The sequence below is a fragment of the Parafannyhessea umbonata genome, assembly GCF_012844235.1.
Classification (GTDB): domain Bacteria; phylum Actinomycetota; class Coriobacteriia; order Coriobacteriales; family Atopobiaceae; genus Parafannyhessea.
Genome location: NZ_JABAGR010000003.1, coordinates 1 through 226,513, shown reverse-complemented (window position 1 = coordinate 226,513; position 226,513 = coordinate 1). Strand labels below are relative to the sequence as shown.

209 protein-coding genes, 1 rRNA gene, 1 other RNA gene, 2 pseudogenes and 1 riboswitch are annotated in these 226,513 nt (G+C 66.0%); of the genes and pseudogenes, 83 read left to right on the top strand and 130 right to left on the bottom strand.

Annotated elements, in window-relative coordinates; translation table 11 throughout:
• Positions 1 to 222: 222 nt before the first annotated feature.
• The 3 genes from HF885_RS04705 to HF885_RS04695 form a co-directional block, all read right to left on the bottom strand.
• Positions 223 to 2,103 carry an elongator complex protein 3 gene (locus HF885_RS04705; RefSeq protein WP_170103777.1) on the bottom strand — a complete coding sequence of 627 codons (1,881 nt, stop codon included), beginning with the start codon at positions 2,101 to 2,103 and terminating at the stop codon, positions 223 to 225.
• A gap of 81 nt (positions 2,104 to 2,184) precedes the next feature.
• Positions 2,185 to 2,556 (bottom strand): VOC family protein, encoded by a 372-nt coding sequence (locus tag HF885_RS04700; protein ID WP_090844710.1) that lies wholly within the window; start codon positions 2,554 to 2,556, stop codon positions 2,185 to 2,187.
• Between the two features lie 69 nt (positions 2,557 to 2,625).
• The gene (locus HF885_RS04695; RefSeq protein WP_170103776.1) at positions 2,626 to 3,063 is read right to left on the bottom strand and encodes a Fur family transcriptional regulator; all 438 of its coding nucleotides are present in this window, start codon (positions 3,061 to 3,063) and stop codon (positions 2,626 to 2,628) included.
• A 120-nt stretch (positions 3,064 to 3,183) separates the two neighbouring features.
• Here HF885_RS04695 and HF885_RS04690 point away from each other — a divergent pair, with 120 nt between their 5' ends.
• Positions 3,184 to 3,741, top strand: a complete 558-nt coding sequence (locus tag HF885_RS04690; RefSeq protein WP_170103775.1) for a ferritin family protein — start codon at positions 3,184 to 3,186, stop codon at positions 3,739 to 3,741.
• 134 nt (positions 3,742 to 3,875) lie between these two features.
• Here the strand turns inward: HF885_RS04690 and HF885_RS04685 are convergent, their stop codons facing one another.
• Both HF885_RS04685 and HF885_RS04680 read right to left on the bottom strand, forming a co-directional pair.
• Positions 3,876 to 4,250, bottom strand: a complete 375-nt coding sequence (locus HF885_RS04685) for a P-II family nitrogen regulator (protein ID WP_170103774.1) — start codon at positions 4,248 to 4,250, stop codon at positions 3,876 to 3,878.
• A 44-nt stretch (positions 4,251 to 4,294) separates the two neighbouring features.
• Positions 4,295 to 5,545, bottom strand: a complete 1,251-nt coding sequence (locus HF885_RS04680) for an ammonium transporter (RefSeq protein WP_170103773.1) — start codon at positions 5,543 to 5,545, stop codon at positions 4,295 to 4,297.
• Between the two features lie 233 nt (positions 5,546 to 5,778).
• On the opposite strand from HF885_RS04680, the gene HF885_RS04675 reads away from it, so the two are divergent.
• Entirely contained in the window at positions 5,779 to 6,648 is an 870-nt protein-coding gene (locus HF885_RS04675; protein WP_170103772.1) for a class I SAM-dependent methyltransferase, read from the top strand.
• On the opposite strand, the gene HF885_RS04670 is transcribed toward HF885_RS04675, so the two are convergent.
• The 26 genes from HF885_RS04670 to HF885_RS04545 all read right to left on the bottom strand — a co-directional run bounded on the left by HF885_RS04670 (position 6,635) and on the right by HF885_RS04545 (position 27,724).
• Positions 6,635 to 7,159 (bottom strand): EutP/PduV family microcompartment system protein, encoded by a 525-nt coding sequence (locus HF885_RS04670; RefSeq protein WP_090861218.1) that lies wholly within the window; start codon positions 7,157 to 7,159, stop codon positions 6,635 to 6,637. The genes HF885_RS04675 and HF885_RS04670 overlap by 14 nt on opposite strands.
• A gap of 6 nt (positions 7,160 to 7,165) precedes the next feature.
• The gene (locus tag HF885_RS04665) at positions 7,166 to 7,600 is read right to left on the bottom strand and encodes a BMC domain-containing protein (protein ID WP_090861217.1); all 435 of its coding nucleotides are present in this window, start codon (positions 7,598 to 7,600) and stop codon (positions 7,166 to 7,168) included.
• A 7-nt stretch (positions 7,601 to 7,607) separates the two neighbouring features.
• On the bottom strand, positions 7,608 to 7,964 hold the full coding sequence (locus HF885_RS04660) for a BMC domain-containing protein (RefSeq protein ID WP_090845039.1): 357 nt from the start codon (positions 7,962 to 7,964) through the stop codon (positions 7,608 to 7,610).
• 234 nt (positions 7,965 to 8,198) lie between these two features.
• Positions 8,199 to 9,290: a 1-propanol dehydrogenase PduQ gene (locus HF885_RS04655; RefSeq protein ID WP_170103771.1), complete on the bottom strand. Its 1,092-nt coding sequence runs from the start codon at positions 9,288 to 9,290 to the stop codon at positions 8,199 to 8,201.
• A gap of 4 nt (positions 9,291 to 9,294) precedes the next feature.
• Positions 9,295 to 10,152, bottom strand: coding sequence for a MerR family transcriptional regulator (locus HF885_RS04650; protein ID WP_090861215.1), 858 nt, complete (start codon positions 10,150 to 10,152; stop codon positions 9,295 to 9,297).
• On the bottom strand, positions 10,149 to 10,886 hold the full coding sequence (locus HF885_RS04645; RefSeq protein ID WP_170103770.1) for a DUF4125 family protein: 738 nt from the start codon (positions 10,884 to 10,886) through the stop codon (positions 10,149 to 10,151). Before HF885_RS04645 ends, HF885_RS04650 begins: the two co-directional genes overlap by 4 nt.
• On the bottom strand, positions 10,876 to 11,817 hold the full coding sequence (locus HF885_RS04640; RefSeq protein WP_170103769.1) for a DUF4037 domain-containing protein: 942 nt from the start codon (positions 11,815 to 11,817) through the stop codon (positions 10,876 to 10,878). Before HF885_RS04640 ends, HF885_RS04645 begins: the two co-directional genes overlap by 11 nt.
• A gap of 60 nt (positions 11,818 to 11,877) precedes the next feature.
• Positions 11,878 to 12,657, bottom strand: a complete 780-nt coding sequence (locus tag HF885_RS04635) for a tetratricopeptide repeat protein (protein ID WP_170103768.1) — start codon at positions 12,655 to 12,657, stop codon at positions 11,878 to 11,880.
• A 4-nt stretch (positions 12,658 to 12,661) separates the two neighbouring features.
• Entirely contained in the window at positions 12,662 to 12,940 is a 279-nt protein-coding gene (locus HF885_RS04630; protein ID WP_090847896.1) for a BMC domain-containing protein, read from the bottom strand.
• 54 nt (positions 12,941 to 12,994) lie between these two features.
• On the bottom strand, positions 12,995 to 14,650 hold the full coding sequence (locus tag HF885_RS04625; RefSeq protein ID WP_170103767.1) for an acetaldehyde dehydrogenase (acetylating): 1,656 nt from the start codon (positions 14,648 to 14,650) through the stop codon (positions 12,995 to 12,997).
• Between the two features lie 45 nt (positions 14,651 to 14,695).
• Entirely contained in the window at positions 14,696 to 14,980 is a 285-nt protein-coding gene (locus tag HF885_RS04620; protein ID WP_090864067.1) for a BMC domain-containing protein, read from the bottom strand.
• Positions 14,981 to 15,365: 385 nt separating this feature from the next.
• Positions 15,366 to 15,653, bottom strand: coding sequence for a BMC domain-containing protein (locus HF885_RS04615; RefSeq protein ID WP_090861211.1), 288 nt, complete (start codon positions 15,651 to 15,653; stop codon positions 15,366 to 15,368).
• A 66-nt stretch (positions 15,654 to 15,719) separates the two neighbouring features.
• On the bottom strand, positions 15,720 to 16,007 hold the full coding sequence (locus HF885_RS04610) for a BMC domain-containing protein (protein WP_090861210.1): 288 nt from the start codon (positions 16,005 to 16,007) through the stop codon (positions 15,720 to 15,722).
• Positions 16,008 to 16,049: 42 nt separating this feature from the next.
• Positions 16,050 to 16,973, bottom strand: coding sequence for a phosphate propanoyltransferase (gene pduL, locus HF885_RS04605; protein WP_170103766.1), 924 nt, complete (start codon positions 16,971 to 16,973; stop codon positions 16,050 to 16,052).
• Positions 16,974 to 16,988: 15 nt separating this feature from the next.
• Complete coding sequence (locus HF885_RS04600) at positions 16,989 to 17,258, bottom strand: EutN/CcmL family microcompartment protein (RefSeq protein WP_090861208.1); 270 nt, start codon at positions 17,256 to 17,258, stop codon at positions 16,989 to 16,991.
• Complete coding sequence (locus HF885_RS04595; RefSeq protein ID WP_090847175.1) at positions 17,245 to 17,550, bottom strand: BMC domain protein; 306 nt, start codon at positions 17,548 to 17,550, stop codon at positions 17,245 to 17,247. The genes HF885_RS04600 and HF885_RS04595 overlap by 14 nt, the downstream gene beginning before the upstream one ends.
• The gene (gene eutJ, locus HF885_RS04590; RefSeq protein WP_170103765.1) at positions 17,543 to 18,391 is read right to left on the bottom strand and encodes an ethanolamine utilization protein EutJ; all 849 of its coding nucleotides are present in this window, start codon (positions 18,389 to 18,391) and stop codon (positions 17,543 to 17,545) included. The genes HF885_RS04595 and eutJ overlap by 8 nt, the downstream gene beginning before the upstream one ends.
• 3 nt (positions 18,392 to 18,394) lie before the next feature.
• Positions 18,395 to 19,018 (bottom strand): hypothetical protein, encoded by a 624-nt coding sequence (locus tag HF885_RS04585; protein WP_170103764.1) that lies wholly within the window; start codon positions 19,016 to 19,018, stop codon positions 18,395 to 18,397.
• 54 nt (positions 19,019 to 19,072) lie between these two features.
• A complete protein-coding gene (cutD, locus tag HF885_RS04580; protein WP_090847169.1) occupies positions 19,073 to 20,017 on the bottom strand; it encodes a choline TMA-lyase-activating enzyme in 945 nt (314 codons plus the stop codon).
• 72 nt (positions 20,018 to 20,089) lie between these two features.
• The gene (gene cutC, locus HF885_RS04575) at positions 20,090 to 22,633 is read right to left on the bottom strand and encodes a choline trimethylamine-lyase (RefSeq protein WP_090847167.1); all 2,544 of its coding nucleotides are present in this window, start codon (positions 22,631 to 22,633) and stop codon (positions 20,090 to 20,092) included.
• Between the two features lie 2 nt (positions 22,634 to 22,635).
• Positions 22,636 to 24,171 (bottom strand): aldehyde dehydrogenase, encoded by a 1,536-nt coding sequence (locus HF885_RS04570; protein WP_170103763.1) that lies wholly within the window; start codon positions 24,169 to 24,171, stop codon positions 22,636 to 22,638.
• A gap of 11 nt (positions 24,172 to 24,182) precedes the next feature.
• A complete protein-coding gene (locus tag HF885_RS04565; RefSeq protein WP_090847162.1) occupies positions 24,183 to 24,494 on the bottom strand; it encodes a BMC domain-containing protein in 312 nt (103 codons plus the stop codon).
• Positions 24,495 to 24,505: 11 nt separating this feature from the next.
• Positions 24,506 to 24,805: a BMC domain-containing protein gene (locus tag HF885_RS04560; RefSeq protein ID WP_090847160.1), complete on the bottom strand. Its 300-nt coding sequence runs from the start codon at positions 24,803 to 24,805 to the stop codon at positions 24,506 to 24,508.
• Positions 24,806 to 24,817: 12 nt separating this feature from the next.
• Positions 24,818 to 25,081: a hypothetical protein gene (locus HF885_RS04555; RefSeq protein ID WP_090847158.1), complete on the bottom strand. Its 264-nt coding sequence runs from the start codon at positions 25,079 to 25,081 to the stop codon at positions 24,818 to 24,820.
• A complete protein-coding gene (locus tag HF885_RS04550) occupies positions 25,081 to 26,163 on the bottom strand; it encodes a hypothetical protein (RefSeq protein ID WP_090847156.1) in 1,083 nt (360 codons plus the stop codon). The genes HF885_RS04555 and HF885_RS04550 overlap by 1 nt, the downstream gene beginning before the upstream one ends.
• A gap of 625 nt (positions 26,164 to 26,788) precedes the next feature.
• The gene (locus HF885_RS04545; RefSeq protein ID WP_170103762.1) at positions 26,789 to 27,724 is read right to left on the bottom strand and encodes an undecaprenyl-diphosphate phosphatase; all 936 of its coding nucleotides are present in this window, start codon (positions 27,722 to 27,724) and stop codon (positions 26,789 to 26,791) included.
• Positions 27,725 to 28,008: 284 nt separating this feature from the next.
• Here HF885_RS04545 and HF885_RS04540 point away from each other — a divergent pair, with 284 nt between their 5' ends.
• Together HF885_RS04540 and HF885_RS04535 are read left to right on the top strand one after the other, a co-directional pair.
• Positions 28,009 to 28,461 carry a universal stress protein gene (locus HF885_RS04540; RefSeq protein WP_170103761.1) on the top strand — a complete coding sequence of 151 codons (453 nt, stop codon included), beginning with the start codon at positions 28,009 to 28,011 and terminating at the stop codon, positions 28,459 to 28,461.
• A 259-nt stretch (positions 28,462 to 28,720) separates the two neighbouring features.
• Positions 28,721 to 29,839, top strand: a complete 1,119-nt coding sequence (locus HF885_RS04535; RefSeq protein WP_170103760.1) for a coiled-coil domain-containing protein — start codon at positions 28,721 to 28,723, stop codon at positions 29,837 to 29,839.
• A 77-nt stretch (positions 29,840 to 29,916) separates the two neighbouring features.
• On the opposite strand, the gene HF885_RS04530 is transcribed toward HF885_RS04535, so the two are convergent.
• Complete coding sequence (locus HF885_RS04530) at positions 29,917 to 30,918, bottom strand: DMT family transporter (protein ID WP_328804328.1); 1,002 nt, start codon at positions 30,916 to 30,918, stop codon at positions 29,917 to 29,919.
• A gap of 192 nt (positions 30,919 to 31,110) precedes the next feature.
• Here HF885_RS04530 and HF885_RS04525 point away from each other — a divergent pair, with 192 nt between their 5' ends.
• The 4 genes from HF885_RS04525 to HF885_RS04510 all read left to right on the top strand — a co-directional run bounded on the left by HF885_RS04525 (position 31,111) and on the right by HF885_RS04510 (position 38,909).
• A complete protein-coding gene (locus HF885_RS04525) occupies positions 31,111 to 34,149 on the top strand; it encodes an insulinase family protein (protein WP_170103759.1) in 3,039 nt (1,012 codons plus the stop codon).
• Positions 34,150 to 34,152: 3 nt separating this feature from the next.
• Complete coding sequence (locus HF885_RS04520; protein WP_170103758.1) at positions 34,153 to 35,460, top strand: 2-hydroxyacyl-CoA dehydratase subunit D; 1,308 nt, start codon at positions 34,153 to 34,155, stop codon at positions 35,458 to 35,460.
• Entirely contained in the window at positions 35,457 to 37,283 is a 1,827-nt protein-coding gene (locus HF885_RS04515; RefSeq protein ID WP_170103757.1) for an acyl-CoA dehydratase activase, read from the top strand. Before HF885_RS04520 ends, HF885_RS04515 begins: the two co-directional genes overlap by 4 nt.
• A 231-nt stretch (positions 37,284 to 37,514) precedes the next feature.
• The gene (locus HF885_RS04510; protein WP_170103756.1) at positions 37,515 to 38,909 is read left to right on the top strand and encodes an ATP-binding protein; all 1,395 of its coding nucleotides are present in this window, start codon (positions 37,515 to 37,517) and stop codon (positions 38,907 to 38,909) included.
• A 4-nt stretch (positions 38,910 to 38,913) separates the two neighbouring features.
• On the opposite strand, the gene HF885_RS04505 is transcribed toward HF885_RS04510, so the two are convergent.
• Positions 38,914 to 39,849 carry a class C sortase gene (locus HF885_RS04505; RefSeq protein ID WP_170103755.1) on the bottom strand — a complete coding sequence of 312 codons (936 nt, stop codon included), beginning with the start codon at positions 39,847 to 39,849 and terminating at the stop codon, positions 38,914 to 38,916.
• A 273-nt stretch (positions 39,850 to 40,122) separates the two neighbouring features.
• On the opposite strand from HF885_RS04505, the gene eno reads away from it, so the two are divergent.
• Complete coding sequence (gene eno / locus HF885_RS04500; RefSeq protein ID WP_170103754.1) at positions 40,123 to 41,412, top strand: phosphopyruvate hydratase; 1,290 nt, start codon at positions 40,123 to 40,125, stop codon at positions 41,410 to 41,412.
• A 24-nt stretch (positions 41,413 to 41,436) separates the two neighbouring features.
• Here the strand turns inward: eno and HF885_RS04495 are convergent, their stop codons facing one another.
• The 3 genes from HF885_RS04495 to HF885_RS04485 all read right to left on the bottom strand — a co-directional run bounded on the left by HF885_RS04495 (position 41,437) and on the right by HF885_RS04485 (position 42,944).
• Positions 41,437 to 42,042 (bottom strand): SGNH/GDSL hydrolase family protein, encoded by a 606-nt coding sequence (locus HF885_RS04495; RefSeq protein WP_170103753.1) that lies wholly within the window; start codon positions 42,040 to 42,042, stop codon positions 41,437 to 41,439.
• Positions 42,043 to 42,072: 30 nt separating this feature from the next.
• Positions 42,073 to 42,552, bottom strand: a complete 480-nt coding sequence (locus HF885_RS04490) for a deoxycytidylate deaminase (RefSeq protein ID WP_170103752.1) — start codon at positions 42,550 to 42,552, stop codon at positions 42,073 to 42,075.
• Between the two features lie 161 nt (positions 42,553 to 42,713).
• Positions 42,714 to 42,944 carry a hypothetical protein gene (locus HF885_RS04485; protein WP_170103751.1) on the bottom strand — a complete coding sequence of 77 codons (231 nt, stop codon included), beginning with the start codon at positions 42,942 to 42,944 and terminating at the stop codon, positions 42,714 to 42,716.
• A 325-nt stretch (positions 42,945 to 43,269) separates the two neighbouring features.
• Between HF885_RS04485 and HF885_RS04480 the strand changes: the two genes are divergently transcribed.
• Positions 43,270 to 44,202, top strand: a complete 933-nt coding sequence (locus HF885_RS04480) for an AEC family transporter (protein ID WP_170103750.1) — start codon at positions 43,270 to 43,272, stop codon at positions 44,200 to 44,202.
• Positions 44,203 to 44,319: 117 nt separating this feature from the next.
• Here the strand turns inward: HF885_RS04480 and HF885_RS04475 are convergent, their stop codons facing one another.
• Complete coding sequence (locus tag HF885_RS04475; protein WP_170103749.1) at positions 44,320 to 45,888, bottom strand: alpha/beta hydrolase-fold protein; 1,569 nt, start codon at positions 45,886 to 45,888, stop codon at positions 44,320 to 44,322.
• 228 nt (positions 45,889 to 46,116) lie between these two features.
• On the opposite strand from HF885_RS04475, the gene HF885_RS04470 reads away from it, so the two are divergent.
• Together HF885_RS04470 and HF885_RS04465 are read left to right on the top strand one after the other, a co-directional pair.
• Positions 46,117 to 47,055, top strand: a complete 939-nt coding sequence (locus HF885_RS04470; protein WP_170103748.1) for an HAD family hydrolase — start codon at positions 46,117 to 46,119, stop codon at positions 47,053 to 47,055.
• A gap of 65 nt (positions 47,056 to 47,120) precedes the next feature.
• Positions 47,121 to 48,320: an aldo/keto reductase gene (locus HF885_RS04465; protein ID WP_206109794.1), complete on the top strand. Its 1,200-nt coding sequence runs from the start codon at positions 47,121 to 47,123 to the stop codon at positions 48,318 to 48,320.
• Between the two features lie 464 nt (positions 48,321 to 48,784).
• Here HF885_RS04465 and HF885_RS04460 read toward each other — a convergent pair whose 3' ends face one another.
• Entirely contained in the window at positions 48,785 to 49,474 is a 690-nt protein-coding gene (locus HF885_RS04460) for a hypothetical protein (protein WP_206109793.1), read from the bottom strand.
• A gap of 721 nt (positions 49,475 to 50,195) precedes the next feature.
• Entirely contained in the window at positions 50,196 to 50,507 is a 312-nt protein-coding gene (locus HF885_RS04455) for a glutaredoxin family protein (RefSeq protein WP_170103746.1), read from the bottom strand.
• Positions 50,508 to 50,738: 231 nt separating this feature from the next.
• Here HF885_RS04455 and HF885_RS04450 point away from each other — a divergent pair, with 231 nt between their 5' ends.
• On the top strand, positions 50,739 to 51,566 hold the full coding sequence (locus HF885_RS04450; protein WP_206109792.1) for a hypothetical protein: 828 nt from the start codon (positions 50,739 to 50,741) through the stop codon (positions 51,564 to 51,566).
• Between the two features lie 120 nt (positions 51,567 to 51,686).
• On the opposite strand, the gene HF885_RS04445 is transcribed toward HF885_RS04450, so the two are convergent.
• Positions 51,687 to 53,138 (bottom strand): glycoside hydrolase family 32 protein, encoded by a 1,452-nt coding sequence (locus tag HF885_RS04445; RefSeq protein WP_170103745.1) that lies wholly within the window; start codon positions 53,136 to 53,138, stop codon positions 51,687 to 51,689.
• Positions 53,139 to 53,286: 148 nt separating this feature from the next.
• Here HF885_RS04445 and HF885_RS04440 point away from each other — a divergent pair, with 148 nt between their 5' ends.
• The 3 genes from HF885_RS04440 (at position 53,287) to HF885_RS04430 (ending at position 57,655) form a co-directional block, all read left to right on the top strand.
• The gene (locus HF885_RS04440; RefSeq protein ID WP_170103744.1) at positions 53,287 to 54,270 is read left to right on the top strand and encodes a LacI family DNA-binding transcriptional regulator; all 984 of its coding nucleotides are present in this window, start codon (positions 53,287 to 53,289) and stop codon (positions 54,268 to 54,270) included.
• A 361-nt stretch (positions 54,271 to 54,631) separates the two neighbouring features.
• A complete protein-coding gene (locus HF885_RS04435) occupies positions 54,632 to 56,584 on the top strand; it encodes a PTS beta-glucoside transporter subunit IIBCA (protein WP_170103743.1) in 1,953 nt (650 codons plus the stop codon).
• 111 nt (positions 56,585 to 56,695) lie between these two features.
• Positions 56,696 to 57,655 (top strand): PfkB family carbohydrate kinase, encoded by a 960-nt coding sequence (locus HF885_RS04430; RefSeq protein ID WP_206109790.1) that lies wholly within the window; start codon positions 56,696 to 56,698, stop codon positions 57,653 to 57,655.
• 259 nt (positions 57,656 to 57,914) lie between these two features.
• Here the strand turns inward: HF885_RS04430 and HF885_RS04425 are convergent, their stop codons facing one another.
• The 5 genes from HF885_RS04425 to HF885_RS04405 all read right to left on the bottom strand — a co-directional run bounded on the left by HF885_RS04425 (position 57,915) and on the right by HF885_RS04405 (position 62,474).
• On the bottom strand, positions 57,915 to 59,495 hold the full coding sequence (locus HF885_RS04425) for an aminotransferase class I/II-fold pyridoxal phosphate-dependent enzyme (RefSeq protein ID WP_170103742.1): 1,581 nt from the start codon (positions 59,493 to 59,495) through the stop codon (positions 57,915 to 57,917).
• 170 nt (positions 59,496 to 59,665) lie between these two features.
• Positions 59,666 to 60,169 carry a pyridoxamine 5'-phosphate oxidase family protein gene (locus HF885_RS04420; RefSeq protein WP_206109789.1) on the bottom strand — a complete coding sequence of 168 codons (504 nt, stop codon included), beginning with the start codon at positions 60,167 to 60,169 and terminating at the stop codon, positions 59,666 to 59,668.
• Positions 60,170 to 60,237: 68 nt separating this feature from the next.
• Positions 60,238 to 61,053 carry a winged helix-turn-helix domain-containing protein gene (locus HF885_RS04415; RefSeq protein WP_170103741.1) on the bottom strand — a complete coding sequence of 272 codons (816 nt, stop codon included), beginning with the start codon at positions 61,051 to 61,053 and terminating at the stop codon, positions 60,238 to 60,240.
• A 71-nt stretch (positions 61,054 to 61,124) separates the two neighbouring features.
• A complete protein-coding gene (locus HF885_RS04410; RefSeq protein ID WP_170103740.1) occupies positions 61,125 to 61,544 on the bottom strand; it encodes a peptide deformylase in 420 nt (139 codons plus the stop codon).
• 81 nt (positions 61,545 to 61,625) lie between these two features.
• On the bottom strand, positions 61,626 to 62,474 hold the full coding sequence (locus HF885_RS04405; protein ID WP_170103739.1) for an HAD family hydrolase: 849 nt from the start codon (positions 62,472 to 62,474) through the stop codon (positions 61,626 to 61,628).
• Between the two features lie 104 nt (positions 62,475 to 62,578).
• Between HF885_RS04405 and HF885_RS04400 the strand changes: the two genes are divergently transcribed.
• The 3 genes from HF885_RS04400 (at position 62,579) to glgB (ending at position 66,350) form a co-directional block, all read left to right on the top strand.
• Positions 62,579 to 63,334, top strand: coding sequence for a tRNA (cytidine(34)-2'-O)-methyltransferase (locus HF885_RS04400; protein WP_328804327.1), 756 nt, complete (start codon positions 62,579 to 62,581; stop codon positions 63,332 to 63,334).
• Positions 63,335 to 63,474: 140 nt separating this feature from the next.
• On the top strand, positions 63,475 to 64,419 hold the full coding sequence (locus HF885_RS04395) for a DUF434 domain-containing protein (protein ID WP_170103738.1): 945 nt from the start codon (positions 63,475 to 63,477) through the stop codon (positions 64,417 to 64,419).
• A 59-nt stretch (positions 64,420 to 64,478) separates the two neighbouring features.
• A complete protein-coding gene (gene glgB, locus HF885_RS04390) occupies positions 64,479 to 66,350 on the top strand; it encodes a 1,4-alpha-glucan branching protein GlgB (protein WP_170103737.1) in 1,872 nt (623 codons plus the stop codon).
• Between the two features lie 63 nt (positions 66,351 to 66,413).
• Here glgB and pepI read toward each other — a convergent pair whose 3' ends face one another.
• Positions 66,414 to 67,340 carry a proline iminopeptidase gene (gene pepI, locus HF885_RS04385; protein WP_328804326.1) on the bottom strand — a complete coding sequence of 309 codons (927 nt, stop codon included), beginning with the start codon at positions 67,338 to 67,340 and terminating at the stop codon, positions 66,414 to 66,416.
• A 187-nt stretch (positions 67,341 to 67,527) separates the two neighbouring features.
• Here pepI and HF885_RS04380 point away from each other — a divergent pair, with 187 nt between their 5' ends.
• Complete coding sequence (locus tag HF885_RS04380; RefSeq protein ID WP_235927308.1) at positions 67,528 to 68,103, top strand: cysteine hydrolase family protein; 576 nt, start codon at positions 67,528 to 67,530, stop codon at positions 68,101 to 68,103.
• A 43-nt stretch (positions 68,104 to 68,146) separates the two neighbouring features.
• Here the strand turns inward: HF885_RS04380 and HF885_RS04375 are convergent, their stop codons facing one another.
• Positions 68,147 to 69,049, bottom strand: a complete 903-nt coding sequence (locus HF885_RS04375; RefSeq protein ID WP_170103736.1) for an alpha/beta hydrolase — start codon at positions 69,047 to 69,049, stop codon at positions 68,147 to 68,149.
• Between the two features lie 203 nt (positions 69,050 to 69,252).
• On the opposite strand from HF885_RS04375, the gene HF885_RS04370 reads away from it, so the two are divergent.
• A complete protein-coding gene (locus HF885_RS04370; RefSeq protein WP_170103735.1) occupies positions 69,253 to 69,900 on the top strand; it encodes an HAD family hydrolase in 648 nt (215 codons plus the stop codon).
• Positions 69,901 to 69,909: 9 nt separating this feature from the next.
• On the opposite strand, the gene HF885_RS04365 is transcribed toward HF885_RS04370, so the two are convergent.
• Both HF885_RS04365 and HF885_RS04360 read right to left on the bottom strand, forming a co-directional pair.
• Complete coding sequence (locus HF885_RS04365) at positions 69,910 to 72,300, bottom strand: glycoside hydrolase family 3 C-terminal domain-containing protein (RefSeq protein ID WP_170103734.1); 2,391 nt, start codon at positions 72,298 to 72,300, stop codon at positions 69,910 to 69,912.
• A gap of 2 nt (positions 72,301 to 72,302) precedes the next feature.
• On the bottom strand, positions 72,303 to 72,917 hold the full coding sequence (locus HF885_RS04360; RefSeq protein WP_170103733.1) for a TetR/AcrR family transcriptional regulator: 615 nt from the start codon (positions 72,915 to 72,917) through the stop codon (positions 72,303 to 72,305).
• Positions 72,918 to 73,164: 247 nt separating this feature from the next.
• Between HF885_RS04360 and HF885_RS04355 the strand changes: the two genes are divergently transcribed.
• The 9 genes from HF885_RS04355 (at position 73,165) to HF885_RS04315 (ending at position 84,449) form a co-directional block, all read left to right on the top strand.
• Complete coding sequence (locus HF885_RS04355; protein ID WP_170103732.1) at positions 73,165 to 75,288, top strand: efflux RND transporter permease subunit; 2,124 nt, start codon at positions 73,165 to 73,167, stop codon at positions 75,286 to 75,288.
• Between the two features lie 81 nt (positions 75,289 to 75,369).
• Positions 75,370 to 77,976: a hypothetical protein gene (locus tag HF885_RS04350; RefSeq protein ID WP_170103731.1), complete on the top strand. Its 2,607-nt coding sequence runs from the start codon at positions 75,370 to 75,372 to the stop codon at positions 77,974 to 77,976.
• 261 nt (positions 77,977 to 78,237) lie between these two features.
• On the top strand, positions 78,238 to 79,044 hold the full coding sequence (locus HF885_RS04345) for an FxLYD domain-containing protein (protein WP_170103730.1): 807 nt from the start codon (positions 78,238 to 78,240) through the stop codon (positions 79,042 to 79,044).
• A gap of 554 nt (positions 79,045 to 79,598) precedes the next feature.
• Positions 79,599 to 79,683, top strand: a riboswitch (ZMP/ZTP riboswitch).
• Positions 79,684 to 79,757: 74 nt separating this feature from the next.
• Positions 79,758 to 80,408 carry an IMP cyclohydrolase gene (locus tag HF885_RS04340; protein WP_170103729.1) on the top strand — a complete coding sequence of 217 codons (651 nt, stop codon included), beginning with the start codon at positions 79,758 to 79,760 and terminating at the stop codon, positions 80,406 to 80,408.
• Positions 80,409 to 80,491: 83 nt separating this feature from the next.
• Positions 80,492 to 81,670, top strand: a complete 1,179-nt coding sequence (locus HF885_RS04335) for a phosphoribosylaminoimidazolecarboxamide formyltransferase (protein ID WP_170103728.1) — start codon at positions 80,492 to 80,494, stop codon at positions 81,668 to 81,670.
• A 163-nt stretch (positions 81,671 to 81,833) separates the two neighbouring features.
• On the top strand, positions 81,834 to 82,226 hold the full coding sequence (locus HF885_RS04330; RefSeq protein WP_170103727.1) for a hypothetical protein: 393 nt from the start codon (positions 81,834 to 81,836) through the stop codon (positions 82,224 to 82,226).
• 114 nt (positions 82,227 to 82,340) lie between these two features.
• The gene (locus tag HF885_RS04325) at positions 82,341 to 82,940 is read left to right on the top strand and encodes an NUDIX hydrolase (protein WP_328804325.1); all 600 of its coding nucleotides are present in this window, start codon (positions 82,341 to 82,343) and stop codon (positions 82,938 to 82,940) included.
• Between the two features lie 8 nt (positions 82,941 to 82,948).
• A complete protein-coding gene (locus tag HF885_RS04320; RefSeq protein WP_170103726.1) occupies positions 82,949 to 83,803 on the top strand; it encodes a putative ABC transporter permease in 855 nt (284 codons plus the stop codon).
• 7 nt (positions 83,804 to 83,810) lie between these two features.
• Positions 83,811 to 84,449, top strand: coding sequence for an SOS response-associated peptidase family protein (locus tag HF885_RS04315; RefSeq protein WP_170103725.1), 639 nt, complete (start codon positions 83,811 to 83,813; stop codon positions 84,447 to 84,449).
• A 916-nt stretch (positions 84,450 to 85,365) separates the two neighbouring features.
• Here HF885_RS04315 and HF885_RS04310 read toward each other — a convergent pair.
• The 4 genes from HF885_RS04310 to HF885_RS04295 form a co-directional block, all read right to left on the bottom strand.
• Positions 85,366 to 86,061 (bottom strand): 2-phosphosulfolactate phosphatase, encoded by a 696-nt coding sequence (locus HF885_RS04310; protein ID WP_170103724.1) that lies wholly within the window; start codon positions 86,059 to 86,061, stop codon positions 85,366 to 85,368.
• A gap of 57 nt (positions 86,062 to 86,118) precedes the next feature.
• Positions 86,119 to 86,877, bottom strand: a complete 759-nt coding sequence (locus tag HF885_RS04305) for a lysoplasmalogenase family protein (protein WP_170103723.1) — start codon at positions 86,875 to 86,877, stop codon at positions 86,119 to 86,121.
• A gap of 114 nt (positions 86,878 to 86,991) precedes the next feature.
• A complete protein-coding gene (locus tag HF885_RS04300; protein WP_170103722.1) occupies positions 86,992 to 87,507 on the bottom strand; it encodes a nitroreductase family protein in 516 nt (171 codons plus the stop codon).
• Between the two features lie 11 nt (positions 87,508 to 87,518).
• A complete protein-coding gene (locus tag HF885_RS04295) occupies positions 87,519 to 89,651 on the bottom strand; it encodes a cation:proton antiporter (RefSeq protein WP_170103721.1) in 2,133 nt (710 codons plus the stop codon).
• Positions 89,652 to 89,876: 225 nt separating this feature from the next.
• Between HF885_RS04295 and HF885_RS04290 the strand changes: the two genes are divergently transcribed.
• Together HF885_RS04290 and HF885_RS04285 are read left to right on the top strand one after the other, a co-directional pair.
• Complete coding sequence (locus tag HF885_RS04290; RefSeq protein WP_170103720.1) at positions 89,877 to 91,034, top strand: CobW family GTP-binding protein; 1,158 nt, start codon at positions 89,877 to 89,879, stop codon at positions 91,032 to 91,034.
• Position 91,035: 1 nt separating this feature from the next.
• Positions 91,036 to 91,542, top strand: a complete 507-nt coding sequence (locus HF885_RS04285; RefSeq protein ID WP_170103719.1) for a nitroreductase family protein — start codon at positions 91,036 to 91,038, stop codon at positions 91,540 to 91,542.
• A gap of 135 nt (positions 91,543 to 91,677) precedes the next feature.
• On the opposite strand, the gene HF885_RS04280 is transcribed toward HF885_RS04285, so the two are convergent.
• The 9 genes from HF885_RS04280 to HF885_RS04240 all read right to left on the bottom strand — a co-directional run bounded on the left by HF885_RS04280 (position 91,678) and on the right by HF885_RS04240 (position 103,731).
• The gene (locus HF885_RS04280) at positions 91,678 to 92,355 is read right to left on the bottom strand and encodes a class I SAM-dependent methyltransferase (RefSeq protein ID WP_170103718.1); all 678 of its coding nucleotides are present in this window, start codon (positions 92,353 to 92,355) and stop codon (positions 91,678 to 91,680) included.
• Positions 92,356 to 92,357: 2 nt separating this feature from the next.
• Positions 92,358 to 93,689 (bottom strand): nickel pincer cofactor biosynthesis protein LarC, encoded by a 1,332-nt coding sequence (larC, locus tag HF885_RS04275; RefSeq protein ID WP_170103717.1) that lies wholly within the window; start codon positions 93,687 to 93,689, stop codon positions 92,358 to 92,360.
• A 2-nt stretch (positions 93,690 to 93,691) separates the two neighbouring features.
• Positions 93,692 to 94,486, bottom strand: a complete 795-nt coding sequence (larB, locus tag HF885_RS04270) for a nickel pincer cofactor biosynthesis protein LarB (RefSeq protein ID WP_170103716.1) — start codon at positions 94,484 to 94,486, stop codon at positions 93,692 to 93,694.
• A 150-nt stretch (positions 94,487 to 94,636) separates the two neighbouring features.
• A complete protein-coding gene (locus tag HF885_RS04265) occupies positions 94,637 to 95,824 on the bottom strand; it encodes an iron-containing alcohol dehydrogenase (protein WP_170103715.1) in 1,188 nt (395 codons plus the stop codon).
• A 341-nt stretch (positions 95,825 to 96,165) separates the two neighbouring features.
• Complete coding sequence (locus HF885_RS04260) at positions 96,166 to 97,203, bottom strand: D-2-hydroxyacid dehydrogenase (RefSeq protein ID WP_170103714.1); 1,038 nt, start codon at positions 97,201 to 97,203, stop codon at positions 96,166 to 96,168.
• Positions 97,204 to 97,260: 57 nt separating this feature from the next.
• A complete protein-coding gene (locus HF885_RS04255; RefSeq protein WP_170103713.1) occupies positions 97,261 to 98,874 on the bottom strand; it encodes a peptide chain release factor 3 in 1,614 nt (537 codons plus the stop codon).
• 73 nt (positions 98,875 to 98,947) lie between these two features.
• Positions 98,948 to 100,318 carry a branched-chain amino acid transport system II carrier protein gene (gene brnQ / locus HF885_RS04250; protein WP_170103712.1) on the bottom strand — a complete coding sequence of 457 codons (1,371 nt, stop codon included), beginning with the start codon at positions 100,316 to 100,318 and terminating at the stop codon, positions 98,948 to 98,950.
• A 1,051-nt stretch (positions 100,319 to 101,369) separates the two neighbouring features.
• Entirely contained in the window at positions 101,370 to 102,347 is a 978-nt protein-coding gene (locus tag HF885_RS04245; RefSeq protein WP_170103711.1) for a C-terminal binding protein, read from the bottom strand.
• A 97-nt stretch (positions 102,348 to 102,444) separates the two neighbouring features.
• Positions 102,445 to 103,731, bottom strand: a complete 1,287-nt coding sequence (locus HF885_RS04240; protein ID WP_206109788.1) for an aspartate aminotransferase family protein — start codon at positions 103,729 to 103,731, stop codon at positions 102,445 to 102,447.
• Between the two features lie 237 nt (positions 103,732 to 103,968).
• Between HF885_RS04240 and HF885_RS04235 the strand changes: the two genes are divergently transcribed.
• The 3 genes from HF885_RS04235 to HF885_RS04225 all read left to right on the top strand — a co-directional run bounded on the left by HF885_RS04235 (position 103,969) and on the right by HF885_RS04225 (position 107,059).
• A complete protein-coding gene (locus HF885_RS04235; RefSeq protein WP_170103710.1) occupies positions 103,969 to 104,763 on the top strand; it encodes an HD domain-containing protein in 795 nt (264 codons plus the stop codon).
• 223 nt (positions 104,764 to 104,986) lie between these two features.
• Positions 104,987 to 105,640: a cupin domain-containing protein gene (locus tag HF885_RS04230; protein WP_170103709.1), complete on the top strand. Its 654-nt coding sequence runs from the start codon at positions 104,987 to 104,989 to the stop codon at positions 105,638 to 105,640.
• Positions 105,641 to 105,799: 159 nt separating this feature from the next.
• The gene (locus tag HF885_RS04225; RefSeq protein ID WP_170103708.1) at positions 105,800 to 107,059 is read left to right on the top strand and encodes an alanyl-tRNA editing protein; all 1,260 of its coding nucleotides are present in this window, start codon (positions 105,800 to 105,802) and stop codon (positions 107,057 to 107,059) included.
• A gap of 20 nt (positions 107,060 to 107,079) precedes the next feature.
• Here the strand turns inward: HF885_RS04225 and HF885_RS04220 are convergent, their stop codons facing one another.
• Positions 107,080 to 108,066 (bottom strand): Gfo/Idh/MocA family protein, encoded by a 987-nt coding sequence (locus HF885_RS04220; protein ID WP_170103707.1) that lies wholly within the window; start codon positions 108,064 to 108,066, stop codon positions 107,080 to 107,082.
• Here HF885_RS04220 and HF885_RS10710 point away from each other — a divergent pair.
• Together HF885_RS10710 and HF885_RS10455 are read left to right on the top strand one after the other, a co-directional pair.
• Positions 108,035 to 108,580 (top strand): annotated as a pseudogene (locus HF885_RS10710) (nitroreductase family protein); the annotation flags it as partial. The gene HF885_RS04220 and the pseudogene HF885_RS10710 sit on opposite strands and share 32 nt — an antisense overlap.
• A 55-nt stretch (positions 108,581 to 108,635) precedes the next feature.
• Positions 108,636 to 108,800 (top strand): hypothetical protein, encoded by a 165-nt coding sequence (locus HF885_RS10455; protein WP_235927306.1) that lies wholly within the window; start codon positions 108,636 to 108,638, stop codon positions 108,798 to 108,800.
• Between the two features lie 184 nt (positions 108,801 to 108,984).
• Here HF885_RS10455 and HF885_RS04210 read toward each other — a convergent pair whose 3' ends face one another.
• Genes HF885_RS04210 through HF885_RS04200 form a run of 3 tightly spaced genes read right to left on the bottom strand, consistent with a single transcriptional unit; the run spans position 108,985 to position 111,816 of the window.
• A complete protein-coding gene (locus HF885_RS04210) occupies positions 108,985 to 109,869 on the bottom strand; it encodes a methionyl aminopeptidase (protein ID WP_170103705.1) in 885 nt (294 codons plus the stop codon).
• Positions 109,870 to 109,929: 60 nt separating this feature from the next.
• Positions 109,930 to 110,514 (bottom strand): xanthine phosphoribosyltransferase, encoded by a 585-nt coding sequence (locus tag HF885_RS04205; RefSeq protein ID WP_170103704.1) that lies wholly within the window; start codon positions 110,512 to 110,514, stop codon positions 109,930 to 109,932.
• Positions 110,515 to 110,526: 12 nt separating this feature from the next.
• Entirely contained in the window at positions 110,527 to 111,816 is a 1,290-nt protein-coding gene (locus HF885_RS04200; protein ID WP_170103703.1) for an amidohydrolase family protein, read from the bottom strand.
• A 145-nt stretch (positions 111,817 to 111,961) separates the two neighbouring features.
• On the opposite strand from HF885_RS04200, the gene HF885_RS04195 reads away from it, so the two are divergent.
• From HF885_RS04195 to HF885_RS04185, 3 genes are all read left to right on the top strand, one after another.
• The gene (locus tag HF885_RS04195; RefSeq protein ID WP_170103702.1) at positions 111,962 to 112,315 is read left to right on the top strand and encodes a DUF2200 domain-containing protein; all 354 of its coding nucleotides are present in this window, start codon (positions 111,962 to 111,964) and stop codon (positions 112,313 to 112,315) included.
• 186 nt (positions 112,316 to 112,501) lie between these two features.
• Positions 112,502 to 113,416, top strand: a complete 915-nt coding sequence (locus tag HF885_RS04190) for a substrate-binding periplasmic protein (RefSeq protein WP_170103701.1) — start codon at positions 112,502 to 112,504, stop codon at positions 113,414 to 113,416.
• Positions 113,417 to 113,506: 90 nt separating this feature from the next.
• Complete coding sequence (locus tag HF885_RS04185) at positions 113,507 to 114,184, top strand: amino acid ABC transporter permease (RefSeq protein WP_170103700.1); 678 nt, start codon at positions 113,507 to 113,509, stop codon at positions 114,182 to 114,184.
• Between the two features lie 62 nt (positions 114,185 to 114,246).
• Here HF885_RS04185 and HF885_RS04180 read toward each other — a convergent pair whose 3' ends face one another.
• Entirely contained in the window at positions 114,247 to 114,969 is a 723-nt protein-coding gene (locus HF885_RS04180; protein ID WP_170103699.1) for an SdpI family protein, read from the bottom strand.
• Positions 114,956 to 115,246 carry an autorepressor SdpR family transcription factor gene (locus HF885_RS04175; protein ID WP_170103698.1) on the bottom strand — a complete coding sequence of 97 codons (291 nt, stop codon included), beginning with the start codon at positions 115,244 to 115,246 and terminating at the stop codon, positions 114,956 to 114,958. Before HF885_RS04175 ends, HF885_RS04180 begins: the two co-directional genes overlap by 14 nt.
• A gap of 237 nt (positions 115,247 to 115,483) precedes the next feature.
• Here HF885_RS04175 and HF885_RS04170 point away from each other — a divergent pair, with 237 nt between their 5' ends.
• Positions 115,484 to 116,137, top strand: coding sequence for a TMEM175 family protein (locus HF885_RS04170; protein WP_170103697.1), 654 nt, complete (start codon positions 115,484 to 115,486; stop codon positions 116,135 to 116,137).
• A gap of 158 nt (positions 116,138 to 116,295) precedes the next feature.
• Entirely contained in the window at positions 116,296 to 117,126 is an 831-nt protein-coding gene (locus HF885_RS04165; protein ID WP_170103696.1) for a hypothetical protein, read from the top strand.
• A gap of 47 nt (positions 117,127 to 117,173) precedes the next feature.
• Here the strand turns inward: HF885_RS04165 and HF885_RS04160 are convergent, their stop codons facing one another.
• Complete coding sequence (locus HF885_RS04160) at positions 117,174 to 117,551, bottom strand: peptide chain release factor family protein (RefSeq protein ID WP_170103695.1); 378 nt, start codon at positions 117,549 to 117,551, stop codon at positions 117,174 to 117,176.
• Between HF885_RS04160 and HF885_RS04155 the strand changes: the two genes are divergently transcribed.
• Together HF885_RS04155 and HF885_RS04145 are read left to right on the top strand one after the other, a co-directional pair.
• Positions 117,550 to 117,792 carry a helix-turn-helix domain-containing protein gene (locus HF885_RS04155; RefSeq protein WP_170103694.1) on the top strand — a complete coding sequence of 81 codons (243 nt, stop codon included), beginning with the start codon at positions 117,550 to 117,552 and terminating at the stop codon, positions 117,790 to 117,792. The genes HF885_RS04160 and HF885_RS04155 overlap by 2 nt on opposite strands.
• A 237-nt stretch (positions 117,793 to 118,029) precedes the next feature.
• Positions 118,030 to 118,575, top strand: a complete 546-nt coding sequence (locus HF885_RS04145; protein ID WP_206109787.1) for a DUF1653 domain-containing protein — start codon at positions 118,030 to 118,032, stop codon at positions 118,573 to 118,575.
• 265 nt (positions 118,576 to 118,840) lie between these two features.
• Here HF885_RS04145 and HF885_RS04140 read toward each other — a convergent pair whose 3' ends face one another.
• From HF885_RS04140 to HF885_RS04085, 12 genes are all read right to left on the bottom strand, one after another.
• Positions 118,841 to 120,385: a YfcC family protein gene (locus HF885_RS04140; protein WP_170103693.1), complete on the bottom strand. Its 1,545-nt coding sequence runs from the start codon at positions 120,383 to 120,385 to the stop codon at positions 118,841 to 118,843.
• Between the two features lie 54 nt (positions 120,386 to 120,439).
• Positions 120,440 to 121,663, bottom strand: coding sequence for a peptidase T (pepT, locus tag HF885_RS04135; RefSeq protein ID WP_170103692.1), 1,224 nt, complete (start codon positions 121,661 to 121,663; stop codon positions 120,440 to 120,442).
• A gap of 572 nt (positions 121,664 to 122,235) precedes the next feature.
• Positions 122,236 to 123,174: a transketolase family protein gene (locus HF885_RS04130; protein WP_170103691.1), complete on the bottom strand. Its 939-nt coding sequence runs from the start codon at positions 123,172 to 123,174 to the stop codon at positions 122,236 to 122,238.
• Between the two features lie 3 nt (positions 123,175 to 123,177).
• Positions 123,178 to 123,999: a transketolase gene (locus tag HF885_RS04125; protein ID WP_170103690.1), complete on the bottom strand. Its 822-nt coding sequence runs from the start codon at positions 123,997 to 123,999 to the stop codon at positions 123,178 to 123,180.
• Positions 124,000 to 124,068: 69 nt separating this feature from the next.
• Positions 124,069 to 124,752, bottom strand: a complete 684-nt coding sequence (locus HF885_RS04120) for a transaldolase family protein (protein WP_170103689.1) — start codon at positions 124,750 to 124,752, stop codon at positions 124,069 to 124,071.
• A 115-nt stretch (positions 124,753 to 124,867) separates the two neighbouring features.
• Positions 124,868 to 125,728 (bottom strand): L-ribulose-5-phosphate 3-epimerase, encoded by an 861-nt coding sequence (locus HF885_RS04115; RefSeq protein WP_170103688.1) that lies wholly within the window; start codon positions 125,726 to 125,728, stop codon positions 124,868 to 124,870.
• A gap of 86 nt (positions 125,729 to 125,814) precedes the next feature.
• Positions 125,815 to 126,525 carry an L-ribulose-5-phosphate 4-epimerase gene (locus tag HF885_RS04110; protein WP_206109786.1) on the bottom strand — a complete coding sequence of 237 codons (711 nt, stop codon included), beginning with the start codon at positions 126,523 to 126,525 and terminating at the stop codon, positions 125,815 to 125,817.
• A gap of 12 nt (positions 126,526 to 126,537) precedes the next feature.
• A complete protein-coding gene (ulaG, locus tag HF885_RS04105; RefSeq protein WP_170103687.1) occupies positions 126,538 to 127,656 on the bottom strand; it encodes an L-ascorbate 6-phosphate lactonase in 1,119 nt (372 codons plus the stop codon).
• A 55-nt stretch (positions 127,657 to 127,711) separates the two neighbouring features.
• Positions 127,712 to 128,770, bottom strand: a complete 1,059-nt coding sequence (locus HF885_RS04100; RefSeq protein ID WP_170103686.1) for a hypothetical protein — start codon at positions 128,768 to 128,770, stop codon at positions 127,712 to 127,714.
• A gap of 48 nt (positions 128,771 to 128,818) precedes the next feature.
• Positions 128,819 to 129,130, bottom strand: coding sequence for a PTS sugar transporter subunit IIB (locus HF885_RS04095; RefSeq protein ID WP_170103685.1), 312 nt, complete (start codon positions 129,128 to 129,130; stop codon positions 128,819 to 128,821).
• 118 nt (positions 129,131 to 129,248) lie between these two features.
• A complete protein-coding gene (locus HF885_RS04090) occupies positions 129,249 to 130,865 on the bottom strand; it encodes a PTS ascorbate transporter subunit IIC (protein WP_170103684.1) in 1,617 nt (538 codons plus the stop codon).
• 42 nt (positions 130,866 to 130,907) lie between these two features.
• Positions 130,908 to 131,372, bottom strand: coding sequence for a PTS sugar transporter subunit IIA (locus tag HF885_RS04085; RefSeq protein ID WP_170103683.1), 465 nt, complete (start codon positions 131,370 to 131,372; stop codon positions 130,908 to 130,910).
• A gap of 355 nt (positions 131,373 to 131,727) precedes the next feature.
• Between HF885_RS04085 and HF885_RS04080 the strand changes: the two genes are divergently transcribed.
• From HF885_RS04080 to HF885_RS04050, 7 genes are all read left to right on the top strand, one after another.
• Complete coding sequence (locus tag HF885_RS04080; protein WP_170103682.1) at positions 131,728 to 132,495, top strand: DeoR/GlpR family DNA-binding transcription regulator; 768 nt, start codon at positions 131,728 to 131,730, stop codon at positions 132,493 to 132,495.
• Between the two features lie 275 nt (positions 132,496 to 132,770).
• Positions 132,771 to 133,517: a methionine ABC transporter ATP-binding protein gene (locus HF885_RS04075; RefSeq protein WP_170103681.1), complete on the top strand. Its 747-nt coding sequence runs from the start codon at positions 132,771 to 132,773 to the stop codon at positions 133,515 to 133,517.
• Entirely contained in the window at positions 133,510 to 134,181 is a 672-nt protein-coding gene (locus tag HF885_RS04070) for a methionine ABC transporter permease (protein ID WP_170103680.1), read from the top strand. The genes HF885_RS04075 and HF885_RS04070 overlap by 8 nt, the downstream gene beginning before the upstream one ends.
• 32 nt (positions 134,182 to 134,213) lie before the next feature.
• Complete coding sequence (locus tag HF885_RS04065; RefSeq protein WP_170103679.1) at positions 134,214 to 135,044, top strand: MetQ/NlpA family ABC transporter substrate-binding protein; 831 nt, start codon at positions 134,214 to 134,216, stop codon at positions 135,042 to 135,044.
• Positions 135,045 to 135,272: 228 nt separating this feature from the next.
• The gene (locus HF885_RS04060) at positions 135,273 to 136,067 is read left to right on the top strand and encodes a dioxygenase (protein ID WP_235927305.1); all 795 of its coding nucleotides are present in this window, start codon (positions 135,273 to 135,275) and stop codon (positions 136,065 to 136,067) included.
• 73 nt (positions 136,068 to 136,140) lie between these two features.
• The gene (locus HF885_RS04055; protein WP_170103678.1) at positions 136,141 to 136,698 is read left to right on the top strand and encodes an NADPH-dependent FMN reductase; all 558 of its coding nucleotides are present in this window, start codon (positions 136,141 to 136,143) and stop codon (positions 136,696 to 136,698) included.
• Between the two features lie 11 nt (positions 136,699 to 136,709).
• The gene (locus HF885_RS04050; RefSeq protein WP_170103677.1) at positions 136,710 to 137,090 is read left to right on the top strand and encodes a winged helix-turn-helix transcriptional regulator; all 381 of its coding nucleotides are present in this window, start codon (positions 136,710 to 136,712) and stop codon (positions 137,088 to 137,090) included.
• A 196-nt stretch (positions 137,091 to 137,286) separates the two neighbouring features.
• On the opposite strand, the gene HF885_RS04045 is transcribed toward HF885_RS04050, so the two are convergent.
• From HF885_RS04045 to HF885_RS04025, 5 genes are all read right to left on the bottom strand, one after another.
• Positions 137,287 to 138,033: an energy-coupling factor transporter transmembrane component T family protein gene (locus HF885_RS04045; RefSeq protein WP_170103676.1), complete on the bottom strand. Its 747-nt coding sequence runs from the start codon at positions 138,031 to 138,033 to the stop codon at positions 137,287 to 137,289.
• Entirely contained in the window at positions 138,026 to 139,828 is a 1,803-nt protein-coding gene (locus tag HF885_RS04040) for an ABC transporter ATP-binding protein (RefSeq protein WP_170103675.1), read from the bottom strand. Before HF885_RS04040 ends, HF885_RS04045 begins: the two co-directional genes overlap by 8 nt.
• A gap of 107 nt (positions 139,829 to 139,935) precedes the next feature.
• On the bottom strand, positions 139,936 to 140,508 hold the full coding sequence (locus tag HF885_RS04035; protein WP_170103674.1) for a hypothetical protein: 573 nt from the start codon (positions 140,506 to 140,508) through the stop codon (positions 139,936 to 139,938).
• Positions 140,509 to 140,960: 452 nt separating this feature from the next.
• The gene (locus HF885_RS04030) at positions 140,961 to 141,614 is read right to left on the bottom strand and encodes a response regulator (protein ID WP_170103673.1); all 654 of its coding nucleotides are present in this window, start codon (positions 141,612 to 141,614) and stop codon (positions 140,961 to 140,963) included.
• The gene (locus tag HF885_RS04025) at positions 141,611 to 142,726 is read right to left on the bottom strand and encodes a sensor histidine kinase (RefSeq protein WP_206109784.1); all 1,116 of its coding nucleotides are present in this window, start codon (positions 142,724 to 142,726) and stop codon (positions 141,611 to 141,613) included. The genes HF885_RS04030 and HF885_RS04025 overlap by 4 nt, the downstream gene beginning before the upstream one ends.
• A 166-nt stretch (positions 142,727 to 142,892) precedes the next feature.
• On the opposite strand from HF885_RS04025, the gene HF885_RS04020 reads away from it, so the two are divergent.
• From HF885_RS04020 to HF885_RS03955, 14 genes are all read left to right on the top strand, one after another.
• The gene (locus HF885_RS04020; protein ID WP_170103671.1) at positions 142,893 to 143,879 is read left to right on the top strand and encodes an ABC transporter ATP-binding protein; all 987 of its coding nucleotides are present in this window, start codon (positions 142,893 to 142,895) and stop codon (positions 143,877 to 143,879) included.
• Between the two features lie 8 nt (positions 143,880 to 143,887).
• Positions 143,888 to 145,057, top strand: coding sequence for an ABC transporter permease (locus HF885_RS04015; protein WP_170103670.1), 1,170 nt, complete (start codon positions 143,888 to 143,890; stop codon positions 145,055 to 145,057).
• Complete coding sequence (locus tag HF885_RS04010) at positions 145,044 to 146,225, top strand: ABC transporter permease (RefSeq protein ID WP_170103669.1); 1,182 nt, start codon at positions 145,044 to 145,046, stop codon at positions 146,223 to 146,225. The genes HF885_RS04015 and HF885_RS04010 overlap by 14 nt, the downstream gene beginning before the upstream one ends.
• Before the next feature lie 172 nt (positions 146,226 to 146,397).
• Positions 146,398 to 146,694, top strand: coding sequence for a YhbY family RNA-binding protein (locus HF885_RS04005; RefSeq protein WP_170103668.1), 297 nt, complete (start codon positions 146,398 to 146,400; stop codon positions 146,692 to 146,694).
• A gap of 194 nt (positions 146,695 to 146,888) precedes the next feature.
• On the top strand, positions 146,889 to 147,638 hold the full coding sequence (locus HF885_RS04000; protein ID WP_170103667.1) for a response regulator transcription factor: 750 nt from the start codon (positions 146,889 to 146,891) through the stop codon (positions 147,636 to 147,638).
• Complete coding sequence (locus tag HF885_RS03995; RefSeq protein WP_206109783.1) at positions 147,628 to 149,259, top strand: sensor histidine kinase; 1,632 nt, start codon at positions 147,628 to 147,630, stop codon at positions 149,257 to 149,259. The genes HF885_RS04000 and HF885_RS03995 overlap by 11 nt, the downstream gene beginning before the upstream one ends.
• 82 nt (positions 149,260 to 149,341) lie before the next feature.
• Positions 149,342 to 150,880, top strand: coding sequence for an amino acid adenylation domain-containing protein (locus tag HF885_RS03990; protein ID WP_170103665.1), 1,539 nt, complete (start codon positions 149,342 to 149,344; stop codon positions 150,878 to 150,880).
• Between the two features lie 6 nt (positions 150,881 to 150,886).
• The gene (locus HF885_RS03985) at positions 150,887 to 152,077 is read left to right on the top strand and encodes a diaminopimelate decarboxylase family protein (RefSeq protein WP_170103664.1); all 1,191 of its coding nucleotides are present in this window, start codon (positions 150,887 to 150,889) and stop codon (positions 152,075 to 152,077) included.
• 64 nt (positions 152,078 to 152,141) lie between these two features.
• Positions 152,142 to 152,378, top strand: coding sequence for an acyl carrier protein (locus tag HF885_RS03980; protein ID WP_090847533.1), 237 nt, complete (start codon positions 152,142 to 152,144; stop codon positions 152,376 to 152,378).
• Between the two features lie 86 nt (positions 152,379 to 152,464).
• A complete protein-coding gene (locus HF885_RS03975; protein WP_170103663.1) occupies positions 152,465 to 154,054 on the top strand; it encodes an MBOAT family O-acyltransferase in 1,590 nt (529 codons plus the stop codon).
• A gap of 9 nt (positions 154,055 to 154,063) precedes the next feature.
• Positions 154,064 to 155,026 carry a hypothetical protein gene (locus tag HF885_RS03970; RefSeq protein WP_170103662.1) on the top strand — a complete coding sequence of 321 codons (963 nt, stop codon included), beginning with the start codon at positions 154,064 to 154,066 and terminating at the stop codon, positions 155,024 to 155,026.
• A 167-nt stretch (positions 155,027 to 155,193) separates the two neighbouring features.
• On the top strand, positions 155,194 to 156,990 hold the full coding sequence (locus tag HF885_RS10315) for a hypothetical protein (RefSeq protein ID WP_206109782.1): 1,797 nt from the start codon (positions 155,194 to 155,196) through the stop codon (positions 156,988 to 156,990).
• 120 nt (positions 156,991 to 157,110) lie between these two features.
• On the top strand, positions 157,111 to 157,659 hold the full coding sequence (locus HF885_RS03960; RefSeq protein ID WP_170103661.1) for a YaiI/YqxD family protein: 549 nt from the start codon (positions 157,111 to 157,113) through the stop codon (positions 157,657 to 157,659).
• Positions 157,660 to 157,678: 19 nt separating this feature from the next.
• Positions 157,679 to 158,389: a hypothetical protein gene (locus tag HF885_RS03955; RefSeq protein ID WP_206109781.1), complete on the top strand. Its 711-nt coding sequence runs from the start codon at positions 157,679 to 157,681 to the stop codon at positions 158,387 to 158,389.
• On the opposite strand, the gene arsB is transcribed toward HF885_RS03955, so the two are convergent.
• Positions 158,386 to 159,471 carry an ACR3 family arsenite efflux transporter gene (arsB, locus tag HF885_RS03950; RefSeq protein WP_170103660.1) on the bottom strand — a complete coding sequence of 362 codons (1,086 nt, stop codon included), beginning with the start codon at positions 159,469 to 159,471 and terminating at the stop codon, positions 158,386 to 158,388. The genes HF885_RS03955 and arsB overlap by 4 nt on opposite strands.
• A 175-nt stretch (positions 159,472 to 159,646) precedes the next feature.
• Positions 159,647 to 160,528 carry a LysR family transcriptional regulator gene (locus HF885_RS03945; RefSeq protein ID WP_170103659.1) on the bottom strand — a complete coding sequence of 294 codons (882 nt, stop codon included), beginning with the start codon at positions 160,526 to 160,528 and terminating at the stop codon, positions 159,647 to 159,649.
• A 147-nt stretch (positions 160,529 to 160,675) separates the two neighbouring features.
• Here HF885_RS03945 and HF885_RS03940 point away from each other — a divergent pair, with 147 nt between their 5' ends.
• A complete protein-coding gene (locus HF885_RS03940; RefSeq protein WP_170103658.1) occupies positions 160,676 to 161,401 on the top strand; it encodes a carboxymuconolactone decarboxylase family protein in 726 nt (241 codons plus the stop codon).
• 9 nt (positions 161,402 to 161,410) lie between these two features.
• Here the strand turns inward: HF885_RS03940 and HF885_RS03935 are convergent, their stop codons facing one another.
• Entirely contained in the window at positions 161,411 to 162,253 is an 843-nt protein-coding gene (locus tag HF885_RS03935) for a fructosamine kinase family protein (protein ID WP_170103657.1), read from the bottom strand.
• Positions 162,254 to 162,435: 182 nt separating this feature from the next.
• On the opposite strand from HF885_RS03935, the gene HF885_RS03930 reads away from it, so the two are divergent.
• Positions 162,436 to 162,750 (top strand): DUF1805 domain-containing protein, encoded by a 315-nt coding sequence (locus HF885_RS03930; RefSeq protein WP_170103656.1) that lies wholly within the window; start codon positions 162,436 to 162,438, stop codon positions 162,748 to 162,750.
• A gap of 194 nt (positions 162,751 to 162,944) precedes the next feature.
• Positions 162,945 to 163,436 carry a DUF2798 domain-containing protein gene (locus HF885_RS03925; RefSeq protein ID WP_170103655.1) on the top strand — a complete coding sequence of 164 codons (492 nt, stop codon included), beginning with the start codon at positions 162,945 to 162,947 and terminating at the stop codon, positions 163,434 to 163,436.
• Positions 163,437 to 163,519: 83 nt separating this feature from the next.
• On the opposite strand, the gene HF885_RS03920 is transcribed toward HF885_RS03925, so the two are convergent.
• The gene (locus HF885_RS03920) at positions 163,520 to 163,957 is read right to left on the bottom strand and encodes a MerR family transcriptional regulator (RefSeq protein ID WP_170103654.1); all 438 of its coding nucleotides are present in this window, start codon (positions 163,955 to 163,957) and stop codon (positions 163,520 to 163,522) included.
• Between the two features lie 113 nt (positions 163,958 to 164,070).
• Between HF885_RS03920 and HF885_RS03915 the strand changes: the two genes are divergently transcribed.
• The 5 genes from HF885_RS03915 to HF885_RS03890 all read left to right on the top strand — a co-directional run bounded on the left by HF885_RS03915 (position 164,071) and on the right by HF885_RS03890 (position 168,499).
• A complete protein-coding gene (locus tag HF885_RS03915; protein WP_235927304.1) occupies positions 164,071 to 165,051 on the top strand; it encodes an alpha/beta hydrolase in 981 nt (326 codons plus the stop codon).
• Positions 165,052 to 165,076: 25 nt separating this feature from the next.
• Complete coding sequence (locus tag HF885_RS10635) at positions 165,077 to 165,670, top strand: DapH/DapD/GlmU-related protein (RefSeq protein WP_328804324.1); 594 nt, start codon at positions 165,077 to 165,079, stop codon at positions 165,668 to 165,670.
• A 220-nt stretch (positions 165,671 to 165,890) separates the two neighbouring features.
• Entirely contained in the window at positions 165,891 to 166,292 is a 402-nt protein-coding gene (locus tag HF885_RS03900) for a hypothetical protein (RefSeq protein WP_170103653.1), read from the top strand.
• Positions 166,274 to 167,173, top strand: a complete 900-nt coding sequence (locus HF885_RS03895) for an aldo/keto reductase (protein ID WP_170103652.1) — start codon at positions 166,274 to 166,276, stop codon at positions 167,171 to 167,173. The genes HF885_RS03900 and HF885_RS03895 overlap by 19 nt, the downstream gene beginning before the upstream one ends.
• 366 nt (positions 167,174 to 167,539) lie before the next feature.
• The gene (locus HF885_RS03890; RefSeq protein ID WP_206109780.1) at positions 167,540 to 168,499 is read left to right on the top strand and encodes an ATP-binding protein; all 960 of its coding nucleotides are present in this window, start codon (positions 167,540 to 167,542) and stop codon (positions 168,497 to 168,499) included.
• A gap of 47 nt (positions 168,500 to 168,546) precedes the next feature.
• On the opposite strand, the gene HF885_RS03885 is transcribed toward HF885_RS03890, so the two are convergent.
• Complete coding sequence (locus HF885_RS03885; RefSeq protein WP_170103650.1) at positions 168,547 to 168,903, bottom strand: winged helix-turn-helix transcriptional regulator; 357 nt, start codon at positions 168,901 to 168,903, stop codon at positions 168,547 to 168,549.
• Between the two features lie 159 nt (positions 168,904 to 169,062).
• Here HF885_RS03885 and HF885_RS03880 point away from each other — a divergent pair, with 159 nt between their 5' ends.
• The 5 genes from HF885_RS03880 (at position 169,063) to HF885_RS03860 (ending at position 172,927) form a co-directional block, all read left to right on the top strand.
• Positions 169,063 to 169,914: an SIR2 family NAD-dependent protein deacylase gene (locus HF885_RS03880; protein ID WP_170103649.1), complete on the top strand. Its 852-nt coding sequence runs from the start codon at positions 169,063 to 169,065 to the stop codon at positions 169,912 to 169,914.
• 23 nt (positions 169,915 to 169,937) lie between these two features.
• Positions 169,938 to 170,720: a protein-ADP-ribose hydrolase gene (locus tag HF885_RS03875; RefSeq protein ID WP_170103648.1), complete on the top strand. Its 783-nt coding sequence runs from the start codon at positions 169,938 to 169,940 to the stop codon at positions 170,718 to 170,720.
• Between the two features lie 137 nt (positions 170,721 to 170,857).
• On the top strand, positions 170,858 to 171,364 hold the full coding sequence (locus HF885_RS03870; protein ID WP_170103647.1) for an Rrf2 family transcriptional regulator: 507 nt from the start codon (positions 170,858 to 170,860) through the stop codon (positions 171,362 to 171,364).
• Positions 171,361 to 172,371, top strand: coding sequence for an NADP-dependent oxidoreductase (locus HF885_RS03865; protein WP_170103646.1), 1,011 nt, complete (start codon positions 171,361 to 171,363; stop codon positions 172,369 to 172,371). Before HF885_RS03870 ends, HF885_RS03865 begins: the two co-directional genes overlap by 4 nt.
• A gap of 121 nt (positions 172,372 to 172,492) precedes the next feature.
• Complete coding sequence (locus HF885_RS03860; RefSeq protein ID WP_170103645.1) at positions 172,493 to 172,927, top strand: alpha/beta fold hydrolase; 435 nt, start codon at positions 172,493 to 172,495, stop codon at positions 172,925 to 172,927.
• A gap of 284 nt (positions 172,928 to 173,211) precedes the next feature.
• Here HF885_RS03860 and HF885_RS03855 read toward each other — a convergent pair whose 3' ends face one another.
• Together HF885_RS03855 and HF885_RS03850 are read right to left on the bottom strand one after the other, a co-directional pair.
• Positions 173,212 to 173,934, bottom strand: a complete 723-nt coding sequence (locus HF885_RS03855) for an SAM-dependent methyltransferase (RefSeq protein WP_170103644.1) — start codon at positions 173,932 to 173,934, stop codon at positions 173,212 to 173,214.
• A 597-nt stretch (positions 173,935 to 174,531) separates the two neighbouring features.
• Positions 174,532 to 174,828: a GyrI-like domain-containing protein gene (locus tag HF885_RS03850; protein ID WP_170103643.1), complete on the bottom strand. Its 297-nt coding sequence runs from the start codon at positions 174,826 to 174,828 to the stop codon at positions 174,532 to 174,534.
• A 73-nt stretch (positions 174,829 to 174,901) separates the two neighbouring features.
• On the opposite strand from HF885_RS03850, the gene HF885_RS03845 reads away from it, so the two are divergent.
• The 3 genes from HF885_RS03845 to HF885_RS10705 are packed head-to-tail and all read left to right on the top strand — an operon-like array spanning position 174,902 to position 176,206.
• Positions 174,902 to 175,513 carry a TetR/AcrR family transcriptional regulator gene (locus tag HF885_RS03845; RefSeq protein WP_170103642.1) on the top strand — a complete coding sequence of 204 codons (612 nt, stop codon included), beginning with the start codon at positions 174,902 to 174,904 and terminating at the stop codon, positions 175,511 to 175,513.
• 23 nt (positions 175,514 to 175,536) lie between these two features.
• Complete coding sequence (locus HF885_RS03840) at positions 175,537 to 175,953, top strand: hypothetical protein (protein ID WP_072355101.1); 417 nt, start codon at positions 175,537 to 175,539, stop codon at positions 175,951 to 175,953.
• A gap of 37 nt (positions 175,954 to 175,990) precedes the next feature.
• Positions 175,991 to 176,206 carry a PF20097 family protein gene (locus tag HF885_RS10705; RefSeq protein ID WP_081920133.1) on the top strand — a complete coding sequence of 72 codons (216 nt, stop codon included), beginning with the start codon at positions 175,991 to 175,993 and terminating at the stop codon, positions 176,204 to 176,206.
• A gap of 167 nt (positions 176,207 to 176,373) precedes the next feature.
• Here HF885_RS10705 and HF885_RS03835 read toward each other — a convergent pair whose 3' ends face one another.
• Together HF885_RS03835 and guaA are read right to left on the bottom strand one after the other, a co-directional pair.
• Complete coding sequence (locus HF885_RS03835) at positions 176,374 to 177,600, bottom strand: ATP-binding protein (RefSeq protein WP_170103641.1); 1,227 nt, start codon at positions 177,598 to 177,600, stop codon at positions 176,374 to 176,376.
• A gap of 107 nt (positions 177,601 to 177,707) precedes the next feature.
• Positions 177,708 to 179,297, bottom strand: a complete 1,590-nt coding sequence (gene guaA, locus HF885_RS03830; RefSeq protein ID WP_170103640.1) for a glutamine-hydrolyzing GMP synthase — start codon at positions 179,295 to 179,297, stop codon at positions 177,708 to 177,710.
• Between the two features lie 294 nt (positions 179,298 to 179,591).
• Here guaA and HF885_RS03825 point away from each other — a divergent pair, with 294 nt between their 5' ends.
• Together HF885_RS03825 and HF885_RS03820 are read left to right on the top strand one after the other, a co-directional pair.
• Positions 179,592 to 181,052, top strand: a complete 1,461-nt coding sequence (locus HF885_RS03825; RefSeq protein ID WP_170103639.1) for an LCP family protein — start codon at positions 179,592 to 179,594, stop codon at positions 181,050 to 181,052.
• Positions 181,053 to 181,102: 50 nt separating this feature from the next.
• On the top strand, positions 181,103 to 182,761 hold the full coding sequence (locus HF885_RS03820) for an LCP family protein (protein WP_235927303.1): 1,659 nt from the start codon (positions 181,103 to 181,105) through the stop codon (positions 182,759 to 182,761).
• Positions 182,762 to 182,909: 148 nt separating this feature from the next.
• Here HF885_RS03820 and ychF read toward each other — a convergent pair whose 3' ends face one another.
• The 35 genes and pseudogenes from ychF to rrf form a co-directional block, all read right to left on the bottom strand.
• Positions 182,910 to 183,983: a redox-regulated ATPase YchF gene (gene ychF, locus HF885_RS03815; protein WP_170103638.1), complete on the bottom strand. Its 1,074-nt coding sequence runs from the start codon at positions 183,981 to 183,983 to the stop codon at positions 182,910 to 182,912.
• Positions 183,984 to 184,028: 45 nt separating this feature from the next.
• Positions 184,029 to 185,300, bottom strand: a complete 1,272-nt coding sequence (locus HF885_RS03810) for a 4Fe-4S binding protein (protein WP_170103637.1) — start codon at positions 185,298 to 185,300, stop codon at positions 184,029 to 184,031.
• Positions 185,301 to 185,460: 160 nt separating this feature from the next.
• The gene (gene groL / locus HF885_RS03805) at positions 185,461 to 187,101 is read right to left on the bottom strand and encodes a chaperonin GroEL (RefSeq protein ID WP_170103636.1); all 1,641 of its coding nucleotides are present in this window, start codon (positions 187,099 to 187,101) and stop codon (positions 185,461 to 185,463) included.
• A 51-nt stretch (positions 187,102 to 187,152) separates the two neighbouring features.
• Positions 187,153 to 187,443 (bottom strand): co-chaperone GroES, encoded by a 291-nt coding sequence (locus HF885_RS03800; RefSeq protein ID WP_090846803.1) that lies wholly within the window; start codon positions 187,441 to 187,443, stop codon positions 187,153 to 187,155.
• Positions 187,444 to 187,756: 313 nt separating this feature from the next.
• Positions 187,757 to 189,688 (bottom strand): NAD(+) synthase, encoded by a 1,932-nt coding sequence (locus HF885_RS03795; RefSeq protein ID WP_170103635.1) that lies wholly within the window; start codon positions 189,686 to 189,688, stop codon positions 187,757 to 187,759.
• A gap of 80 nt (positions 189,689 to 189,768) precedes the next feature.
• Positions 189,769 to 191,394 (bottom strand): amidohydrolase, encoded by a 1,626-nt coding sequence (locus HF885_RS03790; protein WP_170103634.1) that lies wholly within the window; start codon positions 191,392 to 191,394, stop codon positions 189,769 to 189,771.
• An 82-nt stretch (positions 191,395 to 191,476) separates the two neighbouring features.
• Entirely contained in the window at positions 191,477 to 192,907 is a 1,431-nt protein-coding gene (locus HF885_RS03785) for a M20/M25/M40 family metallo-hydrolase (protein WP_170103633.1), read from the bottom strand.
• A gap of 3 nt (positions 192,908 to 192,910) precedes the next feature.
• Entirely contained in the window at positions 192,911 to 193,696 is a 786-nt protein-coding gene (locus tag HF885_RS03780) for an amino acid ABC transporter ATP-binding protein (RefSeq protein WP_170103632.1), read from the bottom strand.
• A 3-nt stretch (positions 193,697 to 193,699) separates the two neighbouring features.
• A complete protein-coding gene (locus HF885_RS03775; protein WP_170103631.1) occupies positions 193,700 to 194,977 on the bottom strand; it encodes an amino acid ABC transporter permease in 1,278 nt (425 codons plus the stop codon).
• Between the two features lie 111 nt (positions 194,978 to 195,088).
• Positions 195,089 to 196,045 carry a transporter substrate-binding domain-containing protein gene (locus tag HF885_RS03770; RefSeq protein WP_170103630.1) on the bottom strand — a complete coding sequence of 319 codons (957 nt, stop codon included), beginning with the start codon at positions 196,043 to 196,045 and terminating at the stop codon, positions 195,089 to 195,091.
• Positions 196,046 to 196,290: 245 nt separating this feature from the next.
• The gene (tsaD, locus tag HF885_RS03765; protein ID WP_170103629.1) at positions 196,291 to 198,771 is read right to left on the bottom strand and encodes a tRNA (adenosine(37)-N6)-threonylcarbamoyltransferase complex transferase subunit TsaD; all 2,481 of its coding nucleotides are present in this window, start codon (positions 198,769 to 198,771) and stop codon (positions 196,291 to 196,293) included.
• Between the two features lie 39 nt (positions 198,772 to 198,810).
• The gene (tsaE, locus tag HF885_RS03760; RefSeq protein WP_170103628.1) at positions 198,811 to 199,329 is read right to left on the bottom strand and encodes a tRNA (adenosine(37)-N6)-threonylcarbamoyltransferase complex ATPase subunit type 1 TsaE; all 519 of its coding nucleotides are present in this window, start codon (positions 199,327 to 199,329) and stop codon (positions 198,811 to 198,813) included.
• A 2-nt stretch (positions 199,330 to 199,331) separates the two neighbouring features.
• Entirely contained in the window at positions 199,332 to 199,967 is a 636-nt protein-coding gene (locus tag HF885_RS03755) for a uracil-DNA glycosylase (RefSeq protein WP_170103627.1), read from the bottom strand.
• 9 nt (positions 199,968 to 199,976) lie between these two features.
• On the bottom strand, positions 199,977 to 201,134 hold the full coding sequence (gene alr / locus HF885_RS03750) for an alanine racemase (protein WP_170103626.1): 1,158 nt from the start codon (positions 201,132 to 201,134) through the stop codon (positions 199,977 to 199,979).
• Between the two features lie 11 nt (positions 201,135 to 201,145).
• Positions 201,146 to 202,759 carry an NAD(P)H-hydrate dehydratase gene (locus HF885_RS03745; RefSeq protein WP_170103625.1) on the bottom strand — a complete coding sequence of 538 codons (1,614 nt, stop codon included), beginning with the start codon at positions 202,757 to 202,759 and terminating at the stop codon, positions 201,146 to 201,148.
• 7 nt (positions 202,760 to 202,766) lie between these two features.
• Positions 202,767 to 203,333, bottom strand: a complete 567-nt coding sequence (gene acpS / locus HF885_RS03740) for a holo-ACP synthase (protein ID WP_170103624.1) — start codon at positions 203,331 to 203,333, stop codon at positions 202,767 to 202,769.
• Positions 203,334 to 203,336: 3 nt separating this feature from the next.
• Entirely contained in the window at positions 203,337 to 205,184 is a 1,848-nt protein-coding gene (gene glmS, locus HF885_RS03735) for a glutamine--fructose-6-phosphate transaminase (isomerizing) (protein ID WP_170103623.1), read from the bottom strand.
• Between the two features lie 221 nt (positions 205,185 to 205,405).
• Positions 205,406 to 206,743 (bottom strand): phosphoglucosamine mutase, encoded by a 1,338-nt coding sequence (gene glmM, locus HF885_RS03730; RefSeq protein ID WP_170103622.1) that lies wholly within the window; start codon positions 206,741 to 206,743, stop codon positions 205,406 to 205,408.
• A gap of 130 nt (positions 206,744 to 206,873) precedes the next feature.
• Positions 206,874 to 207,269: a 30S ribosomal protein S9 gene (rpsI, locus tag HF885_RS03725; protein ID WP_090846833.1), complete on the bottom strand. Its 396-nt coding sequence runs from the start codon at positions 207,267 to 207,269 to the stop codon at positions 206,874 to 206,876.
• Between the two features lie 3 nt (positions 207,270 to 207,272).
• Complete coding sequence (gene rplM, locus HF885_RS03720) at positions 207,273 to 207,713, bottom strand: 50S ribosomal protein L13 (protein ID WP_090846835.1); 441 nt, start codon at positions 207,711 to 207,713, stop codon at positions 207,273 to 207,275.
• A gap of 202 nt (positions 207,714 to 207,915) precedes the next feature.
• On the bottom strand, positions 207,916 to 209,556 hold the full coding sequence (hcp, locus tag HF885_RS03715; RefSeq protein ID WP_170103621.1) for a hydroxylamine reductase: 1,641 nt from the start codon (positions 209,554 to 209,556) through the stop codon (positions 207,916 to 207,918).
• 201 nt (positions 209,557 to 209,757) lie between these two features.
• The gene (locus HF885_RS03710) at positions 209,758 to 210,660 is read right to left on the bottom strand and encodes a patatin-like phospholipase family protein (RefSeq protein WP_170103620.1); all 903 of its coding nucleotides are present in this window, start codon (positions 210,658 to 210,660) and stop codon (positions 209,758 to 209,760) included.
• Between the two features lie 103 nt (positions 210,661 to 210,763).
• Positions 210,764 to 211,127, bottom strand: a transfer-messenger RNA (tmRNA) gene (gene ssrA, locus HF885_RS03705).
• Between the two features lie 188 nt (positions 211,128 to 211,315).
• Complete coding sequence (locus HF885_RS10310) at positions 211,316 to 211,459, bottom strand: rubredoxin-like domain-containing protein (protein ID WP_206109796.1); 144 nt, start codon at positions 211,457 to 211,459, stop codon at positions 211,316 to 211,318.
• A 135-nt stretch (positions 211,460 to 211,594) separates the two neighbouring features.
• A pseudogene (locus HF885_RS03700) lies at positions 211,595 to 212,026 on the bottom strand (flavin reductase family protein); the annotation flags it as partial.
• A gap of 107 nt (positions 212,027 to 212,133) precedes the next feature.
• Entirely contained in the window at positions 212,134 to 212,625 is a 492-nt protein-coding gene (smpB, locus tag HF885_RS03695; protein WP_170103618.1) for an SsrA-binding protein SmpB, read from the bottom strand.
• Positions 212,615 to 213,550 (bottom strand): hypothetical protein, encoded by a 936-nt coding sequence (locus HF885_RS03690; protein ID WP_170103617.1) that lies wholly within the window; start codon positions 213,548 to 213,550, stop codon positions 212,615 to 212,617. Before HF885_RS03690 ends, smpB begins: the two co-directional genes overlap by 11 nt.
• A gap of 78 nt (positions 213,551 to 213,628) precedes the next feature.
• The gene (locus tag HF885_RS03685) at positions 213,629 to 215,680 is read right to left on the bottom strand and encodes a ribonuclease R family protein (protein WP_170103616.1); all 2,052 of its coding nucleotides are present in this window, start codon (positions 215,678 to 215,680) and stop codon (positions 213,629 to 213,631) included.
• Positions 215,681 to 215,761: 81 nt separating this feature from the next.
• Positions 215,762 to 216,688, bottom strand: a complete 927-nt coding sequence (gene ftsX, locus HF885_RS03680; RefSeq protein ID WP_170103615.1) for a permease-like cell division protein FtsX — start codon at positions 216,686 to 216,688, stop codon at positions 215,762 to 215,764.
• Complete coding sequence (gene ftsE / locus HF885_RS10630) at positions 216,675 to 217,793, bottom strand: cell division ATP-binding protein FtsE (RefSeq protein ID WP_170103614.1); 1,119 nt, start codon at positions 217,791 to 217,793, stop codon at positions 216,675 to 216,677. The genes ftsX and ftsE overlap by 14 nt, the downstream gene beginning before the upstream one ends.
• A gap of 194 nt (positions 217,794 to 217,987) precedes the next feature.
• On the bottom strand, positions 217,988 to 218,866 hold the full coding sequence (locus HF885_RS03670) for a YitT family protein (protein ID WP_170103613.1): 879 nt from the start codon (positions 218,864 to 218,866) through the stop codon (positions 217,988 to 217,990).
• The gene (gene prfB, locus HF885_RS03665) at positions 218,863 to 219,975 is read right to left on the bottom strand and encodes a peptide chain release factor 2 (RefSeq protein ID WP_170103612.1); all 1,113 of its coding nucleotides are present in this window, start codon (positions 219,973 to 219,975) and stop codon (positions 218,863 to 218,865) included. Before prfB ends, HF885_RS03670 begins: the two co-directional genes overlap by 4 nt.
• A gap of 13 nt (positions 219,976 to 219,988) precedes the next feature.
• Positions 219,989 to 222,736, bottom strand: coding sequence for a preprotein translocase subunit SecA (gene secA, locus HF885_RS03660; protein ID WP_170103611.1), 2,748 nt, complete (start codon positions 222,734 to 222,736; stop codon positions 219,989 to 219,991).
• 144 nt (positions 222,737 to 222,880) lie between these two features.
• On the bottom strand, positions 222,881 to 225,877 hold the full coding sequence (locus HF885_RS03655) for an AfsR/SARP family transcriptional regulator (protein WP_170103610.1): 2,997 nt from the start codon (positions 225,875 to 225,877) through the stop codon (positions 222,881 to 222,883).
• A 452-nt stretch (positions 225,878 to 226,329) separates the two neighbouring features.
• A 5S ribosomal RNA gene (gene rrf, locus HF885_RS03650) occupies positions 226,330 to 226,445 on the bottom strand.
• Between the last annotated feature and the right edge of the window lie 68 nt (positions 226,446 to 226,513).

The window sequence follows — 226,513 nt, the reverse complement described above, 5'->3', positions numbered from 1 at the left end:
GAGGAAGAAGGGCGTGAAGGGAGCGAAGAGCGTTGCTGCCTAGGCTAGCCCCTTGTCACACAAACTACCGAAGCCTCCTTTATTCTTACTTATTACGAACACCTGTTCTGCTATTTGTGCTAGAGTGTCCACACTTGCCAGACCATCCGCAATTCGGCGCACCCGCCTATGTAGCACCTCACGGCATGGCGGGCAGAAGGGGTGATCGTAGTGCTCTGCCTGCTAAAGCTTCATGCTCTGGTACAGTCCTGCATCCACGAAACCCAGCTTGCGATAATACTCGCGAGTTCCCACGGAGCTGATCACGTGTATGCGCGTGTAGCCCTCCTCGCGAGCGATATCGCACGCACGACGCACGAGTCCGCGACCAAGCCCCTGGTGCTGGGAGGAGGAGTCCGCCTTCCCCAGGTGGGCAGCCTGTCCGTACACATGCACCTCACGGATCATGGCATCCCCCGGGTGCGTGGGGAGCTCGCTTGCGCGCACGTCCGTCACACCACTCTGCAGAGCATCCCACTTCGGAAGCGACAGCCTGAGGAATCCCGCTATGCGGCCGTCCGGCGTTACCCATTGGAGGAAGTGCTCGCACGTGACGGTTGTCTGGTAGCAAACGTCGTCAATAGAAAGCGTCCCCAGGTCCACCTCGGAACGCGCTATCTCCCTGAAGCGGATGTCGCGTACTCGTCCCGCAGCGCCGAGCTCACGTATGCGTCCCTCCACCATCTGGCGAAGGTTCGTCTTCTTGTTGCCCACAAGAATGTCATCCGCGCCGATGTCGCGAATCATCCTGCTAATGCGCATGTAAGGAGGCGTCGCAAGCGTGTCGGCAACGAGGACGTCCAAGAGCTCCTCCTCCGTGTAGGGACGCCACTCCCCCGAATGGTAACGCGGAACCAACCGCGTGCCCGCCACGAGGGCGCATGGATAGAGCTTGACCTCATCCGGCAGGAAGCCCGGGTCGCACACGAACGTCTTGAAGTCGGCCTTGTCCTCCCGCGGCGTAGAGCCCAGAAGGTTGACCATGAGGTGCGCATGAATCTTGAACCCAAAGAGCCTTATGAGAGAGAAGGCCCTCTTCACCTGGGCGATCGTCGTTGCGCGATGATTTGCGTCCAGGATCTCCTGACGCGTGGACTGGATTCCAATCTGTATCTTGGTGCAGCCAAGGCGCCTGAAAAGCGTGAGGCTCTCTGGCGTGATGGTATCGGGACGCGTCTCGATGACCAGTCCAACGACGCGATGTGCGGCCGTCTCGTTTCTCGCCTGCTCTGCCGCGAGCTCCTCTTCGGTCGCTTGCATAATGCTCTGTGCCTGCCGGAAGCGCTCGCTCTTCTCGCCCCAAGGGTCTTCGTCCGTAGGAACCTCACCATACAGCCTCGCAAACCCCTGGTTGTAGGACTCGAGCCCCGCGTTGACAAGACGCTGCTCTGGCGCCACGAATCGCGCGATCTCCTGCGGGTCGTTGCTGATGCCGAGGTTGCGGTAATGGGACTGCCGCAGGGCAAGAACATCCTCGGGGACAGGCCAGTCGTTGAGGGCACGAAAGAGCTCGCGAATGAACCAGAGCTGGTAGCTGCGCGGATAGTCGCTCCACGTGCCCCCAAGCACGATGAGCTCGACCTTGTCCACGGAGTGTCCCATCTGGTACAGGGCCGTAAGGCGCGTCGTAACCTGCAGGTATGGATCAAAGAAGTTTTGCTCGGCACGCTGGCAGGCGGGTTCGTTGGAGAGGTAGCTCTTCGGCATGCGCAGGTCGTTGGGACAATACACGCAGTTGCTGGAACACGGCTGTGGACGAGTGAGCACCGTAATCGTAGCCACGCCAGACGCCGTGCGACGCGGCTTCATGCGAAGCGTGCGCAGTAGGCGCCGCTCCAACCCAGGGTCCACGGCCCACCCCTTCCAGCGGGCGGGGTCCTCCTGCTTCACGCGTAGGTAGAAGGGCAGAATGTAGCGCTTCGATAGATGCTTCGAGTTGTTGCTGATGCCGCGATTGTGCCTGCGGACTATCCGGTCAAGCTCGAGCGGTCCGAGCGCGCCCTCACCTGGTTTGTCAGGCAGGCGTCGAAGCTCATCCAGTATGTCGGTCAGCAGTTCTTCCATAGGTCGCAATTATATGCCCACAGCGCCATGTCACCACGCACGTCCACAACGCGGTGGCGACATGGCGGCGGGCTGGCGATGCTAGCGCTTCTCCGGCAGAATCTCGATGCGCTGGCCCTCCGGGTCGCAGATGAAGTAGAGTCCCATCGCCACGTTCTCGTAGTCGATGCACCCCATCTGCCTGTGCAGCTCGTGATAGGCATCGAAATCATCCACGACGAACGCGATGTGCTGGTCCCGGCCGCCGTTGTCATACGGCTCGGTTCGTCCTCGGTTCCACGTGAGCTCAAGCTGGAACGGGCACGCGTCGCTTTCCATGAACGTGTTCGTCCACGAGCCATCCGCCGGACCGCTCTCCCTTACCACGTGAAAGCCGAGTGCCTTCTCGTAGAACTCGATGGTCCTCTGCTTGTCGATTACGTGGGTGCAGCGATGCACGAACCTGGCTTGCATGGCGGCTTCCTTCCGTCGAGGTTTACCGTCACATGATACCCATGGCAGCGCGAACGCATGCGGGCGCGCTCACGAGGCCATTTTGTTGTCACGTTCTCGCTTCAGGCACGCGGAACAGATGCCGCGGAATAATACCGCATGGTCTAGGACCTTCCAGCCGGTCGCGTCTGCCGCTCGCCCATCGAGGCCTGTGTCACCCAACGGAAGCGGCACGTCCACCACCGAGCCGCACCGGGTGCAAACCATATGGGGATGAACGTCCCTTCGTAGGTCGAAGTGCTCGACGCCCGGGGCCTTGATGGAGAGAATCTCCCCCTCCTCTGCGAGCAGGTGAAGATTGCGGTAGACAGTCGCCTGGCTCACGCGTGGGTCACGTTCGTGGACGCTTTGGTATATCTGCTCTGCGGTGGGATGGTCGCAACGAGAGCGAACCTCCTCCAGAACCATCTGGCGCTGCCTTGTGTTGCGCCGCACGGGGGCGCTCGATCGCGTTCTTCTCTCTTCCATCACCGACTCCCAAAAAACTTTCGATTTGCCGTTGACACGACCCCTCGTCTGTCCATAATGATAATCGTTGTTGTTAAGAACGCAACAGACAAAACGTCAGACCTAGGGAGAGGAACCAACATGAAGTTTGTTTGCCCCGTTTGCGGTTACGTTGAGGAGTTCGACGGCGACGAGCTGCCCGCCGACTACAAGTGCCCCCAGTGCGGTTGCCCCGGTAACCGCTTCACCAAGCAGGAGGGAGAGCTGACCTGGGCCGCCGAGCACGTCGTGGGCGTCGGCAAGGCCGAGGGCGTCTCTGAGGACATCATCGAGGACCTGCGCGCCAACTTCAACGGCGAGTGCTCCGAGGTCGGCATGTACCTCGCAATGAGCCGCGTCGCTATGCGCGAGGGCTATCCCGAGGTCGGCATGTACTACCGTCAGGCAGCCTTCGAGGAGGCCGACCACGCCTCTCGCTTCGCCGAGCTGCTCGGCGAGGTCGTGACCGACTCCACCAAGAAGAACCTCGAGATGCGCGTCGAGGCCGAGAACGGCGCCACCGCCGGCAAGTTCGACCTTGCCAAGCGCGCCAAGGCCGCAAACCTCGATGCCATCCACGACACCGTCCATGAGATGGCACGTGACGAGGCTCGCCACGGCAAGGCCTTCGCCGGTCTGCTGAAGCGCTACTTCGGCTAGGATCGCCCGAGAGGCAAAGCACGCCTGATGTTCGAAGGGGGCCGCGGCACATGTGCCGCGGCCCCCTTCCCTTTTGCGCCACGCCTATCGAATGGAATTCGCTGCAAAAGCCATCGGCTTTCTGATGGCTCTGGTTACAGCTCCTCCTCCGTCTGCGAAGGTGCGGGGGTGATGGCCTCCATGTCCCTCTCGCCCGTGCGTATCCTGACGGCACGGACCACGGGGTACCAGAACACCTTGCCGTCTCCGGGCTCGCCCGTCCGCGCCGCCTTCACGATGGCGTTCGTCGCTCGCTGTGCCCAGTCCTCGTTGGAAACCACTATCTCGAACTTCACCTTGGGCAACATGTTCATCGAGACCTTGCTGCCACGGACAACATGCGTGTAGCCGAGCTGCGTACCACAGCCCATGACCTGGCTGACAGTGATTCCGCGCACGTCGATCTCTCGCAGGGCCTCTTTCACGTCCTCGAGTCGCTCTTCCCTCACTATCGCCTCAACCTTGATCATGTTGTGTCCTCCCTTGGGTTACGCCCAATCTGCACCCGGTCGCACTAGTCGTCAAGACCCGCGAACGAGGGGTAGGCGCGCTCGCCGTGCTCCGACACGTCGAGGCCGACGCGCTCCTCGTGCTCGCTCACGCGCAGGCGTCCGCCGCAGCATGCACGCACGATGGCGACGCAGACGAACGTGCCGGCGACGGCCCAGGCAATGGTGACGACGATGGAGAGCAGCTGCGCGCCGAAGAGGCTTGCGCTTCCGTACAGCAAACCGTCCCAGCGCAGCGCCGGATTGACCGCCTTGCTCGCGAAGAGGCCCGTCGCTATGCCTCCCCAGATGCCGCCGATGCCGTGACAGCCAAACGCGTCGAGCGCATCGTCGTAGCCGAAGCGCAGCTTCATGCGCGAGCATGTGAGATAGCAGATTACGCTGCCCACGAACCCGATGGGAATCGCCGCCCACAGCGCGACGAAGCCGCAGCCGGGCGTGATGGCAACGAGCCCGATCACGAGCCCTGTGCAGGCCCCCACGAGGGTGGGCTTCTTGGAGAGAATGACATCCATCATCATCCACGAGAGCTCCGCGGCGGCGCACGAGAGGGCCGTCGTGGCGAATGCGTGCACCGCGAGCCCGTTTGCCGCGAGCGCGCTGCCGGCATTGAAGCCGAACCAACCAAGCAGGAGCATGGTCGCTCCGATTGCCACCAGTGGCACGTTATGGACTCTGTAGTTCACGTTCTTATATCCGATGCGCCTACCCAGGACAATGCAGAGCACCAGGCCGGATACGCCGGAGCTAATGTGGACCACGTTGCCTCCCGCAAAGTCGACAGAGCCGATCGCCGCGAGCGCACCGCCCTGACCCCATACCATGTGGGCGACGGGATAGTACACCACGAACGTCCAGAACAGCACGAACAGTACGAGCGACTTGAAGCGCATGCGCCCGGCGACGGCACCCGTGACGAGCGCCGGGGTGATGATGGCGAACATCATCTGGAACAGGGCATATGCAAGAAACGGGATGCTGGGTGCATACGGTCCCGCTTTCGCGGCACCGACGCCGTTCATCATCACGTACTCGAGACCGCCGATGATGCCGCCATGGTCCTGCCCGAACGCAAGCGAGAAGCCCGCGACGACCCACAGCACGGTCTCGAGCCCAATGGTGCACACGGACGCGAGGATGTTGTTGACCACGTTCTTGCGCCTGCCAAGGCCCCCATAGAAGAACGCGAGCCCAGGTGTCATAAACAGCACCAGAGCAGCGCAAATGAGCATGAACCCAGTGTCTGCGGCACTCATGTATCCCCCTAACGCCGATGGTGTAAGGCACACAGATGATGGCCCGCGCGCATTGCGAGGACGTGACGCATCCGTTGCGACGAGACGCCCATGCTGTGACCATCGCGCGGCGACGCAGGCACAAGCCTTGCGGTAACCTTTAGCGTGCATACCCGCGACACGTGTCCGTGCGGGGGACAAAGGAAAGACGCCGCCATGGGCGAGAAGGACGGCGGCACGACTGGAGAGGCTCCATGCAGCTGCAAGAGGACGGCGCGCACCGCGACATGGGAATCGACGTGGCGCGACGCATGAACGCGCTGAACGCGCGGTTCTATCGCGAGAACGCCGCATCGTTCTCGCAGACGAGGCGGTCGGGTTGGCCTGGCTGGCAGCGCTGCCTGGAAGAGTTCGGGCGTAGGGAGGGCGCCGCCACGGACTTGCATTCGGCCCCGTGCGAAACGACGTGTCACGTGCTTGACCTTGCGTGCGGAAACCTGCGCTTCGCGCGGTTCCTTGCGGACGCCGGCCTCGAGGGCGTCTCCTACCTGGGAACGGACGACTGCCCAGAGCTCGCCGCGGGTGAATCGCTTCCGAGTACGTGGGACGTGAGCCTACGGTGCCTGGACATCGTGGACGCCCTTCTGGCAGGAGACTTGCAAGACGAGTTGGTCACTGCCATTGCACGGGCGTGGGGCGGCACGGCGGCGGGGCCCGCGAAGGCGGACCTGTCGGTTGCCTTTGGGTTTCTCCACCACGTCCCGACGCACGCGGCGCGTCTCGCCCTGCTTCGCGCGATGCTTGCGGCGACGCGTCCGGGCGGTATGTGCTGCGTATCGTTCTGGAGGTTCATGTCGGACGAGCGGCTTGCCACGAAGGCGAATGCGACGACCCACGAGGCCCTGGCGGCGCTGGGCATGTCCAAAGGGGACCTGGGCACGAGCGACTACCTGCTTGGATGGCAGGGCGCGCCCGGAGCCTGGCGCTACTGCCACAGCTTCGACGATGCTGAGGTGGACGAGCTGCTTTCCGACCTGGGCGAAGTCGTTCGTCCCGCGGCGAGGTTCGCCTCGGACGGGCGCTCCGGAGACCTCAACGCATACGTGGTCCTCAGGCGCCCGTAGCGAAGGTCGGGCGCGAGGCGCTCTCCCAGTCCGTAAGGCCACGGCGCTGGCGGGCCTTCGCCTCCTCGAGCGAGATCGAGGGGATGTCCTCTTCGAGGTAGGCCCGCAGCTCCGGGATGCCCTCCCCCGTCGCGTTGTCCACCAGGAAGATGCGCTCGCAGCGGCACTCCTCCAACCACTGGCGCACCATGGGAACGTTCGCGTTCGGCTCGTTGATCTTGGTGATGATGCCAATGAGCGGGCGGTTCAGAAACGCGTTGCAGTTGGGCGCGAACACCGTGAACGGCTCGTTCGCCGCGATGAGGATCGCCACGACGTCCGACTCGAACGAGAAGCACGCGAGCCCGACGCCCACCTGCTTCGACTCGGAGTACTCGCCCGGCGTGTCGATGGTGTCGCCGTCGGCGTAGGTGTATTGCGTCTTGTGGTAGTGCAGCTTCTCGCCGCGCAGGGCCTGTGTGAGCGAGGTCTTGCCCGCCTCGCTCCTGCCCATCAGAAACAGTCGCTTCATACCCACCTACCTGCGAGTCATCTTGCACACATGAAAGTCGAGCTCGTGGTCGAAGTAATCCAGAATCTCTTGCTCCGCGCTCTCGATCTCGGCTATCTGCCCGCACAGTATGAGCGATCCGTTGAACCGGTCCATGAATCCCAGCTCGACCGACCCGTGCTTCACGGCGATGTCCGCCGCCACCACGACGGCCTCCCACGGCGTGAAGCGCATGAAGCCCAATGCCTCGCCAGTGTGGTCTTCGCCCTCGTGCGTGCCGATGTCCAAACCAAGCGTCTCGCACGTGCGGCGCGCGGACGTCCCCATCACGTGCGCGAGGTCCACCTCGCGTCCGGGAACCCGCACGCGCGTGATGCGGATTTCGCCGTTCTCGTCTCGCGGCACGCTGCCGTGGAACACCTCGTCGAAGAACTGCTGCCTTGTGACCCTCTGCCTTGCCATGGCGTGCCTAGCGCTTCGTAACCTTGCAGGTAACGTATCCCAGCGTGTCGTGGAAGAACTCGACGACCTCCTTGATGGCCGTCGTGACATCCGCGATTTCCCCGCTGATGATCATGGTGCCGGTGAAGCGGTCCGCGAACCCCAGGTAGACGTCCGCGCTCTTGATGGCGATGTCGGACGCGATGACCGCGGACTCCGGCGGCGTGATGTTCATGATGCCAAGTGCGCTGGAGCCGTAGTCCACGGACGGGTTCAGACCAAGCTTCGTATAGATGATGGGCTCGGGTCCGCCTATGACGTGGGCGAGGGTGATCTCCTTGCCCGAGACGGTCTCCTGAACGACGCGAATCTGGTCCTGTTCCATGTCCACTCCCACAGCCTTCGTACGGCGGCGGCTCTTCTCCCCCGCCCCCGGCGCACATCATGCAAATGTCTTTCGTACTCCTTTGTAGGTGCTCACGCACCGTGAGTGTCAAGCAGCGAATCGGTGGGCGGCCGCCCTCTCGCATCGGGCCAAGCCCGCAGGCGAGAAGGACAGCCGCCCTCGCCGCCGCCCCATGCGAGCCCAGGGAAGAGAGGCTAGGGGCGGTATCTCTAGCTAGCCGTTGTAGGCATCGCGATAGAGGTTGACGAGGTCCTGACGCGAGACGGGACGGGGATTCGTCGGGGTGCAGCGGTCGCCAAGCGCGGCCTCGGCCATGTCGCCCACGTGCTCCTCGAACGCGCTGGCGTCGATGCTGCCAAGGTCTGCCAGACGATCCTCGACCCCCAGCTCGGCTCGCAGATCGATCACGTGGCGCAGCAGGTCCTCCGCGTCTGCCATGCCAAGCTCGCGGGCGCAGCGGTCGTACGGCTCGCGATACTTGGAGTCAGCCATGTGGAAGCGCATCACGTACGGCAGCAGGATGGCGTTCAGCCTGCCGTGGGCAACGTGGAAGCGACCACCGAGGGCGTGCGCCAGACTGTGGTTGATGCCGAGCCCGGCGTTGGTGAACGCGATGCCCGCCACGCATGAGGCCTCGGCCATCCGGCCGCGTGCGCGCATGGCGTCGCCATCGTGGAAGACGACGGGAAGGTCCTCGAACACGACGCGCAGCGCCTTGACGGCAAGCGCGTCCGTGAAGGTGGTCGCCTGGTTGCTCACGTAGGCCTCGAGGGCGTGCGTCAGGACGTCCATGCCGGTGTCGGCCGTGATCTTGGGCGGGACGGAGCGCGTGAAGCTGGCATCCAGGAGCGCCCCGTCCGGCGCGAGCGCGTCGTCGATGAGGGCGACCTTCGTGTCGCCGCGCGTAATGACCGCGAAGTTCGTGACCTCGGAGCCGGTGCCGGCCGTCGTCGGAATGGCCAGGAAGTACGGGTGGGCGAGGCCCTTCTGTCCCGCAAAGTACAGGATGGCCTTCGTCGCGTCGATGCAGGAGCCGCCTCCGAACGCGATGACCACGTCGGGCTTGACACCGAAGATCATCTCGACGCCGGCGTCCACCAGCTCCTGGCTGGGATCGGGACGCACGTTGGAATACACGCTCACGTGCGCACCGGACGGCAGATACTGTGTCATCTTGCTGACCATGCCGGACTCCTGCAGAAATCCGTCCGTCACAACGAGAACGTTAGTACACGCAAGGGAAGAAAGGTGCTCCACCGCCTGCGGGCCGAAGAACAGCTTTGCCTTGAGAGAGAACTGGTTCATCTTTTTACTCCGTTTCCGTTAGCAGGAGGACCTCCGCGACAAAGAGGTCCGAGTTGTACGTGGTCCAGTAATCCGAGACGAAGCGCTCTATCGCCGGACCCGCGACCTTGTAACCGTTGTCGTTCGCGAATTCAGTCAGGCGGCTGTACGCCTCTCCTAACTCCTCGAACGCACCCACGTGGTACGTGGAGAGGTACATGCCCTCGGGGCAGACGAACGCGTCATTGGGATTGATGGGTCTGATGGGCTTCTGCAGCAGCCACACGTCGCACTCCGAGCCGTCCGCCGCCGCGGCGACGGCATCTTCCACCGAGGGGAAGCGCAAGATGACGGGTCCAGCAATCGCGTTGTCGATGTCCTGTACGTACGATGCGAACTCTAGGCTCACGATAGACTCCGCGAAGCTGCCCGAGAACCTGGTCTGGAGGCCCAGGAGCTCCTGACGCGGCAGGTACTTCACGTTCACGTTCTTGGGCCTCACGCGCAGCACCATGTTCGCCTCCTCCACGAGCTCGCTCCACTCCACGATGGCCTCGCGCTTCTCGGCCAGGAGCCGCGCCTGCTCGTCACACTCCGCAAGGTGCTTGGACAGGAACTTGCGTGCCTGCCCAAGGCTGGAGTGCTGCATCATGGAGGCAATCTCCTCCAGAGAGAGTCCCATCATCTTGAGGTAGTTGATGACGGGGATCTTCAGCATGGTCTGCAGGCTGTAATAGCGGTAGCCGTTGTCTCCCACCAGGTCGGGCTGCATGAGTCCCAGCTCGTCGTAGTGACGCAGCGTGCGCTGCGATATGCCCCCGATCTTGCTGACCTCGCCTATCTGGTACAGTCCGCACCTGCGTGCGCGCTCGCTTGCGTTCATGCACCAACCTCCGTTGCCTCAAGAAGCCTCGCGGCCAGAACGTAACTCGACTCAATCGGGTTCGTCCCGGTCCCCGGACGCGCAAGCTCGTCACGAAGGTAGAAGATCGTCGAAAGCGAGTAGCTCTCGAGCTCCGCCAGAAAGTAGTCCAGCGCCGAGACCGTGCCGGCCGACGACACGTCCGGACGCGCATGGCGGTGTGCCTGGGGAAGCTCGCGCGCCGCCTGCGCAAGCACAGGCGCCAGCAGCTTGCGCAGCTGGCGGAGGGCGCCCCTCTTCACGGGTGATGTCAAGGGCAGGGCGTTCGCCCACGTCCTGTTGAACTCAGCGGAATCGGTCGCGGCCATCATGCGTGCGTACTTCTCCTCCACCAGGTTCCTGCCGCTGAGCTCCGCCTGCTCGAGCTCCGCGAGCACCCGCGGTATGAGCCCGTGGGGAAACGCGAGGTACTGTGCGCAGCGATACGCCGAGAAGCGCCTGAGGTCATCCTGGCAGCCCGCTCGGCCATGTAAGCCAAGGACGGCGTCGAACTGCTCCCACTCCAAGGCGACGACACGCTCGAGCTCCTCGAGCAGGTCTCCCCTCACGCCGCGCTCCGCCGCGATGCCCTGCACGGCCGAAAGAGAGAAGAACCTCTTCACGTCGCCGCGTCGCTCGAGCCTGCGGCCGTACGACGGTCTCCTCGCGTCGCCGGTTCCGGCGCACGCGGCGCACCCGCACCTGCTACATGCCATGGGAAAACGCCCCCTCGTTCAACGGACGGCTGCGGAGATACTCGTTCGGAATCCCCCTCCACATGGACGTGGCCGCGTCCAGAAGGAAGTCCGACTCCGAAGCAGCCCAGCCTAGCGCAAGAGCGGCACGCAGAACGACCGAGCACAGTAGTTCCACGTCTTCGCAAGAAACCTTTGCGACGGGGGCCTCCGCGATCCTGCGCACCACGTCGCAGACGGGCGCCGGCACGTGCGCGCTCTCGCGAAGCGACCTGAACGACCACTTGTAGAACGGCATGTACGTGCGCGAAAGCAGGTGCAGCGCCGCCATGGTGGCGCACAGGAACTCCCCGCGCGCCACGTCCGCCGCGACGAGGTCGCGCCGCGCGAGGCAGCGACCCAGGTTGTACTGGCCAGACTGCGCCATGACCGCCATGTCCGCAGCCAGCTTCTTGCGCACGACGAGCTCGGGGTAGAAGCCCTGGTACGCCTCGCGCACACGTGTGAACTGGCCGCTTGGGTCCCGAAAGACCTCGCCGCCGCACACGATGGCAAGCAGCTGCTCGGGAATTCGCAGCCACTCGGCCACGCCCTGCGGGACGCGCCCGAGCCCCGTGTACGTGCGGTAGAACGACTCCGTGCAGAACACGCCCACGCGCTGGCCCGCAAGCTCGCTCTCCTTGCGCTTCTCGCCCAGAAACTCGCCCGGCAACGTCGCGTACCTGCGCGCGAGCTCGCTGCCGTATGTATCCCACAGGTCGGCTGGGACCCACACGCAGAACCCGGGACCGAAGTCGTGGTCGCGCGAGATGTCGTCGTCGAAGCCCAGGCACTCCGAGCCCGGCCCGACGAGACCAAAGGCGAGGCGCGACTCGACGGAGTACGGAAGCCCGGACACGAGCACGGGGCCGAACGTCCCGAAGTACCTCTTGGCCAGCTCCATGCCCCTCATGTCGCACCTCGCCTTCGTGTCGCCTACGTCTCGTTATGCCATCGCGCCGATGCCACGCCCCTACCTCAGGGCGTGCATCTCCGCCGCCCGCCGCTCGAGCGCGTCCGCGTTCGGCGCGTCGCCTAGCTTGTCGCGCAGGACCTCCGCGGCCTTGAGGTAGTACGCCTCTGCCGCTGCATAGTCTCCGCGCAGGTACGCGATGCGCGCCGCCGTCGCGAGGGCATGGGGGCGATGGACGTCACGGCCGCCGCCCAGCGTCTCGTACGTGACAAGGGCCGCAGCGATGACCTCCGCCGCCTCCCCGATCCTCCCCTCGTCGGTCAGCACCTGCGCGAGGTTGATTGCGTTCGTCGCGCGTCTGCCCTCGGAGCCTGGCACCGCGTCCAACAGCCGACCTGCGCGCCGCAGGTCGGCCCTAGCGTCCGAGAAGCGCCCGAGGGCCCGGTAGGCGCTGCTCCGGTTGTTGCAAATCGCGCTCAGCTCCAGCGCGTCACCATCACCGAGCATCCGCTCCGCGCGGTCGAACGCCTCGATCGCGGAGACGTTCCTCCCCTGTGCAACATACACGTCACCCAGGTTCACGAGCGCCCGCGCCACGTCCCGGTCGTCCGCGCCCGTCATCTCGAGCATGCGCAGCACCTCGTCGTAGAGCTCCTCCGACTCTCGAAGATCCCCGCGCAGCCTCAGTACGCTGCCCAGCTCGTTCGCGACGGATGCGACACCGCGCATATCCCCGGCGAGCCGGGCGCGCCGCAGGGCCTCCCTCAGGAAGCCCTCGACGTCAGCCCCCGGCTCGCCGTACAGGCGGTCGAGCTCGCTGTAGAACGCCCCGAGCTCCAACGTGCTACGCCGTCTGGTGGGGAACGATCTTCTCGACGTCCGTATGCGGGCGCGGGATCACGTGGACGGAGCGAAGCTCGCCCACGCGCTCGGCCGCGGCGGCCCCGGCGTCTGTCGCGGCCTTCACGGCTGCCACGTCACCGCGCACGAAGGTGGTGACGATGCCGCCACCCACGTTGACCTTGCCCACCAGAGTAACCTCGGCGGCCTTCACCATGGCATCGCTGGCCTCGACTGCGCCCACGCAGCCGACGGTCTCGACCATTCCCAATGCCTCGTTCATGACTAAGCTCCTTGACTAGTTAAAAGAAGTGCGGACACATGCCGTACCGCGGTACTACTCGCCGCGGAAAGCGGCCACCAGCTCGTTGACCATCTTCTTGAGCTCGGCCGCGTCGATGGTGTCGCCCTTGTGCTCCTGCGGCTCCGGCTCCGCGTGACCACCGCAGCTGTTGCAGCCGACGGAGTAGCTGATGCCGCTTACGCCGTGACCCACGGGCATGTCGATTCCCAGGTCGCTCTTGGCGCTCTCGCCGCAGGACGTCGCGGCGCAGCCGCAGGTCGCGTGCGACGTGCAGCCGTACTCGGCCGCGAGCTCAGGGTGCCACTTCGCGAACGTCTCGTCGGCGGCGGCGACCATGTCCGGCTCGATGATGCCGTTGGCGACGCGCTTCACGTTGATGAGGTGCTGCGGACCAACGTTCTCGGAAACGGAGCTTCCGCCCCAGGTGCCGCAGCCAAGGGTCAGCGCGACGTCCAGACCCGTGGAGAGGCCGGTGCCGCCCTGGGTTCCGCCGGTGTTGATGAGGATGCGCGAGGCGGGCTTGACAGAGAACTTGCGGACGATCTCCTTGTCCTCCGTGTGGATGTTCATCGTGTGGCCGATGCCGTTCTGGAGCAGCGCGATGGACAGGTCGCACGCCTCATGCCAGTCGGCAACGGTGTAGAAGCCCAGGACGGTCGTGAGCTTCTCGTAAGAGAGCGGCCACTCGGGACCGACGCCATGCTGCTCGCCGATGAGCACCTTCGTGTCTGCGGGGACGCAGATGCCGGCAGCCTTTGCGATGTCGAGGGCGGCGTGGCCCACGAAGTTTGGACTCATGGAGTGGCCGTTGCGGAACAGAATCTTGCAGACCTTCTTGCACTCCTCCTCCGACATGAAGTAGCCGCCCTGGCTCTTGAACTCCGCGACGACCTCGTCGTGGTTGCAGGTCTCGCAGATGACGCTCTGCTCGGAGGCGCAGATGGTGCCATTGTCGAACGTCTTGGACGCCATGATCTGGCGAACCGCGTCATGCACGTTCGCGGTGCGCTCGATGTACGAGGGCGAGTTGCCGGCGCCGACGCCCAGCGCGGGCTTGCCGGAGCTGTAGGCTGCCTTCACCATGCCGGGGCCACCGGTCGCGATGATCATCTTGACCTCGGGCGCGTGCATGAGCTCGTTCGTCGCGGCAATCGTCGCCAGGCTCACGCCCTGAATGATGTTCTCGGGGGCTCCCGCGGCAACGGCGGCGTCATTCATGAGCTTGATGGCAAGGTTCGTGCACTTGGCGGCCTTCGGGTGCGGGGAGAAGACGATGGCGTTGCGAGACTTAAGCGCGATCATCGACTTGTAGAGCACCGTCGAGGTGGGGTTGGTGGAGGGGACGATGCCCATCACGAGGCCGACCGGCTCCGCTATCGTGATGACCTGCTTCTTCTCGTCCACATCGATGACGCCGATGGTCTTCGCGTCCTTGATCTGCTCGTAAAGCAGGCCGGAGGCCATATGGTTCTTGTAGATCTTGTCGTGGACGTTGCCGAAGGTCGTCTCCTCGACGGCCATCTCGGCAAGCTGCTTCGCGTTCTTCTCGGCAACCTCGACCATGGAGCGAAGGATGCGGTCGATCTGCTCGACGCTGTAGTTTGCAATCTGGTTCGCGGCAACCTGGCCCTTGCGCGCAAGGTCGCGGGCGGCCTGGATGCTCTGAAGATCGTAATCGAATTCCTGCATGATGCCTCTTTCCGACTAGCTGACGAATGGGTGCGCTGCGCCTCGCTACTCGGCGTGCGGCAGGATGGACTCCACCATTCCGTCCGGGCGCGGGATCACGTGGACGCTCAGCAGCTCGCCCACGCGCTGCGCCGCGGCGGCGCCCGCGTCGGTCGCGGCCTTCACGGCGCCCACGTCGCCGCGGACGAAGACGGTCACGAGGCCGCCTCCGACGAGCTCCTTGCCCACGAGCTTCACGTTCGCGGCCTTCACCATCGCGTCCGCCGCCTCGACGGAGCCGATCAGGCCCTTGGTCTCGATCATGCCGAGTGCCTCAGTGGTGTTCGACATCGCAGTTACCTCCTTGTTCATGGCAGGCGCGGCCTTCGCGGGCTCGGCCTTTCCCTTTTGTGCGCCAAGGTGCTTCCCCTCGGGCGCCGTCTCTGTCTTCTTGGTGGCCTCCGCGGAACTCCCCGCGGCATCCTTCGGAGCCTCGGAGCGTGCTGCCTCCGCCTTTCGCGACGCGGCGGGACGAGAAGAGCTCGGCTTCTTGGCATCGGCCTTCACGTGGCTCGCAACGCCCTTCTCGCCTCCGGCCGTGGCCGGGGCCTTCGCGGCCCCGGTCGATGCGGAAGCCTTGGCGCCCTCGACAGCCTTGCCCCGGCTACGAGGGGTGCCGGGGATCGGCGTCGTGGCGCCCTCCCCCTCCTGCCCCGACTTCTTCGCCGCCATGCGGTTACTCCGCGGCGTGCGGCAGGATGGACTCCACCATTCCGTCCGGGCGCGGGATCACGTGGACGCTCAGCAGCTCGCCCACGCGCTGCGCCGCGGCGGCGCCCGCGTCGGTCGCGGCCTTCACGGCGCCCACGTCGCCGCGGACGAAGACGGTCACGAGGCCGCCTCCGACGAGCTCCTTGCCCACGAGCTTCACGTTCGCGGCCTTCACCATCGCGTCCGCCGCCTCGACGGAGCCGATCAGGCCCTTGGTCTCGATCATGCCGAGTGCCTCAGTCATGCTTGCCATGCTTGTTCCTCCCTGGGATGCGCGGGTCTTTTGCCCCGCCTCTTCGTGTCTAGTCGGGTACGCTCGCTACTCCGCGGCGTGCGGCAGGATGGACTCCACCATCCCGTCCGGGCGCGGGATCACGTGGACGCTCAGCAGCTCGCCCACGCGCTGCGCCGCTGCGGCGCCCGCGTCGGTCGCGGCCTTCACGGCGCCCACGTCGCCGCGGACGAAGACGGTCACGAGGCCGCCGCCGACGCGCTCCTTGCCGATGAGACGGACGTTTGCCGCCTTGACCATCGCGTCCGCCGCCTCGACGGATCCGATCATGCCCTTGGTCTCGATCATGCCGAGTGCCTCAGTGGTGCTTGCCATGCTTGTTCCTCCCTGGGTCGACTTGCCTACTACCTGAGCTTGCTACCTAACTACCTGGACCTTTGAGCCCGTCTTGAGGTGAAACGCGTTTGCCTCTTCCGTGTCTATGTGACAGTCAAGGTTTCCGGTCTCGGTGACGCGCACTATCACGTTGTCGAGCATGCCGCCACGCTCTCCGCAGATCTTGAGCGACACTACCTGACCGTCGTGGAAGCCGCGCTCCGCTGCCTGCGACGGACTCATGTGGATGTGGCGGGCCGCCACCATCACGCCCTCGGGGAGGACGACCGTCCCCTTCGGGCCGATGACGGTAATGCCAGGAGTTCCCTCGAGGTGTCCCGAGAGGCGGATCTCCTGCGGAACGCCCAACTTGAACGTGTCGCCCGCGAGCACCTCCACCTGGGTCTGAGAGCGAACGGGACCAAGCACGCGCACCTTCTGGATGACGCCCTTCGGGCCCGCGAGGGTGACGCACTCCTTTGCCGCGAACTGACCGGGCTGGCTGAGGTCCTTCACCTTTGTCAGCTCGTAACCCTTGCCAAACAGCGTCTCAAGGTCGTGCTGGGACAGGTGGATGTGACGGCCAGACACCCCCACCGGAACGATGTTCGGGTCGATGGCCGACTCCTTCTTCCCCAAGAGCGACTCGATGTCGTCCTTGGTCCAGATGCCCTTCTCGAAGGCGGCGGCTATAAGATGCTCGAGCTCGGCCGCGGTAAGGGCGGGCTCGGTGCCCTTGCCCTCGCTGGTGAGGTCAACCTTGTGGCACTCAACCGCAGCGTGTTTAGCCACGGGCTTCTCGCATGCCGCATGCCCCTCGGGCTTCGGGCCGCACGTGATGCTCACGCCGTTCTCCCGCGCAACGTCTTTCGCCTGGGCGGTCACGATGGTGTTCTCGTCCACGTAGATGTCCTCGTGCCGTGCCGCCGCCGCGATGACGTCCTTCGCGCTTACAAGTCTCTTCATGTCGTCCTCCTTTCCTTACAGATTCACGTCTTCGTCTATGATTCCTACGATCACCGCGTCTACCGGTGCGTTCTTCTGGAACTCGTCCTTCACGAAGTGATATGCGGAAGATCCCGTGGTCACGATCACCCGGTCTCCCACCCCCGCGCTGATGGTATCGACGCAGATGAGCTGCTTTCCTGCCTCGTCGCCCGTGATGACCTCGACGCGCATGAGCTTCATCCCGTTCAGCTCGTCGTACTTGCGGGTGGCCCAGATCGAGCCGATGAGCCTACCGACAATCATGGGACGCGTCCTTTCCGTCCTGGATCTTCCGGAGGCACTCCATCACCTCTGCCGTCTCCCCAGCTATGGCGAGCATCACCATGTTCTGGGGACAGGACCCTCTCACGTCGGTCACGACAACGCCCGCAGTCTTCTCGGCGATGTCGCTCGCGACCACCATCTCGATCAGCTTGCCCTGGACGAGCCCGACCGCCGCCGGCCTGAAGTCCTCGCCCCAGCGGGCGCCGCTTCGCTGCCTGATGATCTGCATGGTCCCAGGCGCCGGGGCCTTGATGACCTTCACGTCAAGCATCGTCGCGCTCCCTCGCCTTCTGGACGCATCCGAGCGCGATGCCCATCGGCGTTACGAACATGGGATGGCTCGGCTTGTGGACCTCGATGCCCAGGCGCTTCTGCACCCTGCCCTCGATGCCTGTAAGCTCGGCCGTTCCGCCGACCAGGATGACCTCCGGCACCTCGTAGTCGCGACACGCGCGCTCGATAATCGTGGTCACCTTGTCGATCGTGGGCGACACAATGGGAAGGACCTCCCTGTGGTGCTCGGGGTTGCGCTTGTAGACCTCCGCGTCGTCGAACGACATTCCCTTCGCACCGGCAAGCACGAGCGAGAAGTGCGTCCCTCCGGTCGACTCGTCGATGCACTCCACGACCTTGCCGTCCTTGAAGACGGAGATGCCGGTCGTGCCGCCACCGATGTCGACGACCGCGCCGTCGGTGGTGCCAATGAGGAGGTTCGCGGCAGTGGGCTCGTCAAATACCGCGATGCACTCCATGCCCGTGCTCTCGGCCACGTTCTTCACCACGCCGCCGTCAAGCGCCTCGGTCTCGGGTGGGATGGCGACCGCGCACTCCTCGAGCTCTACGCCAAGCTCACCCTCGATCTGGTCCTTCAGCCGCCTCGCGATGTCGCAGGCGCCCACGTAGTCGACGACCATGCCGTCTTTCACGACGCTTGCGAACTGATACTTGCAGTCGACGGGGTTTCCATCCTCGTCCAGGACGACGAGGACGATGAAGGCCGTGCCCAGGTCGAGGCCGCAGTAGAGCCGCTGCCCCTCCCTCACCTTCCTGGGATGGTCCACGCAGTCCAAGAGATCCTCGAGCCTGCCGTTCGCCTTCTTAAGGTCGACCATCCTCTACACCTCCTCTTCCGCATTGGAAATTGCCTCTTCGAGCAGTTCGCACATCGTCGTCGCCTCACCGACCCACGCCGAGACGACCCTCGCCTCGTCGGGTCCCAGACTCTCCTTCGCCCTCGCCCAGGAGCGGGCGTACCGACCTATCTGGGCATGAACGCTTGCCATCTCGAAGAAGACCGGATGTATGCCCGCATCGAAGGTCGGGACGGGCGTCGGACCCGGCGGACCTCCGGCCGGGTCGGCATGAGCGTCGGCCGTGACGAGGTCGGAAGCGATCCGCGCCTCCTGCCACAGACGGCCGACCCTCTCCGTACGGCGCGCGACGGTGTTGTCCACGCCGAGCGCCCTACGGGCGAGCAGCCTCAGGCGGGCGCCGAGGAGGTTCGCGTCGAAGACCAGCGCACCCAGACCCACCGTCGGCTCGCGACGCGGGCTGACGTGAATGCCACGCGCCTCACCGTGGGGTTTCGGTCCCCGTTCGTCGCCCTCGAACTCGATCCTGAAGTCAATCAGGAACTGCCTTGCGCTTGGCGTGAGCCGCGCGTCCTCGGGAAGCTTGTACTTTTCGAACGGGCACGTCCCGTATGCCTCGCGCAGCTCGTCCTCGGTGACGTAGTGCATTTCATCCTCCTCTCAGTCTCTCGTGTTCCGCAGATGCTGGCGCCACATCGGCATCTAGTGCCTGACCAGGCTCACCTTGAAGTCGGCGTCCTTGATCCAGCCCTCGATCCTATTGAGGTCGTCGTCGCTGAGCGACGGGTCGTCCTTGATCTCGTAGTCACGACCGAGCGACGCGTACTTGCCGACGCCGAGCTTGTGGTAGGGAAGCAGGTCGACGCCGTCGAAGTTCTTCTGGTAGCGATACGGCTTGAAGTACGCGATGACCGCGTCAATCTCTTCCTTGGAGTCGTTCACGCCCTTGAGCAGGGGCATGCGGACGCGAACGTTGTATCCGTTCTCCAGGAGCTCCTTGACGTTGCACAGGATCTGCTCGTTGTTCACGCCCGTCCAGAACTTGTGCTTCACGGGGTCCATCTGCTTGATGTCGAACAGGAACAGATCGACGTACTGCGCGACCCTCATGATGGTCGGCGTCGGTGCGTAACCGCAGGTCTCGATGGCCGTGTGGTAGCCATGGGCCTTCGCCGCCATCAGGATGGAAAGGGTTGCCTCCGGCTGTGCCAGCACTTCTCCCCCGGAGAGCGTGATGCCGCCCCCGGACATGCGGTAGAAGTCGGCGTCCTCGTCCAGGAAGTCCATGATGTCGTCGATGGAGCGGTCCTCCCCCATGACCTCAAGCGCATGGTACATGCAGGCCTTCTCGCACCTGCGGCAGCCGATGCACTGGACGTCGCGGTCGACGACGTGCTCCCCGTCCACCATCTTGTGGACGCCGACGGGGCAGACCGCGACGCATGCCCCGCAGTCGACGCAGTTCGCACGCTTGAACATGACCTCGTGCCCGCGATGCTGGCTCTCGGGGTTCGAGCACCATTTGCAGCGGAGGGGGCAGCCCTTGAGGAAGGCCATGGAGCGCACGCCGGGGCCGTCGTACATGTTGTACTTCTGAAGGTTGAAGATGCGCGCCTTGCGCTCAACACCACTCTGCTCGCGGCTCATTGCAGCCTCTCCCTTCTTTTCGCGTACCACGGCGTGGCACTCCACTGGTCTTCCGATTACGGTTCCTGTTGCCTAGAACTTGTTGAGCATGGTGCGGCTGATGATTTCGTCCTGGACGTCCTTGCACAGCTCGTTGAAGAACGCCGAGTACCCTGCGACGCGGACCACGAGGTCGCGGTGGTTCTCCGGATGCTTCTGGGCGTCGATGAGCGTCTTGTTGTCGAGGTAGTTGAACTGCATCTCGCCGTTGCCGAACATCGAGGCGGTGCGCAGCAGGGTGATGAGGCCGTTCTCGCCCTCGGGCGTGTCGAGCAAGCCGCTCATGAGCTTGAAGTTGTGGACCATGCCGATGTTCATCGAGTCGTTCGAGAGCTTCGAGACGGACTTGATGATGGCGGTGGGACCGCGGAAGTCCGCACCCTGCGTGGGGCTGATGCCATCGGACAGCGGGGTCCAAGCCTTGCGGCCGTTCGCGGTGGCGCCGGTCATCTCGCCGAACGGGGTGTTGTTGGAGATGGAGAGCGTTCCGGTGGACATGTGGGAGTACAGCGTCTTGAAGTCCAGGTGGATGTGCTCGGTGTAGTCGATGATGTCCGCAGCGATGTCATCCGCGTAGTCGTCGTCGTTTCCGTACTTCGGGGCGTCGAGGCAGTCCTTGCGCAGCTGGTCGTAGCCCTCGAAGTCGGCCTTCATGGCATCGAACATCTGCGTGAGCGTGTACTTGTGCTCGTCGAAGACCAGCTTCTTGATGGCGGCCATGGAGTCCGCGTAGGTGGCGAGGCCGGTCCAGACGACGCCGGGGCCGTAGTTGTACATGGCGCCACCGGCGGAGACGTCCTTGCCGTGCTCCATGCAACCCTCGTACATGATGGACATGAGGGGCTTCGGGGCGACGTCACGTGCGACGCGCTGCGAGATGACCGTCGCGACGTCCGTCCACTTGGTGACGTAGTAGATGGTCTTCTTGACGGCGGCGTCGAACTCCTCGTAGGTGTGGTACTGCTCCGGGTCTCCCAGGTCGGGGGTTACCTGCTTGCCGTACCACAGGGGGATGCCGTGGTTGAGGGTGAGCTCTATGCAGATGGGCCACTGCGTGTAGGACGTGGAGGTCCACTGGTACAGTCGGCCGGACTTCTGGGGCTCGACGCAGCCCATCATGCAGTAGTCTCGCGCGTCCTCGACGCTGACGCCCTTGGCAAGCATCATCTTGATGTGGGTGTCGTCAAAGTGACACGCGGGGAAGCCCATGCCGGAGCGGACGATGTCCACGATCTTGCGCATGTACTTCTCGGGCGACTTGTTGTTGATGCGGCACGCGATGGACGGCTGGTACACCTTGACGTGACGGACGGCGTCCATCAGAAGGTAGGTCAAATCGTTCGTCGCGTCGTGGCCCTGACGCGTGACGCCGCCGAGGGTCATGTTCACGAAGGGCTGGTAGCCGGCAAAGAACTCGGACTGGCCGCGGGAGGTGACCCACATCATCTCGGACATCTTGATGAGCATGCAGCCCGCGATGTCGAACGCCTGGTACGGCGTGATGCGGCCGGCCTCGATGTCTGCCTTGTAGAACGGATACATGTACTGGTCGACGCGGCCGAGAGACATGCCGGTCTGGTTCTCCTCCACCGGGAGCAGGCTCTCGATGACGAAGACGGACTGGACGGCCTCCCAGAACGTGCTGGGCTTGTGGGCGGGGACGTGCGAGAGGATCGTGGAGATCTGCTCGAGCTCGTGCTTGCGCTTCGCGTCGTGGCACTCGGAGGCGAGCTTCGCCGCGTAGTCGCTCATGCGCTTCGCATAGATCATGACGCCCTCGGTGGTGTCGATCACGCTCTTGTAGAAGTAGATCTTGTCGAGGTCGTCGGGGTTGGCATAGTCAAGCTGCGCGAGGTGCTGCTTCGCCTCGGCCTGGATGTCGAGCATGCCCTTGTTCATGAGGATGACGTCGTAGCCGGGGTTGGAGTCACCGCCGCCGGACATGGCGTGGTAGGAGCAGTCGGAGACGAAGGACTCGCCGGAGAGCTCCCAGACGCCTGCCTCGCGGTACTGGTCCTCGCAGATCTCATCCTGGGACTTGCCCTCCCAGAACGGGAACAGCACGTCGCGGCAGTACTGCTTGTCCTCCTCCGAGATGTAGAACGGGTCCTGCGGACGGTCACCGATGGTGTCGAGCTCGTCGCGAAGCCAACGCCATGCGAGGTCCGGCGAGAACGCACCGGCGCGAGGTGCGCCGCAGGGTGCTCCGACGACAAGCTCGTCGTCCTGGATGACCAGCGGGGCGGTCTCGCAGCAGCGACGGAACGCCTTGGCGCGAAGCTCAATCTTCGGCATGCCGGGATTGGCCTTCGTGAGCTCGGTGACCGCACGAGCACGGAACATGGTGATCGTCGGCACCTGCTTGAGGAAGTTCTCCTTCAGGCGGACCTGGCGGTCGGTGGGACCGTCGGGCACGTCGTAGGGCTCATCGTCGCTCACGTGCTCGTGGGCGGAGGCGACGGGCGCGTCGAGCTGGTCGGCCACCTTCTCGAACATCTTGCGGACGGTAGCGCGCTGCTCGTCGGACATGTCCTTCGTTGCCTCGGACAGCTCCTTCGCAAACTCCTTGATGTCCATTCTCACTCCTCTTCGGAATCGTTACGAATTGCCTGTACTACGCCGGAGAACCAGTCCCCCGGCTCCTTGCCTGTATCCCTCGGCCCCGCAGGACGGCTCTTCTCCCCGCCCCCGGAGTCCGGAATCCGAACCCTCACAGCGACCGGCGTGTGGTCGCACGAGCTCGCCCTGTCTAGCAGCGCCCGCGCGTCGGGACCCTCCCCGACTCCTACCTGCCTCCTGCGCACGAAATCCCCGTAGGTGACCCCGAGCTCCGAGGTGGTGGCGCAGTCCCATCCGGTGACCGTGAGCGTCTTCGGCAGGTCGCTGTGACAGCCGATGCAACCAAGTCCGGTACTGACGTTCACGAGGACCCTGCCAACGGGCTTCTTGAGGATGAATTGGCGGATTACCTCGGGATCCTTTGAGAAGATCGAGAGTGCGTTGCCGTGACCGCTGTTGAGGATCAGCTCTATGCACTTCTCGCACGCCGTACGCCAGCTCTCCTCCACGTAGTACGAGAGGACGGGGCCGAACTTTGCCTTCGAGAAGAAGCTGTACTCGCTGACGTAGGGCTTTTCGACGACGAGCACCCTCGTGCTCTCGGGCACCGTTATGTCGGCACGACGGGCGAGGTCGAAGGCGCTCTTCGCGATGAGCTCGCGATACGGGTTTCCGTCCGGCATGAAGAGCGTTCCCACAAGGCGGTCCGCCTCCTCGTCCGTGAGGAAGTAGCACCCGCGCCGGCGAAGCTCCTCCTGGAAGCGCTCGTCCACGGCACGCTCCACGACAACGCTCTGCTCCGCGCCCGGAAGCATCCCGTAGCAGAACGACTTGCCGAGGACCACCTCGTCCGCGCACGCGGAGAGGTCCGCGGTCGACTCCACGAAGACCGGGTTGTTGCCCAGCGTCGCGTGGTACACGTCCCTGCCGGCAGCGTCGAAGTCGTGGGCGTTCGATTCCTCGCGGGAATCGATGACCACGCGGACGCACGGCTGCGAACAGACCCACTCCTCGCCCTCGGGGCAGAAGATCGAAAGGAAGCCGAGCGCCTCCGTGGGATAGTGGCAGAACTCCGCGACCTCAAGCACGTCGCCCATGACCTTCTCGCACGTCGCATGGATGCGGGCGCTGGCCGAGAAGACGATCGGGCTCTTGGAATGCACTGCCATGAAGAGCTGGCTGAGCATCGTGGGGACCGCAAGCCAATCTGGAAGCAGCGACACGACCACGCCCTTGGGAAGGCATACCTCCGCGGAGCCTCTGCGCGAGCGGATGATCTTCTGCACCGGAGTCTGTGCTCGCACGTCGTCCAACAGGTCTCCGAGGACCCACTTCGTGAGCTCGGACTCGTCCTCGGGCGAGCAGTAGTCGCTCTCCGCAAAGGACGCCTCGGCGTACTCGCGCGCCTTGGGCAGGATTCGCTCGCGCAGGTGTGTCAGGAAGTCGTCGACCAGCGATGCCGGCAGCCCCTCGAGGACCTCCGCGGATTCGGCCGCGTGCTCCAGGAGAATGCGCGCCTCCTGAATCGAGAGAAGGTCGTTATCGATGAGAGACATTCGACACCTCCCTAGTAGGGCAGGAGCTTCTCGACGGTGTACTTGTCGGTGATCTTCTTGAGATCGGGGTGAGGCCTTGCGATGACGACGGAGCTGTAGACCTCCGCACCGAGCGCCTCGACAGCCTTCACGCCGGCCTCGACCGCGGCCTTGCACGCCGCGACGTCGCCCTGGACGAGGATGGAGATGTATCCGGAGGCGGTGTTCTCGTAGCCTATGAGCTCGACGTCTCCCGCCTTGCACATGGCGTCCCCGGCCTCGAGGACCCATACCAGGCCAAAGGTCTCGATTGCGCCGAGCGCGTTCATGCCCTCACTTGCCATGGTCCAGCCTCCTAGTTGTAGTCGACGTCGTGGACGGAGACGACGTCGCCGATGGGCGGGACGGGCCTCTTCATCACATTTGCGGCGGTGAGCTTGCCAATGCTGGAGGCAGCCTCCTTGCCGGCCTTGACCGCGGCCTCGCATGCCGCGACGTCGCCCTTCACGATGATGGTGACGAGCGTGGAACCGACGTTCTCGTAGCTGACGAGCTCGGTGTCGCCGGCCTTGAGCATCGCGTCGGCCGCGTAGATCGCGGGGACCATGCCGATGGTCTCGATGAGGCCGATGGCCTCCTCTCCCCTGTAGCGCATGACGAGCCCCCCTTACTTGATGTAGGAATTGATGGTGTCGCGCTGCTCGGCGTCCGCGCCGTAGAACACGCGGAGCTCGCCGTTATCGTCGAGATCGACGCGGGTCTCGCTGATGAGCCCGTTCTTCTCGGCAGTCATGAGAGCCTCCTGCATCCTGTCGCGCTTGAACGCCGTGAAAGTGGAGTAGTCACCCTTGAGGTCCCTCATCACGTCGTCGACGCTTGCCTCGTCGACCGTCGTGAAGTACTTGAGCATTGCGTAGTTGAGCGGGCGCATTATGCCTCCTCCTTCTTTCCAAAGAGCTCCTTGGGGTCAACCGCGATGACGACGATGCCGAGAATCATGACGATGGCGGCTATCCAGGCGATTGGCGGAAGCGCGTAGCCGGGGATGCCCATGATCAGACCGACGACGATCCAGGTGACAAGCGGCGCGACGAAGGTGTACGTGCCGTTGCAGGCCATGCCGAGGGCGGTGCCGCACATGGAGTTGCCGCGATACCAGCTGGCGAACGACTTGTAGGCGGAGAAGCCGGCGACAACGAAGCAGAGGATGGTGGGGAGGTCGGTGATTGCCGCACCCACGTAGCCGAAGGACTGCCCGAGCGAGACGCCACCGACGAGGGACAGGACCGGCAGGACGACGACGAGCTCGACCAGGCCGGAGACGCACTGGCGGATGGTGATGCCGATCTGGGTGTCGATCATGCAGGAGGCGTAGCCGGCGATGCACCCCTCCGCACCCCAGCCGAGCGCCGCGACGAACGCGAGGGCGAGGCCGAGGACCATGTTGGAGGAGGAGTCGCCCGTGAGGCTCGCAGTACCGATCATGAGGCCCGCGAGGACGCAGATGCCGATGCCGGCAAGCTTGCGGGGACCAAGCTCCTGCTTGTACAGGATGCGGGAGAGGATGGAGCCGATTGCGGGGTTGAGCGCCGCGATGGGAACGACGATGGTACCCGCCTGGGAGAGGGCAATGATGTAGGCGACCGTGGCGATGGGGCCGCCGACGAGCGCGGAGAGCATCAGGATGATGCCGGGCTTCGTGTTGATGGTGCGCCCGAAGTCACCGAGCTTGCCCTGCTTCGCGGTGATGGCGAGGGCCCAGATGGCGCTGCAGGAGTCGTTGATTGCGCTCGCGACGGTGGGGATGATGAAGACCGCGAGGAAGGCGGTCGGGTTGAGTGCGCTGGTCCAGCTGGCCCAGAGCTGCGAGTTCTGGCCAGCGGTGACGAACGCGGTGTAGAAGCCGTACATAAGACTCGAGAAAAGGGCAACCATGATGCCCTTCTTGAAGAAGCTGGAGTCAAGCTCCCTCTTCTTCTGCGTAGCCACGCTGACAGCGGATGCCTCTTGCATGCCTTCACCCTCCAGACCACATAGGAATTACCAATGGACGCGTTGGTCAAAGATGCTGCAAGGCTTCCGTTGCGTGAATGCAAAGGGTTTTGGTGGCCATGGCCGCCGAAACTGGCAAACGGTATGAAACGGGCCGCCAAGCGGATGCCACTTATCGGCAAGCGCTTTTTAGACCCTATCTAACTTTTTCAGGAAACGTTTTTACATATATGGAGCGTGAGTTTATTGAATACCCAGCCTCTCTGGAAGTGGTAGTGGCGCCTGCATCAGACAGCTTGGGTTCTAAATGTCACAAATATCAATCCCATTGCATCCTTGCGAATCGATCCGCATCGCGCGAGGTACGCAATGAGAACCACGACCCATGGCCACGTACGAGCGAAACGTTAGGTATGCCAAACGCAAAAAGGGCACGTTTTTCTCACCCATGCGCGAAACATTGACGCAACGTTCGAGGTTACTGTCTTATGGTCTATTTATGCAGCCAGTATCAGGGCGGAACCATGCGCGGACGCCGGGAAATTGCGATGTCTCTGACATCAATTGCGCACGGAAAAAGCCCGCGACGGCAAGAGAATTGCCGTTCGCGGGCCTGGGGAGCATGGCGCTGCTCGAGACGACGAGCCTAGCGGGCGATGAGGAAGTACGCGACGACGGCGACACCGAGGACGATGCGGTACCAGCCGAAGGGCTTGAAGTCGTGCTTCTTGATGAAGCCCATGAGGAACCGGATGACCAGTATGGAGACGACGAACGCGACGAGGCAGCCGACGCCGAGGACGGCGAGCTCTGCGGACGTGAACGCGTTGCCCTTGAGGAAGAACTTCACGAGGCGCAGCCCCGAGGCGCCCACCATGACGGGGATCGCGAGGTAGAACGTGAACTCTGCCGCGACGGTGCGCGAGCAGCCGAGCAGCAGGCCGCCGATGATGGTGGAGCCGGAACGCGAGGTGCCCGGCACCATGGAGAGCACCTGGAAGATGCCTATGCCGATGGCCGTTCCCCAACCGAGCTCGCCCATGCTCTGGACGCGGGCGTCGACGTCTGCCAGCGCGGCCTTGCTGGGTGCGACGGGCTGGGAGTTGGGCTTGAAGTGCTGCGGGCGGGCCTTGAACGACCTCTCGATCGCGATGCGCTCCGCCTTGTGCTCGCGGGAGGTCTCGATGACGATGAACGCGATGCCGTAGGCGACGAGCGCGGCCGCGATGACGAACGGGCTGCCGAGGTGATCTTCCATCCAATCGTCCAGCGGGATGCCGACGAGGGCCGCAGGCAGGCACGCGACGATGATCTGCCCCCACAGCCTCCAGGTGCCCTTGCGCTCCTGCGTGGACTTCGCCCTGGAGAATGGGTTCAGCGCACCGAAGAACATGACGCACACGGCGAGGATGGCGCCGAGCTGGATGACGACGAGGAACATGTCCCAGAAGTCCTTGGTGACGTCCAGCGTCACGAACTGGCTGAGCAGGAGCATGTGTCCCGTGCTCGAGACGGGCAGCCACTCCGTGATGCCCTCGACGAGCCCGTACAGGGCCGCCTTCAGAAGTTCGACGATGTTCAAGCGCAATCTCCCCTCGCGTACGGCGGGCCCGTCCCGGCGACGTGCCCGCGCCCTTCTCGGCCGCGTGGACGCGCCCCTCCCCGGGGCGGCGCGGACGAAGAGGACTCTATCATGACGTTTTGTGCAGGTGCGCGACGCAACGCCACAAGAGAATCATGCGCCGCTCGGCGGGCGCGTGCGAACGATCGCGGCGCGCATGGGTAGACTCGACTCATGCGGGGGCCGCGCGCCGGCGAGCCCGGGCGCCCGCGGGCTGACAGGTCTTAGAGCACGGGAGGTGCCTCATGGTTACCAAGTATCAGGATCTGGGCTACAACAGGATTCTTGTGGCGCTGGACGGGACGGACCAGCAGGACGAGGTCCTGCACCGCGCGATCGTGGTCGCGGCGAACAACAACTCCGAGCTCTACATTGGGCACGTGATCGACTCCACGGCGCTGGAGACCGCCGGGACCTACCCCGTGGACCTGGTGGCGAGCCTCGAGAAGGACTTCCGCGACTCCATCGAGGACCAGGTGGAGGCCGCACGCAAGATCGAGAGCATCAAGAAGGTCGAGGTGATCGTGAAGGCCGGTCGCATTCGCGAGACGCTGAAGGACGACATGATCGACGTGATCGAGCCGGACCTCATCATCTGCGGGGCGCGCGGGCTCTCTTCCATCAAGTACGCGCTGCTGGGGTCGATCAGCACGTTTTTGACCAGGAACGCCAAGTGCGACACGCTGGTGCTTAAGTAGCGGCCGTCCACGGCATGCCGTCGCGGCTGGCGGCCGTGACCTTGACGACGGATGCGACTCGTCCCGCCTGGGGTGCGCCCCGGGCGGGACGCTTTTCTCCCCCACGGACGCGCGGGCGGAGCGCGGCGCGTGGCGCAGAGGGCACCCGTTGCGGCGCGTTTGCCGAGCGCGGTTATGAAGGGAGCATGTAAATCGCGTTGCCTAGGTAAAATAGAGCAGTTATGACGCGACGCGACGACTGACGAAAGTTGGGGGATTCATGACACGAAGGCCGATGCGACTGGCGGCGACCGTCCTGGTTGCCGGGCTGCTGTTTGGCGTCGGGGCGAACGCGCTTCCCACGACCGCGCAGGCGGACGAGGCCTCTGACCTGCAAGCGAAGGTAGAGCAGACCAGCAAGGACTACAACGCCGCGACGAAGCACCTCGAGGACGTGCAGGCGGACATCGACGCGAACCAGCAGAAGCTGGACGACCTGAACGCGCAGATGCCGGAGCTGAAGCGCGAGGCCGCGAGCTCCATCAACTCGTCCTACAAGCTCTCGCAGTCGAGCAACGGCCTCATAGACATGCTGCTGTCCGCGGAGAACTTCAACGACCTGATAAGCGCCATGAACTACCTGGACATCATCGCGGGCAAGAACTACCAGGCAATCGACCGCCTGGTAGAGGCGCGCGAGCAGGCGCAGGAGGCTCAGGACAAGCTCACCGCACAGAAGACCGAGGCCAAGGCCGCACAGGCGAAGGCCGAGGACGCCATGAACGACGCCATCGCGGCGCGCAAGGAGGCGCAGCAGAGGGCCGCGAAGGAGCTTGCGGCGCAGCGGGCCGAGGCGCAGAAGGCCGTGGATGACGCGGAAAAGGCCGAGAAGGACGGCCAGACCACGTTCAAGACCGAGTCCGGGAACACGGCGACCATCGCCACCCCAGAGGCCCCGCAGAAGAGCAACGACAGCGCGCAGAAGCAGGACAACGCGACGCCGAGCACCCCGAACACGGGCGCCGTGACGTGGTCCGCGCGCGACGAGTTCGTGAAGAAGTGGTCCGGCCGCATCGACGCGTACCTCGCGGGCTCGCCCATGGCCGGGCACGGCAAGACGTTTGCCGAGGCAGCGTATGACAACGGCGTGGACCCGCGCTTCTCGCCCGCCATCGCGAACGTGGAGTCGAGCAAGGGCCTGTACTGCTTCAAGCCACACAACGCGTGGGGCTGGGGCAGCTCCGGCTGGGGCGACTGGGACTCCGCCATCCGCGACCACGTGGCGGGGCTCGCCTCTGGCTACGGCTACACCGTGAGCGTCTCCGTCGCGAAGAAGTACTGCCCGCCCAACTGGCAGTTCTGGTACTCCGCGGTGTTGAGCAACATGAACAGCATCTAACGCGACGCATGCGCTACGCATGAGCAGGGTCGGGATCCCAGCGGACCCCGACCCCTTTTTGCGCGCGCAACGCGCCGCTATGCCGTGAGGAACACCATCACGATGATCATGGCGAAGCCCAGAAGGTCCATGGGCGAGAAGTGCGCCCCCAGAAACGCGACGGACGTGACCGTGGCCATGACCGGCTCCATGGTCCCGAGCATCGCACCGCGCACGGAGCCGACCTCCTTCACGCCCTGCAGGTAGAGCGCGTACGCGCCGAACGTGCCGAACACGACGGACGCCGCAAGGAGCAGCACGCCAAACGCGTCCAGCACGGGCATGTGGTTCCACGGCTGGTACACGACGCTGAGCACGAGTCCGGACATGAGGAACGCCAGCCCGTTCACGGCGAAGTTGCCCCAGCGCGCGATCATCTTGATGGGCTGGATCGCAAGGATCGCCGCGGCGAGCGCGCAGCCAAGGCCCCACGCCAGGCCCTGGGGCGGCAACGCAAGCGCGGCGGGGTTTCCGCCGGTGGCCACCAGGTAGGTGCCCGCGATGGCAAGCACCAGGCCCGCGACCTCCCTGCGGCGCGGCCCGCGCCGGTTCACGACGCACACGTACGCCATCACGATCACGGTGCACAGGCTCTGCAGGATCGTTGCGGTGGCGGAGTTGGTCCAGTCGATCGCCTCGAGGTACGCCACCTGCGAGAACAGGATGGACCCGATGGCGATGCCCGCGATGGACAGCAGCGACCGGCCGTCATGCAGCACGCCCCTGAGGCGGTTGGGCGACGTGGCGTAGCCCATGCCCAGAAACAGCCAGCACGCCGTGAGCTCCCTCACGCACGCAAACCACAGCGGCTCCACCCCATAGCGACCCATGAGCACCTTCGACAGCGTGCCGTTGACGCCCCAGAGCGTGGCGCCCAGAAGCGCCAGGGCGATGCCGCGGCCAAGGCCGGAGCCCTTCTCGCCCGCGTGCGCCCGCGCGGAGGCCGCCCTGCCAAGCGCCCTGCGCGCGACCGCGCGGACGCCACCCTGCCGTATGTCCTTATCCACCTGCTCGGAGGGGATCATGCCATGCCGTGCCACAACTCTCCTGCCACTAAACCAACGCCATCCGGACGTGCCACGACAGCGCCACGGCGGTGCCGCGACGGTGCCGCGCACACGCCGCGCACACGCCGCGCGCGGCTTTCAGCACGATAGCACCAACGCAGGCATCAGGCGAGCTGAAGAGGGGTAGAGTTACCTCGTTAGATATTTGACACAACGGGAGATACCATGTTGCAAGAAGAGAAGAACGCCGCCACGCCCACATGCGAAGCCGTGGCACCCTACACCAAGGCCGACCCCAGCCTGGCGCCCGGCACGCGCCACGCCGGCTTTACCGTGACGGACGTGCTGCCGCTGCCGGAGCTTTCCGGCACCGCCTACGTCATGCGCCACGACGCCACGGGCGCCCGCGCCATGTGGATCGCCGTGGACGACAACGAGAAGTCCTTCTCCATAGCGTTCAAGACGCCGCCCGCCAACAGCACGGGCGTGTTCCACATTCTGGAGCACTCCGTCCTGTGCGGCAGCGATCGCTTCCCGGTGAAGGAGCCGTTCGTGAACCTGCTGAAGACGTCCATGCAGACGTTTTTGAACGCGCTGACGTTCCCGGACAAGACGATGTACCCCGTGGCGTCCACCAACGCCGCGGACCTGAAGAACCTGGTGGACGTGTACCTGGACGCGGTGCTCCACCCCGCCATCTACCGTCGGCCGCGCATCTTCGAGCAGGAGGGCTGGCACCTGGAGCTTCAGGACGCAGACGGGAAGGCGGCCGCTCCGGAAGACCCAGATGCGCGCCTTGCGTACAACGGCGTCGTCTTCAACGAGATGAAGGGCGCCCTGAGCGACCCGGACGAGGTGCTGTTTGAGGCCGTGAACCAGAGCCTGTTTCCGGACACGCCGTACCGCTTCGAGTCCGGCGGCGACCCCCGCCACATTCCGGAGCTTTCGTACGAGGAGTTTCTGGACACGCACGCGCGCCACTACAACCTGGCGAACAGCTACACCATCCTGTACGGCAACCTGGACATAGAGGACATGCTCGCGTTTGTGGGCAGCCGCTTCGACGCGGCGACGGACCGCGGCGCCGGCGCGCCAAACCCGCTGCCGCTGCAGGCTCCCGTGCGCGCGCCGTTTAGGCAGGTCACCATGGCCACCGCGCCGGAGAACGCCAGCGTGGGCCTTGCGTACGTCATCGGATGTGCGGCGGACCGCGAGCGCGTGCTCGCCACGGACGTGCTGCTAGACGCGCTCGCGGGCTCGAACGAGGCGCCGCTCAAGCGCGCGGTGCTCGACGCGGACCTCGGCGACGACTTCACGGCGACCCTCGTGGACGGCGAGCTGCAGCCGCAGGTGCTGTTCCAGCTGAAGGGCGCGAAGCCCGGCGTGGCCAGGCGCTTTCGCCAGCTGGTAGAGGACACGTGCGCCACGCTCGCGGCAGACGGGATCGACCGCACGAAGCTCGAGGCGTCGCTTGCCCAGGGAGAGTTCAACCTGCGCGAGGGCGACTGGGGCTCGTACGCGGACGGCGTGGCGCTGTCCATGCAGGCGATGTCCAGCTGGCTGTACGACGACGCCCGCCCCGTGGACTACCTGCGCTACGAAGATCAGATGGCCCACATGCGCGCCGGCCTGGGCAACGGCTACTTCGAGCGCCTGCTGCGCGAGCTGGTGTGCGACTCGCCCCACAGCTGCGAGGTGGAGCTGGTGCCGGCGGAGGAGGGCGCGGGCGCGGCCGAGAAGGACGAGCTCCTTGCCCGCCAGCGCGCCATGACGCCAGAGGACCTTGCGGCCGTGGCCCGCGAGGTCGAGGCGCTGCGCCGCGAGCAGGAGGCCCCGGACAGCCCGGAGGCCCTGGCCACGCTGCCGCGCCTCACCACGGCCGACATCGGCCCCGCGCCCACGGACGCGCCGCTGCAGCGGATGGACGCCCCTCTCCCCTGCCTGTACCACGACCTGCCCACGCACCGGATCGACTACGCGTACCTGTACTTCGACCTCGGCGCGCTCGACTTTGCGGACCTTCCGTACGTCGGCGTGCTCACGGACCTGCTGGGCAAGCTCGACACGGCTGACCACACGGCGAGCGAGCTCGACACGCTCATCGAGGCGAACCTGGGCAACCTGGACTTCTTCGCAGAGACGTACGGCCACGACGACGACCTTGCGTTTGCGGACCCCAAGCTCGTGGTGGCAGAGAGCGCGCTTTCCGAGAACGTGGCCGCACTCGCGACCATCGCGCCGGAGGTGTGGTCGCGCACGAGCTTCGCGGACGCGGACCGCATGCTCGCCATCCTGACGCAGCGACGCATCCTGCTGGCGCAGCACTTCGTGAACAGCGGCCACTCCAGCGCGATGGCGCAGCTCACGGGCCTGTATTCCAAGGTGTCCGTCGCCACGAACGCCATGGGCGGCGTGGAGTACTACCTGTTCCTCAAGGATCTTCTTGCCCACTGGGACGAGCGCAAGGCAGAGCTTTCCGAACGCCTGGGGCGCATCGCGCGCAAGGTGTTCAGCGCGGACAACGTGCACGTGAGCTTCACGGGCCCGCGCGAGGACTGCGAGCGCTTCTGGCAGGAGGCCGGCACGCTCGGCCTTCAGCCCACGCCGGACGCAACCGCAACGCGGCGGCTCTCGATCCCAGACCCGCGGCCCAGGAACCTGTTCTTCTCCATCCCCTCCAACGTGTGCTTCGTGGCGGAGGGTACGGCGCCGTCCGCCCTCGACCGCGGCACCGTGGGCGCGTGGACCGTCGCCTCGCGCATGCTGAGCTTCGACTACCTGTGGAACGAGGTCCGCGTCAAGGGCGGCGCGTACGGCACGGGGTTCCGCCACACCACCACGGGCCTGCAGCAGTACTGGTCGTTCCGCGACCCGGGCGTCGCCGGCACGCTTCGGCGCTACGAGGGCGCTGCCAGCTGGATGGCCGGCTGGCCCGGCACGGCGGACGAGCTCGACGGCTATGTCGTGAGCGTCGTCGCCAGCCACGACGCCCCCGCAAAGTCCCGCTCGATCGCCCGCAGGCAGGACGGCGAGTTCTTCTCGGCCAGGCCCGCGACGTGGCGCGACGAGGTGCGCGCCCAGGAGCTTGCCGTCACGGCGGACGACGTGCGCGCGCTTGCGCCGTCCATGCGCCAGCTTGCGGCAGACCACGCAGTCGTCGTGTTTGGCCCCAGGCAGAAGGCTGCGGAGTCCGGGCTCGACTTCGAGGTCGTGGACCTCATGGACCCGCAGCCCGCGGACGCCGCGGGCGAACCCGGGGAGTAGCCCATGCCGGACGACTCCCGCGGCGCCCAGCTCATAGGCCGCTTTGGCCAGCTGGTAGACGACCAGATAGAGAAGAACCCCCTGCGCGCCCGCAGGATGCTTTTGGCCGCGTTCAAGGCGGAGCGCCTGCGCACGCGCGTGCTGCCACACCGCGAGCTCCTTCCCTCCGGCCGGCTTGACAACCGCCTGACGCTCGAGGGCGTGGTCGGCGCCCTCGAGCACCCCAACCAGATGGTGCTCACGTCCATGTTCATGCCGAGCGAGATCTTCCACGCCATGGGGCTCTACCCCGTGATCGCGGAGGCCATCGGCGACTTCTTCAGCGGCGCCCAGGCGGAGCAGGGCTTCGTGACCGCGGCGGAGGAGCGCTCCATACCAGAGTCCTACTGCAGCTACCACAAGGTGCTCGTGGGGGCCACGGCCGCCGGCGTCATCGCGGCGCCCCGGCTCATCGCAAACTGCTCCGTCGCGTGCGACGCCAACAACCTCACGTTCAAGTGGCTCGCGCGGCGGCTGGACGCGCCCCACGTGTACGTGGACGTGCCGTACGACCCATCCGAGGACGCCGTCCGCTACGTAGCGGAAGAGCTTCGCGAGCTCGCGTCCGCAACACAGGACGCGTTTGGCCGCAGGCTCAACGAGGACGCCCTGCGCGCGTGCGTCGGCCGCAGCCTGCGCGCGCTCGACGTGATGGAGAAGAGCCTGACCCTGCGCCGTGGCCGTGCCATGCAGACGAGCATGACCGTCGAGATGATGCGCTCGTGCTCCATGCACATGCTCTTGGGCACGCCGCAGGTGGACGCCCTCATGGACCTGGTGCAGGCGGAAATCCCCGCCCAGACGCGCCCGTTTGCGGGCCTGAACCTCCTGTGGTGCCACTCCATGCCGTACTTCAGCGTGCCGCTGCAGAAGGCGGTTGACCACTCGCCTCTGGCGCAGATAGTCGCGAGCGAGATGTGCTTCGACCAGTGGCGCCCGGACGGCTGGCGCCACGGCGCGGACGAGCCGTACCTCGCCATGGCGGAACGCCTGGTGTACAACAGCTACAACGGCCCGGCGGAGCGCCGCGTCGCGCGCCTGGTGGACCTTGCCCAAAAGACCCACGCGGACGGCGCCGTCGTGTTCTGCCACTGGGGCTGCAAGGAGACCCTCGGCGCGTCGCAGCTCATGAAGGCCGGGCTCGAGGGGGCGGGGTTCCCCACCCTCGTGCTCGACGGCGACGGCTGCGCCCGCCGCAACATGCCGGAGGGGCAGGTGGCCACGCGCGTGCAGGCCTTTCTCGAGATGCTTCAGTCGGGGAGAAGATCATGAAGACCAACGTCGTCTGCTATGGCTGCAAGTACGCGCCCATAGAGCTGCTCGCGGGCTTCGGGGCCGACGTCCACCTCGTAATGGCGGAGCCCGACAGCTTCGAGGTGGCGGAGCGCCTGGCCCACGGCAACCTGTGCGGCTATGGCAAGTCCGTGCTCGCATGCGGCCTCGACCCGTCCGTGCACCAGATGGTGCTCACCACGTGCTGCGACGTCATGCGCCGCACGTACGACGTGCTCAAGGCCCAAGGCTGCCTCGACTTCCTGTGGATGGTGGACCTCCCCCACCGCACCGGGCCGGCGGAGCGCCGCCTGCTGCAGGCGCAGCTCCGTAACCTCGCCCGCGCGTACGCCCAGTTCAGCGGCCGCAGCTTCGAGGTGGGCCGCGCGCTTGCCGCCATCCAGGTGCTGCCCGCGCCCAAGCCGGGCTCGGTCGCGCTCGTGGGCGCCCACGCACCTCAGTCGCTTCTGGACGAGCTCGACCACGAGCTCGCGCTTCCCGTCGTGAACCACACCTGCACGGGCGCGCGCGTGCTCGCCCAGCCGCCCATCGAGCTCGCACGCGCGGAGTCCGCGGGCTGCGGCCGCTGCACCACGTCGGACATCGCGGGCACGGGGCGCAACGCCTCCACGTTCGACCGCTTCGTCGAGTGGTACGCGGGCGCGCTTCTGGACCAGACGCCGTGCATGCGCATGGACGAGGTCGGCGGCCGCTCCGGCCTCACCTCCGGCGACCACGCCGGCATCGTGTACCACACCATGAAGTTCTGCGACTACTACGGCTTCGAGTACGCGGACCTCGCCGGCAACGCCGCGACGCCCGTCCTCAAGCTCGAGACCGACGGCACCCGCCAGAGCGCCGGCCAGCTCCGCACCCGCATCGAGGCCTTCGACGAGACCCTGCGCACGGATACCGCGGCCGCCGCAAGGCGCGACGCCCCGTCCTTCTCGCCCACCACCCCCGCGGGCGAGAAGGACGCGCCCCACGCCACCGCACCCACTACCCAGAAGGAGGCCCCCATGGTCCAGCAAGAGCCAAGCAAGCGCTACGTCCTTGGCGTGGACTCTGGATCCACCAGCACGGACGCCGTCGTGATGGAGCTTGACGGCACCATCGTCGCCTCCGTCATAGGCGCGACGGGCGCAAAGGCGTCGCGCGGCGCGGCCGCCGTGGTCGATGCCGTGCTGCAGAAGGCCGGGATCACCGCGGACGACCTTGCCACCAGCGTCGCCACCGGCTACGGCCGCGACGCCATCCCCAACATGGACGTCGCCATCACAGAGATCACCTGCCACGCGGCCGGCGCGCACCACCTGGCGCCCGAGGCCCGCACCGTCATCGACATCGGCGGGCAGGACTCCAAGGTCATCCACCTCAACACGGACGGCACGGTGCAGAACTTCGTGATGAACGACAAGTGCGCCGCCGGCACGGGGCGCTTCCTCGAGGCCATGGCCCGCACGCTGCAGATGCCGATCGAGGAGCTGTCGCGCCAGGGGCTCGAGTGGAGGCACGACGTCACCATCTCCAGCATGTGCACCGTGTTCGCGGAGTCAGAGGTCGTCTCGCTCATCGCGGACGACACGCCCACACCGGACATCATCCACGGGCTGGACGTGAGCGTTGCCCGCAAGACGGCCGCGCTCGCGCGGCGTGTGGGCGGCGAGCCGCCGTACCTCATGACCGGCGGCGTCGCCAACAACGAGGGCGTGGTCCGCGCGCTTTCGGACGTGCTGGGCGCCCCCGTGGCCACGCACGAGGACTCGCAGCTGTGCGGCGCCATCGGCGCGGCCGTGCTCGGCATCCGCCGCCTCTCGCGCTAGGCTCGCCGCGCTCTTAGGCAGGCCATCCAGCTTCGTTCCGTCGAGTACTCGACGCGTTTTTCCATGTTTTGTCGAGTACTCGAGTTTCTCAGGCGAGAAGATCGCGCCCTCGTCCTCGCATCCTTGCCCTAGGCTCACTTCTCTTTCAGCAGAAGACATTTACGTTCATACTCTTCTGCAGCAGAAGATATATGGGTATAATCTCTTCTACACCAGAAGAGGAGGATACACATGGACGTCATTCGGGAGCTCGTCGCAGAGCGCATGCAGCAGGAGATTCCCCCCGTCGTCGAACGCGACCCCATCATGGAGGAGCCTCCCTCCCCGCAGCGCTTCAACCGGGTCCAAATCATCACAGGCATGCGCAGGTGCGGTAAGACCTTCTATCTCTTCCAGATCATGGCCGGGCTCCTTCGCTCCGGCGTGCCGCGCAACCGCATGCTCTACTTCGACTTTTCGGATGACCGCCTGCCGCAGGAGCGCGATGGCTTTCGCGCAATCGACGCGGTGCTCGACGAGTACTGGCGCCAGGTTCCCCAGGCCCGCACGGAGGGCGCGTACCTCTTCCTCGACGAGGTTCAGGACTGCCCCAGCTGGCAGAGCTCCTGCCGTCGCGTGGCAGAAAACGAGCGCGTGACGCTCTGCGTCACAGGCTCAAGCTCCAAGGTCTCCTCGGAGGAGATAGCGACCAACTTCCGCGGGCGCTCCCACACGCACGAGATGCTGCCCCTCTCGTTTGCGGAATACCTGCGCTTTCACCAAGACGCTCTTCCAGATGCCGCAGACGCCTGCGTAGGCCACGTACAGGCGGACGCCGCCTCGCCACGGGAACGCACCGCGCTCGAGGGCCTGTTCGACCGTTACCTCGTCACCGGAGGCTTTCCTGGCATCCAGGGCGATTCCGCGCCCACGCGCATCGAGGTCCTCCAGGGCTACGTTCGCGACGTCGTCGCACGCGACGTGGCGGACAGGCTCTCCCGCCCCTCCATCCCGCTCGCAAACCAGATGGCCCTTCTCATCCTCCGCAACACCTCGTGCGAGATGTCCGTAAACGGCATCATGCAGACCCTCAAGGACGCCGGCAACACCATCGGCTGGGAGCGCACGAGCCAGATGGCACAGCTCTTCAGGCAGGCCTACCTCTACTTCGAGGTGTTCGAGTACAGCCGCGAGCTGCTGCCTGGCACCGGCAACCCTTCCAAGCTGTACGCAATCGACCCCGGCCTTGCGCTCGCCGTGTCACGCGCAAGCCAGGAGGATGTGGGCAAGCGCCTCGAGACCGCCGTCTACCTTGAGCTCAGGCGACGGCTGGCAGGCACCCGCACTGATTCCATAACCTCGTACACGGAACCCGGCACGCGCGGTCGCAAGGTCGACTTCCTCGTTGGCGAGGCCTATGCGGGAGAAGGGCAGCCCAGCCAGCCGTACGAGCTCCTTCAGGTGTCCGTCTCGATCGAGTCCCAACGCACGAGGCGACGCGAGGTCGAGTCGCTCGACGCCGCCATGCAGCGCACGCGCCTCTCCCATGGCTCCATCGTGACGCTTCGCGAGGAGCAGGACATCGATACCAAAAACGGTACCGTCTCGGTCGTCCCCGCGTGGAAGTGGTTTCTCAAGAGACCGTAAACGCCTACGCGCCGCCAGCGCCCGCACCGGCCTGACCCGCCGCCTTCCGAGCGGCTTTGCGCCTCTTCCGCACGCGATGCACCACCACGTCCAGCCCCACCACAGCGAGCGTGCCCGCCACAAGCGCCGCGGCGATCTCGCGCCTGCCCCAGTGCCTGTGCGCAATGCCCCGCTGCGCTTCGGCCTGCTTCGGCACGTACTTCGTGCGCACGCAGTGCACCAGCAGCCTGTGGTCGTTCACGCCGTACGGGGTGCACGTTACCAGCGTCACCTTGTCGGCTCCCTGCTCTATCCCCAGCGAGCCCACCTCGTCCGGCCACACCACCTCCGAGTCCACCATCTTGTACGCCAGCGTCCGCCCCATGGTGCGCAAGAGCACCAGGTCGCCCGGCTCCAGCTCGCGGATGTCGTCGAACATGCTCAGGTTCCTCATGCCGCTGTGGGCCGTCAGCACACAGTGCGTGGACTTCCCGCCCACGGGCAGGCTCGTCCCCTCCAGGTGCCCCACGCCCGCCATCAGCGCGGATTCGCTCGTCCCATGGTAGATGGGCATGCTCACGTTGATAGAGGGAATCTCGATCCAGCTCATCATGGGGTCGCGGTCAAACGTGAGCTGCTGCGCGTACGGCAGGATCTGGTCCGCGGGGATCTTTGGCGTCTGCCCCGCCAGCACCGCGTTGTACGCGCGCGCCTGAGACATGTAGCGCGCCCGCTCCTCCTTGCTCATGGCGTCGATGTTGCCGGAGACCGTCGTGATCTGGTTGAACACGCCCGACTCCTGGAGCCTGTCCGCCACCCACGGCCACACCAAGAGCCCCGCACCAATCAGGATGATCACCACGGTTATAAGCCGGTCCGCCCAGCGCGGCAGCCTCTTGCGCCGCCCGCCGCGGCCCTTGTGCCCCTTGGCCTTGCCGTCCGCCGCAAGGTGCTCAGCCATCGCTTCCCCCCAACGCGACCTTTCGGCCGCCGTTCGTCCGGCGGAGCCCACACGGGCCCCGCCCCCCCTCGCAAAAGGGACCCCGCCTTCGCAGGGTCCCTCAATACTACCGAGAAGATCGCTCTTCTCGCCCTGCGCTTGGCTTGGCGCACGGCACTTGTACACGAACCAGCAGCCTGCCTTCATTTTTTCAACCGATGTAATTCCTACCTAATGGAGGGTATTATGAGGTTGTGAGAGTTGATGGAGGAAACAATCGGTAAGGAGACCGACATGAGCAAGATCAAGAACGTATACGCACGCGAGGTGCTGGATTCCCGCGCAAACCCGACCGTCGAGGTCGAGGCGACGCTCGAGGACGGGTCGTTTGGCCGCGCCATCGTTCCCTCCGGCGCGTCGACCGGCGAGTTCGAGGCCGTTGAGCTGCGCGACGGCGAGAAGGACCGCTACCTTGGCAAGGGCGTGCTCAATGCCGTCGCGAACGTGAACGGCCAGATTCGCGAGCTTCTGGTTGGCATGGAGGCGACCGACCAGCGCGCCGTGGACCGCGCGATGATCGCGGCGGACGGCACCCCCAACAAGGGTCGCCTGGGCGCAAACGCCATCCTAGGCGCGTCGCTTGCCGTGGCACGCGCCGCGGCCGCGAGCGCGAACCTGCCGCTGTACGAGTACCTGGGCGGCGCGAACGGTCACACCCTGCCCGTGCCGATGATGAACGTGCTGAACGGCGGCGTCCACGCGGACAACAACGTGGACTTCCAGGAGTTCATGATCATGGCCGTGGGTGCCCCTGACTTCAAGACCGCGCTGCGCTGGTCGAGCCAGGTGTACCACACCCTGAAGGACGTGCTGCGCAAGGCCGGCCTTTCCACCGGCGTGGGCGACGAGGGCGGCTTTGCCCCCGACCTGAAGACGAACGCCGAGCCCTTTGAGTACCTGATGCGCGCCGTGCGCGAGGCGGGCTTCGAGCCGGGCCGCGACTTCGCGTTTGCGATGGACCCCGCCACGAGCGAGCTGTACGACAAGGAGACCGGCCTGTACGAGCTGAAGGGCGAGGGTCGCAGCCTCGCGACCGACCAGATGATCGACTACTGGGAGGAGCTCGTCGACCGCTACCCCATCGTCTCCATCGAGGACGGCCTGGCCGAGGAGGACTGGGACGGCTGGGTGAGGCTGACCGAGCGCCTGGGCAGGAAGGTCCAGCTTGTGGGCGACGACCTGTTTGTGACGAACACCGCCCGCCTGAAGAAGGGCATCGAGCTGGGCGCCGCGAACGCGATCCTGATCAAGGTGAACCAGATCGGCAGCCTGACCGAGACGCTAGAGGCAATCGAGATGGCAAAGCGCGCCGGCTATGCCGCCGTGGTGAGCCACCGCTCCGGCGAGACCGAGGACACCACCATCGCGGACCTGGCCGTTGCCACGAACGCCGGCCAGATCAAGAGTGGCGCGCCCGCCCGCACCGACCGCGTTGCCAAGTACAACCAGCTGCTGAGGATCGAGGACCGGCTGGGCGACTCCGCCGAGTTCCTGGGAAGGAACGCGTTCTATAACGTGAAGTAGCCCAATCGGGCACACAGCTGCAGGTCAACGAGCGTGCGACCAGGGGGTCGCGGAGTCCATGGCACGTGCCAGCACGGACGCCGCGACCCCCGTTCCCACTTGGGAGGGGTGGACGCCGTCTGGTGCGTAGAGCACGGCAGAATCCGTCGCCCCATAGAAGGCATCGCAGGCATCCGCGAGTATGGCCTCGTTCTGGGCGGCGACCCGAACGAACGAGTCGTGCATGAGGTCGTGCATCTGGGCGTAGGAAAGGCCCAGCCGTGCGAGCTTGGAACTCCCCTCGCGGTAGGCCCAAGTTGCGTAGATGACGGGCGTGGCGCCCGCCCCGCGGGCGAGCGCGCAGAGGGCCGCAGCGCTTCTTGCATAGGCCTCGGGCGTGGTGGCCGGTGCGTGGGACATCTCCTGCAGGACGACGTAATCCCAGACGGGATGGGCAGGCTCCCCGCCGGAATCCACCGGCGCAAGCGCCGCGAGCGTGCGGGCGCCGTTCCTGGTCTTGGGGTTGAGGTGCTCCGCAAGGCGCGCCCCGCCACGGGCGTGCACGCGCACCTCGGCGCCAAGCTCGCGCGCGAGGGCGTCCGGAAGCCCATGGGCCGTGGTGAGGCTATTGCCCAGCATGAGGATGCGCATGGTGCGCCGCGCCCTTCTCGCCCGGAGGGCCTAGGACAGGCCGTGGGGCATGTGCACCTTGCGGTACGTGACGCCGCAGGAGTCCAGCGTGCGCTTGCTAATGAGGTTGTCCATGGAGCCGGCGTACTTGTCGTCCAGGTAGACGACCTCGCCAACGCCGGCCTGAACCAGGAGCTTCGCGCACTCGTGGCACGGAAAGAGCGTGACGTAGACCGTGGCGCCCTGCATGTCCTTCAGGCTTCCGCGGAAGTTGAGGATGGCGTTGGCCTCCGCGTGGATGACGTAGCTGTGCTTATCGTTCAGGGGGTCGTCGCTGTCGCCCCAGGGGAAGGCCTCGTCCGTTATGGCATGCGGCGTGCCGTTGTAGCCCACGGAGAGTATGCGATGGTCGGTATCGGCTATGCAGGCGCCGACCTGGGTGTTGGGGTCCTTGCTGCGGAGCTTGGCGGCAAACGCCACCCGCATGAAGAACTCGTCCCAGGAAATCACGTCGCTGCGCTGCTCTGCCATGTTGCTGCCTCCAGCCTTGGGATTGCGGAACGCGGGGCACGCCCGCGCACGCCATCAACGATGAAGCAACCCGTGCCGCATTGCAAGGACCGAACCGTGTATATATAGAGGGGCGGGTCCTGCCGGCGCCGCCCCATGCTTGTGTGGCCGAGGCCGCCAGGCTAGAACTGCTTTGCCTCCACGGCAGTGAGCGGCCTGATGTCCTGCGCGGGATACGGGGAGGCCTCGCCACCCGTGCCCAGCACGAAGTACAGCCCGCCCTTCGTCCTGTAGAGGGTCTCCTCGTAGCCGTCCGGGTCGCCGAACGCGCCGAAGGCACGGTGCCCGCACTCCTCCGCCTTGTCGGTGTCGTACACGTGGCGCTTGCCCTCGAAGGTCTTGGTCTTGCGCATGGTGGGCTCCAATCGATCCTATACGCCTTGCGGCGCGGCGACCGCACCCGCCCCGCGGTGTGCGGCTGCCGCTTTTTTGGGAATGTTAGACATTTTACTGCAGATATTCAATCAATACGGGATACCTGCAGGTCGAATAATCGGTAAGTAGCGAAATGTCTTATAAATAGAGTGCAAGTTGGCCTAATACTGCATCTTACATTCCGCATGGAAGGACGTTCGTTCTGCATGCGACCATCCCCGCGGCACCCCGGGCGCGCCCGCCGTCCTATCATGTGTGGGCGTTGGTGATCAGGCGCCGCGCGCCCAACGGAGGGAACCGCCCATGCAGATGTCGATCGTGCTCGCGAAGCAGGTGCTCGTGATGTTTGTGCTGGTGGGCGTGGGCTTCGCGATGTTCAGGGCACGCAAGATATCGATGGAGGGAAACCGGGTCATCGGCAACGTGCTCATCTACCTGTCGCTTCCCGCGGTCATCGTCAAGAGCTTCATGGTGGAGCGCACGCCACAGCACGCGCTTGCACTGGCGATGGGCACGGCAGTCGCGCTTGTGCTGCTGGTGCTGGCGGCGGTGGTGGCGCGCGTGGTCTGCGGCAGGGACGCGATAGGCAACTTCGCGGGCACGTTCAGCAACCCGAGCTTCTTTGGCATACCGCTCGTGGTCGCGACGGTCGGCGCTAAGAGCGTGTTCTATAACGTGGGGTTCATCGCGCTCATGAACATTGGGCAGTGGACGTACGGCGTGTCGCTCCTGACCCGCCAGAACGGGGAGCCCTCGCCCACGCCGCGCCAGGTGCTGCACGACGTGGCGACCGCGCCGTTCATGATCGCGTCGCTCGTGGGCATCGCCCTGTTCTGCACGCAGCCTCCCCTGCCGGACGTCGTCACCACCTGCCTCGACGACGTGGCGGCGCTCAACACGCCGCTCGCCATGTTCATGATCGGCGTCTACCTTGCGCAGACGGACGTGCGCCGCATGCTTGCGCGCGTGGCAAACTACCGCGTGGCGCTGGCGCGCATCGTGGTGTCGCCGCTCTTCTCGCTCGCGCTGCTTTCCGTCATTCCGGGCATGCCGTACCAGATGCGCATGGCCCTGCTGATCGCGGCGGCGTGCCCCGTGGGCGCAAACGTCGCCGTGTACGCGCAGCTGCACGACGCGGACTACGCGTACGCCGTCGAGACCGTCGTGGTGTCCGTGCTGCTCTCCATCGTGACCGTGCCCCTGGTGGTGGGGCTCGCGAACCTGGTCTGGCTGTAGGCCGGCCGCAGGGCCCCGCGACGCACGACGCCGTCCCGCAGGCCGACCCGCGGGACGGCGCGCTTGGGCATGCGTTTGCGCAGGTGGCTGGCCGGATGGCGCGCTGGGCGAGAAGGGCTACTCCGCGGGCTTGGTGGCCGGCTTCCCAGCGGAGACGGACGCACTCTTCGCGGGAGCGGGCGCCTTCTTGGCGGCGGGCGTCTTCGCGACCGGCTTCTTGGTTGCAGGCGCCTTGGTTGCCGCGGACCTCGTGGCCGCCGGCTTCTTGGCGGCTGCCGGCTTCTTGGTCGCCGCCGGCTTCCTGGATGCCGTGGTCCTCTTGGCGGCTGGCTTCTTCGCGGCTGGCGTCTTCGCGGCTGGCTTCTTCGCGGCGGGCGTCTTCGTAGCTGGCTTCTGCGCAAGCTCGAGCGCATGCTCCGCCGCGGCCTTCGCCTTGGAGCGCTCCTCCTCGATGAGGGCGCGGGTGTCCTCCAGGCGCTGGCGTGCGAGCGCATCCTCCCTGGTGGCAGCCGCGGCCTCCTCCTCGCACGCCACGACGGACTCCTGCGCGGCCTCGTTGTTGGCCCTGGCTGCCGATGCGGCCGCGCGCGCCTCGCCCAGGATCCACTCCGCGTCGCGGCGGGACTTCGTGGCTGCGTCGGCCTTCGCCTGGGCATCGTTTGCCGCGGAGTCCGCCTCGTGCAGGAGCTTCGCCACGCGGTCGCGCTCCGCCCATGCGACGCGGGCGGCCTTCACGAGCTCCGCCTCGGCCTCGCCGCACGTGGTCACGCTCTTCTCCTCCTGCTTTGCGCGCCTGGCGGTGACGTCGAGGTCGTGCTTCGCGATCTTCAGCGCGTCGTTCGCCGCGGAAAGGCGTGCCTGTGCGTCCGCAAGCTGCGCGGCCGCGTGCTTTGCCTCGCGCTCCGCGTAGGCGAGCGACGCGCTGAGCCTGCGGTCCGCGAGACCCTCCGGCGAGAGCACCGCGGGGAGCATCTCGGCGGCCTCCTTGCGCCACCACTCCCAGTCGTGACGGACGTCGTAGCCCCAGTACTCGAACGTGGCGTCGATGCCGCGGTCTTCAAACGCCTGCTCCAGCGCGCGCTGGGTGTCGATGCCGTCCTCGCTTGCGTCCTGGCCGCAGACAAACGCGAGCGGCAGGCCGCTGAGCAGGCGGACTGCCTTGCCGCGCTGGGGAAGCGCGGGGACCATGTCGACCGGGGAGACGTCCTCCCAGCCCTCCGGGAGCTCTCCCACGACGAAGCGGCGCGCGTCGTACGTGCCCGACAGCGCGAGGAGCCCGCCGAAGAGCTGCGGCCGGGACAGCATGAGCACGCACGCGTTCAGCGCACCCATACCCGCGCCCGCAAGCACGGGCGGGCGATCGTCCCCGCACGTGCTTGCGACGAAGGGCAGCAGGTCCTTCTCGACGAACTTGAAGAAGTTCTTGATGTTTGACAGGCGATACTCCGGCACGGCGTAGCGCGAGTACCAGCCCATGAGGTCGACTGAGTCCGTGCAGACCAGGCGCATCATGCCAGAGTCGACGAGCGGGGCGAGCGCGTCGATCATGCCGCCCTCCGACCAGCTGGCGAACGAGGAGTCGCCCTCGGGCAGCACGATGACGGGCTGACCCGCGTCACCGTACACCTCCACCTCGATGGCGCGGGAGAGGTCGTTGCTCTGCAGGGTCGCGTGCGTGCTGTTCATGCCATGGTCTCCTTACGACGGGTGATCGCCGGGGCGGTGCTTTTCCGTTCCAATTATGCGTCACGCGGGCGGGTGGGCACGCAAGATTTGAGCGGGCGTTGCCGCAGCGCCCGCAAGGTGCGGGCCGCGCGGGCCATACACGGGGAGACCACAAGCGTCGTGCATAATGGTTGCCCTGGGAACGCACGCCGCCGGCCCCGTGGCACGGCATCGCAGATGGGAAGACATTTGATTAAGCTCATCCTGACCGACCTGGACGAGACGCTGATTCACTTTGGACTCGCGCGCGCGACCGACAACGCCATCGCCGCCATCAGGCGCGCGGAGGCCGCCGGCGTCACGTTTGCCGCCACGACGGGGAGGATCCGCCAGGGCGCGTGCGCGGCGTTTGGCTTCGCGCGCGAGTGCACGCGGTCCGCCGTGATGAGCAACGGCCAGCTCGTGCTTGCGGACGGGCAGCTCATTGGCCAGGTCGAGCTGTGCCGCGAGGGCATGGAGCGCCTGGCAGAGGAGCTGGTGGGAGACCGCGACTTCATGCTGAACGTGATCATGCGCGCCGAGACCATGGAGCCCGTGCGCGTGATCGTGAGCGACGACCCCGACGCGGCCGGGCACGCGTTTCGCGCGGACAGCGACGACGTGGTGGTGATGGACCACCTGCCGGACGGGCCGCTGGTGAAGTCGAACATCCACGTCATGGGCGGCGTTGAGCGGATGGGCGAGGTTCGCGCGCGGCTGGAGGCGCTGTGCCCCGGCATCAGGCTGATGTCGCCCGGGCCGCAGGTGCCCACGTTCGACGTTGCGCCGGAGGGATGGTCGAAGGCGAAGGGCGCTGAGCTGCTGCGTCGGCACCTTGGCATTGGCGTGGACGAGGTGGCCGCGTTTGGCGACGCGGAGAACGACCTGGAGCTTCTGGGGTTCTATCCGAACTCCGTCGCCGTCGCGAACGCCGTGCCCGAGGTGGCGAGCGCGGCGCGCTGGCACATTGGGGCCAGCGCGGACGACGCCGTGGCGGACGCGATCTGGGACATCGCCCGCGCGAGCGCGGAGGGCCGCATGCCGGACTTCATGTGCGAGGCGGCAAACGAGCGCGGCCTTGCCATGCGCGCGAGGCCGGCCGGCGACCGGAAGGTGGAGTCGCTGCCGTACTTCACGCCGCGGGCGTAGGCCGGGCGCCTGCGAAGGGGGCGGCTCTTCTCGCCCGGCGCCGACGGCGGAGGAACCTGCGCGGCATGGCGACGCGAGACGCGCACGGCGCGCCCGTTGGTGCACAATGGGTGGGTGACGCGACCGCGACGAGCGAGCTGGAGGCTGCCATGAGGACCCTTGCACCTGACTGTATCAAGCTGGGATTTGGCATGATGCGCCTGCCGAAGCGCGAGGACGGGACCATCGACGTGGGGACGACCGCGCAGATGGTGGACGAGTTCCTTGCGGCGGGCGGCAGGTACGTGGACACCGCCTTTGTGTACGAGGGGTCGGAGGACGCCGTTCGAAAGGCTCTGGTGGAGCGCCATCCGCGCGACTCGTACTACCTTGCGACGAAGCTGAACGCCGGCGAGTGGGCCGCGAAGGACGAGGCCGCGGCGAAGGCGGAGTTCGAGCAGAGCCTGGAGCGCACCGGCGCCGGCTACTTTGACTTCTACCTGCTGCACGCGCTGTCCAGCGACAACGTGGGACTGTACGACTCGTACGGCATCTGGGAGTACGTGCGCGACCTGAAGGCGCGCGGGCTGGTGCGGCACATGGGATTCTCGTTCCACGACGGGCCGGAGCTGCTGGACCGCCTGCTGACGGAGCACCCCGAGGTGGAGTTCGTGCAGCTGCAGCTGAACTACGCCGACTGGGAGGACCCCGTGGTGCAGTCTCGCGCAAACTACGAGGTCGCGGTGGCGCACGACGTCCCCGTGGTGGTGATGGAGCCCGTGAAGGGCGGCACGCTGGCCGCGCTTCCGCCCGCGGTCGCGGAGATCTTTCGGTCCGCGGACGCGACGGCCTCGCCCGCGCAGTGGGCCATCCGCTTCGTGGCGTCGCTCCCGAACGTGATGATGGTGCTGAGCGGCATGTCGACCCCGGAGCAGATGGCGGACAACCTGAGCTTCATGCGCGACTTCAGGCCGCTTTCGAAGGAGGAGTCGGCAACGGTGGACGAGGTCCGTCGCGCGTTCGACGCCATCGACCGCATCGCATGCACCTCGTGCCACTACTGCACGGGCGGTTGTCCCGTGCACATGCACATTCCGGACATCTTCCGTACCATGAACGAGTACAAGCTCTTTGGCAACCTGGAGCGCTCGCGCAAGGACTACGTGCGCCGCGCAGGCGACACGCTGGCGTCCGAGTGCATCCAGTGCGGCCAGTGCGAGCAGGCGTGCCCGCAGCACCTGCCCATCGTAAGCCTGCTGGAAGAGGCGGCTGCCACGCTGGAGTAGCGCGAGGCGGATGGCGAAGCAAAACGTAGCGCCCCACAATCTGACACAAGCACAAACTGTCAGGTTGTGGGGTGTATTTGCATGAAAAGGGGCACTTCGCATTACGCGAACCGCTCACTTTCTGACAGGAGTGCGATCTGTCGGATAGTGAGCCCCACTTTCTGACAGGAGTGCGACCTGTCGGATAGTGAGCCCCACTTTCTGACAGGAGTGCGATCTGTCAGAAAGTGGGACTCCAAGAGGCCCCTTTCCCGCGTTTCGCGCCTCGTACGCCACCACTACCTGACAGAAACGCAATCTGTCAGAAAGTGATACGTCCAAAGTCACCACTATCTGACAGGAGCGTAATCTGTCAGGTAGTGCGATCTCCGGTCTTGCCGATACCTAGGATTTCCGCGCACCAGGCAAGCGCACCAGGCAAGCCCGCTCGGTCGGCGCTCTCCCTCTGGCACCCAACTCGCAAGCTACGCGGGCCTGACGTCCAGCACCTCGGTGCGCAGTCGGCCCCTTGCCTTCGCGAACGCCCTGGTGGGCTGCCGAAGCCTCACCCCCAAGAGCTTCGCCAGCACCGCCATCGCGGACTCGAAGCTCGAGAGCATCCGTATCTCCCTTTCAGTAATCGTGATGCAAGAAGCCCCCATGGCGTAGTACCCCTTTTCCCTCAGAGAGGTCTGGGTGATTCCCTTCGCACCGCCATGCCAGCGAACGCCCAGAACCTCAAGCGCCACGCGCTGCTCGGGCCACCAGAAGTCCGGCCGAATGGTCGCAGACCCAAAGCAGCCCCTCGCCTCAACGGGGACCTCGATCCGGTGGTTCACGAGTGGCTTTGGCAGACCAAGGCTGCCCGTGTGACGAGAGCAGAACGCCAAGGCATACGTCTGAGCCTCTAGCGGAGACGCCAGGCCCTCGGCCACCAGCGGAAGCGCCCTTCTGACCGCCCTTGCCCCGGGAGCGCCCGCCATCGCATCCAAATAGTTTGACAATCTATTTATCGTCGTCAGCGGCGCAAGCCCGTATGCCGTGGTAGTCCCGCAATCGTCGGTACACTCATCCAGAGACACACCATCAAGCTGGCCGTACGAGCCAACCGACTCCCGCCTGCAGGTCCTGTACGTCCCCAGCACCTGGTCAACAAGCAGTGCCGTCCTTGCCACGCCAAGGCCCCTCGCCATCTGCATCAAAGCCATTTCGGGAGGACATGCAAACACGCTGGCAGGGCATGCGACGTCAATCTCTGCCAAGTCGTCCCGTGGCTGGCAGAACGACCAACCGTGGGGTATGGCGCAGCGCGAGGCAAACGCATCCGCCCTGGCGGGAACAAGCATGTGCACGGGCGCGGGTAGCCCCGTCCTCGCCAACAACGCGGCGACGTCGGGCATCATGCTCGCAGGTGGCGTCACGCGCAAGGCCTCGACTCGAAGTCCGGCCGCATCCATCGCGTCACCTTTCATCCCCGCCGGCGGCTTCACGCCCGCGGCACTCAGAAGGCCAAGGTCACGCGCCTCGATGCTGGAGATATGTCCCACGACCACAATCGACATGTCGGCATGGTATCCCCCGGACCGCACGCGCCCCGCACGCTTTCCGCGAGCGTCACCCCGGACCGAACGCCGACTTCCACATCTCTGCGCGCGAACTCGCGCGATCCGGGCCCTCTCGCTCCCAAGAGCAACCCTCTCCGCCGCAATAGCCGAGCGCAACCACGGGCCAACCGCGTCATCTTCCAGATTCCTTCCTCCCCTGCCGAGAAGGGCCGCCCTTCTCCCCCAAACGGCGAGCGGCACAGCAAGGCGGGCGGACCCCCAACGGATCCGCCCGCCAAAACCAGCCGATGGTTCAAGAGCCGCGTCCAGCCGCGCCGGCCGCAAACCCGCGCTAGTCGCACACGTGGCCGCCGCCGGGAACAAAGTGGCATGCGCCGCCGCCCTCGTGCGTCGGCGCGTCCGCGCCAATGCGATCGGCCAGGTAGTCGATGATGTCGCCGCTCTCGTACATCGGCTTGCCGTCAATAAGCAGGCACGGGCACTGCCTCTTGCCGCCAATGCGCACAAGGTCGTCGCCGTTCGTGCCCTGGGTCACGTCCAGGTGCTCGATCTCAATGTCATGCTCATCCAAGAATGCGTCCACCTTCGCGCAGAAGGGGCATCCGGGCAGGACGTAGAGCTTCAGGTCGTCAAAGCTGGCCATGGGGGCCTCCCATCATTCGTTCGTGCCGCCTACGCTCCTCGCGGGCGGCGGTTCGTTTCCTGCAGAACGTCTACCCATAACCCCGCGGGGGCAAACGTGGCCAAACGTCGTTCGTCAAAAATGAATGTTTGACTCCACTCAAAAATGGATATCCTAACGTCCATAGTCACGTCGGCGGGACCGCCGCCACGCAGGCGGCAACGCCCCTACACCTGAAGGGAAGGTAAACGCATGGTCACCACAACCCAGGACGAAGACCACGTCCCACGCATCACCGGCACGCTGCGAGCGCACTCCATTCAGGTCCCAGAAGTGATCTACCAGGCCAAGGGCATGGTCATCATGGGGCGCCGCATCAAGTCCATCGTCTTCTCCACGGACGTCGCCATCATCCGCAACTGCAACGCGGACGCCGTGCTCGCGGTCTACCCGTTCACGCCGCAGCAGGCCATCTCGCAGGCCGTCATCAGCGCCGCGGTCAGCCCCGTCTTCGTCGGCGTCGGCGGCGGCACCACGCGCGGCATGCGTTCCGTCGTCATCGCGCAGGACGCAGAGGCGCAGGGCGCGTTCGCCGTGGTCGTGAACTCCCCCATGAGCAACTCCAACATCCGCCTCATCCGCCGCGTCATCGACATCCCCATCATCGCGACCATCGCCACCGGCGACGAGGACGTGCAGGCGCGCCTCGACGCGGGCGTCACCATCCTCAACGTCGCCGCCGGCTCCAAGACGGCCGAGGTCGTGCGCAACATCCGCAAGGACTTCCCCACCGTGCCCATCATCGCAACGGGCGGCCGTACGGACGAGTCCATACAAGAGACCATCCAGGCCGGCGCAAACTCCATCGTGTACACGCCGCCCTCGAACGCGCACATCTTCGGCGACATGATGGCAGAGTACCGCCAGCTCAAGACCAAGAACCCAGAGTTCCACTTCCGCACGTCGGACACCAGCCGCGACGCCGTGCACGACTTCTTCGAGCTGTTCCACGGCACGCACGCCGGCGCGGACGCAAACCTCGACCCCAACCCAAGCCGCGGGGACGAGCGCAGCAAGTAGCCCATTCGGCCACGTACTCCCCACGCACGCCAACGGGCGAGAAGAGCGCGCCCACGCCCTTCTCGCCCGTCCTTCATGGCACCAGCCCCGCCGCCGCGACCCCGCGGGCCGCTTGAGGGCCTAGGCCTCAAGACCCCAAAGCGTCGCGTCCGCGCCGGGCGCGTCCACCTGCACGCGGTAGCGGCGGGGATAGTAGCGCGTCGACATGCACAGCTCGCCGTCGTTCGCGAACACCTCCACGGAGGACGCGTCGCCCACCACGCGAAGGTTGCGCAGCTCCGGCAGCGGCTCCCAGCGCTCCGTGCGCCCGCAGCCCGCGTCGGAGCGCGCCGTGCGCCCAAACGCCATGCTCAGACGGCTGTCACGCCACGTCAGCGCCAGCTCGTCCGACAGGGTCACGCGCACGCCCGCCGTGCAGGTGCTCGCGTCCAGCACCAGGTCGAACGCCGTGCGTCCCTCCACGTCCAGCGCTCCGCCCACAGATCGCGCCGCGTCCGCGCGACGCGCGTCCAGCTCGCGCACCGGGGCCTGCCGCACGCGCCCGCCCGCAAGCGTCACCTCGCGCGGAATCGTGAAGCAGTGCTGCCAGCCGGCTGCGACCGTCGGGTCGTTGCCGTACGTCGGCTCGTCCGGAATCCCCATCCAGCCAATCAGGATGCGCCGGCCGTCCTCCGCGGCAAACGTCTGCGGCGCATAGAAGTCGAAGCCGGCGTCCCACAGGGCAAAGTCGCCCAGCTCGCACGAGCCCGCGACGTCGCCCTCCAGCATGAAGTAGCCGGACTGGTACACGTTCCTGCGGTCCCAGTCGCCGCCCTCGAGCCCCTGGGGAGAAACGCTCAGCACCTTGGCAGAGCCCCCCTTTCCGTCGGACAGCTCGAAGTAGTCCGGGCACTCCCACATGTAGCCAAAGCGCGTCGGCGTGGTCACGCGGTTCAAAAGCTCCCAGCGCGCCAGGTCGTCGGAGCCAAACACAAGCACCTCGCCCCAGTCGTCGTCGCGGCGGGCGCCCTGCACCATCAGGTAGCGGCCGTCGCCCTCCCACACCTTCGGGTCGCGCACGTGGCAGGTGTCGTCCGCGGGATAGTCCGCATTCCTCATCACCACGCGCTTCGGACCGTGCGCGTCGCCGTCCTCCGTCGTAACCCACACGGTGTTAGCCTCGCGGCCCGTGCGCACGTAGTCGTAGCCGTCCGCGTCCTCGAGCTTCACGTTGCCGGTATAGAACAGCTCCATCCGCCTTCGGCCGCCCACCTCGCGCACCAGGGCGCTCCCGGAGTACACGCCCGAGCAGTCCGACGGCTGGTCGGGATAGAGCGTCACGCCATGGTAGTCCCACGTCAGCAGGTCGTCGGACGTGGAGTGCCCCCACATCTTCACCCCGCCGTCCACGTTGAACGGCGCATACTGAAAGAACGCGTGGAACGTCCCGTCCACCTGGCACAGCCCGTTCGGGTCGTTCAGCCAGCCCACGGGCGGCATCAGGTGGAACCCCTGCGCGTAGCGGCCATGCCTCGCTGCCCCCTCCGCGCCAATTCGCAGCGCGTCGAGGTCGCGCTCAAGAGCGTTGGACATGTGTGTTCCTCCTCGCAATCGACTTTGACAGGAGCCACCTTGATGTCACATGATACTGGTATCGGTCTCACATTGTGGGCGAGAATCGCCGCGGCCAAGGGCGCCACGCCCCCGTCACGGCACGTCCCCCGGCGCGGAAGGAGGGCCCGTGGACATCAACTCCATAGCCAAGCTCGCAGGCGTCTCGCGCGCCACGGTGTCGCGCTACCTCAACGACGGCTACGTCTCCGCCGAGAAGCGCAAGGTCATCGCCCGCGTCATAAAGGAGACCGGCTACGTCCCGTCGCAGCAGGCCCAGACGCTGCGCACCGGCAAGACAAACATCGTCGGCGTCATACTCCCCAAGGTCAACTCGCACGCGGTCTCGCGCATGCTCTCCGGCATGACGCTCGAGTTCAACGACGCCCACTACCAGACGCTGCTCGCCAACACAAACAACAACAAGGAGACCGAGGTCTCGTACCTGCAGCTCTTCGCGGAGGGCAACCAGGTGGACGGCATCATCCTCATCGCGACCGTGCTCGACCAGGAGCACCGTCGCGCGCTCGACGCGCTGCGCGTGCCCGTCGTCATCCTCGGCCAGGACATGCAGGGCTACTCCTCCGTCTTCAACGACGACTACCGCTCCATGCTCCAGCTGTGCCGCAAGGTGCTGCAAAACAGCGCGCACCCCGCGTACATCGGCGTGACGCAGGAAGACGTCTCCGCAGGCCAGGAGCGTCGTCGCGGCTTCCTGGACGCCTGCTCGGAGCTCGGGCTCGACGTGCCGGAGGACGCCATGGGCACGAGCCCGTTCTCCCTCGACGGCGGCTACGAGTGCGCGGAGGCCATCATGTCCCGCCACCCGGAGCTCGACACGTTCGTGTGCGCCACGGACGTCATCGCGTTCGGCGCGCTCACGTGCGCGCGCGAGTACGGCCGCCGCGTGCCCGAGGACGTGCAGGTCACCGGCGTCGGCGACAGCGAGCTCACGCGCGTCGTCACCCCCACCCTCACCTCGATCCACCACCACTACCAGACGTCCGGCCGCGAGGCCGCCAAGCTCTTGGTCGAGGCCATGACCAGCAAGGATGTCGTCCCACGAGAGATTCGCATGTCCTACGGCATCATGATGCGCAACTCCACGCGCTAGCGCCCGCCCCGCCCCCGTCGCACGCCGTCCCCCCGCGAGGCCCCACACGCCCCGTGCATGAAAAACGCTATGAAATCTATCCCATATCCCTCGGCGCGGCCGCCGTCCCGTCGCGCCGGGCGAGAAGGGCGCGCAAATCCTCGCCTTCACAGGCTCGCCACGAAAACAGTGCCGTACGCCGATGTTTTCATACCGTTCGTCCGTCCCGAACCCTGGTTCAGAGGGGCTTTCGACTCGCCAAGTCGTTACATAGTGAGTGTGTGAGAACGATTTCACATGCCATGCCACCTTTCGGGAGCCGGGGTCGCTCCCGGGGCACGTGGAATCGACGATGGGTACCAGGCAAACTTGGGAGGGAACCATGGCACTGGACTACAAGGAAGCCGCGCGCCAGGCGCTCGAGGCCGTGGGAGGGGCTGACAACGTCGTCTCCGCGGCGCACTGCGCCACCCGCCTGCGCCTCGTGATCGCAGACAACGGCAAGATCGACAAGGACAAGCTCGAGGACGCCCTCGGCGCGAAGGGCAACTTCGAGGCCGCCGGCCAGCTGCAGATCATCTACGGCACCGGCACCGTCGACAAGGTGTACGACGAGTTCATACGCCAGGGCGGCATCACCGCCGTCAGCAAGGCCGAGGCGAAGGAGGAGGCGGCCAAGCAGGGCAACGCCTTCCAGCGCGCTATCAAGGTCCTCTCCGACGTCTTCGTTCCCATCATCCCCGCCATCGTCGCGTCCGGCATGCTCATGGGCATCATGGGCGCCCTCAGCTACATGGGCACCCCCGTCGCGGACGGCGGCGCCGGCTTCTTCATGCTCGACCAGAACACCGTCTGGTGGCGCATCGCGAAGCTCGTCAACGCCTGCGCCCTCGCGAACCTGCAGATCCTGCTCGGCTTCAGCGCCGCGACGGTCTTCGGCGGCAACCCCTACCTCGGCGCGTCGTTCGGCGCCCTGCTCATCAGCAGCGACTTCATCAATGCGTATAGCGCGAGCGACGCCATTGCCAAGGGCACCATGATCACGCTCGACGTCATCCCCGGCCTCTACAGCATCGACTGGGTCGGCTACCAGGGCCACGTCATCCCCATCCTCGTCGGCGTATGGATACTCTGCTTCTTCGAGAAACGCCTCCACAAGGCCGTGCCCGAGATGTTCGACCTCTTCGTGACTCCGCTCGTCTCCGTCTCCCTCGCAGCCTACATCACGATCCTCTTCATCGGCCCGATCTTCGTCTGGCTCGAGAACTCCATCCTCGGCCTGCTCATGTTCCTCCTCAAGGTGCCCCTGGGCATCGGCTACATCATCATCGGCCTCATCTACAGCCCGTCCGTCGTCACCGGCCTGCACCAGATGTACACCGCCATCGACGTCTCCATGCTCGCGAAGTACGGCGTGACCTACTGGCTGCCCATCGCGTCCGCGGCAAACATCGCCCAGGGCGGCGCCTGCCTCGCCGTGGCGCTTCGCACCAAGTCCGAGAAGACGAAGTCCCTCGCGGTTCCCTCCGGCATCTCCTGCCTGCTTGGCATCACCGAACCCGCAATCTTCGGCGTGAACCTGCCTAAGATCAAGCCGTTCGTCGCAGGCATGATCGGCTCCGCGTGCGGCGCCCTGTGCTGCTACGTCTTCAACCTCGCCGCCTCCGGCACCGGCGTCACCGGCATCTTCGGCATCCTGCTCTGCATCGCCCAGCCCGTCCAGTACGCCATCATGTTCGCCGTCGCCTTCGGCGTCGCGTTCGGCATCACCAGCACCATCTACAAGGACGAGGACAAGGCGAAGGCCGCCAAGAAGTCCGACGCCCCGAAGGACAGCGAGCCCAAGGCCATGGTCGCCCCGCAGGTCGACGCCTCCGCGGCAGACGCTGCCACGCTCGTCTCGCCCATGACCGGCACCGCGCTTCCCCTCTCGCAGGTGAGCGACCCCGTCTTCGCCAGCGAGTCCATGGGCAAGGGCGCTGCCGTCGAGCCCACCGACGGCGCCATCTACGCGCCGTGCGACGGCGAGGTCACGCTCGTGGCCAACACCGGCCATGCGCTCGGCATGATGTCTGACGCCGGGTGCGAGGTCCTTCTCCACATTGGCATCGACACGGTCGAGCTGAAGGGTGCGCCGTTCACGGCACACGTCAGCGCTGGCGACCACGTGAAGGCGGGACAGCTCCTGATGGAGGCCGACCTCGACCAGATCAAGGCGGCCGGCAAGGCCGCGACCACCATGGTCATCGTCACCAACTCCGACGACTTCAAGTCGATCGAGGGAACCTCCGGCAAGGTCGTTGCCGGCGCCTCCCTGGTGAAGCTCTCCAAGTAACCGCTCATCCAAGTCCATGCCGCGCGTCCCGCCACGGGCGCGCGGCATGGCATATCCTTACGGTCAGTCGCGACGTTGCGACCGGTCGGCGCAGACAGAAAGGACCTGGGCATGTACGACGTAACCGCGTTGGGCGAGCTGCTGATCGACTTTACGGATGCCGGGACATCACCCGCCGGGCAGAAGGTGTTCGAGCGCAATCCCGGCGGCGCCCCCGCAAACGTCCTGGTGGCACTGCAGAGGCTCGGCCACTCCACGGCGTTCGTGGGCAAGGTCGGGTGCGACATGCACGGCGCCTTCCTGCGGCAGACGCTCGAGGAGAACGACGTCGACTGCTCCGGCCTCGTGAGCGACCCGGACTACTTCACCACGCTCGCGTTCGTGGCGCTCGACCCCACCGGCGAGCGCACGTTCTCGTTCGCGCGGAAGCCCGGCGCAGACACCCAGCTGCGCGCGGACGAGCTCAATCGCGACGTGCTGCAGAACACGCGCGTGCTGCACGTGGGCTCGCTCTCGCTCACAGACGAGCCCGCCCGCTCTGCGACGCTCGAGGCCCTGCGCATCGCGCGCGACGCCGGGGCGATCCTCTCGTATGACCCCAACTACCGCGCCTCGCTCTGGCCGTCCGCCGAGGTCGCCGCGCAGCAGATGCGCTCCGTCGTGGGCATGATGGACCTGGTAAAGATCTCCGCGGAGGAAACCACCCTCCTCACGGACGAGTCCGACCCGAACGAGGCGGCGCGCAAGATCCTTGCGCAGGGGCCAAAGGTCGTCGTGGTAACACTCGACGCGGACGGCGCCATGGTCGTCACGCCAGAGGGCGCACGCACGGTGCCGAGCTTCCGCGTGAACGCGACGGACACCACCGGCGCCGGCGACTCGTTCTGGGGCGGCTTCCTGTGCGCGCTGCTCGACTCCGGCAAGGACGTCGGCGGGCTCACGCTGGACGACGCGGCCTCTTTCGCGCGCTTCGGCAACGCCGTCGCCTCCCTCTGCGTGCGGGAAAGGGGCGCCATCCCCGCCATGCCGTCGCGCGACGCGGTCGAGGAGGTGCTCGCGGAGAACGCCTAGCACAACGCCTAGCGCGTCGCACGGCTCCCCCACCAGCCGCGCTTCACCTACACGCCAAGCGGGCGAGAAGGACAAGGCCACGTCCTTCTCGCCCGCCTTTTATGCGTTGGCCCTCTGTTGGCAATTCCGAGTGCCTAATTCGTTAGGTTTTGTTACATAAAATATTTTCGTACGCCTAATTCATTCGGTTTTTCGTGGGGAAAGAAGAGCGCCATGCCCGGCAGGACATGGCGCTCGATTGGCTGTGCTCCGCCCAGGCCTACTGGTGGTAGTAGCTGAGGAAGTCCTCGAGGGCGTCCATCGCCTCGTGCAGCGTATGCTTGCGCGGCAGGTAGACGATGCGGAAGTAGCCGGGGGTCTCCCAGTTGAAGCCCTTGCCCGCCGTCACGAGCACGTGCTTGTCCTTGAGCAGGTCGAGCGCGAACTGGTCGTCGTCCGTGATGTGGAACTTCTCGGGGTCCAGGCGCGGGAAGATGTAGAACGCGGCCTCGGGCTTGGTGACGGTGACGCCGTCCATGTGCGAGAGCCTGTCGTACACGTACTCGCGCTGCTCAAAGATGCGGCCGCCCGGCACCAGCAGGTTCTGGCTGCGCTGGATGCCGCCCAGGCACGTCTGCACGATGGACTGGGCCGGCACGTTGGAGCACAGGCGCATGTTGGACAGCATGTTGATGCCGTCGATCAGGTCCTTCGCGATGCGCTTGTTGCCGGAAAGGCTCATCCAGCCGATGCGGTAGCCCGCGACCATGTGGCTCTTGGAGAGGCCGTTGAACGTGATGCAGAACAGGTCGGGCGCGAGGCTCGCGATGGAAACGTGCTGCTTGCCGTCCATAACCAGGCGGTCGTAGATCTCGTCGGCGAAGATCACCAGCTGGTGCTCGCGCGCCACGTCCACGATCTGTTGCAGCACCTCGCGCGGGTACAGGGCGCCCGTGGGGTTGTTGGGATTGATCACGACGATGCCCTTGGTGCGCGGCGTGACCTTGCTTTTGATGTCGTCGATGTCAGGGTACCAGTTTGCCTTCTCGTCGCAGACGTAGTGCACGGCGGTGCCGCCGGCAAGGGTGGCGCACGCGGTCCACAGCGGGTAGTCCGGGCTCGGGACCAGGATCTCGTCACCCTCGTCCATGAACGCGTTCATCGCGAGCTGGATGAGCTCGGACGCGCCGTTGCCGGTGTAGATGTCCTCCACGTCCACGTTGGGGATGCCCTTGAGCTGGTCGTACTGCATGATGGCCTTGCGCGCCGCGAACAGGCCGCGGCTGTTGGAGTAGCCCTCGCACTCCGTCAGCTGGTCCTGCATGTCCTTCACGACCTCGTCCGGCGTGCGGAAGCCAAACGGCGCGGGGTTGCCGATGTTGAGCTTCAGCACGTGGATGCCCTGGTCCTCCATGCGGTAGGCCTCGTCCAGGACGGGCCCGCGGATGTCGTACAGGACGTTGTCGAGCTTGTGAGACTTCGTGAACTGGCGCATGGAGCTTCCTTCCCCTTGCCTGCCGGTGGCAGTGCCCTTCCTCATATTGCTGGTACCCTTCGAGCCCGAGTCTTGCTCGCTTCGCGCATCCTCACATGGTGCCGGCTGGACGTCGGTCGGAGCGGAACCGTCCTGCCGCGACGCGGCCTCGCCCTCCGCGAGCCACTCCTCGCTCACGCCCAGCGCCTGGGCGAGAATGACCACCGCCTGGGCCCGAGGCGTCACCTTGCCACTGAGGTACTGGCTCAGCTGGCTCTTGCCGAGCTTGTGGCCCTGCTCCGCCGCGATGCGGATGAGGTCCGACTGGCGGAGGTCGCTCTTCTCCATCGCTTCCGCAAGCCGGTCGCTGAAGAGGTTCCGGGACATGTCCGACCTTTCGTAGTTCAATTTCAATCTAACGCAGATGTCCGTAGTTCAATTTTCAAATTGAACTACGGACACTCTAGCACAACGATTTTGAACTCATGGGTTCAATTTTATCGACACGATGCCGTCAGATTTGAAGGGTGGCATTCCGAAGGAGATGCGCGGGACGCCTACTTGCGCATGTGGGCCTTTGCGGTGAGCGAGCCCCCGGGTACGCGCACGCGAATGACGGCAACAGGCTTGGCCATGAGTCGGGTGATCGGGAAGTCGCGACCCGTCTGCTGGCGCATGAGGAGCTTGAGGGCATGGACCTTCTCGTCCGCATCCGTGACCAGGGAGGCCGTGCCCTCGCCCATGACGCTGGAGTAGAACGAGCCGTATTTGCAGGCCAGCTTGTAGGGGGTGCTGCCGCCGTCGTCCAGATTGACGTCGCACTCGAGCTCGACAAAGCACGGGGCGCCCTCGCCTATCACGTCTATCTTGCGGCCACTGCGCGCGGAGTGCATGTACAGCGTGAGATCCGCGCCCGCGTACTCGTAGCAGTAGTGCAGCGGCACCACGTACGGGCGGCCGTCGTCCACGAGCCCCAGGTGCACGATGCGCGCCACCGAGAGGATACGCTCGATCCTTTTGGGATCGGTAACGGAGCGGTCTTTCCTGCGCATTGCCTGCATGGGAACCTCCCGGTGACTCTGGACGTGGTTGCAGCTGCCGCTGCCCGGCGACTGCACGCGCCTGGGGCCTAGGACAGGAAGCCCAGGTACTCGTCGAGCACGTTGAACAGCATATCACCAGAGGCGACGGACACCTCCGCGGTGCTGCGCGAGATGCGCGCATGGGTGTACAGGTCGCGGGCGGACGTGAGCACGAGCGCCGCGACGACGTTGAACGTGGGGCCCAGCACGACCTCCAGGTACGGCACGTACTTTGCTGCCTGGTCAACCTCCGCCTGGTCGATGGCGTCCTTCATCTTGAACTCCAGGCTGAACGCGTAGCCCGGCCGCGCGGGCGCGGGGCGCGCAGGTGCGTCTACGAACGCGGGCGCCGGCGGCACCAGCAGCAGCACATCCGCGTAGATGCGCACGTGGCGCGCGCGACGTATGCGCAGCTCGAAGCAGAGCTCCCAGTCGGTGGGGTCCGGCGCCCCCAGCTGGCGCAGGTCCGAGAAGAGCGAGGCCATGGCGTCGTGCGTGTCCATGAACGAGTGGAAGAGGCCGCGCGTGTCGTTGAGGTTGCGCCCGATGCGCGCGCAGCCGCGCTTGAGCTCCCCAAGCCACGCGTCGCGGTCCTGCGCGAGGAACTCCCCCACCGTGCCGTACCAGCCGCAGAACTCGCCCAGGCCGTGGTGCGGGACCGTCTGCCCGATGAGGCCGTACCACAGGTAGGCGTCGTCGCGATAGCAGAGGTCCCGCACGAACGGCGACGCGTACAGGTAGCGGTTGACCGTCGTGCGGTCGATGCCGAGCCTGCGGGCCACGTCGCGCGCCCTCACGCCGTCCTCGCTGCAGATGAGCGAGTAGATCGCACGCTCGTTGGCGTCCGCGACTGAGGATGGCACGTTCTTCTCCCTTGGCGCTTTTGCGGGTTGGCGCCTTGCCGGGCGCGCGTTGGCCCCGCGGATTCGGCCCGCTAGACCAGCTTGCCCTGGCAGTGGTCGCACATGTGCTGGATCATCTGGGCCTCGAAGCCCGTGTAGTCGCGGCGGCGCGGCTTGAGCTCGCCGTCGACCAGCTCGTCGAAGCTGACCTTCACCTTCTGGTAGCGCGTGACCTTGGACGGCTCGTCGCGCGTCATGCAGCCCTCGACCATCTTCGCGGCGCGCAGGCCCATCATGATGCGGGGGTTGTACATCACGTGGTCCGCGCCGGAATCGTCCTGGAACACGACGACGGCCTTCGTGACGCCGATCTGGTTGGCGGCGAGGCAGCCGCAGTCCTCGAGCGAGTGCATGGTGTCGACGAGGTCCTGCGCGATGGACGCGTCCTGCGCCGTGGCGCGCTCGCACCTCTTGGAGAGGATCGCTTCGTCCTTGCAGAGTTCCTTGATCATGTGGGCTCCTTCCCGGCCGCGTCCGCGGCCCCAAGGCGCCCGTGCGGCGCCGTGTACGTCCCGACAGTATATCCGTTGGCGCTAGCGGGCGGCGCGAAGCGAGCCCTGCGCACGAAGCGTCCGCACCACGTGACGCGGCACGGCGTACGCGGCGCATGGCCCGATGACGGTGCCGGCGGCGCGCTTGGCCGCGGGCGAGCCGTTTGCCGTGGCGTACGCGTGCGAGAAGCGCCCCAGCATAACCACGTCGTTCCCGCCGTCGCCGTAGACGGCCACCTCGTCCTCTGCGATGCCCAGGCGCGCGGCCAGCCACGCGAGGGCCTCCCCCTTGTTGACGCCGGCGGCTGTGATTTCGAACATGCACGGGTCGAACGGGGCGTTGGTGGCCACGTCGGCGTGCCGGGCGAGAAACGCGTGGACGTCCTGGGCGAGGCCTGGTCCCTGGAGGTGCGCGTTCACCTTCAGCACGTCGAGCGACGCAAGCTGCGCGGGCGTGACGTCGTACACGTGCTCCGGAGGTCCGACGAGCCCTGGCGCGCGCATGAGCATGCGCCGGACGAGCGGCGCGTTGCCGAACGACGCGCGGTGCTGCCCCAGGCTCTGCAGGTGGTACGTGTGGCGGACCGTCACGAACTCGAGCGGCGCCGTGGGGAACGCCGCGGCGAGCTCTTGCACGAACGCGGGGTCGAGGCTGCGGGTGCGTATGGGGGCGCCGCCCTCGTCCAGCACGATGGCGCCGTTTGCGCACACCACGCACACGTTGCCCGCAAAGCCCATCTGGCGCCCGCTCCTGAGCGTGCGTCCCGTGGCGAGCGAGAAGTGCAGCCCCGCCTGGCGTACGAGGGCGATCGAGCGCAGCACCACCGGGTCCGTGCGGTGCAGCGCGTTGAGGAGGGTGCCGTCGAGGTCCGATGCGAAGAGCCTGATCATGGTGCCTCCCCTGCCGCGCAGGCCACTGCCGTCACGTCACGATACCACTGCGGCGCCGCGGGCGCGCCGGGGGCAAGATGGGCCTATGATGCTGGGGCGGACGCGTGGGCCACGGACCCACGGGCATGGTCGCGGGCGCGCCGGGCTTGGCGCGCCGCGTGGGACGGGAGGCATCGCAGGTGTTCAACATCGTGCTGTACGCGCCGGAGATCCCGGCAAACACGGGAAACATAGGGCGCACGTGCGTGCTCACGGGATCGCGCCTGCACCTGGTGGAACCCCTGGGGTTTAGCCTGGACGACCGCATGCTGCGCCGCGCCGGCCTTGGCTTTTGGCCAAACCTGGACGTGGTGCGCTACACCGGCTGGGAGGAGTTCCTGCGGCAGAACGGCCTGGCGAACAACGCCGCGGACGGGGGTGACACCGCGGGCGGCGAGCCCAACGGTGGCGCGCCCGCGGACGCGCCCTGGCTGCACCTGCTCACGAAGAAGGCGCGGCGCACGTACGCGGAGTCCACGTACCGCGACGGCGACTTTTTGGTGTTTGGCTCCGAGAGCACCGGCATCCCGGAGCAGGTGCTCGCCGCGCACCCCGAAAGCTGCGAGCGCATCCCTATGCTTCCGGATGCGGCATCGCTTTCCAACCGTGACGCCTGGGCCGCGCACGAGGAGTCGCTTGGGGACGCGGCCGCAAGCGCGGGAGCCGGCGCTTCTCCCCTTTTGCGACCGGACATCTGCGGCAACTTCGTGAACGTGGACGACTGGCGCATAAGCGCGCTCAACCTCTCTAACGCGGTTGCCGTCGTGCTGTACGAGGCGCTGCGGCAGACGGGATTTGCGGGCATGGGCGCCGGCGCGTAGGCGGCGCTCGCGGCGGTTCGCGCCAGGCGCGGACGCCCGCCAAGCGGCGTGTGAGATGTTGCGCCATGGCACACGCACGGGCGCACGATGGGTAGACTAGGGGTATCCGTGCGAAACGCCGGCAAACCAAGGAGCATCCCATGTCTTACGACATCACCCATAGCAACGAAAACGCAAGCGACGGCACCCAGGCGGACGGCGCGGCCGCGCCTCGCCGCGGGTACCAGCCCTCGGACGAGAAGGACTTTGGCACGAAGTCGATGGAGACCCTGCAACGCGCGGCGGCCGAGCTGTCGTTCCTGCTCGACCGCGACTACCCGCGCGAGACGGCCGTGGAGTTCGTGGGCAACCGCTACCAGTTCACCACGCGGCAGCGCCTGTTTCTGAACCGCGGCGTGAGCGGCGAGGCGAAGCGGGCCGCGCGCGCCGCGAAGCACCTGAAGCTCGAGGACCTGCGCGGCCGCGACGTGTGCATAGACGGCTTCAACGTGATCGTGCCGCTCGAGGTGGCGCTCGTGCGCTCCCCGCTCATCCGCGCGCAGGACGGCGCCATTCGCGACCTTGCGGGCATCAACGGCACGTACCGCTCCGTGGAGCAGACGATGCAGGCGATCGACCTTGTGCTTGACCTGCTGACCGAGGCGCAGGTGGCCTCCGCCACGTTCTACTTCGACCGCCCGGTGCGCAACTCCGGCCGCCTCGCGAAGACGATAGCGGACTACGTGCGCGCCCTGGCGAACATCCAGCCCAGCCTGCCCAAGGTGCAGGCGGCCCTGGTGGACAACGTGGACAACGAGCTTGCGGGCCGCGCGTACGTGGCCACGAACGACAGCGCGGTGATCGACCACTGCCAGAGCTGGGTGAGCCTGGACGCCGCGGCGCTCGACCGCGTGGACGACGCGTGGGTGCTGGACGCCATCGCGCCGGACGAGGACCCGCTGTACCCGGACCCCGCGCGCGACATCCTGGAGGCGGACGCCTCCACCTTCGGCACGAGCGCCGCGGCCGACGACAGGGGCCCCGCGAGCCGCATACCGACGATCCCCATAAGCGTCCAGGACCCGGGAGACACGTTCCTCTCGTAAGAGACGCGCCCGCCACAAGACACGCCCCCTTGCATGGGGCCCCGTAAGGAAGGAAGAGCATGGACATCCAGAACTTCTATCGCGGCACTGAGTTCTATGCGCAGGACCACCTGGGCGCGCACGCCACGCCCGAAGGCGTCACCTTCCGGACGTTCGCGCCCGCGGCGGACGGCATCGTGGTGCTTATGGACGACGGCCCGCACGAGATGCACCGTGCGCAGGACGGCAACTTCTGGGAGGCGGAGGTCCCGGGCGCCAAGGCGGGCGACCACTACGAGTACCGCATCTACCACGGCGGCGGCTACGTGGACCATGCGGACCCGTACGCGTTCGCGTCCGAGCTGAGGCCCAACCACCGCTCCATCGTGTGGGACCTCTCCTACGAGTGGGGCGACGCCGAGTGGGTGGCCGGCCGCACGCGGCGCAACCGCCAGCTGGACGGCCCGTTGAACGTGTACGAGATGCACGTGGGGTCGTGGCGCAAGCGCTCCGGCGACGAGCCCTCGGACGACCCGGCGGACTGGTACACCTACGAGGAGCTGGCCGAGCCGCTGGTGGAGTACCTCACAAAGACCGGCTACAACTACGTGGAGTTCATGCCGCTGTGCGAGTACCCGTTCGACGGCTCGTGGGGCTACCAGCCGACGGGCTTCTTCAGCCCCACCAGCCGCTACGGCACGCCGCAGCAGCTCATGCGCCTGGTGGACGCGCTGCACCAGGCCGGCATCGGCTGCATCCTGGACGTGGTGCCCGTGCACTTTGCCACGGACGCGTGGGGCCTTGCGGACTACGACGGCACGCCGCTGTTCGAGTACCCCAACGAGGCCGTGGGCGTAAGCGAGTGGGGCAGCCACAACTTCATGTACAGCCGCGGCGAGTCGTGCAGCTTCATGCAGTCGTCCGTGAACTTCTGGCTCGGCTGCTACCACTTCGACGCGGTGCGCATGGACGCCATCAGCCGCATCATCTACTGGCAGGGGGACGAGAAGCGCGGCGTGAACAACCAGAACGTCGAGTTCATGAAGCGCCTGAACTCCGGCGTGAAGTCGCTCAACCCGGGCACGTTCACCATCGCGGAGGACTCCACGGACTTCGACGGCACCACGCGCCCCGTGGAGCAGGGCGGCCTGGGCTTCGACTACAAGTGGGACATGGGCTGGATGCACGACACGCTGAGCTACTTCCAGCTTGACCCGTACTTCCGCAGCGGCAACTACCACAAGCTCAGCTTCAGCATGATGTACTTCAGAAACGAGCGCTATCTGCTGCCGCTCTCACACGACGAGGTGGTGCACGGCAAGGCCACCATCGCCCAGAAAATGTGGGGCGAGGGCGACCTCAAGTTCCCGCAGGCGCGCTCGCTGTACTGCTACATGATGGTTCACCCCGGCAAGAAGCTCAACTTCATGGGGTCCGAGGTGGCACAGCTGCGCGAGTGGGACGAGTGCCGCGAGCAGGACTGGTTCATGCGCAAGTTCCCCAAGCACGACGCGTTCTACCGCTTCTGCACGGACCTCAACCACCTGTACCTGGACCACCCGGCCCTGTGGCAGGAGGACTACGCCGAGCACGGCTTTCAGTGGCTGGACGTCGCTTCCACGGAGCGCTGCACCTATGCCATCGAGCGCCGCTCCGCCGCGGCGGACGACGGCGCGCAGGCGCCCGCGGACGAGAAGGACGCGGGCGCGGAGGCGCAGCCGGCCGCGGGCGAGCGCGTCGTCGCGGTGCTGAACCTCTCCGGCGCGACCCAGGAGGACTACGAGGTCGAGGTGCCCGGCGCGACGAGGGCCAAGGTCCTTCTCGACAGCGACTGGGACGTGTACGCCGGCACCACGCCGCGCGGCGACGAGGCCGTGGCGCTGGACGCGGGCACGCACGTGCTCACGTGCACGCTGCCGCCGTTCGCGACCGTGATCCTGCGCGTGGAATAGCGCACGGCGCTGCCGCGGCCGGCGGCCTCAGGCCCAAGGCGCGCGGCCGCGTGCTTTGGGCGGCTAGTCGTTCTGGGCAAGCCACGAGCGCATCATGCGCAGGTAGCGAGGGGCGTCGTCCGCATAGCACATGTGGCGGCACCCCTCGAACAGCTCCCAGCGCGCACCGGGGATGCCGTCCGCCATGGTCTTGGCCACGAGCGGCGTGCACAGGTCGTCCGTGCCGCTCACCACCAGGGTGGGCACGTGGATCTGGCCCAGCCGGTCCGTGTAGTCCCAGTCGCGCAGCGTGCCGGCGGGCGTGAGCTCGTTGGGGCCCCACGCCGTCACGTACGACTCCGTGCCGCTGCGCTTGGGGCGGCGCAGGCACTCCGGCGCGTCCGGCCCATACGCAAGGTCCGCGCAGTGCAGCTGCATGTAGTGGTCGATCGCGCGCTGGTATGCCTCGCCCCGGAAGTCGCCGGTCTCCTCCGCGCGCTCGAGCGCGCGCCACTCTGGCTCGGGAAGCATCCGAGCCATGCGGTGCTGCTCGCGCCCCCACAGCTGCGAGGACGGCAGCGTGCTGCTGAGCGTGGCGCTCAGCACGCCGGCGGGCTGGCGCTCCACCAGGTACGTTATCTCGAGCATGCCGCCCCAAGACTGCCCCAGCAGGTGGAAGCGCGTGAGCCCCAGGTACGCCACGAGCGCCTCGAGCTCGTCCACCCAGGTCTTCGCGTGCCACAGCTCCGGGTGCCCCTCCACGTACGAGTTGCCGCAGCCCAGCTGGTCGTAGCTAATGACGGCGCGGCCGTCCGTGGCCAGCGGGTCAAGCAGCTCCATGTAGTTGTGCGTGGAGCCCGGGCCCCCGTGCAGGCACACGAGCGGCGCCTTGCCCGCGGCAAGCCCCGCCCGCACGTCGCCCGCGATGCGATAGTACGTCCGCCACTCACCAAAGGGCATGTAGCCCTCGCTCACCTTCACGTCTGCCCTTGCGGCAACATCGTCAGACACGCCAGCCCCCTCACGCCGTCGCGGCGTCCCCCATGGACGCCCGCGCGAGGCAATTGTAGCCGCCTGCCGGCCCGGCGTCACGGCCGTGCGGCCGAGAAGCCCCGGCGCCGTCGCCGGCACCGGCGGCCAAGCCCTTCTCACCCGGCGCCGCGGCCGTGCGGCACGCGGCCGCGCGATACGCGGTAGCATGCAGGTGGGAACGGGCGCGGGCCACGGCGGCCCGCTCGCAGAGGGAGGCACCATGCGCAAGATCCTGATCGTGATCGACATGCAGAACGACTTCATCGACGGCGCGCTCGGCACGCCGGAGGCGCGGGCCATTGTCCCGGCCGTCGTGCGGAAGATCCGCTCGTACCCGGCGCGCGACGTGTTCGCCACGCGCGACACGCACCCCGCGGACTACCTCTCCACGCAGGAGGGCACGTACCTGCCCGTCCCCCACTGCATAAGGGGGACGGACGGCTGGCAGCTGCGCCCTGAGGTCGCGGAGCTCGTGCCGGCGGACCACGTGTTTGACAAGCCCACGTTTGGCTCGACGGACCTCGCGCGCGCCGTGCGGCAGATGGCCGAGGCCCACGAGCTCGAGGTGGAGCTCGTGGGCCTGTGCACGGACATCTGTGTCGTGTCGAACGCGCTCTTGCTGAAGGCCGTGCTGCCGGAGGTGCGCATCTCCGTCGATCCCGCTTGCTGCGCCGGCGTCACGCCGCAGAAGCACGAGGCCGCGCTCGAGACCATGCGCTCCTGCCAGATCCAGGGCCTGTAGCCGCCCTGCGGCAGGCGCTCTGCTCGCGGCGCGCCCGAAGACGCTACGCCCGCGCCTGTCGTGCGAAGAACGCAAAGCCGGCGGCAAGGGCGTCGCGCGCCTCGGGCATGCGGGGAAACATCTGGAAGGCGTGGGGGCACCCGTGCTGGATGTCGAGCGCCGCGGGATGCCCCGCCTCGCGAAGCCGCTGGTAGAGCACGCGCGCGTCGTCCACCAGGCACTCCGTGTCAGACGCGGAGAGAAACACCGGCGGCAGGCCAGAGAAGTCGCCGTACAGCGGCGACACCACCGGGTCGCGCAGGAACCCCTCCGTGCAGGCGGGTCCGCCGTACACCATGCGGAGGGCGCCCTTCTCGACCGCGTCGCGCAGCAGGTAGTCCGTGGCGACGTTTGCGGAGTGCGACGGGAGGCTCTCCGCCTGCGTGACGGAGGGTGACAGCGCCATGATGCCGCCCGGCTGCGCCATGCCGCGCCCCTTGAGCACGAACGCGAGCGAGAGGGCCAGGGTGCCGCCCGCGGACTCCCCGGCGACGATCACGTCCGCGGGGTCGATGCCCCGCGCGAGCACGCCCTCCCACGCCGTCAGCGTGTCGTCGATCTGCGCGGGCCACAGGTGCTCGGGGGCAAGGCGGTAGTTGCAGCTCATCACGTTGCGGCCGTGCACGTCCGCGATGTACTGGCACACCTCGCGGCGCTCGCGCGCAGACCCGGACATGTACCCGCCGCCGTGCACGTAGAGCACCCAGCCCGCGTTGCCCCGCTTCGTCAGGCACTCGCCTCCCAGCCCATTGAGGTCGACCTCCCCAACCGTCACGCCCTTGGGCGTGCGCGGCAGCCGCCTGGCGCGGGCGTCGCCATCGCCGTCGTGCACGTGCGCCTCTGGGGACGCGTCCCACGGCCTGTCCCTGAATATCGCGTTCATGAGCTCTGCGTACTCGCTGGGCACTGCCCCTCCTCACTCGCGGCGACGCCGCTACCCCTTATGTCACGACTTACGGCACAACTCAAATTATGAGCTATCTATAATTCGACTTAATCCATAAGTCAAAATATAGGGCGCACGCATCACGACTTGTCACTCCCGAGCAAAACTCGTCGCCACGCTACAATGGACGCCACCACATCGGCACCACACCCACGGGAGGCACCATGGCAACACCACGGCCGTCGCGCATCCGGGCGGCGCTCTTCGACTTTGACGGCACGCTCGCGGACACGGAGCGCTTTGGCATCGAGCTCGACGAGGAGGCCTACGCCCACTTCGGCATCACGCCCACGCAGGGCGAGAAGAACTCGCTCGCCGGGACCGACGGCCTGGAGTCGATCCCGGCCCTCTTCCGGGCACACGGCATGGACGTGAGCGCGCAGGAGTTCTTCGCGCACCGACGTCCCAGCGACGTGATCTACGAGGAGATGCCGTTAGAGGCGTCGCCCGGCGCCCGCGGGCTCATGGGCCGCCTGCGCACGGGCGGCACGCGCGTGGCCGTCGTCTCGACCACGCAGCACCGCCTCGTCGTGACGGCGCTGCGGCGCATAGGCCTTCTTGACCTGGTGGACCTCGTCGTGGGCGGCGACGACGTCGCGCGCCACAAGCCGGACCCAGAGCCGTACGCCCGTGCGCTCGAGGCGCTTGGGACGGCGGCGCGCGAGGCCGTCGCGTTCGAGGACTCCCCCTCCGGCGTGGCGTCCGCGCAGGCCGCGGGCGTCCACACGCTGGGATACACGGGATCGAGCGTCCCGCAGGACCTCTCTGCCGCGGACGAGCTCTTCTCGTCCTTCGAGCTGCTGCAGCTCTAGCGCCGCGCGTCAGCCCCGGCGCCCCGTCAGCCCCGGCGCCCCGTCAGCCCCGGCGCCACGGCGCCACGGCGCGCGGCCGTTCGCAAGGTTGAGGAGCGCCCGCGCAACGCCTGCGGGCAAGGCACCGCCAGAGCAGTTCACCAGGCCAAACAGCGCGCAGCCCACGCTCGACGCAATCGACATGCGGCACTGCGGGTCCATCGGGTCGCCGTACTGCCGCTCCACCGAGCCCTTGATTCGGTTTGCCACGAAGCGGCACGCGGCGGAGGTCTGCGCCATCTCTAGCAGCGAGTCCGTCTCGTCGTACGTCCCCCTGGCGTGGTGCACCTCCGGGGGGACGGGCCTGCCGAGAAGGGCGCGGGAGTCCTCCTCCGTTGGCCTTCCCTCCAGCGAGCGGTACCAGGTGCCCGCGAACTTCCCGGGCGCCGCGATGCCCTTGCCGGCAACGTCCAGCGCGCCGCGGAGGCGCACGTCCTCCACCGAGGAGCCCACGAGCACCTGGTAGGTGCCACCCACAAGCTTCCACCCGTCGTCCCACACGGAGAGGCTCTTCTCGTCCAGCGCCACGCTCACGCGGCGCGTCTGGCCGGGGGCAAGCTCCACGCGCGCGAAGCCGGCAAGCTGCACGCGCGGGTGCGGAAGCCCGCCGGCGGGCGGCTCCACGTACACCTGGGCCACCTCCGCGCCCGCGACGCCACCCACGTTCGTGACGTCAAAGCTCGCCGTGCGGCTTGCAGCATCCACCGCGAGCGCACCGTACGCGAAGCTGGTGTAGGAAAGCCCGTGCCCAAAGCAGTGCGCCACCGGCACGCCCGCCGTCTGGTAGTAGCGGTATCCCACGAAGACGCCCTCGCGGTACTGCGACTGACGGTGCGGCTCGCCCCAGCACCCCGCGCACGGCGCGTCATCGGCGTGCAGCGGCCAGGTCTCCGGCAGCTTTCCCGATGGGTTGACCGCGCCCTCCAGCACGTCGACCGTCGCCTCGGCGCCGGCCTCGCCGCCAAGGCCCGCGCACAGCACCGCGGCCACGTCCTTCTCCCATGGCAGCTCTACGGGGCTTCCGCACTGCAGCACGACCACGGTGCGCGGGTTTGCCTGGGCCACGGCGGCCACCAGGCGGTTCATGCCCTTGGGCAGGTGCATGTCCGCGCGGTCGTATCCCTCGGACTCGATGGCCTCGGGAAGCCCCACGACCACCACGGCCACGTCCGCCTCGCGCGCCGCGCGCACGGCCTCCTCCACGCGCGCCCGCGTGGTCCTGCCGGTGCGCGCGTCGTAGCCGGCGGCGTACGCCCAGCCGGGACGCAGCCCGCGCATGGTCGCGACGCGCCGGGCGTTGATGTGGCTGGAGCCACCTCCCTGGTAGCGAGGCCGCTCCGCCATCTGGCCAATGAGCGCCACGCGGGCGCCCGCCGCAAGCGGCAGCGTGCCGTCGTTGGCCAGAAGCACGTGGCCCTCGGCGGCCACGCGCCGCGCGACCTCGCGGTTTGCCGCGACGTCCGTTGCGGCGGGCTTGGCTCCGCCGGCATGCGCCATCGCAAGGGCCACGAGCCTGCGGGCGCTCTCGCGCACGCGCCCCTCGCGCAGCGTGCCCAAGTCCAGCGCCGTCGCCGCCTGCCTCTGCAGGTGCGTGCCGCCACCCGGCATGGCCAGGTCGCAGCCGGCCTCGTACGCGGCCGCGCGGTCGTGCATGCCGCCCCAGTCCGTCACCACCACGCCGTCGAAGCCCCACTCGTCGCGCAGGATATCGCGCAGGAGGTGGCGGTTGTCGCTGCAATAGACGCCTTTCAGCATCACGTAGGCGCTCATCACTATCTGCGGCCTGGCGTCGCGCACCACCATCTCGAAGGCGCGCAGGTATATCTCGCGCAGGGTGCGCTCGTCCACCACGCTGTCGTTGCCAAAGCGCCTGTACTCCTGCGAGTTCACGGCAAAGTGCTTGATGCACGAGCCGACCCCCGTGGACTGCACGCCGCGCACGTGGCTCGTGGCGAGGGTGCCCGCAAGCAGGGGGTCCTCCGAGAAGTACTCGAAGTTTCGGCCACAGAGCGGGCTCCTCTTGATGTTGAGCCCCGGCCCCAGCACCACGCCCACGCCCTGCGCGCGGGCCTCGCTCCCGATGGCGGCGCCCATCCGCTCCACGAGCTCCGGGTCCCACGTGGCCGCGGCCGTCGCCAGCGCCGGGAAGCACGTGGCGGGCTCGGAGTCCGTCATGTCCCGCGCGCCAGGCCCCTGGTGGCGCAGCCCCGACGGCCCGTCGCTCACGGCAAGCGCCGGTACGCCCGCCTCGGGATACGCCCTCGTGTGCCAGAAGTCCGCGCCGACGCCCAGGTCAAGCAGGCGGTCGCGGTCAAGCTTGGCCACGATCTTCTCGGCCGCGTCCGCGTACCTCGCATCCATCGCTAGTCCTCCCCGCCCTCGCCGCCGGCGCGCTCGCGCCTGCGCCGCTCCAGCACCACGCCGACCGCCTTGATGAACGCGCACAGGCTCTGGTTGAGGTCCTCTATCCCCTCGTTCCCGTACGCGCCCTCCAGCCACGACGCGTAGGCGTTGCGGATGCCGCCCAAGAGGAAGTCCACCGTCTCGAGCGGGAAGTTGCCGCCTTCCGGGTCCTCGCTGCGGGCGATGTCGTGCAGGTGGCGCTCTATGCGGTCCATGAGCGCGCCCAGGAACGGCCCCAGGCGGTCGTTGTCCACGAGCTTGCGGGTCAGGGCCAGGTTGTCGCACACAAAGTCGCTTATCTGGCGCAGAAACGGCATGGGGTCCTGGAAGAACGAGTTCGTGACCAGCGGGTCTATGGAGGCGGAGACCTTCTCGGTCAGGTCGTCCATCGTCTGGCGCATCAGCTGGTCCACGCTGTCGAAGTGCGCGTAGAACGTGCCGCGGTTGAGGTCTGCGCGGCGCGTGATGTCAGATACGGTGATCTTGTCGTACGGCTTCTCGGCGATGAGCAGGGTCAGGGCCTCCTCAAGAAGGCGGACGGACCTCTGCGCGTTGCGGTTTCTGATGGCTTCCACGCTACCTCCCACGTGCCTCGACGCCAGGACGGCGCCACGTTCCTCTCGCACACCTGTGCGGCGCTCTGTCGGGTTTTAAACATGATTCGAAATGCTGTCCAAAAAGCCCGTCTGCCGTGTGCGTGCCTAGTGCTTGGGTATTTTTCAACATGTGTATGTTCTACCACATGTGAGCGTCTTAGGACGGATGTTCGACCGGAGCGGCGCGACGTGCCGGCGAACGCGATCGAAAGGAGCGCCTGGGAGGATGGAGAGGCTGTTTCGCGGGGTCCTCAGGCACCGCAGGGTGGTCATCGGCGTGTTCGTGGTGCTGGCCGCCATCTGCGCATGCCTGGTCCCGCAGGTAAAGATAGATGCGAACATGAGCGACTACCTGCCGCCCACGGCAAAGTCGTCGCAGGACCTGGACGCCATGAAGCGCATCTACGGCAACGACATCGCAAACGCGCGCGTCTACGTCACGGGGATCAGCCTGCCAGACGCCAAGGCGCTCGACAAGCGCCTGAAGGGCGAGAAGGGCGTCATCTCGGTCACGTGGCTCGGCGATGAGGTGGACGTGGACCAGCCGCTCGAGACCCAGGACGCGGACACGATAGCCGACTGGTACGACGGCAAGGGCTACCTGTTCCAGGCCGTGCTGAAGTCCGGCGTGAAGCAGAGCCAGATAGACCACATCCGCGCGCTCGCGAAGGCGGTGCCCGGCGCGAGGAAGGTCGCGATCGACGGGTCCGCCGCGGACGACGCGGCCAACATGGCCACCATCAACACGGACATGGGCAAGATCATGACGATCGCCGTCGTGGTGGTGCTCGTGGTGGTCGCGCTCAACACCACCAGCTACCTGCACCCCATCGTGATGCTGCTCACCATTGGCGTCGCGATCGTGCTCAACATGGGCACGAACATCTTCCGCGGCACCATATCCTCCATCACGCAGCTCGTGGCAAGCGTGCTGCAGCTCGCGGTCTCCATGGACTACTCCATCGTGCTGCTCACGAACTTCGGCCGCGCGCAGCAGGAGACCGACGACCAGTTCGAGGCCATGGTGGCTGCCATGACGAAGTCGTTCCCCGTCATCCTCAGCTCCGCGGCCGTCACGTTCTTCGGCTTCCTCTCTCTCGGCGCCATGCAGTTCCTGATCGGCGCGGACATGGGTATAGCACTGGCCAAGGGCATCGTATGCTCGTTCTTCTCCATCACGCTCCTTATGCCGTGCATCCTGTACAACATGCGCGGGCTCGTGGAAAAGACCATGCACAAGCCGTTCTTCCGCGGGTTCCACCGCATGGCGAAGGTGTGTCACGCCGGGGCCGTGCCCGCGCTCGTGATCGCGGCGGTGCTGGCCGTGCCGGCGCTCTTGGCGTCGCAATCCGTGAGCTTCACGTACGGGTCCGCGGCGAACATGTCGCCCACCTCGCAGGTCAAGCTGGACGGCGACGTGATCGACAAGGCGTTTGGCAAGTCGCAGACCTGGGCCATCATGGTGCCGGCGGAGCACTGGGGAGACGAGAACGACCTGGTGGAGGACCTGCAGAAGCTCCCCACCACCAAGAGCGTGCTGTCGTACTCCACCATCGCAAGCTCGGCCCTGCCCCGCCAGCTGGCAGACAAGAGCCAGATTAAGCAGCTCTTCAGCGGCGGCTACAGCCGCATCGTGCTGACGTCGCGCATACCGGACGAGTCCAAGCAGGCGTTCGACCTGGTGAAGAGGGTGCGCGGCCTGTGCAGGGCGCGCTACGGCAACAAGTACCGCCTCGTGGGCAACGCCGTGAGCTACGCGGACATCAAGGCGGTCACGTCCGTGGACTCCACCACGGTGAAGCTCGCCTCGATCCTGGCCATCGGCGCCGTGCTGCTCGTGATGTTCAGGTCCGTCTCGATCCCCGTCATCCTCATCCTGGCGATCGAGGTCTCCATCTGGATGAACGAGGCCGTCCCCTACCTCATGGGACAGACCATCAACTTCGTCGCGTTCCTCGTGATAGACGCCGTGCAGCTGGGCGCCGCCGTGGACTACGCCATCATCTTCACGGAGGAGTACCTGGCGCGCCGCAGGCGCATGCCCAAGGCGGACGCGTCCATCCAGTCCATCGAGAAGACCGCGCAGCCCATCATGACGTCGAGCTCCATCCTGATCCTGGCGTGCCTCGGCATCTACCTCAGCGTGTCCAGCCCCATGATCCAGCAGGTGGGCATGCTCATCGCACGTGGCGCCCTCATCAGCGTCATCCTGATCTTCTTCGTGCTGCCGCTGCTCTTCACGCTGCTTGACGGCCTCGTGCGCGTCACCAGCTACAAGATCGGCTTCTATCGCGGCGGCCCGCAGCCCGCGGCGCAGCCCGCGGACGGTGGGCAGGGACAGACCGCCTAGCGGCCGCAGCGGTACCAACGCCGCACGGCGTAACGGCCGGGCGCGCATCCAACGCACATTCTCACGAACGGAGTGACAGACATGAGCAAGACGAACGCATCAACCATCCCCCTCGCAAAGAGGGTCGCGGCAGGCGCCATCGGCGCGGTCCTCAGCTTCAGCATGACCATCCCGTTTGGCGCCACGCAGGCCATCGCGGCCGAATCCGGCGCCACGGGCGAGAAGAGCGTGGCGCACGGTGCCAGCACCGCCTCTACGGCAAAGCGCGAGGTGGTGTACACGAAGACCGACGCCACGGGCGCATCCAGCGGCTCATACGTGGTGAACGCGTTCGAGACGCCGGACAAGGTGGACATAAAGGACCCCGGCACGTACCAGAAGGTCACGAACCTCACCTCTTCCAAGAAGCTGGAGCAGAGGGACGGCTCCGTCGACCTCACGACCGTGGCGGGAGAGCCGTTCTACTACCAGGGCAACCTGAGCAAGGACACCAAGCTCCCCTGGACGGTGCAGATAACGTACAGGCTGGATGGCAAGGTCGTGAAGCCCAGCGAGCTTGCCGGAAAGGACGGCAGGCTCGACATCGAGCTCAAGGTGAGCGGCCTTAACGACGACTCCGCCACGGCAGACTTCGCCAAGAGCTTCCTGCTGCAGGCGCAGGGCACGTTCCCCAACCAGAACTTCAAGCTGGACAGCGCGACCAACGCCACCGTCGCCACCAGCGGCAGCAACACCGTGCTGACGTACGTGCTCATCCCGGGACAGAACGGCGACTGGCACATCACCGGCGACGCGCACGACTTCACGTACGGCGGCTGGCAGATCGCCGCGATGCCGCTTGACCTGAACCTCGACACCAGCAAGATCGACACGTCCGGGCTCACGAGCGCCACGGCCAGGCTGCAGGACGGCATTGGCCGGCTGGACGCCGGCGGCGCAAGGCTGCGTGACGCCCTGGGGCTTCTCTCCAGCGGCGCCGGACAGGCGGCCGCGGGCGCGGGCGCGCTCTCCACGGGCGCCGACCAGCTTGCTGCGGGCACCAGAGCGGCAAAGGCGGGCACCGGCAAGCTTGCCGCCGGCGCGGGTGCGCTCGCCACGGGCAGCGCAAGCCTCAGCAGCGGCAACGCGAGGCTGGCCGCGGGTGCAAGGCAGCTTAGCCAGGGCGCCGGCGCCCTGCGCAACACCCTGCGCAGCCAGGGCGGCACGTTCGACAGACTCGACTCCGGCGCACGGCAGGTCTCCGGCGGCACGCAGCAGCTCTACCAGGCGCTTTCCGCCACCCTGCCCCAGCAGCTCCTCACCGTCAACCAGGGCCTCAGCCAGACGCGCGCCACGCTCGACGGCATCCAGCAAAAGCTCGCGACCATAAAGTCTCAGGCGGGCTCCATGTCCACCGCGGCGCAGGCCGCCATCGGCCAGGCGGAGGCCGTAAAGAGCGACCTCACGACCATCGAGCAGGGCACGGGCGGCCTCACGACCGCTCTGCAGCAGGCGGGCACGTCCGCCGGCACCGCGCAGGCAGAGGCCACGGGCTCCAAGCAGGCGGCGGACGGCGCAAAGCAGTCCGCGGACGCGGCCGCGGCAAGCGCGGGCTCCGCAAGCCAGCAGCTGGACGCGCTCCTGGCGGACGCCTCGCTCACCCCCGACCAGCGCGCGAAGGTCCAGGCCGCAGACGATCAGGCAAAGGCCGCCGAGAAGGGCGCGACCACGGCATCGGGCTACGCCGCCACAGCATCGACGTACGCCGGCAAGGCTGCGGACGATTCCGGCAGCGCGCTTACCACGATCAAGGGCCTTGGCACTTCTCTGCAAGGCATGCAGGCGGCGGGCGCAAAGCTCCAGAAGGACGCCGAGGCGCTCAAGGGCACGCTCTCGCAGATGCAAGGCGGCATCAAGGACGTCACCGGCGAGTCCGCGGCCGTGCTGGCCAGCTCGCAGAAGGCTCTCGACGGCTCGCAGGAGCTTGTGGGCAAGACGCAGCAGCAGCTGGGAGCCATCGACCTGGGGCAGCTCAAGCAGCTGTCCGACGGCGCGGCGCAGGTATCGTCCGGCGTGAGCGCGCTCGTGGGCTCGCTCAAGGCCACGAGCGGCACCACCACGATCGGCGGCGCGGTTTCCGGCATCGCAAGCGGCGCCAGCCAGCTTGATGGCGGCGCCGCGGCGGCCGCATCCGGCGCAAGCCAGGTCGCGGGCGGGGCGTCGCGGCTCAAGGGCGGCCTCGACACGCTGGACTCCGGCGCCACGAGGCTCAACAGCGGTGCCGGCCAGCTCGCGTCCGGCGCGCACACGCTCGACGGCGGCCTGAAGACACTTGCAAGCGGAACGTCGCAGGCGCAGAGCGGCTCGGCCACACTCGCTGACGGCCTCGACACACTGAGGTCCTCCACCGACGGCATCGACCAGAAGGTCATCGACAAGCTCAAGGAAACCATCAGGCAGAAGCTCGGCCAGGACTACCAGCTGCACTCGTTCGTGGACCCGTCGAACACCAACGTGAGCGAGGTGCAGTTTGTCTACGTGGTGGACGGCGTGAAGGAGGCGAAGTCCACGAGCGAGAAGAGCGGCGGCTCCAAGGGCGGCTCGAAGTCCGAGTCCAAGAGCTCCAAGGGCGACAGCGCCACAAAGAGCGGGTCGTTCGTCGACCGGCTGGGCGCGCTCTTCTCGGCAGGCAAGCGCAAGGGCGAGTGAGCGGCACTCGCCTGCCAGCGCAATCGCGGGCGCACCTTCAGCCCGCTGAGAGGAACCAGTACAAAGGCCGCGCCACGAGGGAGCCCCGTGGTGCGGACTGTCTTTACCAATGCAATTGCCGTTCAAGGCGCACGCCCTTCGACCGCCCACGGAGCCAATCCCGCGGAATAGCCCATCGAAGGGCGACGAGACGACACGCTCTCCCCCATTTCAGCTATCTTGTTCATCATTGGATTTGTGTATGAATGATGGAGGAGAATCATGAGAAAGAGGCTCTTGGGAATCTGCGCCGCACTCCTGCTCCTTGTGGGAATCAGCGCCTGCGGCGGAAATTCTGGCAACAAGGACGCCAGCGCGTCGAACAACTACGCCGACGACAGCGCGATGCAGGTCATCGCCAGTGGGCTCGAGGCCAGATGGCGCCTGGCCGACCAGCAGGACGCATCTGGCAAGGAGGCGACGGCGACCGACTACAAGAAGTGGATCGACGCCGAGCTCAAGAAGGACAAGCCCCTGCGCAACAGCAAGTTCAAGAACTCCGACATGCAGAAGGACGTGATCGACTACATCAAGCTGCTCGAGGATTCCCGCGAGGTCGTCGAGAAGTACCCGATAACCGGTACTGACTTCTTTACCAAATGGAGCGAGACCTATGACAAAAGGACTGCCGTCATCAAGAAGTTTGTTGACAAGTACAACCTCAAGGTAAGCGACCAGTACGCCGACAAGCTGAAGGAGCTCGTCGACAACGGCAAGGCCGCGCAGGCGCAGAACGACGAGAAGGAGGCTGTGAACGCTCTTGTCTCCTCCCTTCAGTGGAACACGACCGACGACGGATACGGTAGTTACACCCTCACCGCGACTGGGCAGAACACCACGAAGTACAACATCAAGGATCTTTCCATTGTCCTCTCTCTGTACGACCAGAACGGCGTAAAGCAGGAAGAGACCTACACCAACATCGATTCCTGGAAGGCTGGCGAGACAGTAAAGCTCGAGGCTTACCCATCAGCCGCCCCCGCACGAGTCGAAGCCTCAGTAGACTACTTCGATACGTCTAGCGAGTAAGCAAGGCGACTCAGGTTTTTCCAGCTGCAAGGGCGGGCCATCGTGTCAAACGGTGGCCCGCCCTTCTGCGTAGGTGCATCACTAGTTGAATCACTATCTGACAGGTCGCATTCCTGTCAGATAGTGATGGGCTTAAACGGGTGATATACGGCGAAAAGGCTCCCTAAAGTCTCACTTTCTGACAGATCGCACTTCTGTCAGAAAGTGGTTGTCACTATCTGACAGGTCATGCTTCTGTCAGAAAGTGAGTGGGTCGGGGGGTCCAAGACGCCCATTTCCCCATGCAGGCACCTCACTATCTGACAGATTGCGTTCTTGTCAGATAGTGAGGCGCTCCATCCAACACTACCGCCCGCACCACAGCCGCCTTCCGCACTGTCAGGGTGCAACGCCTGCCGCTTTCGACCGTCGTGACACAGAACTGACGCCTGAAAACCGACGCCCGCGTTGCATAAGGCGCGCCCGCCGGAGGACTCGTGGGAAAACCGTAGGGCGTGGCGCGCCGCGGCGACGCTCGCGGACCACGGCGCGGCGCCGTGCTACAGTAGTGGGCAAGAACGCGCTGTTACTGACGGATAATCGTGGGCTACCACGGGGAAGCAGCGTGAGACAAAACCGCCGACCGTCTGGGCAAGCGCATTCCGAAAGGGGTGCCTTGCCCTTGTGCGTTTTGGGGCTGGCTCCCTTGGATTGCGCCAAGAGAAAGGGAGACCATGCAGGACCTGCTCGAACTTTTGCGCAACAACCCCTACCCCGGCCGCGGCATCGTCGTGGGCAGGGGCCGCGTCTACTACTGGATCATGGGGCGCAGCTCCAACAGCCGCAACCGCGTCTTCACCAAGACGAACGACGGCATCATGACCGAGGCGCACGACCCCTCGAAGCTCGAGGACCCCAGCCTCATCATCTACCACCCCGTACGCACCATGGGCGACGCGCTGGTGGTCACCAACGGTGACCAGACGGACACCATAGTGGAGAAGAACAGCTTCCGCGACGGATGCATGGCGCGCAAGTTCGAGCCGGACGGTCCCAACTTCACCCCGCGCATCAGCTGCATCGTGAACGCGGACGGCAGCTTCGAGCTGTCCATCCTGAAGGCGGAGGACCACGGCAGCGCAGACGGCGGCCGCTGCGTGCGCGAGTTCTTCTCGTACGAGGGCGCCGACGAGGGCCGTGGCTACTTCATCAGCACGTACCAGGGCGACGGCAACCCGTTGCCCAGCTTTGCCGGCGAGCCCGTCGAGGTGACCATGCCAGAGCCGGACGAGGTCTGGGCCGCACTGAACGCGGACAACAAGGTGAGCCTGTACACCAACGTGGACGGCGACGTCCGCCTGTTCAACAAGAACCTAGGCGACTAGCCCCCCGCACGCAAGGCCCGCACCGCGACCGGCCTAACACGCCCGCGCCTGCCGGCGCACAACCCCACAACGAGAGGAACACCATGAACGAGCTGCAGCTCAAGTACGGTATGAACCCCAACCAGAAGCCCGCGCGCATCTTCATGAAGGACGGCTCCGACCTGCCCGTCAAGGTGCTGCAGGGCCGCCCCGGCTACATCAACTTCCTGGACGCGCTCAACTCTTGGCAGCTGGTGCGCGAGCTCTCGCGCGAGACCGGCATGCCGGCCGCCGCGTCGTTCAAGCACGTGAGCCCCGCCGGCGCCGCCGTGGGCAAGCCGCTTTCCGAGACCGACAAGAAGATCTACTTCGTGGACGACGAGGGCGAGCTCTCGCCCATCGCGTGCGCGTACATCCGCGCGCGCGGCGCGGACCGCATGAGCTCGTACGGCGACTGGGCGGCGCTTTCCGAGCCGTGCGACGCCCGCACGGCGCGCTACATCAAGCACGAGGTGTCCGACGGCATCATCGCGCCGGGCTACAGCCCCGAGGCGCTCGAGATCCTTGCCCAGAAGAAGAAGGGCACCTACAACGTGGTCCAGATCGACCCCACCTACGAGTGCGCCCCCACCGAGACGAAGGACGTCTTCGGCATCACCTTCGAGCAGGGCCACAACTTCTTCCGCATCAACAAGGACCTGCTGACGGACGTCGTCACCAAGAACAGGGACATCCCCGAGGACGCGAAGATCGACATGATCGTGAGCCTCATCACCCTTAAGTACACGCAGTCCAACTCCGTGTGCTACGTGAAGGACGGCCAGGCCATCGGCGTGGGCGCCGGCCAGCAGAGCCGCGTCCACTGCACGCGCCTTGCCGGCAACAAGGCCGACACCTGGTACCTGCGCCAGCACCCCAAGGTGCTAGGCCTGCAGTTTGTGGACGGCATCCGTCGCGCCAACCGCGACAACGCCATCGACGTCTACATAAGCGACGAGCACGACGACGTCCTGGCCGAGGGCGAGTGGCAGAAGTGGTTTGCCAAGAAGCCGGAGGTCCTGACCCGCGAGGAGAAGGCCGCCTGGATCGCCACGCAGACCGGCGTGACCCTGGGCTCCGACGCGTTCTTCCCGTTTGGCGACAACGTGGAGCGCGCGCACAAGTCCGGCGTCAGCTACATCGCGGAGCCCGGCGGCTCCATCCGCGACGACAACGTGATCGAGACGGCCGACAAGTACGGCATGGCCATGTGCTTCACCCACATGAGGCTGTTCCACCACTAGGCAACGCCGCGGGCGAGAAGGGCGCGTCCTTCTCGCCCGCGTGCGCTTTGGGACAGAGCCCCCATCTGCCCGTGCGGCAGCCTATCTCCGCCACAGGGCAGCCTATCTACGCCATTTTGCTATCATTTGGCGTAGATATTTTTTATGTGGCGTAGATGGTGGAGTGGGAGCGTACGTCTCGCTCGAGGGCCGTATCGAGCAGACGAAGGACGGCTACTATGACGCCCTCGCGCGGAGCTCCGTAGGATGGGGCGACGGTACGAACGACTATGCGCCCATCGTCACGTACCTCTTGGGATGCATCGTCGCATGCTATCGCACGCTCGACGAGCGTCTTGCGCTCGCGGGCACGCGCGGCGCCACGAAGGCGGACCGCGTGTGGGCGGTGTTTCAGAAGAGGCTCGGCAAGATCACGAAGGACGACATCCGCAACGAGTGCCCGGACGTCTCGGTTCGTACGATTGAGCGTGCGCTTGCGGACCTCAGCCGGCGGGGCCTGATCCGCAAGGTGGACGCAGGCCCGGCCACGGGTTACGTGCGCGTGTCCAAAAGCTAGCGCGACCCGCATGCCCGCGTGCGCCGCGCGTGCGCAGTGTAGAATGTCTGGTCAGACAGGCGTGGCCGCCCGCGTGGCCGGCCACGGGCAACGCACGGCGAAGGCGAGAAGAGCGTGGAAGAGCGTATCGACATCTACGACGAGGACGGAAGGCCCACCGGCCGCACCATGGCGCGCAAGGGGTCGTTCCTGCACGAGGGCGAGTACATGCTGTACGTGCTCGCCATCATCGAGGACGCGTCCGGTCGCTACCTCATCACGCAGCGTGCGCGCGACAAGCGCTGGGCGGCCGGCTGGTGGGAGGTCACCGGCGGCGGCGTGATGGCCGGCGAGGCATCGGCCGCGGCCATCGTGCGCGAGGTGCGCGAGGAGACGGGCCTCGACGTTTCCGCGGAGCCGCTCGCGCCTGTGTGGCGCTACCGCAACGTGGACCTCACGCGCGGCGACAACTACATCGTGGACATCTACCACTTCCACCTGGACTTTGACGAGGGGGACGTACGCCTGCAGCAGCGCGAGGCCATAGGTTGCCGCCTGGCCACCCGCGCCGAGGTGGACGAGCTTGCGCGCCAGGGCGTCTTCCTGCACTACGAGCGCCTGCGCCAGGCGCTTTCGGCCGAGGCCCACGGCGCCCCCGCGCCCGCCCCGCTTGACGCGCCGCCGGCCGCGCCGTCCGCGCCCGCCGCACCCGCCGCGCCCGAGGACCGCTCCTAGGGGGCCGCATGGACATCTGCAGCTACGTGGCATGGTTTGGCCTGTTCAGCGTCCTGGGCTGGGTGTACGAGTGCACCTACTGCGCCATCCGCACCAAGCGCTGGGACAACCGCGGCTTCCTCTTTGGGCCGGTGTGCCCCATCTACGGCTTTGGCGTTTCGGCACTTCTCATCGTGGCGCAGGCCCTTGGCTCCTCTGGCGTGACGAGCTCCAACGTGCCGTGGTGGCAGGTGTTCCTATGTGCCACCGTCGGCAGCGCCGTGCTGGAGTACACCACCTCCTACGTGCTGGAGAAGTGCTTCCACGCGCGCTGGTGGGACTACTCCAACGTTCCGCTCAACCTCAACGGCCGCGTCTGCCTGCCGTTCGCGCTCTGCTTCGGCGCGGTGGGCACGCTGCTGTACTACTTCGTGTGCCCGCTGCTGGGAGGCGCCTCGGTCTCGCTGCCGCTTACGGCCTGGGAGGTCCTCGCCCTTCTCACCGTGGGCCTCATGAGCGCGGACCTCGCGCTGACGCTCTCTGCCCTCACGGACGTGACGCAGCGCGTGGAGCGCAGCCGCGCGGACTTCGACGCCGTGATGGAGACGGCCGTGGACGACCTTGCCTCTGGCCGCCGCCCGCTGGGCGCCGATCTGGAGGCGGCCGCGCACCGCACCGCGGAGGAAATGTCGCTGGTGCAGCGCCGCACGCTCAAGAGCATCCGCAGCTACACCAACGAGCGCCGCGAGGAGGGGGCCGCGCGCCTGCGCCGTGCCGTCGCGCGCGTCGAGAGCGAGCGCCGCGCCCGCAGGCACGCGGGCAACGCGGACGGCGCAGGCAACGCGGACGGCGCAGGCAACGCGCCCACCCACGACGGGAGGTAGGCGCGCCATGTGCCACAGGATGTCCCCGCTGCTTTTGCGCGAGCTGCAGGAGGGACTCAAGTACATGCAGGTCACAGGCCGCGCGCACGTACCGCGGCGCGACCCCTCCGTCGTGGTGCCGGACGCGTACCCCGGCTCGCAGGTTCCGCTCTTCGTCCCCAGCGACGACGGGTCTCTTTCCACCGCACAGCTGACGTGGGGCTTTCCCTCCCCCGCACAAGGCGGACGCACGGTGTTCAACACCCGGATAGAGACGGCGCTGCGTCAGGCGACGGACGGACGTGGCATGTGGGCGGAGCCCATCGAGCACGGACGCTGCATCGTGCCCGTTCGCGCGTTCTTTGAGTGGTGGACCCAACCAGGCGCCCCGCGTACCAGCGCGGATGGCGACGTTCCGGACAGGCGCAGCCGCCGCCCGCAGGTGGCGTTCCGGCTGGCCGGGCATCGCATCTTCCTCATCGCGTGCGTGCGGCAGGGCAAGCACTTCTCCGTGGTCACGACGGAGCCAAACGCAAGCGTCGCGTCCGTGCACAACCGCATGCCACTCGTGCTGGGGCCCGGAGAGTCGAGCGTCTGGCTGGGCGGCGATTGGCCGAGCCTTGCCGACCGCAGCGCAATCCGCCTCGATCGCGAGCCGTGCGAATAGCTTCGGACGGGGAGTCGGAGCGATTGACCAGCAAGTGAGATGCGGCCGGTAGCATTCCCAAGCTGCGCGCAAAGAAATCGCGCGAGGGTTTCCCGCCCACGGGATGGCGAGGCAGAGAACACGGCCAACAGCATAGGTTCCCACATGTGCCGGGGCGCCCGGCGCCGGTACACTTCTGGGCCGAGTTTGCAGGGGCGGCGTAAACTCGGGCCCCACGAGTACGGGGAAGCGGCGCGCCGGTACACATCGGCCGCGAGTTTGCAGGGCTGGCGTAAACTCGGCCCTCATGAGTACGGGCGGCACCCAGCGCCGGTACACACCTGCGCCGAGTTTGCACGCCCGCACGAAACTCGGGCCAGACGAGTACCGGGGGGCACCTTGGCGGTACACACCTGCCCCCAGTTTACGGACAGTCCGCAAACTCGGGCCTCATGTGTGCCGAGGGTGTCCCCCGCCGGTACACGTGGGGCAGAAACGTACGGGATCCCGCAAACTCGCGGCCGACGTGTGCCATAAGAAATCAAACCATGGCAGGAACCCGCTGATGTGTACCGGAAAATGCAAACTCGGGTCAGACGTGTACCATGTGGAATTAGTCTAATCCCACATAACATAAGGTAGATGAGCTGCGCGATCAAAGTCTTAACGAACCGCTCGGTACACATCTAAGAGTTCCTGACATGGTTCAACTTTCGATGGTACTCGTCTGACTCGAGTTTGCAACTTCTTGCCAAAAGTGCGCCCATGTGTACCCGCCCGGTACACGTCTGCCGCGAGCTTGCACGGACCCTGCAAACTGGGCCGCGACGTGTACGGGCGTGTCAACTCGGGGCTCACGTGTACCGACGCCGGCAGTACCAGCGCCGGCACCAGCGCCGCTCTCACCGACGCCGCACCCGCACGCCGGCGCCCGCCTCTAAAGGTCAAGCCGCGTGTTCACCAGCCAGCCGTCGCCGTCCTTGCCCACGCGGATCACAAAGTCAAAGCGGTCGCAGTCCACGCAGTACGGAAAGTCCGCCGCGGGGTACTGGGGCTGCTCGGGGTCGAAGAACTTCGCGCCCGCGCCGTCGCGCAGCGCCGCGGCCTTCGCCGCGACGTCGAAGCCGTCGCCCTGCCCCTTCAGCAGCGCCTCTATGTAGCGTGCGCACAGCACGTCCTCGTCCGCGCTCGTGACGCCGGCCGTCCCCATCGCCACGATGGAGACCTCGCGCGGGTCGCGGCGCCCGATGTACGTGGCGACGGCACGCGCGTTCGCAAGGCTCCCCGTCACGATCTCGTCCGCGCCCGTCGCGTTCACGATGCCCTGCGTGCCGGCGCTCGTGGTGTGGATGCACGTCCTGCCCGCCAGGTCCACGCCCGCCACCTGCGACGGAGAGTTGCCAAAGTCGAATCCCTCCACCTGCCAGCCGCCGCGCTCGCCAAAGCACAGCCAGTCGGGGTGCGCCGCCTTCAGGGCGCGCGCCTCTTCCACAGACCCGATGGGATAAATCTTCTTAGCACCTTGCGCAAACAGGTAGCACTCCAGCGTGAACGCGCGGAACACGTCGATCACCACCGTGAGCCCCCGCGCCTTACGCGCGCCGTCCACAAGCTCCAGAACCCTCACGTCCATTGCAGCCACCTCCATGCCATTGCCACAGCGTACTGTAGCGCAACCGCGCCGGGTGCGCTACGCCGCAAGCACCAGGCTCAGCGCGATGAGCGACTGCCCCGCGTAGTACGTGACCAGGCTCGTCGCGCGCAGGCGAGGGCTGTCCAGGGCGCCAAACGTGTTCACGGCCAGCATCACGTCGGAGGCGAGAAACGCCGCCGTCCCCACGGCAAGCGCCAGCCATGATGCGGCGGTACCCGGCCACGCAGCCGCGCCCACCGCGGCCGTCGCCCCACCAGGGACGCCGGCGACCGCCCCCGCCGCGGCAAAGCCCACCACGGCGGACGTCACCGCAAGGTATGCGCCGCCCGCCGCAAGCTCCGCCGCGCTCTGCACGCGGATCCTTGGCAGCACGGCCGCGTCCACCGCAAACGCAAGAGCCACGGAGACCGCCGCGCCCCACGTGCGGCAGCCGCACGCCGGCACCACGGCCGCCAGGTACGCAAGGTGGCCGAGCAAGAACGTCACCGCGCCCACGTTGAACAGCAGCCTCTTGCGCGACGGCAGCACAAAGCGCAGCGCATGCAGCACGTCGCCCACCGCGCCCAGCGCAAGCCCCAGGCACATGGACGCGGCCGGGGCCACGCGCGCCGCATCGCGGCTGGCGAGCGCGAGCTCGGCCCTCAGTCCCAGGCCGCCCACCAGCACAAACGCCAGCGCCGCACAGCCCTTAAGCACCGCGGCGCGCCCATACGCGCCCGCACGGTCCGCCCGCACAAACAGCGCCTGAAGCACGGCGCCGGCCGCGACAAGGGCAAAAGCCAGCAAGATCGTCACGTCATCCCCCAAAAACGGCCGTCACCTCGGCGAGAAGAGCAGCCTCCGCCATCGGCGCCCGCTCGGCGCCACGACCGCGCCACAGCCGCGCCAAAGCAGCGCCGCGGCTGCCCCCTATCGGTAGTCCGCCAGGTCCTCCAGGGGCTTCCGCTTCCAGTGCAGGTGCGCCGGGTGCGCCTCCGCCGCGGGATAGCCCACGTCAAGCGCCAGCACCACGCGCTCCGACTTCGGCAGCCCCAGCATCGCGGCGACGCGCGCGTTTGGCAGGTAGTTGCACCAGCACGTGCCCAGTCCCAGCTCCGTCGCCTGCAGCATGGCGTACGTCGCCGCTATGCTCGCGTCCTGCTGGCCAGAGTGGATGCCCTCCTCCAGGGGGTTCTTCCAGTCCTCGTCCACGTCGTAGGTGAAGACCAGCACCACGGGCGCGCCAAAGCGCATGGTCGTCAGCTCGTCAAACGCGGCAAGCGCCTCCGGGCTCCGCAGCGCGTGCACGCGCCACGGCTGCAGGTTCTTCGCGGTGGGCGCCACGCGCGCCGCCTCCAGAACCTGGTCGAGCTTGCCCTGCTCTACCGGTCTCTCCGAGTACTTCCTTATGCTGCAGCGCCGAAGCGCCAGATCCGCAAACGCCATGCCCTTCTCCCCTATTCCTCGCTCATCTGCAGCAGGTACACGTCCTCGCGCAGCTCGCCCGCCACGTGCCGGGACACCTGCCCCTCCGCCTGAAGGCGCGCTATCACGTCCAGCTCTATCCTCAGCGCCGTCGCGTCCACGTCGCGGGCGTACTCGCGGGCCTTCGCAAGGTGCTCGCCAAAGCGCGGCGCAAACTCGTGCGTAAGCAGATTGTACGGCAGCGCGTACGCCTCGTCGGAGTCCACGGGCACGTCGCAACCGTAGTTGAGCCAGCTCCACAGCGAGCGCAGCAGCTGCTCGTGCGTGTCCCTGCGGATGCGCGCCGCCTTTGCCCGCCCGGCGTCGCCCTCGGCGATCACCTCGTCAAAGTAGTCCAGGCTCGCGTACTCCAGCTCGATCGCATAGATGCAGGCCTGGCCAAACACGCGCGCGAACTCCTCGTCGTCCGGACGCCCGTCCGGACGCGCCACGCGCGCGGATCGCCGCACGAGCGTCGCCGCGGCCGCGCCCAGCGCGTGCCCGCGCGGCACCACGCCCTCCATGCGCCCCTGGTAGCCAACAAGGTGCCGCACGAAGCGCAGCCAGCGCACGTGTTCCTTCCAGTCCTGCTCGGAGCGGGTCCGCACGTGGCGCGCGTGCAGCCGGTTGAGCGTCTGCGCCTGCCGGCGAAACTCCTCGCGCTCCACGGCGCGGTTCGCGTCCGCCACGTCCGCGTCCTCCAGCCGCTCCGTCGCCATGCGCATCTGGTAGCGGTCGAGCACGAAGCGCACGGCCGGCGCGTGGTCGGCGTCCGGCTCCTCCTCCAGCATGCGCGCGAGCTCCGCCGCGGTCCCCTCAAGCACGGCCATGGTGGCGCGCCTGCGCTCCCGCCCAAGCGAGCCGTCGTCCGCCGGCTGCGGGGCCAGGCGCGGCAGCGCGGCGTCCGCGGCCAGAAGCGTCACGAGGATCACGCCGGCCGCAAGCGTCACCAGAAGGTCGCGTCCCACAAACGGCGCACCGCCCTCCACGGTCACGGGCAGCGTCAGCGCGATGGAGAGCGTCACGGCGCCCTTTGCGCCCGCGACGGTCGTCACCAGCGCGTCGTGCAGCGCAGAACCGCTGCGGCCGCACAGGCTTTCGCCGCGCCTGCGGTGCGCAACCTCAAGCGCGTACACCCACAGCAGCCGGCACAGCATGCTCGTGGCCGCGACGGCCACGATCACGCCCAGCACCTGCGCGGGAACGAGCCCGTCCGCAAGGCCCGGCGCCGCCACGTGCGGCAGCTGCATGCCCAGCAGCACGAAGGCGGTGCCGTTTATAAGGAACGACACGACGGACCACAGCGAGCCGGACACCAGCGACCTGCGCGCCTCGAACGTGGAGTGAAAGCGCGGACGCGACGCAGCCATAACGATGCCGGCGGCCACCACTGCCAGTATCCCACTCACGTGCAGCGCCTCCGCCACCAGGTACACCAGAAACGGCGCCAGCAGCTCGTACAGCGCGTGCGACGTCACGTCCTCCAGGCCAAGGTCCTCCAGCAGCCTGATGACGGCAGAGAGCGCCACCCCAAGCAGCGCGCCCGCCGCGATGCCGCCCGCAAACAGCACCAGAAACGTCCCGGCGGCGCTCGCGAGCGAGAAGGACCCGGTCACCGCGGCCGCGACGGCAAACTGGAACGCGACGACGCCGGACGCGTCGTTTATGAGCGACTCGCCCGAGAGGAGCGTCGTCTGCCGGTCGCTCAGGTTCACGGAGGACTTCAGCGCCGTCACCGCGGCGGCGTCCGTGGGGCCCAGAGCCCCGCCCAGGGCGAACGCCGCGGCAAGCGGGATGCTCGGCACCAGCCAGTGCAGCACGTAACCCACCGCAAGCACGCTCGCCACCACCAGCCCCACCGCGAGCGACAGTATGTCGCCGCGGCTCTGCCACAGGCGGCGCGGGTCCACCTCGCGGGTCTCGTTAAACAGCAGCGGCGCTATGAACAGCACCAGGAAGAGCTCGGACTCCACCCGCGCCTCGCGCACGCCGGGCACCAGCACGGACGCGGCCAGGCCCAAGATCACCTGCAGCACGGGAAGCGAGACCTTCTCCACCACGTGGTCCAGGACCGAGGACAGCCCCACGCACGCAAGCACCACCAAAATGAACTCGAACTGCTCCAAGGGACCTCCCACGCGTTTTGTCGGCATGCCGGAAGAAGGCCGGCCCGACGCCCTGCCGTTGAGGAAACTATATACGAGGCTGGCCGGCGCCCACGCGCACGGCGCAGGTGGTTACGTGTATTGAACGTGAAACCACCATGCGAGGCCGCCCTTTTGGGTACGAACCCCTAGACTGCAACCGACAACAAACCGCCCGGCGCCGCCGGGCCCAAGCGAGGAGGGCACATGCCCCAGTCCAAACCCGTCAAGATCGTGATGCTCACCGGCTACCTGGGCGCCGGCAAGACCACCATGCTCAACAACATCCTGGCAAACGACCAGGGCATCCGCGCCGCCGTGATCGTGAACGACATCGGCGAGGTCAACGTGGACGCAAGCCTCATCAAGGAGGGCGGCCTCAACCAGACCGACAGCCTCATCCCGCTCACGAACGGCTGCATCTGCTGCACGCTTTCCGACGACCTCGCGAAGCAGCTGGGCGGCATCGCGGCCTCCGGCGACTTCGACTACATCATCATCGAGGCGTCCGGCATCTGCGAGCCCATCCCCATCGCCTACACCATCAGCGCGTTCTGCGACCAGTCCAAGTACGAGGGCAACGCCCCGCTCGACCTGGACAACATCGTGGCCGTCGTCGACTGCGTGCGCATGTACGACGAGTTCAACGGCGGCAAGGACCTGCTCGAGGACGACATCGACGAGGACGACATCGAGTCGCTGCTCATCCAGCAGATCGAGTTCTGCTCCACGCTGGTCCTCAACAAGACCGACCTCGTGAACCCCGACCAGATCGCGGAGCTCAAGGCCATCGTCCGCAGCCTGCAGAAGGACGCCGTCATCGTCGAGGCGGAAAACGGCGAGGTCCCCATGGACCAGATTCTCAACACCGGCCGCTTCAGCTTCGAGCGCGCCTACGGCTCGGCCGCGTGGATCGACGCGATGGAGCACCCGGAGGAGCACGAGGACCCGGAGGTCCTGGAGTACGACATCGAGACGTTCGTGTACCACCGCCGCAAGCCGTTTGACGTGGACAAGTTCAACGAGCTGCTGCAGAACTTCCCGGACGAGATCATCCGCACGAAGGGCACGTTCTGGGCGCAGCAGAACCCCGACATGTGCTACGTGTTCGAGCAGGCCGGCCACCAGGTTCGCCTGAACGAGAGCGGCCTCTGGGTCGCCACGGCCCCGGAGGAGGAGTTCAAGCGCATCGTCGCGGAGAGCCCGGAGATCATGGACGGCTGGGACCCCGAGGTGGGCGACCGCGAGAACAAGCTCTGCATCATCGGCCGCCACATGGACAAGGACGACATCGTCGCAAAGCTGGACGCGTGCCTGACGGACTACGTCCCGGAGGACGACGACTACCCCGAGGACGGAGAGTAGCGTGGGCGCCCTCGACACCATGTACCGGCGCGCGAGCGTCAGGCGCTTCACGGGCGAGAAGGTCACGTCGTTCGAGGCGGAGGCTCTTCTCCACGCCGCGATGGCGGCGCCCTCGGCAGGCAACCAGCAGCCGTGGGAGTTCTACCTCGTATCGAGCGAAGACGTCCGCGCGGCCCTCGCGCAGGCCTCGCCGTACGCCGCACCCGCAGCCGGCGCGCCACTCGTGATCGTGCCGTGCTTCAGGCAGAACGTGCGCTTCCCGGAGTGCGCGCCGCTCGACATGGCCGCCGCGGTGCAGAACCTGCTGCTCGAGGCCGTAGACCTGGGGCTGGGCGCCGTGTGGCTCGGCGTCCACCCCGTGCGCGAGCGCGAGGAGAAGGTCGCTGCAGCGCTCGATCTGCCGCAGGACCTCACGCCGTTCTGCATGGTCGCGGTGGGACATCCTGACGGCACGGTCACGCCCCACTGCGCGGAGCGCTACGACGAGAAGCGCATACACGCCGTGTAGGAGGTCCCTCCCACCTTCGCGCGGGCACCGCCCTCACGATCCCCAACCTCAAAGGCCATCCCACGGCTGCGATCCGCGTGGGATGGCCTTCTCTTTTGCATCGTTTCGAAGTCCACGAGGCTTCTTTGGCGCGGCCTACAGCTGAGCCGGCACCAGAACGTCGTAGCGCACGGCCTTTCCCGCAATCTGGTACGCCGGCTTTACCCCGGCCAAGAACGGACCCTTGAGCGGGCGCTTCACGACCACCTTGCGCGGCCGCGCCCCAAGGGCCGCCCGAAGCATGGAAGCCTCGTCCTTCTCGGGCGTCTGCAGCCGCTGCAGCAGCTGGGCCTTCTTCTTTACGGAGGCGCTCTTGCGGCGCTCGGGAAACATGGGGTCAAGCAGCACCACGTCCGGGCGAGCGGAGGCGTCCGCTTCCGCAAGCGCGCGCAGCGCCGCCACGCTGTCGCCGCGAACCAGCGTCATGCGCGCCACAACGGGCGCGAGCTCGGCCACGGCGGCCGCGCGCTCCAGGGCGTCCGCAAGCAGCGCGGCGATCACGGCGTCGTGCTCGTACAGCGTCACATCGAAGCCCGCCGCGGCCAAAAGTAGCGAGTCCTCGCCCATGCCGGCCGTGGCGTCCACGGCGCGCGGGTGGTCGCAGCCACGCACGCGCGCGGCGCGCACCAGCAGCTCGCGGGACACGTTCGCCGGGCGCAGGCGCCTGAGCTCGCGCGTGAAGTCGCCGCACATGGAAAGGCCGTCTGTTGCCACCAGGGTCAGCGCGCCGTCCACGCGCTCGAGCGCAAGGCCGTCCGGAAGGTCGAGCGCCATCGCTACTCCCCCGCCGGCGCGGCCGCGAGCACCGCGCGATACGCCTCTTGGTACGGCACGCCGGCGGCCTCCGCAAGTGCCACAACGGAGTCGTGCTCCGGGTAGGCGCGCTCCGCGCCCGAGGGCAGCGTCACGACCTTGACGCGCGCCGTCCCCAGCGGCGTCCGCACCTCTGCCATGCGACGCGGCAGGGCCGTGCGCTCCACCGGGTGACGGCGCACGCCGATGGTGGTGGTCTGCTCAAACAGGATGCGCTCCATCGTGGGCACCAAATCCTGCGTGCACAGCACCTCCACCTGGTACGCCGGGCGGTTCTTCTTCATGTACACGGGCACGTAGTGGGCCTCGCGCGCGCCGGCCGAGAAGAGCATGCCCAGCGCGTTGCCGAGCGCCTCGCCCGTGCAGTCGTCCACCTCGGTCTCGAGCTTCACGAGCGCTCCCGCACCCGCCGGCGCGCTGCCGCCCGCCGCGTGCGCGGCGTCGCGCGCCTCCAGAAGCATCGCCCGCACCATGCTGCGCGGCTCGTACGCGCGCTTGCCGCAGCCGTAGCCCACGGACCGCACGGCATACGCCGCAGGCAGCGCCCCCGCCGTGCGGGCGGCCGCCGCAATCGCCGCGCCCGTGGGCGTCACGAGCTCGCCCTTTGCGTCGCGCGGCGCAAGCGTCAGGCCGCACGCCGCGGCTATGTTCACCACGGCCGGCACCGGCACGGGCAGCACGCCGTGCTGCGTGCGCACGCGGCCGTGCCCCTCCGCCAGCGGGCCCACCACGACGTCTGCCGGCCCCAGCGAGTCCAGGCACACGGCCGCGGCTACGACGTCCACGATGGAGTCGACGGCGCCCACCTCGTGAAAGTGGACCTCGCTTTCTGGCACGCCGTGCGCCTTCGCCTCCGCCGCAGCCAGGATGTCGAACGTGCGGTGCGCGATGGCGCTCGCGCCCGGCGTCAGGCTGCCGGCGTCCACCACGCGCAGCACGTCCGCGAGCGTGCGATGCTCGTGGTGATGCTCGCCGTGCACGTGCCCGCGCTCGTGCGCGCCGTCCAGGTCGCCGTACAGGTACGCCATATCGTGGTCGTGGTTCTCGTGGGCCGCGTCCAGCACCACGTCGAAGTCGCAGCAGTCTATTCCGTTCGCCACCTTGCGCGTCACGCGGATCTTGTAGCCGTCCAGGGGCAGGCTCGCGAGCGCGGAGCGCATGGCCTTCTCGTCCGCGCCAAGGTCAAGCAGGGCGGCGACAACCATGTCGCCGCTTATGCCGCTTTCGCACTCCAGGTACAGGGTCTGCGCGGCAGGCGCCGTGGCGCCGCGCGGCGCGATGGGAGACTTTGGCATCGCTACCTCCCCACGTGGTTGATGAGGCTGGCCTGGTAGCCGGCCCCAAAGCCGTTATCGATGTTCACGACGGACACGCCGCTTGCGCAGGAGTTGAGCATGCTGAGCAGGGCGGAGACGCCGCCGAGCGACGCGCCGTAGCCCACGCTCGTGGGGCACGCGATCACGGGGCACGCCGCAAGGCCGCCCACCACGCTCGCGAGCGCGCCCTCCATGCCGGCGACGGCCACGATCACGGACGCCCGCTGGATGAGGTCCGCCTGGGCGAGCAGGCGGTGGATGCCCGCGACGCCCACGTCGTAGGCGCGGCGCACCTCGCTGCCCAGCATCGTTGCCGTGAGGGCCGCCTCCTCCGCGCAGTAGAGGTCGCTGGTGCCGGCGCACGCCACGAGCACGTAACCGTGGCCGCTGGGCGCCGGCGGATCGCCCCACGTGCCCATGTGCGCGACCTCGTGGTAGCGGTAGCCCGTCACCATCCGCAGCCCCTGCGCCATGAGGAGCGCGCGCAGGTCGTCACTCTTATGCGGGTCCAAGCGCGTCACGATAACGCGCTTTTGCCCGGAGCGCACGAGCTCGCGCATGATGCCCGCGATCTGCCCCGCCGTCTTGCCGGCGCCGTAGATCACCTCGGACACGCCCTGGCGCACGCCGCGGCCCACGTCTGGCTTCGCAAAGCCCAGGTCCCGGAACCCGGGGCCCGCCAGCTGCGCCTCGCCCAGGCGCGCGCACGCGTCGTCCACGGACAGACCGCCCGCCGCCACGGCCGCAAGCAGCGACCTCAGCTCTCCTCGCTCCAAAAAGCCACCTCTTCGTCGATGTCGTCGCGTCCCATGATAGCCCTTGGGGCCCGCGGGCGGCGCCGCGCGGGGGGCGGCATCGGCCGCGGCGGAGGCACTTCTCGCCCGATGGGAACACGCCCGACGGGAACACGCCCGACGGGAGCCCCCCTAGCGGAAGCTCTTCATATATATGGATGCGATGTCCTCGTCCGTCGTGGGGGCGGGGTCTGCCATGAAGAGCCTGGCCATGGTCTCGCGCGCGGTGCGGGCAAGCAGCAGGGCCTCCTCGTGCGTGCCCGCAAAGCCGTAGTCGCTCATGCGCAGGCCGTCCACACCGCACGCCACCTGCAGGTCGTGCAGGGCGTCCACAAGCTCCTCCGGGCGCGTGGCGTCCGGGCGGCCCAGGGCGCGGGCCATCGCCACCATGCGTTCGTCGCACACGTGGCGCTCGGCCCAGTAGCCAAAGTACGCCAGGCTCAGCATGGTGAGGCCGGCACCGTGCGGAAGCTCCGGGTGGTAGGCGCTCATGGCGTGCTCCATGGAGTGCTGCGAGCAGTTGGACGAGACCACCATGGAGTAGCCGCCCATGGTGTTGGCGTACGCCACGTGCGTGCGCGCCTCGAGGTTTGCGCCGTCGCGCACGGCCGCGGGCAGCCACGCGCCGATGCTCTTGATGGCCTCGAGCTGCACCATCTGGCCAAACAGGTTGGTCTTGGTGCTGATGTAACCCTCCATGTTGTGGAACAGCGCGTCGAAGCCCTGGTACGCCGTGAACTTGGGCGGCACGCTCAGCATGAGCTCAGGGTCGACTACCGCGATTCTGGCGAAGTTGTCCGGCGAGCCGATGCCGATCTTCTCGTGCGTGTCGAGCTTTGACACCACGCCGATGGCGTCGACCTCTGACCCCGTGCCCGCCGTGGTGGTGATGGCGACCCACGGCAGGCAGGGCCGCTTGAGCGGCAGGTGCCGGCCGGTGCTTCCCGTGGCGTAGTCCCACAGGTCGCTGGACGGCTGCGGTGCAAGGAGCGCCATCACCTTTGCCGCGTCCATCACCGATCCGCCGCCGAGCGCCACCACGAAGTCCACCTGGCACTTGCGGGCGAGCTCCGCGCCCTCCTCCACGATCTGCTTCGTGGGGTTCGCGCCGACGCGGTCGAACAGCACCGTCTTCACGCCGGCCTGCGTGAGCTCATGCGCCGTGCGGTCGAGGTAGCCGTTCGCGCGCGTGGAGCGGCCGTTGGATATGACGAGCATGGCCGTCTTGCCCGGCATGGTCTGCTCGTGCAGGTGAGCGAGCTGGCCGGGGCCAAACAGGACGCGGGTGGGTGCATAGAGGCTAAAGCTGTCCAGGGGCATGGCGTCAGGTCCTTCCTTGCGTGTGCGGGGCCGCGCCCGGTGCGCCGGCGAGGCGCGGGCGCGTCTTTTGCGGCCATTCTAGGCGCGCGTGGTTGCGTAAGGCGACACGCAAGGTTTCTGGCAGCTTGTTGTGGTGTTTCGAGTTGTGACTCGAGGACGGCGCTGCCAAGGCCGCTGGCCACGCGCCTCCGTGGCACACGCGATCGCATATCGCGTTATGCGATGGGCAGCAAAACGCTCCTACCTGCGCAAACGCAAATCGACCCCACGTCGCATAACGCGATATGCGAAATGGGGTCGGCCGGAAGTGGGGTCGGCCGGTGCGCCGCCCCGGCACGGCACTAGCGTGGCTCGACGTCGAACGCGGACGCGGGCACCAGGTTCCTGAGCGCGGCGCCCGTGCACAGCGCGCTCAGGTTGTCGCAGCAGATGGCGCAGATGTTGTCCTCCGTCTGGCGGTGGCGGCCGAACGAGCCGCCGGACACGTGCGGCGTGATGGCGCAGCGGGGCTCCGCCCAGAGCGGGTGGTCCGCGGGCAGCGGCTCCGGCGACGTGACGTCAAGCGCGGCGCCGCGGATGCCCCCGGCCGCGAGCACGCCGGCAAGGGCGTCGCAGTCGACGAAGTTGCCGCGGCCCACGTTCACGAGCACGGCGCCCGGGCGCATCAGGCGCAGGCGACGCCCGTCCAGCCAGCCTGCCGTGGCGTCGTTGTTGGGAAGCGCGCCCACCACCACGTCGGCCCTCGCGAGCTCCCCCTCGGCCGCGTCGAGCGTGACCAGGCGGTCGAAGCCCGGACGCGGGCGCGACGCGTCGCGGCAGACGCCGGTGACCTCGCAGTCGAAGCCGCGCAGGCGCCGCGCGACCCAGCCGCCGATGTTCCCCGCGCCAAACACGAGGACGCGGGCGCCGTCAAGCGAGCCGACGGGCCCAAGGTCGCGCCAGCGGTGCAGGCGCTGCTCGTCGCGGTACGCCGGCAGGTTCTGCATGAGGCCAAGCACCTGCGCCACGACGTACTGCGATATGAGCTGGCCAAAGCCGCCGACGGCACAGCACAGGCTCACGCCGGCCGGAAAGGCGACGTCGCTCCTGGTGTACTTCTCCGTCCCGGCCCACGTCATCTGCACCAGGCGCAGGCGCGAGCCGGCGTCCGCCGCGCGGCGCAGCAGGGCGGGCGCGGGCTCGCCTATCACGACGTCCGCCCGCACGAGGGCTTCCACCAGCGCGTCGTCCGAAAGGTCGTAGCGGCCGGAGCAGGCGGCCGTCGGCGTGGACGCGTCCGCCGGGCCGTGGCGCTCCACCGTCCAGCCGGGACCCGCCGCGCGCCTAAGCGCCGCGACGTGCTCGTCGCAAAACGGTACGAGGACCAGCAGGCTTGGCATGGCGGCTCCTTACGACATGGGCGAGAAGGACGCGGGCGGCGCGGCCGCCAGGCGCCCCTAGAACGTGACGTTTCCAAACTCGGACAGCTTGAGCTCGGGGTTGCGCTCCTCCGCCCAGTTCACGTTGAACTCGTTCGTGAACAGCAGCAGGCGGCCGCCGCGCATGTCCTCCACGCGACCGGTGTCGCGCGAGAGGTTCAGGCTCGCCATGTCCAGCTCGTCCGGCTTGTTCATGATCCAGCGGATCTCGTGGTACGGCAGCGGGTGGCGGCTCACGGCGACGCCGTACTCGCTCTTCAGGCGGCGCTCCAGCACGTCGAGCTGCAGCACGCCCACCACGCCGACGATCACGCTCTCCATTCCCATGCCAAGCTCGCGGAAGATCTGGATGGCGCCCTCCTGGGCAAGCTCCTCCACGCCCTTGATGAACTGCTTGCGCTTGAGGGTGTCGACCTGCGTGATGCGCGCGAAGTGCTCCGGCGCGAACGTGGGGATCTGGGGAAACTGCACGTGGGGCTTCCCGGCGCACACGGTGTCACCGATGGAGAAGATGCCCGGGTCGAACAGGCCCACGATGTCGCCGGCGTACGCCTCGTCCACGATGGCGCGGTCGTCCGCCATCATCGAGGTGCCGGTCGCGAGCTTGATGGTGCGGTCGCCCTGCACGTGGTAGGCGCTCATGCCGCGCTCGAACTTGCCAGAGCAGATGCGCACGAACGCGATGCGGTCGCGGTGGTGGCGGTCCATGTTCGCCTGGATCTTGAACACGAAGCCGCTGAACTCGGGCCGGGAGGGCTCGACCTTCTCGCCCGTAAGGACGTCCGTGTACGCCAGGGGCTCCGGCGCAAGGCGCAGGAAGTCCTTCAGGAACGGCTCCACGCCAAAGTTCGTGAGCGCCGACCCAAAGAACACGGGCGTCAGGCGGCCGGTGCGGACGGCCTCGAGGTCGAACTCGTTGTCGGCACCGTCCAAGAGCTCGATGTCGTCCATCAGGGTGCGGTGGTTCTCCTCGCCGATGAGCTCGTCCAGCGCGGGATCGCCCAGCTCGGCCTCGATCTCGCTCACCTTCTTCGTGGCGTTGGCGTGGCCGTCGCCCTCGAACGCGATCACGCGGCGAGAGTTGCGGTCGAACACGCCGCGGAAGTTGCGGCCGCTGCCGATGGGCCAGTTCATGGGGTACGTGCCAATGCCCAGCACCGTCTCGATCTCCTCCGTGAGGTCGAAGGGGTCGCGGGTGTCGTGGTCCAGCTTGTTTATGAACGTGAAGATGGGGATGTGGCGCAGCGTGCAGACCTTGAAGAGCTTCTTCGTCTGGGCCTCGACGCCCTTTGCGCCGTCGATCACCATGACCGCGGCGTCCGCCGCCATGAGCGTGCGGTACGTGTCCTCAGAGAAGTCCTGGTGGCCGGGGGTGTCAAGAATGTTCACGCACTTGCCCTCGTACGTGAACTGCAGCACGGACGACGTGACCGAGATGCCGCGCTCCTTCTCGATGTCCATCCAGTCGGACACGGCGTGGCGCGCGCTCGCCTTGCCCTTCACCGAGCCTGCGGTCTGGATGCTGCCGGTGTACAGCAGCAGCTTCTCGGTGAGGGTGGTCTTGCCCGCGTCGGGGTGACTGATGATGGCGAACGTTCGCCGCGATGCGATCTGGTCGGACAGGCTTGGCATGCATTCTCCTTAGATGGCGTAACCATCGTATTGTACGAGAAGAGCCGCCCCCGCCGCCCGAAAGCCGGGCCTCTCACAATGACGGCACGTTGCCGCGGCCGCGCGTACGCGCCGCGTGCAGCGCGAGCCCCACGGCGAGCCCCGCCGCGGCCGGCACCACCCAGCCAAAGCCCCATGCCGCCAGGGGCAGCGCCGCGGCGGCGTGCGCCATCGCCCGCACGACGGGAGTCGCCGCAAGCGCCGCGGGGGCCGAGCCCGCCGCGCCCAGGACCGCCGCCGGCAGCGTCAGGCCCTCAGCCCACGCAAGCACCACGCGGTCGTACCCAAACGCCCCGCCCGCAAGCGCCAGGGCTATGAGCACGATGGCAAGGGGGTACATCACGTCGAGCACGGGCAGAGACCATGCGATGAGCGCGTCGAGACCGCCGTTTGCCAGCGCAAACGACGCAATCGTGAACGCAACCGCCCATCCGCGGTACGTCACCCTCCCGCCAAACATCCCCACGAACGTCTGCGAGCAGCTCGTCACCAGGCCCACCGCCGTCTTCAGGCACGCCACGGTCACGGTCGCCGCAAGCACCACCAGGCCCACGTTCCCCAGGTACAGGCGCGCTATCTGCGCAAACGCGATGCCGCCGTTGCTGGATGCCGCAAGCGCGCCCCTGCTCTGGGTGCCGACGACGGTCACGAGCGCGTACACCACCGCCATGATGAGGCCGCTTCCCACGCCAGAGGCGATCGTGCCCCGCGCGACGTCCGCCGGCTCGCTCACGCCAAGGTCGCGCACGACTCCCACCACCACGATGCCAAACGCCAGCCCCGCGAGCGCGTCCATCGTGTTGTAGCCCTCGAGCAGCCCCGTCGCGAACGGCGACCCCGCGTACGCCCCCTGTGGCGCGACGTCCGCCACGCGCGCGGACGGCGCTGCAAGCGCCGCTGCCACCAGCACGCCCAGAAACACCAGGAACCCCGGCGTCAGCACCTTGCCCACCCACGTCAGGATCTTTCCCGGCCTGAGCGACAGCGCAAGCACCACGGCAAAGAACGCGAGCGAGAAGAGCAGGAGCCACGGGCCGTGCGCACCCTTGGGAAGCGACTGCCCGATGCCCACGGTGTACGCCACCGTGGCGCAGCGCGGTATGGCAAACAGGGGGCCGATCGTGAGGTACAGCACGCAGGTGAACGCGAGCCCGAAGCGCCGGCCCACGCGCGAGCTCAGGTCCAAGAGGCCCTTCGAGCGGCTGGCGCCTAGCGCCGCGACGCCAAGTATGGGGAGCCCCACGCCGGTGACGAGGAACCCCAGCAGCGCCCACCACACATTCCTGCCCGCAAGCTGACCCATGTGGATGGGAAATATGAGGTTTCCCGCCCCAAAGAAGAGCCCGAAGAGCATGCTCGAGACGGCGACCCCATCGCGCACGCCCAGCCTTTTGCCATCACCCATGAAACCACCGCAATCCCGGGGACTCGCCCTCGCCCACTACCGCTCGTTGCCCCACCGATACTCGTTGCCCCACCGCTCCGGAGGGGCGAACTCCAAGGGCACATGATACGGCTCCCGCGACTCATCGCGCAGGAGGAAAGCGAGTTTGCGTCAGACCGCCTGGGATTGGTACGCGTCGGCGCCCGGTACACTTCCGCCGCGAGTTTGCATGGGGTCCGCAAACTCGGGCGCCACGAGTACGGGCGGCGTCCGTTGCTTGTACACATCGGCCGCGAGTTTGCACGCCCGCACGAAAATCGGGCCAGGTGAGTACGCTGGCGATAGGCGCCGGTACACACCTACGCCGAGTTTGCAGCGGGTCCGCAAACTCGGGCCTCACGAGCACGGGCGGCACCCAGCGCCGGTACACACCTGCGCCGAGTTTGCACGCCCGCACGAAACTCGGGCCAGGCGGGTACTGGGGAGCGCCTTGGCGGTACACGCCTGCCCCCAGTTCGCGGGCGGCCTGCAAACTCGGCCCTCGTGTGTACGGGAGGCACGTCCCGCCGGTACACGTGAGGCCGGAACGCACGGGATCCCGCAAACTCGTGGCCGACGTGTGCCATAAGAAATCTAACCATTGCAGGAACTCGCTGACGTGTACCGGAAAATGCAAACTCGGGTCAGACGTGTACCATGAGGAATTAGTCCAATTCCACATAACATGAGGTAGATGAACTGTGCAATCAAAGTCTTAACGAACTACTCGGTACACGTCTGACAGTTCCTGACATGGTTCAACTAGTGATGGTACTCGTCTGGCCCGAGTTTGCGGCTTCTTGCCAAAAGCGCGCCCATGTGTACCCGCCCCGTACACATGGGCGCCCAGTTTGCGGGGACCCTGCAAACTGGGCCGCGAAGTGTACCCGGCCCGGTACACGTCTGCCCCGAGCTTGCACGGACCCGTGAAACTCGGCCTCGACGTGTACGGGCGTGTCAACTCGGGGCTCACGTGTACCGGCCGCCGGCAGCACCAGCACCGACGCCGCACCCGCACGCCGCCGTCCACGCCCTACCCCGCCAGAGACAGCTCGTTCACGGCGTCACCGGGCTTGCGCCCATCCAGCGCCTCAAGTGCGTTTCTCAGGGCGCGCGTGCGCATCTCGGTGTACGAGTCGGACGAGTGGTACGCGCAATGCGGGGTCACTATGCAGTTGTCCAGCCCCACCAGCGGACTCTTCGCGTTCGTCTCGTCGCGCTTCACGTCCACGGCGGCCGCCCGGATCGTGCCGTCCGTCAGCGCCTGCGCCAGGTCCTCCTCCACCACGCAGCCGCCGCGAGACGTGTTCACCAAAAACGCGGTCGGCTTCATCAGACGCAGCGTCCGCGTGCAGATGATGTCGCGCGTCGCGCCCACCAGCGGGCAGTGCAGGCTCACGACGTCGCTCTTCTCCAGAAGCTCGTCAAGGCTCTCCGCCTTCGTCACGCCATGGCTGGCGAGAAACGCCGGCGACTTCGTTGGGGCGTACGCCATGACTTCCATCCCTATCGACTTCAGCATGGGCGTGAGCGCCTGCGCGATGGAGCCGAAGAACACGAGCCCGGCCGTCTGGCCCTGCGGCCGGGGCGCGTCGTAGCCGGCCATGTCGTCCCACACGCCGTCGCGCACCTGCCGATCAAACCACGTGATCTTCTTGTACAGGTCCACGACGAGCCCCAGCGTGTGCAGGGCGACGTCGTACGTGCAGTAGTCCGGCACGTTCGTGACCCAGCAGCCGTGCGCCGTCGCCGCCGCGTCGTCTATGTTGTCGTGGCCTATGGCCATCATGCTCACGCACCTCAGCTGGGGCGCCGCCTCGAACGTGCGGGCGTCCGCCTTGCCCCACTCGATCACGAGCGCGTCCGCGCCTGAAAGCGACCCGCGCGCGGGGCGCCCGGCGTTGTCGGAGTCGACCTCGTACACCTCGACGTCTTCCCTGCCCAGCTCCCCCAGCATCCTGCGCTCGAGGTCCAGCGGGACCGCGCTTCCCAGATATGCGATGCGTGGCATGATGGCCTCCTTGCATGGCTTGAACCGGCACCCAGCTCAGCACCCGTCTTGGCACCCGTCTCGGCGCCCGCACCGGCGCGCGGGCGTCGGCGCCCGTCTAGTACCCCAGCTCGCTCATGGAGCGGTCCAGGATTCCCACACCCTCGTCCAGCTCGTCCGTCGTGACGTTCAGGCGAGTGGCGAAGCGCATGCCGTTGCCGTGGACGCCGCAGTTGAGGGTGATCATGTGGTTCTTCAGGCACTGCGCCTTCACGGTCGTCCAGATCTCCGGGGCGGGGCTTCCGTCCTCGGGGTGGTCGAACTCGATGGCGCGCATCAGGCCGATGCCGCGCACGTCGCCCACCACGGGGTGGGCCTTCTGCAGCTCCTCCAGCTTGCCGGCAAGGTAGGCGCCCTTCTCGTTCACGTTCTTTAGGATGTGCTGCTCCTCCATCTGGTCCAGGACCGCAAGGCCGGCGGCCGCGGCCACGGGGTTTCCGCCAAAGGTGCCGCCGTGCATGCCGGGCAGCCACTTGGCCATGATCTTCTCGGTAGAGACGATGGCGCTCATGGGCATGCCGCCCGCGATGGCCTTGCCCAGGTTCATGACGTCGGGCGTCACGCCAAAGTTCTGGCCGGCCCACATCTTGCCCGTGCGGCCGTAACCGCTCTGGATCTCGTCGAAGATCAGCAGGATGCCGTACTTGTCGCAGATCTCGCGAACGCCCTGCACAAAGCTCGCGGGCGGCACGAAGTAGCCGCCCTCGCCCTGCACCGGCTCCATGATGATGGCCGCGACCTCGGTGGGCTCCACCAGGTAGTCAAACAGCTGCTGCAGCTCGTCCAGGCAGAACTTGGAGCGCTCTTCCGCGTCCATGCCCTTGGGGCACAGGTCCTTCTGGGGGTAGGTCGGGAAGTACACCCCCGGCAGCCCCGGCTGGTACGACTCGCGGTAGTGCGCGGCGGAGCCGGTGACGGAGAGCGCGCCCCACGTGCGTCCGTGGAACGAGCCCTTGAACGCGATGATGCACGGCCTGCGCGTGTAGGCGCGTGCCAGCTTAAGCGAGCCGTCCGTCGCCTCCGCGCCGCCGTTGGCAAACAGCGTGCAGCCAAGGTCGCCGGGCGCCGCCTGGGCTATGCGCTCCGCCAGCTCGAGCGTGGTGGGAAAGTTCACCATGTTGAAGCTGCCGTTAATGAGCCTGTCCACCTGCTCGTGGATCGCGGCGCGCACGTGAGGGTCGTTGTGGCCGAGCGCGTTCACGGCGATGCCCTGGACAAAGTCCAGGTACTTCTCGCCGTTGACGTCGTACATGTAGCTTCCCTCGCCGTGGTCGATCACGAGGTCCGTGCTCTTTGCGAGCGCCGGGCTCAGGTAGCGCTTGTAGTCTTCGTAACGCATGGGCATGACGTGCTCCTCTCCGTAAGACCATGGGCCCACTGTAGTGCGCGCACGTTGAGCCACGGTTTATGCATGGTTACGGAAGGGGCGCCAAACGTCGCTCGCCTCGTTTCCCCAACGTTGCGGGTTTGTGTTGCGCCACGCGCAGCCTCGCGCGCGGGTGCGGCCACAGGCGCGCTCGGCCGTATAATGCAGGGACGTCAGGCCCGCGCCACGGGAGCGCGGCACGCGCGAGGGAGCCACATGCACGTAGACAGAGACCGGGCGGCGCACGCGTTCGAGCGCTACGTCGCGCGCTTCGACCCGCAGGACCCCAAGATCGCGCTCAAGATCGAGCACACCTGGCGCGTGGCGGACCTTGCCGAGAAGATCGCGCGCTCGGTGCCGGAAGGCGCGTCCCAGGATTACGTCGACCTTGCGTGGCTGCTGGGGCTCTTGCACGACGTGGGCCGCTTCGAGCAGGTCAGGCGCTACGGCACGTTCAGCGACGCTGCCTCGACCAGCCACGCCGCGCTCGGCGCGCGCGTGCTGTTCGACGGCCTGGACGGCGCTGCGCCCACCATCCGAGACTACGTGGCCGCGCCGGACGCGGACGGGCTCATCCGCACCGCCGTCGCGCTGCACAGCTCGTGGCGGCTGCCAAAAGACCTGGACGCGCGAACGCGTCGCCTGTGCGAGCTTCTGCGCGACGCGGACAAGATAGACATCCTGAAGGTTAACTGTACCTGCCCCGTTGAGGACATCTACGGCTTTCCGGAGCGGACGCTGCTGGAAAGCAAGCTTTCAAACGAGGCCGCGTCCTGGTTCTGGCGCCACTCCACCATCCCGCGCGCCGCGCGCAGGTATCCGGCAGACATCCTCCTGGGCCACGTCTGCTTTACGTGGGAGATGGCGTACCCCCAGAGCCTGGCCATCACGGCAGAGCAGGGCTGCGTGTTCCGGATGATGGAGCGGCCGTTTGTCCGCGACGACACGCGCGAGGAGTTCGCGCGCATGGAGCGGCACCTGCGCGCATGGATGGAGGGGCGGCTGGCCTGAACGCGGCGCTTCTCGCCCGCCGGACATCCGCCGGGCGAGAAGCGCGCGGTACCATCGCTGATGCAAAAGCGTTGCCGCGGCAACGGACGCGCATCCCGGCACTTGGTTACGCTGTGCCCGTAGAGACAACGGGCGCGACGTCTGTCCGGCATCGACACGGCTTGCCAAGTGCAGCATGCCGGTGGGCGGCAAGCGGGCGGCGCGCCGGAAACGGAGGCACCACATGAGGGAGACGGCCGGAAGGACGTTCAGCATAGCGGCGGAGCACCCTGCGACACCGGGCTGCACCACGTCGTTTGGAGTGCACGAGGGCAAGGGGCTTGCCGTAAGCTACTTCTCGCTCGCAGCCGGGACGGACATCAGCGCAGAGACCCACCCCCAGCACAAGCTGCTTGTGGTGGCGGGCGGCAGCGTCGACGTGGACGCCGGCGACGGCGCGCGCCACGTGGCAGCGGGCGAGTCCATCTTTGTGCCCGCAGGCGCCACGGTGGGCATGTCCACGCAGGAAGGCTGCACGTACACGGAGCTCAACATGGAAAGGAAGACCATCATGAACCAGGCGGTAAAGGCGGGCGACGTGTTTGCCCTCGCGGACCTCGTTCCCTACCAGGACGGGACCATCGTGAACATGGACGTCGCCCACAACGACGGCATGAAGCTCGCGCTCATGAGCTTCGACGCCGGCTGCGGGCTCTCTGAGCACTCCGCCCCCGGCGAGGCGCTCGTGTTCGCGCTCGACGGCGAGGGCGTCATTGGCTACGAGGGCCAGGAGCACACGATCCACGCGGGAGAGAACTTCAAGTTCGACAAGAACGGTCGCCACTTCGTGCGCGCGGACAAGCGCTTCAAGATGGCGCTGCTGCTCACGCTGGAGTAGGTCCGGCGCCGCGCGCCGCGGCCTGCGCGCACGTAGCGTGCAAGGAGCGTCGCGCTTCTCGCCCGGAGGGACGCGCGGAAGCGCCTATCATGTGTCGTTGGAAACCAACCGCCGCCCGACGCCCCGCGCGCCGGGCGGCCGCGCATGAGGGGGCGCCACATGGAGACGTTTGACGAGCTGTACTACACCGATCCCTACGCACGCGAGTTCGACGCGCGCGTGACGTCGTGCGAGCCCGCGGAGGGCGGGTTCGCCATTGCGCTGGACGCGACGGCGTTCTATCCCACAGGCGGCGGGCAGCCCGGCGACCGCGGCACGCTGGTACCCGCAGACGCGCCGGCACCCGCACCCGCGGCGGCGCAGGGCACGCCGGAGGGCGAGCCCACTGCCACGGAGGCCCCCGGCACCGTCCACGTGCGCGAGGCCGTGCCCGGCGCGGAGCCCGGCACCGTGCTCCACCTGACGGACGCGCCGCTTGCCGTGGGCACCCGCGTCCACGGCGCGCTCGACTGGACGTGGCGCCGCGACAACATGGAAGCCCACACGGGCGAGCACATCGTATCCGGCATCGTGCACGCGCTCTTTGGCTACGACAACGTGGGCTTCCACATGGGCGAGAAGTGCATCGAGGTCGACTTCGACGGCATCCTCACGCCGGAGCAGGCCCTGGACGTTGAGCGCCGCGCAAACCAGGCCGTGCGCGACGACGTGCCCGTGCGCGCGCTCCTGCCCACGCCGGAGCAGCTGGACGCGATGGACTATCGCAGCAAGAAGGACCACGACGGGCAGATCCGCGTGGTGGTGATCGACGGCGTGGACTCCTGCGCGTGCTGCGGCACCCACGTGGCGACGACCGGCCAGGTGGGCCTGGTCAAGATCCTGCGCGTGGGCACCAAAAAGAAGAAGACCCGCATCGAGCTTCTGTGCGGGCGGCGCGCGCTCGAGGCGTGCGAGGACCTCACGGGGCGCCTGCGCGACACGAGCAACTTCCTCTCCGTCGCGGACGAGGACGTGCCCGACGCCGTGCGGCGCCTCTCGGGCGAGAAGGACGAGCTGAAGCACCTGCTGAAGCAGGCCAACCGCAAGATCATCGACCAGGAGGTCGCGTCCTTCTCGCCCACGGGGGCGCTCCTGACGTGCTACCGCGACGGCCTCGACGTGGACGAGCTGCGCTACCTGTGCGAGCGCGCGCTGGAGCGGACGGAGGCCACCACGTGCGCCGCGCTCTCGCCCGCGGCCGGCGGCGACGGACGCATCGCGTACGTGCTCGCGAGCGAGGACGCGGACCTGCGAGCCGCGTGCAAGCAGCTGAACGGCCGCCTGGGCGGGCGCGGCGGCGGCAAGCCCCACATGGTGCAGGGCAGCTGGGCCGCCACGCGCGAGGAGGCGGAGGCCGCCATCGCGGAGCTGCTGGGCTAGGCGCGCCGCGGCTGGCGCCTCTAGCGCGCGTCCGCCGGGAACACGATGCCCGCGGACTCGCGGGCCCGCGTCTGCACCCTGCTCACCGCCAGGCCGAGCTCCGCCATGCGCCAGCAGTCCTCGAGGCCCTTCTCGCCGTCCTCGGCAAACGCGCGCAGCGCCTCGAACTCGCCCCGGTACTGGTCCTGCTCCGGCGGAACGTACGTCTGGACGGAGCCGTCGTGCAGGCGAAGCTCCACCGTGCCCAGGCCGTTGGGCTTGCCGTCCACGCGGATGTAGCCCGCGGTGCCCTGCACTATCTGGTAGCTGGGCGCGTCGCAGTCCTTTGCCGCGATGGACGCCGCCTTGAAGTCGCCGTAGTCCAGAAGGGCAACGCCGGACGTGTCGATGCCGCGCTCCACGTTCGCCGCGTACGTGACGTCCCGCGGCTCGCCGAACATGCGGCACAGCCACGACACGCAGTAGTGGCCCAGGTCCATGAGCGCGCCGCCGGAGTGCGCCGGGTCGAACGCCGGGGCAATGTCGCCGCGCCTGAAGCGGTCGTAGCGGCTGGAGTACTGGCTGTAGTTCGCCACGGCCAGCCTCACGTCGCCCACAAGCGGCAGCCACTCCGCCACCTTGCGCGTGGTGGGCAGGTAGAACGTGGTGGTGGCGTCAAACAGCAGGAGGCCGCGCTCGCGCGCCAGGTCCAGGATCTGCTGCGCCTCCCCGCTGTTCGAGGCCATCGGCTTCTCTAGGATCACGTGCTTGCCGGCCCTAAGCGCGCGCATGGCGTAGTCGTGGTGAAGGTCGTTGGGGACCCCCAGGTACACGGCGTCCACGTCCTCGCGCGCGAGCACGGCGTCGTAGTCGCAGCCCGCGCGGGCGCCAAGCGGCCCCGCAAGCTCCTTCGCCTTCGCAAGCGAGCGCGGCGTCGACACCACGTCCGTCACCGTGTAGCCCCACCGCGCGATCTTGGGCGCCACCAGCGTGCTTATGAAACCCGTACCGACTACCGCGACCCTCATGCGTGCCTCCCCGTCCGGAGCGTCTCCTGCCGATGCCGTCGATTCTACGCCATGCAGGCCGGGGTTTTGCGCGTGCCCTCGACCGGGGGCGCGGCCCTTCTCGCCAGGCGCCCCGCGCGGTTTCGGCGGGGTCCGCGCGGCCGCGCGCGGGATTTTCCCGGCGGCAAAACGGGCATACTCCGTGGCAGGGCACACGTTACTTGGAGGCATCATGGAACTGAGAGAGGCACTGAACCGCCGTCGGTCCATCCGCAGCTACACGGGCGAGCTTGCAGACCCGGACCAGCTGGAGGCGATCTTCGCGGCCGCGTACGAGGCGCCCGTGGGCATGGGCAGGTACGAGGGCATACACCTGACCGTCGTCACGCGGCCCGGCCTGCTTGCGGCCATCGACGCCGCGGCGGCGCGCATGTTTGGCAACCCGGACGCGCACCCGCTGTACGGCGCGCCCATGCTGGTGGTGGTCTCGAGCGACGCGGAGGGCAACGTCGCGAGCGCGAACGCGGCGGCCGTGATCCAGAACATGTCGCTCGCGGCCGTGGACCAGGGCGTCGGCAGCTGCTACATCTATGGGGCGACGCGCGCTGGCGCAGGACGCAGACCTCCTGGCCCAGCTCGACCTGCCGGAGGGCTTCGCGCCGCTGGGCTCCATCGTCCTGGGCAAGACGGACGAGAAGTACGGTCCGCGCCAGGTGCCGGCCGACCACCACTTCGCGCAGAACGACGTGGCGTAGGCCCGGGCGCGCGGCGGGGTGCCGCATCCGGGCCGAGCAGGACGTCCCGAAGCGGGTGAGGCTGGGCTGACAACGCAAAGGCGCCAGCCACCCATAACGGATGGCTGGCACCCCTTGCGTTTACCACTTCAATCGACAGGCTACGCCACCTGGCGCCGCAGCCGCATGTCCTACCCCGCGTGTCCTACCAGGACAGCAGCTCGTAGCCCGTGTCCGTCACGACGAGCTGGACCTCCCACTGCGCGGAGTCGCTGCCGTCGACCGTGCGCACGACCCAGCCGTTGCCGCGGTCGATGTAGATGTCCGGGTCGCCCGCGTTCACCATGGGCTCGATGGTGAAGCACATGCCCGGCATGAGGATGGGGCCCGTGCCCGCCTCGCTCGTGAAGCTCACGAACGGGTCCTCGTGGAACTCGCAGCCGATGCCGTGGCCGCCGTACTCCTCCACGACGGAGAAGCCCGCGTCCAGCGCGACCTGGTGGACGGCGGCGCCCACGTCTCCCAGGTGACCCCACGGCTTCACGGCGGCAAGGCCCGCCTTGACGGACTCGTGGCACACGTCCACAAGACGCTTGCGCTCCGGGCTCACCTCGCCGATGCAGTACATGCGGCTGGAGTCCGAGAAATACCCGCCCTTTATGGTCGACATGTCCACGTTGATGATGTCGCCGTCCCTCAGCACGGCGTTCTCGTCCGGAAAGCCGTGGCAGACGACGTCGTTTATGGAGGTGCACACGCTGAACGGGTACCCCTCGAAGTTGAGGTCGGCGGAGACGGCGTCGTGGGCGGAGAGGTACTCCTCCACCCAGCGGTTGATGTCCATGGTCGTGGTGCCGGCGCAGATGTGCTCGCCCACGTAGTCGAGCACGCCCATGTTCACCGCGGCCGAGGCCTTGATGCCCTCGACGTCCGCAGCCGTCTTGATGAGCGAGCGCGGGAGGACCTCCTCGCCCGTGTGGTACAGCTGGTCGAGGCGGTCGTCCTCCGCCGCGTGGCACTTCTTGTACTTCCTGCCGCTGCCGCACCAGCAGGCATCGTTGCGTCCGGGGACCGGAAGCTTGTCATACATGAGGAGTCTCCTTATAAGGCCGTGCGTTTTTCTCAACCTCACAATAGCGGTTAGGCAGAATCACTGCTCGCGAAAGACGATCCTGCCCGTCTTCGGGTCCATCTCGTCCACGATCGCCAGCGACCGGAGGTCGTACCCGCGCTCGCGGAGCCTCCTGCCGCCCGGCTGGAAGCCCTTCTCGATCGCGATGCCGATACCGGTGACCGAGACTCCCGCCGCGTCGCAGATCTCGAGCAGGCCGTCGAGGGCGCAGCCGTTTGCGAGGAAGTCGTCTATCACGAGCACGTGCTCGCCTGGGATGAGGAAGCGCTTCGCCACGATCACGTGGTAGTCGCGGCCATGCGTGTACGAGTGGATCTGCGTGCGGTACTGCGAGCCGTCGAGGTTGATGGACTCCGTCTTGCGCGCGAAGACCACGGGCACGTTGCCGAAGTGACGGGCGGCGACGCAGGCGATGCCGATGCCCGAGGCCTCGATCGTCAGGATCTTGTCGACCGGCTTGCCGGCAAACAGGCGCGCCCACTCCGCGCCCATGTGGTCGTACAGGGCGACGTCGCACTTGTGGTTCAGGAAGCTGTCGACCTTGAGCACCTCGCCCTCGCGGACAATGCCCTCCTGGATGATGCGCTCCTCTAGTTCCCTCATGAGTTCCTCCCGTTACATGTACCTGTCGAGCAGGGCGTCGACTTCTGCGTAGCGCCTGACGCGCGGGTGGCGCTGGAGCCTGCCGCGCAGCGCGACCATGCGCACGTCGCGCAGGGCCGACAGATCCTCGAGCGGGTTGGAGCCGACCACCAGGAGGTCCGCGCTCTTGCCGGGCTCGAGGCTTCCCGTCACGTCCGACACGCCCGCGATCGCGGCGTTGCCGAGCGTGGCCAGGTGGAGCGTCTGCGCGTTGGAGGCGCCCACGTACCTGTGGAAGTAGCAAAGCTCTCGCCAGAAATTGTAATGGGTCACGAACGGGCAGCTCACGTCGTTGCCAAGGCCCACGGGAATTCCCTCCGCGAGGCAGGTCCTCGCGCACGCCACGATGCCGTCCATCACGATGCGCCCGTTGCGCTTTGCGACGGGCTGCGCGTGCGACTCGCCCAGGTCGAACTCCGCGTACGGGAGCGCGGGCGATATGGTGCAGACGTCCGCGGCCCCACGCCTCTTGAACAGCGCGATGGCATGGGCGTCCAGGGGTGCGCCGTGCTCGATGGTGTCAACGCCGCCCTCCAGCGCGACGCGCACGCCCTCGGAGCTCTCCACGTGGGCCGCGACCCTGAAGCCAAGCCGGTGCGCCTCGTCGCAGGCGGCGCGCACCACCTCGGGCGGCATGCGTAGCACGCCGGGCTCGCCCTCCTCCGACGCGTCCATCACGCCGCCGGTTACCATGAGCTTTATCAGGTTCGGCTTCGTCTGGGCGATCTTGTCCACGTGCTCCACCGCCATCTGCGGCGAGTCGGCCTCCGTCGCGATCGAGCCCGCGAAGTGCCCGCCGGGGACGGATATGCCCATGTTGGACGCGAGGATGCGCGGGCCCACGAGCCTGCCGGCGTCTATCTCGTCACGCACCCGCGCGTCGAAGTCCAGCACGCCGCCGACCGTTCGGATGGTGGTGACGCCGCTCATGAGCTCCGTGCGCGCAAAGCCGGCCACCCTGCGCCTTGCCGCGGCCCTCAGGAGCGCGTTGGACGTGAGCGCGTGGTAGAGCCTGGCGTAGTCGACCGGCCTCTTGCTCGCCTTTGGCGGGCGGCCGTCCATCGCAAGGTGTACGTGCAGGTTCACGAGGCCGGGCAGCAGGTAGGCGCCGGAAAGGTCGATGGGGGCAAATCCCTGCGGCACGCGGTCCGCGGGCACGATGTCCACGATCTTCTCGCCCTCCTGAAGGAGGGCCATTCCCTCGAGGGGCTCCATCGCCCACGTGCCGTCCAGGATCGTCCCGTTGGTGTACGCGTATCCCATGCTCGCCTCCCAAGGCGTCGTCTGCCCATGGCCCCGCGCGCCACCTTGCGCACGGCGCGCGTGTTGCTAGCCTATCATCAGACGCGGCCGCACGAGGGCGTCGCGTGCCGCGAAGGCGGTGTCCATTGGGTCGATTGGGGTGTCCATGGCAGACGACGGCAAGGTTTTTGGCATGCGCTTTGGCAAGGTGTGGCCCCTGCTGGTAAGGAAGGCCGAGCGCAAGGGCCGCACGGCGGACGAGGTGTTCACCGTCGCGGAGTGGCTCACAGGCTACTCGCGCCAGGCGATCGAGGCAATGGCGGAAGGCGACGCCACGTATGGGGACTTCTTCCGGAACGCTCCGCGGATGAACCCCGCGCGGATGCAGGTGACCGGCCGCATATGCGGCGTGCGCGTGGAAGAGATCGAGGACCCGCTCATGCGCGACGTTCGCGTGCTGGACAAGATGGTGGACGAGCTTGCCCACGGCAAGGCGTTGGAGAAGGTCCTGCGCTCGTAGTCGCGGCGGGCCCGCGGCGGCGCCGTCACGCCAGCCGGCACCGCTTTGCGGCGGCGGTACCGTCGCGCCGCAGGCTGACGCCACTTTGTTACAAGTAATATCCCATCTTTATGGTAGGAATATGTGTTGGCGGGCCGATGCCTACAATGGCCGTGCATCGGCATTCGCACCAGCTTGGAGGACCACATGACGCGCTCGCAGCATGGCATCGGCAGTATCGACCTTGACAGGAGGGGATTCCTCGGCCTCGTGGCCGCAGGCTCCGTCACCGTGATGGGGGCGCTCGCCGGCTGCGGCGCCGGCGGCTCCGCCGCGGACTCGTCCGCATCCGCGGCGGGCACGTCGAAGAAGGCGCTTTCGGGTAGGCACCTCACGTTCGTGGGAGACGACGCGTTCGCCCCCTACCGCTACGTGCAGAAGACGAAGTCCGGCAAGAAGAAGGTCGTCGGCCTCGACATCGCCGTGGCGGACGAGCTGGCGCGGCGCCTGGGCTTCACCTACGAGTTCGAGGCGCAGGAGTTCTCCGCGACGCTCGCGTCCGTGCAGTCGAGCGACACGTCGTTCACGATGGCGATGTCCTCGAACAAGGAGCGCGAGAAGACCTTCGACTTCACCCGCGGCTACTACGAGCCCCGCGTGGGCGTGCTGACCCTGGGCGGCAGGGCCGTGACCTCCGTGGACGACCTCAAGGGCAAGAGCATCGCCTGCACCACCGGCACCGTCCAGAACAAGTTCATCGAGGCCGTGCTGCCCGACGGCGACATCCACACCTACGACGGCGGCACGCAGTGCCTGCAGGAGGTCCTTGCCGGCCGCATCGACGCGTACCTGTGCGACGGCGCAGAGGGACAGTCCATGCGCGACGCGAACAAGGGCCTGGTGCTTGGCCTGTTGGACCGCAAGGACACCCAGGACTACGTGGGCGTCTACCGCGTGATGGCCACGAAGGGCGCCACGTTCGTGAAGGCGTTCGACCAGGAGATCGGCAAGATGCTGAAGGACGGCACGCTCGACAAGTACATCAAGAGGTACGTGGGCGCGGACTTCGCCTGGGGAGACGACGTGAGCGCCGCCGGCTCCGCGACCGAGGGCGTCAAGTAGAATAGGCGTCGCACGGCGTCCGGACGCGCACGCGCGTGGAGCGGCCGGACGCGACGACGACAGGCGCGCATCCCGTGGGCGGAAGAGCCAATGGACCTGAACTTCTCGATAATAGAGCCATACTATCCACTGTTTTTGAGCGGCCTCGCCGTGACCCTCGAGGTGACGGTGGCCGCGCTTGTGCTTGCGTTTGTCTTGGGCTTCGTGATTGCCCTGCTCAAGGTCGCGGGCAATCGCCCCCTGCGCGCGATTCTGGACTTCTATACGTCCCTCTTCCGTGGCATCCCGCTCATCGTGCTGCTGTTTATTGCATACTTCGCAACTCCGCAGATCACGGGGTACAAGATCTCGATGTTTGCCGCGGCTGTCGTCACGCTGGGGCTCAACGGCTCCGCCACCGTGTCCGAGACGCTGCGCGGCGGCATCCAGGGCGTGAGCCAGGGCCAATACGACGCGGCGCGCTCCATCGGCATGCGCTACGTGCCCATGATGGTTCACGTCATCCTTCCGCAGGCGCTCATGTCCGTGGCGCCGGCGCTCGTGAACGAGGTCATCACCGTGCTCAAGAGCTCCAGCCTCGTGGCCACCATCGGCCTCGCGGACATGATGCGCGCGGCCGAGAGCGTGCAGGCGCTCACCTACCGCGCGTTCGAGCCGTTCGTGGCCATCGCCGTGGTGTACTACGTGATCGTGATGGCGCTCGTGGCGGTGGGACGGCGCCTGGAGCTGCGCGTCCGGCGCATGCAGACAGGCGAGAGGGACGCGTAGCCGCACCTCACGCCTCCCCTGCGCCCCGGCGCGCGCCACCCCCGCCACCCGCAACGCCGCGGCTAACGGTCACCGCCGCGCCACACCAAATACGAGTAGAGCATCGTCCACCCGCTGCCGCCAAGCACCACGGCCAGCAGCACCGCAAACACGACCTCGCCTGGCATGGCCTGCGACACCAGGCCCAGCGCCATGAGCGCAATCCCCATGATCACAAACGTGATGCCGCCCATGCGCTGCGACTTCTGCCAGGTGCGCTCGTCCGCGAGCGCCCACGACGTCCTTACGCCAAACGTGTAGTTGCGACGCACGCGCGGAAGGTAGTTGCCGACCCAGACAAACAGCAGCCCCACGCCCAGCGGCACCGCGATGCCCACGAAGCCCGAGCCCTCGTGGGGTATCACCCCAAGCGCCGCCAGGTCCGCCATCCACGAAAGTGCGCACATAAACACGGTCAGCACCACCACAAACCCCTGGTAGAAGCCCCAAAAGTCCTCGAAGTTGCCTCCGTTTGGGTCGATGCGCGGCACAAGCCAGAACAGCCCCGCCATCGGGAGCGGCAGCAGGTCCAACACAAGGGACAGAGCCTTCGGGCTGCGCTGGTCCACGATGCCGGCCGCGTTCCAATGCGTGGGAACGACGTCCGGCAGGTGCGGGTACACCAGCAGGTGCCCCACGACGCTTGCCGCCATGATGACCACGAGGGCAACCACCAAGCGCCTGTCAAAGCGCGGCACGCGACCTCCGCGGCCCCCGCGACCGTCCCTCCGCTCACGAGCGACCATGACCCCCATCCTTTCCGGACGCGTGGCCCAGCCCCGCGATCCACTGCATAAGCTCTTGGAAAACCGTCGTGTTCAGGTGATAGATGATGCTCTGCCCGCTGCGCCGGCTCGTCACGAGCCCCGCCGACCGCAGCACCCCCAGGTGGTTGCTCACGGACGGCTTCGATATTTCGAAGTTGTCGGCAATCTGCCCGGCCGTGAGGTCACCGTCCGCAAGAAGCTCCAGGATGCGCCGGCGCGTCGGGTCTCCCAGCGCCTTGAACGCGTCACCCACCATGGCACCCCTCCCCTCGTCACGAAGATGCTACCCCGAGGGTGCGTTCTTCTCCTCTGTATTTAGATATTTGTCTAAATATCTACACAAGGGCGCCGGGCGAGAAGGGCGCGGCACCCCGGCCATCACGGCTTTCCCATCGCACCTGCCCCACCGCGGCCCAGTCGTGCGCTATCCTGTCTTCGCACGGCGCGCAGGGTGTACGCGGAATGTGCGCAGGACGAGCCGAGGGGGCATCACATGGACAAGGGGCGCATGGAGGCGTTCAGCGATGGCGTGATCGCCATCATCATCACGATCATGGTGCTGGGGATCGCCGCGCCCGAGGGGGCGACGCTGCGCGACCTGCTGGGGCTGCTGCCCGCCATCGCCGCGTATGCCGTGAGCTTCGTCGGCGTGGGCACGTACTGGAACAACCACCATCACCTCCTGAAGCTCGTCCGCCACGTGGACGGGCGCATGCTCTGGTCCAACCTCGCGTTTCTCTTTGTGCTGTCGTTCTTCCCGCTCGCGACGGACTGGATGCAGAAGACGTCTTTCTCCTCCCTGCCAACAACGTGCTACGTCGTGCTCAACATGCTCGTGTCACTCACGTACATGAACCTCGAGCGCGTCATCCGCCACGCCCTGGGCCACGGCTGCCGGACGACGGCGCCTTCCGAGGAAGAGCTCTCGCGTCGCGCGGTGGTCGAGAAGCGCTCCCTGGTCAAGGAGCGCTTCACCCTTGGGCTCGAGCTGGCCGCGTTCGTGCTGGCGCTCGCCCTGCCCGCAACGCACCTTGCCTTGGTGGCCATGGTGCTCGCGTTTGCGCCGTGGATAGTGCCTGACCTGCGCATTGTCCGTCTGCTCGACTTTCTGGCCGAAGACGAGTCCCAGCAGGAGCCAAAGGAGTAGGCACTAGTTTGCGCCACCGCATGGCGAGACAGGGGTTCCGTGGGTAAAGGCCTCTGCAATATAAGAGTCCTGCCATATAAAAGTGAAATATCTGCAAGTGCCTCCGAGTATCATGTGGCCTCACCTTTTGGCCCTGCGACGAGGGAGGCTGACCTACGATGCGCGACAAGATCGACTTTGACAGGCTGGGGATCACCGACGACTTGATGTTTGGCACGGTGTTCCAGGACCCGAACCTGTGCAAGGGTCTCATAGAGCTGCTGCTGGGCATAGAGGTCGAGGAGATCGAGTTTGTGGAGCGCCAGGGCCTGCTGGACGCGGGCCCGCTCTCGCGCGCGGGCATCGTCGACCTGCTGGTGAGGGATGCCGCCGGCAACGAGTACGACGTCGAGATGCAGAACGTCGCCACGCCCGGCATCGCAAGGCGTGCGAGGCGCTACCTTTCGCTCGTGGATACGAACATGCTTGACCGCGGGCAGCGCTTTGAGGACGCGGGGAACGCAATCGTTATCTTCATCTGCGCGAACGACCCGTTTGGCCGGGGCTGGAAGCGCTACGACTTCACGCGGGCCTGCGCTCAGGACGGGCAGCCCTTGGACGACGGCACCAGCATCGTGTTCGTGAACGCAGCGGGCGAGCGAGGGGATTACGGCGACGGATTCGATGCCTTCCTGCACTATCTCTCGAATGATACTGTTATCGAAAGCGACTATGTAAGGCGCGTGGACGACGCGGTCCGAGGGGTTCGCGACAACCCCCAGTGGAGGAGGTACAGGATGCTCTGGTCCGAGAAGTACCGCGACGAGATTGCCGACGCCATGGACGAGGGCCGAGCCGAGGGCGAGGCGATCGGTGCGCGGAGGCGCGACGAGCAGCTCGCCAGGCTCGCGCGGGCGCTCGAGGACGCGGGTCGCGGAGGGGAGCTCGCCGGCGCGCTCGGCGACGAGGCGAGGCTCGGTGCGCTGCTGAGGGAGTTCCACCTGGAGTGAAGTCCGCGGCGTGCGTCGCTGCGGCGTGCGTGCGTCGTAGGTACTCGCTACTCGTCCATTCCGGGGCGGCGCCGCATGCGCTTCAGCTGCGAGCGCCTGCCCTTCTCGTCCAGACGCCTGCGGACGGAGGCACGCGTGGGCTTTGTTGCGTGCCGGGACTTTGGCTTGCGCGCTCGTCGGGCGAGCTCCGCGCGAATCTTCTGCAGGCAGCGCTCGCGGTTTTGCAGCTGGCTGCGCGACTCACGGCTGACCACGGTGATGCCCGTGGGGACGTGCCGCATGCGCACCGCGGAGTCCGCCGTGTTCACGCCCTGCCCGCCCGGGCCCGACGCGTGGAACGCCTCCGCGCGGCACTGTCGCGCGAGCTCGTCCGCGGACAGGCGCGAGAAGCGCGCGTAGTCGTCGTATGTGAGGTCCCTCTGCATGCGCTCACCTTACGCCATCGCGGCCGGCGGACGCAAGCTCCCCTCGTACGCGCAAGAGCACGGGCTGTCGCCCCGAGAGCGCGACGTGCTGCGTCTGGTGCTCGAGGGGATGGACAATCAGAACATGGCAAGCACACTGGGAATCGCTCCGTCCACGGTCAAGGTCCACGTGCACAACGTGCTCAAGAAGTGCGGTGCGCAGAACCGCACCGAGCTCACGCACTCGTTCTGGAGCTCGTAGCCGGAGCCGTTGGCTCGCCCCCACGGCGACAACGCCTAACGATACGATTACCCTGGGATGAAGAGAGCACCCCAAACCGAGAGGTATCGTGGGGACGCAGCACTTCCGCGTGGAACAGCTCGCCGCGGTGATGGGTCCCACGAAGGCCGACTAGCCACGCCAACCCATCGCGAGGTTGCCCCCCACGTACGCGAAATTCGCGTACCATGGTGCGAAAACGCGTTGACAGGAGGGCTCATGGCCAGCTCGAAGTACGTCTGCCCGTGCAAGCACGTGACGGAGGAAGACATACGCAAGGCGATCGCCGACGGAGCCACCAGCTTCAAGCAGGTGCGCAAGGCGACGGGTGCCGGCAGCAAGTGCGGCAAGTGCAAGCCCGCGGTGAAGAGGCTCGTAAAGACGCTGCTCGCGGAGCGGGTGGAGAAGGACGCGGCCAAGGCGGGCACCGCCGCGGACGGCGCACCCACGACCAAGGCCGCAGCCAAGGCCGCCGCGCCCTTCTCACCCGGCGGACGCGCCGCGGCGGAAGGCGATGTCCGCGAGGTCCGCCGCGGAGGCGTGTACCATCACTTCAAGGGCAACTACTATCTGGTGGAGGACGTGGCTCGTCACTCCGAGACCGGCGAGGAGCTCGTGATCTATCGCAAGCTGTACGGTGACGGCTCGCTGTGGGCGCGGCCGAAGGCGCTGTTCCTCTCTGCCGTGGACCGTGAGAAGTACCCCAACGCCACGCAGCGCTACCGCTTCGAGCTGCAGGACATTCCGAGCGTCGCCGGCCACTAGCCGCGCGGGCGCGTGGTCCCTGGCTGCGGCTGCGTGGCCCCGTAACAACAAATCGTGATTTGTTGTAAGCCCCAAAATCACGTTTCCGCAGCTAGAGGCGCAAACTGCCCAAACAACAAATCGCGATTTGTTGTTTGGGGCGTCGCGCGGCAGGCGGGAAGGCGCGATTTACCGCCCAAGCACGGATGCGCTGCACGAACGCGAGGGGCGGGCCCGCGCCTATGCGACGGACCCGCCCCAGTGTCTCTGTAGGTGTGCCGCTTCCCTACCCTATGAGCACTTGCGCCACCAGAAGCAGCGCGTTGAGCGCGATCGTGGCAATCAGCAGCGGGTTGATGAACTTGAGCCAGCGGCTGAACGGAACGTCCACCATCGCGAGCGACGCGAGGATCAGGCCGGTGGGCGTGATGTACGAGATGAGGCCCTGGCCGTAGTTGTACGCGGCGATGACCGCGGCGCGCGATACGCCCACGGCGTCTCCGAGCGGCGCCATGATGGGGATCGACAGCACGGCAAGTCCGGAGGACGAGTTGATAAAGAAGCCCAGGATGATGTAGACCACGAGCATCACGAGGATGAAGAGGATCGGCCCCATTCCCGTGACGGTGCCAGAGAAGAAGTGCAGGATGGTGTCGGAGATGAGGCCGTTCTCCAGCAGGATGTTGACGGCACGCGCGACGCCCACGACGAGCGCGACGCTCATGAGGTCGCCGCAGCCGCCGATGTACTTGTCGAAGAACACCTCCTCCTCGAGCCCGGAGGTGAACGCGAGGATGATGGAGCACGCCAGGAACACGGCCGTCATGTAGTCGAACCACCACTGGTACGCGACGATGCCGTATACCAGCACCACGAACGCGAGGCCAAACGCCGCGAGCGACAGCTTCATGTGCCAGGTGAACTCGATCTGGTTGCCCTGCTGCCCCCAGCGCTCCTCGATCTTCTCCTTCATGTCGTAGCAGACGGACTTCGAGGGGTCCAGGCGCACCCGGCGCGCGTACACCATGATGTACGCAACCGCCATGACCGTGCCGACCACGAGCGCGATGAAGCGCCAGCTCATGCCGTCCGACATGGCGATGCCGGCCGCCTTGGTGGCGACGCCCGTGGCGAACGGGTTGATGGTTGAGTACATGGTGCCGACGGACGCACCCACGAAGATGACGGCGATGCACGTCATGGCATCGTAGCCAGCCGCTATGAACACGGGCATGAGGATGGGGTACAGGGCGATGGTCTCCTCGCCCAGGCCAAACGTGGTGCCACCGATGACCATCAGGAGCGAGAGTATGATGATGAGCAGGTACTCCCTGCCATGCGTGATGCGCGACAGCGCGGCCACGGCGGCGTTCAGGGCGCCCATGTAGTTGAGCACGCCGATGCAGCCGCCCAAAAGGAACACGAACAGGATGATGTCGATCGTGTCGTACACGCCCTGGATCGGCGCGAGCAGGAACTCGACGACCCCCTGCGGCGCCTGCGTAACGCGCTCGTACGTGCCGGGGATGGCGATCGGCTTCGAGATCGAGCCGTTCTTGAAGTTCTCCAGCTTGCCAGAGACACCCAGCTTGTCGAGGGTCTTCTGCGTGGGAGCCATGAGCTCCGTGCTCTCGTCCGGCTTCGTCACGACGAACTTGTCCTGGCTCGCGTCGTACGTGAGCTTCGAGTACTCGCCGGCGGGCACGATGTAGGTGAGCGCCGCCGCGAACAGCATGACGATGAACAGCACGGTGATTGCCGTGGGAAAGTGCAGCTTGTGCCTCTTCTTGGGAGAGGGCGCCGTCTCCTCGACGGCCACTTCTTCTGCCACGATGATCTTCCTTTCACGATATGGACATGGCGCCGGGCGAGAAGCCCTTCTCGCCTAGGCTTCTGCGTAGACCTTGATCAGCTCCACCACGACGTCGGTCGCCGCGTTGATGCCCTCGACCGTCGCGTGCTCGTACGGTCCGTGGTAGCCTTCGCCGCCAGTCCCCAGGTTCGGGCACGGCAGTCCACAAAACGACAGCTGGCAGCCGTCGGTGCCGCCGCGGATGGGCGTGACCCTGGGCACGACGCCGGCGCGCTCGCACGCGACCTTCGCGTTGTCGATGGTGAACATGCAGCCCTCGATCACGCTCTCCATGTTCTGGTACTCGTCCTTGATGCGAAGCGTCACGGTGCCCTCGCCCCATCGCTCGTTCATGACCTTCGCGATGTGCCTGAGCGTCTGCTTGCGGCACTCGAACGACGCCGCGTCGAAGTCGCGCACGATGTAGGACATGCCGCCGGCCGACTCGTCGCCGTGGATCTCGAGCAGGTGGTAGAAGCCCTCGTAGCCCTCCGTGTAGCGCGGCGCCTCAAGCGACGGGAGCATGTTGTTGATGTCGCAGCACACCTGCATGGCGTTCACCATGATCCCCTTTGCGGAGCCCGGGTGCACGCTGACGCCCCTGACCTCGAAATCGGCCTCGCACGCGTTGAAGTTCTGGTACTGGATCTCGCCCTCCGCGTCGCCGTCCATGGTATAGGCGACGTCCGCGTCGAAGTACTCCACGTCGAAGTTGCCGGCGCCGGTGCCGATCTCCTCGTCCGGCGTGAACGCGATACGCAGCGCACCGTGCGGCGTGCCGTCGCGAAGCACGCGCTCGAGCGCGCCCATGATCTCCGCGATGCCCGCCTTGTCGTCCACGCCCAGAATCGTGGTGCCGTCGCTCGTGAGCAGCGTGCGACCCCTCAGCTCCGCCAGGTGCGGGAAGTCGCCGACGGAAAGCGTGCGCCCGCTCGTGCCAAGCACGAGGTCGCGCCCGTCGTAGTCCTCGTGCAGCACCGGGGTGATCTTCCCGTCACAGAACTGCGACACGGTGTCCATGTGCGTGATGAGCCCCAGCTTGCGCGCGCCCTCGCAACCGGCGGTCGCGGGCACCTTCGCGTACACAAAGCACTTCTCGCTCACCACGACGTCCTCGATGCCCAGCTCGCGCAGCTCTCCCGCCAGCAGGTTCGCAAGCTCGAACTGCTCCTTGCTGCTGGGACACGCGGAGTCGTTGTCCTCGTCGCTCGGCGTCTTGACCGCTATGTACTCAAGCAGCCGGTCGATAACCTCCATTGATACGGCCTCCCTCTTCGGCACAGGCAGGGGCCACGCCTTTTGGCATGGCCCCTCACCATTGCTCGTAACAATTTCGAAATATTAATATTTTTTTTACTGCCTGCAAAGTACAATTACGCGAGCGGTATATGAAATGCTATATTTCTGGCATTTCAATTCAGAATGCCGAAACAGGCTTCACATCATGGCAAGCAATTTTCATAAGAACGAAAGCCATGGAAAGAAGGAAGAGAGCGCGTTTTAACTGGTATATGGCATGCTCTGTTGCCTCTGACAGGTCATCGAACATAACGCATCTTACTACATCAAAGTGCATCGAACTTCGGCGCTCAGATTTGAGCATGTGCTTGATGCATACATAACTGCTTTGTTTATTTTCTCTTTCAATACATAAGATGCATCTTTCGTCACATAAGGCGTCTTTCTCGCCCAGGCGAGAAAAGCCAGGCGACGTAGTCGGGGCCGTCTTCCAAACGTAAAAAGGGCCCGCGACCGCCGCGAGTGCCGATCCCGGCACCGCGGCGCCCGCGGGCCCCGCCCCTCGCGCGCCCCGCGACGGGGCGGTCCCGCTACCTCAGGAAGGAGCGGACGGACTCGGCGACGCCGGCGCCGTCGAGGCCGTACTTGGCCAGCAGGCCGACGGCCGGGCCGGACTCCCCGAAGACGTCCCGCACGCCGACCCTCCTGACCGGCACGGGGCACCTCTCGGCGAGCGCCTCGCACACGGCGCCGCCCAGGCCGCCGATGACGGAGTGCTCCTCCACCGTGACGACCCTGCCGGTCTTGGCCGCGGACTCGGCGACGAGGTCCGCGTCGAGCGGCTTGACCGTGTGCATGTTCACGACCTCGCAGTCGATCCCCTCGGCGGCGAGCGCCTCGGCGGCCTCGAGCGCTGAGGACACCATGAGGCCCGTCGCGACGACGGTGACGTCGGAGCCCGCGCGCTCCACGACGCCGCGGCCGACCTCGAAGCGGTAGCCGTCGCCGTGGATGACCGGAGCGGCGAGGCGCCCGAGCCTCAGGTACACGGGGCCGTCCGCCTCGTAGGCGGCGCGCACGGCGGCGCGGGCCTCCACGTCGTCCGAGGGCACGACCACGGTCATGCCGGGGATGGTCCTCATGAGGGCTATGTCCTCGTTGCACTGGTGCGTGGCGCCGTCCTCGCCGACGGAGATGCCGGCGTGCGTGGCGCCGATGACCACGTGCAGGTGCGGGTAGCCGATGGAGTTGCGCACCTGCTCGAAGGCGCGGCCGGCGGCGAACATCGCGAACGTGCTCGCGAAGACGCGGTGGCCGGTCGTCGCGATGCCGGCGGCGACGCCCATCAGGTTCTGCTCGGCGATGCCGCAGTCGACGAAGCGGTCCGGGTAGGCGGCCTTGAACCTCCCGGTCTGCGTCGCGGCCGCGAGGTCCGCGTCCAGGACCAGGAAGTCGTCGTGCTCGGCGCCGAGGGCGACGAGCTCCTCGCCGTAGCTCTGGCGGGTAGCGATCCTCTTAACGTCAGCCATTCCCTACGCCTCCCTCTCGAGCTCTGCCATGGCCTGCGCGAACTGCTCGTCGTTCGGGGCCTTGCCGTGCCACCCGACCTGGTTCTCCATGAACGAGACGCCCTTGCCCTTCACGGTGTGGGCGACGATGCAGGTCGGGGCGCCCTCGCAGGCCCTCGCGGCCGCGAACGCCCCGCGCAGCTGGCCGAAGTCGTTGCCGTCGGCGACCTCGACCACGTTGAACCTGAACGCGCGGAACTTGTCCGCGATGGGCTGGGCGGAGTTGACCTCGTCGAGCGTGCCGTCGATCTGCAGGTTGTTGTTGTCCACGATCACGCAGAGGTTGTCGAGGGCGTGGTTGCCGGCCAGCATGGCGGCCTCCCAGACCTCGCCCTCCTCGATCTCGCCGTCGCCGCAGAGCGCGTAGACGCGGTAGGGGTCTCCCCAGTGCTTCGCGGCGATGGCCATGCCCACGGCCGCGGAGATGCCCTGGCCGAGCGAGCCGGTGGACATGTCGACGCCGGGCGTGTCGTTCATGTTCGGGTGGCCCTGCAGGCGCGACCCTATGTGGCGCAGCGTCTCGAGGTCCTCGACGGGGAAGAAGCCCCTCTGGGCGAGGGTGGCGTACAGCCCGGGCGCGCAGTGGCCCTTCGAGAGCACGAACCGGTCGCGGCCGGGGTCGCGCGGGTTTCTCGGGTCGACGCTCATCTCCTCGAAGTAGAGGTAGGTGAAGATCTCGGCGGCCGACAGCGACCCGCCGGGGTGGCCGGACTTCGCCGCGTGCGTGCCCACGAGTATGCCCTTGCGGACCTCCCGGGCGATCTTGGCCAATTCTTCGTTGGTCATGTGGTGGTACCTCCCTCTTCGTCAAAAGCGGCAAGACGCACCTCTTGCGTCCTGCCGCTTAAGTCTACCCTAGTTCTCGGCGGTGACCTTCGCCCAGTCGGCGGCGAAGAGCTCGAGGCCGCGGTCGGTGAGCGGGTGGTGCACGCACTTCTTCAGGGCGCCGAACGGCACGGTCGCGATGTCCGCGCCGAGGAGCGCCGCCTGGGTCACGTGGTGCGGGGTGCGCACGGAGGCGGTGATGATCTCGGGGCCGCCCTCCTCGTCCCAGTAGCCGTACCTGAAGTTGTGGACGGCGGTCACCATCTCGGCGAGGTGGTCGAGGCCCTCGTCGCCGATGTCATCGAAGCGGCCGACGAACGGGCTGATGTAGCGCGCGCCGGCGCGGGCGCCCAGGAGCGCCTGGGTCGCGGAGAACACGAGCGTCATGTTGACGCGGATGCCCTCCTGCGCGAGGTGGTGGATCGCGGGCAGGGACTGCTCGGTCACGGAGAGCTTGACGACGATGTTGGGCGCGAGGGAGGCGAGGTGCTCGGCCTCGGCGATCATGCCCTCGGTGGTCTCGGCCGTGGACTCCGCGGAGACGGGAAGGCCCTCGCAGATGTGGCAGATCTTGACCATGTGGTCCTCGAAGTCCGCCAGCTTTCCGCCGGTCTTGGCGTACAGGCTCGGGTTGGTGGTGACGCCGGAGAGGATTCCCCAGCTCGCCGCCTCGCGGATGTCGTCCAGGTCCGCGGTGTCGATAAAGAACTTCATGTTCCTTTTCCTTCTCTAGTAGAGCCAGCGTCGGCGGCGCAGACCACCTGACGGCCGGCGTGGTTGTCTAAAGCAAGGCCTCGGCAGAGGGGGGCTGCCGGGGCCTGCCCAATGCTTAGGAGAGTCCCTCCATGGCGGAGTCGATCTTCTCCCTTACAAAGCTTGAGGCGTGTGCGACGTCCTGCTTCCACTCGGGGGAACCGAGATACCACATCTCGCACACGTAACGACGCACTCCCTGGGGAACCAGCTGGCTCAGCGCGCCCTCGTAGTCGGTCGTGCCCTCGCCGAAGAGCATGTCACGGTACTGGCCGGCCTTCGTCGCCTTCATGTGCGCGGCGAAGATGTGGCCGCGGCCGCAAGCGATGTCGTCGGCGACGGTGTTGCCGTAGAGGAGGGACGCGTTCGTGAGGTTGCCCACGTCGGGATAGACGCCCAGGTAGGGGCTGTTCACCTCGTCTACATAGGCCATGGCCTTGCGAACCGTGTCCATGAACGGCGTCTCCATGGTCTCGAAGCCGAGGACGACGCCAGCGGCGGCGGCCATCTCGGTCGCCTTCGCGAGGTTCTCGGAGAAGCACTCACGCGAGCCGTCCCACTTGTCCTCGTCGTAGTACGCATCGTATCCGGCGAGCTGGATCACGTGGAGCCCAAGGTCGCAGGCGAGCTCAAGCGCCTTGTCCATCATCTCGAGGCTATAAGCCCTCTTCTTGGGGTCCTTGGCGCCGAACGGCCACTTGCGGTGCCCGGAAAGGCACATGGAGCCCAGGGGGATCCCGGTGTCGCGCATTGCCTTGACTACGGCCGCACGCTCCGCGGGCGTCCAATCGAGCCTGGCCTGGCGTGCGTCGGACTCGTCGACGGAGATCTCCATGTAGTCGAACCCGCACTCGGCCGCAACCTGGAGACGCTCCTCCCACGAGAGCTCCGCAGGAGTCGCCTTCTCGTATAGGCCGAGCCTGTATTGCCTGCTCATGTATGGTCCCTTTCTACAAGGGCGCCCCCATGGTCGTGCCATGAGAGCGCCCCTCCTCTCGTACTGCGCCTTATCAGTCCTATGCGCTACTTCTGTCCGTAGTAGGCGTTGGGGCCATGCTTGCGCATGTAGTGCTTGTCAAGCAGGTACTGCGGAGCCTCGGCCTCGGATATCGCGCGACCGGCGGCGACGCAGAGCAGCTCCGCGTCGCGGGACATCTTCGCGACCTCCTCGACTACGACGGCGTGGTACACGGCCGCCGCCGCGTCCTTGCCCCACGTGAAGGGGCCGTGGTTGCGCACCAGGCAGCCCGGCTGGGCCATGGGGTCCTTGCCCTTGAAGCCCTCGACGATCACGTTGCCCGTGTTCAGCTCGTAGGCCTCCTCGATCTCCTCCTTGGTGAGGCCCCTCATGCAGGGAACCTCACCATAGAAGTAGTCGGCCTGGGTCGTGCCGTAGCACGGGATGGAGCGGCCGGCCTGCGCCCAGGCAGTGGCGACGGTGGAGTGCGTGTGCACGATGCCGCCGACGTTCTCCCAGGAACGGTACAGGCACGCGTGGGTCGCGGTGTCGGAGGACGGGTTGAGGTCACCCTCGACCACGTTTCCGTCCATGTCGCACACGACCATGTACTCGGGCGAGAGGTCTTCGTAGGCCACGCCGGAGGGCTTGATCACGAACAGGCCCTTCTCGCGGTCGATCTCAGAGGCGTTGCCCCACGTGAAGACGACGAGCCCGTGCTTGGGAAGGTCCATGTTGGCCTCGTAGACCTTCTCGCGCAGTTCCTTGAGCATCATCTGCAGGACCCCTTAGAGGACAGAGCGGAACGGGACGTTCGGCTCGTGGTCGAAGCAGTCGTGGAAGCCGCGATCGTACATGTACTCCTTCTTGTCCTTGTCGAGGGGGTACGTGTAGTCGCCGCCGGGCTGCCAGTAGTACGGGTGGAAGGTATAGCCCAGACGGTCCTTGCGCATCTGGTAGAGGACCTCGATCTCGCGCTGGTCGGCCATGAAGTTGGTCCAGACGTCCCAGTGGATGGGGATGACGACCTTCGCCTGCAGGGCCTCGGCCATGCGCAGGATGTCGGTGGCCTCCATCTTGTCCTGGATGCCGACCGGGTTGCACCCGAAGGAGCCAAAGCAGACGTCGACGCCGCCGTACTCCTTCATGATGTCCTTGCCGTGCTTCGCGAAGTAGATGGAGTAGTGGGAGTCACCGGAGTGGTAGATGTTGCCACCCGGGGTGACGAGCAGGTAGTTCACGGCCTTCTCGTCCATGTCCATCGGGCACTTGCCCCAGAGGTCCTCGCGGTCGGGGCCCGTGGAGTCGGTCGTGGTGATGCAGGTGCGGTCGAAGGAGTCCATGGCGACGATGGTCATGTCCTTGATCTTGATCTTGTCTCCGGGCTTGACGACCCTGATGCGGTCCTCGGGCACGCCCCACTTGCGCCAGAACTCGGCGGACTTCTCCGGACCGATGAACGGTACGGGAATCTCGTTGCCGTTCTCGTCGGTGGTGGTCATGCCGGACTTCACGACGTGGGCGGCCCACTCCTTGGACATGTGGTCCTGGTGGTAGTGGGTGGCCAGCACGGCGTCGACGTGCTTGAACGCGAAGGGGTCGAAGACATAGGGGATGTTGCGCAGGTTGGGCTGCATGGCGCGGACGCCGGCCATGTTGGCCATCTGGTGGCCGACCTTCATGAGGCCGTTGCCGTGGGTGCGCTTGCCGTTGCCGGTCCATAGGTCGATGGTGATGTTGGCGTCACCGGGGGTCTTCACCCACATTCCGGTGCAGCCGAGCCACCACATCTTGACGTTGCCCTCGGGAACGACAGCGTTCTCGATGTCCTCGTTCAGCCACGTGCCCCACTCGGGGAACGTGTTCATGATCCAACCCTCGCGGGTGACTTCGTCGATAGCAGACATTGAAATCTCCTCTAAATACGTTCGTTTAGACGCCTGGGCGAGAAAAGCCGCTTTCCTACTCGGCGTGGACCGCGTAGAGCGCAACCTCGTTCGTCTCGCGGTTGGCCGAGATGATGTGGTCGACGCCACCGTCCTCGAAGGCCCACACGTTCGCGGGGCCGCAGTCGTGGTCGATGATCTCGACGCGGTACTCGCCGTTCTCGTAATACAGCCTCAGCAGGTCCCGGCCGTCCTTGCGATTGCCCAGAAGCGCGCAGGACTCGCCGGCGAGCTTGCCAGACCAGATCGCGTGCAGGAAGGCGCGCTTCTGCGGGTCCTCCCAGACCTTCTCGTAGGTGTCGGGCTCCGCGCCCTCGTGCCAGACGGACAGGGTGTCGCCGTGGAACGTGGAGATGGTGACCATCTCCTCCTTGCCGTCGCCGTCCAGGTCGACCATGCACATGTCACTCGTGGGCTGGACGACGAGGCAGTCGATCTGCCACTCGTCGCCGTCGGACGCGGGCGGCACGTAGCGGAAGGCGCCGGCGGCCGTTCCCACGAGCGCGTAGCTGCGGTCGGGGGCGGTGTAGAAGCCGTGGTTCTGGAGCTGGCAGTTCGCGATGCACGTCAGCTCGAGCTGGTGGTCCTCGTCAAAGTCCTCGAGGTTGCCGGGAAGCTTCGCCGCGTATACGGCGCCCGGGGTCTTCCAGTCGTTCTTGAACTCGCGACAGGCGGACTTGATCGTGCAGGCAATGAGCCACTTCTGTCCGTCGGCACCCTCGAGCACGCCGAAGCGGTGCACGTAGGGAAGGTCACACAGGACCTGGCGCTTCCAGGAGCCGTCGCCCTGACGCGTGTACGTCACGATCTTCGCGTCGTCGCCACCAAAGTTCGGCGAGAAGAACTTGTACGTGCTCATGAGCTGGTCGGTGCGGCCAGGGGTCTGCATGACCGTCATGACGCCGCCAGGGCCGTCGCAGACGTTCTCCCTCTGGGTGCCGTCGAGCGCGAAGCGGCGGATGGGACCGTCCTTCTCGGTCGCGACGACAAAGCTCTTCTCGCCCGCCGCCTCGACCATGCCGATGGCATAGCACTTGACCATGTCGGTAGCGAGCACCTTCTTCTCGTACCTCATTAATAGGCCTCCTCAAGCCTCGATGCGAACGCGATGATTGCGGACGACCTACTTTGCGAACTTCTTGTCCAGACCGGCCTCGACGAACTTCTCCTCGATCTCCTTGTCGGAGAGGACGTTCTTCAGGGGGATGCAGACGACCTTGCCGGTATCGGCGGCGGACTTGAACATGTTCTCGAAGTTGCGCGGGAAGCAGGCGATGTCATAGTTGGTTGCCGTGGAGGTTCCCTCCGCAAGCGCGCAGTGGTGAACCTGGGAGACGTCCATGTTGAGCTTCTTGGCGACGCGCTCGACGGTGAGCTGCATCATCAGGGAGGTACCGGAGCCGTTAGCGCACGCGCACAGAATCTTTGCTGCCATTTTTACGACCTTTCGCTTTGCGGACGAATGCCGCGTCTTGACTTGAGAGTGGGAGTGCGGCCGACAACCTCAGGTCGTGTTGCCGGCCGCTTGGAACCATACGGACCGGAGGGGTGGCCTACTTGGCCTCTGCCTCCGCGACTGCCTTCTTCTCGGCGGCGTCACGGTACTCGGCGTACTTCTCGTAGTCCTCGACCTCGAGGAAGTAGGCGGAGTTGCCGTTCTCGTCCTTCGGGGCAGCCTTGTACTGGAGCTGCGGGATGATGATGAGGAAGGCGATGACGATGGCGGCGCCAATCCAGCCGAGGTACTTCATGATGACCGTGAAGATAGGCCAGACGGTTGCCCAGTCGAACATGCCGAGGTAGCCGCCGAACGCGTACATCTGGACCCAGGAGGCGATGAGCGCGGAGCCGAAGACCTGGCAGAGACCGCAGATGAACGGGATGATCAGGCAGGCCTTGAGGCCACCCTTGTTGTTCGCGTACACACCGAGGACGGCGTTGTCGAAGAACAGGGGGATGAAGCCGGCGACGACGAGGACGGGGCTCTTGGTCACGAGGAGGATGCCGATCGCGATGAACTGACCGACGGCACCGGCCATGAAGCCGAGGGTGACGGCGTTGCTGGAGCCGAAGCCGAAGGTGACGGCGCAGTCGACGCCAGGCACGGAGCCCTTGAGGAGCTTGCTGGAGATGCCGGTGAAGGAGACGGTGAGCTCGGCGACGAAGGTGCGGACACCAAGCTGGAGGATGGTCAGGTAGACGGCGAACTGGAAGCAGTTGTAGAGGATGTAGAAGACGAAGCTCTGGCCCTCGACAAGCGCGGCGCTACCGGTGAGGGTGCCCTCCTTGGTCAGCTTGATGAGGTAGTCCGGGCCGATGACGATGAAGATGATGCCGAAGAAGAGGGTCATCAGGATCGCCGTGGAGACCATGTTCTCGTTGAACATGGAGAGCCAGCCGGGAAGCTCGATGTCCTCGAGCTTCTTGTCGAAGACGGAGGTCTTGCCGGGCTTCTTGGCGCGACGGACCTCATCGCGGCGGTTCATCCAGCCAGCGGCCTTGGAGGCGAGGAAGATACCGAACATCTGCTGGTGGCCGATTGCGAATCCGGCGCCATCGGTGAGCTCCTGGGTCGGCCCGATGGTGAGGTTGGAGCCGACGGCCCAGTACAGGCCAAGGATGATCGTCATGAAGATGAGGGCGGGAACGCCAACGAGGCCCGGGAAGCAGAACATGATGAGCCACAGTGCGGTCGCGGCCTGCTGAACCTGGACGTTGCCGGTGGTGAAGATGGAGCGAAGTTTGGTGTGCTTCTTGGCGGCGACCAGAACGATGTTCAGGATGTAGGCGAAGAGCAGAAGCAGCATGTACTGCGAGATGTTCGCGCCCTTGAGGAACGAGACGTTCGCCAGCGAGAAGTCGCCCGCCTGAGCCGCCTTGACGCCCGCGTCGACGGCGTTGTTGCCGAAGTAGGGGTCGATGACCATTGCAGAGAGGTTGAAGCGACCCTTGAGGCCAACGATGACCGGGCGGAACACGTTAATAAGGCCGCTGGAACCAACGGACAGAATCATGTATCCGACGGAAGCCTTGATGAAGCCAGCGAGGACCTCGTACCATTTCTTGCCAAGCAGTGCGTAGCCAATCACGACGATGATGCCGATGATCCACGCAGGCTGGGACAGGATGGTCTTGGAGAACCAATTCACTGCTGCCAGCAAAATGTCCATGTACACTCCTTCTGATAATGAACTCCCACGCGGGGGTTGTGCTTACTCGTCGCCGACAATCGCGTCGATCTCGAGAAGATCCTCGGGCTTCTCGGCGCTCTTCAGGCGCTCGACAACCTCGGGGTTGGACAGGACGGCAGCAAGGTGCTGCATGTTCTGCAGATGGGAGTCCGCGTCGACATCACTGAGCGTGAAGAAGATCGTCGCGGTGGTGTCGGGATCGTCCTCGGCGCCAAAGTGGACCGGCTCCTTCACGTGCATGAAGCTGATGGCCTCACGGTTGGTTCCGACGGCGCCCTCGACCGCGTGCGGCATCGCGACGCCCGGAAGCAGGACGATGTAGGGTCCGTGCTTCTCGACGTTCTCGATCAGGCAGTCGGCGTACTCGGGCTCGACGCTACCATCTGCCAGCAGGGGATCGATGCACTCGCGAAGGGCATCCTGCCAGCTCATCGGCTCGTCCACGAAGTTGTAGTGCTTGAGCTCAAACAACTGACGAAGTAGCATGTGTTTCACCTCCTCCGCTTCTGCTCGCTGAAATGCCGGCACAATGTTGCGACCGGCCTTCCGGGCCGCTCGCCTCTCCTCTGCGAGCCACCCTTTGGAGGTGTTCCCACCTCCGATTTCGAGGTGAATACTACGCCGGTTTCATTTTGTTATGAACGGTTAACCATTTCGTATTTAACGTTATTAGTGATTGTATTGAACGTTCTGTATATTTGTTTGAACGTTCTTTTTTTCTCTTGAGCCTTGGATTCGGCGACCGTAGAATGTGCACATGAACGTACGAACACAGTTTTATTTGTTTTTTATCGTCCGTGAACGGTAGTATTTCTCGGATGAACGGTAGAAGGGGCCTTATATGGGCACATCGAGGAGCCTTGTCGAGAGCCGGCGAGCCGAAATCGTCGAGACGCTGAGCGCTCGGGGCAACACAAAGGTGACGGAGCTTGCGAAGGAGTTCGGGGTTTCGACGCTCACCATACGGCGCGACCTCGACTTCTTGGTCGAGAAGGGCATGGTCCGCAGGCTGCACGGTTCCGTGGAGCTGATAGACCCCCTCGGCAGCCCCATCAACTCCTCGGCAATCCTCGCGAAGCGTAGCATCGCCGAGGAGGCGGCGCGCTTCGTGGAGGACGGCGACACCATCTTCATCAACACGAGCTCCACCGCGCTCTCCGTGATCGAGCACATCACGAGTCAGAACGTGACCATCGTCACGAACAACGGCAAGGCTCTGCAGCTCACCCCTCCCCCGGGCGTCTCGGTCATCCTCACCGGCGGCGAGATCCGCCAGCCCAAGTGGTCCATGTCGGGAGAGTTCGCCCTCTCCACCGTCAAGCACATCAACGCCGCGAAGGCCATCCTCGGCTGCTCCGGCTTTTCCGCGGACCGTGGAATCACCACGCTCGTCTCGCACGAGACGAGCATCAACTCGCTCATGCTGGAGCATTCGGACGCACATATATTAGTTGCGGATTGCACGAAAATCGGAACGAACTCGAGCTTCCGCTACGGCAGCGCCGCACAGGTGGACATCCTCGTGACGGACGAGAACTCCGACGAGGAGGAGATCGTGCGCCTGAAGAGGGCGGGCATGCGCAAGGTTGTGTACCCAGCCGAGAAGTAGCCCTTCTCGCCCGGGTGGCCCTTCTCGCCCGCTGGTCCTTGCCCCCGCGTTCTCGTCATGCGCGCACGCGGCGGAAGCCCATGCGCGAGCGGTGTTATGTCGTATTTCGATAACGACTTGCCACAATTTTCAATTTGTTATCAGCGGCCTCGGACGCTACCCTATACAGACTGCATGTTCTTGCTGGTTCTCCCTATTGGCGAACCAAGCGGCGACTATTTGCTCGTCGCATAAGACATGCACGCAAGACAGCTTGGTTCGATCGGAGCATCGACTTGATTTCAGTAGAGCACCTATCAAAGCGCTTCGGGGGCAGCACGGGGGTCCACGCGCTCGACAACGTCACCCTCACCATCCCCGACGGCGACGTCTTTGGCATCATCGGCATCTCGGGCGCGGGCAAGTCCACGCTCGTGCGCTGCCTCAACCTGCTGGAGCGCCCCACGTCCGGCAGCATCGTCGTGGACGGGACGGACGTCACGAACCTCAAGGGCGCCTCGCTACGCGAGTATCGCCGCAACGTCGCCATGATCTTCCAGGGGTTTGGCCTCCTGGCTCAGAAGACCGCGCTGCAGAACGTCTGCTTCCCCTACCTCGCCAGCAACGGAAAGGTGACGGACGCGGACAGGAAGGAGGCCCTTGGCTTCCTCGAGCGCGTCGGCCTCGCGGACCGCGCGTCCTCCTATCCCGCGCAGCTCTCCGGCGGCCAGAAGCAGCGCGTCGCCATCGCCCGCGCGCTTGCCTGCCACCCCAAGTACATACTGTGCGACGAGGCGACCTCGGCGCTCGACCCCGCCAGCACGGCGTCCGTCCTCAGGCTGCTGCGCCGCATCAACGAGGAGACCGGCGTCACCATCATCGTGATTACCCACTCCATGCAGGTGGTGCAAGACATCTGCAAGAACGTGGCCGTCCTCGTCGAGGGCAAGGTGGTCGAGAAGGGCACCGTGTCAGAGGTGTTCGCCGATCCCAAGCACGAGGTAACGCGCCAGCTGTTGGGAAGGGAGAGCTGGGATGAGTAGCCTTTCTCTTTTGATGAACCAGTTCGGGGCCCTGCTTGGACAGGGCCTGGCCGATACGCTCGTGATGCTGTTCGCTTCGACCGCCGTCGCCTACGTGCTCGGCATCCTTCTGGGCGTCGTGCTCTGCGTCACGGCGCCGCGCGGACTGCGCCCCATGCGCACGCTGAACGCCGTCCTAGGATGGGTCGTCAACATCGGCCGCTCCATCCCGTTCATCATCCTGCTCGTCACGATGTTCCCGGTCACGCGCGCGCTCGTGGGAACCACGACCGGAGTCCGCGGCGTCATCCCGCCCCTCGTGCTCTCCACCACGCCGTTCGTGGCGCGCATGGTCGAGCAGTCGCTCGCGGAGGTCCCGCGCGACGCCATCGAAGCCGCCGAGGCCTGCGGCGCGTCCATCCCGCGCATCGTCGTGTCCGCGCTTCTCCCCGAGGCCCTGCCCTCCATGGTGCGCGGCGTGTCCATCACGCTCATCGCGGTCCTCGGCTACACCGCCATCGCCGGCGCCGTCGGCGCGGGCGGCCTGGGCGACATCGCCATCCGCTACGGCTACTACCGCTACCAGGACACCGTCATGATCGCGACCCTCGTCCTCATCGTCATCCTCGTGCAGCTCATCCAGAGCACGTGCGACCTCATCGCAAAGAAGATCGACCACCGCTAGCGCAAGACAGACGCAACGCAAAGGAGAAGAACATGCTCAGCAGAAGGTACTTCATCCGCGCGGGATTCGCCGCCATCGCCGCAGGCGGACTCGCCGCATGCGGCAACGGCTCCGCATCGTCCGCAGCCAAGAGCAAGAAGCTCACAGTCGCCGCGTCGCCCTCTCCCCACGCAGAGATCCTGGACAACTTCGCCGCGCCCAGGCTCAAGAAGCAGGGCATCACGCTCAAGACGAAGGAGTACACGGACTACATCATCCCCAACCAGGTGACCTCCTCCGGCGAGGTGGACGCAAACTACTTTCAGCACATCAACTACCTCAACAACTACAACAAGGAGAACGGCACGGACCTCGTGGGCGTCGCCGCCATCCACTACGAGCCGTTCGGCATCTACGCCGGCAAGTCCAAGGACCTGAAGGGCATCCAGGACGGCGCGCAGATCGCCGTCCCCAACGACCCCACCAACGAGGGCCGCGCGCTGCTTCTGCTGCAGCAGGAGAAGCTCATCACCCTGAAGGACCCCGACAACCTGCAGGCCACGCCCGTCGACATCGCCAAGAACCCGCACAACCTCAAGTTCGTCGAGGTCGAGGCGGCCGCCGTCGCGCGCCAGCTTCAGGACGTGGACTTCGCGGTCATCAACGGCAACTACGCCATCGAGGCCGGCATGCACGTGAAGGACGCCCTCGCGGTAGAGGACAAGAACGGCAAGGCCGTCAAGCAGTACGCCAACTACATCGTCACGACGCCCGACAAGAAGGACGACGCGCGCATCAAGGCCCTGGTAAAGGTCCTGACCAGCGACGACTTCAAGAAGTACCTCGCAAAGACCTACGACAAGGACGTGCTCCCCGCGTTCTAGTTCCGCACCCGAACGCCGCCCGCACCCCACGCCGCCCGCACCTCGCATCCGCAGGCACCTGGCCCGCTCCCGCACCCGCGGGGGCGGGCCTTCTCGCATGCGCCCGCGCGGTACGAAACGGGCGACCTGGTATCGAAAAAAATCCTACTTGCGCAGTGACATTTCTCTTCTTATAGTACTAGTCAAAGACATGGTACCGATTTGGTACTGCAAGGAAGGAGCATGTCCATGGGCGAGAAGAACATGCAGTCCAGGCAGCCGGCCATCTTCGTGGGCCACGGCGACCCCATGATGGCACTGCGCGACGACGACGTCGCGCGCGGCCTGCGCAACGTGGGCGCGCGCCTGCTGAGGAACAGGCCGAAGGCGATCCTCGCCGTGTCCGGGCACTGGTACACCCGCGGGACCCTGGTCCAGAGCGACCCCACGCCGCGCCAGGTAAACGACATGTACGGCTTCCCGCCGGAGCTGTACGCCATCAAGTACCGGCCCGCGGGCAACGCGGGGCTCACGCGGCGCGTGCAGGAGCTTCTGGGCGCGGACGTAGAGGTGGACGACACCTGGGGGATCGACCACGGCGTGTGGACGCCGCTCCACCACATGCTGCCGAACGCGGACGTGCCCGTCGTGGAGCTGAGCGTGAACGGCCTTGCCGACGCCCGCTACGCCTACGAGCTGGGAAGGCGCCTTTCTCCCCTGCGCGACGAGGGCTTCGTGGTGCTGGGCAGCGGCAACGTGGTGCACAACCTGCGCATGGCCGACTGGGACAACCCCGACGGCACGCCGCAGAACGTCGCGTTCGACGAAGCCGTGCTCGCCGCGGTCGCCGCGCGCGATGACGACGCCGCGATCGACTACCAGCACCTGCCCCACGCGGACTATGCGGTGCCGACGCCGGACCACTACCTCCCGCTGCTCACGGTGCTGGGCGCGGCCGAGGGCGAGCAGGCCGAGGTCTTCAACAAGGTCCGCAACCTTGGCTCCATCTCGATGACGAGCTACGCGTTCGGGCTGGGTAAGTAAGAGACGACGCAAGGACGGCGCAGACGCGCAAGAGCAACGCAGAGAAGTGCAAGAGCAACGTAAGGAGAAGAACATGTCTGACAACAAGAACGTGCTGATCGTGGTGGGAACCCTTCGCAAGGACGGCTACAACCTGCAGCTTGCCGACCACGTGAGGCAGCTTCTGGACGGGCGCGCCAACGTGAGCGTGCTCGACTACTCGCAGCTGCCCCTCATGAACCAGGACCTTGAGAACCCCGAGCCCGCCGCCGTGGCGGCCGTGCGCGAGGCCGTGCGCGAGGCCGACGGCGTGTGGTTTGTGTCGCCGCAGTACAACGCGTCGTTCCCCGGCCACGTCAAGAACCTGGTCGACTGGCTCAGCCGCCCGCTTCCCGGCAAGGGCCGCGACTCCGCCGCCACCAACGGCATGAGGGCCACGGTCAGCGGTGCCGGCGGACGCACCGCGACCGCCGAGATGCGCGCCGCGCTCGACTCGCTGCTGGAGTTCGTGGGCGTGCAGGTAATGCGCGAGGGCGAGACGGGCGTCGCGCTCTCCGGCGAGTCCTGGGCCTCTGGCAAGCTGGCGCTTTCCGCCGAGGACGAGGCCGCGCTCTCCGCACAGGCGGACGCGTTCCTGGAGTTCATCGCGTAGCGGGAGGACACATGGACACACAGGCGGCACACAGGGTCGCCCATGACGGGGGAGCGGACCTCTTTGGGGTCTGCCCCTTCGTCACGTCGCAGTCGATACTGCAGGGCAAGTGGGCAATCCTCATACTGCATCACCTGGCGGATGGACCGGTGCGCTTCAACGAGCTGCTCCGCCGCATGGACGTGGCGCAGGGCACGCTGTCGAAGCAGCTTAAGAACCTGGAGCACGAGGGGCTGGTGCGTCGCACCGTGCACACGGACGGGCCGCTGCGCGTCGAGTACGAGCTGACGGACATCGGCCTGAAGTTCAGGGGCGTGCTGGACGCCATCGAGGCCTGGGGAAACGACTACATCGAGTTCCTCCGCGAGCACGACGGGGGCGACGTGCGCTAACATGGCGTGCCGAGTGCCATCGCGCGTCGATCGGAGGTAGGTGCGTGCAGAGTCCCAAGGTGCCCGAGGGCAAGAGTGTGATAGACGCCGCGCCCGCGCGCCCGGAGGGAGCGCGGCTCGCACGCGCGGGCATAGCGGGCATAGCGGGCATAGCGGGCATAGCGGGCGCAGCGCCTGCGACAGGGGCGCGCCGGAGCTACAGCGCGATGCCCAGCGCCACCAAGACGACGCCGCACGCGAGCACGACCACGTCAAGGGCGCGCATGGGGTGGCGCTTGTAGCTGCTGTCGCGCGTGCGCAGGTAGAACCCGCGCTGCTCCGCCGCGAGGGCGGTCGCGTCGGTCTTGCCCACGGAGCTCACCAGCAGCGGCACGCACAGCGGCAGCATCAGAGTGAGCTTGCGGATGGGGTTCTTCGTGTCGTACTCCACGCCGCGCGCGCACTGAGCCTCCATGATCGCATTCATCTGCTGGCCGAAGACGGGCACGAAGCGCAGCGCCGTCGTAAACGTGAACGCATAGCGGTACGGCACGTGCAGCACCTCCACGCACGCGTTCGCAAGGTCGTTAAGCTTGGTGACGCTCAGCATCAGCACCAGCGGCAGCGCCACTCCCAGAAGCCTGAGGCTCGCCTTGCTGCCCGTGACCAGGCCCTCGCTCGTCATCCACAGAACCACGGGTGTCCCCTGGCGCATGAACGCCGTCTGCAGCACCAGCATGACCACGGCAATGGGCACCAGCAGCTTCAGCAGGCTCACGAGCTTCGACGTGGCACGTGCGTACAGCCCCAGCACGAAGGTCAAGGCGAGAAGGGCAAGAAGCATGGGGTAGGTGTCCGCCGTGAACGTGGCGATGATGATCGCCGCGGCGACGCCCAGCTTCGTGACCGGGTTCAGCCTGTGCAGCACGGTGTCTCCCGGGACGTAGTCGATCACGTTAACCACGGCGCACCATCTCCTCCGTCAGATCCACGATGCCGGACACCTGGCTGATTCCCGCAAACTCAGGCGACGTGGTGCGCGCGAGCACCTGCGAAAGCTCCGTCACCTGGGGCGCCCTCACGCATGCCCTGCGCATGAGGTCCGCGTCGCCAAACATCTGCTGCGTGCCGCCCCGGCCCAGGATGCGCCCGTCCGCCATGACCACGATGCGCTCCGCGAAGTCGCTCACGACCTCCATGTCGTGACACACCATGATCACGGCGCAGCCGCGCTCGGCCATGTCGCTCACCGTGTCCATCACGGTCATGCACTCTCGATAGTCCAAGCCGCTCGTGGGCTCGTCCAGAAGCACGACCTCCGGCTCCATGACCACGACGGACGCGAGCGCGACCATCTGGCGCTGGCCTCGCGAAAGCGAGAACGGCGCCTCGTCCGAGGGGAGGCCGAAGCGCGCGATGACGGCCGCGGCCCGCTCGCGCGCGTCCTTCTCGCCCACGCCCTGCAGCGTGAGGCCGAACGCGACCTCGTCCAGCACGGTGTCCTTGCACAGCTGGTGGTCCGGGTTCTGGAACAGCGTGGAGCAGTGGGCCGCGATCGCGCTGGTGGGGACCTCGCGCGTGTCGAGCCCCGCCATGCGCACCGTGCCGGACGCCGGACGCAAGAGGCCGTTCAGGAGCTTGGTCAGCGTGGTCTTTCCGGCGCCGTTCTGGCCGACGATGCCCACGACCTCGCCGGGATAGACCCGCATGTCCAGGTGGTCGACGGACGCCGTGCCGCCCGGATAGGCGAAGCTGACGTCCTCCAGGCTCACGACGGGGGTGGCGTCCACGGCGTGGGGACGCGGCACGGCGACGTGCTTGGACCCCGCGCGAATCGCCGCCGCGCGCGCGTCGTCCGCGGTGTGTGCGGGGCCGCGGACCGCGGACCCCACCAGGCCGCCGATGAGCTCTGCCGCCTCCGGCACCGTGAGGCACGGCGTCGCGCCGCGCACGAGGCCGTCGCGCGCGAGCGAGTTGTACACGCGCGCGACGCGCGGGCTGTCGACGCCGATGCGCCGAAGCTCGTCCGCGTGCGCGAACACCTCGCGCGGCGTCCCGTCCAGCACGAGCGCTCCCCCGTCCATCACCAGGATGCGGTCGCAGTACTCGGAAAGCAGCGCCACCTTCTGCTCTATCACCACGACGGTGACACCCTCCTCGCGCACCTTGCGCAGCGTGTCGAACACGAGGGCGGAGGACGCCGGGTCGAGCGCCGCCGTCGGCTCGTCGAGTACGAGGACGCGCGGGCGCATGGCAAGGATGGCTGCGATGGCCACCTTCTGCTTCTGGCCGCCGGAGAGCGTCGCTGTCTCGCGGTCCCGCAGGCCCGCGACCCCCACCGTGTCGAGCGTCCGCGCGATGCGGTCCTCGATCTGGTCGTGCGGGACGCCGAAGTTCTCGAGCCCGAAGAGCAGCTCGTCCTCGACCACGGACGCGACCATCTGCGTGTCGATGTCCTGCAGGACGCTGCCGACGACCTGCGAGATGTCCGTCAGCGTGACGTCGCAGGTGTCGCGCCCGTCCACCAGAGTGGAGCCAAACAGCTCGCCGCGGTAGTGGTGCGGTATCGCCCCGGACAGCACGGAGGCCAGCGTTGACTTGCCCGCGCCGGAGGGGCCGATGACCCCCACGAACTCGCCCTCGCCTATGCGAAGCGACACGTCGCGCAGGGCGGCGGGGACTTCCTTCCCCTGCGCCGCGGCCTCGCCGTAGCGAAACGTGACGTGGGACATCTCGATGATGGACTTGCTCTCTTGCATGTAATCGGATACCTCTCATGTGCGCCCACCGGCGCGATCGTGCCTCGCACCCGTGGCGGCCGCCCCCTCGGACGGCCGCCACGGCACGCATGTCCTACTGCAGGAGTCTACTCGCTGATCTTGAGGGCCTTGCAGACGGGGATGTAGAGTGCCTGCACCAGAATCGCGTTGAAGACGCCGGTCGCGAAGACGACGGGGAGCATCGCCGCGGCGAGCTGGGCCACGACGCCAAGCATCGCCATCTTGATGACCATGAAGATGCAGCCGCTCACGACCGTGGTGACGAAGGTGCCGATGGCGGGAACGAACTTCTTCGCGCCGCCACGCATGCCGGCGTTCACGATGACGGCCATGAGCATCGCGGCGATGCCCTCCGCTGCGAAGTCGATGAACGGCGAGGTGGTGGTGATCTGGATGACGGCGGCGGAGATGAGGCCGATCACGAGGGCCTGGGGAACGTTCGGGCGGACGACCAGGATCGTGAGGCAAAACGCCGAGATGATGAACTCGGGGCTGATGACGCCACCGGACAGGCTCGAGATCGCCTTGCCCACGGTGAAGTTGAGGATGAATCCCGCCGCCAAGAGGACGGCGAGAAGAACGAGCGCTCGGACGTCGAGCTTGCCGTGGTCGACGACGTTGACGGTGCGGGCCTGCTGGGCGTTGGATGCGGTAGCCATGATCTTCTCCTTTGCGTCGCCTTGTGGAAAGGCGCTGTGTCTGTCTATGTCATGAAATTTCGTAATTTATGTTCGTGATGCGCTCTTGCTAGCTCTGCCATCGAAGCGTGAAGGGATTTGGGAACTTCATTCTTTCCTCCTGGAACGTACTGGCTCGTACTCGCCCGCAAAAGAAAAAAGGGCTCCGGTCGAAACCGGAGCCCTTCAGTCTGCGCAGGTGTATGGCGCGTGAGACTCACGATCGACCGTTCGAAAGAGAGTTGTGCCACCACCAGTTGTTCATGACCGCATTAGCGTTGCCCATGGTGACCCTCCCCTCGAAGTCTCGTTCCGCATGCGCGGCTTCGCGTCCATTGCGTTGCACTATAGGCCAAGCACGCGCGCGGGCGCAAGGGTAAAGATGTAAACGTTTCGTTTCCCCGATGCCCTCCCGTCGTACAGGCAAGGCGTGATCATGCGCACTTCCTTAGGTAGTACACGGCGATCTGGGTCCTGTTCCTCAAGCCCAGCTTTGCCAGAATCGACGATATGTGGTTACGCACCGTCCCCTCGCTCATGAAGAGCGTCGCGGCAACCTCCGCGTTCGTCATGCCGTCTGCAATCGCACGGACCACATCCACCTCCCGCTCGGAAAGCCCCTTGAGCGCGCTCTCGTCCCGGGCGGCTCGCGGCGCGTTCCCTCCTCTCGCGTTCGTGCCGATGGAGAGCTCCGCCGCACGCGCAAGGACCTCTCCCTCCAGCACGCACTGGCCGTTCATGACGGACCTCAGCGCAGGTGCAATCGTAGAGACATCCTGCTTGATGAGGTAGCCTCGCGCCCCAAGCCTTAGCGCACGAACGATGTACTCGTCATCGGAAAACGTCGTCAGGAACACGATGCGCGCCGCCGGCTCCATGCCAAGTATTTCCTCTGCCGCAGTAAGACCGTCTCCGTCCGCCATCTGGATGTCCATGAGCACGACGTCCGGCTCGACGCGCGTGAAGAGCGACACCGCCTCGCGCCCGCTCGTGCCCGTGCCCACAACGTCCACGTCAGGCTCCACGCCCAGTATCGTGGCCAGGGACCTGACCACGATCTTGTCGTCGTCCACCACGATTACCCTCATTGGCGAGTCCCTTCGTCCATCCCCCTCGGAACCGATGCGAACACGACGAACCTCTCGCTCCCCCACCTGCCGTCAACTCGGGCCGAGAACACGCCGCCCATCTCGAGCACGCGCGCCCGCATCGACCTCAACCCCATTCCGCGCAGCTCAAGATCAACCCCCTGGGGCGGCATGATGCCGTCGTTCGTGATGCGGAGCTGCCAGAGCCCCGGAAGGCAGGTAACCGCCACAAGGGCATCGGACGCATGTGCATGGCGAGCTGCATTCGTAAGTGCCTCCCTAGCGACCAACAGAAAGCACTTGCTTACCGGGACCGGAGGGACAGCGTCCAAGCTACATGCTACCGTCACGTTTTGAATGCCGCATTCCGACGAGAGCCTGTTCAGCTCGCAGCCCAAGTCAACACCAGAGTCCTCCAGGGCGTGCACGCTCTTGCGCATGGACGAGAGCGCATCGTTCAGCCCGCCCAGAACCTCATCAAGGTCCTCGACAACCTCGGCTTCGTCCCCGTGAACAACCTTGAGAGCCTCTACCTGCAAGACGAGCCTCGTGAGCAGGTGCCCCACGGAGTCATGAATCTCCCTCGCAATCCTCGTGCGCTCGGAGAGCGCCGCCGCATGCGTCTCGTACTCGCGCGCATCAACAAGCTCTGCGTTCTTCTCGCCCAACGCGATGAGCCTGTCGTTGAGGTCGTCCTGCAGGCGATGCAGCTGGGACTGCCCCTCCAGCACGCGCGTCGTCCTCACGGAGAGCGCGAGCGAGAAGAGCGTGGCCACCACAAGCTGGCACACCGTAACCAGGCTTTGCCCACAAGTTGCTCCCAGGCATGCCACGAACGCAGGCGGCACCAGTGCCAGCCAGCGATTTTTGAACCTTGCGGCATCGTAGCTCGAAAGCGGAACAACGGCGCAAGCAGCCGGCGCCAAGACGCACAGTACGAGAGGGGCGATCACAAGGGCCAAGGCCGCCTTACGATGCCCATCCTCCGCCACCTCGAAAGCGGCGCTTGCGCAAACGGCAGTCAGCGTCACAACCACGGTCGTCGCGAGGTCGCCCCGCATCGACGCCGCCAAGGCCAAGCTGGCCCCAAGCACCAGAATCTTGTCAGTCATTCTCTCCATGGAGCAAGTATAGGGGTGCAATGGGCGCTCGGGGCGAGGTCATGACATTCGTCATGCCCGACAGACCGATTGGTTACACAAGTCACTACCGCACCCACAAGGCAGGTGCAAGAATCTGGGATGAAAGCTCGTACTCCCACCAAAAGAAAGGACGACGATGCCAAACCCACAGGCGACGGAGTCCGTCACCCCTCTCTCGTCAGAGACCGTCGTCAGCATAAGTAACCTCGTCAAGCGCTACGGCGAGGTCGTCGCCGTAGACCACCTCTCGTTGGGCATCGCGCGAGGAGAGATATTTGGCCTCCTTGGGCCAAACGGATCGGGGAAAACGACCACCATCAACTGCCTTCTGCAGCTGCTCGACTATGACCATGGGCAGATCGAGCTCTTCGGGAAGCCGATGCGCCCAGACAGCTACGACATCAAGCGCAAGATCGGAATCGTGCCCCAAGAGGTCGCCGTCTTCGACGAGCTCACCGTCAGAGAGAACGTCGACAGCTTCTGCGCACTCTACGTCCCGCAGTCCAGCCGCAGGCGCGAGCTGGTTGACCGCGCAATCGAGTTCGTGGGGCTGCAGAAGTTCCAAGGCTTCCGTCCAAAAAAGCTTTCGGGCGGACTGCTGCGCAGGCTGAACATCGCCTGCGGCATCGCGCACCAACCGTCGCTCATCATCATGGACGAGCCAACGGTAGCGGTCGACCCCCAAAGCCGCAACTCCATACTCGACGGCATCGGGCGACTCAACAGGGATGGTGCCACCATCATCTACACCTCCCACTACATGGAGGAGGTGGAGCGCATCTGCAGGCGCGTGCTCATCATGGATCACGGCCGCTCGGTAGCAAGCGGCACGCCCGACGAGCTCAAAGCAATGATAGGCACCGGCGAGAGGATCTCCGTCGAGACCGGAACCGCCTCGGAGGCAATCATCGAGTCCATCCGCATGCTCCCGCACGTTCGATCCGTGGAGTTCTCGGAGGGCATGCTGCACGTGCAGTGCTCAAATGGCGCGCACAACCTCTCGGAAGTCCTGGGCGCGCTCGCACGGGAACACGTCGGCTATGGGCGCGTCCTCTCCGAGCCGCCCACGCTCAACGACGTCTTCCTCGAAATCACGGGGCGCGAGCTCCGCGACGAGTCCTAGGAGGCGCCATGCTTACCAGTATCAGGACGAGCGTGCTCGCGCTCGTGCGAGACAAGTCCCTCCTCGTATGGACGCTCGCGTTTCCCCTCATCATGACCTGCGTCTTCATGGCGATGTTCTCCGGGTTCGACGATGCGTACTCCCTCGTCGGCTCAAGGCTCGGCATTGTCAGGAATGCACAATACGAGTCCGTCGAAGGACTGGATGACATGCTCGCCTCTCTAGCCAAGGCCCCCAAGAAAAGCCGCATCTGCACCCCTACGTACTACGCGTGCGAGAAGGACGCACGCAACGCCGCCGCAGACGGAGCCATAGACTCCTACCTCACCGTCGGTTCGGACGGTACGTTCGCGCTGCACGTCAGCCAGGCAAGCATAGCCGCCAACGGCTCGCGTCCCGCGACCGTCCTTTCCGCAGCAATCAACTCGTACGTCCGAACGTCCGATGCAATCGTATCTGCCTCGAAAAAGAGCCCCGAACTCGCAGCGAGGGGAGCGGTGCAGGCCGCCTATCTTGGCAACTCCGTGCAAATCAAGCACTTCTCCGCCACGAAGAACGCACCTGACAGCTACGCCTCCTTTTATTTCGCCCTTCTCGCCATGACCGCGGGAATGGGTGCGATGTCCGCCACGCTCACCACAAAGAACCTCCTGCCCACCACAAGCGCCGTCGGCGCACGACAATCGCTTTCGTCCACGCCGCGATGGCGCATGCTTGTTGGCGCCCTCTTTGGCGCATGGATCTGCCAGTTTGCCTGCATGCTGGTCGCGCTGCTGTTCATGGCAACGGTCGCCCATGTAGATTTCGGGAGCGGGGCGGCGCCGCTCGTCCTCGCGGTGGCCGTTTCGTCTCTTGCGAGCTGCGCGATGGGTTCCCTCCTTGGCACGATTCCCCACATGCAGGCAGGGATGGTCTCGGGGATAACCTGCCTGCTCTCGCTTTTCACGGGTCTCTATGGCCCAAGCGCGCAGGAAATCACCTATGCATTGGAGACCTCTGCGCCCGTGCTCGCCCATGCAAACCCCCTCTGGCAGATCTCGCACTGCTTCTACTCGCTCCTCTATTACGATACGTACGACTCCTTCGCGCGTTGCTGCCTCACGCTGCTGCTCATGACTCTGGTCGCGCTTGCCCTCGCGGGCATACGCATGAGGAAGGTGTCCCATGCCCACCTTTAAGACGTACATGAGGATTCTCCTCGCCCACCGCATATACATCGTCATCTACCTCGTCATCATCTCTATAACGGGAATTGCAATCGGGCTTTCGACGGCGTCGAGCTCGAGCCAGCACTTCGCGGCAACCTCGTCGAGGGTCGCGATAATCGACCGCGACGACTCTGAGCTCTCTCGAGCGCTCTCCGCTCACGTGGCAGAGGGCAACACCTTGGTCCCCCTTGCGGATGACAAGAAGTCGGTCCAGGACGCGCTCGCCCAGGATGCGGTCTCATACCTCCTCGTCATCCCAAAGGGTTGGGGGCACGATCTCATGGTCGCAGCTGCCGGCGATGGCACCGCCCCCGCTCTGGAAGCTTCCGTGTCGTATCGCTCCGGCGAGGGCTTTCTCGTAGACCAGCAAGTCAAGAGCTACGTCCAGGGACTCTTTGGCTCGGCATCTCTCGGAGGAAGCCAGGGGGATGCGGTGCGCACGACCGACGAGTCGTGGGGCAAGAGCATTGGCGTCTCGACCATCGGCCAGCGCGCAACGCCGCTGCCCAACCCCCTCCTAAGCGCCGCGCTCTTCTCCTCGTATCCCATCTTCGCAAGCGTCACCGTCTGCATCGCCCTCCTGATGAAAGCCCTCAACGCCAAGGCGCTGCGCGGGCGCAGGGTCGCCTCCCCGCAATCGCCAAGGGAGCGCAACGTGGCCCTTGTGGCTGCGTGCGTCTGCATAGCCCTCATCGCCTGGGCATGGAACTTCGGGCTCCAGGTAACCCTCCTCGGACGCGGCGCAATCGCACGGTCTCCCGCACAGCTCGGAATTGTGGGGCTTGCCCTTCTCACCTACTCGCTGGTGTCTGCAAGCGTGGGATTCCTCGTTGGACAGCTAGGCATCTCGGAGAATGCCGCGAACGCCGTCGCAAACATCTTTGGCATGGTGCTTTCGGTCCTCGGCGGCGCTTGGGCAGATCTGTCCCTGCTTCCTGATGCACTTGTCGCCGTTGCCCATTTCACCCCATTCTACTGGGCATACCGCGCCATTGAGGGCGCGTCGGCCATGAGGGTCGTTTCCACCTCGAGCGTACTGCCGCTCGTGGGATGCGTTGGCGTCTGCATGCTGTTTGGCATAGCCATACTGCTTGTTGGAATTGCGCTCGGACGTGCCCGGACCAGGCAGCTGGGATAGAGTTCGATGCGAATTCCGCCGATGCTCGAGCGTGGCGCCTCTTGGCAATGTTGCGGAGTTTTAGCAGGTCCCGGCTTTATGCGCTATCGTTTCTGGGTCACAGTCAATGCGTGGCTGCCTAAGGGATGAGCTCGCGCAAGACGTCAGCCCACGCAAGGAAAGCGAGACTCAGATGAAGCTCACCGGCAGCCAGATACGCCAGCTGCGAAGCATGTGCAACCAACTCAAGCCAACCGTCTCCATCGGCAAGGCGGGCGTGGAAGCCGTCGTGGCCTCGACCGAGGAGGACCTCGAGGCGCACGAGCTCGTGAAGTGCACCGTCCAGGGAACGTCCGGCCTCGACACGCGCGAGGCGGCAGATGCCTTGGCAGAGCTCACGGGTGCCACGGTGGTACAGGTGATTGGCCACAAGTTCTCTATCTACCGCGAGACCAGCCGCAAGGACGTGGAGAAAATCAGGCTCCGCTAGCGGCAGCACAGTCGTACGAGTAAAACTTGTTCGGCCGGGACGCCTCGGGCTTTGGGGCGTCCCGGCCGTCTTTTGTGCACAGGGAGCCGTAACACACGTGAACTCTGCACGCAGGCCCGCGCGCTCCCTTGCATATTGCGTGCCAATCGCTCACGATGGGCTGCAATCACCAAGCACCGGAAACAGAGGCCAAGATGCAAGCACCGGACACCGCCTCAGGCGGTCAAGAACCGCAGGACACGATCATCGTCGTCGAGGACGACCCTGACATCGTGGAGATACTCCGCCTCTACCTGGGAAGCAGCGGATATCGCTTCCTCTCCGCGGGCGACGGCGAGCGCGGCCTCGACGTCCTGCGCAAGAGCGACGTGTCACTGGCGCTCGTAGACCTCATGATGCCCTCCATGAACGGCTTCGACTTCATCAAGGAGGCCCGCTCCTTCACGGACATCCCCATCATCATCGTGTCCGCGCGCAACCAGCCGTCGGACAAGGTGCTCGGCCTTGACCTGGGCGCGGACGGCTACGTAACCAAGCCGTTCGACCCCACGGAGGTCCTCGCGTACGTGCGCGCGGCGCTGCGCCGCTACCGTCAGGGCATGGCCGCCGAGCACGACGGGGGCGAAAGCGCCGCCACGGGCGAGAAGAACGTCCTTTCCGCCGGCGACCTCGAGCTTGACCTCGATACCCTCGTGCTCCGCAAGCGCGGCAACGTGATGCCGCTCACGGCGTCCGAACTGAAGATACTTCACAAGATGATGTCCGCTCCCGGACACGTTTTCACGAAGGCACAGCTGTACGAGGCCATAAGCGGCAGCTCCTACGGCGGAGCGGAAAGCATCATGATGCACGTCTCGAACATCCGCTCGAAGATCGAGGATGACCCGGGCAAGCCGGCCCACATCAAGACCGTGCGCGGATTGGGGTACCGCTTTGACGAGTAGCGAGAAGAACGACAAACGCACCAGGCACACCAGGCTGCGGGCTGCGTTTCGCAACGCTACGACGAGCCTCACCGTGAGGTGCCTTCTGGTAGTACTCGCCTACATACTCGCAATGGCGGGAGTGCTGCACGTCACAAACAAGCTCGCAACCGAGGAGCTCAAACGCACTTCTCCGTACATAGAGATGTTCGACGACGGCTCGACCATGATGCAGACTGATGACTTCAATCAGATGGCGTCGCTTGTCTCACCGCCAAGTGCACTTCTGGTGTTCGACGGGAAGGGAGGGCTGCTCTTCTCGACCAGCCAGAAGGTCGCCCAGAAGATCACCGCAAAGGAGCTCCCGCTCATCGCGGGCGACGAGGACGATGGCTCTGTGTACGTGATGCTGGACCGCAAGGACGACCGCGGAAGGACCGTGCACGAGATCAACCTCTGCAAGCCCGAGTCCACTCCGGACGGCTACGCCATCAGCGTCAAGTCCACCTGCACGTATCTCTCGGACGGCACCATCGTGGGCGGCGACCTCTTTGGCGATAAGACCCGCCTGACCAAGCGCGAGATGTCCCTGCTCCAAGGCGTCTACAGCCGCCGCATGATGATCGCGAAGCACAGCTACAAGAACGAGAAGGGCCAGCGGCGCATCCTCGTGCTGCTTTCGCCCACGGAGTCCGGCAAGGACTTCAGGGCCGCCGTCGACCGCTCGAACACCTACCGCATCGCGTCGGTACCCATCGCCGTCGCGCTCACGGTCCTGGCAATCGCCGTCCTCGCACGGGTCGTGCGCAGGTCCACCCGACCGCTGGACCGCGCCATAGACGCGCGCCGCAGCGGCGTCGGCAACGCGCCGGACCCGTCCGCCATGCCCGTGGAGCTCAGGCACACCTACGAGGACTTCCTCGGCCTCATGACCGAGCTCGACCACGCGCAGGACGACAAGCGCCGCATGATCGCAGACGTCTCGCACGACCTGAAGACACCGCTCTCCGTCATCCGCGGCTACGCCCAAGCGTTCGAGGACGGCCGCGTTCCGCAGGAAAGCGCCGAGAAGTACCTGCACGCCATCGCCGCGAAGGCCGACCTTGCGTGCGAGCTCATAGACTCGCTGCAGTTTTTTGCGAAGACCGACCACCCCTCGTACCGGGCGACGCTCGAGAACCGTGACCTGTGCGAAGAGCTGCGCATCATGCTCATCGACAAGCAGCCCGACATCGAGCAGGCGGGTGGCACGCTCGTGGTGGAGCTCCCGGACAGACCCATCCGCGCCCGCGCGGACGTCGAGCTCCTCAGGCGCGCCGTCAGCAACGTGATAGACAACGCCTACAAGCACAACCCCCGTGGCGTCACCATCCGCGTCGCATGCGCGGCAACGCGCGACGGCGCCCTCGTCTCGATCGCGGACGACGGACAGGGCGTGCCCAAGGACATCCGAGCGCACGCGTTCGAGCCGTTCGTCACCAGCAACAAGGCGCGCTCCACCGGCAAGGGCACGGGACTGGGCCTTGCCATCGCAAGCACGTGCATGCAGGTGCAAGGCGGCACGATTTCGTTCGCGGAGCACGCCGAGTCCCCGTACTCCACGGAGGTCCTCTTGACCCTCCCGGCCGCGCAGAAAGACTAAAGGTTCCTTTAGGCGGCGTTTAGGTAGGCAAAAGGTTGCCCCCGTAGCATGGGTCCCAACGTCAGCAAGACGAAAGGTATCCATGCTCTCAAGAACGAACGTCCTCACCTACCTCGAGGACTCCACCAGACGCAACCCCAACGCAATCGCCGTCATCGACGAGTCCGGCACGTACACGTACGCAAGGCTGCTGGAAGACACGCAGCACGTCGGCAGCGCGCTCGCAAGGTGCGGCGCGTGCGGGTCATCCGTCATCATCATGCTGCGCAAGAGCGAGCTCGCACTTGCCTGCATGCTCGGAACGCTGCAGGCCGGCGCGTGCTACGTGCCCATCGACACCAGCGCGCCCACCCACAGGCTCCGTCACATGGCCGCCACCCTCGGCAACGCCCTCGTCGTCGCAGGCGAGAAGAACGCGGACGCCGTGCGCCAGGCACTTCCGGGGCAAGAGGTCCTCATTGCAGAGGAGCTGCTACGCCAGCCGGTGGACACAGGGGCGCTCGAGGCGGCTCGCTCCCACACGCTCTCGTGCGATCCGGCATACGTCATGTTCACCTCCGGCTCCACCGGCACGCCGAAGGGCGTCGCCGTCAGCCACGGCGCCATCGCGAGCTTCGTGGACGAGTTCGTCCGCATCTTCGGCTTCACGAGCGAGGACCGCTTCGCGAACCAGGCCCCATTCGACTTCGACATCTCCGTGAAGGACGTGTACGGGTCGCTCGCCGTGGGCGCCACCCTCGTGCTCGTCCCGCGCGAGCTGTTCATGCAGCCGCAGGCACTTGTCGACTACCTCGAGAAGAACCAGGTCACCGTCATGGTCTGGGCCGTGGCCGCCCTGTGCATCGCCAGCGCGTACCACGTGCTTGCGCCCGGCAGGCTCCAGAGCGTGAGGCAGGTCCTCTTCAGCGGCGAGGTCATCCCCAGAAAGCACCTGGACGCCTGGCTCAGATGCCTGCCCGACGCCCGCTTCGTCAACCTGTACGGTCCCACGGAGATCACCTGCAACTGCCTGTACCACGTGGTGGACCGCACGGCCGCATACCCACAGGGGCTCCCCCTGGGAAGGAGCTTCGGCCACTGCGAGGTCCTTCTCCTCGACGAGGCGGATCGCCTGGTGACGGAGCCGGGCAGGCTGGGAGAGCTCGTCGTGCGCGGCCCGTCCGTCGCCCTCGGCTACGTGGGCAACCCCGAGGCAACGGGGCGCTCCTTCGTGCAGAACCCGCTCAACGGCCTGTACCACGACCGCGTGTACCGCACCGGCGACCTCGCGGAGCTGCTTGATTCCGGCGACCTCGTCTTCCGCGGACGCCGTGACAACCAGATCAAGTACATGGGCCACCGCATCGAGCTCGAGGAGGTCGACAAGGCGTTCGAGGACCTCCCCGGCGTGCAGAGGTGCCGCTGCGCCTTCGACGCACGGCGCCAGCGCCTGCGCGTGTTCTTCGAGGGCACCGCAGACGAGGCCGCGCTGCCCCGCCTCGTGGCAGACACGCTCCCCGCAAGCATGAGGCCCTCCAGCATCACCAGAGTGGATTCCATGCCCCTCAACAAGAACGGGAAGGTCGACCGGGCAGAGCTGCTCAGGACGTACTTCCCCACCAAGTCCAAGGAAGGAAGGTAAGCCGGCATGAACGCAGAGGAACTCAGGCGCGTGGGCGAGTTCTGCCAGACGCCGTTCTACGTCTTCGACGAGCGCGAGCTGGCAGACCAGGTCAGCCGCATCCGCGAGGTCCTGCCCCCGCGCACCAACATCTGCTTCGCCATGAAGGCGAACCCGTTCGTGGTGGGCCCCATCTCGAAGCTCGTCGACAGGCTCGAGGCCTGCTCCACGGGAGAAGTGCGCATCTGCCAGGCCGCGGGCGTCGACCCCAGCCAGATCGTCGTCTCGGGCGTCGCTAAGGACCCCGCCCTCATGCGCGAGCTCATCGCGGGCGATGCGGGCATCGGGCACTTCACCTGCGAGTCCCGCCTCCAGTTCGACATGCTCTCCGGGCTGGCGCGCGAGACGCACACGCACATCGACCTTCTGCTCCGCCTCAGCAACGGCAGCCAGTTCGGCATGGACGCAAGCACGATCATGAAGCTCGCAGCCGCATGCGCCAACGACCCGTACGTCACCATCCGCGGCATCCAATACTTCACCGGTACCCAGAAGACATCGTCCAAGCGCATCGCACGCGAGGTCGCGAAGCTCGACAGGTTCGTGGCGGAGGTCGGCCGCGCCTACGGCTGCCCCCTCGCCGAGATGGAGTACGGCGCGGGCCTTCCCGTCGAGTACTTCGAGCGCGACCCTAAGGCCGTCCGCCAGACGGAGCTCGAGCCTGCGCTCGCGCTCTCCCGCGCGCTTACCGACACGTCATTTTCCGGCCAGGTCACCATCGAGCTCGGCCGCCGCATCGCCGCGACGTGCGGCACCTACGTCACACGCGTGGTGGACGCAAAGCAGATCGACGGCCAAAACGTCGCCATCGTCGACGGGGGCATGCACCAGATCACGTACTACGGCCACGCCATGGCCATGAAGCAGCCACCGTGCCGGGCGCTCACCCCCCACGGAGACCCCGACCTCCGCTGGACGGTCTGCGGCTCGCTCTGCACCACGAACGACATCCTCGTGAAGCAGATGCCCCTGGGAGACCTCGCGGTGGGCGACCTCGTCGCCTTCGACAAGGCGGGCGCGTACTGCATGACAGAGGGCATGTCGCTCTTCCTGAGCCGCGACCTCCCCGCCATCGTCTGGCGCGACCGCGCGGGCAAGCTCACGCTCCTTCGCGACCGCATCGAGACCGCACCCCTCAACAGCGTTCGTCCGCTCTGACAGAGCGTAACGACATATCGCAAGACCACGCATGCAACGTGCAGACAACACAAAGGAGAAGAACATGAGGACCGTTACCGAAATCCTTCAGGAGCTCAAGCCCGGCGTTGACTTCGAGGGCTCGACCACGCTGATCGACGACCGCGTCATCGACTCGCTCACCATGGTCGCGCTCGTGGCCGAGCTCGAGGACGAGTACGACATCGAGGTTCCGCCCGTCGAGATCGTCGCCGATAACTTCAACTCAGTCGAGGCGATGGAGATGCTGGTCAGGCGCCTGCGCGAGGAGGAGCTCGACTAGCTCCCATATGCGCCAAGACGCCCCCGCCGACCCAAGCACTCGTGTCGCCGGGGGCGTTCTCTGTAGGTCCCAACCCAGGGGATAGCATGACTTCCTATTTTTCCATCCTGTTCTTCGCGGTGTTTCTGCCCCTTGTGGTGACCGCGTACGGCATCGCCCCCAGAAAGGCGCGCTGGGTCGTGCTGCTCGTGGCGAGCTACGCGTTTTTCTGGATCCTCAGTGGCAGGCTCATCGTGTTCATACTGGCCTCGACGGTCTCCGTCTACGGCCTTGCCCTCGCACTCGACGCCCAGATCAGGCAGAGGGACAAGCGGCTCGCCGGCGCCACGTCGGGCAAGCGCGCCATCCGCGCCAGCGCGAAGCGCCGCATGCGCGCCATCCTCACGGCGGGCGTCCTTCTCAACGTGGGCATGCTCGTCGCGCTCAAGTACGTGAAGTTCTTCGGCGAGGCGCTCTCCGGCCTGTTTGGGCTCTTCGGCCACGGCTTCGTGGTCAACGTGCCGCCGCACGACCTCCCCATAGGCATCTCGTTCTACACGCTCATGGCGGTGTCCTACCTGGTGGACGTCTATCGAGAGTCCGTGCGCGCGGACAGGAGCCTTGGCCGCGTCGCGCTGTACCTGAGCTTCTTCCCGCAGATCATGGAGGGGCCAATCTGTCGCTACAACCAGACGACGGAGTCCCTCACCGCAGGCGAGCCGCTTGACCGCAGGTCCATGTACGCGGGCACGGTCCGCATCCTGTACGGATTTGCGAAGAAGATCATCGTGGCGGACAGGCTCAACGCGTTCGTCCGACCCGTGTTTGGCGGCCACTACCTGTTTGACGGAGGCGTCACGGCGTTTGCGGCCATCCTGTACACGTTGCAGCTGTACTGCGACTTCTCGGGCACGATGGACGTGGCCCTGGGAATCGCCCAGATCTTCAACGTCCGCCTGCCCCGGAACTTCAGGCAGCCGTTCTTCTCGCGCACCGCGTCAGAGTTCTGGAAGCGCTGGCACATCACGCTGGGCACGTGGCTGAAGGACTACGTGTACTACCCCGTATCGCTCAGCGCGCCGTGCAAGCGCCTGACCAAGCGGGCGCGCAAGGTGTTTGGCAACCGCTACGGACCGCTTTTGGCCAGCTCCGTCGCGCTGCTGTGCGTGTGGGTCATCAACGGCCTGTGGCACGGCGCCGGCAGCCAGTACCTGTTCTTCGGCATGTACTACTTCGTCCTCATCATGGCGGGCGGCCTCATCGAGCCCATCGCCGCGCAGGCGGCCCTGCGCCTGGGCATCAATCGAACGTCCGCTCCGTACCGCACGTTCCAGACCGCGCGCACCCTCGTGATCGTCTTCGTGGGCGAGATGTTCTTCCGCGCGGACGGCCTTGCCGCCGGCCTCGCCATGTTCCGCAGAATCGTGACGGACTTCTCGCTGCGTGCGTTCACGAGCGGCGCCATATTCTCCGTGGGACTCGACGGCCCGGACTACCTGGTGGTCTGCCTGGCGCTTGCCGGCGTGCTCGCCGTGAGCATAGCGCGGGAGCGCGGGCGCGACGTGCTGGGAGCCCTATGTGAGCGCGGCACCGTTGCCCGATGGGCCGTGGCCATAGCGCTGTTCATGGCAATCGTGATCTTTGGCGCGTACGGCGCAAGCTACATCCCCATCGCGCCCATGTATGCGAAGTTCTAGGAGGCACGCATGAGAAACCAGAAGCTCCGCGCCCGCCTGGGCGTTGCCCTCACGGCGCTGGCCGTCTTTCTCGTCACGGCCGGCCTTCTGGCCGTGACGTCCTGGGCGTCGCTGCCCAAGGCGGACGCGCACGAGGAAGGCACGGTGGACGCGACGGCGCATGACGCCACGGGCGAGAAGAACGGCGGCCTCGACGTGCTGTTCATCGGCGACAGCGAAGCATACAGCGCGTTTTCGCCCCTGGAGATGTGGGGCGAGAGCGGGTTTGCCAGCCGCGTGATCGCCTCGCACGGCCAGAGGCTCCCGTACAGCTACACGCTGCTGCGCGAGGTCCTCACCACGAGCTCTCCGCGCGTGGTGGTGATAGAGACCAACTCTGTGTACTCGTCCTTCTCGACGCTTGACCCGTCACTGAGGTTCCTGCAGGACCACGTGCCCGTATTCGAGTACCACGATCGCTGGAAGCGCATCCTCACGCACGACCTTCCGAAGTCGAGCGACTCGCGCGCGTACCTGAGGGGCTTTGTGCCCAACCGCGTGGCGAAGCCGTCACGCAACACCGACTACATGACCCACACGCGCAAGGCAAGCGTCGTGCCGCGGGAAAACCAGGAGTACCTGCGCCTGATGGTCGGCTACTGTCGCGCGCACGGCGCCACTCCCGTGCTGGTGAGCACGCCCTCGACCGTCAACTGGAGCACGCCGCGCCACAACGGGATTGCACGCCTTGCGCACGGGATGCATGTTGGCTACATAGACCTGAACCGCGGACGGCACAAGGTCGACATCGACTGGCGCACGGACACGCGCGACCGCGGCGACCACCTCAACCTGAGCGGCGCCACGAAGGTATCGCGCGAGCTGGCACTGCTGCTGAGCAGGCGCTATAGGTTGCCCGACCACCGCGATGACCCCACGTACGCCACCTGGGAGGAGGACCTGGACCTCTACCGCACCACCGTAGGCAAATAGCGTGCCGCGACCCCACCGCTATGCAAACGCATGCGGTGGGGTTGTGTTTAGACCTCTATTGCAGCTTTTCGTTCCTAGGCGGCTGCTTTATAGACACGCATACCCACAGCCAACTCCTCACATGGTAATTTTGTGAATAATGGAATCCGTCCATGGAAGGAGAAGCTATGAGCAAGCAATGCGTCACCCTCCGGTCACCACGCCATACAGCACTCTCCTGCGTAGTGGCGACGACCACCGCGGCAGTCACCCTTTCTGCCCCGGCCATCGCCCTGGCCGACGAGCCGGCAACGTCAGCGCCAACTGAGGAACCCTCCGCAACGACTACGGCGGCTGCAACTCCAAGCATGACGGCACCCTACACCACCACACAGACCGTCGCGAAAGACGAGGAGACCTTCCCCACAAAGGACGAGGCCCAGAGCTACCTGGACAACGCAAAGTCAACATGGGCAGAGAAAGACAAGAAGGACACCACCTCCACGTATGAGGTGAAGACGACCGGCCCGGAGAAGGTGAACTCCACCACCACGTCGACCACGACGACGGAGAAGGAAGGGAACGAGGAGTTCGGCACCAAGGACGAGGCCGACAAGTGGGTGAAAGACAACACCTCCGGCTACCAGAACACCGGCGACACCACGTACGACGTGAAGTCCGGCGTGGAAAAGGTAGAGTCCGGAACGACCGAGGAGAAGAACGACAGCGTCGCCTCGGACAAGAAGGATGGGTTCACAAGCAAACAGAAAGCCGAGGATTGGGTCGCAAGTCAGACCGAGAAGTACAAGGCTACGGCAGACACCGCCTACACCGTCGACAGCACGGTGACGCCTCAAGAGAACGCCAACAAGAGGGGCGAGAAGGACGGCGAGGCCATAGAGCAGAAGTATGGCCCGTTTGACAGCGAAGAGGCAGCTGCAGCCGCAAAGGCAACTGAAGCAGTGAATGACCCCGGCGGCGTTCTCCGGGATGTTGAGCTTGGCGACGTGACCTCGAAGGAAGACGGCACCAAGACCGAGACCGTGCACGTTACGGGTGGCACTTTCTACAGCAAGGACGCACGCGATCGTGACCTTGAGCAGAAGACTACCGAGGCAGAGAGAGATGGCTACACGGTCAAGAACAAAGTCAAGACTCAAAGCGAAGTTGCTTGGGGCGGCAAGGGCGACTCGAGCACTGAGTATCAGCTTGGCGCCGGCAGCTTCGCCGCCATCAAACAGTCCACTTGGTATGTCATATGGACGCCGGAAACGGTAGATTCAGACACCCTCAGCGCAATCAAAAATGTAATAGAGAAAAACGACCCAAGCAACAAGACATACATCGGTTGCTTCACGGGATTCGACGGGAAATTCTCCACGAGCGAGAAGACGTCAGGCACTTACTGGGTGACCAAGAACGAAGACGGCAACTACACCGTGCACGTCAGCTCCTCTGATAAGATCTCGCATCTGGACTGGGGCACGCTGCCCACGTACTCGTATTCGTTCGACAAGACACGCGAGACGTCCATCCTCAAGTGGTACTTCACGAAGACGGTCCGGAACTACAAACCCGCCATCGAGTGGTCGGCTGAGTACAACGTAAGCAGTGTCACCAAGGTCCCGACCTACAAGTACAAGGCATGGTACAAGGTCACCAAGACGGAGGAAGTCACCAAGGACACCTGGAAGGCCGGCTACGAGGTCGTGAAGACGACAACGTTCGCACCTCCCGTCACGCCGCCGACCACGCCCCCGACGACCCCTCCCGTCACGCCGCCAGCTACGCCGAAGACTCCCGAGACTCCGAAGGTGGCAGTGCAGAAGGCCGCCGTCCAGAAGCAGGCCACGGTCGCAAAGGCCGCCGTGCCCAGGACGTCCGACAGCACGAACCTCGCCGGCGCCGGAATTCTTGCCGGCCTTGCCGTGGCGTTTGGCGCAGCCGGCATCGTGCTTCGCCGTCGTGCCCGCAAGCTCGACTAGCTTCAAGCGCCGACGGCCAGCGCCTTCGCGACGCGAACGCATGGCAGCCACATAGGCAGGTCTAGAATGGGCACTGTCGCCAGGGTGTTGGCGGCAGTGCCCATCGCCATAAGGAGGCCCATGACCAGGCTCTACATAGACGCCGACGCATGCCCCGTCACGCGGGAGGCGCTCGCCGTCGCGCGCGAGCTGCGGATTCCCTGCGTGATTGCGGGAAACACCACGCAGAACCTCGAGCGCTCCGTGCGCGCGACGGACCCGCGCGAGCCCCGCGACCCACAGTGCCCCGACTGCGGCTTCTGGGTGAGGGTGCTCCAGGTGGGCGTGGGCGCCGACTCCGCGGACTTCGCCATCGTGTCCGAGCTGACGCCCGAAGACGTGGTGGTGACGCAGGACATAGGCCTCGCAGACATGGTGCTGGGCCGTGGCGCTCGCGCCATCGGCGTGCGCGGGCGCGTGTACAGCCCGCTGACCATAGACTCCCTGATGCTCATACGCCACGAGGAGAAGAAGGTGCGCCGCGCCGGCGGCAGGACGAGGGGTCCCGCGGCGTTCACGTCCGAGGACCGCGCCCGCTTCCGCACGAACCTGCGTCGCCTGCTGAAGACGCCGCGTGACGAGCGGACACCACATGGCGGGCAGACAACTGTCAGCAATCCAGACAAATAGCCACGACGAAAGGCTCCGCATGCAGAGAAGAGCAAGCACCATCGCCGGCACGCCCTGCGTGACGTACATCGAAGAGCGCCCGCGGCACATACTTCTGCAACCCGTAGACCACCGCGACCTCGACGACGTGGACCGCGAGGCCCGGCTGCTGCAAGATTCCTGCAAGACGCCCGTCGCGCTCGTCGCGTTCGAGGTGCCGGAGTGGAACGACGACCTCTCGCCCTGGGAGGCGCCGCCGGCGTTCGGCAAGCGCGGCTTCGGCAGCGGCGCCCAGCGCACGCTCGACCTCGTCCTGAACGGCATCCTGCCCGAGCTGCCATCCGCCCTCAAGCTGCAGCCCGGCCGCGACGCGATCCTGGGCGGCTACTCGCTCGCCGCGCTCTTCTCGCTGTGGTGCTCGTACCAGACGGATACGTTCGCAGCCGTCGCCGCCGCATCGCCGTCCGTGTGGTTTCCCGGGTGGCTCGGCTACGCGCAAGGCCGCCAGCCGCTTTCGCGCGCCGTCTACCTAAGCCTGGGGGATCGCGAGGAGAAGACGAGAAACGCCGTCGTCTCGACCGTGGGGTCGTGCATACGGCGCCAGCACGAGCTGCTTCGGGCGCAAGGCGTGCCGTGCACGCTGGAATGGAACGCAGGCGGGCACTTCCAGGAACCTGGCGAGCGCACGGCAAGGGCATTCCTGTGGTGCATCGACACGCTCGAGGCCGAGCGCACGCACCGGTACCACTAGCCCCTTGGCCAGGACATGCGGCGGCGCATGGCGAGGGCGGCGTTCACCAGGAGTATGAGCGACGGCACCTCGATGAGGGGGCCAACGACGGCCGCGAACGCCTCGCCGGACGCCAGGCCAAACGTCGCCACCGCCACGGCGATCGCGAGCTCGAAGTTGTTGCCCGTGGCCGTGAACGCGATGGCGCTTGTCTGCGGGTAGCCGAACCCCGCCGCGTGCGCGAGCACGAAGCTGCAGAAGAACATGACCACGAAGTAGATGACGAGCGGCACGGCGATGCGCACGGTGTCAAGCGGAAGGTGCACGATCTGCTGTCCCTTGAGCGAGAACATGAGGACGATGGTGGCGAGAAGCGCCGCGAACGAGATTGGCGACACGCGCGGGAGGTAGGTGCCCTCATACCAGTCGCGACCCATGAGACGCTCGAGCGCCAGGCGCCCAAGCGCACCCGCGGCGAACGGTATGCCGAGGTAGAACGCCACGGTTCCCGCCACGTCGCCCACGGAGAGGCTGACGGAGACCGAGGGCGCGCCCACAAGCGTGGTGAGGCGTGTGGCGAACAGCCACGCCATGGGTCCGTACAGCAGCACCTGCAGGATGGCGTTCACCGCCACGAAGCCGGCGCACCACTCCGCGTCGCCGCCGGCAAGGCCGTTCCACACGATGACCATCGCGATGCACGGCGCGATGCCTATGAGGATGAGGCCCGTCATGTACTCAGGCTGGTCGCGCAGGAACGTGGTGGCAAGCATGAACATGAGGAGCGGCCCCACGACCGCGCAGAACAGCAGCATGAGGCCGAGCGCGCGGACGTTGCGGAAGACCTTGGGGAGCTCGGAGTAGCGCACCTTCGCGAGCGGCGGATACAGCATGAGCATCATGCACACGGCGAGCGGCACGTTGGTTGTCCCCACCGAAACCGCGTTCAGCGCCCCGGACAAGCCCGGCGCCACGGCGCCCAGGGCGATGCCCGCGGCCATCGCCAGAAAGATCCACAGCGTGAGCAGCCTGTCCTTCACGCCCAGACGCGAACCCACGCCCTCCGTGGCCGCCCCCGTCTCGGCTCCTGCACTTTTCGCCATGCCCTTCTCCCTCCGCTCCTTACGGGACTATCACATCGATATTTGTCTATCTGTTACCGATGATATCGTAACATTCACCGATGTCAATGTGATGGGAGGGCTACTATAGGCAGTGTTCTTGGAGGCGGAATAAGATGCTCCAAAGTAACTTACTCGCGAGTATCTTAACGATCGATCACAGCCGGCCGACGAGCTCCATCACGGAGGCGGCAAGGCCTCCCCCACCCGTCTGGTCTTCCCTCGCGCAGAGGTAGAACGTCGCGTGGGCCTCGGCGTCGCGTATGGGCACGAAGACCCTCCGGACCTGCCCTTCTCCCTCCGCCGCCTCCCCGGCGACATCCGGGCGCATGAGCACCGGCGCGTCTGACGAGAAGCCCAGCATGCGGGTCGTGCGCATGAGCTGGCGCCAGACCTCGCGATCCTCCTGCACGACCATGCGAGCGTGCGGCGTCATGCGCCGGTGGATGTCTCCCCAGAACCCGATGCCGCCAAAGAGCAGGAAGGTCTCGCCGTCGAGGTCCTCGAACGAGACGCTTTCGCGCCGCGCAAGGGGATGTCCCTCTGGCGCCGAGAGATACAGGTTCTCCCTCATGAGGAGGACGCCGCGCATCCCTGGGGCCTTGCGCGTGCAGACGGCGAGGTCGATGAGGGAGTCGAACAGGGCACGCTCCACATCCGCCTCGTCACCCACCATCTGCGAGCTCACGAGCGCGCCGGGCATGCGCTCCACGATAAGCGAGGTGAGGTACCACAACGGCGCGGGGGCGATGGTGCCGACACGCAGCACGCGCTCGCGACGCGACGCGTCGAACGACGCCTGACGCATCCGCCGCTCCGCGGCAAGGAGCTCCTCTGCATGCGGCAGCAGCTCGCGGCCGATCCGGTTGAGCACGAGTGAGTTCTTCCCGCGGTCGAAGAGCGTCACGCCGAGCTCGTCCTCGAGCCGCCGGATGGAACGGCTGAGGGCAGGTTGCGAGACGTGCTGGTCGCGCGCGGCGGCGGTGACCGATCCCGTACGAGCGACGGCGACGAAGTGGCGTACCTGGTCGGTGTTCATGCTTCCCCCTGCTTTCGCCATGCACTTTAGGCATGGCTTTCCATCACAGGTGCATTGTACTTCTCGCCCGCGCAACCGCATGATTGATCGTGGGAAGGAAGCACCAGGCGTGCAGGGAGCGCCCAGAAGAAGAAAGGTTTACGAAAGATGAAGCAGACCGCTGGCAGGAATCAGCTGGGCGCAATCGCCCCGCTCTTTGCGCATCTGAACGACGACGTGCTGTTTGGGGAGGTGTGGGACCAGACTGCCATCGACGCCAAGACGAAGTGCATCGTGACGGTGGTCACGCTCATGGCATCCGGCATCACCGACTCCTCGCTCGAGTACCACCTGCAGAACGCCAAGGCGAACGGCGTGAGCCGAGAAGAAATCGTGGCCGTGGTGACACACGCCACCATGTACTGCGGCTGGCCGAAGGGCTGGGCCGTGTTCCGCATGGTGAAGGAGGTCTGGGGCGAGGGCGAGAAGGACGAGCCGCGCGGGCTTTCGACCATCTTCCCCATGGGCGAGCCTAACGACGCATACGCGCAGTACTTCGTGGGCAAGAGCTGGCTGGCTCCGCTGGGCGATGCGCAGCTGGGAGCCGCAAACGTGACCTTCGAGCCAGGCTGCCGCAACAACTGGCACGTGCACCACAAGGGTGGCCAAGTGCTCATCTGCATCGCGGGTCGCGGCTGGTACCAAGAGTGGGGCAAGCCAGCGCAGGAGCTGCACCCCGGCGACGTGGTGAGCATTCCGCCCGAGGTGAAGCACTGGCACGGCGCCGCGCGCGACTCGTGGTTCCAGCACATCGCGCTGGCGGTGCCGGCCGAGGGCGCAAGCGCGGAGTGGCTGGAACCCGTTTCCGACGACCAGTACGCGCAGCTGGAGTAGCGCCTGGCCTTACGCGTACCGGCGCGCGATGGAAAGCGCCAGGCCCACGTAGTCTGCGCCAAACAGCACGCAGTGCAGCAGCACCGGCACGAGCTGGTGGATGGCGACGCGTTCGCGCCAGCCATCTGCCAGCGGGGACGCCTCGTCGTACGCGGCGAGAAGATCGTGGAGGTACGCGCAGCCAAACAACTGCAACATGGCAAGGTCCGTCTCTGCGTGGCCACCGGACGCCATGGGGTCGATAAGTGCCGCGCCTGTCGCGGCGGCCCGGGTGCCGTCCTGCGCCCAGAGCAGGTTTCCGGCCCAGAGGTCGCCGTGGATGCGTGCGCACGCATGCCCGCCCGCGCGCACGAGCGCCGGTTCCGGCGAGTCGAAGTCTCCGGCCGCCATGCGGTCCGCCACGCGCGTGAGCAGGCGCGCCTCGCCCGCATCCACCAGCCCGTCGTCGCGAACCGCGCGAACGTGCGGCATCACGCGCCACTCCGCGCACGCGGCGCCCCAGCCCCGGGCCCCATCTTGCGCGGAGGCGGGCACCACGGGCGTGAGCGAGCGGCCGATCGCATAGCCGGCGCCGTCCCAGCCGGGCGGCGGGCAGCCGTACCACGCCGCGCCCGCAGCATGCGTGCGCGCCAGGGCCGCGCCGGCCCGTCGTGCCTTCTCGCGCGTGGGTACGCCCTGGAATACGCGCTCCTCCACCAGCCGGTGCGTGCTCGCGCTCACGACGCGCGCGCACGAAAGGCCGCCGTCCTTCTCGGCCGCGCCCAGCCAGCGCAGGCCGGCCGCCTCGCCCGCAAGGTCCGCGCGGGGACTTCGGTCGGTCTTCTCGTACGTCGCAAAAGAGCCTTCCCGCATGGCGCACCCCCCATGTCGTCGCATCGCCAAACCCCACGTGGCAATCATAGTCGCGCCAACGAGTGCCGTGACGGGACGTTTCGAGCGTGCCACGAGCCATTGACACGCCCACGGGCGGGCGCAAGAATTGGCAACCAAGCGCGCGGCACGCGGCCGGGCTGCAGACGAATGGAGGAGTGGCGATGGCGGTATTTCAGACGCTTGAGATCGGGACGGGCAAGGACGCGACGAAGGCCGAGGGCATCATGGTTCCCGAACTGGCGGGGGAAGGTCATGCCTCGCTCATCGTGGTGCGCTGCGCGCGCGGCTTCCTGATGTGCGGCTACCTGAGCCTTGAGAAGGCCGAGCAGCTGGGCGACGTTGCCGTGCGCGTCGCGGGTGCAAGCTTTGCGGACGTCCTGGCGAACAAGATCACCGGCATGACACCCAAGGCCGCAAAGCTCGGTGTGACGCCGGACATGACGGGCGAGCAGGCAGCGGCGGTCCTGAACCGGTAGGTCCCTGCCGCCGCGGTGCGGCGCGGGCGTCCACGCACGGGTTGTGGAGTGTTTGTACTCCGGCACAAACGTAGCCTCTTGTAATGGTGCGACGCGTGGTAACGTGCACGCGTCACATTTCTTGCAGGTATCCTTGGAAACGCACACCCTCCCGGGTGATAACGAACAACACTGCACGCAACCGGGAGGTATACATGCCGCAAAGCCGCACTCAGAAGCTCGTCTTCACCATCATGATGGTCCTCGTTATGGTGTATGGCATGATCTGCTACAACATCTCGCTCGAGGTCGGCGGTCTTTCCAACTTCGTCTTTGTCGCCGGTCTGCCAGAGCTCGCGTTCATGGGGCCGGTCGCGCTCGTTCTTGACCTGTTTGTGGTATCGCCCATCGTCGGCCGCCGCGCGGCCAAGCTCGTTGGCCCCAGCCCCAAGACGCCGTTTGCGATGGTCGCGGCGATCTCTGCGCTCAGCGTGCAGATGATGTGCCCGCTCATGAGCCTGGTCGCCACCCTCGCCATCAAGCGCCCCGCCGCCCCGGACATCGTCTCCACGTGGATCCAGACGGCCATTCTCAACCTGCCGATGGCGCTGCTGTGGCAGTTCTTCGTGGCCGGCCCCGTCGTGCGCGGCGCGTTTGGCGCACTGTTTCGCCCCAGGGCCGTGACCTCCGGCAACGAGGCCAGGTAGCCGCGCGGACGAGAAGATCGCACGCGCCACGGCCGCAACCGCACGACCAGCCGCAACAACGTAGACACCGGGCCCGCGCCAAGCTAGGCGTGGGCCTCGTCGTACAGCGCCCGCACGTCCTTCGGCAGCCCGTCGGGAACCATCGCGTCCAGACGATCCTCGTTGCCGTCGGCCAAGGCGACCTTGTAGTACCAGCACTTGAACTCGAGCATGGCGAGGGTCCTTCTCAGCTGTCCCATCTGCTCGAGCACGGCCTCGCGCCGACGCTCAAACAGCTCCTCGCGATCGGCGTAGGTGGACGGCCCCTCCTCGCACCACTGCATAAAGCGCTTGATTTCCCTGATCTCGAGGCCAGAGCGCTTCAGGCACTCGATCACGCGCAGCGCCTCGAGTTCCTGGTCCCCGAACCTCCTGATGCCGCCCTCGCGCGACATGCTTGGAAACAGTCCCTCCTTGTCGTAGTAACGCAGGGTCGATATGGGCAACCCAAACATCTTCGAAACCTGCCCGATTGTGTACATGCGGCATCTCCCGTGCGTTTTGTCAATTTACCATTGACCTAAAGTTAGGTTTAGGTCTTACGCTTCCCTTGATGTTAGCAAACGAGCACGTCCGAGTCACGGGAGGCAACAAGATGATGCAGACCCAGGAGTTAAGGCTTACACAGGAGTGGGACAAGACGTTCCCGCGCGACGAGCGCGTGGACCACACCAAGGTGACCTTTGCCAACCGCTACGGCATCACGCTCGCGGCAGACCTGTACAAACCAAAAGACGGGCGAGAAAAGCTTGCCGCCATTGCCGTGAGCGGCCCCTTTGGCGCCGTGAAGGAGCAGTCGAGCGGCCTGTACGCCCAGGAGATGGCGGCGCGCGGCTTCCTGACCATCGCGTTCGACCCGTCGTTCACGGGAGAGAGCGCGGGCGAGCCCCGGCGCGTGGCCTCCCCTGACATCAACACCGAGGACTTCTGCGCGGCCGTCGACTACCTCAGCTGCCGCGACGACGTGGACCCGGCACGCATTGGCATCATCGGCATCTGCGGCTTTGGCGGCATGGCGATAAACGCCGCCGCGCTTGACCCGCGCATAAGGGCAACCGCCGCCATGACCATGTACGACATGTCGCGCGTGACCCGCGAGGGCTACTTTGGCGCCGCCGACAGCAAGGAGGCCCGCGACGAGCAGCGACGCACCTGGGCCGCCCAGCGCACGGCCGACTACAAGGCCGGCGAGTACACGCGTGCCGGCGGCGTGGTGGACCCGCTGCCCGACGACGCGCCGCAGTTCGTGCGCGACTACCACGACTACTACAAGACGCCGCGCGGCTACCACGAGCGCTCGGGCAACTCGACCGACGGGTGGAACGTCACGGGCACCATGTCGTTCATGAACCAGCCGCTTTTGGCAATGGCCGGCGAGATAGACACCCCCGTCCTTCTCGTCCACGGGGAGAAAGCCCACTCGCGCTACTTTAGCGAGGGTGCGTTTGCGCAGCTCAAGGGTGACAACAAGGAGCTCATGATCATTCCGGGCGCCAACCACGTGGACCTCTACGACAACCGCAACGCCATTCCCTTCGACAAGCTCGAAGCGTTCTTCGACAACAACCTCCGATAAGAAGTCCCTGCCGAGAGGACCATACATGTACGAAGATGAGGGAGAACTCACGCTCGAGCAAATCGAAGCGTTTCTCGCCGAGATGGACGCCGGCAACGAGGTGGTCGCAGGCTCGAAAATCCATCGGATTATGGTGGCCGCCTCTGAGCGAGCCATGCGCATCACTTCGCGTATGAACGCTGAGTTCAACAGCCTGTCGGACACACGCGCTCAGATGGAGAGGCTGTTTGGAAGGCCGCTTCCCAAAGGGGTTGGGCTCTTCCCGCCCTTCACCACGGACTGTGGTCTCAACACGCGCCTTGGCGAGGGAGTCTTCATCAACTCCGGCTGCCGCTTCCAAGACCAGGGCGGCATCTACATTGGCGACCGCACGCTCGTTGGCCACAACTGTGTCATTGCCACGCTTAACCACAACATGGACCCTTCGCGGCGCGGCAACGTCACCCCCTCCCCGGTGCACATTGGCGCGGATGTCTGGCTTGGAGCGAATGTGACGGTACTGCCTGGGGTGACCATCGGAGACGGAGCCGTGGTGGGGGCAGGAGCCGTCGTCACGAAGGACGTTCCAGCACGGACGCTCGCAGCCGGCGTGCCCGCGCGAAAGGTCAGGACACTGTAGAGCCAACCGGCTCCATGTCAGAGAGGAAACCGCAATGAAGACCCTAAGCAGAAGGTCGTTTTTGTCCCTCGCGGGCACCGGCATCGCCGCCGTCGCCCTAGCGGGCTGCTCCAACAAGTAGTCCGCAGGAAAGTCCTCGTCGCTCGTGTCCGCGGACACAGACGACTCGGCCAGCGACACGGACGTCAAGGCGTTCGTCGAGAAGAACGGCTAGCCATCCATGGAACACACCGCCAAACGCAGGCGCCTCACGAGGCGCACGGTGGACGTCGCGCTGCTCCTGGCAATGGTGACGCTCATGTCGCACCAAGTCGCGGGCGGAGCGCTCCACGAGTGGCTCGGCCTGGGGACGCTTGCGCTCATCGTGGCGCACCTCGTCCTTCTCGCCCTGGGCGTCGCCGTGGCGGGCTTTGGCCTCGCGACGTTCCTGCGCAACGACATCGTGGGGTACATGGCCATGTCGACGCCGTTCGCGAGCTACGACCTCTCGAATCCGCCGGCGCTCGTGCTGGTCGAGAACGCCTCTGTCATCGCGCTGTTTGCCTTCGCGTCGTACCACGTGACGCGTATCAGGTATCAAGTCTCAAACCAAAGGAGAAGAGCGTGTACAACAAGACCGTAACCCTTTCCAACGGTGTCGTCGTTCCGCAGCTTGCGCTGGGAACCTGGTTCATCGACGACGACGAGGCCACCGAGGCCGTGCGCCAGGCCGCAAGTCTGGGATACCGCCACGTGGACACCGCCGAGGCCTATGCAAACGAGCGCGGGGTCGGGGAAGGCGTCCGCACCTGCGGAGTCCACCGCGCGGAGCTGTTCGTGACCACGAAGCTCGCGGCCGAGCACAAGGACTACCAGTCCGCCGCGCAGGCGATCGACGGCTCCCTCGAGGCGCTCGGGCTGGACTACATCGACCTGATGATCATCCATAGCCCGCAGCCCTGGATCGAGGTCAACCAGTCCGAGGACAGGCACTTCGAGGGCAACCTCGAGGCGTGGCGCGCGCTGACCGACGCGTACAAGGCGGGCAAGCTCCGCGCGATCGGCGTGTCGAACTTCCTCAAGGAGGACATCGACAACCTCTGGGACAACGCCGAGGTCAAGCCCATGGTCAACCAGGTGCTGTGCCACATCTCGAACACGCCGCTCGACATCATCGAGTACTGCCAGTCCAAGGGCATCGTGATGGAGGCCTACAGCCCCGTCGCCCACGGCGAGGCGCTCAAGAACCCCGCCATCGCCAAGATGGCCGAGAAGTACGGCGTCACCGTGCCGCAGCTCTGCATCCGCTACGACCTGCAGCTGAACATGATCGCGCTGCCCAAGACCGCGAACCCTGAGCACATGAGGACGAACGCCGACGTCGACTTCCGGATCTCCGCGGAGGACATGGAGGTCCTAAAGCACGTCGAGAAGATCGAGAGCTATGGAGACTCCAGCTACTTCCCCGTGTACGGCGGCAAGCTCAAGGGATACTCCGGCAAGCCCGGCACCGAGGAAATCTAGGCAGATCGTAAATCAGAAAGAGGGACCACATGAAGATCCTGATGCTAGAGAGCAGCGGCACCGTTGCCATGACGAAGGGCAGTGTCTATCCCCAGCAGGCCTACGAACTGGGAAGGTCCCTGCATTAGCGAGTCGCATTACCGCGGCACGCGACAACACGACAAGCGCGCACCAGCAAGGCGGCGTCCCCAACCCGGGGCGCCGCCTTGGCAAAAAACAGTAAAGAACAGTAAAATGTAGCAAAACAGTAAAGAACAGTAAAAATCGCAGGTAGATTGGTGTGATGTGATGAATCGTAACCCTTACACCCTCCTTTTTGGAAAGGCGCCATCGCAGCTCATCTCCCGCGTCGTCCAGCAGGACGAAGTGATTCAGAACTTCACTGCCGAAGAGCCCTCTCAGCAGATCTGTGTGATTACGGGAGTGCGAGGCTCCGGAAAGACCGTTTTTCTCACAAAGGCAGCCGATGATTTCCGCAAGATGAAAGACTGGATCGTAGTGGAGCTGAACCCAAACCGAGACCTGCTGTCTTCGCTTGCCGCAAAACTGGCAAGCGAAGACACCCTGGCCACCATTTTCCAACGCTCGAGAATCAACCTCTCATTTTTTGGAATCGGTCTTGAGGTCGATGGAGTGGCCCCCATTACGGACATCGAGACCGCCCTCTCGAAGATGATCAAGAGTCTGAGCGACCGGGGAAAGCGCATTCTGATCGAAATCGACGAGGTGTCGAACACGCGCACCATGCGCGAGTTCGCGGGAGCGTTCCAGATTCTCGTCCGGCAGAACCTTCCCGTCTTTCTGCTCGCGACCGGTCTGTACGAGAACGTTCGCGAACTCCAGAACACGAAGAACCTGACGTTCCTTTACCGGGCGCCCAAGATCGAGCTTGGTCCGCTCAACCTAGCTGCGATGGCAACAAATTATGGTGAGACCTTTGATATCGATAGGGATGCTTCCCTGGAGATGGCGCAGCTTACCAAGGGGTACTCGTTCGCGTTCCAAGTGCTTGGCTACCTAACTTGGAATGCGGAAGGCGACTACCAAAGCGTTCTGGGCGACTACCGCCAGTATCTCGAGGAGTACGTCTACGAGAAGATGTGGTCCAAGCTTTCCGAGAAAGACAGGCTGGTAGCTCGCGCGATTGCGGAGTCTCCGGACGGCAGGATTCTTGGGATCCGAAAACAGCTCGGCATGTCGACAAACCAGTTCAACCCGTACAGAAAGCGCCTTATCGACAAGGGCATCGCGGATGGCTCCGCCCACGGGCACATGAGCTTCACCCTTCCGCTGTTTGACGAGTTCGCCCGCGAGCAGATTGAGTAGCTCAGCCGCGCCCCGCCTGGCTCGTCCTCCCACGTCGCACGCCGTCGCTACTCGCCCGCGCGCAGACGTTCCTTGTAGCTCTCGCCCCACGCCTGCAGCGCGTCCAGCACGGGCTCGAGCGTCTGCCCCAGCTCGGTGAGCGAGTACTCCACGCGCGGCGGCACCTCGGCGAACACCTCGCGATGCACGAGCCCCTCCGCCTCCATCGTGCGCAGGTTGGACGTGAGCACCTTCTGCGAGATGCTGCCGATGGAGCGCTGCAGCTCCTTGAAGCGCAGCGTGCCCTTGTCCACAAGGTCGCGCAGGATCAGGACCTGCCACTTGTTGCCAATGAGGGAAAGCGTGGTCTCGACCGGACACGCCGGGAGCGACGCCAGGATCTTCTCGTTATCTTTACTTCCCATTGCAGCTCCATACCAGCAGTTCACACGCATTGGTTACCAATTGGTACTTACAGCACATTATCGTGCCTACTTCTGTCTTGCATGCATAGAGACTAGCATGCTTTTTGTAGGCACGCAACGCGCCCAAAGTAACAAAGCACAGGCCCAAAGGGAGGGAACATGCTCAAGCGTCGGGACAAGAACGACATCGGCCGCCTGAAAGACGCCATCGTGGGGGCCAGCGCCATCGTCGTGGGCGCCGGGGCCGGCCTTTCCACCGCTGCCGGATTCACGTATGCCGGCGAGCGTTTCGATCGGTTGTTTGGCGACTTCGCCGAGAAGTACGGCATCCGCGACATGTACTCCGGCGGGTTCTATCCGTTTGCCACCCCGGAGGAGTACTGGGCATGGTGGAGCCGCCACATCTGGCACAACCGCTACGAGCCCGCGCCGAAGGACACGTACGGGAAGCTGCTTGCCCTCTTGCAGGGCAAGGACTTCTTCGTGCTCACCACAAACGTCGACCACCAGTTCCAACTTGCGGGCTTCCCAAAGGAGCGCCTGTTCTACATGCAGGGCGACCTGGGCCTGTGGCAGTGCAGCGAGCCCTGCCACAGCGCCACCTATGACAACTACGACGTCGTAAGGCTCATGGCGCAGGACCAGCGCGACATGCGCGTTCCAAGCGAGCTTGTGCCGCACTGCCCCCGCTGCGGCCGTCCCATGGCCATGAACCTACGCGTGGACCAGACGTTCGTGGAGGACGAGGGCTGGCACGAGGCGGCGGAGCGCTACGCCGCGTATCTGGATGCGCACCAACGCGGAAGGGTGCTCTACCTCGAGCTTGGGGTGGGCATGAACACGCCCGCCATTATCAAGTTCCCGTTCTGGCGACGCACGCTCGAAAATGGCGAGGCAACGTACGCGTGCGTTAACTACGGCGAGCCGTTTGCGCCCGCAGAGATCCGGGACCGCTCCATCGTGCTCGATGCGGACATCGACGTCGTGTTTGACCAGCTACTTGACAGGTAAAGAGGGAACGGGGAGGGCCTCACATGCAGACGGAAAGAAAGACGGAGCTTCTGAAGGAGCTCGTGGCCGGCCTCTGCGCGGAGCGCGGACTTGAGGCGCCGCACACGCGCGATGCGGACGAGCTCTGGACGGCGTTTCGCGCCCTCGTGAACACCAGGCCCGCCTGGCCCGCGGACGCCCGCTGGCTCAACATGCAGGACGAGCTGCTGCAGGGCATGATCGCGGACGCCGGTGTGAGCACCGTGGACGACGCCGAGCCCTTCTCGCCCTGCGGAAACCTCCGCCTGTGGCGCGGGGACATCACGACGCTTGCCGCCGACGCCATCGTGAACGCGGCGAACAGCCAGATGCTGGGCTGCTGGGTGCCCGGCCACCACTGCATCGACAACGCCATCCACACGTTTGCCGGCGTGCAGCTGAGGGCGGAGTGCGCGCGGATCATGGCCGCGCAGGGGCACGAGGAGCCCACGGGCTCGGCCAAGATCACCGGGGCGTACAACCTGCCCGCGCGGCACGTGATCCACACCGTCGGCCCCATCGCGGGCGGGCGACCGACGCGGGAGCACCGCGCGCAGCTCGCCCAGTGCTATCGCAGCTGCCTTGACCTGGCCGCAGAGAACGGTCTGCGCAGCATCGCGTTCTGCTGCATCAGCACGGGCATCTTTGGCTTTCCGCAGGACGAGGCGGCACGCATAGCGGTGAGGACCGTTCGCGAGTGGCTCGGCGCGCATGACGCGGGCATGACGGTGGCGTTCGACGTGTTCTCGCAGGCAGACGAGGACATCTATCGCAAGATCCTGGGGTAGCGCCGGCTCTTCTCGCCCAGCGCGTCAGTGTGGATGTCGTGAATGCGCCACGTTGTATCTTTTATTGATACAATCGATCGAGACAGACCATCCCGCTGCCGGCGGACACCCGCACGGCCACGCGCAAGGAGGCGAGCGTGGACACCAAGTTCTCCGTGGCAATCCATCTACTGATACTGACGTCCGAGTCCGACGAGCCCATGAGCTCGGAGCAGATCGCGAACAGCGTGGGCACAAACGCAAGCTACGTCCGCAAGGTGGCCACGCGGCTCGGCCGTGCCGGCATCATCGAGGGGCGGCGCGGCGTGAGCGGGTTTTCCCTGCTCAAGGCGCCGGAGCGCATCTCGCTGCTCGACGTGTACCGCGCGGTCGAGCAGACGGAGGACGTCCACGTGTTCGACGTCCACCAGAACCCCAGCGACGAGTGCATCGTGGGGCGCAACATCCGCCCCGTGCTGAACGGGATGTTCCGCGAGGCGGAGCGGGTGGTGGAGCGCGAGCTTGCCGGCGCGACGCTCGCGGACTGCATCGAGCGGATGCGCGAGCAGATAGAGAAGGGCCCCGCAGGCGAGAAGAGCGAGGCCAGCGAGGGCAGTGAGGCGGGCGCCGCAAGCGTCCACGATCAGGAAGGCAAAGACCGATGAAGGCCGCGATACTGGACAGATACGACAAGAACGGTGCGGCCCTGGCCGTGCGAGACATCCCCACCCCGGAGCCCGGGGCGCACGAGGTCCTGGTGCGCGTGCACACCGCGGCGGTGAACCCGCTGGACAACATGGTGATCCGCGGCGATGTTCGCCTGATCGTGCCGTACCGCACGCCACTCGTGATGGGAAACGAGTTTTCCGGCACCGTGGTGCGAGCGGGCGCCGCGGCCGGCAGGTTCAAGTCCGGCGACCGCGTGTACGGCCGCATGCCGCTCGCGAAGATCGGCGCGTTCGCGGAGTACGCCGCCGTGGACGAGTCCGCGCTCGCGCACGTGCCCGGCTACCTCTCCATGGAGGAGGCCGCGTGCGTGCCGCTGACCGCGCTCACGGCGCTGCAGGCGCTCGAGCTCATGGAGGCGCGACCGGGCCAGAAGCTGTTCATCTCGGGCGGAACGGGCAGCCTCGGCGCCATGGCGATCCCCATCGCCGCGCGCATGGGCCTCACCGTCGCGACCAACGGCAGCGCTCAAAACGAGCAGCGCGTCCGCAGCCTGGGAGCCAGCGTTTTTCTCGACTACAAGACCCAGCGCTACGTCGACGAGCTGCACGACATGGACTGCGTGCTCGACACCCTGGGCGAGCGCGAGCTGCCGGACGAGTTTGCCGTGCTCAAGCCCGGCGGACACCTGGTGTCGCTACGCGGCGTGCCCAACGGGCGCTTCGCCAGGCGAGAAGGGCTGCCGACGCTCAAGCGGGCGCTGTTTGGCCTTGCGGGTCGCAAGCTCGACAAGATGGCCGCGCGCAAGGGCCAGACGTACGACTTCATCTTTGTGCACGAGGATGGCACGCAGCTCGCGCGCGTCGCGGAGCTCTTCCCCGCCGAGCGACCGCTTGCCGTATCGATCGACGGCACGTACGGCCTCGACCAGGTAAACGACGCCCTCGAGCGCGTGAGGTCCGGTCACTCGCAGGGCAAGACGCTGCTGCGCATCGATGAGGCGTAGTGTCGTACCTTAATACGGGCAATTCGTACGTGGACGTAGGCGGCAGGCGCATTGCATACCGTGAGCTTGCCGCCGGACGGTCCGCAGGCTCATCCTTGTTGGCACGGCGCCTCGTGGCGGCATGGGGGTCGATCGCGTGACGTTCGTCACGTTTCGCCACATGCTCCACGCGGTGGCCAGGCGCAAGGACATGAAGCGCTACATCTTCTTCACGGACGACGCGACTGGGGAATCCGCGGCAAACGCCACGTTCGCGCAGCTCTATTCCAGGGCACCGTCCAACCAGGACGCGCCCGTAACGGCGCCTGCCTTTCTCGCCCAGCTCAAGGCAATCAGGCGTTGGGGAAGGGCGGCGCAAGACGACCTGTCGTTCGTTCGCATCCCCACGCTCATCGCAAACGGCGACGACGACGCGATGGTCCCCACGCCCAACTCGAATGCGATGCACGAGAAGATCGACGGCAGCCGACTGGTGCTCTACCCTCATGCCGGCCACGGGTCGCTCTTCCAGTATCCAAATGAGTTTGCCGACGAGGTCGACGAATTCCTGGGCTAACGCCGGCGTCATAGTAGATCTTTACGATGTCGTAGGCCTGCAAGGCCTCCAGCTTGCCGAAAAGCAGGAGGATCAGGTCCTCTTCGTCTTGGAGCCGAGAGCTCCCTCATGCGAAACCTCCCTAGGCAAAGAAAATGCCGGGGGCTGAATCCCCCGGCATTCGATTACCCCTCGTTTTCAGGTGACTGACTGCCTTTTATCATCGGATGGTTGCCGCGCCAAGGCTCTCACGCGTAGCAAGACGCACGAGAAGCGCCCGACGCCCCTTTTTTCAGTTACCTAGCCTAGGCCTTTACAAGCGTGACCGCGATGGTATTCAAGAACTCGAGCGCACCCGCCTCAACGGCCGCACGGTCACCTTGAGCGTACTCGTTATCGCAGGTAATCCAGTCAACCCACGCCTCGGACGTGCACATCATCTGGTGCATATCCTCGATAATTACACCGCTCGTTTGGCCAATCATGTCTCGCCACCAAGCCAAATCGTGCATATAATCAAGCTGCTCTGCGTCCCAGGATGCGAGCAGACATGCCGGCAGCGCGTCATGGCAGTCGCGCACCATGCCGGGGATGGAAAGGCAGATCCTTCCGCCAGACTTCACATACGGAAGAAGCCTCTCCCCCAGATAGTGCGGATCGCGTCCGAAATAGTTATATGAATCGATGCTCACCACGCCGTCGAAGAACTCCGGCTCGAAAGGCAGGCCTTCTGCGGCGTCGGCCTTGACAGGATGAATCCGCTCGTCCGGCACGCTCATCTCGCGAAAGAACGCGCGATTCTCATCGGGGTCGCTCCACAGGTCGACGGCGTACACGTCGAGCCCGTATTCGCGTGCAAGCATCACGCTTGTTATACCAGTGCCGGAGCCGAGGTCGCACACGCGCGACCCCTTCGCGATATTCACGCCGCGAAGAAGTTCCTCGCAGAGCTTAAGCGGATTGGGGCCCATGATCTTTGATTGGACAAGGTTGACGTCAAAGCTATTCGCTTTTGGGAAGTTGTTCATTGTTACTCCTGTTTGCTGAGCTGATGATGAAAACAGGTGCGGAACGGCGCAAAAGCACAAGGCCTTGATGCGGCCTTTTCAAAAGCAATCTGCGATTAACCGTTCCCTAAAGAACAATGACCAAAAAGACATCCCCTAAGATGTGTTTAAGCGGAGCACGACTGCCCCGTCGTGCGCAGTATACAACCGAGCACAGTCGTACGGCAACTGGTCGCAGGCATCAGGCGCGCGTAACCAACATGGCGCTGAATCTCCGATGGCCGGAACGGTAGGTGACTTCTCACGGTTTCGATAAACGCTGGGGGGAGCTTCTCTTGGTTTCATCGTGAGATAATTGCGCATATCGATTCTCGGAGGTGCAGTCGCATGACTGCACCAGATGCGTTTTCGTTTGAAGAGGGACCGTGCGTCCCCGCCGACCACGCTGGATACGATTTGCTTCCTCGTTGCCGAAGGGAAGGCGGAGATGTTTCCGTCCTATTCTGGCCCACCGGTTGGACGTCGACGCTCTGGATCAGCACGGTCCAGAGCACGAAGGCGGCAAGCAGGGCGACGTCCACCTCTAGACCGTTGTTTCGTTCTGCAATCGATTTACGCTTAGCGCTTCTCTATCGGAAGCCAGACCTGGCTCCTGTAGTCGTCGGCTGTCATGTTTGGGCCGAAGTAGACCTCCACGTCGGACTTCGATGCCCACTCGTAGCCCAAGCTGGGCAGCCACTCGGCGAGGATACGGTGCTGCAGCCTCTGCATCGCGTCGGGCATCGGGCCTGCGCAGTCGAAGACCGCGTACGTCACGGTGGGAACGACGCGCTCTTCCATGCCCTCCGGGCAGGGCGCGCCCGTGGCGGCGCCCACGCTCTCGATGAGATTGCCCGCCTCTCCGGCATCTTGCATGCTTTCTTGACAGGTGACCGAACGGTAACTATACTAGGTTACCGTTCGGTCACCTAGTATAGAGAGGACTGATATGGAACCGAGCACGAAGGATCGGATCACAGAAGCAGCGCTGCGGTTGTTCTCCGAAAAAGGGTATCTGGCCGCGTCTTTGAGCGATATCGCGAAGCAGGTCGGGATCTCGAAGGCCGCCCTTTATAAGCATTTCGCCAGCAAACAAGAAATCTTGGATCACATCGTCGCGCGGATGGATGAGCTGGACGCTGAGCGGTCGCAGCGGTTCTCCATGCCGGGGAATGAGCTGGGCGGCACTGCTGCCTATAAGGAGATTCCCGCCGAGAAGATCCGCGCATACAGCAAGGCGCAGTTCCTGCATTGGACGGAGGAGGAATTCCCCTCCCGTTTTCGCAAGATGCTGACGTTGGAGCAGTATCGGGATTCGGGCATGGCCGAGCTGTACCAAAAGTACTTGGCAGGCGGCCCCGTTGAATACATGGCGTCGGTGTTCGGTGAGATTACAGGCTCTGAAGACGGGGCTTGGCAGCTTGCACTGGAGTTCTATGGGCCGATGTTCCTGTTATACGGCTTGTCCGACGGGGGAATGGACAAAGCGCGCGCAATGGAGCTGCTGGACGATCATGTAAGCCGATTCATCGACCAGATGGAAGCAGGAAAGGCTCGCTGAGCAGCGGGTAAGGAGGGTTCCCAATGACAAAGCTTTACTTCGGCGATACGACCACCATAGCCACAACGATCATGATTCTTGGTCTTGTCGTCTTCATCGGCTACACGATCGTCAACCGCGGCAGTGTCCAGCACTGGGGAATGCGGGGGCTGCTGCTCCTTGCGTTCGGCCTTGTCGTTTGCTGTTTCGCGGCGGCTCGCGACGGGTTGGACAAGACCATTCAGTCCTCCATCGATGGGAGTTGCGCGGCTGGGTTGTTCCCGTTGGTCAGTATCCCAACCGTTGTAGGGTGCATTGGTGCCCTTGTCATAATCGCGTCTGCAATCGCCATGCTCATCGCGAACTCGCAACAGGCTAAAGAACTCTGCTTTTGGTTTATGGCATCAGGCGTTGCCGTGAAGATCATGGTCGTGGAAATCGCGAGAGTTATTGCGCTGTAAGCCCGACCGATAACAAAATACATGGAAAGGAGCGACTATGAACTGCCCTGAATGTGGCGCGAGTATGGAACAAGGTTGGTTGTTTGCCAGCAAAGACGGCGCTTTCGGGTTCGCAAGTCGGGTTCCCGGCGTTTTCGAGAACGCGCGGAATGCCGAGGGCTTCGTGCAAATCACCGAACCGAAACTAGGATGCCGAACTAGCGTGGAAGCTTGGCATTGCGCGGGCTGCAAGGTTGTTGCATTCAAACACTAGTTCCCGCCACGCTCTGCGCCGATACGCTTGCCTCCGCCCTCAATCATGCTCGACCCGCAGGCGCCCCTCTCGAGGCCTCGGGGTACGTTGTCGAGTAGTGCGGAGCTTTTCGAGGCAGGGGGTTCCGTACGTATCCAAGCTAGTTGGTAGCTGAGCCTCTATACCACCTACCAATGTAGGTCCTCGTCGCCTTTCATGAAGTCGATCATGTTGAGGTGCCTGACGCCCTCGCGCCGCTGCAGGAGCGGGTCCAGCGTGAAAAGGTAGCGTGGATACCCGTCTCTGATGTGACTGAACGGCCTGTACTCGCGCTCCTCCACATCGCGGTCAGAAATCGTCATGGATACCTGTATGTAGGCGTAGAGGTCGTGCTTCCTGGCGATGAAGTCGCATTCCAGCTTGCCGATTCGCCCGACTGAGAGCCTGTACCCCCGGGACCTCAGGTAGACATAGAGCGCGTTCTCCAGGGAGGGGCCGAAGTTCAGCCGTACATCGACGTTCCGGGCAAAGTAGATTCCGGGGTCGGCGAGGTAGTACTTCTCCTCTCCCCTGAGGGACTTCCTCGATTTCAGGTCAAAGCGCTGGCATCTGTAGAGGATCTTTGCGTCGACGAGCATCTGGATGTACGCGGACACGGTCCTTCTCTCGACGGCGATCTTCTCAATGTTTCTCAGGTGGTCGACCAGATTGGTAAGGCTTGTCGGAACGCCGTAGTTGTTGATGGCGTAGGTCATTACGCGCTCGAAGGCTTCGACGTTTCGTATCTTGTTTCGAGACCGGATGTCCTTCTTAATGATTTGCTTCACGACGTCTTCAACGTAATGGGCCTTCGCCTCGACGTCATCATATTCAAGGGAGCGGGGAAAGCCGCCGTAGCGAAGATATTCCTCGAATTCAGCCCCGTCGTCCTTCCTCTCGACTCCCAGGAACTTCTTCATGGCAAGGAATTCGCTGAACGACAAGGTGAACATCTCGAATTCGACGTAGCGCCCGGTGAGCTTGGTCATGAGCTCTCCGGAGAGGAGATAGGAGTTTGAGCCCGTTATGAAGATTGAGAAGCCGCCATCGGTGTTGAAGGCATTCACGACCTCTTCGTAGCCGCGGACGTTCTGGACCTCGTCTATGAAGAGGTATTTGAAGTCATCGTCGACAAGCCGCGATTCGATTGCGGCCTCTAGTTGGTCGGGTGTCTTGATGGAACGGTTGCCGCGCTTGTCGAGATCGAGGTAAACGATGTCTTTCTCTGGGACCCCTCGTTCCTTGAGCTCTTCGACGATGGTCGCCATGAGGCACGATTTTCCGCATCTGCGTATTCCCGTGATGACCTTTATCAGATCATCATCGTAGAATGGACGAATCTTCTTCAGATATTGCTCTCTGCGAAACAGCCTCATGGTAGAGCACCCCCTGGCCGTATTATATGCCAGGAGGTGAAATTTGGCTTTTAAGGCACCAATATTTTTATATTTTGGATAATTGGTTTCTTAAATTGGGTTTATCGTTATTCCCACTCGATCGTTGCTGGTGGCTTGGGCGTGACGTCGTAAACGACACGGTTCACGCCGTCGACCTCGTCGACGATGCGGCTGGAAATCTGGCCGATTACGTCGTAGGGCAGCTTCGCCCAGTCCGCGGTCATCGCGTCGGATGACTCGACGGCACGCACGATGACCGGGCGCTGGTACGTGCGCTCGTCGCCCATGACGCCGACGCTCCTGATGTCGGGCAGGACCGCGAAGTACTGCCAGCAGCTGTGCTCGCTGTTGCGCTCGCCGGTCTCCTGGAACAGGCGCTCGTTGTAGGCGTCCAGCTCTTCTCGCACGATGGCGTCCGCGTTCTTCAGGATGGCGAGCTTCTCGGGCGTGACCTCGCCGATGATGCGGATGGCGAGGCCGGGGCCGGGGAACGGCTGACGGTAGACCATCTTGGCGGGAAGGCCCAGGCTGACGCCGAGCTCGCGGACCTCGTCCTTGAAGAAGTGATCGAGCGGCTCGATGAGGTCGAAGTGCACGCCCTCCGGGAACGGGATCAGGTTGTGGTGGCTCTTGATCGTGGAGGCCTTGCCGCCGGTCTTGCGCGCGCCGGACTCGATGATGTCCGGGTAGATGGTGCCCTGCGCCAGCATCTCGACATCGCCGATCTTCTGGGCCTCGTCGAAGAACACCTTCCAGAACTCCGTGCCGATGAGGCGGCGCTTCTGCTCCGGGTCCGTCACGCCGGCGAGCAGCTTGGCATAGCGCTCCTCTGCGTGCACGTGGACCAGGGGCACGTTGAACTGCTTGCGGAAGACCTCCTCGACCATTTCCGGCTCGCCCTTGCGGAGCATGCCGTGGTTCACGAACACGCAGGTGAGCTGGTCGCCTATGGCGCGGTGCACGAGCGCGGCCACGACGGAGGAGTCGACGCCGCCCGAGAGCGCGAGGATGACCTTCCTGTCGCCCACCTGCTCGCGGATCGCGGCGACCTTCTCGTCGATGATGTTGTCCATGGTCCAGTCGCGCTTCAGGCCGCAGACGCCAAACAGGAAGTTCTCCAGGATGGTCTTGCCGTATGCGGTGTGGCGCACCTCGGGGTGGAACTGCGTCGCAAAGAGATTGCGGCTGGCGTCCTCCATGGAGGCGACGGGGCAGACGTCGGTGGTCGACGTGACGGTGAAGCCCTCCGGCACGCGCGCCACGGCGTCGCGGTGGCTCATCCACACGGTCTGGGTGTCCGGAGTGCCGTCCAGGATGCGGCTTGTGCCCTGGCGCGTGATGGTCGCGGGACCGTACTCGCCCTTCTCGGTGTGGCCGACCTCGCCGCCCAGCTTGACGGACATGATCTGCTGGCCATAGCAGAAGCCGAGGATGGGGATGCCAAGGGAGAAGATCTTCTCGTCCATGTCGGGGGCGTCATCCGCGTACACGGAGGCCGGGCCGCCCGAGAGGATGATGGCGGAGGGCGCCATGCGGGAGATCTCCTGCGCGGAGATGTCGCACGGCACGATTTCCGAATAGACGTGAAGGTCGCGCACGCGGCGTGCGATGAGCTGGCCGTACTGGGCGCCGAAGTCGAAGACTGCGACAAACTGCTGGGGCCTTGAAGTCTGCATTGATTCCTCCGCGAAGTGTCTTGGTGAACCAACCAATCATGCCACTACTGCGCCCGCCTTGCTCGCGCGACAGCGCGTGCGCGCGAGAAGAACAGACATCCGCCCGTCGCGCATCCGCCCACGGCACCCGCGGGCGGGGGTTCAGGACCGCGGGTGCCGTGGGCGCGGTCCGCGGGAGGGCGCGGGGCGACTGCTCCAGCAGGCTTTGTGTACTTCATAAGGTGGCATGTTCTCGCAGGTAATATTAGTTGGTTGTACGCATCGTCTGGCGCAGCTCTGACGGAAGGACACGACGTGGCGCGCAAGAACATGGGTGACGAGGACCTCATTCGCGACGCGCGCGGGCTCTCCCGCGGCTGCTCGCGTGCCCACTACGCACAGGCTCGCAGCCACCGTCGAACGCGCCGCATCGTGAAGGCGGCACTCGCGTGCGTGCTTGTGCTCGTCGTGGCAGCTGCCGGCCTTGGCGCGGCCTACCTGGGCAACATCAACTCCCGCCTGCGCAAGAACATCGACAGCTCGCTTCTGGGCACGCTCTCCAAGAGGCAGGCGGGCAAGCCGTTCTACATGCTGCTGCTTGGCGTGGACAGGGACGAGGCCCGCGCGAAGGGCAGCGAGTACGGCTCGAGCGAGGGGGCATACCGCTCCGACTCCATCATGCTGGTCCGCATCGACCCGCAGAAAAAGAAGGCCACTCTCGTCTCCATCCCGCGCGACCTCAGGGTCGACATGGGCGAGTACGGTACGCAGAAGATCAACGCCGCGTACGCCCTTGGCGGGCCGACGCTCGCCGTGAAGACGGTGCAGAAGCTTTCGGGCATCAAGATCTCGCACTACGCCGAGGTCGACATGGACGGCATGGAGAAGGTCGTGGACGCCGTGGGCGGCGTGACCGTGAACCTTGGCGTCGCCGTGAAGGACCCGAAGTACACCAAGCTTGACCTGCCCGCGGGCAAGGTGAAGCTCAACGGCAAGAAGGCGGCCCTTCTCTGCCGCGCACGCCACGCGTACGACAGCTACGGCGCAGGCGACTTCTATCGCGCCGCGAACCAGCGCGCCGTCATCGCGGCCGTCGCGAAGAAGGTGCTCTCGAGCGACGTGGCGACCATGACGAAGACCGTGACGGCCATGGCGGACATGGTCCACACCGACATGAGCGCGACGGACATCGTGTCGCTGGCGAGCAAGATGCGCGGCATGGACACGAGCAAGGACATCATGACCGGCATGGCGCCCACGGACAGCAGCTACGTCGACGGCGGCTGGTACGAGATCCTGCGCGAATCCGCGTGGGAGAAGATGATGGAGCGCGTCGAGAAGGGCAAGAGCCCGTACTCCAGCTCCGACGAGGACCCCACGAGCGGCATCGCGGCGGCGAGCGGGTCCGCGAAGAAGTCAAGGACGAGCTCGTCGGACGAGTCCTCGAGTGCGGACGACTCTTCGGGCTCGGACGGGGACGAGGGCGACGTGGAGCCCTCCTTCGAGGGCAGCGTGCGCGTGCTGAACGGATCGGGCATCGACGGCCTGGCCGGAAGGAGCGCGGACAGCCTCGCGAGCGCCGGCTTTGACGCGGTCGCCGGCAACGCGGCCGAGACCACGCGCGAGACGAAGGTCATCTACAACGGCGACGACGCGCTCGCGGAGGCGAAGGGCGTCGTGAAGACGCTCGGGCTTGATGTTGAGCCGATTGCAAACGACGGAAGCTACGTGACCACGCAGGACGTTATCGTTATCCTTGGAAGCGACCAGGGCTAACGCGACACACGGCGGCTTCCGGGCCAGGAGGCCGCGCGCAAGGAGGAACCTTGGGTAAGCACAGCGCAAAGGCGCCGCAGCAGGCAGACACGAACGAGGGCGAAGCTCGGCCTCAGGTCCAGGCCCCGCTGCCGGACGTACCAAGGGGTCCTCACGCCGGCGCGCGGACGCACCACGGCGCCTCGGCCGCGAGGGCGGTCGCGACGCCGCATGGCGCCGCCAACCCAAACGCGCCGCACTATTCTCGCGCGAAGGGCGCGGGGGACTACATCGAGAAGCGCCAGCGCCGGGGTCGCCACCACGTGCTGCGCGCGGTGCTGCTGGTTCTGGTGGCGCTGGTGGTTGCGGGCGGCGTCGCCGTCGCGGCGTACGTGCACCACATCAACACCGCCATCACCTCGGGCGTGGACGACAAGCTGCGCGACACCCTTGTAGAGACGAAGGACCCCGGCGACCCGTTCTACATGCTGCTGCTTGGCATCGACAAGGACGAGGAGCGCGCGGAGAGCAAGGAATACGGCAAGGACTACAGCGCATACCGCACAGACACCATCATCCTGGCCCGCGTGGACCCGCGCAACAAGAAGGTCACGCTGATCTCGATCCCGCGCGACACTCTGGTCGACCTGGGCTCGAACGGCAAGCAGAAGATCAACTCCGCGTACTCGTTTGGCGGCGCCGCATACGCGACGAAGGTCGTGAGCGAGTTCGCAGGCGTGGACATTTCGCATTACGCCGAGATCGACATGGACGGCTTCGCGAAGGTGGTCGACGCCATCGGCGGCGTAACCGTTGACCTGCCCGTGGCGGTGAAGGACCCGAAGTACACCGGCCTCGACCTGCCCGCAGGCAAGCAGAAGCTCGACGGGAAGACGGCGGCGCTGCTTGGCCGCGCACGCCACGCGTACGACAGCTACGGCGGAGGCGACTTCTATCGAGCCGCGAACCAGCGCATGCTGATTGGCGCGGTCATCAAGAAGGTGATGAAGGGCGGCGCCTCGACCATCGTTCCCACGGTGACGACGCTTTCCGGCTACGTCACGACCGACATGGACGTGACGTCCATCGCGTCGCTCGCGTCGGGCTTCAAGGGCATAGACATCGAGAAGGACCTGTACTCCGGCCAATGCCCCACCCTGAGCCAGTACGTCGACAACACGTGGTACGAGATCTGCGATACGACTGCGTGGAAGAAGATCATGGACCGCGTGAACAGGGGCCTACCGCCGTACGAGGACGCGTCGCAGGACTTCACCGCGGGCGTCGCGGGGTCCGTGGGAGTGAGCACCTCGACCGGGGACGACTCGTCTTCCAGCGGCGCAGGCGCAGGCGGCGCGACGCAGGTGACCCCGGAGTACGCTGGCACCGTGCTCGTGCTGAACGGCACCTCTACCGCCGGCGTCGCCGGCAACGGCGCGTCCACGCTGACCGGCGCCGGCTTCACGGCGACGACGAACGACGCTCCGTCGCTGCAGGCGAAGACGACGGTCTACTACAACGGCGACGCGGAGGCGAAGGCGGCGGGCGTCGCGAAGACGCTGGGGCTTTCCGCCGCGCCGGTGAAGAACGACGGCTCGTGGGACACCTCGACCGACGTCGTGGTGGTGTTTGGCGCCGACTGGGTCGACGGCTCCGCCAAGTCCGCCGACGCGACGGGCGCTACGGGCACGACGTCCGCCGGCGGCAACGCCGTCTCCGGCACGAACTAGGGGCCGCCGCGGGTCGCTGCACCCAGGGCACCAAGACGAGAAACGCTCCCCTCCGGGCTGACGCAAAGCCGGAGGGGAGCGTTCTTCTCGCCCGTGCACAAGACCCGCGCAAGATCTGCGCGACGGGCGGCGCATGCGTTGCTATGCGCTACACGTTGAAGCGGAAGACCATGACGTCGCCATCCTGCACGACGTAGTCCTTGCCCTCCATGCGCATGCGGCCGGCCTCCTTCGCGCCCTGCTCGCCGCCGAGGCTGACGTAGTCGTCGTAGCTGATGGTCTCGGCCTTGATGAAGCCCTTCTCGAAGTCCGAGTGGATGACGCCGGCGGCCTCCGGGGCCTTCGCGCCGATGCGGACGGTCCAGGCACGGACCTCCTTCGGGCCGGCCGTGAAGAAGCTCTGCAGGCCAAGCAGATGGTACGCCGCCTGGGCCAGGGTCTCGAGGCCGGAGTGCTCCAGCCCCATGGACTCCAGGTACTCCGCTGCCTCCCCCGCGTCGAGGTCCGCGAGCTCGGCCTCGACCTCCGCGCAGATGGGGATGGCCTTCTGGCCCTGGATGGTGAGGTCGTCGTGAAGCTGGTCCTCGTCGCAGTTCGCGACGTACAGGATCGGCTTCATGGTCAGCAGGAACAGGTCGTGGGCGGCGGCGCGCTCGTCGTCGGTGAGGTCGAGGGTCGCGGCGCGGTTGCCCTGGTTCAGCCAGTCCTGCAGGCGCTTCGCAACGTCCAGGCGCGGCTTCATCTCCTTGTCGCGCTTCGCCTCCTTCTCGAGCTTGGGGATGGAACGCTCGAGCGAGCCCAGGTCCGCGAGGATGAGCTCGGTCTGGATGGTGTCCACGTCGGCCGCGGGGTCCACGAACTCGCCGGTGCGGCCGGTCTCGCGCATGACGTTGGGGTCCTTGAAGAAGCGGACGACCTCGCAGATGGCGTCGCAGTTGCGAATGTTCGCCAGGAACTGGTTGCCGAGGCCCTCGCCCTCGTTGGCGCCCTTGACCAGGCCTGCGATGTCGACGAACTCGACGGAGGCCGGAACGATCTTTGCGGGATGCACCATCTCGGCGAGCTTGTTCAGGCGCTCGTCGGGAACGTCCACGATGCCCACGTTGGGGTCGATCGTGGCGAAGGGATAGTTGGCCGAGAGCCCGCCCTTGCGGGTCAGCGCGGTGAACAGGGTCGACTTGCCCACGTTGGGCAGACCTACGATGCCGATTGAAAGTGACACGTCCTCATCTCCGTCTGGTAGAAACTTGCGGGAGCCTTGCTTAGGCTATTCGTCGGCAAGGCGCTCGAGACCGTCGAGCACCCTGTTGAGCTGCTTCTTGCCCTCGGCCTTCGTCTTCTCGATCCGGGCCCTCTGCTTTGCCGCGGCGCGCTTGCGGCGCTCTGCCTCCTCGTCGCGAACCACGAGTTCCCTCTTGTCGCAGTCCACCATCGAGAGCGCCCCCTCGGGACACGCCTTCGCGCAGGCGCCGCAGTTGACGCAGTACGCGGGCTCAACCGAGAAGTGCCCGTGCCCGTCCAGGTCGCACGCGTGCAGCGTGCACGTCGTGACGCAGTCGCCGCAGGCGGTGCACAGCTCCGGGTCGCACTTGGGAATCTTCAGGTCGAAGCCCTCGGCGAGCGAGTTGTCCTTCTGGATGGTCGTGAGCATGAGCTTGCGGTTCTGCGTGAGGATGCGACGGCGCTTCTCCGTCGTCTTCGCGCCGACCGCGCGCTCGAGGGAGTTCTGGAGCTCCGTCATCTGCTGGGAGTGCCTGCGCACCTTCTCGGCAATCGCGGCGGCCCCCGACATCGCGGGGTTCGTGGTGGCGAGCGCCGCCGTGCCGGCCTTCACCATGGTCGACATGAACTGGCTGCGCTTGTAGGCGCGCGTCTGCTCGTGGGTGAGGTCCTTCTCGTCCACCTCGAGGCCCATGGCCCCGTGGCTCAGCTCCTCCCCCGCCGCGATCTCGTTCGCGTACGCCTCCTCGCCCGTGACGTTGCGGCACTTGTCGCAGATGCCCAGGGGCAGGTAGACACTCAGGTTGTCGTACTCCCTCAGCAGGGCGAACCACGTCTCGCGCGACACGGCGCCCACGCACGGCAGCAGGATCTCGTTGTCCTTGGGGTTGCGTCCCAGGGCGCGCGTGCAGGTGATGTAGCACTGCTCGTACTCGCTCGCCGCCTTTGAGATCCTGTCGTACAGGCTCTTCGGGGTGACCTTGTACGCGACGAAGACCTCCGTGGGGCAGGCGACGCTGCACAGGCCGCACTTGCGGCAGTTGTCGGCGATCTTGACGGCGTTCTTCGTGACGGTGATGGCATCCACGGGACATACGTCCAGGCACCGGTGGCAGTCGTCCGCGCCCTCCGACGCGACGCGCGTGCAGAACAGGGAGTTCGCGCGCGGACGCTCCTTGTAGTCCGAGGGGTCGTAGAAGTTCGCGTTCTCGGGGTCGACGGCAAGGGAGCCGGCCAGACCGCCCAACGGGTTCTTGACGGCCTTCCAGTCGCTCTGGATGTCAATGAGGTCGTCGATTACGTCGCGCTTCTGGGCCATGTCTCCCCCTTCGTGTTGCCGAACTGCAATTGTACCGCTTAACGGCCATATGCGAGCCGCAATGGCCGACTCGACCGACACGCATACAAAAAGAGGTCCCGGACCCCCGCGAACATGCCGCGGGAATCCGGGACCGAACGCTATCGCCTAGCGAATGGCCTTAGTACATGCCACCGCCCTGGCCGCCCTGTGCGGCCGCAGCGGAGATGGCCTCCTCGATGGTGGTGTCCTTCGGCTCATCGGAGACGGTTGCCTCGGTGATGAGAATCAGGGACGCGACGGAGGCGGCGTTCTGGAGCGTGGTGCGGGTGACCTTGACGGGGTCGAGGACGCCCATCTCGATCATGTTGCCCCACTCGCCGTTGGCGGAGTTCAGGCCCTCGCCCTCAGGCAGGGTCTTGATCTTCTCGACTACGACGGAGCCCTCGAAGCCGGCGTTCTGCGCGATGGTCTTGACCGGTGCGGTCAGGGCCTTGCGGATGATATCGACGCCGATCTGCTCGTCTGCGTCAGCGGCCTCGACACCGTCCAGAGCCTTCGCGGCCTCCAGGAACGCGACGCCGCCACCAGCGACGATGCCCTCCTCGACGGCGGCGCGGGTTGCCTGCAGCGCGTCCTCGATGCGGTGCTTGATCTCCTTCAGCTCGACCTCGGTAGCCGCGCCGACCTTGATGACGGCGACGCCGCCGGACAGCTTGGCCATGCGCTCCTGCAGCTTCTCCTTGTCGAAGTCGGAGTCGGTGTGCTCGATCTCACCCTTGATCTGGGAGATGCGGTCCTCGATGGCCTCCTTGGAGCCAGCGCCGTCCACGATCGTGGTGTTGTCCTTGGTGATCTTTACGGACTTGGCGCGGCCGAGCATCTCGGCGGTGACGTCGGTCAGCTCGACGCCAAGCTCCTTCATGGCGACCTGGCCGCCAGTCAGGATGGCGATGTCCTCGAGCATGCGCTTGCGGCGATCGCCGTAGCCGGGGGCCTTCACGGCGGCGACGTTCAGCGTGCCACGGAGCTTGTTGAGAATCAGGGTCGCCAGGGCCTCGCCGTCGACGTCCTCGGCGATGATGAGCAGCGGCGAGCCGCTCTTCTGGATGGCCTCGAGCACGGGCAGGATGTCCTGGATGTTGCTGATCTTCTGGTCAGTCATCAGGATGTAGGGGTTCTGCAGCTCGGCGGTCATCGTGTCGTTGTTGGTGGCGAAGTACGGGGAGATGTAGCCCTTGTCGAACTGCATGCCCTCGACGGTGTCGATGTCGATGCCGAAGGTCTGGGAGTCCTCGACGGTGATGACGCCGTCCTTGCCCACGACCTCCATGGCCTCGGAGATCTTCTGGCCGATGGCGGGGTCGCCGGCGGAAATGGTGCCGACGGACGCGATCTGCTCGGAGGTGGAGACGTCGGCGGACATCTTCTTCATCTCGGAGACGGCGGCATCGACGGCCTTGTCGATGCCGCGACGGATCGCGATGGGGTTGGCGCCAGCGGCGACGTTGCGGAGGCCCTCGTTCACGATGACCTGGGCGAGCAGGGTCGCGGTGGTGGTGCCGTCACCGACGGTGTCGTTCGTCTTGGTGGCGACCTCCTTCACGAGCTGGGCACCCATGTTCTCGATCGGGTCCTTCAGCTCGATCTCCTTTGCGACGGACACGCCGTCGTTCGTAATGGTGGGGGCGCCGTAGGAGCGCTGCAGCGCCACGTAGCGGCCCTTGGGGCCAAGCGTGGTAGTGACGGCGTCAGCGAGGGTGTTCACGCCCTTGGCGAGCTTGGCACGTGCGTCGGTGCCGAAAACAATGTCCTTAGCCATTCTTATCCTCCGATGTCACTCGTTTGTGAGATGTCCTGCGAAGCCTGCCGGCTACTCGGTAATAATCGCGTAGATGTCGTCGGCACGAAGCAGGAGGAAGTCCTCCCCGTCGACCTTGACCTCGTTGCCGCCGAACTTGCCATAGTAGACCTGGTCGCCAACCTTGACGTCCGGGACGATGCGCTCGCCCTTGTCGTTGAGCTTGCCGGCGCCGACGGCGACGACCTCGCCGCGCTGCGGCTTCTCCTGAGCACCGGAAGAGATGTAGAGGCCGGAAGCGGTCTTCTCCTCCTTGGGAGCGGGCTTAACAAGAACGCGGTCACCAAGCGGCTTAAGAGTCATGGTCAAAACCTCCCGTTATCGTGCGTACCTGCACGTCTCTTGGTATCTGAAGGGGCTTGCACCCCCTCTCGCCTATCTGACGTTCTGAATTCTACCCAGAACCCAACCCTTATACAACAAAAGAGAAAAAATCTTACAGGCGGCACTTAGATTTTCTCGCATGGGGCAACGCATGTGCATGTTTCTGGCGACATACGCACGCGGCCCGGCACAAAGCCGGGCCGACATGCGTCTTGCTTCATAAAGATGGCGGCGGGGCGAGGTCGCCCGCGCAGGGCTCCGCGCCGGGAGCCGCGCACCGGCGCCGCGAACGCTACGACAGCTTTTCCAGCTCGGCAAGCCAGAGCGCGGAGCACGCGTCCGACGGCATGCGCAGGTCGCCGCGCGGCGACACGGCCGCGGAGCCGACCTTCGGCCCGTCCGGCAGGCAGCTGCGCTTGAACTGCTGCGAGAAGAAGCGCCGGTAGAACGTGCGCAGCCACGTGAGGATCGTCTCGTCGTCGTAGGAGTCGCCCAGCGCGTAGCGCGCGAGGCGGTACACCTTGCGCGGCGGGAAGCCGCGGCGCAGCACCTGGTACAGGAAGAAGTCGTGCAGCTCGTACGGGCCGACGAGGTCTTCCGTGCGCTGCGCGATGGTGTCGTCCTCCTCCGCGGGCAGAAGCTCCGGCGAGACGGGCGTGTCCAGCACGTCGAGCAGCACCTCCGAGAGCGCGTCCGACTCTGTGGTGTCCGCCACGTAGCGCACGAGGTGCCGCACGAGCGTCTTCGGGACGGACGCGTTCACGCCGTACATGCTCATGTGGTCCGCGTTGTACGTGGCCCAGCCCAGCGCGAGCTCCGACAGGTCGCCCGTGCCCACCACGAGGCCGCCCACCTGGTTCGCGACGTCCATCAGTATCTGCGTGCGCTCGCGGGCCTGCGCGTTCTCGTACGTGACGGAGTGGTCCTTCTCGTCGTGCCCTATGTCCGCGAAGTGCTGGCGCACCGCCTTCGTGATGCTCACCTCGCGAAGCGTCGCTCCCAGCGCGTCCGCAAGGACCTCCGAGTTGCCGTGCGTGCGCTCCGTGGTGCCGAAGCCCGGCATGGTGACGGCAACGATGCCGGAGTGGTCCATGCCCAGGATGTCGAAGGCGCGCGCGGTCACGAGCAGGGCGAGCGTGGAGTCCAGCCCGCCGGACACGCCGATGACGGCTGCCTTGGAGCGCGTGTGCGCCATGCGCTTTGCCAGGCCAAACGACTGGATGGAGAGCACGTCCTCGCAGCGCGCGCTGCGCTGCGCCGCGTCCGACGGCACGAACGGGTGCGGGTCCACCCAGCGCGTGAGGTCGGTAGGCTCCGCCTCGAGCGAGAAGGGCGTGACCACGTAGCCGGCGGCCTCGCCGGAGGGCGCGGTCACGAACGTGCTCAGGCGGCGGCGCTCCGCCGCGAGCATGTCGACGTCGACCTCGCTCGTGGCGCGCGCCTCGCGAAACGGCCTGCCCTCCGAGAGCACGCTGCCGTTCTCCGCCACGATGTCGTGCGCGGAGAACACGAGGTCCTGCGTGGACTCGCCCCAGCCGGCGCTGCAGTACACGTAGCCCGCGACGAGGCGCGCGGACTGCCCCGCGACCAGGCTCCGGCGGTACGCCGCCTTGCCGACAATCGCGTTCGACGCGGACAGGTTGCACAGCACGGTGGCGCCGGCGAGCGCGTGCGCGATGGACGGCGGCTCGGGCACCCACAGGTCCTCGCACACCTCCGCCGCGACGACGAGGTTCGCCATGCTGTCGCACGCGAACAGCTGGCGCGCGCCAAACGGCACGCCCCGCTGCCCCGCGAAGTCGATGCGCGTCACGTCGAGGGGGCCGGCGCAGAAGTGCCGCGCCTCGTAGAACTCGTTGTAGTTGGGAATGTGCCGCTTCGGCACGATGCCGAGGACGCGCCCGCGGCCAAGGGCGACGGCGCAGTTGTACAGCTTGCCGCCCGCGCGCACGGGCGCGCCCACCAGCACGAGGGCGTCCACGCGCGACGTGGCCCGGGCCACGTCCGCCACGCCCTTCTCGGCGGCGTCCAGAAGCGCGTCCTGCCAGAACAGGTCCTCGCAGGTGTAGCCCGTGAGCGCGAGCTCGGGTAGGACGATGACGCGGGCGCCGTCGAGCGAGAAGGACTCGCGCACCTCTTGCACCACGGCCTTGACGTTGAAGTCGACGTCGGCCACGCGGACCTCCGGGGTCCGGGCCGCGACCTTTACGAATCCGTCCTGCATGAACTCCCCTTTCGCGAGCGCTCGTGGCGCGGGCGCCGTCCGCGCGTGCCGTCACAGACAGCATATGCCAACTTGCGGGGCTATGCCTCCCACACCGGCACGCCGCCGACGTACGTGGCGACGGTCGCGACGTCCTGGATGCGCTCCGGGTCCGCGGTGACGAGGTCCGTGTCCAGCACCACGAAGTCCGCGAGCTTGCCCGCGGCGAGCGTGCCGAGCTCGTGCTCGCGGCCTACGAGGCGCGCGCTGCCGCGGGTGTACGCGTCGATCGCGCGCGGCATGGATATGCGCTCCTGGGGAAGCCAGCCGCCGGACGGCTGGTTGGTCTGCGGCACCTCGCGCGTGACGGCGCAGCTGAGCACCTGCATCGCGCTGTCGGGCACGCACGGCGAGTCCGTGCCGAACGCCATGGTGACGCCCGCGCGGGCGTAGCTTGCAAACGGCCACATGAACGACGCGCGCTCCGGGCCCAGGTCGCGCTCCGGCTGCGTCACGTCTATCACCACGTGCTGCGGCTGGACGGACGCGACGAGGTCGATCCTGGCCATGGCCTCCACGTCCGCGGGGGTGAGGTTCTCGATGTGCTCTATCGCGTTCATGCCCTGGCGCGGGCGGCCGTACGTGCGGCGCGCCTCCGCGAAGATGTCGATGGCGGTGCTGACGGCCCTGTCGCCTATGGTGTGGATGCGCGTGGCGATGCCGCGGCGCGCGGCCTCCATCACATAGGAGCGCATGACCTCCGCATCGACGGTGGGCCTGCCGCAGTCGCCCGGGAAGTACGGGTTCGCGTACGGCTCGTGCAGCCACGCCGTGTGCGCGCTCGAGATGCCGTCGAAGAACTGCTTCGTGCCCGGGACCCGCACCATCTTGCCCCGAAACTCTGCCTGCAGGCTCTCTACGCGCTCGAACGTTCCGACGTTCTGCGGGTACAGGTGCACGCGCATGGGAACCTGCCCCGCGTCCAGCAGCTCGCGGTAGATGTCGTCGTACACGAAGTCCGTGCCCGGGATGGCGCAGAGCGCCATGTCGCACACGCTCGTGATGCCCTGCGAGAGGCTCATGCGGAAGTAGTCGCGGTACGCGTCGAGCACGCCCTGCCGAGGCAGGCTCGCGAACACCTTCGACACGTAGTACATGCCGGCCGCCTCGTGGATGACGCCGGTGAGGTGGCCGTCTTCGTCGCGGTCGAAGAAGCCGCCCGCCGGCGGAACGGTGTCGTCCGTGATGCCGAGCTCCCGAAGGCCGCGCGTGTTGACCCACAGCGTGTGGAGGTCTCCCTCGTACATGCAGACCGGACGGTCCGGGAACGCCTCGTCGAGCGAGGCGCGCGTCGGCGGTACGGGCGGGTCCCAGAGCGCGGAGCGGAAGCCCTGGCCCAGGAGCCAGCCGTCGCCGGGGTGGTCCGCCGCAAACTCCCGCAGCCTGCGGACGCAGTCCTTCTCGCTCGTGCCCGCGTACGAGAGCGCGAGGTCGCTGCGGAAGAGCGACGTGTGGAACACGTGCTGGTGCGCGTCGTGGAAGCCGGGGCAGATGAACGCGTCGCCGAAGTCGCGCACGGGCACGCCCTCCGGCACGACGTGGGCCAGGTGCTCCGGCGACGCGACCGCGCGGATGGTGTCGCCCTCGATCACGAGGGCGGCGCGGACGTCCGGGCTCCCCTGCCCCAGGAAGACGTGGTTTGACATAGCGACGCTCAGAGAACCCATGGGCCCTTGACCTCCTACGTGTGAGTGCGGCGCGGAGGACGCCGTGGCAAGACGGCACCCGCACGCGCCTACGGCAGCGTCCCTACAGCAGCGCCTGCTGTATGAGGCGCACGAAGAACCTGATGCCCTGCAGGTACGCGCGGCGCGTGATGCGCTCGTTCGTACCGTGCACGCCGCGTTCCACCTCGTCCGCGTCCGCGACGAAGGGCGAGAAGCGCAGGCAGCTGTCGCAGACGCACTCGTACATGCTCGCGTCCGTCGCGCCGGTCTGGAGCGACGGCACGAGCGGCAGCGGCGAGCCGTCGCCCGGCTCCGCGAAGTAGCGCGACGCCGCCTCCTGGAGCGCGGCGAAGCCTTCGCCGTCCGCGCGCGACGTGCCGGACGGGTCGTTGCACACGTCCGCCTTGAGCTCCACCTCGACGCCGAGGCCGTCCACGAGCTCGCGGACGCGCTCCTCCACCTGCGCCACCGTCGTGCCGGGCAGGATGCGGAAGTTGATGGTGGCGCTCATGTCCTGCGGCATGACGTTGGGCTGGCGGGACGACCCCTCGATCATGGTGGGCGCGACCGTGGTGGTGACGAACGGGAACAGGCTCGGGTCCCGATAGAAGACGTCCGCGATCTCTTGCGCGTGGGCGTCGATGGACGCGCGGCCGCCCGAGACGAGCCGCGCGAGCGGGCCCTCCGTCACGTACGGCGCGATCGCGGCGAGCATCGTGCGGTCGACCTCGATGAGCTCGGCCGGCCAGGGGCTGCTCGCCACGCGGTCGATCGCCTTCGCGAGGTGTGCGAGCGACGTGCCGCCATAGGGGTTGGACGAGTGCCCGCCCGCACTCCGGACGACGAGGCGGACGTCGGCGTAGCCCTTCTCGGCAAGGCCGACCGTCATGCAGTGGCGCCCGGGCGCGCCAAGGTGCGCGAGGTCCGTCACGAGGTAGTCGCCCTCGTCCACCACGAAGTGCAGGCGCACGCCGCGCCTTGCGAGGAGCCTCCCCATGGCGCGGGCGCCGGACTGGAGGGTCTCCTCGTCCTGCCCCAGGCACAGCATGAGCGTGCGGCGGAACTCCCACCCGTGGCGCAGCGCGTATTCCACGGCCTCGAGCACGCCCATGACCTGGTCCTTCATGTCAAGGGCGCCACGGCCCCACACGTACGTGTCGTCCATGCGGCCGTCGAAGGCGCCATGCTCCCAGTCGTCCTCCGTCCCGGGGACGACGGGCACCACGTCCATGTGGCCCATGAACATGACGGGGTCGAGGCCGGCGTCCCGCCCGTGGAGCGTGAGCATGAGCGAGTGGTCGACCTTCTCGACCTCCGCCGCCTCGAACACGTACGGGAAGGACCTGCGGAAGAACTCGCCCAGCTCGTCGAAGGCAGACCAGTCCGTCGCATCGTGCGAGGGACCGTCCACCGTCGCGATTGAGAGCGCCTGCGCAAGGCGGGAGCACACGGCGGCCTCGTTGAGGTCCGCGTAGTCGCCCTCGTGCGAGAAGAACTGCCATACGGACGCCATGCGCTATGCCTCCCGCACCTCTGCCGGCTTGTCCTCCAGGTAGCGCGAGAGGAACTCGCGGGTGCGGGGCATGCGCGGGTTCGTGAAGATCTGCTGCGGGTCGCCCTGCTCCGCGATGACGCCCTGGTCCATGAAGACCACCTTGTCCGAGACGTTCTTCGCGAACTCCATCTCGTGCGTGACGACGACCATGGTCATGCCGTCCTTCGCGAGGTCGCGCATGACGCTCAAGACCTCGCCCACGATCTCTGGGTCGAGGGCGGAGGTGGGCTCGTCGAACAGCATGAGGTCGGGCCTCATGCACAGGGCGCGCGCAATGGCGACGCGCTGCTTCTGGCCGCCGGAAAGCGACGTGACCGGGGACTTCGCGAAGTCCGCGAGGCCGACCTCCGCAAGGTGGCGCATCGCCTCGGCCTCGGCGTCGGCCTTGCCCATCTTCTTCAGCGTGACGGGCGCGAGCGTGCAGTTCTGGAGCACGTTGAGGTTGTTGAACAGGTTGAATCCCTGGAAGACCATGCCGATCTTCTCGCGCAGCCTGTTGACGTCCACGTGCTCCGCCGCGAGGTCCTGGCCGTGGAACCACACGTGGCCGGAATCGGGCGTCTCGAGCAGGTTGATGCAGCGCAGCAGCGTCGACTTGCCGGAGCCCGACGCGCCGATGATGGTGACGACCTCGCCCGGCATGACGTCGAAGTCGATGTTCTTGAGGACGACGTGGTCGCCGAAGCTCTTGCGCAGGCCCCCGATCCTGATGACGGGCTCGGTGCCCGCGGTGTTGCTTGCTGCCATGGCCTACATGCCTCCCCTGTGCTGGGTCTGTGCGGACTCGATTTCGGTCTTGATGGTCTGGCTCGCGCTGCCGGCGACGCCCGTGGTGACCTTGACCTCGGACGACGACAGCGCCGGCCCCATGGCAGGGGCGTCCAGGCGGACGGCGAGCATGGAGAGGAGCTTCGACGCGATCATGGTGAGAACGAGGTAGCACACGGCCGCCGCGGTGTAGGTCTCGAGCTGGCGGTAGTAGATGCCGGCGACGGTGGTCGTGGCGAACATGAGGTCGAACACGCCGATGACCGAGAGGACCGAGGAGTCCTTGATGTTGATGACGAGCTCGTTGGACAGCGCCGGGATGGAGTTCTTGATGCCCTGCGGGAAGACGACCTTGCTCATGGCCTGCCACTGCGAGAGGCCGAGCGAGCGCGCCGCCTCCGTCTGGCCGGGGTCGACGGCCTCGATGCCGCCGCGCAGGACCTCCATCATGTACGCGGTGGAGTTGAGCGATATGGTGACGAGGCCGGCGACGAACGTGGACCACACGGCGCGGATCTCGTTCGTGCTCATGCCGGAGCCGGAAAGCACCGCGAACCCGGCGAAGTAGATGATGAGCGACTGCACCATCATGGGCGTGCCGCGGACCACGGCGGAGTACACCTTGGCGAACCCGCAGCCGACGACCTTGAGGAAGCGCACGAAGTCGTTGTCCGGGCGGTCAACCTGCTGCAGGCGCAGGAACACCAGCAGAAGCGCGAGGAAGAACGCGATGACGGTGCCGAACACGGCAAGCTCGATGGTGGTGGCGATGCCGCGCGCGAAGATGCCGCGACCCTTGTACACCATGTACACCATGGCGCTGAGGAAGTCCTTGGGGTTGGAGTTGGACGAGACGGCGCCCTGCACCACGGACACGAAGCCCATGACGGCGCGGTCGAGGAAGAGCACGGCCGAGAAGAGCCAGACGACGTAGGAGCACAGACGCTCGGCACGCCGGGCCGCCGGCTTCGCGAACGGCGACGTCTGGGCGTAGTCGCGCCACCTGACGAGCTTCGTTACGAGCGCGACCGCCGACACGACGAGCCACGCGAGCAGCACGTAGTACATGACGACCTCGAGCGCGTACACGGGCGCCAGGAAGCTGAGCGCCGAGCGCGGCTGCATCGAGAGCCACATGCCAAGCGCGGCGACGACGCTCGTCCCCAGAAGGACGTAGCGGTGGTCTTCTAGCAGGAAGCTGCCAAGACGGCCCCTGCCCTTCTCCTTTGGGGTGCCTTTCGCACCTTGGGCTGTGCTCATGCGCACGACCTCCTTGCGACTAATGCGTGATGCGTGCCCCCCGCCACGCAGCTGCGGGCGGGAGGGCACGCTCTTCTCTACCTAGAAACGCGATGCGCGATGCGGCACGGCCTACGACGGCTGGCGCTCGACGGCGGCGTCGAACATCTTGGTGCGGGTGTCCTGGTCGACGGCCGCAAGCGCCTTGTTGATCTTCGCGAGGACCTTCTTCTGGCCCTTGGCGACGCCGACGTTGGCCGGGACGGTCTCCTTGAAGCCCTTGCCCTTCTCGAACTGGATGGCGACGAGGTCGGGGTTGGCGCGCAGGAACCCGTTGGTGTTCTCGGTGTTGTAGGTGATGGCGTCGCAGGTGCCCTGGTCGAGCTGGGACAGCTGGTTGGGCACGGAGTCGACCGGCGTGAGGTGGTTGACGTTGGGGATCTCGTCGATGACGGTGTCGAGCAGGGTGTCCTTCTGGCCGAGGACCGCGGCGCCGGAGAAGTCCTCCAGCGACTTCGCGTTGGCGTACTTGGAGCCCTTCTTCACGAGGAGGCCGAAGCCGCCCACGAAGTACGGCTTGGAGAAGTCGATGGACTGCCTGCGCTCCTTCGTGGCGGACATGCCGGCGATGATCACGTCGATCTGGCCGTTGTTGAGGGCGTCGATCAGGCCGGAGAAGCTCATCTTGACGGCGACGGGCTTCATGCCGAGCGCCTTGCCGACGACCTTCGCGAACTGGACGTCGTAGCCGTCCGCGTACGCGCCGTCCACGTTCTCGATGGGAATGGTGTACTCGGACTTCTGCGTGGTCTGCCAGTTGTACGGGGCGTATGCGGCCTCCATGCCGACGCGCAGGGTCTTGCCGTCGCCGAGGACGCCGCTGTCGGACTTGGAGGAGGAAGAGGAGGACTTGTCGGAGGTGCCCTGCGCGGCGGGGCCGCACGCGGTGAGGAAGGTGAGGCCGGCTGCGGTGATGGCCGTCATGCCGGAGACCTTCAGGAAGCCACGGCGGGAGAGCTGCCTTGCGGCGTCGCGTCCCGACGTGTTCGTTTGCGGATTGATTAGCTCGAAATCGTGCTTCTGGGTCATGGTGTTCCTCGATTCCCTTGGCAAGCTGTGAAAAGACCCCTTCCGCGCAACGCAACCGGAGGGGACCCATTCCCCTCCCCCTTGCAACTTAATGCGAGAAAGCTACGTGCACACTGAAACCATACGCCGTTTGGCGGCGCGACGCCACCCCACGGGCCAGCGGTAACAACAGCGTAACCGGCCGGCATGCAAAACGTCGCAGGTCGACCGGTCATAAATTACTTTTGCGTTTTCCTTGCGCCGCGCTACGCCTTGCGCGGCCACGGGCCGCTCACCACGGGCTTCTCGCCCGAGGACCAGCAGCCGAGCTTGGCGTTGGGGTTGGCATCGAGCGAGAGGTCCGCGAACTGGCCGGCGCGATAGTTCCTGAGCGCCGCCACGGCGATCATGGCGCCGTTGTCGCCGCAGACCACCATGGGCGGCACGGTGACGCGCACGCCGCGACGGCCGAACTTGCGACGGTACTCCGCGCGGAGCTCCGGGTTCGCCGCGACGCCGCCGCCGACGCAGAAGTCCGCGACGCCCGTCTCGTCCACGGCGGCCATCGCCTTCGACACCTGGACGTCGATGACGGCGGCCTCGAACGACGCGGCAAGGTCCGGCAGGTTGATGGGGCGGCCGGCCTTGTTCTCGCCCTCGATGTACGTGATGACGGCCGTCTTTAGGCCGGAGAGGCTGAAGCGGTAGTCGTGGCTGTGCATCATGGCGCGCGGGAAGTGGATGGCCTTCTTGTTGCCCTTGGCCGCGAGCTTCGAGATGACGGGGCCTCCGGGGTAGCCGAGGCCGAGCGCCTTCGCCACCTTGTCGAACGCCTCGCCGACGGCGTCGTCGATCGTGGCGCCGAGGACCTGGTAGTCGCCCCAGTCGCGCACGTGGACGAGCATGGTGTTGCCGCCGGACACGAGGCTCGCCACGAACGGCGGCGTGAGGTCCGGGGTCTCGAACAGGTTCGCGAGCAGGTGTCCCTCGAGGTGGTTCACGGCCGTGAGCGGAAGTCCCGTCGCGGCGCAGAGCCCCTTGGCGAACGCGACGCCCACGACGAGGGCGCCCACGAGGCCGGGACCCGCCGTGACGCCGACGCAGGACAGGTCGCGCGGCGTGAGCGTGTCGCAGCCAAAGTGGCGGCCGGCCTGGGCCATGGCCTCCTCGAACACGCCGACGATCGCCTCGACGTGCTTGCGTGACGCGATCTCGGGCACGACGCCGCCGAAGCGCGCGTGGAAGTCGATCGACGTGGCGACGACGTTTGCGCAGATCTCGCCATGCGAGTTGATGACAGCCATCGCGGTCTCGTCGCACGACGACTCGATCGAGAGCACGAGGTCGCCCGCGGCAGCGAGGCGCTCGCGCACCCGTGCGTCGCGCTCCCCCACCTGGATGGGCCACGGCCTTATGGAGGCCGACGGCTCCACGTGGTCGAGCGTGTGCTCCGCGTCCGCCGCGAGCGGCAGCGCCACCTTGAGGATGAGCGCGTCGTGCCCCTCGCCGTAGTACGCGCGGCGGCGCCCGGCCTCCCTGAAGCCGAGGGAGGCGTACGCGGCCCGCGCGGGCGCGTTCTTCTCGTCCACCTCGAGCGACGCCGTTGCGGCGTTCAGAACGTGGGCGTCGTAGCAGATGCGCGACACGAGGCGGGAGGCGATGCCCTGGCGGCGCCTGTCGCGCGCGACGACGACGTCCGTCACCTCGAAGTCGTCGCCCGCGAGCTGGCCGCCCGCGAAGCCGATGATGGTGCCGAGGTCGTGCGCGACCCACCAGCTGCGACCGGGCTGCGAGAGCTCGTCGTAGAACATGCGCTCGCTCCACGGCGTGTGGGCGGCGCCCGCGTAGGACTCGCTCTCGAGCGCCGCGACGGCCGGCAGGTCGTTCACGGACATGGGGCGCAGCTGCAGGTGCCTGTCCGCCAGCGCGTCGTCCACGCCGGTGACCTCGACGCTCGCGGGGGCCTTGAGGCCCAGGCGCTTGCGCTCGTTCTCCTCCGCATCAGAGAGGCGCGTGTAGATGGGCAGCACCAGGGCCGGGTCGCCGCTGCCACGCGCGGCCGACGCCGCCCAGGCACGTGCGAGGCCCTGCGCCGTGGGGTGCCACAGCGACTCGTCCAGCACGCGCGCGAGGCCGGCCGCCTCGAAGCGGTCGCGGTACTTCTTCAGGCCGTCGCCCGCAAGCGCGAGCTCGGCTGCGTCCGTGCGGGCCGCGAGCTCGCGAACGGCGTCGTCTGCCCTCACGACGCGCTCCGCGTCGAACGTGCGGTGCGCGCCCGCGTCGTCCAGCAGGTAGACGCCGGGGTAGACCTCGCCGCGCATCGCGTCGTCCACCACGGCCAGAAGCCCGCGCTCGCCGGCGGACCACGCGCCCCACGCCACGGCGTCCAGGGTCGACGCGCCGTACAGCGCCTTGCCCAGGCCGCACGCGAGCCCCTTTGCCGTCGCGATGCCTATGCGCACGCCCGTGAACGAGCCGGGGCCGCGGCCCACGAGCACGGCGTCCACATCGGCCATCGCAAGGCCCGCCTGGGACAGGCAGTCCAGCGCCGTGTTCACGAGCTGCTCGTTCGCGTGGCGGCGGCACAGGTGGTCGCCCGAGGCGAGCACGTCCACGCCGCGGGCGCCGTCCGCCTGCGGGGCTACGCGCGCCACGGCGCAGGCGAGCATGTCGGTGGAGGTGTCGACGGCAAGGACCGTGAGGTCGCCGTTGCCGGTGACGTCGCTGGTGGCGCTGTCTGTCTGCATGTGCACTCTTTCCCGGGGCGTCGCGCGCCCCCTTGTCAGTCAGTTCCCGAGCTCGGCGTCGAGCCGGTCGAGCAGCTCTTCTCCCCTGGCGTTGCGCGGCACGAGCCTGATGCCGCGCGGCGGCTCCTGACCGCCGGCGACCTCGTCGTCCAGGCGCGACACGAACACGTCCACGCGGTCGTCGCCGATCTCGCGCGAGAACTGCTCGCCCCACTCGATGAGGCACGGCCCGTCCGCGCCGAGCACGTCGAACAGCCCCGTGTCCTCAAGCTGGTCCGCGCTGTCCAGGCGGTACAGGTCGAAGTGGTACAGCGGCATGCGCGAGCCCTCGTACACCATCTCTATGGTGAACGTGGGGCTCGTCACGTCGTCCGTCACGCCCATGCCGCGCGCGACGCCCTTGGTGAGCTGCGTCTTCCCGGCGCCGAGGTCGCCGGTCAGCACCAGCACGTCCGTGGGACGAAGCACGCGTCCCAGCACCTCGCCCAGGCCTATGGTCTCTTCCGCGGAGGTCGAGAAGAACTCGCCCCTGCCGCGCCTTGCCGCAATCTGGCCCATGGTCACTCCTTGCTTCCGGCATCTTGGTCCGCCCGCGCCGCGGGGTGCTCCCGCAGCCACGCGCCCACCATGGCGATGTCCTGCTCCAAGAGCGGCTGCCACTGCTCGTGGTACAGGCAGGCCGCCGGGTGGAACGTGGGCACCACCGCGAAGTGCCCCGTCTGGTACACGTGCCCGCGCAGGTGCGTGACGCCCTTGTCCGTGCGCAGCACGAACTGCGTGGCGAAGTTGCCCAAGCACACTAGGACGTCCGGCCACACGCTGCGGATCTGCTCGCGCAGAAACGGCGAGCACGCCTCTATCTCCTCCGGCCGCGGGTTGCGGTTCGACGGCGGGCGGCACTTGATCACGTTCGCGATGTACACCTGGTCGCGCGTGAGGCCTGCGAGCGAGAGCAGCGAGTCCAGGTTGTGGCCCGCCGCGCCCACGAACGGCTCGCCCTGCAGGTCCTCGTTCCTGCCCGGCCCCTCGCCTATGAACATGACGCGGGCATGCGGGTCGCCCACGCCAAACACGATGTTCGTGCGGGTCTGGGCCAGAGGGCACAGGCGGCAGTCTCCCAGCACGTCCCTGATCTCCTGCAGCGACACCTCGCCCGGCCGCTGGTGCTCGTGGCCGGGAATCCGCATAACCGGCATCCGTGCCCCCTAGACGTAGATCCTGTCGAGACGCTCGCTGAAGTTGCAGACGACCTCGTAGTTGATCGTGTCGCGGCGCGCCGCGAGCTCGTCCGCCGTGATCTCCTCGTCGCCGTCGCGGCCCATGATCGTCACGATGTCGCCGCGCTGCACCGGCTGCGCCGGGTGGTACGCGCGCACGCTGTTGACGTCCACCGCAAACATGAACTGGTCCATGCAGATGCGGCCCACCTGGCGGGCGCGCGCCCCGTTCACGATCACGTCCATGTTGTTCGACAGGCTTCGCGCGAGGCCGTCGGCGTAGCCAATAGGCACGGTCGCGATCTGGATGCTCGGCTTCGACACGCGGTACGTCAGGCCGTAGCCCACGCCCTCGCCCACGGCGGGGTTCGCCACGCGCGTCACGCGGCCGCGCACGCTCATCGCGGGCGTCAGGCTAATGCGTGGCGCCGTCGTCTCCGCGGGCTGCAGGCCGTACAGGCCAATGCCCACGCGGCACATGCCGTAGTGGTACTCGGGGTGCAGCACGGTGCCCGGCGTGTTGTCGCAGTGCGCGAGCCCAACCTCGAGCCCGGCCTGGCGAAGCGCGCCCACCGTGTCCGCGAAGCGCTGCGCCTGCTGCTTGAAGTCCCAGTCGCCTATCACGTCCGCCGTGGCGAAGTGCGTGAAGGTACCGGCGCACTCCAGTCCGCGGTGGAAGTCGATCATGTGGCGAAACTCCACGGCGTCCTGCGGCATCACGCCGATGCGCGACATGCCGGTGTCCACGGCCAGGTGGTAGCGGCCCACCTTGCCCAGCGCCACGGCGCGCTCGCCGTACGCGAGCGCGAAGTCGCTGTCGTACACCGCTGGCATGATGTCGTACTCCAGAAGGTCGTCCAGGCTCTCCAGCGGCGACTCATTCAGCATCAGGATCGGCTCCGCGATGCCACCGCGGCGCAGCTCGATGCCCTCGTCCACCGTCGCGACGGCAAACTGGTCCGCACCGGCCTGGCGCATGACCTTCGCGCACTCAACGGCTCCGTGTCCGTACGCGTCCGCCTTCACGGCGCACATCATCTTGACGCCCGGCTCCAGGAGCGCCTTGAACGCCCTCGTGTTCTTGCGGATGGCCGCAAGGCTCACCTCGACCCACGCCCACCTGTTCTTGGGATACGTAACTGGCATCTGTCCTCCACCTATTCCGCTCCGCCGGAGTCGGGGAAGGTCATCTGCTCCTCAAGAGCGTCCTCGGCAAGCCCCAGCGCATCGATAATGTCGCGTGCCATCGCGCCGCGAGACCCAAAGCGCTCCGCGGCGATGGACCCCGCGTACCCGTGCACCTCGCACGCAAGAGAGCACAGCACGGGAATGTCCTCGTTGTCCACGTTCGACCGGGCGAGAAACGCCGCGATCACGCCCCCGAGCACATCCCCGGACCCGGCGGTCGCCAGGGCGGCGGGGCCGGGCTTCGGCAGCACGGCGACGTCCACGCCCACGCACGCCGTGGCGGAGCCCTTCGCGACGACGGTCAGCTCGGAGCCGCCGTCCGCCCACACGATGCGGCGAGCGGCCTCCATGGCCGCGGTGAGCGACGCGGGCGGCGTGTCCTCCAGCCCCACCAGGCGGCCAAGCTCCCTGCGGTGCGGCGTCAGCACGAGCGGCGCGGCGCGTCGCAGCAGCTCCGGGAACTCGTCGGCCCTGTTCGACGTCAGACGAGAGATGCAGTTCAGGCCATCCGCGTCGACCACCAGGGGAACCTTCGTCTCAAGGAGCCTCGACACCACGCCCACGGTGCCAGAGCTCACCCGCATGCCGGGGCCCACCAAGGTTGCCGTGCGCTTCTCGGCCAGCTCCGCCACGAGCTGGATCGCCTCACTCGAGAACGTGCCGTCCCTGCCCGCCGGCAGCGCCAGCACGGGAATCTCCATCATGCGCGCCTGGATGATGGGCGCCACGGGCTCGGGCACCGCAAGCGTCACGTAGCCGGCGCCGGCGCGCGCCGCCGCCATGGCCGCCATCATGGGCGCGCCGACGAAGCGCGTCGAGCCGCCCACCACCAGCACGGACCCGCGCGAGAACTTGTCGACGGCATTCGAGGCGGGCTCGAGCACGTCCACGTAGTCGTCCAGGTCCGCACGCCATGCCACGGGGTCGGCCTCTATGGCCAGGCGCTCCGTCTGCTCGGCCAGGGGCGCCACGATGATGGCGCCGCAGGCGTCGCGGCCGCTGTCGGAAAGCAGGCCGGGCTTCAGCACGAGCATCGTCACCGTGGTGTCCGCGATCACGCACTCGCTGTCCGCGAGGCCGGTCTGGGCGGAAAGCCCGCTCGGCACGTCCACGGAGAGCACGCGTGCGCCGGACGCGTTGATGCAGCCGATCCAGATGTCGAACGGGGCCCTGGGCGTGCCATGGAAGCCGGTGCCCAGCATGGCGTCCACCACGACGTCCGTGCCGGAGAGAAGTTCGACCACCTTGTCGCGCGGCGGGGCGACCACGATGTCGACGCCGGCCGCCTGCGCGCTCTTCGCGACGACGCGCGCGAGGTCCCCCTGGATGTCGTTCGGCTCGACGGGGCTCACGACGGTGACGGCGACGCCCTTGGCGTGGAGCGCCTCCGCGGCGACCCAGCCGTCGCCCCCGTTGTTTCCCAGGCCGCAGAAGACCGCGACGCTTCCCAGGTCGCCCATGCGGACGACCTCGCTCGCGGCCGCGGAACCCGCCCGGTGCATGAGCTCGGATATGCTTACGCCCACCTCCGTGAGCCCGGCTTCGACGCGCTTGACGTCTTCCACGTTCAGAACTGGCTGCATGTGCGCCTCACTCTCCCATCGAGCCCTCGAGCGGCAGCTCGTCTTCCCGGGGCTCCGCGGGACCATCTTCCCCAAGCGTATCCATTATGCCGTCCTGGAGCCGCTCGAGCTCGTCGATTATCGACTTTGCCTCCTTGAACGAGGCCTGGAGCTCCCTCTTCGGGTCCGGGCCCTCGTCCGCGTGCGGCCGGACGTCGTCCGTCATGGCGACGGCGTTCGCCACCGCGACCTCGTGCGTGCGCGAGAGCGACAGCACCACCTCGTCAATCCCCCGCCCGCGGGCCACCTCGGTCGCGCGTCCCGAGAGGATGGCGACCGGCCGGCCGCGCACGTCTCGTCCCACCGAGACGTCCCGCATGCCGATGCCCTCCGAGAAGCCCGTGCCCAGCGCCTTCACCACGGCCTCGCGCGCGGCGAAGCGCGCGGCGTAGTGCTCGGCCGGGCGCGCCGTCGAGTCGCAGTACGCGCGCTCGTCGTCCGTGAACACCCGCGCCGCGAAGCTGGGGTGCCTCGTCAGGGCGCGCTCCATCCTCGCGATCTCGAGCATGTCCACGCCTATGCCAACGCGCGCCACGGCCTACTCCACGGTGACGGACTTCGCAAGGTTACGCGGCTTGTCCACGTCGCAGCCGCGTGCGCGCGCCACGTAGCGGGCCAGCAGCTGCAGGTGCACCACGGCCACGAGCGGCACGATCCACTCCTCGGGGCACGGCGGAATCCACAGCACGTTCTCGCACAGCTTCGCCACGCGCTCGTCCCCGTCCGTCGCGACGGCCACGACGGTGGCGCCGCGCGCGATGGACTCCTCGATGTTGCTGACCGTCTTGTCGTGCACGTGGTCCGCCGGCACGATGGCGACCACGGGGAACCCCGGCTCGAGGAGCGCGATGGGGCCGTGCTTCATCTCGCCGGCGGGATACGCCTCCGCGTGCAGGTAGCTGATCTCCTTCAGCTTCAGCGCGCCCTCGTACGCGGTGGTCGAGTTCACGCCGCGTCCCAGGAACAGCGCGGACTTCGCGTTGCGGAACACGCGCGCGGCCTGCTTGTCCTGCCACCTGCGACGGATGACCTCCTCCATGAGGGAGGGCACCTGCTCCAGGCTCGCGAAGTGGCCGCGCACCTCGTCCTCGCCCATGCTCCCGTTCGCAAGGGCAAGGCGCAGGGCGAGAAGGGCGGACGCCACCATCTGGGCGGTGTACGCCTTCGTGGAGGCGACGCAGACCTCGGGACCGGCCTGGATGTACATCGTGCCGTCCGACTCGCGCGCGGCCGAGGAGCCGAGGACGTTCGTGATCGCGAACACCTTGCAGCCGAGCGCCTTCATCCTCCTGGCGGCGGTCAGCGTGTCCGCCGTCTCGCCGGACTGGGTGATGATGACGCAGAGGGTGTGGTCGGTGACGAGCGGCTCCTTGTAGTTCAGCTCGGAGGCGTACTCGCAGAACACGGGGATCTTCGCCCAGTCCTGCACCAGCTCGCGGGCGATGAGGCTCACGTGGTACGACGTGCCGCACGCGACCATGTACACCCGGTCGATCGCGGCGAGGTCGTCGTTGCTCATGGACAGCTCGTCCAGCTCGACGCCGTGCTTGCCCAGGCGGTCCTTCAGCAGGCGCGAGATGGCGGCCGGCTGCTCCGCGATCTCCTTCGCCATGAAGTCGGAGTAGCCACCGAGCGTCGCGGCGGAGGCGTCCCAGTCGATGTCGAGCGCCTTCGGGTGCTCGACGACGTTGCCCTCGCGGTCGACTATGTCGATGGATCCGTCCTCGTGCAGCGTGGCGATGTCATAGTCGTCAAGCTGCAGGCAGTGCGACGTCGCCCTCGCAAGCGGCATGACGTCCGACGCCGCATAGGCGCCGTCCTTGGTGGACGCCACGACGAGGGGCGACGCCTTTCTCGTCACGACGACCTCGCCAGGGCAGTCGGCGCAGACGACGCCGAGCGCCCAGGAGCCCTCGAGCCTGTCGCACGCGTAACGGACGGCAGACGCGAGGTCGCCCCTCGCGGGACCGCGCCACGCGTCCTCGACCAGGTGTGCCACGACCTCGGTGTCCGTGTCGCTCTTGAAGTTGTGGCCCTCCGCCATGAGCTGGCGCCTCAGGGCCTCGTAGTTCTCGATGATGCCGTTGTGGACGACGGCGATGCGGCCGTCGCAGCTCGTGTGCGGGTGGGCGTTGCGGTCTGTCGGGGCGCCGTGCGTCGCCCAGCGCGTGTGGCCGATTCCCGTGGAACCGACGAGGTTCGCCGCGTCGCAGCGCTCCTTCAGGGCGGCGACGCGCCCGGCCACCTTCACGAGGTGGAGGTTGTCGTCCGGCGAGAGCACGGCGACGCCCGCGGAGTCGTACCCGCGATACTCCAGGGTCTGCAGCCCATAGAGGAGGAAGTCGATTGCCTGGCCCTTACCGGTGTATCCTACGACACCACACATTTGGTTACCTCCTGTGTATGCGCCCAAGGCGCAGCATGCGTCCATGGTTAGGTGTCCATGGTACCAGCACTTGACACCGGCCCCGCGTGGCTCCCATAAAAGACACGGTGGCCAAACCCGCGGGCCACGAGTTGAAAACGCACACGCAAGGGGCGGGCGCCCCCCAAGTGGAGTCGTCCGCCCTTCTCGCCCGCGCAAAGACGCAGGTATGTTGCCTGTCGCTACTCCTTGTACGGCTCGAGCGCATCCAGCACGATCGCATCTGCCCTCTGGCAGAGCTCGTCGGTGGGAGCCTCCGCGAGCACGCGGATGAGGGGCTCGGTGCCGGACGCGCGCACGAGCACGCGGCCGTTGCCCTCGAGGAACTCCTCGGCGCGCCTGACCGCGGCCTGGATGTCCTCGGAAGCCATGACGGCGTCCTTGTCCTGCACGCGCACGTTGATGAGGAGCTGCGGGTACAGCTTGACGGGACGCGTGAGCTCGGAGAGCTTCTCGCGCTCCGCGCGCAGGACCTCCATCACGCGCAGCGACGTCATGATGCCGTCGCCGGTCTTCTCCAGGTCGCCGAAGATGATGTGCCCGGACTGCTCGCCCCCGAGGGTGTAGCCGTTCTCCATCATGCACGCCCACACGTTCTTGTCGCCGACGGCCGTGGAGACGTGGTCGATGCCCGCGGCCTCGAGCGCCTTGAAGAAGCCGAAGTTGGACATGACGGTGGGGACGACGGTATTCTTTGCGAGGCGGCCGTGCTTCGCGAGGTAGACGCCGCACACGTACATGATGAGGTCGCCGTCGACCACGTGGCCGCGCTCGTCCACCGCGATGCAGCGGTCCGCGTCACCGTCGTAGGCGAAGCCGACGTCGAGGCCGTTCTTCACCACGAAGTCCTGCAGCCTCTCGATGTGGGTGCTGCCGCAGTCCACGTTGATGTTGAAGCCGCTCGGGGCGTTGTTGATCACGTGGGTCTCGGCGCCCATCGCGTCGAACACCGGGCGCGCGACGGAGGACGCCGCGCCGTTCGCGCAGTCGAGGCCCACCTTCACGCCCTGCATGCTGAAGCCGCACGACGCGATGAGGTGCGCGATGTAGCGGTTGCGGCCCTGCATGTAGTCCACGGTGCAGCCGATGGCGTCGCCCGTGGCGAGCGGCACGTCGAGCTCGCCGTCGATGTAGGACTCGATCTGCTCGAGGACGTCCTCCTCCATCTTGTAGCCCTCGGTGTTCACGAGCTTGATGCCGTTGTCCGTGTAGGGGTTGTGCGACGCGGTGATCATGATGCCGCAGTCGAAGCCTCCGTCCGCGGTCTCGTACGCGAGGCCCGGCGTCGGGATGACGTGGAGCATGTACGCGTCCGCGCCGGACGCGACGAGTCCGGCGACGAGGGCGCTCTCGAACATGTAGCTGGAGCGCCTCGTGTCCTTGCCCAGGATGACGCGGGCCTTCTTCCCCACGCGGGCGCCGTAGTGCCAGCCGACGAAGCGGCCGATCTTGTACGCGTGTTCGACGTCCAGCCCCTCGTTGGCCACGCCGCGGAAACCGTCCGTACCAAAGTACTTCATAGCAGACCTCTCTCGTATGAGATGCGGCGCCCGGAGGTGTCGCCGTTGCCTACATCATCACTGTAACGAAAAAGGACCTGCCGACCAGAGTCGACAGGCCCTCCGTACGTGCATTGGAAGCCAGTGGGCCTTAGCGCTTGGAGAACTGCGGGCGCTTGCGGGCCTTCTTCAGGCCGTACTTCTTGCGCTCGACCGCGCGAGAGTCACGGGTGAGGAAGCCGGCCTTCTTGAGGTCGGCGCGGTACTCGCCAGCCTCGAGGAGGGCGCGGGCGATGCCCAGGCGAAGCGCACCGGACTGGCCGTTGATGCCGCCGCCATCGCAGTTGGCGAGGACGTCGAAGCGGTTAACGGTGTCCGTCACGCGGAACGGAGCGAGTGCGTTGTCAACGAGCTGCTGACGGCCAAAGTAGTTGAGGGCGTCGCGGCCATTGACGGTAACCTTGCCGGTGCCGGGAACGAGGCGAACGCGGGCGGTTGCCTCCTTGCGACGGCCGGTGCCGGTGTAAACAGCGGTGTTGTCAGCCATCGGTTAAGCCTCCAGATCGATCTTGACGGGGTTCTGAGCGGCGTGCGGGTGCTCGGGGCCAGCGTAGACCTTGAGCTTCGTCGCCTGCTGGCGGCCGAGGGACGTGTGGGGAAGCATGCCCTTGATGGCGTGCTCGACGACACGCTCGGGGTGCTTCTCCATGGCCTCCTTGAAGGACTCCTTCTTCAGGCCACCCAGCCATCCGGAGTAGCGCCAGTACTCCTTGTGGTCGGCCTTGACGCCGGTAAGCTGGACCTTGTCGGCGTTGATGACCACCACGAAGTCACCCGTGTCGGTGTTGGGGGTGTACTGGGGCTTGTTCTTACCACGAAGGATCATGGCAGCCTTGGTAGCGAGGCGGCCAAGGGTGGCGCCGTCGGCGTCGATGAGCACCCAGTTGCGCTGGACCTCACCCTTCTTGGCGTAATGAGTCGACTTGTTCACTTGACTCCTCCATGTGCTTACTAAACAGAACGCGTTTTCCTGTGAGATTACGGGGCTCAGTGGAAAAGCTTTAGAAGTATACAACACCATGGGGCGCGCGACACAAAACACGACATTCCCACACAAAAGACGCAGTTCGGGCCCGGACGTCATCGCCCGGGCCCGATTGCCGTGCATTGGTCGGCCAAGGCCTGCCCGGCCCCTACCCCACCAGGATCTTCAGGTCGTCGTCCACGTTCGTGATGCCGGCGATGCCGAAGTTGTCCACGAGGACCTTCGTCACGTTCGGCGAGAGGAACGCGGGCAGCGTCGGCCCAAGGTGGATGTTCTTGACGCCAAGAGCAAGCAGGGCGAGAAGGACGATGACCGCCTTCTGCTCGTACCACGCGATGTTGAAGGCCAGCGGCAGGTCGTTCACGTCATCCAGCCCGAAGATCTCCTTCAGCTTCAGCGCGATGAGGGCGAGCGAGTAGGAGTCGTTGCACTGGCCGGCGTCCAGCACGCGCGGGATGCCGGTTCCGGGGACGTTGCCGAGGCCGAGCTTGTTGTACTTGTACTTGGCGCAGCCCGCCGTGAGGATGACGACGCTCTCGGGAAGCGCGCGGGCGAAGTCCGTGTAGTAGCTGCGGCTCTTCGCGCGGCCGTCGCAGCCGGCCATCACGACGAACTTCGTGATCTTACCGGTCTTCACGGCGTCGACCACCTGGTCGGCGAGGGCGAAGACCTGGTCGTGGGCAAAGCCGCCCACGATGGAGCCCTCCTCGATCTTGGTGGGCGGCTCGCAGGTGCGGGCGAGCTCGATCAGTGCCGAGAAGTCCTTCTCGCCCTGCTCGTTGGCCTCGATGTGGGTGCAGCCGGGGTATCCCGCAGAGCCGGTGGTGAACATGCGACCCTTGTAGGAGTCGCGCGGGGGCACGATGCAGTTGGTGGTCATGAGGATGGGGCCGTTGAAGCTCTCGAACTCCTCGTTCTGCCTCCACCACGCGTTGCCGTAGTTGCCCACGAGGTTGTCGTACTTCTTCAGCGCGGGATAGTAGTTCGCAGGGAGCATCTCGGAGTGCGTGTACACGTCGATGCCCGTGCCCTTGGTCTGCTCAAGCAGCATCTCGAGGTCGCGCAGGTCGTGGCCCGAGACGAGGATGCCGGGATTCGAGCGCGGCTCGATGCTGACCTCCGTCACCTCCGGGCTGCCGTACGCACCGGTGTTCGCGGCATCCAGGAGCGCCATGCCGTCCACGCCGTGCTTGCCGAGCTCAAGGGTAAGCGCGACGAGGTCATCCACGCCCAGCGTGTCGTCCAGGGTCTTCGCCAGGGCCTCCTGCATGAACGCGTCCACGGACTCGTCGTACTTCAGCAGGGCATTCGCGTGCGCCGTGTACGCGGAGAGACCCTTCACGCCGTAGGTGATCAGCTCGCGCAGGCTGCGCACGTCCTCGTCCTTGCACGAAAGCACGCCGACCGTTGCCGCCTTCGCGGCGAAGTCGGCGTCCTCGCCGCACCAGAGCGCGGCCTCGGGCAGGCCGTCCGTGTCGCCGAGCTTTGCCAGGAGCGACGCCTTCACGCTCAGCGTGCGCTCGATGCGCTCGCGGATGGCCGCCTCGTCGAAGTTCGCGTTGGTGATGGTGTGGAACATGTTCGTGGCGACGAGGCTGTTTACGCCGCGCGAGACCGACTCGCCCTTCGCGCGCAGCGCGCTCGTCACGGCGGACAGCCCCCTCGTCACGTAGACGAGCAGGTCCTGCATGGCGGCGACCTCCGGCGACTTGCCGCACACGCCGCGAATCGTGCAGCCCTTGCAGCCCGCGGTCTCCTGGCACTGGTAACAGAACATCTTGGGATCCATCGAACACCTCTCTCTGACGCGCGGCCCCCGCCGCGACCCTCACTAACGTGAGCCTACGCCAGACCGAGGTCGCAATCAGTTGCACTTGCAACAGCCGCCGAGTTGCTCACAAGCCGCACGCATGCGCTTCTCGCCCAGGCGCCGCGACCGGGCGAGAAGGACGCGGCCGCGGGGTCGCGACACGGCCGCGGGCGCGGCGCGCTACGCCTCGTGGCCGATGAACGCCGCTATCTCCTCCAGGCGCGCCTCCGCCTGCTGGCGCCCCTTCACGTAGAGCGAGAGCAGCGCGCCGCCGTCCGCGCCGGTGACGTCCACGTCGACCGGGTCCGGCGGAGCAATCACCAGCACGCGCGGGTCCTGCTCCGCCTCCATGGCAAACAGCAGGTCGCGCTGGGCGTTGTAGCGCAGGTAGCGCGTCTCGAGCGCATGGGTGAAGTACGGGTAGGCGTCGTAGCGGTGGCTGCGCAGGACCAGCCCCTCGTTGCCGAGGCCCTTGACGTAGTCGCGGTCGCGCGTGAGCACCACGACGGCCCTCCGCGCGCCGTCGTAGCCGTCGACCTTGCGCGCGCCGTCCGAGCCGAGCGCCACCTCGAACGGTATGGAGTCCGTGGTGCCGCCGTCCAGGTAGCGGTTGCCGTCAACCTCCACCATCTGGGACACGCCCGGCATCGAGGCGGACGCCTGCACCTTGGCCACGTCCTCCGGGAAGCTCTTGCACTCGAGGTAGTCCGCCGTGCCGAACACCACGTTGGACGCGACGCTGAACATGCGCGTCGGGTTGCCATTGAACGTCTTGACGTCGCAGGGGTCCAGCACGTTCTGGACCTCCTCGTACATGAACTCGCCGCCGGCGATGTTGCCCGTGGTCAGAAGCGACCAGAACGACATGAACCTGCGGTCGTCCCTAAACGCGAGCATGATGCGGGCCGTGCGGCCGATCTGACGGCTCTTGAAGCTCGACGCGCTGATGGAGCCCGCCGAGACGCCCCACACGCTGCCGAAGTCGTACAGGCCATGCTCCATGAGGACGTCGAGCACGCCCGCCGTGAACATGCAGCGAAATCCTCCGCCCTCAAGCACGAGGGCCGTGTCTTGGGCCGCCATGGGCGTCCCCCTCTCTGTTGGGGCCGGGGCGCGCCGCGCCGGGCCGGCCATGCGTAGCAAAACGGCGCCGCACCCCTTGCGGGGCGGGCGCCGACGAAGTCCATGGTGGAGGCGCGGAGAATCGAACTCCGGTCCAAAGCAGCTCCCTGGCAGGTGTCTACAAGCTTAGTCGCCAATTGGGTCTTGGACGCCGCGCACTTGGCGACCCGCGCTTGGCGTCCCAGCCGGTTCTTGCTTTTCCCTGGGCATACCGACTACGTCCCAGAGAGCATCTCCCTAGATGACGTCGCACCGGGGACGGGAGCGATCCCGGGATTGACGGCTGCTAGTTAATAATTAAGCAGCGAGGGCATAGCCCTGGTAAGAATCGTTGTCAATTAAATTTGACGGTACCCCTGTTTAGCGTGGCGAGGAGACCACGGCCTGCTGCCCACCTCAGAACTACCCTGTCGAAACCAGTCGCCCCCATGAGGTGCTTGGGGCCGAATGCCACCATGCGTCTGTCAAAGTGCCGTCCGGGCCGCGCCCGAACACGTAGAGTCTACCCAACTTTCCGCGCGTCAGACAGCACGACTTTTTGCACCCGGGCGAGAAGGACGAGGCCACGCACCGGCGCGACCCCGTCCTTGCGCACGTGCGCGAGGGGCCGCGGAGGCTACTCCTCCACCCGCTCGAACTGGTCAGGGCCAACGCCGCAGACGGGGCAGACGTAGTCCTCGGGAAGCTCGGGGGTGTCGACCTCGACCTCGTAGCCGCAGACCGTGCAGACGAACTTGTAGGTCTTCTTCTCGTCAGCCATGGTGTTTCCTCTCTCTATGTGGTCGTCCGCGTTCGCGGAACCGTCCCCAGTGTTCGCGACCTCCGCCGGTACGTACGAGGAGGCCTTTGGCGGCGTCTTTCCCTTCAACACCGTGTGGTAGTAAGCATACGTGAGCGGGTCCGCATCGCCAAGGGTCCTGGCGTCCTGCACTTCTCCCACAAACACCGTGTGGGTGCCCACGTCCAGCGTCGCCACGACCTTGCACGACACGACGGCGAGCACGTGCGGAAGCGGGTAGCGGTCGCCGAGCGCCGTCACGGCGGAGTCGATGCCCGCGAACTTGTCGACGTCCGCGGAGGACTTGAAGCCAAAGCGGCCCACGTACTCCATGTCGCACGTCACGTCCAGCGGGCAGAGCGCGAAGTGGCCGGCGTCCAGGATCGCCCGCTGCGTGCGATTCTGCTTGTTGACGACGACCTCTATCTGCAGCGGGGTGCTCGTGAGCTGCAGGCCGGTGTTGATGAGGCACGCCGAGGTGCCGTCGGCTCCGGACGCAGAGACGACGTAGAGCCCGGACGTGAACTTCGTGAACGCGGTGGTGTCCATCTGTCCCTCCAAACGCATGCCTTCGCCCCGTGCGGGGGCGCCTACCGTCATTCTAGGGCCTGGCTCCGCGGCGGCAAGGCGCCATGCCGCGAGCGCCGTGCCGAGCGCTACCCGCGGCTGCGCTCCTTCAGCACGCGGCGGATCTCGCGGTCAGAGTCGCGGCGCGCCATGTCCGCGCGCTTGTCGTACAGCTTCTTGCCCGTGGCGAGCGCGATGGTGAGCTTCACGCGGTTGTGCTCGTCGAAGTACATCTGAAGCGGCACGATGGCGACGCCCTTCGTGCGAAGCTTCTGCTCCATGTAGTCTATCTGCCTGCGGTGCAGCAGCAGCTTTCGCCTGCGGTCCGGGTCCGGGTTCCACACGCCGCCGTTCACGTACGGGTGGATGTGCATGCCGTTCAGCCACACCTCCCCGCCGCGTATGAGCACGAACGTGTCCGTCAGCTGCGTCGCGCGGTCGCGCAGGCTCTTGACCTCCGCGCCCGTGAGCTCGATGCCAGCCTCGAACGTCTCGTCGATCGCGTAGTTGTGGCGCGCGGCGCGGTTCTTCGATATGACCTTTATACCGGGCCGCTTTTCCCTCGCCTTGCTAGCGGCCATCCGCGTCACCTCCGGCCGTGCCCTCGGCGCCGTCCGCCGCGCCCTTCTCGCCCGGCGCATCCTCCTTGCCCGCCGCGCCCTGGTCTGCCGCGAGGTCCTCGTCGCTCTGGCGGATCAGCCTCAGCAGCGCCATGGAGGCGTCCTCGCCCACCAGGTCGCGGGCGCGCACCGTCAGGTTGGTCGCGACGTCCTGCTGGCCGGCCTGCGCGGCGTCCGTGGCGCACATCAGCAGGCAGATGGCGATCTCCGCATTCGCGCCGTCCGGCAGACCCTCCTGGGCAAGAAGGTCGCGGGCCTCGTCGTCGCCAACGAGGTCTGGGTCGTGCGTGGTGCCGGCCGCCTGGTCAAGCGCATGGTCGAGCGCGCGCTCCCTCACGCCCAGGCGACGCCCCGCGCGCAGCGCCGCCGCGGCCGTGCGCGGCTTCTGCTGCACCAGGAAGTACTCGCTGAAGTTCGCGAACGCCCGCGCGAGGTGCCGCGCGTCGCTCGCGCGCTCGAACACGGAGTACGTGAGCGCAAGGTACTCGTTTATGTCGCCGTTCACGCGGAAGAGGTCCGCGAGGTTCAGACGGTTCTCGCACCCCATGGGGTTCCAGCGCACCGCCTGCTTCAGCGCGTTCGTCGCGATGTCGTAGTCGCCGGTGTGCACGGCCGCAAGCGCAAGGTCGCCGTACAGCCGGTCCATGGGCTCGCCCACGTCGCGCAGCTCGCGCGGGTCCTTCTCCACGCGGCGGTACGCCAGGCGCTCGAAGATCGTGGGGAAGCTGAACCACTGCACCTCGTCCGTCGTGGGGCAGTTGCGGTCCACGTACTCCTCCGCGTCCTCCGCGATGCCCAGCAGCACGTCGAGCGCCTCGTCGTTCTGTCCCTCTATCATCAGGGCCTCCGCGTGCGCCAGGCCCTCCGTCATTCCACTCTCGTCCATGTTCCTCCAGCGGCAGCGCCGCCCTCGTGCCCCGCCCGCGGCGGGATTGCGTATGTGTTCTAGGCTACCCGTTGCGCGTCACTTTGATGCATGCGACGCGGCGTGCGCGTCCGCCCGCGCCGGCGCGAAGTCTATCTGCCCGCGCGCCGGGTTCGCCCCCGTGACGGTCACGGCCACGCGCTGCCCGCAGCGCCACGCGCGCCCGGACGACTCGTCCGTCAGGCACAGGCGCTTCTCGTCGTACGCAAACCACTCGTCGCCGAGCGCTCCCACGGGCACCAGGCCCTCCGCGCACGTGTCGTCCAGCGTGACGAAGAGCCCGTAGCGCTCCACGCCCACGACGACGCCCGAGAAGGACTCGCCCACGTGGTTGGCGAACAGCTCGGCCATCTTGACCTTCTGCGTGTCGCGGGCCGCGCCGTCCGCGATGCGCTCGCGGTCGGAGCACGTGCGGCACAGCTGCGCGAAGCCCCGCGCCACGTCCAGCTGCTCGCGGCTTTGCGCGCGCCCCTCGAGCTGCGCCCTGAGCGCGCGGTGCACGACGTCGTCCGGGTAGCGCCTGATGGGCGACGTGAAGTGGCAGTACGCCTTCGCGCCCAGCGCGTAGTGCCCCTCGTTCTGCGGCAGGTAGACGGCCCGCCTCTGCGCGCGCAGCAGGAGCGTCGTCGCCAGGGCCTCGCCGGCGGTGCCGCGCGCGGCCTCAAGCACCTGCCGGATGGCAAACGGGTCGCCCGCGATCACGCGGTCCGCGAGCTCGCCGTGGACGAGCCCCAGCTCCGCAAGAACCGGTATGGTCTGCGCGAGCTCCTCCGGGGAAGGCTGCTCGTGCACGCGGTACGCCGCCGGCGCGTCCGCGTCCGCCAGCATCCGCGCGACGCTCTCGTTCGCGATGAGCATGGCCTCCTCCACCAGGCTCGTCGCGCGCGTCTTGCGGCGGACCTCCACCCCCGTGGGCACGCCCCTCTCGCCCAGGCGGACCCTTGCCTCGCGGGTGTCGAAGTCGATGGCGCCGCGCTCCGCCCGTCGCGCGATGCGAAGCGCCGCCACCTGGTCCAGCACCGCGATGGCCTCCGCCACCCGCGGTGCCGCGTCCGGCGCGCACGGGAGCCCCGCCGCGTCCACGCGGCCCTCCAGGAGCGCGTCCACAGTGTCGTAGTCGAGCCGTGCGGCTGAGCGTATGGCCGTGGGGAACGCCTGCGCGTCCGTCACGTTGCCGCGGCGGTCCAGGCGCATGACGACGCTCATGCACAGCCGGTCCACGCCGGGCCTGAGCGAGCACACGTCGTTGCACAGGCGCTCCGGCAGCATGGGCAGCACGCGGTCCACCAGGTAGACGGAGCATCCGCGGCGCTTCGCCTCGTTGTCGACGGGCGAGTTTAACGGCACGTAGTGCGTCACGTCCGCGATGTGGACCTCCACCTCGAAGCCGTCGTCTACGCGCCTTGCGCCCACGGCGTCGTCGAAGTCGCGGGCGTCGGTGGGGTCGATGGTGAAGACGCAGCTCGCGCGCATGTCGCGGCGCAGCGGGTCGCTCGCGAGGGCGGCCTCGGCGTCCACTGCGATCGCATCCGCCTGCGCGAGCGCCGCCGAGGGAAAATCGCCCGGCAGGTCGTACGACGCGATGACGGACTCCACGTTGAGGTCGAGCTCCGCGGAGGAGCCCACGCGCCGGTCTATGGTGACGACGCCCGCGCTGTGGCGGGAGGGGTACTCCGTGATGCGGGCGGACACGACGTCGCCCTCCCCCACGCCCAGGCGCGAGGCGCTCTTGTCCTGCGGGATCACGAAGAAGTCCCGCTTGATCCGCGCGTCCAGCGGAACGACGGCCCCCAGCGGGTCAAGGTGCCTGTAGACGCCCAAAAACGTCGTCGTCGCGCGCGTGACGACGTTCTGCACGCGCGCAAGCTTTTCTCGCCCGCGCACGTCCTGCAGGCTCACCTGCACCTCGTCGCCGCTCATGCCCTCGCGGATGCCGCCGCGCGCCACGGGAAACGTCCCCTCCGGCGTCTGCACCTCCGCGACGCCGGGCCTCATCACGCGCAGCGTTCCGGTGAGAAGGACGTGCGCCTTGCGCTTGCCCTCCCGTCCGGGACGGCGACGGTTTCCCCTGTGCGGGCGCTTGCGTCCCATGCGAGACCTCCTTTGGTAGGGAAAGGCGGCGTGACCCGCAGGCCGCGCCGCCTTTGTACGAGGACGATGCCGATTGCTTGGCTAGACCTTGAGGTAGCGCCTCATGGCAATCATAGAGCCAAACATGCCGAGGAGCATGCCGATTACGATGAGCCCCGCGTACGTGCCCGCCAGCACGTGCGCCGGCAGGTCGAACGAGAGGAACTTCAGGCTGTTCTGGAGCCTGGGCATGACGACGGCGAGGGCGGCGTTGAGCGTCACGACCGCCAGGACGGAGCCGAAGAGCGCCTCGAGCAGGCCCTCCATCATGAACGGCCCACGGATGAAGCCGTTCGAGGCACCGACCAGGCGCATGATCGCGATCTCGCGGCGACGCGCCGAGATGGCGAGGCGGATGGTGTTGTTGATGAACACGAACGCGATGAACGCGAGCAGCGCCACGAGCACAATCGCACCGATGCGCAGGTAGTAGGTGACGCTGAACAGGCGCTCCACCGTCTCGCGGCCGTACTGGACGGAGTCGCTGGGGTTGGAGGAGTTGTCCGCGACCTTCGCGAAGTCCGCGTCCTTGACGAGCCTGTTCGCCACCTTCTCCACGTCCTGCGGGTCCGACAGCTTGATCACGAGCGAGGCGGGCACGGGGTTCTCGCCGTCGAGGGCGGCGACGGCGTCCGCGGCGTTGCGGTTGCTCATCGTCTCCTTGTACTGCTTGAGCGCCTCCTCCTTGCTCTTGTACGAGACGGACTCGACGTACTTCCAGCCATCGACCTTCTTCTGGAGCGCCTCGACGGCCGTCTTGTCCGCGTTGTCCGAGAGGAACGCCTGGATGGTGACGCGGTCCTCCACGTTGCCGACGAGGTTGCCGACGAGCACGGAGCCGAGCACGAACATGCCGATCACGAAGAGCGACAGGAAGATCGTCACGATTGCCCCGAGCACCGTGGACCAGTTGCGACGGAAGTGGCGGAAGGCCTCGTGGAGCGAGTACCCAATGTTAGATGGCACCATAGAAGCCGTAGCCTCCCTTCTCCTGATCGCGCACCACATGGCCAGCCTCGAGGGCGATCACGCGCCTGCGCATGGAATCGACCATCTCGCGGTCATGGGTCGCCATGACGACGGTGGTCCCCGTACGGTTGATGCGGTCGAGCAGCCTCATGATGCCAAGCGAGATGGCCGGGTCGAGGTTGCCCGTCGGCTCGTCGCACACCAGGAGCGGCGGGCGGTTGACCATGGCGCGGGCAACGGAGACGCGCTGCTGCTCGCCGCCGGAGAGCTGGTCGGGGTAGTTGTCCATCTTCTCGGCAAGGCCGACGAGGCGCAGCGTCTCGGGTACCTGGACCTTGATGACCGCGCGCGGCTTGCCGATGCACTCGAGCGCGAACGCGACGTTCTCGTACACCGTCTTGTCCGGCAGGAGCTTGAAGTCCTGGTAGACCGTGCCGATCTGGCGACGGAGGTACGGGACCTTCCTGTCGCGCAGCTTCGTGAGGTCCTGGCCCGCGACGATGACCTTGCCGCTCGTGGCGCGCAGCTCGCGCGTGAGGAGCTTGAGCAGGGTCGACTTGCCCGAGCCGGAGTGGCCGACGACGAACACGAACTCGCCGGGATAGATGTCGAGGCTCACGCCGTCGAGCGCGGGCTTGTTGGGCTGGGCCGGGTAGATGAGTGTTGCGTTTCTGAGCGAGATGGTCGGCCTGCCCGTGTGGGGTACCGCGCGGTTGCCGTCATCCTGCAGGGGCGCGAAGACGCTTTTGGTCTCGGGCTGCGACTCGATGTCGCCCGCGGTCTGCGACACCACGAGGCCCTCGCCCTGCGGTGCCTGCGGCGCGTCCTCGGTGGTGTGCGCCGTTACCGTGGTGACAGGCTGCAGGGGCTCGGCGTCCGCGGGCGCCTGGGGCGCGGGGTCTGCCGGTGTCTGCGCAGCCGGCGCCGCGTGCGCCGCCGCGCTGCGGGCGTTCGCCGCCTCCTCCCGCACGATGGCGTCTACATGGGACTGCGGGTCATCATGGGACCCGCCGCCCTGGACCGCATCGGCCTGCGGGACCTGCGGACTCGTGGAGTCAAGCCTGTCGTCCCCCTGCCGCTCGCTGCTGCGAAAGTGGTTGGCCACTAGAGCTCCTTTTTCTACAAAGCGATACTGACAGAATCTTGTTAAGTCTACCCGGAAACGCAGGTGCGGAGCACGGCGACGCCGGCGTAGCACAGATTAACCAGAGCGCCAAAGAAGGCCAAGGCGCGCTGGCGAGAAGGTCCGCGGCCTTGGGGGCACGCCCTTCTCGCCAGCGCGCGCCCCTTGCCCGCACCCTACGAGCCGATGCGCGTGAAGCCCTCGCCGAAGGCCTCGTGGACCTCGGAGACCACCACGATCGCGTCCGGGTCGACCTCGCCCACGATCTGCTTCAGGCGGGCGGTCTCGGTCCTGCCGCACACGCACATGAGGACGGGCCGGTCGTTGCCGCTCCAGACGCCGCGCGCCCGGAGCTCCGTGCAGCCGCGACCGAGGTCGTACATGATGGCGTTCGCGATCTCCTCGTGCTTGCCCGATATGACGTACGCCATGCGCGCCGTGCGCGGGCCGTCGACGACCGCGTCTATGACGCGTCCGCCAATGTACATGGCGACGCCGGCGAACAGGGCGTTCCGGAGCGAGAACACCGGGATCGACGCGATGACGATCACGCCGTCGATAAGTATGCTCAGCGTGCCGAGCGGCATGCCTATGCGCTTTGCGATGAGCTGCGCCACGATGTCCGTGCCGCCGGTGTTGCCGCCGGAAAGGAAGACGACGCCAACGCCTGCGCCCACGAACACGCCGCCCCAGATGGCGGATATCAGCAGGTCGCCATGGGTGGGCACCGGCAGCACGGGCGCAAGCGCGTCGATCACGAAGCCGGACACCAGGATGCCGGCGATGCTGCGCGTCACGTAGGACCAGTCGCGCGTGCGCAGCACCACGTACACCAGAAGCACGATGTTCATGGCGATGGTCTGTATGCCGACGGGAAGCGTGACGCCCGCCGCCTTGCCCACCGCGTAGATGATGGTCGCCAGACCCGTGAGCCCTCCGGCCGCGATGCCGTTTGGCAGCTCGAAGCAGTCGATCCCGATGGCAAACAGCACCGAGCCCGCAACTATCAGGAGCGCGTCCTTCGCCGCACGCCTCCAGTCGAACCTGTGCCTCATTCGTCACCCCCGCCGACGCGCCACCTGTGATAGCCGATCACAAACGGGTCGAGGTCGCCGTCCTTCAGCACGGCGTCCACGTTGCCCGTCTCGATGCCCGTGCGCAGGTCCTTCACCATCTTGTACGGGTACAGGACGTAGCTCCTGATCTGGTTGCCAAAGCCTATGTCGCGCTTCGGGCCGCGCAGCTCGTCGATCTCGGCCTCGCGCTTCGCGAGCTCGCGCTCGTACAGGCGGCTGCGCAGGATGCCCATGGCGATGGCCTTGTTCTGAATCTGGCTGCGCTCGTTCTGGCACGTGACGACCGTGCCGGTGGGTATGTGCGTTATTCTCACCGCGGAGTCGGTGGTGTTGACCCCCTGCCCGCCGTGGCCCGTCGCGTGGTAGACGTCGATCCGCAGATCCTGGGGGTCGATGTCCACGGTCACGTCGTCCGGCAGCACCGGCAGCACCTCCACGCCCGCAAACGTGGTCTGCCGGCGCTTCTTGTCGTCGGTGGGAGAGATCCTCACCAGCCGATGCACGCCCTGCTCCGCGCGAAGCATGCCGTACGCGTTTCTGCCGGACACCGTGAACGTCGCCCGGTCGATGCCGATGACGTCTGCCGCGGGGGCGTCGTTCACGTCCACCTTCCAGCCGCGCCGCTCGCAGTAGCGCAGGTACATGTGGAAAAGCATGTCGCACCAGTCCTGCGCCTCGAGCCCGCCCTGTCCGGGCGTCACCGTCACGATGGCGTCGCCGTGGTCGAACTCCCCCGTAAACCACGTGGAGAGCTCCAGCTCCCCAAGGTCCGACACCAGCCGCTCCAGCGTCGAGCTCGCCTCGGCGAGAAGGTCCTCGTCTCCGGTCTCCTCGCCCAGCTCAAGGGCAGCCTTCACGTCCTCGAGCTCCGAGCGCGCGGAGTCGATGGCCACGACGTCCTCCTTGGCGCGCGTCAGCTGCTCCATGGTCCTGCTCGCGCCCTCGGCATCCTCCCAGAACCCGGGCTCGGCGCTCAGCTTCTCGAGCTCGGCCACCTTGCCGCGCTTCTCGTCCACGTGGAGGTAGTCCTCCACCTTGTCGAGCCTCTCGGATAGCCCCTCGATGTCTTCTCTGGAGATGTCAGTCATTTCCCACGCTTTGCTATCGATTCCTGCCGTGGCAGTTCTTGAACTTCTTTCCGCTTCCGCAGGGGCAGGGGTCGTTGCGCCCGACGCCCACGTACGGGTCGGGGTCATCGGCCTTGCGGTACGTCGTCGGCTTGTCCGGGGCGGCCATGTGCCTCGCGCCGCCCGGGGCGCCGGCGCGTTCGCTCATCTCCGCCCTGTGGGAGGACTGGTCGCCGTCGACGTCCGCGGGACCGGAGTATTTCGCGCCCCTCAGGTCGTCGGACTCGTCGGCCTCCGTCAGCGGCGCCGCAAGCTCCAGACGCAGGATCGTGCGCAGGAAGTCCTCGTACATCGTGTTCACGAGCTCAGTAAACGCCGCGAACGCCTCCGTCTTGTACTCCACGAGCGGGTCGCGCTGGCCAAAGCCCCTCAGCCCGATGCCGGTCTTCAGGTAGTCCATCTCCTGCAGGTACGCCATCCACCTCGTGTCGATGACGCGCAGCATCACCTGGGCCGAGAGCTGCTGCATGATGTCGTCGGACAGCAGCTTCGACTTGGCGTCGTAGCACTCGATCACGTAGTCGTACACGGCGTCCGCGATGGCGTCGCGGTCCTCGTCGTCCTCGAACTCCGGCAGGTCCGTCCTGCCGGTCAGCTCCACGACCCACTTGCGCAGGCCCTCGACGTCCCAGTCGCTCGGGTCAACGTTCTCGCCGCAGAACTCCTGCACCCTGCGGTCGACGGTCCCGCGAGTCACCTCCGCCACGTGCGCCACGAGGTCCTTCCCGTCGAGGATCTTGTTCCTCTCCTCGTAGATCACCTGGCGCTGCTTGTTCATGACGTCGTCGTAGTCGAGGACGTTCTTGCGCATGGCGAAGTTTATCTCCTCCACCTTGCGCTGGGCGCTCTCCACGGCCTTCGTGACCATCTTCGCCTGGATCGGCATGTCGTCCGGCATGTCGTACTTCGTCATCATCGCGGAGATGCGGTCCATGCGGTCCCCGCCGAACAGCCTCATCAGGTCATCCTCGAGCGAGAGGTAGAACTGCGTCTCGCCGGGGTCGCCCTGGCGGCCGGCACGACCGCGGAGCTGGTTGTCGATGCGTCGGCTCTCGTGGCGCTCGGTGCCGATCACGCACAGTCCGCCAGCCGCGAGCACGTGCTCCTTCTCGCGCGCGCAGATCTCCTTCGCCTTCTTCAGGTACGGTGCGCGCATCTCCGCGCTCACGCCCTCGCTCACGTCGATGCCGTCGTCCTGCATGAGGTCGATGGCAAGCACGTCGGGGTTGCCGCCCAAAAGGATGTCCGTACCACGACCGGCCATGTTCGTTGCGATGGTGACGGCACCCTCGCGGCCGGCCTGCGCCACGATCTGCGCCTCGCGCTCGTGGAACTTCGCGTTCAGCACCGCATGCTTGATGCCGCGCTTGTCCAGAATGCGCGAGAGACGCTCGGAGCTCTCGATCGACACCGTGCCAACCAGGACAGGCTGGCCGGTCGCGTGCCTCTTCGCAACGTCGTCCGCCACGGCGTTGAACTTCGCCTCGACCGTCCTGTACACCAGGTCGTCGTGGTCGATGCGCTGCACGGGCTTGTTGGGCGGAATCACCTGCACGGGCAGGTTGTAGATCTCCCTGAACTCCGCGTCCTCCGTCATGGCGGTTCCCGTCATGCCCGAGAGCTTGTCGTAAAGGCGGAAGTAGTTCTGCAGCGTGATGGTCGCAAGCGTCTGGTTCTCCTCGCGGATGTACACGCCCTCCTTCGCCTCAATCGCCTGGTGCAGGCCCTCGGAGTAACGCCTGCCCTCCATGATGCGGCCCGTGAACTCGTCGACGATCTTGACCTCGCCGTCCACCACGACGTACTGCTGGTCCCTGTGGAACATGTACTGGGCCTTCAGGGCCTGCTGCAGGTGGTTGACGAGCTGCCCGGACATGTCCGAGTAGATGTTGTCGATCCCCAGGCTCCGCTCGATCTTCCTCAGTCCCTGGTCCGTCGCCGCGATGGTGTGCTTCGCCTCGTCCATCTCGAAGTCGACGTCGGGCGTCAGCCCGCGCACAGCCCGCGCGAAGTCCTTGTACGTGCTCGCGGACTTCGTTCCCGCGCCCGAGATGATGAGCGGGGTCCTCGCCTCGTCGATCAGGATGGAGTCGACCTCGTCCACGATCGCGAAGTGGTGACCGCGCTGCACGCGCATGTCCGCGCGACCAACCATGTTGTCGCGCAGGTAGTCGAAGCCAAACTCCGAGTTCGTGCCGTACGTCACGTCCGCATTGTACGCGGGCTTCTTCATGTCCAGCCTCATGCCGTTCTGCAGGATGCCGACGCTCATACCCAGGAACTTGTAGACCTGGCCCATCCACTCGCTGTCGCGCTTCGCAAGGTAGTCGTTCACGGTGACGATGTGCACGCCCTCGCCCGGAATCGCGTTCAGGTAGCCGGCGAGCGTCGACACGAGCGTCTTGCCCTCGCCGGTCTTCATCTCCGCGATCATGCCCCGGTGAAGCGCGATGCCGCCGATCACCTGCACGTCGAAGTGCCTCATGCCGAGCGTCCTGACCGACGCCTCCCTCACCGTGGCAAATGCCTCGGGGAGAAGATCGTCCAACGTCTCGCCGTTGGCGTACCTCTCGCGGAAGAGCGCGGTCTGGCCCCTGAGCTCCTCATCGCTCAGCGCCTTGACCTGCGGCTCGAGGTCGTTGACCTTCTCCGCTATCGCTTCAAACTCCTTCAGCTGCTTATCCGCGCCATGAGAAAGCAATTTAGAAAAAAAGTTTGGCATAATCTTTCCTCTGGACATCAGCCTGCGCGGCGACCGCGGGCACATTAATCAACGCTCCCACTTTATCAATAGGAGGCAGCAAGCGCAGCGCACGCCCGTGTAACCATCAAATTGGCACCGCCCGCGGTCACCTTCGCGCCTCTCCTAGGAAGCCTCCTCGTCGGCCCCAGCTGCAACCCCGTCTATTTTCTCAGCCGTCAGGCTGCTCCCGCTGTGTTCCAGGGCCTCGTCCACGCTCTTCCTGACTGGCTCCGACGGCAGCGCGTGGTACTTATGGACAAGAGCGTCCTTGTAGCGACGATACGCCGTCACGATCTCTGCGGTCCGGCCAAGCACGCCCAGCGCAGTCACGTACTGCAGCAGAGCGTCCTCGCGCAACGAGTCGTCCTTGAGCGCCTCTCCCGACAATTGTGACGAGAGGTACGTCTTCCCCTCTCGCAGCGCAGCCTTGGCACCGGCCACCATCACGTCGGCATGCAGAGTCGTTAGCGACTCTATTCGGCTCTCGATAGCACCGGAGGGGTCGTCGATCATCTCTGCGACACCACCAGAGTAGATGTCCCTCGCCTCGCTTGCCAGAGCCACGACGCTTCTGTCCATGCCCTCACTTGAAAGCGCGTCGTTCGCACGAGCCTCGAACTCGTCCACATCTATAGTGACCTTCGCCATGTCGAGGGCAATCCTACCCGAAGACCGTCCCGTTAAGATGACGGATTCCCTGTCATCACCAACCCTAAGAATCTTGCGAGCAAGGCAGACCGTCTCGTAGAGCTTCTGGTTCCCCGTGCTGTAGTCGTAGTCGCCCCAGACCATATTGATTGCCTCGCGCTTGGCAAGGGAGTGTCCTCTTGTCAGGGCAAGCGCATAGACGAGGTTTCTTCCACGCCGTGCGCCAAGTGCGCTTACGGGAAGTTCTCTTCCATCGATTGCCACGGAGAACGTTCCGAGTGTCCTGATTCTCACCGGTTTGTCACCCTTCTCCTTGTCACCCTCGCCAAAGTTCCGCTCAGGTACGTCCCCCTGGTCCTGAGACTCGTTCATCGCACCAAGCAGGCTCGAGGAATATCGGACCCAATTCGCAGGCATGATGGACCTGATGTTTCTCGAAGCCTGACCGCAGTCGTTCAGGAGCAGATTCAGTGCCCAGAGAATCTCCCTCGAGCAGGTTGACCGCTGGAGCACATCGAACCGGACGGGACTGCTCGTGTCACCCCGGGAGGCCTGCGCAAGCATCCTCCTCAGATCGTTCAGGGCGCCAACCGCAGGACCAGAGCCGCGAGACCGAACCTTGCCCTCAAGCTCCGTCCCAGCTGCAACCTCGATTGCATCGGCGACCAAGCTCGCAGCCGCGCAGAGGTAGTCAGCCGAGGCATCGCGAGCCAGCGATGCTGCTCGTTTTGCCCTTACGCTCGCACTTGCATAGGCCTTCATCCTCAAGTCTGCCACCGCAGCCGCAATGAGAAATGCCGACTGAGGTACCAAGTCGTCTGTCGACCCGAGTCTTGTCACGATTTTCTCGACCTCGGGGAAGGCGGTCACCCGACCCATTAGGATGCGAAGCGCCGACCGCATCCCCAGATGTATGGAGGCGAGTCTTCCCGACCCGCATTCCGTGAATACCTCCAACGACGATCCCGTGCCGCTTCCATTGCGCGCAGGCACCTCGCCAAGCATCATCTCGCAAATATAGAAGTCGTCTGCAAGCATGGCCGCCGGAATACCGTCCATCCTCTTTCTTCCCGGATTGTCGAGCAGGGCATCAAAGCCGGCCAGAAACTTGCCATCCACGATGTATTTTGCTGCGTGCAGATGGTCATACATCAGCTCTATTTGGTCGTCATCCAAGTTCGGGTTGCGTCGTATCCTCGCGATTCGACGTCCTGACATCAGCTCGCGACAGGCACCGAGCATTGCGGCATGCCGAAGCGCAGATTTTTCGTACACGTCGGTCTTCGTCAAAGCGCTGCAGGACTCGCGAAGACCGACCGCCTCATCCCTCTTCGCCGAGACCTCCGCAACGGCAAGGCTGTTGATCAGCGCCCTCTGCTGCGCGGCATCGTCATTTGGATCCGAGAGACGAATCGACCTCGACACCAATGACGCGTGTCCAGCACACACCAGGTCGACGCCATGTCGCGAGGCGAACGACATTGCGAGGGCGGAGTCACGAATCGCGTCGAGCACAAACCCCATGCGTCGATACTCCCCTCGTCTTCCGAGCGTATCGGCAACATTCAGCGCGACATACTCCGCGTTCTCACACGCTTCCGCAATCTCTTGCCTGCAATCATGAAAGACCTCTAGGTCACTTACTCCGGCGACATGAAAAGAAGAGTCCGCCACAGACACCCCGAAGAATGGCGCTTCTCGTTCAAGCAGAGACAACGACTCTTCGTCCGCATGCTGACAAATGCGGACGGCGTCATCCAGGGATCCACTGCCAAGAAGCAGGAGGGAAAGTCGAAGCTCGATTTCCTCGTTTGGAAGAGAGTCTCGAACCGCATCCGCAATCATTTCGCGGATAGCCTTTCGATACGTATGCCCGCCACGGTCAATTCTCTCTCCGATTTGATAATCAGACCTGAGAGCGGTAATCAGCTTCGGGATACCGTTCGTCAGGGTGGTACCTTGGCCTGGGTATGACCTGGCAAGAAGCCTGTGCATGTCCATAACAAATGGGTTCTCCAGCACGTCGATCAACCCTTCGCATTCGGGCCTGAGCGCAATTACGACGATACATCCGGCGTTCGACATCTTTTTCACCGCCCGAGCTATGCGCGAGTAAGAACGTTCGTCAGCAGCCGGCACATCATCGACGCAAACGGTGATTCTGGGAGAACCTTCCGACTGCTGCACAGTCTCCCTAGAAAAGCGTACGAACCTTTGTCCAAGCTCATTCTCGTCGCACTTCTTAAGGGAGATTGTCTTAATTCCAGCGCCAATACTCCTCTCGTGCGCAGCAATGCAATCCAAGAAGAATGACTTACCAACCCCAGCGTCGCCGCAGATTACTACGACCTTCTCTCGAGAGCTAACCACGTTGCTCCACGCGCCCATCAGCTCGTTGCGAGAGGGTAGCGTGCACGTTCTAAGCTCGGAGAAACTATCTTCCTCAGAATCGATAATCGGGTGCATCTGCATTCGGATTCCTTTCACGTCTGTCGCCTGTAGAGCATCACTTACTAATAGATGCACCATATTTGTAGGAATCTCATTGTGAAATTGTATGAATTTTTGTACTGAATATTCAATTGACGCAGATGACTGCAAGTTCCGCGGCAACTTCGAACTCTTCTTTACGAAAAACGCCGCATCCGTCTACTTTCGTACCGGATACGGCATATTTCGTTCTATTTCATTTCTTCTTTTATAGCTGAAATATATATGCGCTACTTGAATTGTCTTCATTGTCGCAGGAAATCGATGGAATATATCAAAAATAGGGCAACAAACAATTCTATGCTGACAGCAATCTATCACATTGCACGGTTATCATGGTTTATCTTAGGCACCTGTGAGCCGCAAGGAATCCTAAGAACAAGTTTGATATGCCCCACACAACTCCGGCGCGAGACGCGAAAATGCCCCTAGTTGGTCAGCGACGTCCTGCTCTCCCACGGACTCGCTCCGCAGTACCATCGGCGCTCGGGGGCTTAACTTCTGGGTTCGGAATGGGACCAGGTGTGCCTCCCCTGCCATGGTCGCTGACCAACTAGGGGCATTCTTCGGTTCCGGGGCCGGCTCCGCCGTGCCCTGGGGGCCGCACAGCGCGACAAG

What these genes read in the sequence shown, in the direction of transcription:
- HF885_RS04065 (WP_170103679.1), top strand. Translation starts at nt 134,214, where the DNA reads ATGCTCAGCAGAAGGTACTTCATCCGCGCGGGATTCGCCGCCATCGCC.
- HF885_RS03925 (WP_170103655.1), top strand. Translation starts at nt 162,945, where the DNA reads ATGCCGCAAAGCCGCACTCAGAAGCTCGTCTTCACCATCATGATGGTC.
- HF885_RS03875 (WP_170103648.1), top strand. Translation starts at nt 169,938, where the DNA reads ATGCAGACGGAAAGAAAGACGGAGCTTCTGAAGGAGCTCGTGGCCGGC.
- HF885_RS04100 (WP_170103686.1), bottom strand. Translation starts at nt 128,770, where the DNA reads ATGAGGTACGAGAAGAAGGTGCTCGCTACCGACATGGTCAAGTGCTAT.
- pepT (WP_170103692.1), bottom strand. Translation starts at nt 121,663, where the DNA reads ATGGAGGTTATCGACCGGCTGCTTGAGTACATAGCGGTCAAGACGCCG.
- HF885_RS03900 (WP_170103653.1), top strand. Translation starts at nt 165,891, where the DNA reads ATGGAACACACCGCCAAACGCAGGCGCCTCACGAGGCGCACGGTGGAC.
- HF885_RS04600 (WP_090861208.1), bottom strand. Translation starts at nt 17,258, where the DNA reads ATGATTGTCGGTAGGCTCATCGGCTCGATCTGGGCCACCCGCAAGTAC.
- HF885_RS04570 (WP_170103763.1), bottom strand. Translation starts at nt 24,171, where the DNA reads ATGTCTCTCATCGATAACGACCTTCTCTCGATTCAGGAGGCGCGCATT.
- HF885_RS04420 (WP_206109789.1), bottom strand. Translation starts at nt 60,169, where the DNA reads ATGCAGGCAATGCGCAGGAAAGACCGCTCCGTTACCGATCCCAAAAGG.
- HF885_RS04055 (WP_170103678.1), top strand. Translation starts at nt 136,141, where the DNA reads ATGTCTGACAACAAGAACGTGCTGATCGTGGTGGGAACCCTTCGCAAG.
- HF885_RS03960 (WP_170103661.1), top strand. Translation starts at nt 157,111, where the DNA reads ATGACCAGGCTCTACATAGACGCCGACGCATGCCCCGTCACGCGGGAG.
- HF885_RS04650 (WP_090861215.1), bottom strand. Translation starts at nt 10,152, where the DNA reads ATGAACGCAAGCGAGCGCGCACGCAGGTGCGGACTGTACCAGATAGGC.
- HF885_RS04220 (WP_170103707.1), bottom strand. Translation starts at nt 108,066, where the DNA reads ATGAGGGTCGCGGTAGTCGGTACGGGTTTCATAAGCACGCTGGTGGCG.
- eno (WP_170103754.1), top strand. Translation starts at nt 40,123, where the DNA reads ATGAGCAAGATCAAGAACGTATACGCACGCGAGGTGCTGGATTCCCGC.
- pduL (WP_170103766.1), bottom strand. Translation starts at nt 16,973, where the DNA reads ATGAAGAGACTTGTAAGCGCGAAGGACGTCATCGCGGCGGCGGCACGG.
- HF885_RS04165 (WP_170103696.1), top strand. Translation starts at nt 116,296, where the DNA reads ATGCGCGACAAGATCGACTTTGACAGGCTGGGGATCACCGACGACTTG.
- HF885_RS03710 (WP_170103620.1), bottom strand. Translation starts at nt 210,660, where the DNA reads ATGGCGGCCCAAGACACGGCCCTCGTGCTTGAGGGCGGAGGATTTCGC.
- HF885_RS04535 (WP_170103760.1), top strand. Translation starts at nt 28,721, where the DNA reads ATGACACGAAGGCCGATGCGACTGGCGGCGACCGTCCTGGTTGCCGGG.
- HF885_RS04200 (WP_170103703.1), bottom strand. Translation starts at nt 111,816, where the DNA reads ATGGGATACGCGTACACCAACGGGACGATCCTGGACGGCACGTGGGCG.
- secA (WP_170103611.1), bottom strand. Translation starts at nt 222,736, where the DNA reads ATGCCAAACTTTTTTTCTAAATTGCTTTCTCATGGCGCGGATAAGCAG.
- HF885_RS04615 (WP_090861211.1), bottom strand. Translation starts at nt 15,653, where the DNA reads ATGGCAAGCATGACTGAGGCACTCGGCATGATCGAGACCAAGGGCCTG.
- HF885_RS04125 (WP_170103690.1), bottom strand. Translation starts at nt 123,999, where the DNA reads ATGACCAACGAAGAATTGGCCAAGATCGCCCGGGAGGTCCGCAAGGGC.
- HF885_RS04475 (WP_170103749.1), bottom strand. Translation starts at nt 45,888, where the DNA reads ATGAACAGCACGCACGCGACCCTGCAGAGCAACGACCTCTCCCGCGCC.
- HF885_RS03970 (WP_170103662.1), top strand. Translation starts at nt 154,064, where the DNA reads ATGAGAAACCAGAAGCTCCGCGCCCGCCTGGGCGTTGCCCTCACGGCG.
- HF885_RS04345 (WP_170103730.1), top strand. Translation starts at nt 78,238, where the DNA reads ATGAGAAAGAGGCTCTTGGGAATCTGCGCCGCACTCCTGCTCCTTGTG.
- HF885_RS03770 (WP_170103630.1), bottom strand. Translation starts at nt 196,045, where the DNA reads ATGACCCAGAAGCACGATTTCGAGCTAATCAATCCGCAAACGAACACG.
- HF885_RS04350 (WP_170103731.1), top strand. Translation starts at nt 75,370, where the DNA reads ATGAGCAAGACGAACGCATCAACCATCCCCCTCGCAAAGAGGGTCGCG.
- HF885_RS04060 (WP_235927305.1), top strand. Translation starts at nt 135,273, where the DNA reads ATGGGCGAGAAGAACATGCAGTCCAGGCAGCCGGCCATCTTCGTGGGC.
- glmS (WP_170103623.1), bottom strand. Translation starts at nt 205,184, where the DNA reads ATGTGTGGTGTCGTAGGATACACCGGTAAGGGCCAGGCAATCGACTTC.
- HF885_RS04430 (WP_206109790.1), top strand. Translation starts at nt 56,696, where the DNA reads ATGTACGACGTAACCGCGTTGGGCGAGCTGCTGATCGACTTTACGGAT.
- HF885_RS03790 (WP_170103634.1), bottom strand. Translation starts at nt 191,394, where the DNA reads ATGGGTTCTCTGAGCGTCGCTATGTCAAACCACGTCTTCCTGGGGCAG.
- HF885_RS04085 (WP_170103683.1), bottom strand. Translation starts at nt 131,372, where the DNA reads ATGCTACTTCGTCAGTTGTTTGAGCTCAAGCACTACAACTTCGTGGAC.
- HF885_RS04680 (WP_170103773.1), bottom strand. Translation starts at nt 5,545, where the DNA reads ATGAGTGCCGCAGACACTGGGTTCATGCTCATTTGCGCTGCTCTGGTG.
- HF885_RS04175 (WP_170103698.1), bottom strand. Translation starts at nt 115,246, where the DNA reads ATGGTGGGTGACGCGTTCAAGGCGCTGGGAGACCCGACGCGCCGGCGC.
- HF885_RS04445 (WP_170103745.1), bottom strand. Translation starts at nt 53,138, where the DNA reads ATGTCCAACGCTCTTGAGCGCGACCTCGACGCGCTGCGAATTGGCGCG.
- HF885_RS03745 (WP_170103625.1), bottom strand. Translation starts at nt 202,759, where the DNA reads ATGCAGCCAGTTCTGAACGTGGAAGACGTCAAGCGCGTCGAAGCCGGG.
- cutD (WP_090847169.1), bottom strand. Translation starts at nt 20,017, where the DNA reads ATGAGCCGCGAGCAGAGTGGTGTTGAGCGCAAGGCGCGCATCTTCAAC.
- eutJ (WP_170103765.1), bottom strand. Translation starts at nt 18,391, where the DNA reads ATGGTCGACCTTAAGAAGGCGAACGGCAGGCTCGAGGATCTCTTGGAC.
- HF885_RS03845 (WP_170103642.1), top strand. Translation starts at nt 174,902, where the DNA reads ATGGAACCGAGCACGAAGGATCGGATCACAGAAGCAGCGCTGCGGTTG.
- HF885_RS03785 (WP_170103633.1), bottom strand. Translation starts at nt 192,907, where the DNA reads ATGGCGTCCGTATGGCAGTTCTTCTCGCACGAGGGCGACTACGCGGAC.
- HF885_RS04080 (WP_170103682.1), top strand. Translation starts at nt 131,728, where the DNA reads ATGGGCACATCGAGGAGCCTTGTCGAGAGCCGGCGAGCCGAAATCGTC.
- HF885_RS04070 (WP_170103680.1), top strand. Translation starts at nt 133,510, where the DNA reads ATGAGTAGCCTTTCTCTTTTGATGAACCAGTTCGGGGCCCTGCTTGGA.
- HF885_RS03840 (WP_072355101.1), top strand. Translation starts at nt 175,537, where the DNA reads ATGACAAAGCTTTACTTCGGCGATACGACCACCATAGCCACAACGATC.
- HF885_RS04675 (WP_170103772.1), top strand. Translation starts at nt 5,779, where the DNA reads ATGCAGCTGCAAGAGGACGGCGCGCACCGCGACATGGGAATCGACGTG.
- HF885_RS04210 (WP_170103705.1), bottom strand. Translation starts at nt 109,869, where the DNA reads ATGTATGACAAGCTTCCGGTCCCCGGACGCAACGATGCCTGCTGGTGC.
- HF885_RS04265 (WP_170103715.1), bottom strand. Translation starts at nt 95,824, where the DNA reads ATGCCCCTGGACAGCTTTAGCCTCTATGCACCCACCCGCGTCCTGTTT.
- ulaG (WP_170103687.1), bottom strand. Translation starts at nt 127,656, where the DNA reads ATGTCTGCTATCGACGAAGTCACCCGCGAGGGTTGGATCATGAACACG.
- HF885_RS04025 (WP_206109784.1), bottom strand. Translation starts at nt 142,726, where the DNA reads ATGACTGACAAGATTCTGGTGCTTGGGGCCAGCTTGGCCTTGGCGGCG.
- HF885_RS03955 (WP_206109781.1), top strand. Translation starts at nt 157,679, where the DNA reads ATGCAGAGAAGAGCAAGCACCATCGCCGGCACGCCCTGCGTGACGTAC.
- HF885_RS04520 (WP_170103758.1), top strand. Translation starts at nt 34,153, where the DNA reads ATGCCGGACGACTCCCGCGGCGCCCAGCTCATAGGCCGCTTTGGCCAG.
- HF885_RS04155 (WP_170103694.1), top strand. Translation starts at nt 117,550, where the DNA reads ATGCGCTCACCTTACGCCATCGCGGCCGGCGGACGCAAGCTCCCCTCG.
- HF885_RS04355 (WP_170103732.1), top strand. Translation starts at nt 73,165, where the DNA reads ATGGAGAGGCTGTTTCGCGGGGTCCTCAGGCACCGCAGGGTGGTCATC.
- prfB (WP_170103612.1), bottom strand. Translation starts at nt 219,975, where the DNA reads ATGACTGACATCTCCAGAGAAGACATCGAGGGGCTATCCGAGAGGCTC.
- HF885_RS04425 (WP_170103742.1), bottom strand. Translation starts at nt 59,495, where the DNA reads ATGTCCCGGAACCTCTTCAGCGACCGGCTTGCGGAAGCGATGGAGAAG.
- HF885_RS04290 (WP_170103720.1), top strand. Translation starts at nt 89,877, where the DNA reads ATGCCCCAGTCCAAACCCGTCAAGATCGTGATGCTCACCGGCTACCTG.
- HF885_RS04670 (WP_090861218.1), bottom strand. Translation starts at nt 7,159, where the DNA reads ATGAAGCGACTGTTTCTGATGGGCAGGAGCGAGGCGGGCAAGACCTCG.
- HF885_RS04495 (WP_170103753.1), bottom strand. Translation starts at nt 42,042, where the DNA reads ATGCGCATCCTCATGCTGGGCAATAGCCTCACCACGGCCCATGGGCTT.
- HF885_RS03800 (WP_090846803.1), bottom strand. Translation starts at nt 187,443, where the DNA reads ATGACTCTTAAGCCGCTTGGTGACCGCGTTCTTGTTAAGCCCGCTCCC.
- HF885_RS04480 (WP_170103750.1), top strand. Translation starts at nt 43,270, where the DNA reads ATGCAGATGTCGATCGTGCTCGCGAAGCAGGTGCTCGTGATGTTTGTG.
- HF885_RS04555 (WP_090847158.1), bottom strand. Translation starts at nt 25,081, where the DNA reads ATGCGCCCGCTCAACTACGCAATGCTCAAGTACTTCACGACGGTCGAC.
- guaA (WP_170103640.1), bottom strand. Translation starts at nt 179,297, where the DNA reads ATGCAGACTTCAAGGCCCCAGCAGTTTGTCGCAGTCTTCGACTTCGGC.
- HF885_RS04515 (WP_170103757.1), top strand. Translation starts at nt 35,457, where the DNA reads ATGAAGACCAACGTCGTCTGCTATGGCTGCAAGTACGCGCCCATAGAG.
- tsaE (WP_170103628.1), bottom strand. Translation starts at nt 199,329, where the DNA reads ATGGGCCAGATTGCGGCAAGGCGCGGCAGGGGCGAGTTCTTCTCGACC.
- HF885_RS03655 (WP_170103610.1), bottom strand. Translation starts at nt 225,877, where the DNA reads ATGCAGATGCACCCGATTATCGATTCTGAGGAAGATAGTTTCTCCGAG.
- HF885_RS04380 (WP_235927308.1), top strand. Translation starts at nt 67,528, where the DNA reads ATGCAGGTGGGAACGGGCGCGGGCCACGGCGGCCCGCTCGCAGAGGGA.
- HF885_RS03930 (WP_170103656.1), top strand. Translation starts at nt 162,436, where the DNA reads ATGGCGGTATTTCAGACGCTTGAGATCGGGACGGGCAAGGACGCGACG.
- HF885_RS04510 (WP_170103756.1), top strand. Translation starts at nt 37,515, where the DNA reads ATGGACGTCATTCGGGAGCTCGTCGCAGAGCGCATGCAGCAGGAGATT.
- HF885_RS04120 (WP_170103689.1), bottom strand. Translation starts at nt 124,752, where the DNA reads ATGAAGTTCTTTATCGACACCGCGGACCTGGACGACATCCGCGAGGCG.
- HF885_RS04050 (WP_170103677.1), top strand. Translation starts at nt 136,710, where the DNA reads ATGGACACACAGGCGGCACACAGGGTCGCCCATGACGGGGGAGCGGAC.
- HF885_RS04660 (WP_090845039.1), bottom strand. Translation starts at nt 7,964, where the DNA reads ATGGAACAGGACCAGATTCGCGTCGTTCAGGAGACCGTCTCGGGCAAG.
- HF885_RS04465 (WP_206109794.1), top strand. Translation starts at nt 47,121, where the DNA reads ATGGCGACGCGAGACGCGCACGGCGCGCCCGTTGGTGCACAATGGGTG.
- HF885_RS04090 (WP_170103684.1), bottom strand. Translation starts at nt 130,865, where the DNA reads ATGGACATTTTGCTGGCAGCAGTGAATTGGTTCTCCAAGACCATCCTG.
- HF885_RS03780 (WP_170103632.1), bottom strand. Translation starts at nt 193,696, where the DNA reads ATGGCAGCAAGCAACACCGCGGGCACCGAGCCCGTCATCAGGATCGGG.
- HF885_RS04170 (WP_170103697.1), top strand. Translation starts at nt 115,484, where the DNA reads ATGGACAAGGGGCGCATGGAGGCGTTCAGCGATGGCGTGATCGCCATC.
- HF885_RS10455 (WP_235927306.1), top strand. Translation starts at nt 108,636, where the DNA reads ATGGGGCGACGCGCGCTGGCGCAGGACGCAGACCTCCTGGCCCAGCTC.
- HF885_RS04180 (WP_170103699.1), bottom strand. Translation starts at nt 114,969, where the DNA reads ATGGTCGCTCGTGAGCGGAGGGACGGTCGCGGGGGCCGCGGAGGTCGC.
- HF885_RS04490 (WP_170103752.1), bottom strand. Translation starts at nt 42,552, where the DNA reads ATGGCAGAGCAGCGCAGCGACGTGATTTCCTGGGACGAGTTCTTCATG.
- HF885_RS04185 (WP_170103700.1), top strand. Translation starts at nt 113,507, where the DNA reads ATGGACCTGAACTTCTCGATAATAGAGCCATACTATCCACTGTTTTTG.
- smpB (WP_170103618.1), bottom strand. Translation starts at nt 212,625, where the DNA reads ATGGCCGCTAGCAAGGCGAGGGAAAAGCGGCCCGGTATAAAGGTCATA.
- ftsX (WP_170103615.1), bottom strand. Translation starts at nt 216,688, where the DNA reads ATGGTGCCATCTAACATTGGGTACTCGCTCCACGAGGCCTTCCGCCAC.
- HF885_RS03810 (WP_170103637.1), bottom strand. Translation starts at nt 185,300, where the DNA reads ATGGCCCAGAAGCGCGACGTAATCGACGACCTCATTGACATCCAGAGC.
- HF885_RS10705 (WP_081920133.1), top strand. Translation starts at nt 175,991, where the DNA reads ATGAACTGCCCTGAATGTGGCGCGAGTATGGAACAAGGTTGGTTGTTT.
- HF885_RS04040 (WP_170103675.1), bottom strand. Translation starts at nt 139,828, where the DNA reads ATGCAAGAGAGCAAGTCCATCATCGAGATGTCCCACGTCACGTTTCGC.
- HF885_RS04225 (WP_170103708.1), top strand. Translation starts at nt 105,800, where the DNA reads ATGGAGACGTTTGACGAGCTGTACTACACCGATCCCTACGCACGCGAG.
- HF885_RS03685 (WP_170103616.1), bottom strand. Translation starts at nt 215,680, where the DNA reads ATGGGACGCAAGCGCCCGCACAGGGGAAACCGTCGCCGTCCCGGACGG.
- HF885_RS04595 (WP_090847175.1), bottom strand. Translation starts at nt 17,550, where the DNA reads ATGCTTGACGTGAAGGTCATCAAGGCCCCGGCGCCTGGGACCATGCAG.
- HF885_RS04665 (WP_090861217.1), bottom strand. Translation starts at nt 7,600, where the DNA reads ATGGCAAGGCAGAGGGTCACAAGGCAGCAGTTCTTCGACGAGGTGTTC.
- HF885_RS04705 (WP_170103777.1), bottom strand. Translation starts at nt 2,103, where the DNA reads ATGGAAGAACTGCTGACCGACATACTGGATGAGCTTCGACGCCTGCCT.
- HF885_RS04205 (WP_170103704.1), bottom strand. Translation starts at nt 110,514, where the DNA reads ATGAGGGAACTAGAGGAGCGCATCATCCAGGAGGGCATTGTCCGCGAG.
- HF885_RS03985 (WP_170103664.1), top strand. Translation starts at nt 150,887, where the DNA reads ATGAACGCAGAGGAACTCAGGCGCGTGGGCGAGTTCTGCCAGACGCCG.
- HF885_RS03775 (WP_170103631.1), bottom strand. Translation starts at nt 194,977, where the DNA reads ATGAGCACAGCCCAAGGTGCGAAAGGCACCCCAAAGGAGAAGGGCAGG.
- HF885_RS04585 (WP_170103764.1), bottom strand. Translation starts at nt 19,018, where the DNA reads ATGCACTACGTCACCGAGGACGAGCTGCGCGAGGCATACGGGACGTGC.
- HF885_RS04315 (WP_170103725.1), top strand. Translation starts at nt 83,811, where the DNA reads ATGTGCCACAGGATGTCCCCGCTGCTTTTGCGCGAGCTGCAGGAGGGA.
- HF885_RS04115 (WP_170103688.1), bottom strand. Translation starts at nt 125,728, where the DNA reads ATGAGCAGGCAATACAGGCTCGGCCTATACGAGAAGGCGACTCCTGCG.
- HF885_RS04405 (WP_170103739.1), bottom strand. Translation starts at nt 62,474, where the DNA reads ATGATCAGGCTCTTCGCATCGGACCTCGACGGCACCCTCCTCAACGCG.
- HF885_RS04550 (WP_090847156.1), bottom strand. Translation starts at nt 26,163, where the DNA reads ATGCAAGAGGCATCCGCTGTCAGCGTGGCTACGCAGAAGAAGAGGGAG.
- HF885_RS04525 (WP_170103759.1), top strand. Translation starts at nt 31,111, where the DNA reads ATGTTGCAAGAAGAGAAGAACGCCGCCACGCCCACATGCGAAGCCGTG.
- HF885_RS04255 (WP_170103713.1), bottom strand. Translation starts at nt 98,874, where the DNA reads ATGCCAAGCCTGTCCGACCAGATCGCATCGCGGCGAACGTTCGCCATC.
- HF885_RS03980 (WP_090847533.1), top strand. Translation starts at nt 152,142, where the DNA reads ATGAGGACCGTTACCGAAATCCTTCAGGAGCTCAAGCCCGGCGTTGAC.
- groL (WP_170103636.1), bottom strand. Translation starts at nt 187,101, where the DNA reads ATGGCTAAGGACATTGTTTTCGGCACCGACGCACGTGCCAAGCTCGCC.
- HF885_RS03940 (WP_170103658.1), top strand. Translation starts at nt 160,676, where the DNA reads ATGAAGCAGACCGCTGGCAGGAATCAGCTGGGCGCAATCGCCCCGCTC.
- HF885_RS04035 (WP_170103674.1), bottom strand. Translation starts at nt 140,508, where the DNA reads ATGGCTACCGCATCCAACGCCCAGCAGGCCCGCACCGTCAACGTCGTC.
- HF885_RS04695 (WP_170103776.1), bottom strand. Translation starts at nt 3,063, where the DNA reads ATGGAAGAGAGAAGAACGCGATCGAGCGCCCCCGTGCGGCGCAACACA.
- HF885_RS04110 (WP_206109786.1), bottom strand. Translation starts at nt 126,525, where the DNA reads ATGATGCTCAAGGAACTGCGCGAGAAGGTCTACGAGGCCAACATGGAC.
- HF885_RS04310 (WP_170103724.1), bottom strand. Translation starts at nt 86,061, where the DNA reads ATGGACGTGAGGGTTCTGGAGCTTGTGGACGGCGCGCGTAAGGCGCGG.
- HF885_RS03990 (WP_170103665.1), top strand. Translation starts at nt 149,342, where the DNA reads ATGCTCTCAAGAACGAACGTCCTCACCTACCTCGAGGACTCCACCAGA.
- tsaD (WP_170103629.1), bottom strand. Translation starts at nt 198,771, where the DNA reads ATGCAGACAGACAGCGCCACCAGCGACGTCACCGGCAACGGCGACCTC.
- HF885_RS04485 (WP_170103751.1), bottom strand. Translation starts at nt 42,944, where the DNA reads ATGCGCAAGACCAAGACCTTCGAGGGCAAGCGCCACGTGTACGACACC.
- HF885_RS04630 (WP_090847896.1), bottom strand. Translation starts at nt 12,940, where the DNA reads ATGAACGAGGCATTGGGAATGGTCGAGACCGTCGGCTGCGTGGGCGCA.
- HF885_RS10635 (WP_328804324.1), top strand. Translation starts at nt 165,077, where the DNA reads ATGTACGAAGATGAGGGAGAACTCACGCTCGAGCAAATCGAAGCGTTT.
- HF885_RS03755 (WP_170103627.1), bottom strand. Translation starts at nt 199,967, where the DNA reads ATGCCGGTTATGCGGATTCCCGGCCACGAGCACCAGCGGCCGGGCGAG.
- HF885_RS04365 (WP_170103734.1), bottom strand. Translation starts at nt 72,300, where the DNA reads ATGGATGCGAGGTACGCGGACGCGGCCGAGAAGATCGTGGCCAAGCTT.
- HF885_RS04340 (WP_170103729.1), top strand. Translation starts at nt 79,758, where the DNA reads ATGCAGGACCTGCTCGAACTTTTGCGCAACAACCCCTACCCCGGCCGC.
- HF885_RS04560 (WP_090847160.1), bottom strand. Translation starts at nt 24,805, where the DNA reads ATGCGCTACAGGGGAGAGGAGGCCATCGGCCTCATCGAGACCATCGGC.
- HF885_RS04280 (WP_170103718.1), bottom strand. Translation starts at nt 92,355, where the DNA reads ATGGCGCTCGACCTTCCGGACGGCCTTGCGCTCGAGCGCGTGGACGGC.
- HF885_RS03915 (WP_235927304.1), top strand. Translation starts at nt 164,071, where the DNA reads ATGATGCAGACCCAGGAGTTAAGGCTTACACAGGAGTGGGACAAGACG.
- HF885_RS04610 (WP_090861210.1), bottom strand. Translation starts at nt 16,007, where the DNA reads ATGGCAAGCACCACTGAGGCACTCGGCATGATCGAGACCAAGGGCATG.
- HF885_RS03920 (WP_170103654.1), bottom strand. Translation starts at nt 163,957, where the DNA reads ATGTACACAATCGGGCAGGTTTCGAAGATGTTTGGGTTGCCCATATCG.
- HF885_RS04540 (WP_170103761.1), top strand. Translation starts at nt 28,009, where the DNA reads ATGGTTACCAAGTATCAGGATCTGGGCTACAACAGGATTCTTGTGGCG.
- HF885_RS04625 (WP_170103767.1), bottom strand. Translation starts at nt 14,650, where the DNA reads ATGCAGGAATTCGATTACGATCTTCAGAGCATCCAGGCCGCCCGCGAC.
- HF885_RS04505 (WP_170103755.1), bottom strand. Translation starts at nt 39,849, where the DNA reads ATGGCTGAGCACCTTGCGGCGGACGGCAAGGCCAAGGGGCACAAGGGC.
- brnQ (WP_170103712.1), bottom strand. Translation starts at nt 100,318, where the DNA reads ATGGGTGATGGCAAAAGGCTGGGCGTGCGCGATGGGGTCGCCGTCTCG.
- HF885_RS04370 (WP_170103735.1), top strand. Translation starts at nt 69,253, where the DNA reads ATGGCAACACCACGGCCGTCGCGCATCCGGGCGGCGCTCTTCGACTTT.
- HF885_RS03880 (WP_170103649.1), top strand. Translation starts at nt 169,063, where the DNA reads ATGCTCAAGCGTCGGGACAAGAACGACATCGGCCGCCTGAAAGACGCC.
- HF885_RS03865 (WP_170103646.1), top strand. Translation starts at nt 171,361, where the DNA reads ATGAAGGCCGCGATACTGGACAGATACGACAAGAACGGTGCGGCCCTG.
- HF885_RS04645 (WP_170103770.1), bottom strand. Translation starts at nt 10,886, where the DNA reads ATGGCATGTAGCAGGTGCGGGTGCGCCGCGTGCGCCGGAACCGGCGAC.
- cutC (WP_090847167.1), bottom strand. Translation starts at nt 22,633, where the DNA reads ATGGACATCAAGGAGTTTGCGAAGGAGCTGTCCGAGGCAACGAAGGAC.
- HF885_RS03670 (WP_170103613.1), bottom strand. Translation starts at nt 218,866, where the DNA reads ATGAGGCACAGGTTCGACTGGAGGCGTGCGGCGAAGGACGCGCTCCTG.
- HF885_RS04335 (WP_170103728.1), top strand. Translation starts at nt 80,492, where the DNA reads ATGAACGAGCTGCAGCTCAAGTACGGTATGAACCCCAACCAGAAGCCC.
- HF885_RS04190 (WP_170103701.1), top strand. Translation starts at nt 112,502, where the DNA reads ATGACGCGCTCGCAGCATGGCATCGGCAGTATCGACCTTGACAGGAGG.
- HF885_RS04410 (WP_170103740.1), bottom strand. Translation starts at nt 61,544, where the DNA reads ATGATCAAGGAACTCTGCAAGGACGAAGCGATCCTCTCCAAGAGGTGC.
- HF885_RS04195 (WP_170103702.1), top strand. Translation starts at nt 111,962, where the DNA reads ATGGCAGACGACGGCAAGGTTTTTGGCATGCGCTTTGGCAAGGTGTGG.
- HF885_RS04455 (WP_170103746.1), bottom strand. Translation starts at nt 50,507, where the DNA reads ATGGCCAGCTTTGACGACCTGAAGCTCTACGTCCTGCCCGGATGCCCC.
- HF885_RS03850 (WP_170103643.1), bottom strand. Translation starts at nt 174,828, where the DNA reads ATGCAAGATGCCGGAGAGGCGGGCAATCTCATCGAGAGCGTGGGCGCC.
- HF885_RS04435 (WP_170103743.1), top strand. Translation starts at nt 54,632, where the DNA reads ATGGCACTGGACTACAAGGAAGCCGCGCGCCAGGCGCTCGAGGCCGTG.
- arsB (WP_170103660.1), bottom strand. Translation starts at nt 159,471, where the DNA reads ATGGCGAAAAGTGCAGGAGCCGAGACGGGGGCGGCCACGGAGGGCGTG.
- HF885_RS03935 (WP_170103657.1), bottom strand. Translation starts at nt 162,253, where the DNA reads ATGCGGGAAGGCTCTTTTGCGACGTACGAGAAGACCGACCGAAGTCCC.
- glgB (WP_170103737.1), top strand. Translation starts at nt 64,479, where the DNA reads ATGGACATCCAGAACTTCTATCGCGGCACTGAGTTCTATGCGCAGGAC.
- HF885_RS03835 (WP_170103641.1), bottom strand. Translation starts at nt 177,600, where the DNA reads ATGAGGCTGTTTCGCAGAGAGCAATATCTGAAGAAGATTCGTCCATTC.
- HF885_RS04245 (WP_170103711.1), bottom strand. Translation starts at nt 102,347, where the DNA reads ATGCCACGCATCGCATATCTGGGAAGCGCGGTCCCGCTGGACCTCGAG.
- HF885_RS04005 (WP_170103668.1), top strand. Translation starts at nt 146,398, where the DNA reads ATGAAGCTCACCGGCAGCCAGATACGCCAGCTGCGAAGCATGTGCAAC.
- HF885_RS03690 (WP_170103617.1), bottom strand. Translation starts at nt 213,550, where the DNA reads ATGGACGAGAGTGGAATGACGGAGGGCCTGGCGCACGCGGAGGCCCTG.
- hcp (WP_170103621.1), bottom strand. Translation starts at nt 209,556, where the DNA reads ATGGATCCCAAGATGTTCTGTTACCAGTGCCAGGAGACCGCGGGCTGC.
- HF885_RS04130 (WP_170103691.1), bottom strand. Translation starts at nt 123,174, where the DNA reads ATGGCTGACGTTAAGAGGATCGCTACCCGCCAGAGCTACGGCGAGGAG.
- HF885_RS03855 (WP_170103644.1), bottom strand. Translation starts at nt 173,934, where the DNA reads ATGAACAACTTCCCAAAAGCGAATAGCTTTGACGTCAACCTTGTCCAA.
- HF885_RS04700 (WP_090844710.1), bottom strand. Translation starts at nt 2,556, where the DNA reads ATGCAAGCCAGGTTCGTGCATCGCTGCACCCACGTAATCGACAAGCAG.
- HF885_RS04030 (WP_170103673.1), bottom strand. Translation starts at nt 141,614, where the DNA reads ATGAGGGTAATCGTGGTGGACGACGACAAGATCGTGGTCAGGTCCCTG.
- HF885_RS04620 (WP_090864067.1), bottom strand. Translation starts at nt 14,980, where the DNA reads ATGTCGAACACCACTGAGGCACTCGGCATGATCGAGACCAAGGGCCTG.
- glmM (WP_170103622.1), bottom strand. Translation starts at nt 206,743, where the DNA reads ATGAAGTACTTTGGTACGGACGGTTTCCGCGGCGTGGCCAACGAGGGG.
- HF885_RS04640 (WP_170103769.1), bottom strand. Translation starts at nt 11,817, where the DNA reads ATGAGGGGCATGGAGCTGGCCAAGAGGTACTTCGGGACGTTCGGCCCC.
- HF885_RS04000 (WP_170103667.1), top strand. Translation starts at nt 146,889, where the DNA reads ATGCAAGCACCGGACACCGCCTCAGGCGGTCAAGAACCGCAGGACACG.
- HF885_RS04160 (WP_170103695.1), bottom strand. Translation starts at nt 117,551, where the DNA reads ATGCAGAGGGACCTCACATACGACGACTACGCGCGCTTCTCGCGCCTG.
- HF885_RS04565 (WP_090847162.1), bottom strand. Translation starts at nt 24,494, where the DNA reads ATGGCAAGTGAGGGCATGAACGCGCTCGGCGCAATCGAGACCTTTGGC.
- HF885_RS10310 (WP_206109796.1), bottom strand. Translation starts at nt 211,459, where the DNA reads ATGGCTGACGAGAAGAAGACCTACAAGTTCGTCTGCACGGTCTGCGGC.
- HF885_RS04685 (WP_170103774.1), bottom strand. Translation starts at nt 4,250, where the DNA reads ATGATCAAGGTTGAGGCGATAGTGAGGGAAGAGCGACTCGAGGACGTG.
- HF885_RS04300 (WP_170103722.1), bottom strand. Translation starts at nt 87,507, where the DNA reads ATGGCGTTTGCGGATCTGGCGCTTCGGCGCTGCAGCATAAGGAAGTAC.
- HF885_RS04395 (WP_170103738.1), top strand. Translation starts at nt 63,475, where the DNA reads ATGTCTTACGACATCACCCATAGCAACGAAAACGCAAGCGACGGCACC.
- HF885_RS04015 (WP_170103670.1), top strand. Translation starts at nt 143,888, where the DNA reads ATGCTTACCAGTATCAGGACGAGCGTGCTCGCGCTCGTGCGAGACAAG.
- HF885_RS10315 (WP_206109782.1), top strand. Translation starts at nt 155,194, where the DNA reads ATGAGCAAGCAATGCGTCACCCTCCGGTCACCACGCCATACAGCACTC.
- HF885_RS04020 (WP_170103671.1), top strand. Translation starts at nt 142,893, where the DNA reads ATGCCAAACCCACAGGCGACGGAGTCCGTCACCCCTCTCTCGTCAGAG.
- HF885_RS03795 (WP_170103635.1), bottom strand. Translation starts at nt 189,688, where the DNA reads ATGCAGGACGGATTCGTAAAGGTCGCGGCCCGGACCCCGGAGGTCCGC.
- rpsI (WP_090846833.1), bottom strand. Translation starts at nt 207,269, where the DNA reads ATGGCTGACAACACCGCTGTTTACACCGGCACCGGCCGTCGCAAGGAG.
- HF885_RS04450 (WP_206109792.1), top strand. Translation starts at nt 50,739, where the DNA reads ATGGTCACCACAACCCAGGACGAAGACCACGTCCCACGCATCACCGGC.
- HF885_RS04010 (WP_170103669.1), top strand. Translation starts at nt 145,044, where the DNA reads ATGCCCACCTTTAAGACGTACATGAGGATTCTCCTCGCCCACCGCATA.
- HF885_RS04235 (WP_170103710.1), top strand. Translation starts at nt 103,969, where the DNA reads ATGCACGTAGACAGAGACCGGGCGGCGCACGCGTTCGAGCGCTACGTC.
- HF885_RS04320 (WP_170103726.1), top strand. Translation starts at nt 82,949, where the DNA reads ATGGACATCTGCAGCTACGTGGCATGGTTTGGCCTGTTCAGCGTCCTG.
- HF885_RS03945 (WP_170103659.1), bottom strand. Translation starts at nt 160,528, where the DNA reads ATGAACACCGACCAGGTACGCCACTTCGTCGCCGTCGCTCGTACGGGA.
- HF885_RS03885 (WP_170103650.1), bottom strand. Translation starts at nt 168,903, where the DNA reads ATGGGAAGTAAAGATAACGAGAAGATCCTGGCGTCGCTCCCGGCGTGT.
- HF885_RS04260 (WP_170103714.1), bottom strand. Translation starts at nt 97,203, where the DNA reads ATGCCAAGCCTGCTGGTCCTCGTACCGTTTTGCGACGAGCACGTCGCG.
- alr (WP_170103626.1), bottom strand. Translation starts at nt 201,134, where the DNA reads ATGCCAGTTACGTATCCCAAGAACAGGTGGGCGTGGGTCGAGGTGAGC.
- HF885_RS04240 (WP_206109788.1), bottom strand. Translation starts at nt 103,731, where the DNA reads ATGCCCATGCGTTACGAAGACTACAAGCGCTACCTGAGCCCGGCGCTC.
- HF885_RS04655 (WP_170103771.1), bottom strand. Translation starts at nt 9,290, where the DNA reads ATGAACCAGTTCTCTCTCAAGGCAAAGCTGTTCTTCGGCCCGCAGGCG.
- larC (WP_170103717.1), bottom strand. Translation starts at nt 93,689, where the DNA reads ATGCCAAAGTCTCCCATCGCGCCGCGCGGCGCCACGGCGCCTGCCGCG.
- HF885_RS03860 (WP_170103645.1), top strand. Translation starts at nt 172,493, where the DNA reads ATGGGGGTCGATCGCGTGACGTTCGTCACGTTTCGCCACATGCTCCAC.
- HF885_RS04690 (WP_170103775.1), top strand. Translation starts at nt 3,184, where the DNA reads ATGAAGTTTGTTTGCCCCGTTTGCGGTTACGTTGAGGAGTTCGACGGC.
- HF885_RS04230 (WP_170103709.1), top strand. Translation starts at nt 104,987, where the DNA reads ATGAGGGAGACGGCCGGAAGGACGTTCAGCATAGCGGCGGAGCACCCT.
- HF885_RS03975 (WP_170103663.1), top strand. Translation starts at nt 152,465, where the DNA reads ATGACTTCCTATTTTTCCATCCTGTTCTTCGCGGTGTTTCTGCCCCTT.
- HF885_RS04095 (WP_170103685.1), bottom strand. Translation starts at nt 129,130, where the DNA reads ATGGCAGCAAAGATTCTGTGCGCGTGCGCTAACGGCTCCGGTACCTCC.
- HF885_RS04145 (WP_206109787.1), top strand. Translation starts at nt 118,030, where the DNA reads ATGGCCAGCTCGAAGTACGTCTGCCCGTGCAAGCACGTGACGGAGGAA.